This window comes from Sphingomonas sp. STIS6.2, assembly GCF_000732685.2.
GTDB classification, from domain to species: domain Bacteria; phylum Pseudomonadota; class Alphaproteobacteria; order Sphingomonadales; family Sphingomonadaceae; genus Sphingomonas; species Sphingomonas aerolata.
Window position 1 is genome coordinate 431,554 of record NZ_JPDP02000159.1, and the last position, 230,686, is coordinate 662,239.

Annotated in this window: 195 protein-coding genes, 2 tRNA genes, 1 pseudogene, 2 riboswitches and 1 other annotated feature (1 of these 201 cut by a window edge); of the genes and pseudogenes, 107 read left to right on the forward strand and 91 right to left on the reverse strand. The window is 67.2% G+C overall.

What is annotated here, in order from left to right; all coding sequences use genetic code 11:
* The 3 genes from sphst_RS20965 to sphst_RS16825 all read left to right on the forward strand — a co-directional run.
* On the forward strand, positions 1–252 hold a 252-nt coding region (locus sphst_RS20965; protein ID WP_199849009.1), incomplete at its 5' end, for a winged helix-turn-helix domain-containing protein.
* A complete protein-coding gene (locus sphst_RS16820) occupies positions 249–1,622 on the forward strand; it encodes an ATP-binding protein (RefSeq protein WP_107045857.1) in 1,374 nt (457 codons plus the stop codon). The genes sphst_RS20965 and sphst_RS16820, both read left to right, overlap by 4 nt.
* A gap of 26 nt (positions 1,623–1,648) precedes the next feature.
* Positions 1,649–2,365: a hypothetical protein gene (locus sphst_RS16825; RefSeq protein ID WP_159043690.1), complete on the forward strand. Its 717-nt coding sequence runs from the start codon at positions 1,649–1,651 to the stop codon at positions 2,363–2,365.
* 9 nt (positions 2,366–2,374) lie between these two features.
* Here the strand turns inward: sphst_RS16825 and sphst_RS16830 are convergent, their stop codons facing one another.
* The 4 genes from sphst_RS16830 to sphst_RS16840 all read right to left on the reverse strand — a co-directional run bounded on the left by sphst_RS16830 (position 2,375) and on the right by sphst_RS16840 (position 6,762).
* Complete coding sequence (locus sphst_RS16830) at positions 2,375–2,872, reverse strand: Spy/CpxP family protein refolding chaperone (RefSeq protein WP_159043691.1); 498 nt, start codon at positions 2,870–2,872, stop codon at positions 2,375–2,377.
* Positions 2,873–2,894: 22 nt separating this feature from the next.
* Entirely contained in the window at positions 2,895–3,071 is a 177-nt protein-coding gene (locus sphst_RS20760) for a hypothetical protein (RefSeq protein WP_156363361.1), read from the reverse strand.
* A gap of 152 nt (positions 3,072–3,223) precedes the next feature.
* Complete coding sequence (locus sphst_RS16835) at positions 3,224–6,046, reverse strand: TonB-dependent receptor (RefSeq protein WP_031394509.1); 2,823 nt, start codon at positions 6,044–6,046, stop codon at positions 3,224–3,226.
* A 389-nt stretch (positions 6,047–6,435) separates the two neighbouring features.
* A complete protein-coding gene (locus sphst_RS16840) occupies positions 6,436–6,762 on the reverse strand; it encodes a hypothetical protein (RefSeq protein ID WP_031394510.1) in 327 nt (108 codons plus the stop codon).
* Between the two features lie 225 nt (positions 6,763–6,987).
* Here sphst_RS16840 and bamA point away from each other — a divergent pair, with 225 nt between their 5' ends.
* On the forward strand, positions 6,988–9,591 hold the full coding sequence (bamA, locus tag sphst_RS16845; RefSeq protein ID WP_199849010.1) for an outer membrane protein assembly factor BamA: 2,604 nt from the start codon (positions 6,988–6,990) through the stop codon (positions 9,589–9,591).
* Between the two features lie 206 nt (positions 9,592–9,797).
* Positions 9,798–10,634: a glycoside hydrolase family 16 protein gene (locus sphst_RS16850; protein WP_031394512.1), complete on the forward strand. Its 837-nt coding sequence runs from the start codon at positions 9,798–9,800 to the stop codon at positions 10,632–10,634.
* A 12-nt stretch (positions 10,635–10,646) separates the two neighbouring features.
* On the opposite strand, the gene sphst_RS21585 is transcribed toward sphst_RS16850, so the two are convergent.
* The 3 genes and pseudogenes from sphst_RS21585 to sphst_RS16860 all read right to left on the reverse strand — a co-directional run bounded on the left by sphst_RS21585 (position 10,647) and on the right by sphst_RS16860 (position 14,301).
* A complete protein-coding gene (locus sphst_RS21585) occupies positions 10,647–11,390 on the reverse strand; it encodes an MFS transporter (RefSeq protein WP_325049508.1) in 744 nt (247 codons plus the stop codon).
* Positions 11,373–11,900: pseudogene (locus tag sphst_RS21590) on the reverse strand (MFS transporter); the annotation flags it as partial. The gene sphst_RS21585 and the pseudogene sphst_RS21590, both read right to left, overlap by 18 nt.
* Before the next feature lie 88 nt (positions 11,901–11,988).
* Entirely contained in the window at positions 11,989–14,301 is a 2,313-nt protein-coding gene (locus tag sphst_RS16860; RefSeq protein WP_442800407.1) for a beta-glucosidase, read from the reverse strand.
* Positions 14,302–14,505: 204 nt separating this feature from the next.
* Here sphst_RS16860 and sphst_RS16865 point away from each other — a divergent pair, with 204 nt between their 5' ends.
* From sphst_RS16865 to sphst_RS16895, 7 genes are all read left to right on the forward strand, one after another.
* Complete coding sequence (locus tag sphst_RS16865; RefSeq protein WP_107045860.1) at positions 14,506–17,562, forward strand: TonB-dependent receptor; 3,057 nt, start codon at positions 14,506–14,508, stop codon at positions 17,560–17,562.
* 111 nt (positions 17,563–17,673) lie between these two features.
* The gene (locus sphst_RS16870; protein WP_107045861.1) at positions 17,674–19,227 is read left to right on the forward strand and encodes a tryptophan halogenase family protein; all 1,554 of its coding nucleotides are present in this window, start codon (positions 17,674–17,676) and stop codon (positions 19,225–19,227) included.
* On the forward strand, positions 19,227–19,943 hold the full coding sequence (locus sphst_RS16875) for a SapC family protein (RefSeq protein ID WP_031395381.1): 717 nt from the start codon (positions 19,227–19,229) through the stop codon (positions 19,941–19,943). Before sphst_RS16870 ends, sphst_RS16875 begins: the two co-directional genes overlap by 1 nt.
* Positions 19,936–20,970: a cupin-like domain-containing protein gene (locus sphst_RS16880; RefSeq protein ID WP_031395382.1), complete on the forward strand. Its 1,035-nt coding sequence runs from the start codon at positions 19,936–19,938 to the stop codon at positions 20,968–20,970. Before sphst_RS16875 ends, sphst_RS16880 begins: the two co-directional genes overlap by 8 nt.
* Positions 20,967–22,484, forward strand: a complete 1,518-nt coding sequence (locus sphst_RS16885; protein ID WP_031395383.1) for a tryptophan halogenase family protein — start codon at positions 20,967–20,969, stop codon at positions 22,482–22,484. The genes sphst_RS16880 and sphst_RS16885 overlap by 4 nt, the downstream gene beginning before the upstream one ends.
* Positions 22,477–23,535 (forward strand): LacI family DNA-binding transcriptional regulator, encoded by a 1,059-nt coding sequence (locus sphst_RS16890; protein ID WP_234387722.1) that lies wholly within the window; start codon positions 22,477–22,479, stop codon positions 23,533–23,535. Before sphst_RS16885 ends, sphst_RS16890 begins: the two co-directional genes overlap by 8 nt.
* Positions 23,536–23,689: 154 nt before the next feature.
* The gene (locus tag sphst_RS16895) at positions 23,690–24,784 is read left to right on the forward strand and encodes a metallophosphoesterase (protein ID WP_082446979.1); all 1,095 of its coding nucleotides are present in this window, start codon (positions 23,690–23,692) and stop codon (positions 24,782–24,784) included.
* Here sphst_RS16895 and sphst_RS16900 read toward each other — a convergent pair.
* On the reverse strand, positions 24,747–26,018 hold the full coding sequence (locus sphst_RS16900; protein ID WP_107045862.1) for an NAD(P)/FAD-dependent oxidoreductase: 1,272 nt from the start codon (positions 26,016–26,018) through the stop codon (positions 24,747–24,749). The two genes, sphst_RS16895 and sphst_RS16900, sit on opposite strands and share 38 nt — an antisense overlap.
* Before the next feature lie 196 nt (positions 26,019–26,214).
* Here sphst_RS16900 and sphst_RS16905 point away from each other — a divergent pair, with 196 nt between their 5' ends.
* From sphst_RS16905 to sphst_RS16930, 6 genes are all read left to right on the forward strand, one after another.
* Positions 26,215–26,775, forward strand: coding sequence for a gluconokinase (locus sphst_RS16905; RefSeq protein WP_234387723.1), 561 nt, complete (start codon positions 26,215–26,217; stop codon positions 26,773–26,775).
* A gap of 84 nt (positions 26,776–26,859) precedes the next feature.
* Positions 26,860–27,969 (forward strand): Gfo/Idh/MocA family protein, encoded by a 1,110-nt coding sequence (locus sphst_RS16910; RefSeq protein WP_234387724.1) that lies wholly within the window; start codon positions 26,860–26,862, stop codon positions 27,967–27,969.
* Positions 27,969–28,445 (forward strand): cupin, encoded by a 477-nt coding sequence (locus sphst_RS16915; RefSeq protein ID WP_031393952.1) that lies wholly within the window; start codon positions 27,969–27,971, stop codon positions 28,443–28,445. The genes sphst_RS16910 and sphst_RS16915 overlap by 1 nt, the downstream gene beginning before the upstream one ends.
* Before the next feature lie 326 nt (positions 28,446–28,771).
* Entirely contained in the window at positions 28,772–29,287 is a 516-nt protein-coding gene (locus sphst_RS16920; RefSeq protein ID WP_031393951.1) for a MucR family transcriptional regulator, read from the forward strand.
* Positions 29,288–29,415: 128 nt separating this feature from the next.
* Positions 29,416–30,195, forward strand: a complete 780-nt coding sequence (locus tag sphst_RS16925; RefSeq protein ID WP_031393950.1) for an NUDIX hydrolase — start codon at positions 29,416–29,418, stop codon at positions 30,193–30,195.
* Positions 30,195–30,926 (forward strand): extensin-like domain-containing protein, encoded by a 732-nt coding sequence (locus tag sphst_RS16930; RefSeq protein WP_031393949.1) that lies wholly within the window; start codon positions 30,195–30,197, stop codon positions 30,924–30,926. The genes sphst_RS16925 and sphst_RS16930 overlap by 1 nt, the downstream gene beginning before the upstream one ends.
* Positions 30,927–30,930: 4 nt before the next feature.
* Here the strand turns inward: sphst_RS16930 and sphst_RS16935 are convergent, their stop codons facing one another.
* The 4 genes from sphst_RS16935 to sphst_RS16950 form a co-directional block, all read right to left on the reverse strand.
* On the reverse strand, positions 30,931–31,473 hold the full coding sequence (locus tag sphst_RS16935; protein WP_031393948.1) for a hypothetical protein: 543 nt from the start codon (positions 31,471–31,473) through the stop codon (positions 30,931–30,933).
* 265 nt (positions 31,474–31,738) lie between these two features.
* Positions 31,739–32,047 carry a hypothetical protein gene (locus sphst_RS16940; protein WP_031393947.1) on the reverse strand — a complete coding sequence of 103 codons (309 nt, stop codon included), beginning with the start codon at positions 32,045–32,047 and terminating at the stop codon, positions 31,739–31,741.
* 93 nt (positions 32,048–32,140) lie between these two features.
* Entirely contained in the window at positions 32,141–32,932 is a 792-nt protein-coding gene (locus tag sphst_RS16945; RefSeq protein ID WP_031393946.1) for a transglutaminase-like domain-containing protein, read from the reverse strand.
* Positions 32,933–33,014: 82 nt separating this feature from the next.
* On the reverse strand, positions 33,015–33,764 hold the full coding sequence (locus sphst_RS16950; RefSeq protein WP_031393945.1) for a Bax inhibitor-1/YccA family protein: 750 nt from the start codon (positions 33,762–33,764) through the stop codon (positions 33,015–33,017).
* Between the two features lie 119 nt (positions 33,765–33,883).
* On the opposite strand from sphst_RS16950, the gene thpR reads away from it, so the two are divergent.
* Both thpR and sphst_RS16960 read left to right on the forward strand, forming a co-directional pair.
* Positions 33,884–34,486, forward strand: a complete 603-nt coding sequence (gene thpR, locus sphst_RS16955; protein WP_051916345.1) for an RNA 2',3'-cyclic phosphodiesterase — start codon at positions 33,884–33,886, stop codon at positions 34,484–34,486.
* A 12-nt stretch (positions 34,487–34,498) separates the two neighbouring features.
* Positions 34,499–35,035 carry a superoxide dismutase family protein gene (locus sphst_RS16960; protein WP_056407880.1) on the forward strand — a complete coding sequence of 179 codons (537 nt, stop codon included), beginning with the start codon at positions 34,499–34,501 and terminating at the stop codon, positions 35,033–35,035.
* A 42-nt stretch (positions 35,036–35,077) separates the two neighbouring features.
* Here sphst_RS16960 and sphst_RS16965 read toward each other — a convergent pair whose 3' ends face one another.
* The 3 genes from sphst_RS16965 to sphst_RS16975 all read right to left on the reverse strand — a co-directional run bounded on the left by sphst_RS16965 (position 35,078) and on the right by sphst_RS16975 (position 38,829).
* Entirely contained in the window at positions 35,078–36,676 is a 1,599-nt protein-coding gene (locus sphst_RS16965) for a spinster family MFS transporter (RefSeq protein ID WP_056407876.1), read from the reverse strand.
* 81 nt (positions 36,677–36,757) lie between these two features.
* A complete protein-coding gene (locus tag sphst_RS16970; RefSeq protein ID WP_159043693.1) occupies positions 36,758–37,621 on the reverse strand; it encodes a hypothetical protein in 864 nt (287 codons plus the stop codon).
* 11 nt (positions 37,622–37,632) lie between these two features.
* Positions 37,633–38,829, reverse strand: coding sequence for a TIGR04063 family PEP-CTERM/XrtA system glycosyltransferase (locus tag sphst_RS16975; protein ID WP_056407874.1), 1,197 nt, complete (start codon positions 38,827–38,829; stop codon positions 37,633–37,635).
* A gap of 18 nt (positions 38,830–38,847) precedes the next feature.
* Between sphst_RS16975 and sphst_RS16980 the strand changes: the two genes are divergently transcribed.
* From sphst_RS16980 to sphst_RS16990, 3 genes are read left to right on the forward strand one after another with little or no spacing between them, the layout of a single operon-like run.
* Complete coding sequence (locus sphst_RS16980; RefSeq protein ID WP_159043694.1) at positions 38,848–39,123, forward strand: hypothetical protein; 276 nt, start codon at positions 38,848–38,850, stop codon at positions 39,121–39,123.
* Complete coding sequence (locus sphst_RS16985; protein ID WP_031394330.1) at positions 39,116–40,459, forward strand: putative O-glycosylation ligase, exosortase A system-associated; 1,344 nt, start codon at positions 39,116–39,118, stop codon at positions 40,457–40,459. The genes sphst_RS16980 and sphst_RS16985 overlap by 8 nt, the downstream gene beginning before the upstream one ends.
* Positions 40,456–41,571, forward strand: coding sequence for an acyltransferase family protein (locus tag sphst_RS16990; protein ID WP_031394329.1), 1,116 nt, complete (start codon positions 40,456–40,458; stop codon positions 41,569–41,571). Before sphst_RS16985 ends, sphst_RS16990 begins: the two co-directional genes overlap by 4 nt.
* A gap of 10 nt (positions 41,572–41,581) precedes the next feature.
* Here the strand turns inward: sphst_RS16990 and sphst_RS16995 are convergent, their stop codons facing one another.
* Complete coding sequence (locus sphst_RS16995) at positions 41,582–42,145, reverse strand: type 1 glutamine amidotransferase domain-containing protein (protein ID WP_031394328.1); 564 nt, start codon at positions 42,143–42,145, stop codon at positions 41,582–41,584.
* A gap of 86 nt (positions 42,146–42,231) precedes the next feature.
* Here sphst_RS16995 and sphst_RS17000 point away from each other — a divergent pair, with 86 nt between their 5' ends.
* The gene (locus tag sphst_RS17000) at positions 42,232–43,263 is read left to right on the forward strand and encodes a DNA topoisomerase IB (RefSeq protein WP_051916402.1); all 1,032 of its coding nucleotides are present in this window, start codon (positions 42,232–42,234) and stop codon (positions 43,261–43,263) included.
* 11 nt (positions 43,264–43,274) lie between these two features.
* Complete coding sequence (locus sphst_RS17005; protein ID WP_031394326.1) at positions 43,275–44,450, forward strand: mechanosensitive ion channel family protein; 1,176 nt, start codon at positions 43,275–43,277, stop codon at positions 44,448–44,450.
* Positions 44,451–44,770: 320 nt separating this feature from the next.
* Here sphst_RS17005 and putA read toward each other — a convergent pair whose 3' ends face one another.
* Positions 44,771–47,821: a bifunctional proline dehydrogenase/L-glutamate gamma-semialdehyde dehydrogenase PutA gene (gene putA / locus sphst_RS17010; protein WP_234387737.1), complete on the reverse strand. Its 3,051-nt coding sequence runs from the start codon at positions 47,819–47,821 to the stop codon at positions 44,771–44,773.
* Between the two features lie 133 nt (positions 47,822–47,954).
* Here putA and sphst_RS17015 point away from each other — a divergent pair, with 133 nt between their 5' ends.
* The 3 genes from sphst_RS17015 (at position 47,955) to sphst_RS17025 (ending at position 50,205) form a co-directional block, all read left to right on the forward strand.
* Positions 47,955–48,413: a MaoC family dehydratase gene (locus sphst_RS17015; RefSeq protein ID WP_031394541.1), complete on the forward strand. Its 459-nt coding sequence runs from the start codon at positions 47,955–47,957 to the stop codon at positions 48,411–48,413.
* A gap of 52 nt (positions 48,414–48,465) precedes the next feature.
* On the forward strand, positions 48,466–49,644 hold the full coding sequence (locus sphst_RS17020) for an acetyl-CoA C-acyltransferase (protein ID WP_031394542.1): 1,179 nt from the start codon (positions 48,466–48,468) through the stop codon (positions 49,642–49,644).
* 78 nt (positions 49,645–49,722) lie between these two features.
* On the forward strand, positions 49,723–50,205 hold the full coding sequence (locus tag sphst_RS17025; RefSeq protein WP_031394543.1) for a pyridoxamine 5'-phosphate oxidase family protein: 483 nt from the start codon (positions 49,723–49,725) through the stop codon (positions 50,203–50,205).
* A 69-nt stretch (positions 50,206–50,274) separates the two neighbouring features.
* Here sphst_RS17025 and sphst_RS17030 read toward each other — a convergent pair whose 3' ends face one another.
* Positions 50,275–51,507, reverse strand: coding sequence for a polyhydroxyalkanoate depolymerase (locus sphst_RS17030; RefSeq protein WP_031394544.1), 1,233 nt, complete (start codon positions 51,505–51,507; stop codon positions 50,275–50,277).
* Positions 51,508–51,692: 185 nt separating this feature from the next.
* Here sphst_RS17030 and sphst_RS17035 point away from each other — a divergent pair, with 185 nt between their 5' ends.
* A complete protein-coding gene (locus sphst_RS17035) occupies positions 51,693–53,468 on the forward strand; it encodes an ABC transporter transmembrane domain-containing protein (protein WP_031394545.1) in 1,776 nt (591 codons plus the stop codon).
* On the opposite strand, the gene sphst_RS17040 is transcribed toward sphst_RS17035, so the two are convergent.
* On the reverse strand, positions 53,465–53,815 hold the full coding sequence (locus sphst_RS17040) for a TfoX/Sxy family protein (RefSeq protein ID WP_031394546.1): 351 nt from the start codon (positions 53,813–53,815) through the stop codon (positions 53,465–53,467). The two genes, sphst_RS17035 and sphst_RS17040, sit on opposite strands and share 4 nt — an antisense overlap.
* Before the next feature lie 101 nt (positions 53,816–53,916).
* Between sphst_RS17040 and sphst_RS17045 the strand changes: the two genes are divergently transcribed.
* The 3 genes from sphst_RS17045 to trhO all read left to right on the forward strand — a co-directional run bounded on the left by sphst_RS17045 (position 53,917) and on the right by trhO (position 56,888).
* The gene (locus sphst_RS17045) at positions 53,917–55,074 is read left to right on the forward strand and encodes a saccharopine dehydrogenase family protein (RefSeq protein ID WP_031394547.1); all 1,158 of its coding nucleotides are present in this window, start codon (positions 53,917–53,919) and stop codon (positions 55,072–55,074) included.
* Positions 55,075–55,152: 78 nt separating this feature from the next.
* Entirely contained in the window at positions 55,153–55,824 is a 672-nt protein-coding gene (locus tag sphst_RS17050; RefSeq protein WP_037529556.1) for a PAS domain-containing protein, read from the forward strand.
* Positions 55,825–55,895: 71 nt separating this feature from the next.
* Complete coding sequence (gene trhO, locus sphst_RS17055; protein ID WP_051916323.1) at positions 55,896–56,888, forward strand: oxygen-dependent tRNA uridine(34) hydroxylase TrhO; 993 nt, start codon at positions 55,896–55,898, stop codon at positions 56,886–56,888.
* Positions 56,889–56,998: 110 nt separating this feature from the next.
* Here trhO and sphst_RS17060 read toward each other — a convergent pair whose 3' ends face one another.
* The 4 genes from sphst_RS17060 to sphst_RS17075 are packed head-to-tail and all read right to left on the reverse strand — an operon-like array spanning position 56,999 to position 59,929.
* On the reverse strand, positions 56,999–57,538 hold the full coding sequence (locus tag sphst_RS17060; RefSeq protein WP_031393782.1) for an ankyrin repeat domain-containing protein: 540 nt from the start codon (positions 57,536–57,538) through the stop codon (positions 56,999–57,001).
* Positions 57,531–58,718, reverse strand: coding sequence for a glutathionylspermidine synthase family protein (locus sphst_RS17065; RefSeq protein ID WP_107045867.1), 1,188 nt, complete (start codon positions 58,716–58,718; stop codon positions 57,531–57,533). The genes sphst_RS17060 and sphst_RS17065 overlap by 8 nt, the downstream gene beginning before the upstream one ends.
* Complete coding sequence (locus sphst_RS17070; RefSeq protein WP_056407847.1) at positions 58,718–59,467, reverse strand: PspA/IM30 family protein; 750 nt, start codon at positions 59,465–59,467, stop codon at positions 58,718–58,720. Before sphst_RS17070 ends, sphst_RS17065 begins: the two co-directional genes overlap by 1 nt.
* Before the next feature lie 27 nt (positions 59,468–59,494).
* Positions 59,495–59,929 carry a YjfI family protein gene (locus tag sphst_RS17075; RefSeq protein ID WP_031393897.1) on the reverse strand — a complete coding sequence of 145 codons (435 nt, stop codon included), beginning with the start codon at positions 59,927–59,929 and terminating at the stop codon, positions 59,495–59,497.
* 125 nt (positions 59,930–60,054) lie between these two features.
* Here sphst_RS17075 and sphst_RS17080 point away from each other — a divergent pair, with 125 nt between their 5' ends.
* The 3 genes from sphst_RS17080 (at position 60,055) to sphst_RS17090 (ending at position 61,725) form a co-directional block, all read left to right on the forward strand.
* Positions 60,055–60,696, forward strand: coding sequence for a DUF2491 family protein (locus tag sphst_RS17080; protein WP_031393896.1), 642 nt, complete (start codon positions 60,055–60,057; stop codon positions 60,694–60,696).
* A gap of 130 nt (positions 60,697–60,826) precedes the next feature.
* Positions 60,827–61,141, forward strand: a complete 315-nt coding sequence (locus sphst_RS17085; RefSeq protein ID WP_199849012.1) for a DUF350 domain-containing protein — start codon at positions 60,827–60,829, stop codon at positions 61,139–61,141.
* 11 nt (positions 61,142–61,152) lie between these two features.
* Positions 61,153–61,725, forward strand: coding sequence for a DUF1190 domain-containing protein (locus sphst_RS17090; RefSeq protein ID WP_037529576.1), 573 nt, complete (start codon positions 61,153–61,155; stop codon positions 61,723–61,725).
* 36 nt (positions 61,726–61,761) lie between these two features.
* On the opposite strand, the gene sphst_RS17095 is transcribed toward sphst_RS17090, so the two are convergent.
* Together sphst_RS17095 and sphst_RS17100 are read right to left on the reverse strand one after the other, a co-directional pair.
* Positions 61,762–63,255 (reverse strand): MFS transporter, encoded by a 1,494-nt coding sequence (locus sphst_RS17095; protein ID WP_107045868.1) that lies wholly within the window; start codon positions 63,253–63,255, stop codon positions 61,762–61,764.
* A complete protein-coding gene (locus tag sphst_RS17100) occupies positions 63,252–64,289 on the reverse strand; it encodes a LacI family DNA-binding transcriptional regulator (protein ID WP_107045869.1) in 1,038 nt (345 codons plus the stop codon). The genes sphst_RS17095 and sphst_RS17100 overlap by 4 nt, the downstream gene beginning before the upstream one ends.
* A 236-nt stretch (positions 64,290–64,525) precedes the next feature.
* On the opposite strand from sphst_RS17100, the gene sphst_RS17105 reads away from it, so the two are divergent.
* The 4 genes from sphst_RS17105 (at position 64,526) to sphst_RS17120 (ending at position 73,015) form a co-directional block, all read left to right on the forward strand.
* Positions 64,526–67,363: a TonB-dependent receptor gene (locus sphst_RS17105; protein ID WP_159043695.1), complete on the forward strand. Its 2,838-nt coding sequence runs from the start codon at positions 64,526–64,528 to the stop codon at positions 67,361–67,363.
* 98 nt (positions 67,364–67,461) lie between these two features.
* Positions 67,462–69,300, forward strand: coding sequence for an alpha-amylase family glycosyl hydrolase (locus sphst_RS17110; protein ID WP_107045871.1), 1,839 nt, complete (start codon positions 67,462–67,464; stop codon positions 69,298–69,300).
* Positions 69,300–70,916 (forward strand): alpha-glucosidase, encoded by a 1,617-nt coding sequence (locus sphst_RS17115; protein WP_107045872.1) that lies wholly within the window; start codon positions 69,300–69,302, stop codon positions 70,914–70,916. Before sphst_RS17110 ends, sphst_RS17115 begins: the two co-directional genes overlap by 1 nt.
* Entirely contained in the window at positions 70,913–73,015 is a 2,103-nt protein-coding gene (locus tag sphst_RS17120) for a glycoside hydrolase family 97 protein (protein WP_031395143.1), read from the forward strand. Before sphst_RS17115 ends, sphst_RS17120 begins: the two co-directional genes overlap by 4 nt.
* Before the next feature lie 48 nt (positions 73,016–73,063).
* On the opposite strand, the gene sphst_RS17125 is transcribed toward sphst_RS17120, so the two are convergent.
* Positions 73,064–73,690 carry a glutathione S-transferase family protein gene (locus sphst_RS17125; protein ID WP_031395142.1) on the reverse strand — a complete coding sequence of 209 codons (627 nt, stop codon included), beginning with the start codon at positions 73,688–73,690 and terminating at the stop codon, positions 73,064–73,066.
* Positions 73,691–73,796: 106 nt separating this feature from the next.
* Here sphst_RS17125 and sphst_RS17130 point away from each other — a divergent pair, with 106 nt between their 5' ends.
* The gene (locus tag sphst_RS17130) at positions 73,797–75,224 is read left to right on the forward strand and encodes a dihydrolipoyl dehydrogenase (protein ID WP_031395141.1); all 1,428 of its coding nucleotides are present in this window, start codon (positions 73,797–73,799) and stop codon (positions 75,222–75,224) included.
* A 3-nt stretch (positions 75,225–75,227) separates the two neighbouring features.
* Here sphst_RS17130 and sphst_RS17135 read toward each other — a convergent pair whose 3' ends face one another.
* Genes sphst_RS17135 through sphst_RS17145 form a run of 3 tightly spaced genes read right to left on the reverse strand, consistent with a single transcriptional unit; the run spans position 75,228 to position 77,568 of the window.
* Positions 75,228–75,428 (reverse strand): hypothetical protein, encoded by a 201-nt coding sequence (locus sphst_RS17135; protein ID WP_031395140.1) that lies wholly within the window; start codon positions 75,426–75,428, stop codon positions 75,228–75,230.
* Between the two features lie 56 nt (positions 75,429–75,484).
* Positions 75,485–75,868: a MerR family transcriptional regulator gene (locus sphst_RS17140; RefSeq protein ID WP_031395139.1), complete on the reverse strand. Its 384-nt coding sequence runs from the start codon at positions 75,866–75,868 to the stop codon at positions 75,485–75,487.
* On the reverse strand, positions 75,865–77,568 hold the full coding sequence (locus sphst_RS17145; RefSeq protein ID WP_234387725.1) for a long-chain-fatty-acid--CoA ligase: 1,704 nt from the start codon (positions 77,566–77,568) through the stop codon (positions 75,865–75,867). The genes sphst_RS17140 and sphst_RS17145 overlap by 4 nt, the downstream gene beginning before the upstream one ends.
* 133 nt (positions 77,569–77,701) lie before the next feature.
* Here sphst_RS17145 and sphst_RS17150 point away from each other — a divergent pair, with 133 nt between their 5' ends.
* The 4 genes from sphst_RS17150 (at position 77,702) to sphst_RS17165 (ending at position 83,134) form a co-directional block, all read left to right on the forward strand.
* Entirely contained in the window at positions 77,702–78,838 is a 1,137-nt protein-coding gene (locus sphst_RS17150; protein WP_031395136.1) for a thiolase family protein, read from the forward strand.
* Complete coding sequence (locus tag sphst_RS17155; protein ID WP_031395135.1) at positions 78,838–81,156, forward strand: 3-hydroxyacyl-CoA dehydrogenase/enoyl-CoA hydratase family protein; 2,319 nt, start codon at positions 78,838–78,840, stop codon at positions 81,154–81,156. The genes sphst_RS17150 and sphst_RS17155 overlap by 1 nt, the downstream gene beginning before the upstream one ends.
* A gap of 224 nt (positions 81,157–81,380) precedes the next feature.
* Positions 81,381–81,791 (forward strand): DUF2147 domain-containing protein, encoded by a 411-nt coding sequence (locus sphst_RS17160; protein ID WP_031395134.1) that lies wholly within the window; start codon positions 81,381–81,383, stop codon positions 81,789–81,791.
* 50 nt (positions 81,792–81,841) lie between these two features.
* Positions 81,842–83,134: an OmpP1/FadL family transporter gene (locus sphst_RS17165; RefSeq protein ID WP_107045873.1), complete on the forward strand. Its 1,293-nt coding sequence runs from the start codon at positions 81,842–81,844 to the stop codon at positions 83,132–83,134.
* A gap of 37 nt (positions 83,135–83,171) precedes the next feature.
* On the opposite strand, the gene cobU is transcribed toward sphst_RS17165, so the two are convergent.
* Positions 83,172–83,720, reverse strand: a complete 549-nt coding sequence (gene cobU / locus sphst_RS17170; RefSeq protein ID WP_442800408.1) for a bifunctional adenosylcobinamide kinase/adenosylcobinamide-phosphate guanylyltransferase — start codon at positions 83,718–83,720, stop codon at positions 83,172–83,174.
* A 102-nt stretch (positions 83,721–83,822) separates the two neighbouring features.
* Here cobU and sphst_RS17175 point away from each other — a divergent pair, with 102 nt between their 5' ends.
* The 3 genes from sphst_RS17175 to sphst_RS17185 are packed head-to-tail and all read left to right on the forward strand — an operon-like array spanning position 83,823 to position 87,206.
* On the forward strand, positions 83,823–84,797 hold the full coding sequence (locus tag sphst_RS17175) for an aminotransferase class I/II-fold pyridoxal phosphate-dependent enzyme (protein WP_107045947.1): 975 nt from the start codon (positions 83,823–83,825) through the stop codon (positions 84,795–84,797).
* The gene (cbiB, locus tag sphst_RS17180) at positions 84,790–85,728 is read left to right on the forward strand and encodes an adenosylcobinamide-phosphate synthase CbiB (protein ID WP_107045946.1); all 939 of its coding nucleotides are present in this window, start codon (positions 84,790–84,792) and stop codon (positions 85,726–85,728) included. The genes sphst_RS17175 and cbiB overlap by 8 nt, the downstream gene beginning before the upstream one ends.
* Positions 85,716–87,206: a cobyric acid synthase gene (locus tag sphst_RS17185; protein ID WP_107045875.1), complete on the forward strand. Its 1,491-nt coding sequence runs from the start codon at positions 85,716–85,718 to the stop codon at positions 87,204–87,206. The genes cbiB and sphst_RS17185 overlap by 13 nt, the downstream gene beginning before the upstream one ends.
* Here the strand turns inward: sphst_RS17185 and cobS are convergent.
* The 6 genes from cobS to sphst_RS17215 form a co-directional block, all read right to left on the reverse strand.
* Complete coding sequence (cobS, locus tag sphst_RS17190) at positions 87,174–87,890, reverse strand: adenosylcobinamide-GDP ribazoletransferase (RefSeq protein ID WP_056407805.1); 717 nt, start codon at positions 87,888–87,890, stop codon at positions 87,174–87,176. The genes sphst_RS17185 and cobS overlap by 33 nt on opposite strands.
* Positions 87,887–88,465: a histidine phosphatase family protein gene (locus sphst_RS17195; RefSeq protein WP_107045876.1), complete on the reverse strand. Its 579-nt coding sequence runs from the start codon at positions 88,463–88,465 to the stop codon at positions 87,887–87,889. The genes cobS and sphst_RS17195 overlap by 4 nt, the downstream gene beginning before the upstream one ends.
* Complete coding sequence (cobT, locus tag sphst_RS17200) at positions 88,462–89,475, reverse strand: nicotinate-nucleotide--dimethylbenzimidazole phosphoribosyltransferase (protein WP_056407802.1); 1,014 nt, start codon at positions 89,473–89,475, stop codon at positions 88,462–88,464. Before cobT ends, sphst_RS17195 begins: the two co-directional genes overlap by 4 nt.
* Positions 89,472–89,888 carry a DUF1636 domain-containing protein gene (locus tag sphst_RS17205; protein WP_056407800.1) on the reverse strand — a complete coding sequence of 139 codons (417 nt, stop codon included), beginning with the start codon at positions 89,886–89,888 and terminating at the stop codon, positions 89,472–89,474. Before sphst_RS17205 ends, cobT begins: the two co-directional genes overlap by 4 nt.
* A 97-nt stretch (positions 89,889–89,985) precedes the next feature.
* Positions 89,986–90,172, reverse strand: a riboswitch (cobalamin riboswitch).
* A 21-nt stretch (positions 90,173–90,193) separates the two neighbouring features.
* Positions 90,194–90,979 (reverse strand): ABC transporter ATP-binding protein, encoded by a 786-nt coding sequence (locus sphst_RS17210; protein WP_107045877.1) that lies wholly within the window; start codon positions 90,977–90,979, stop codon positions 90,194–90,196.
* A complete protein-coding gene (locus sphst_RS17215; protein ID WP_031392927.1) occupies positions 90,973–91,968 on the reverse strand; it encodes a FecCD family ABC transporter permease in 996 nt (331 codons plus the stop codon). Before sphst_RS17215 ends, sphst_RS17210 begins: the two co-directional genes overlap by 7 nt.
* A gap of 67 nt (positions 91,969–92,035) precedes the next feature.
* On the opposite strand from sphst_RS17215, the gene sphst_RS17220 reads away from it, so the two are divergent.
* The gene (locus tag sphst_RS17220; protein ID WP_031392926.1) at positions 92,036–92,884 is read left to right on the forward strand and encodes an ABC transporter substrate-binding protein; all 849 of its coding nucleotides are present in this window, start codon (positions 92,036–92,038) and stop codon (positions 92,882–92,884) included.
* Here the strand turns inward: sphst_RS17220 and cobO are convergent.
* The 10 genes from cobO to hppD form a co-directional block, all read right to left on the reverse strand.
* Positions 92,881–93,480: a cob(I)yrinic acid a,c-diamide adenosyltransferase gene (gene cobO / locus sphst_RS17225; protein ID WP_197977715.1), complete on the reverse strand. Its 600-nt coding sequence runs from the start codon at positions 93,478–93,480 to the stop codon at positions 92,881–92,883. The genes sphst_RS17220 and cobO overlap by 4 nt on opposite strands.
* Positions 93,480–95,438: a TonB-dependent receptor plug domain-containing protein gene (locus tag sphst_RS17230; protein ID WP_031392924.1), complete on the reverse strand. Its 1,959-nt coding sequence runs from the start codon at positions 95,436–95,438 to the stop codon at positions 93,480–93,482. The genes cobO and sphst_RS17230 overlap by 1 nt, the downstream gene beginning before the upstream one ends.
* Positions 95,439–95,620: 182 nt before the next feature.
* Positions 95,621–95,853: riboswitch (cobalamin riboswitch) on the reverse strand.
* A 58-nt stretch (positions 95,854–95,911) separates the two neighbouring features.
* Positions 95,912–96,736, reverse strand: coding sequence for an HpcH/HpaI aldolase/citrate lyase family protein (locus sphst_RS17235; RefSeq protein WP_031392923.1), 825 nt, complete (start codon positions 96,734–96,736; stop codon positions 95,912–95,914).
* Positions 96,733–97,185, reverse strand: a complete 453-nt coding sequence (locus sphst_RS17240) for a MaoC family dehydratase (protein WP_031392922.1) — start codon at positions 97,183–97,185, stop codon at positions 96,733–96,735. The genes sphst_RS17235 and sphst_RS17240 overlap by 4 nt, the downstream gene beginning before the upstream one ends.
* A complete protein-coding gene (locus sphst_RS17245) occupies positions 97,185–99,020 on the reverse strand; it encodes an acetyl/propionyl/methylcrotonyl-CoA carboxylase subunit alpha (protein ID WP_031392921.1) in 1,836 nt (611 codons plus the stop codon). The genes sphst_RS17240 and sphst_RS17245 overlap by 1 nt, the downstream gene beginning before the upstream one ends.
* Positions 99,017–99,502: a nuclear transport factor 2 family protein gene (locus sphst_RS17250; protein WP_031392920.1), complete on the reverse strand. Its 486-nt coding sequence runs from the start codon at positions 99,500–99,502 to the stop codon at positions 99,017–99,019. Before sphst_RS17250 ends, sphst_RS17245 begins: the two co-directional genes overlap by 4 nt.
* Before the next feature lie 4 nt (positions 99,503–99,506).
* The gene (locus sphst_RS17255) at positions 99,507–101,108 is read right to left on the reverse strand and encodes a carboxyl transferase domain-containing protein (protein WP_107045878.1); all 1,602 of its coding nucleotides are present in this window, start codon (positions 101,106–101,108) and stop codon (positions 99,507–99,509) included.
* A 31-nt stretch (positions 101,109–101,139) separates the two neighbouring features.
* Complete coding sequence (locus tag sphst_RS17260) at positions 101,140–102,306, reverse strand: isovaleryl-CoA dehydrogenase (protein WP_031394480.1); 1,167 nt, start codon at positions 102,304–102,306, stop codon at positions 101,140–101,142.
* Between the two features lie 68 nt (positions 102,307–102,374).
* The gene (locus sphst_RS17265) at positions 102,375–102,806 is read right to left on the reverse strand and encodes a Rieske (2Fe-2S) protein (protein WP_442800412.1); all 432 of its coding nucleotides are present in this window, start codon (positions 102,804–102,806) and stop codon (positions 102,375–102,377) included.
* Between the two features lie 16 nt (positions 102,807–102,822).
* Positions 102,823–103,893: a 4-hydroxyphenylpyruvate dioxygenase gene (gene hppD, locus sphst_RS17270; protein WP_031394482.1), complete on the reverse strand. Its 1,071-nt coding sequence runs from the start codon at positions 103,891–103,893 to the stop codon at positions 102,823–102,825.
* Between the two features lie 88 nt (positions 103,894–103,981).
* Between hppD and sphst_RS17275 the strand changes: the two genes are divergently transcribed.
* Positions 103,982–104,479, forward strand: coding sequence for a MarR family winged helix-turn-helix transcriptional regulator (locus sphst_RS17275; RefSeq protein WP_031394483.1), 498 nt, complete (start codon positions 103,982–103,984; stop codon positions 104,477–104,479).
* On the opposite strand, the gene sphst_RS17280 is transcribed toward sphst_RS17275, so the two are convergent.
* A complete protein-coding gene (locus sphst_RS17280; protein WP_031394484.1) occupies positions 104,434–105,321 on the reverse strand; it encodes a LysR family transcriptional regulator in 888 nt (295 codons plus the stop codon). The genes sphst_RS17275 and sphst_RS17280 overlap by 46 nt on opposite strands.
* Positions 105,322–105,413: 92 nt before the next feature.
* Between sphst_RS17280 and sphst_RS17285 the strand changes: the two genes are divergently transcribed.
* The 9 genes from sphst_RS17285 to sphst_RS17325 all read left to right on the forward strand — a co-directional run bounded on the left by sphst_RS17285 (position 105,414) and on the right by sphst_RS17325 (position 114,901).
* On the forward strand, positions 105,414–107,540 hold the full coding sequence (locus tag sphst_RS17285; RefSeq protein WP_234387726.1) for a malate synthase G: 2,127 nt from the start codon (positions 105,414–105,416) through the stop codon (positions 107,538–107,540).
* Between the two features lie 87 nt (positions 107,541–107,627).
* On the forward strand, positions 107,628–108,926 hold the full coding sequence (hmgA, locus tag sphst_RS17290) for a homogentisate 1,2-dioxygenase (RefSeq protein ID WP_031394487.1): 1,299 nt from the start codon (positions 107,628–107,630) through the stop codon (positions 108,924–108,926).
* Positions 108,923–109,564, forward strand: a complete 642-nt coding sequence (maiA, locus tag sphst_RS17295) for a maleylacetoacetate isomerase (protein ID WP_031394488.1) — start codon at positions 108,923–108,925, stop codon at positions 109,562–109,564. The genes hmgA and maiA overlap by 4 nt, the downstream gene beginning before the upstream one ends.
* Before the next feature lie 114 nt (positions 109,565–109,678).
* On the forward strand, positions 109,679–110,791 hold the full coding sequence (locus sphst_RS17300) for a glycosyltransferase family 4 protein (RefSeq protein WP_107045879.1): 1,113 nt from the start codon (positions 109,679–109,681) through the stop codon (positions 110,789–110,791).
* Positions 110,788–111,711, forward strand: coding sequence for a glycosyltransferase (locus tag sphst_RS17305; RefSeq protein WP_056407780.1), 924 nt, complete (start codon positions 110,788–110,790; stop codon positions 111,709–111,711). The genes sphst_RS17300 and sphst_RS17305 overlap by 4 nt, the downstream gene beginning before the upstream one ends.
* The gene (locus sphst_RS17310; RefSeq protein ID WP_107045880.1) at positions 111,708–112,811 is read left to right on the forward strand and encodes an acyl-CoA dehydrogenase family protein; all 1,104 of its coding nucleotides are present in this window, start codon (positions 111,708–111,710) and stop codon (positions 112,809–112,811) included. The genes sphst_RS17305 and sphst_RS17310 overlap by 4 nt, the downstream gene beginning before the upstream one ends.
* A complete protein-coding gene (locus sphst_RS17315) occupies positions 112,808–113,500 on the forward strand; it encodes a PIG-L deacetylase family protein (RefSeq protein ID WP_234387727.1) in 693 nt (230 codons plus the stop codon). Before sphst_RS17310 ends, sphst_RS17315 begins: the two co-directional genes overlap by 4 nt.
* Positions 113,484–114,062 carry an SAM-dependent methyltransferase gene (locus sphst_RS17320; protein WP_031394864.1) on the forward strand — a complete coding sequence of 193 codons (579 nt, stop codon included), beginning with the start codon at positions 113,484–113,486 and terminating at the stop codon, positions 114,060–114,062. Before sphst_RS17315 ends, sphst_RS17320 begins: the two co-directional genes overlap by 17 nt.
* Entirely contained in the window at positions 114,059–114,901 is an 843-nt protein-coding gene (locus sphst_RS17325) for a glycosyltransferase family 2 protein (protein ID WP_031394865.1), read from the forward strand. The genes sphst_RS17320 and sphst_RS17325 overlap by 4 nt, the downstream gene beginning before the upstream one ends.
* On the opposite strand, the gene sphst_RS17330 is transcribed toward sphst_RS17325, so the two are convergent.
* Positions 114,898–116,214 carry a sensor histidine kinase gene (locus tag sphst_RS17330; RefSeq protein WP_031394866.1) on the reverse strand — a complete coding sequence of 439 codons (1,317 nt, stop codon included), beginning with the start codon at positions 116,212–116,214 and terminating at the stop codon, positions 114,898–114,900. The genes sphst_RS17325 and sphst_RS17330 overlap by 4 nt on opposite strands.
* Positions 116,211–116,879 (reverse strand): response regulator, encoded by a 669-nt coding sequence (locus sphst_RS17335; RefSeq protein WP_056675974.1) that lies wholly within the window; start codon positions 116,877–116,879, stop codon positions 116,211–116,213. Before sphst_RS17335 ends, sphst_RS17330 begins: the two co-directional genes overlap by 4 nt.
* A 110-nt stretch (positions 116,880–116,989) precedes the next feature.
* On the opposite strand from sphst_RS17335, the gene sphst_RS20970 reads away from it, so the two are divergent.
* The gene (locus sphst_RS20970; protein ID WP_199849013.1) at positions 116,990–117,631 is read left to right on the forward strand and encodes a hypothetical protein; all 642 of its coding nucleotides are present in this window, start codon (positions 116,990–116,992) and stop codon (positions 117,629–117,631) included.
* Between the two features lie 85 nt (positions 117,632–117,716).
* On the opposite strand, the gene sphst_RS17345 is transcribed toward sphst_RS20970, so the two are convergent.
* Genes sphst_RS17345 through sphst_RS17355 form a run of 3 tightly spaced genes read right to left on the reverse strand, consistent with a single transcriptional unit; the run spans position 117,717 to position 119,936 of the window.
* On the reverse strand, positions 117,717–118,055 hold the full coding sequence (locus tag sphst_RS17345; RefSeq protein ID WP_031395006.1) for a hypothetical protein: 339 nt from the start codon (positions 118,053–118,055) through the stop codon (positions 117,717–117,719).
* Positions 118,048–119,601 (reverse strand): PepSY-associated TM helix domain-containing protein, encoded by a 1,554-nt coding sequence (locus sphst_RS17350; protein ID WP_043157398.1) that lies wholly within the window; start codon positions 119,599–119,601, stop codon positions 118,048–118,050. Before sphst_RS17350 ends, sphst_RS17345 begins: the two co-directional genes overlap by 8 nt.
* On the reverse strand, positions 119,598–119,936 hold the full coding sequence (locus sphst_RS17355; protein WP_159043696.1) for an iron transporter: 339 nt from the start codon (positions 119,934–119,936) through the stop codon (positions 119,598–119,600). Before sphst_RS17355 ends, sphst_RS17350 begins: the two co-directional genes overlap by 4 nt.
* Before the next feature lie 193 nt (positions 119,937–120,129).
* On the opposite strand from sphst_RS17355, the gene sphst_RS17360 reads away from it, so the two are divergent.
* Positions 120,130–121,416 carry a glycoside hydrolase family 130 protein gene (locus sphst_RS17360; protein ID WP_107045882.1) on the forward strand — a complete coding sequence of 429 codons (1,287 nt, stop codon included), beginning with the start codon at positions 120,130–120,132 and terminating at the stop codon, positions 121,414–121,416.
* Positions 121,417–121,464: 48 nt separating this feature from the next.
* On the opposite strand, the gene sphst_RS17365 is transcribed toward sphst_RS17360, so the two are convergent.
* Complete coding sequence (locus sphst_RS17365; protein ID WP_107045883.1) at positions 121,465–124,014, reverse strand: TonB-dependent receptor plug domain-containing protein; 2,550 nt, start codon at positions 124,012–124,014, stop codon at positions 121,465–121,467.
* Between the two features lie 357 nt (positions 124,015–124,371).
* On the opposite strand from sphst_RS17365, the gene poxB reads away from it, so the two are divergent.
* Both poxB and sphst_RS21705 read left to right on the forward strand, forming a co-directional pair.
* The gene (gene poxB, locus sphst_RS17370; protein ID WP_442800409.1) at positions 124,372–125,979 is read left to right on the forward strand and encodes a ubiquinone-dependent pyruvate dehydrogenase; all 1,608 of its coding nucleotides are present in this window, start codon (positions 124,372–124,374) and stop codon (positions 125,977–125,979) included.
* Positions 125,980–125,985: 6 nt separating this feature from the next.
* The gene (locus sphst_RS21705) at positions 125,986–126,120 is read left to right on the forward strand and encodes a hypothetical protein (protein WP_442800410.1); all 135 of its coding nucleotides are present in this window, start codon (positions 125,986–125,988) and stop codon (positions 126,118–126,120) included.
* A gap of 54 nt (positions 126,121–126,174) precedes the next feature.
* Here sphst_RS21705 and sphst_RS17375 read toward each other — a convergent pair whose 3' ends face one another.
* The gene (locus sphst_RS17375) at positions 126,175–127,842 is read right to left on the reverse strand and encodes an MFS transporter (protein WP_031395000.1); all 1,668 of its coding nucleotides are present in this window, start codon (positions 127,840–127,842) and stop codon (positions 126,175–126,177) included.
* A gap of 49 nt (positions 127,843–127,891) precedes the next feature.
* Positions 127,892–129,319 carry a DcaP family trimeric outer membrane transporter gene (locus sphst_RS17380; RefSeq protein WP_107045884.1) on the reverse strand — a complete coding sequence of 476 codons (1,428 nt, stop codon included), beginning with the start codon at positions 129,317–129,319 and terminating at the stop codon, positions 127,892–127,894.
* 147 nt (positions 129,320–129,466) lie between these two features.
* On the opposite strand from sphst_RS17380, the gene acs reads away from it, so the two are divergent.
* From acs to sphst_RS17395, 3 genes are all read left to right on the forward strand, one after another.
* Positions 129,467–131,422, forward strand: coding sequence for an acetate--CoA ligase (acs, locus tag sphst_RS17385; protein WP_031395280.1), 1,956 nt, complete (start codon positions 129,467–129,469; stop codon positions 131,420–131,422).
* Positions 131,419–132,045, forward strand: a complete 627-nt coding sequence (locus tag sphst_RS17390) for a response regulator transcription factor (protein WP_107045885.1) — start codon at positions 131,419–131,421, stop codon at positions 132,043–132,045. The genes acs and sphst_RS17390 overlap by 4 nt, the downstream gene beginning before the upstream one ends.
* Before the next feature lie 82 nt (positions 132,046–132,127).
* The gene (locus tag sphst_RS17395; RefSeq protein ID WP_107045886.1) at positions 132,128–132,916 is read left to right on the forward strand and encodes a hypothetical protein; all 789 of its coding nucleotides are present in this window, start codon (positions 132,128–132,130) and stop codon (positions 132,914–132,916) included.
* 18 nt (positions 132,917–132,934) lie between these two features.
* Here sphst_RS17395 and sphst_RS17400 read toward each other — a convergent pair whose 3' ends face one another.
* Complete coding sequence (locus sphst_RS17400) at positions 132,935–136,258, reverse strand: hybrid sensor histidine kinase/response regulator (RefSeq protein ID WP_107045887.1); 3,324 nt, start codon at positions 136,256–136,258, stop codon at positions 132,935–132,937.
* 155 nt (positions 136,259–136,413) lie between these two features.
* Between sphst_RS17400 and sphst_RS17405 the strand changes: the two genes are divergently transcribed.
* The 12 genes from sphst_RS17405 (at position 136,414) to sphst_RS17460 (ending at position 151,090) form a co-directional block, all read left to right on the forward strand.
* On the forward strand, positions 136,414–138,048 hold the full coding sequence (locus sphst_RS17405; protein ID WP_031394954.1) for an NAD(P)/FAD-dependent oxidoreductase: 1,635 nt from the start codon (positions 136,414–136,416) through the stop codon (positions 138,046–138,048).
* Positions 138,049–138,108: 60 nt separating this feature from the next.
* Positions 138,109–139,098, forward strand: a complete 990-nt coding sequence (locus tag sphst_RS17410; protein WP_107045888.1) for a cell wall hydrolase — start codon at positions 138,109–138,111, stop codon at positions 139,096–139,098.
* Positions 139,099–139,192: 94 nt separating this feature from the next.
* On the forward strand, positions 139,193–139,420 hold the full coding sequence (locus sphst_RS17415; RefSeq protein ID WP_051916613.1) for a hypothetical protein: 228 nt from the start codon (positions 139,193–139,195) through the stop codon (positions 139,418–139,420).
* 110 nt (positions 139,421–139,530) lie between these two features.
* Positions 139,531–140,823 (forward strand): dicarboxylate/amino acid:cation symporter, encoded by a 1,293-nt coding sequence (locus sphst_RS17420; protein ID WP_056407749.1) that lies wholly within the window; start codon positions 139,531–139,533, stop codon positions 140,821–140,823.
* Between the two features lie 144 nt (positions 140,824–140,967).
* Entirely contained in the window at positions 140,968–142,563 is a 1,596-nt protein-coding gene (locus sphst_RS17425; protein WP_031395893.1) for an isocitrate lyase, read from the forward strand.
* A 398-nt stretch (positions 142,564–142,961) separates the two neighbouring features.
* Positions 142,962–143,639 (forward strand): ABC transporter ATP-binding protein, encoded by a 678-nt coding sequence (locus tag sphst_RS17430; protein WP_056407747.1) that lies wholly within the window; start codon positions 142,962–142,964, stop codon positions 143,637–143,639.
* The gene (locus sphst_RS17435; protein WP_107045889.1) at positions 143,636–146,146 is read left to right on the forward strand and encodes an FtsX-like permease family protein; all 2,511 of its coding nucleotides are present in this window, start codon (positions 143,636–143,638) and stop codon (positions 146,144–146,146) included. Before sphst_RS17430 ends, sphst_RS17435 begins: the two co-directional genes overlap by 4 nt.
* Positions 146,146–147,207, forward strand: coding sequence for a lipocalin-like domain-containing protein (locus sphst_RS17440; protein ID WP_107045890.1), 1,062 nt, complete (start codon positions 146,146–146,148; stop codon positions 147,205–147,207). Before sphst_RS17435 ends, sphst_RS17440 begins: the two co-directional genes overlap by 1 nt.
* A 96-nt stretch (positions 147,208–147,303) precedes the next feature.
* Positions 147,304–148,329: a sulfate ABC transporter substrate-binding protein gene (locus sphst_RS17445; protein WP_031395574.1), complete on the forward strand. Its 1,026-nt coding sequence runs from the start codon at positions 147,304–147,306 to the stop codon at positions 148,327–148,329.
* Positions 148,330–148,359: 30 nt separating this feature from the next.
* Positions 148,360–149,226, forward strand: a complete 867-nt coding sequence (cysT, locus tag sphst_RS17450) for a sulfate ABC transporter permease subunit CysT (RefSeq protein WP_107045891.1) — start codon at positions 148,360–148,362, stop codon at positions 149,224–149,226.
* A complete protein-coding gene (gene cysW, locus sphst_RS17455) occupies positions 149,223–150,062 on the forward strand; it encodes a sulfate ABC transporter permease subunit CysW (protein ID WP_031395573.1) in 840 nt (279 codons plus the stop codon). Before cysT ends, cysW begins: the two co-directional genes overlap by 4 nt.
* A complete protein-coding gene (locus sphst_RS17460; RefSeq protein WP_031395572.1) occupies positions 150,059–151,090 on the forward strand; it encodes a sulfate/molybdate ABC transporter ATP-binding protein in 1,032 nt (343 codons plus the stop codon). The genes cysW and sphst_RS17460 overlap by 4 nt, the downstream gene beginning before the upstream one ends.
* 53 nt (positions 151,091–151,143) lie before the next feature.
* Here the strand turns inward: sphst_RS17460 and sphst_RS17465 are convergent.
* A tRNA-Leu gene (locus sphst_RS17465) sits at positions 151,144–151,228 on the reverse strand.
* 155 nt (positions 151,229–151,383) lie between these two features.
* Entirely contained in the window at positions 151,384–154,452 is a 3,069-nt protein-coding gene (locus tag sphst_RS17470; RefSeq protein ID WP_107045892.1) for a TonB-dependent receptor domain-containing protein, read from the reverse strand.
* A 203-nt stretch (positions 154,453–154,655) separates the two neighbouring features.
* Between sphst_RS17470 and sphst_RS17475 the strand changes: the two genes are divergently transcribed.
* The 6 genes from sphst_RS17475 to nagE all read left to right on the forward strand — a co-directional run bounded on the left by sphst_RS17475 (position 154,656) and on the right by nagE (position 163,011).
* Positions 154,656–155,669, forward strand: coding sequence for a N(4)-(beta-N-acetylglucosaminyl)-L-asparaginase (locus sphst_RS17475; RefSeq protein ID WP_031395570.1), 1,014 nt, complete (start codon positions 154,656–154,658; stop codon positions 155,667–155,669).
* A 4-nt stretch (positions 155,670–155,673) separates the two neighbouring features.
* Complete coding sequence (locus sphst_RS17480) at positions 155,674–156,441, forward strand: copper homeostasis protein CutC (protein ID WP_043157898.1); 768 nt, start codon at positions 155,674–155,676, stop codon at positions 156,439–156,441.
* Between the two features lie 85 nt (positions 156,442–156,526).
* On the forward strand, positions 156,527–157,597 hold the full coding sequence (locus tag sphst_RS17485; RefSeq protein WP_107045893.1) for an SIS domain-containing protein: 1,071 nt from the start codon (positions 156,527–156,529) through the stop codon (positions 157,595–157,597).
* Positions 157,594–158,736 (forward strand): N-acetylglucosamine-6-phosphate deacetylase, encoded by a 1,143-nt coding sequence (gene nagA, locus sphst_RS17490; RefSeq protein ID WP_031395462.1) that lies wholly within the window; start codon positions 157,594–157,596, stop codon positions 158,734–158,736. Before sphst_RS17485 ends, nagA begins: the two co-directional genes overlap by 4 nt.
* A 43-nt stretch (positions 158,737–158,779) precedes the next feature.
* Positions 158,780–161,281, forward strand: coding sequence for a phosphoenolpyruvate--protein phosphotransferase (gene ptsP, locus sphst_RS17495; RefSeq protein WP_107045894.1), 2,502 nt, complete (start codon positions 158,780–158,782; stop codon positions 161,279–161,281).
* Entirely contained in the window at positions 161,278–163,011 is a 1,734-nt protein-coding gene (gene nagE / locus sphst_RS17500) for an N-acetylglucosamine-specific PTS transporter subunit IIBC (RefSeq protein ID WP_107045895.1), read from the forward strand. Before ptsP ends, nagE begins: the two co-directional genes overlap by 4 nt.
* Positions 163,012–163,072: 61 nt before the next feature.
* Here nagE and galA read toward each other — a convergent pair whose 3' ends face one another.
* Positions 163,073–165,994 carry a beta-galactosidase GalA gene (galA, locus tag sphst_RS17505; RefSeq protein ID WP_107045896.1) on the reverse strand — a complete coding sequence of 974 codons (2,922 nt, stop codon included), beginning with the start codon at positions 165,992–165,994 and terminating at the stop codon, positions 163,073–163,075.
* Between the two features lie 22 nt (positions 165,995–166,016).
* On the reverse strand, positions 166,017–166,754 hold the full coding sequence (locus sphst_RS17510; RefSeq protein ID WP_031396151.1) for a GntR family transcriptional regulator: 738 nt from the start codon (positions 166,752–166,754) through the stop codon (positions 166,017–166,019).
* 285 nt (positions 166,755–167,039) lie between these two features.
* On the opposite strand from sphst_RS17510, the gene sphst_RS17515 reads away from it, so the two are divergent.
* The 8 genes from sphst_RS17515 to sphst_RS17550 all read left to right on the forward strand — a co-directional run bounded on the left by sphst_RS17515 (position 167,040) and on the right by sphst_RS17550 (position 182,654).
* Complete coding sequence (locus sphst_RS17515; protein ID WP_107045897.1) at positions 167,040–169,355, forward strand: beta-N-acetylhexosaminidase; 2,316 nt, start codon at positions 167,040–167,042, stop codon at positions 169,353–169,355.
* Positions 169,355–171,940, forward strand: a complete 2,586-nt coding sequence (locus sphst_RS17520) for a beta-mannosidase (protein ID WP_107045898.1) — start codon at positions 169,355–169,357, stop codon at positions 171,938–171,940. The genes sphst_RS17515 and sphst_RS17520 overlap by 1 nt, the downstream gene beginning before the upstream one ends.
* A complete protein-coding gene (locus sphst_RS17525) occupies positions 171,937–174,474 on the forward strand; it encodes a glycoside hydrolase family 3 C-terminal domain-containing protein (protein WP_107045899.1) in 2,538 nt (845 codons plus the stop codon). Before sphst_RS17520 ends, sphst_RS17525 begins: the two co-directional genes overlap by 4 nt.
* On the forward strand, positions 174,471–175,892 hold the full coding sequence (locus tag sphst_RS17530; RefSeq protein ID WP_107045900.1) for a glycoside hydrolase family 125 protein: 1,422 nt from the start codon (positions 174,471–174,473) through the stop codon (positions 175,890–175,892). Before sphst_RS17525 ends, sphst_RS17530 begins: the two co-directional genes overlap by 4 nt.
* Positions 175,889–178,186, forward strand: a complete 2,298-nt coding sequence (locus sphst_RS17535; protein WP_031395751.1) for a GH92 family glycosyl hydrolase — start codon at positions 175,889–175,891, stop codon at positions 178,184–178,186. The genes sphst_RS17530 and sphst_RS17535 overlap by 4 nt, the downstream gene beginning before the upstream one ends.
* Positions 178,187–178,204: 18 nt before the next feature.
* On the forward strand, positions 178,205–180,121 hold the full coding sequence (locus sphst_RS17540; protein WP_107045949.1) for an alpha-L-fucosidase: 1,917 nt from the start codon (positions 178,205–178,207) through the stop codon (positions 180,119–180,121).
* Between the two features lie 98 nt (positions 180,122–180,219).
* A complete protein-coding gene (locus tag sphst_RS17545) occupies positions 180,220–180,483 on the forward strand; it encodes a hypothetical protein (RefSeq protein ID WP_156360406.1) in 264 nt (87 codons plus the stop codon).
* Positions 180,484–180,587: 104 nt separating this feature from the next.
* On the forward strand, positions 180,588–182,654 hold the full coding sequence (locus sphst_RS17550) for a catalase (RefSeq protein WP_031392838.1): 2,067 nt from the start codon (positions 180,588–180,590) through the stop codon (positions 182,652–182,654).
* A 125-nt stretch (positions 182,655–182,779) separates the two neighbouring features.
* Here the strand turns inward: sphst_RS17550 and sphst_RS17555 are convergent, their stop codons facing one another.
* From sphst_RS17555 to sphst_RS17570, 4 genes are all read right to left on the reverse strand, one after another.
* Complete coding sequence (locus tag sphst_RS17555; protein ID WP_031392837.1) at positions 182,780–183,031, reverse strand: hypothetical protein; 252 nt, start codon at positions 183,029–183,031, stop codon at positions 182,780–182,782.
* A gap of 7 nt (positions 183,032–183,038) precedes the next feature.
* On the reverse strand, positions 183,039–183,833 hold the full coding sequence (locus sphst_RS17560) for a formate/nitrite transporter family protein (protein ID WP_031392836.1): 795 nt from the start codon (positions 183,831–183,833) through the stop codon (positions 183,039–183,041).
* Positions 183,830–186,190, reverse strand: a complete 2,361-nt coding sequence (locus sphst_RS17565) for an FdhF/YdeP family oxidoreductase (protein WP_031392835.1) — start codon at positions 186,188–186,190, stop codon at positions 183,830–183,832. Before sphst_RS17565 ends, sphst_RS17560 begins: the two co-directional genes overlap by 4 nt.
* A 129-nt stretch (positions 186,191–186,319) precedes the next feature.
* Positions 186,320–187,726, reverse strand: coding sequence for an ABC1 kinase family protein (locus tag sphst_RS17570; RefSeq protein ID WP_107045901.1), 1,407 nt, complete (start codon positions 187,724–187,726; stop codon positions 186,320–186,322).
* 108 nt (positions 187,727–187,834) lie between these two features.
* On the opposite strand from sphst_RS17570, the gene sphst_RS17575 reads away from it, so the two are divergent.
* A complete protein-coding gene (locus sphst_RS17575; RefSeq protein ID WP_234387728.1) occupies positions 187,835–188,962 on the forward strand; it encodes a lactonase family protein in 1,128 nt (375 codons plus the stop codon).
* A gap of 58 nt (positions 188,963–189,020) precedes the next feature.
* Complete coding sequence (locus sphst_RS17580; RefSeq protein ID WP_107045903.1) at positions 189,021–191,117, forward strand: alpha/beta hydrolase family protein; 2,097 nt, start codon at positions 189,021–189,023, stop codon at positions 191,115–191,117.
* 110 nt (positions 191,118–191,227) lie between these two features.
* Here sphst_RS17580 and sphst_RS20770 read toward each other — a convergent pair whose 3' ends face one another.
* Positions 191,228–191,548 (reverse strand): hypothetical protein, encoded by a 321-nt coding sequence (locus tag sphst_RS20770; RefSeq protein ID WP_159043697.1) that lies wholly within the window; start codon positions 191,546–191,548, stop codon positions 191,228–191,230.
* Positions 191,549–191,640: 92 nt separating this feature from the next.
* On the opposite strand from sphst_RS20770, the gene sphst_RS17590 reads away from it, so the two are divergent.
* Entirely contained in the window at positions 191,641–192,303 is a 663-nt protein-coding gene (locus sphst_RS17590) for a Fe2+-dependent dioxygenase (protein ID WP_031395651.1), read from the forward strand.
* Positions 192,304–192,324: 21 nt separating this feature from the next.
* Here sphst_RS17590 and sphst_RS17595 read toward each other — a convergent pair whose 3' ends face one another.
* From sphst_RS17595 to sphst_RS17605, 3 genes are all read right to left on the reverse strand, one after another.
* Entirely contained in the window at positions 192,325–192,753 is a 429-nt protein-coding gene (locus sphst_RS17595; protein ID WP_031395652.1) for a DUF1810 domain-containing protein, read from the reverse strand.
* 66 nt (positions 192,754–192,819) lie between these two features.
* A tRNA-Gln gene (locus tag sphst_RS17600) sits at positions 192,820–192,894 on the reverse strand.
* Positions 192,895–192,946: 52 nt separating this feature from the next.
* Complete coding sequence (locus tag sphst_RS17605; protein WP_031395653.1) at positions 192,947–194,026, reverse strand: branched-chain amino acid aminotransferase; 1,080 nt, start codon at positions 194,024–194,026, stop codon at positions 192,947–192,949.
* Positions 194,027–194,132: 106 nt separating this feature from the next.
* Between sphst_RS17605 and sphst_RS17610 the strand changes: the two genes are divergently transcribed.
* Complete coding sequence (locus sphst_RS17610; protein ID WP_031395654.1) at positions 194,133–194,621, forward strand: MarR family transcriptional regulator; 489 nt, start codon at positions 194,133–194,135, stop codon at positions 194,619–194,621.
* On the opposite strand, the gene sphst_RS17615 is transcribed toward sphst_RS17610, so the two are convergent.
* From sphst_RS17615 to sphst_RS17635, 5 genes are all read right to left on the reverse strand, one after another.
* The gene (locus tag sphst_RS17615) at positions 194,622–195,437 is read right to left on the reverse strand and encodes a pyrroline-5-carboxylate reductase family protein (protein WP_031395655.1); all 816 of its coding nucleotides are present in this window, start codon (positions 195,435–195,437) and stop codon (positions 194,622–194,624) included.
* A 31-nt stretch (positions 195,438–195,468) separates the two neighbouring features.
* Entirely contained in the window at positions 195,469–195,975 is a 507-nt protein-coding gene (locus tag sphst_RS17620; protein ID WP_031395656.1) for a YbjN domain-containing protein, read from the reverse strand.
* A 97-nt stretch (positions 195,976–196,072) separates the two neighbouring features.
* Positions 196,073–196,327: an accessory factor UbiK family protein gene (locus sphst_RS17625; protein ID WP_031395657.1), complete on the reverse strand. Its 255-nt coding sequence runs from the start codon at positions 196,325–196,327 to the stop codon at positions 196,073–196,075.
* Between the two features lie 38 nt (positions 196,328–196,365).
* The gene (locus sphst_RS17630) at positions 196,366–196,884 is read right to left on the reverse strand and encodes a TspO/MBR family protein (RefSeq protein ID WP_031395658.1); all 519 of its coding nucleotides are present in this window, start codon (positions 196,882–196,884) and stop codon (positions 196,366–196,368) included.
* A gap of 171 nt (positions 196,885–197,055) precedes the next feature.
* On the reverse strand, positions 197,056–197,805 hold the full coding sequence (locus sphst_RS17635) for a TlyA family RNA methyltransferase (protein WP_107045904.1): 750 nt from the start codon (positions 197,803–197,805) through the stop codon (positions 197,056–197,058).
* Between the two features lie 224 nt (positions 197,806–198,029).
* Between sphst_RS17635 and sphst_RS17640 the strand changes: the two genes are divergently transcribed.
* Entirely contained in the window at positions 198,030–198,701 is a 672-nt protein-coding gene (locus sphst_RS17640; RefSeq protein ID WP_031395661.1) for an RBBP9/YdeN family alpha/beta hydrolase, read from the forward strand.
* A gap of 30 nt (positions 198,702–198,731) precedes the next feature.
* Here the strand turns inward: sphst_RS17640 and sphst_RS20775 are convergent, their stop codons facing one another.
* The 4 genes from sphst_RS20775 to sphst_RS17655 form a co-directional block, all read right to left on the reverse strand.
* Positions 198,732–198,896 (reverse strand): hypothetical protein, encoded by a 165-nt coding sequence (locus sphst_RS20775; RefSeq protein WP_159043698.1) that lies wholly within the window; start codon positions 198,894–198,896, stop codon positions 198,732–198,734.
* Positions 198,893–200,815, reverse strand: coding sequence for a 1-deoxy-D-xylulose-5-phosphate synthase (gene dxs / locus sphst_RS17645; RefSeq protein WP_031395662.1), 1,923 nt, complete (start codon positions 200,813–200,815; stop codon positions 198,893–198,895). Before dxs ends, sphst_RS20775 begins: the two co-directional genes overlap by 4 nt.
* Positions 200,816–200,942: 127 nt before the next feature.
* Entirely contained in the window at positions 200,943–201,410 is a 468-nt protein-coding gene (locus tag sphst_RS17650) for a Fur family transcriptional regulator (protein WP_031395663.1), read from the reverse strand.
* Positions 201,411–201,483: 73 nt separating this feature from the next.
* Positions 201,484–201,882, reverse strand: a complete 399-nt coding sequence (locus sphst_RS17655; protein WP_051916566.1) for a MerC domain-containing protein — start codon at positions 201,880–201,882, stop codon at positions 201,484–201,486.
* A gap of 230 nt (positions 201,883–202,112) precedes the next feature.
* Here sphst_RS17655 and sphst_RS17660 point away from each other — a divergent pair, with 230 nt between their 5' ends.
* The 3 genes from sphst_RS17660 to rpsI all read left to right on the forward strand — a co-directional run bounded on the left by sphst_RS17660 (position 202,113) and on the right by rpsI (position 204,309).
* Entirely contained in the window at positions 202,113–203,156 is a 1,044-nt protein-coding gene (locus sphst_RS17660) for a COX15/CtaA family protein (RefSeq protein ID WP_056407688.1), read from the forward strand.
* 115 nt (positions 203,157–203,271) lie between these two features.
* Complete coding sequence (gene rplM / locus sphst_RS17665; protein WP_037530138.1) at positions 203,272–203,751, forward strand: 50S ribosomal protein L13; 480 nt, start codon at positions 203,272–203,274, stop codon at positions 203,749–203,751.
* On the forward strand, positions 203,752–204,309 hold the full coding sequence (gene rpsI, locus sphst_RS17670; RefSeq protein ID WP_043157976.1) for a 30S ribosomal protein S9: 558 nt from the start codon (positions 203,752–203,754) through the stop codon (positions 204,307–204,309).
* A 66-nt stretch (positions 204,310–204,375) separates the two neighbouring features.
* On the opposite strand, the gene sphst_RS17675 is transcribed toward rpsI, so the two are convergent.
* The 6 genes from sphst_RS17675 to sphst_RS17700 all read right to left on the reverse strand — a co-directional run bounded on the left by sphst_RS17675 (position 204,376) and on the right by sphst_RS17700 (position 214,153).
* Entirely contained in the window at positions 204,376–204,975 is a 600-nt protein-coding gene (locus sphst_RS17675) for an ATP-binding cassette domain-containing protein (protein WP_031395669.1), read from the reverse strand.
* On the reverse strand, positions 204,965–205,669 hold the full coding sequence (modB, locus tag sphst_RS17680; RefSeq protein WP_043157977.1) for a molybdate ABC transporter permease subunit: 705 nt from the start codon (positions 205,667–205,669) through the stop codon (positions 204,965–204,967). The genes sphst_RS17675 and modB overlap by 11 nt, the downstream gene beginning before the upstream one ends.
* Positions 205,670–206,431: a molybdate ABC transporter substrate-binding protein gene (modA, locus tag sphst_RS17685; RefSeq protein ID WP_107045950.1), complete on the reverse strand. Its 762-nt coding sequence runs from the start codon at positions 206,429–206,431 to the stop codon at positions 205,670–205,672.
* A gap of 75 nt (positions 206,432–206,506) precedes the next feature.
* On the reverse strand, positions 206,507–209,905 hold the full coding sequence (locus tag sphst_RS17690; RefSeq protein ID WP_031395120.1) for a polysaccharide deacetylase family protein: 3,399 nt from the start codon (positions 209,903–209,905) through the stop codon (positions 206,507–206,509).
* A gap of 136 nt (positions 209,906–210,041) precedes the next feature.
* Positions 210,042–211,865, reverse strand: coding sequence for a translation elongation factor 4 (gene lepA / locus sphst_RS17695; protein WP_107045905.1), 1,824 nt, complete (start codon positions 211,863–211,865; stop codon positions 210,042–210,044).
* A 71-nt stretch (positions 211,866–211,936) separates the two neighbouring features.
* Positions 211,937–214,153: a ribonuclease R family protein gene (locus sphst_RS17700; RefSeq protein WP_107045906.1), complete on the reverse strand. Its 2,217-nt coding sequence runs from the start codon at positions 214,151–214,153 to the stop codon at positions 211,937–211,939.
* Between the two features lie 131 nt (positions 214,154–214,284).
* Between sphst_RS17700 and sphst_RS17705 the strand changes: the two genes are divergently transcribed.
* Positions 214,285–214,554: a hypothetical protein gene (locus tag sphst_RS17705; RefSeq protein WP_031393253.1), complete on the forward strand. Its 270-nt coding sequence runs from the start codon at positions 214,285–214,287 to the stop codon at positions 214,552–214,554.
* A gap of 20 nt (positions 214,555–214,574) precedes the next feature.
* Here sphst_RS17705 and sphst_RS17710 read toward each other — a convergent pair whose 3' ends face one another.
* Genes sphst_RS17710 through sphst_RS17720 form a run of 3 tightly spaced genes read right to left on the reverse strand, consistent with a single transcriptional unit; the run spans position 214,575 to position 217,938 of the window.
* Positions 214,575–215,141 carry a DNA-3-methyladenine glycosylase I gene (locus tag sphst_RS17710; RefSeq protein ID WP_031393254.1) on the reverse strand — a complete coding sequence of 189 codons (567 nt, stop codon included), beginning with the start codon at positions 215,139–215,141 and terminating at the stop codon, positions 214,575–214,577.
* Complete coding sequence (locus sphst_RS17715) at positions 215,138–216,124, reverse strand: polysaccharide deacetylase family protein (RefSeq protein WP_031393255.1); 987 nt, start codon at positions 216,122–216,124, stop codon at positions 215,138–215,140. Before sphst_RS17715 ends, sphst_RS17710 begins: the two co-directional genes overlap by 4 nt.
* Positions 216,121–217,938 carry a histidine kinase dimerization/phospho-acceptor domain-containing protein gene (locus tag sphst_RS17720; protein WP_031393256.1) on the reverse strand — a complete coding sequence of 606 codons (1,818 nt, stop codon included), beginning with the start codon at positions 217,936–217,938 and terminating at the stop codon, positions 216,121–216,123. Before sphst_RS17720 ends, sphst_RS17715 begins: the two co-directional genes overlap by 4 nt.
* Positions 217,939–218,133: 195 nt before the next feature.
* On the opposite strand from sphst_RS17720, the gene sphst_RS17725 reads away from it, so the two are divergent.
* Positions 218,134–218,601, forward strand: coding sequence for an Lrp/AsnC family transcriptional regulator (locus tag sphst_RS17725; protein WP_031393257.1), 468 nt, complete (start codon positions 218,134–218,136; stop codon positions 218,599–218,601).
* 100 nt (positions 218,602–218,701) lie between these two features.
* On the opposite strand, the gene sphst_RS17730 is transcribed toward sphst_RS17725, so the two are convergent.
* Positions 218,702–219,994 carry a hypothetical protein gene (locus tag sphst_RS17730; RefSeq protein ID WP_031393258.1) on the reverse strand — a complete coding sequence of 431 codons (1,293 nt, stop codon included), beginning with the start codon at positions 219,992–219,994 and terminating at the stop codon, positions 218,702–218,704.
* Positions 219,995–220,157: 163 nt separating this feature from the next.
* Here sphst_RS17730 and yaaA point away from each other — a divergent pair, with 163 nt between their 5' ends.
* The 4 genes from yaaA (at position 220,158) to sphst_RS17750 (ending at position 224,916) form a co-directional block, all read left to right on the forward strand.
* Positions 220,158–220,907 (forward strand): peroxide stress protein YaaA, encoded by a 750-nt coding sequence (gene yaaA / locus sphst_RS17735; RefSeq protein WP_031393259.1) that lies wholly within the window; start codon positions 220,158–220,160, stop codon positions 220,905–220,907.
* Positions 220,904–221,590, forward strand: a complete 687-nt coding sequence (locus sphst_RS17740) for an SDR family NAD(P)-dependent oxidoreductase (RefSeq protein ID WP_031393260.1) — start codon at positions 220,904–220,906, stop codon at positions 221,588–221,590. Before yaaA ends, sphst_RS17740 begins: the two co-directional genes overlap by 4 nt.
* Before the next feature lie 198 nt (positions 221,591–221,788).
* The gene (gene gyrA, locus sphst_RS17745; RefSeq protein ID WP_107045907.1) at positions 221,789–224,569 is read left to right on the forward strand and encodes a DNA gyrase subunit A; all 2,781 of its coding nucleotides are present in this window, start codon (positions 221,789–221,791) and stop codon (positions 224,567–224,569) included.
* Positions 224,566–224,916: a DUF952 domain-containing protein gene (locus tag sphst_RS17750; protein ID WP_031393262.1), complete on the forward strand. Its 351-nt coding sequence runs from the start codon at positions 224,566–224,568 to the stop codon at positions 224,914–224,916. Before gyrA ends, sphst_RS17750 begins: the two co-directional genes overlap by 4 nt.
* A 106-nt stretch (positions 224,917–225,022) precedes the next feature.
* Here the strand turns inward: sphst_RS17750 and sphst_RS17755 are convergent, their stop codons facing one another.
* Both sphst_RS17755 and sphst_RS17760 read right to left on the reverse strand, forming a co-directional pair.
* A complete protein-coding gene (locus tag sphst_RS17755; protein WP_031393263.1) occupies positions 225,023–226,504 on the reverse strand; it encodes a SulP family inorganic anion transporter in 1,482 nt (493 codons plus the stop codon).
* 71 nt (positions 226,505–226,575) lie between these two features.
* Positions 226,576–226,631: a sequence feature (sul1 is cis-regulatory element that is thought to sense ions involved in sulfur or methionine metabolism; They are found in Alphaproteobacteria), on the reverse strand.
* A 173-nt stretch (positions 226,632–226,804) separates the two neighbouring features.
* Positions 226,805–227,236: a DUF488 domain-containing protein gene (locus sphst_RS17760; protein ID WP_031393264.1), complete on the reverse strand. Its 432-nt coding sequence runs from the start codon at positions 227,234–227,236 to the stop codon at positions 226,805–226,807.
* A 58-nt stretch (positions 227,237–227,294) separates the two neighbouring features.
* Between sphst_RS17760 and trmFO the strand changes: the two genes are divergently transcribed.
* The gene (trmFO, locus tag sphst_RS17765) at positions 227,295–228,662 is read left to right on the forward strand and encodes a methylenetetrahydrofolate--tRNA-(uracil(54)-C(5))-methyltransferase (FADH(2)-oxidizing) TrmFO (protein WP_031393265.1); all 1,368 of its coding nucleotides are present in this window, start codon (positions 227,295–227,297) and stop codon (positions 228,660–228,662) included.
* On the opposite strand, the gene sphst_RS17770 is transcribed toward trmFO, so the two are convergent.
* Positions 228,598–229,077, reverse strand: coding sequence for an EF-hand domain-containing protein (locus sphst_RS17770; protein WP_107045908.1), 480 nt, complete (start codon positions 229,075–229,077; stop codon positions 228,598–228,600). The two genes, trmFO and sphst_RS17770, sit on opposite strands and share 65 nt — an antisense overlap.
* A gap of 80 nt (positions 229,078–229,157) precedes the next feature.
* Positions 229,158–229,868, reverse strand: coding sequence for a squalene/phytoene synthase family protein (locus sphst_RS17775; RefSeq protein WP_234387731.1), 711 nt, complete (start codon positions 229,866–229,868; stop codon positions 229,158–229,160).
* A 75-nt stretch (positions 229,869–229,943) separates the two neighbouring features.
* On the opposite strand from sphst_RS17775, the gene sphst_RS17780 reads away from it, so the two are divergent.
* A protein-coding gene (locus tag sphst_RS17780) for a TadE/TadG family type IV pilus assembly protein (protein ID WP_159043699.1) crosses the window boundary here: on the forward strand, positions 229,944–230,686 show its start. Its footprint extends 958 nt past the window's final position; only the first 743 of its 1,701 coding nucleotides appear in the window; its start codon is at positions 229,944–229,946; the stop codon falls past the right edge of the window.

Genomic DNA, 230,686 nt, shown 5'->3' on the forward strand with positions numbered 1-230,686 from the left:
GACGGCATGCTCGTCGACCTGACCGATGGCGAATTCGCGGTGCTGCGCGCCTTTGTCGAGCGTCCGCGCCGCGTGCTCGCGCGCGACGCGTTGCTGGAGGCGGCGCGGGGCCCGGATACCGACGCGTTCGACCGGGCAATCGACGTCCAGGTCAGCCGGCTGCGGCGCAAGGTGCGTTCGCGTGGGGACGAGATCATCCGGACGATCCGCAACGAGGGCTATTTCTTCGTTCCCCGCGTGATCCGGCTGTGACAACGCCGCCACGCACGGCCGGCGCGACACCCGTCAGCAGGGTCGGGCATCCACGACGCTGGCCGCTGTTCCTGCGGATATTCGCGTTCATCCTGTTCACCGTCCTGCTCGTCCAGCTGCTCAATTTTGCCGCCGTCCTTCTGGTCCCGCCGCCGACGCCGGTGGTCTATTCGACCAGCCGGATCGCCTCGGTCGTGCGCGCCGGACGCGACCCGAGCGGGCTGCTGACGATCGCGGTCGCGACCGCCCCGCCGACCGAGCAGGGCGATGCGCGCGACCGCCATCTCGGCCGGGTGATCGCCGCCGATCTTGGCGTGCCGGCACGCGCGGTGATCGTCGAGGCGCGGCGCTATGGTCCGCCCTTGATGGCGGGCGCGTTTCGGCCGCCCATGCCGATGGGCATGCCCAAGATGCCGCCACAGTCGGTCGTCGACAACACGCTGTTCGGCGCGTTCGTCGTCTGGGTTCATGCCCCCGACGGCCAGTGGCGGACGATCCGCCCGGCGCGTCCGGCGTTCGGCTTGTGGCAGGCGCGGCTGATCCTGTGGTTCCTCGTCGCGATGGCGGTCGCGGCACCGGTCGCGCTGGTGCTGGCGCGGCGCATCGCCCGGCCCGTCGCGCTGTTCGCCGCCGCCGCCGACCGGCTCGGTCGCGACCCCCGCGCCGATCCGATCCCGCTGACCGGACCGCCCGAGATCATGGAGGCCGCGACCGCCTTCAACGTCATGCAGGAACGGCTCAATCGCTATGTCGAGGATCGCACGACGCTGATCGCCGCGGTCGCGCATGACCTGCGCACGCCGCTGATGCGTCTCGCGCTCCGGCTCGAAAAGGCGCCGGACGAGATCCGCGAGGCGAGCGAGGAGGATATCCAGGAGATGAGCCAGCGGATCGGCGCGGCGATGGCGTTCGTTCGCGACATGACCCGGCATGTCCGCCGCCAGCGGCTCGACCTGCGCTCGCTGGCGGAAAGCATCACCGACGATTATGCCGACCGCGGCGAGCAGGTGGTGCTGTCGCCCGGTCCGTCGCTCGCGATCGACGGCGATGCCCCCGCGCTCAAGGCGTTGCTGGTCAATCTGGTCGACAATGCCGTCAAATATGCCGGGCATGCCGAGGTCCAACTCTACCGCGACCGCGACACGGTGGTGATCGAGGTCGGCGATCGCGGTCCGGGCCTCTCCGCCGCCGATGCGTCGCATGCCTTCGAGCCGTTCTTCCGGGCGGAGCGATCGCGCAACCGCGACACGGGTGGCACCGGCCTCGGGCTCGCCAGCGTCCGCGCGGTGGCGCATGCGCATGGCGGCGCCGCGACGCTCGAAAATCGCCCCGAAGGCGGTCTGATCGTGCGCGTCATTCTGCCGGCATGATCCGGCGCAGAAACAGGAGAAGACCGATGTCGATGCGCGCATGGACGGTGATCGCCGGCGGGATGCTGGCCGCGCTGACCCCTGCCCCGAATGTCGCAGCGGTTGCGCAATCGAGTCCCGAGCCGGCGCGATCCCCCCGGTCTCGCCCGCAGCAAGGCCGCGGCCAGCTGTTCATCAGCCCGATGGGTGAGCCGTTCCGGTCGACCCAAAAGGCCGGCGCCGCGCAGACATTATGGTTCCAGGGTGCCGACCGCGACGGCGATGGCCGGATCACGCGCGCCGAGTTTCAGGCGGATGCGACCCGGGTCTTCGCGCATTTCGACCGCGGCCGCGATGGCGAGATCGATCCTGAGGATATCGCCTGGTACGAAAACATCCTCGTCCCCGAAATCCGCGTCCGCGGTGGAGGGCGTGGCGGATCGGGGGGACGTCCCGACACCGGGCCCGGCAAGCGTGGCAGCGCCGCCAGCCGCCGGACCAGCACCGCCGATGCGACCTTGCGGATCGGCGCGGGCCGCTTCGGTCTGTTCGACCTGCCCGAACCGGTGACGTCGGCGGATCTGGATTTCAACCGCGGCGTCGACCGGGCAGAGTTCGCCAAGGCCGCCGCCGACCGGTTCGCCGCGCTCGACCGCAATGGCGACGGCGCGATCCGCCGTCGCGAAGTGCCGCGCGCGGGCGGCGACACCTGGCGCAACGGCGACGACCAACTCGGGACTCCAACGCTGACGCCCGCGCGCTGACAGGCCGCATCAGCCGGGTGGCGGCCCGGCCCCCAACGGACCGCCCGGCCCACCCGGACCCGGGGGCGCATGGCGAAGCCGCATCAGCGCCTCGAACCCCGCGCGCTGCGGCGTATCGAGACTGTCGTAGAAGCTGCGTGCTGCGATCAAGCGCGACCGGTCATGCGCTGCGTGCGCGGTCGCCTGCGCTTCGAACCGTTCGAGATGGCGGGCGAAATCCTCGCCACCCGGCATCGACGGGCCCGGGCGCATGTTCGGTCCCTCCCCGCCGTCGCGCGGCGGCGGAGGCGGCCCCCGCTCAGACAGGAACGTAACGAGCGCACCACGCTGATCGGGCCGCAGATGCAGGAGCAACGCGATATCGTCAGCCTCGCGGGCCCGCATCGCATCGACATTTGCGGGCCCACGCTCCGGCCCGCGCGGGCGCTCCGCACTGGCAGTGCAAGTCGCGCCGAGCAGCAGCATCGCCACCAGCCAGCGTGACGACCGCGGTTTCTTCAAAATCATCGTCATCGTCCTTCCCCCGGTGTCAGCCGAGCATCCCGGATATGATCCAGCGCCGGCTCAGCGCGGATTTGGTGATCGTCGCCCCGCATCCACGGCAGGCGGCGCGCTGGATCGACGCGCCGGCTACATCGCGGTGCCGCGACCGGGGCAGATGACGCCCGACGCTGCAATCGGTGGTGCGCGGTGATGGCATCGGCATGGCTGGCTCCCCGGTTCATTCCGTCGGACCGGATATCGCAACACCGTTTGTCCCGAATATTTCCGCGAGCTGCCCCCCGGACGACAGACGCGAAAAAGCCCCGCCATCACGACGGATGGCGGGGCTTTTCGCAGTCTTACCGCTCGTTTCTCCTAGAACTTGACGTTCGTGCTGACGAAGAAGGCACGGCCATAGGGGTCGTAGGTCGACGGATAGGTGTTCGCCTGTTGTTGGTTGTCGCCCAAAATCGGCGGCTGCTTGTCGAACAGGTTGTTCACCCCCACCGACCAGGTGAAGCCGTCCTTGATCCGGAACGCCGCGGTTAGGTCGAAATAGTCATAGGCCTTGATCCGCTCGACCGCATAGGTCGTCGCGCTGTCGTCGTCCTTCACCGCCGACAGATGGCGATACAGCACCGATACCGTCATCGGCCCGGTCGAATAGGTCGCGCGCGTCGACAGCCGCCATTTCGCATAGGGATTGCCGCAGGTCTGACCGAACTTGCCTGCACAGTCGATCGTCAGGTCGGGGATCGCCGCCAGCGGGTTATAGTCGAACGCGATCAGCCGCGTGCCGCTGAAGCGCAGGTCGAGCCGGCTGGTGTCGCTGCCGAACGCGCCGAAGCCGAGCGGCAGGCCGTAGCGCGCCTCGAAATCGACCCCGCGCGTCGTCACGCCCCCCGTATTGGCCAGCGTGTTGGCCGCATCGGTGATCGCAAAGCTGTTCGCGTCGCGCGGCAACGACCCGCAATAGCTCGCGTCATAGGGCGTGTAGCCATTGTCCGCGTCGCCGAAACAGGCGCGGATCAGGTTCGTGGTGCCGACCGTCGAGATATAGTTCGCGATCTTGATCTTGTAGTAATCCGCGGTGAACGAGAAGCCGGGCAGGAAGCGCGGCTGGAGCACGATGCCCGCGGTATAGGTGTCGGACGTCTCCTCGCGCAGCGCGGGGTTGCCGCCGTTCACCGTCTGGATCTGCGTGCTGCCGCCGTCATAGGCGGTGCCGATTATTGACGCCGCGACGCCGTTCGACAGGCAGCTCGCATTCAGATTGGTGTTCGTCAGCGCCACCGCGGTCGTGCACGGATCGGTCGCGGCGGGAAAGTCCTGCGACGCGCCGCTGAACAGGTCCGATACGGTCGGCGCGCGCACTGCCCTCGAATATTGGCCGCGCAGTGCGATGTCGTCGATCAGCGACCAGACCGCGCCACCCGAATAGGTGTTCACCGATTTCGCCGCGGTCGAATAATAGGAATAGCGATAGGCGCCGTTGACCTCGAGCTTCTTCACGAAGGGCAGATCCGCGAGCAGCGGCACCGCGACCTCGGTATAGACTTCCTTGACGTTATACCCGCCGCCCAGGCCTTCGCCCGCGTTGAAGCCGACCACGTCGCCCGACGACAGCGAGAAATCGGGATTGTAGCTGCCCTGTTCGCGGCGATATTCGGTCCCGAACACGATCCCCACCGGGCCCGCACCCAGATCAAACAGCTCGCGGTTCGAGATCGACGCGCTGGCGACCTGCTCGCTGATCGTGCTCGAATTCTGCACCGGAATGGTGATGAACGCGGCGGCCGCGTCGCTGATGTTGCCCGCCCCGAAGATGTTCAGCGGGACGCAGCCATTGCTCGTATCCGAACACACCAGATTGCCGCCGGTGTCATAGGTCGTCCGCAGTGCCTGGAGCACGCGGCTGCGTGAGACGTTCCCGGTCTGGCTCTCGATCGATTTGGTCCGCGAATAGCTGTAATAGGCGTCGTAGTTCCAGCCGCCGCCGACGTCTCCCTTCGCGCCCAGCACCGTGCGATAGGCGGTGTTGTCGAGGCTCGACACGCGATTGCCGACCTCGCTCAGCCGCCGGTAGATGGTCGAGGTGACAAAGCCGTCGCCATCCGTATCGAGCCCCTGGAGCAGCGCGCGCGAGCCTGCGGAGAGGAACGAGGAATCGGCGTCGAGCGACACCGACCCGGTGAACGGCGTCGGCGCGAGCTGGTTCTTCACGCGGTTGTTGATGAACTGGCCCTCGGCATAGACGGTCAGCGCATCGCTGACGTCGTAATGCGTCTGCGCGCTCATCAGGAACCGCTCCTGCGGGACCTGCAGATAGTTGGACGGCGCATAATTATAGGCGTCGGTCGCAGCGCTATAGGCGGAAAAGCTCCCATCGGGTTCGAACTTGCGGTTCACCCCGCCGATTGCGAACCGCGTGCCCTCGATCGAGCCCGAACCGCCTGCGATCAGGCCACCCTCGCCATCATCGACCTGCGCCTGTCGCGAATAGTCGCGCGCCGACTGGAGGATGCCGTTGCGCTTGGTATAATCGAAATAGACCGTCGCATTGCCGCGCCCGTCCTCGAAATTGCCCCCGAGCAGCAGGTTGCCGTTGAACGTGCCGCCATCGCCCGCTTCGTTGATGCGGTAGTTCGCGTTCACCTCCGCGCCGCTGAAATCCTTCTTCATGACGAAGTTGATCACGCCCGAGATCGCGTCGGAGCCATAGACCGCGGACCGGCCACCGCTGACGATGTCGACGCGTTCGATCAGCCCGGCGGGGATAGTGTTCAGATCGACGACCTGGTTCGAGTCATAGGCGACGTAGCGACGGTTATCGACGAGTACGAGCGTTCGCGTCGAACCCAGCCCGCGCAGATCCGCGGTCGCCACCCCGCCCCCGGGATTGTTCGACGCACCCGTCGTGCTCGGCACCAGCTGCGGCAGGTCCTTCAGGACATTCTCGACATTGGGCTGGCCCGACAGTGCGAAGTCCTGTGCGCTGACCACTGCGATCGGTGACGCCTGCTGCAACTGGAGCCCGCCCAGCCGCGATCCGGTGACGACGATCGTCTCGCCATCGGCCGGCGCGGCGTCGTCCGGCACCGCCTGCGTTGCCGGGTCGACGGCCTGCGCGACGGCCGGTGCGCTCAAGCCAAGCAGAAGCGTGGACGCCAGAAGGCGTTTGCGAAAGTCCAGACGCATGGTGATACTCCCTGAGCCGCAACACTTTGGGTTGCGCGGCATTTTTTGCGATGACGGATATGGTCCGTCCGGCAAAGCTGCAGGGATTTGACGGGGTCGACAACGGCTAAGTCGTCATCGAACCGTCATGCGTTCCACCTGTTGTTACGCAGCCACGGTTTGTGACAAACCGTGTCGCAAGCAAGACTGTATCGTGTCTTTGGTCGCAGCGCGGACATCAGCCACGCATCATGCCGCCGGTTGGCGGAACACGACGGTCACGCTTCGCACGGGCTGATCCACAGCTCGGCTCTGTACTCGAACGCCAAACCGCAGCGCTTCGATCGCCACGGTAAAGCCGGTGGCCGACGACCCGCGGATACCGGCTGGGGGCGGCACGGTCGCGCGGCTCATTGGAACGTCGACCCGGCGGCCATCGCCTTGCTCGGGCTCAGCCCCTGCTGCTCGAGGAACTGGTTCAGCGCCGCGACCAGATCCTGCGCGGCGCCGCTGGTCAGCGCGACCCGCCCGACGACGACCCGCTCGACCGATGGCGCGTCGCGCGTGTGATCGCACCGCGCGCTCTCCAGCGTCAGCACGATCACGCCCGACAGATTGGCGAGCCCGGCGAGCCCCGTGGCGAAGACTTCGGGCGCAAACGGATTGTCGACGAGCGGCGGCAGCGTCGGCGCGCTGATCGGCGCGGATGACGGGACGGATTTGATGGCGACACGCATGGCGATGGTCCTCGCAGGATGAACGGGCGAGCCGATTGGCCCGCACGGCGCTCTAGCCAGCGACCATGTCCCGAACATTTCCCGCCACTTGCTCCATGTGTCAGCCGAGCCCGGCGACCGCGCGGTCGCGCTCGTTGGTGACCCAGTGTTGCAGTCCGGCCGGCGCGCGCCATCCGCCGGAAACATCGCCCGCCCAGGCGCCCGGTCTCACCCGGAGACCTCCACATGATGTTCGAATTTGGCGCCAGTACGATGGCCCTGGCCTTGGCCGGCACGATCGGCGGCACGGCGGTCGCAGCGCCCGTCCAGCATGCGAAGCCCCCCGCCCCGACGCCACCAGCCGATCCCGCCGTCCGGACGATCCGAACCTTGCGCGTCGAAGGCGCGCAGCGGATCGAGCCCGAGACCGTGCTGAGCTATACCAAATTGCGCGCCGGCATTCCCTATACGGCGGAGACGCTCGATCAGGCGCTCAAGGACCTCCAGGCCAGCGACCTGTTCGCCGATTATTCGATTGCCGGGGTCGAGGACGGCAATATCGTGGTCCGCATCCGCGAAAACCCGATCATCAACCGCATCGTCGTCGAGGGCAACAAGGCGCTCAAGAGCGACAAGATCACCAAGGAGATCAGGCTCGCACCGCGGCAGATCTTCACGCGCAGCGCGGTGCGGCAGGATGTCGCGCGGATCGTCGAGCTTTATCGCCGGCAGGGCCGCTTCGCCGCGATGGTCGATCCCAAGATGGTCAGCCTCGACCAGAACCGCGTCGACATCGTCTTCGAGGTCAGCGAGGGCCCGAAATCGAAGGTCCGCCAGATCAACATCCTCGGCAACAGTGTGTTTTCGGACGCGCAGCTGCGCGGGCAGATGGCGACCAAACAGGCACGGCTCAGCCGCATGCTGTCGTCCGCAACCAGCTACGACCAGGATCGCCTGAGCTACGACCAGCAGAAGCTGCGGCAATTCTACCTGACGCAGGGCTATGCCGATTTCCGCGTCACGTCCGCGGTCGCCGAACTCACCCCCGACAAGAAGGACTTCATCATCACCTATGTGGTGGAGGAGGGCAAACGTTACACATTCGGTAACGTCACCGTCGACAGCCAGATCCGCGACTTCGACAGCAGCAAGCTCGCCGCGACGCTGCCGCTCAAGAAAGGCGCCTGGTACAACGCCAAGCAGGTGGAGGACGCGGTCGACAGCCTAAGCCAGACCGCAGGCCTGTTCGGCTACGCCTTCACCGAGGTCAATCCGGAGTTCCAGAAGGACGCCGACACGCTGACGATGGGGATCAACCTCAACATCGCCGAAGCCAAGCGAACCTATGTCGAACGCGTCGAGATCAACGGCAACACACAAACCAAGGACAAGGTCGTGCGGCGCGAGATCCGCCTGGCGGAGGGCGACGCGTTCAACAGCTTCCAGGTCAAACGCTCGGAGGACCGGATCAATTCGCTCGGCTATTTTCAGGACAAGACGGAGATCAAGCAGAAGCCCGGCTCCGCGCCCGATCGCGTCATCCTCGAGACCAACCTCGAGGAGAAATCGAGCGGCGAGCTTCAGCTCTCGGCCGGCTATTCCAGTCTGGAGAATTTCATCGCGTCCGCCACGATCACCCAGCGCAACTTCCGCGGCATGGGACAGGAGCTACGGGCCGGGGTCAGCTATTCGAGCTATTCGAAATCGGTCAATCTCGGCTTCACCGAACCCTATCTGTTCGACACCAACATCGCGCTGGGCGGCGACATATTCCGGCGGGATTACAGCTCGTACAGCACCACCGGCGACACCGACAGCACGACCTATGAACAGATCTCGACCGGGTTCCAGATCCGCGCGGCGGTGCCGCTGACCGAATATTGGTCGGCCACCGCACGCTACGGCCTGTCCTATGATCAGGTCACGCTCGACGCGGACACCTATTACACCAACGGCGTGTGCGATCCCGCGGTCGCCGGCCAGTATCTGTGCGACGCGGTCGGCAATCGCTGGACCTCGTCGATCGGCTATTCGCTGGTGTTCGACAGCACGAACAGCCGCACCCGCCCGTCCAAGGGCAGCAAATTCAGCGTCAGCCAGGATTTCGCCGGCCTCGGCGGCGACACGCGGTATCTCCGCAGCACCGCCAACTATTCGAAATATGTCGATCTCGGCTCGCGCTTCATCCTCACCGCGCATGCCGAGGGCGGCTATATCAGGGGGCTCGGGCAGCAGGTGCGACTGACCGACCGCTTCTATCTGGGCGACCCGCAGATGCGCGGCTTCGATATCCGCGGCGTTGGGCCGCGCGTGACGCGGACCTATTACGACACCAGCACGATCCCCGCGACGATCTCGACCGACAGCAGTTCGAATACGCAGACCGCGCTGGGCGGCACCGCCTATTACCAGGCCCGCCTCGAGGTCGAGCTCCCGCTGGGCTCGGGCGCGCGCGAACTCGGCCTGCGCCCCTCCATCTACATGGACGTCGGCGCGGTGTTCGGCGGCAGGACGCCGGCGCTGACCGACAGTTGCGCCGCCGCGAACGCGACCTCGATCGCGTGCGTCGCCGCGACGCGTCAATACACCGACAGCGCCGGCAACCTGCTCTACCTCGATTCCGCCGGTGCAAGCACCACGACCAACACCGGCACGCCCTACAGCTATTCGCTCGGCGCCTATCGCGAGACCTATACGGGCAATAGCGCCAGCCCGCGGCTGTCGATCGGCATCGGCGTCAACTGGGCCTCGCCATTCGGCCCGCTGCGGATCGATCTCGCCAAGGCGCTGCTCAAGGCGGATGGCGACGACAGCAAGCTGATCACCTTTAATATCGGCGGCCAGTTCTAGTGTGCACGGCCTCGCGCTGCGAAACGCCCTGCGCGCGGGGAAACCGCCCGGTTGAGCTTGCCGCGGGGCTGCCCTAGACCCGTCACGCCACCGGTTCGCGTCCGCACGTCGCGGCGACGATCCGGGGCGTAATGGAGAGCGTCGCGCATGTATCCTGACCCCGTCCCAAGTGGCTCGGCCGCGCAGTCCCCGACGGCGGTGACACGATGATCCTGCTGCTGCTGGCCGCGCAGGCCGCGACGCTCGGTGCGACCAATTACGGGCTCGACGCACCGATGCCGACACCCAAGACGACGCCCGCCTTTGCCGACGAATTCAACGGGCGAACGATCGATCGCCGCAAATGGCGGTTCGACACCTCGCGCAATGCCGAGGGCTGGGCCAATCACGAGCGTCAATATTATGCCAAGGACCGGCCCCGGAATGCACGGATCGAAAAGGGCTCGCTGATCATCGAGGCGCGTCGCGAGACGCTGTCCAAGGCACGCTTCGCCGACTGGGGCGGCCAGAGCTACAGCTCGGCGAAGCTCGTCTCGCGGGTGCCACGCGGCTATGGCTTCTACGAAGTCCGCGCGATGCTGCCCTGCGGTCGCGGCAGCTGGCCCGCGGTCTGGCTGCTGCCAAGCGGCGGACGCTGGCCCGACGAGGGCGAGATCGACATCGTCGAGCTGGTCGGATGGGACCCGAACGTCGTCCATGCGACGGTACACAGCGGCGCGTTCAACCACACCAAGGGCACGCAGCGCGGCGCGCAGAAGCGCGTGCCGACTGCCTGCACCCGCTATCATCGCTATCAGCTCGACTGGCGCGCCGATGTCATCACGATCGGCGTCGACGGCCGCGCGGTCATGCGCGTCGCCAATGACCAGCCCGGCGGCAAGGCGGCCTGGCCGTTCACCCGGCCCTACGACCTGATCCTCAACCTTGCGGTCGGCGGCGACTGGGGCGGGCAGAAGGGGATCGACGACACCGCCTTCCCGCAGCGCATGGCGGTCGACTATGTCCGCTACTGGCGCCCTGCCCCGAACCGGTCGCGCCGCTGATCGCCATCAGCCTCAGCGCCGCCCCCGCGCGGCGAGCAGGATCATCCCCCCGCCCAACGTCAGCACCGCGAGCACGATCAACACCGCATCGAAATCGCGCGGCGTCGCCAGCGCCCAGGTGATCACCGGCCCGAGCAGCCCGGGCAGGGTGTTGGCGAGGTTGAGCAGCCCGAGGTCCCGTCCCCGGTGCCGCGCGCTCGGCAACAGCTGCATCGCAAAGCCCGCGTGCAGCGCCAGGAAGACGGACGTTCCACCGGTATAGACGCAGAACGCCGCCGCACCGCTGGTGAAGTCGCGCGCCGCCATCATCGCGATCAGCCCCGCCGCCGCGACCAGCGCCGCCGCGAACAGGAACGGCTTGGTCCGCCCGGTCCGGTCGGCAAGCCGGCCGACGAGCACCGCGATCGGCAGCGGCACGCTATAGGCGACGATCATCACCGTCCCCATCCTTGCGGCGAGCACCGACTCCGGTACCGACGGCGCGACGGTTTCGAAATAATAGAGAAGATAGACGAACAGCGCGCTGCCCGCGATCTGCACGAGCAGCCGCGCGGTCCAGGCGAGCAGCAGATCGCGCCGCAGCATCGACCGCAACACCGGCGGCGGCGCCCCCCCCTGCCGCGTCCCGCGCACGATAACGAGCGGGAGTGTGCACGCAGCGACGGTGGCCGCGATCACCGCGAACCGCGCCGGCTCGCAGAACCGGCTCGCCCCGACCAGCGCGGCGGACAGCGTCGCCGCGACCGGATTGGCCATCGCCAGCAGGCCGCCCGCGACCCCCTTGCGGCCATCGGGCACCTCTTCGGCGATGATCGCCATCAGCGGCGCGATCACCGCGTTCAGCGCGACCTGGAACAGGATGATCCCCGCGACCAGCAACGCAGGGGTGGTCGCGGCGGCGAGCCCCGCATAGGACGCCATCGTCGCGACGACGCCCCCCGCCATGATCCCGCGGCGGCCTGCGCCCCGGCTCACCAACCGGTCGCCCAGCCAGCCAAAGCCGATATTCGCCACGCTCGCCGCGATCGCTCCCGCGATCACCGTCACCGTCAGCAGATCGAGCCGACCGTCGCCCGCCACCTGATCGACCTTGATCGGCAGCAGCAGCGTCAGCAGCGGCAGATAGCCGACGACCGCCCCCGCATAGGCAAGTGCGCAGACAAGGAGGAAAGCTGCCGGTCGCGGCGTGGGCGACGGTAACCGACTATGCGGGGGAGAGAAAACGGAACGCGGCACGATGGCGCCCTTGTGACCCGCTCGCCGCCGTCGGGCAACTCCCGAACCACCCCGCCGCCGCCGCCGCCCCCTCCGCCGCCGCCGCCGCCGCCGCCGCCGCGGCTGGTCTACGCCCCGGTCAGGGTTTCATCGTCATCGGCTCGAGCGTCGTCGTCAGCAGCTGCGACCGATCTGCGGCATCATGCGCCAGCGCGACGCGGTAGCGGCCCCCGGCAATCCGCCACCCCGGCAGCGCGGTGTCGTACTGCGCGACGACCCGCGGCTCCGCGGTCAGCGTCACACGCCGCGACTCGCCCGGTTTGAGCGTCAGCCGCGTGAACCCCGCAAGCCGCATCGGCGTCGCCGTCCCCGCCCCGGCCGTCCCCGCCCCGTCCGCCGCCGCCTGCGCAACATAGATCTGCGGGACGTCAGCACCCGCACGGCGCCCGGTATTGACGACGTCGAACGTCACGCTGAGCCGCCGGCCGCCGGTCACCACCGGGTTGCGATAGGCGAAGCTGGTGAAGCTCAGCCCGTGACCGAAGGCGAACAGCGGCCGCTGGCGCTGCTTCTCGTACCAGCGATAGCCGACGTCCGCGCCCTCGACATAGTCGACCGGAAAGCTTTCGAGCTGGATCGCGGCGGCGTTCGCCGGATTGGCGGCCGCCTGCGCCTCGACCGACGTCAGCCGGTCGAGGCCGACCGGTGCCGGGCGTGGCGCCTGGGTCGCGGCGGCGGGGAAGGTGATCGGCAGCCGGCCCGACGGCGACACCCGGCCGGTCAGGATGTTCGCGATCGCCTCGCCGCCACGCTGTCCCGGATACCAGGCCTGCAGCACCGCCGGCACCGCATCGATCCAGGGCATCAGCACCGGTCCGCCGGTTTCGAGCACCGCCACCGTCCGCGGCTGCGCCTTCGCCACCGCCGCGATCAGCGCGTCCTGATTGTCGGGCAGCGACAGCGTCGGCACGTCCTGCGCCTCGGTCGTCCACTGCGTCGCAAAGACGATCGCCATGTCCGCGTTACGGGCGGCGCGCGCCGCCGCATCTGTGTCCTTGCCGTCGACAAAGGTCACCACCGCACCCGGCAACGCCGCGGTGATCGCCCTGAGCGGCGACGAGGCATGATAGGTATAGCGCGCGAACGACATCGCCGCGCCCGATGTCAGCGGGATCTCGATCGGCGCGCCACCGACCGAGCGGACCTGGCTCGATCCCCCGCCCGACAGCACGCCGACGTCCGCTCGCCCGCCGATCAGCACGATGCGTTTGGGGGTACGCGCGATCGGCAGCATGTCGCGGTCGTTCTTGAGCAGCACGATCCCCGATTCCGCCGCCTCCTGCGCCACGGTGGCATGGCGGGCATAGGGGATCGGCGCCTCTGCGGCGGGCATCGGCGTGTCATAGGCGCCGGTTTCGATCAGGCCGGTCAGATAGCGGACGATCATGTCGTCGAGCCTTGCCTGCGATACGCTGCCGTCGGCCACCGCGGCCTTGAGCGGCGCACCGAAGTAGATCGCCTTGTCGAGCTCCTGTCCCGACTGCTGGTCGAGCCCCGCATTGGCCGCCTTCGCGGTCGAGTGCACCGCCCCCCAGTCGCTCATCACCCAGCCGCGATAGCCCCAGTCGCGCTTGAGCACGTCGGTCATCAGATGCTTGTTCTCGCACGCCCAGTCGCCATTGACCTTGTTGTACGCGCACATGACCGAGCCCGGCTTCCCGCGCTCGATCGCGATCTGGAACGCGAGCAGGTCGCTCATCCGCAGATCGGCCTCGCCGATCCGCGCGTCGACGACCATGCGACCGGTCTCCTGCGCATTGAGCGCGAGGTGCTTGACCGTCGAGACGATGTGGTTCGACTGGACCCCGGCGATATGCGCGCCGGCCATCGAGCCCGCCAGCAGCGGATCCTCGCCGAGATATTCGAAGTTGCGCCCGTTCCACGGATCGCGCGTCAGGTTGACGCCCCCTGCCAGCAGCACGTTGAACCGCTTGGCCCGCGCCTCCGCACCGATCATCGCACCGCCTGCGCGCGCGATTTCGGGGTCGAAGCTCGCCGCCGTGGCAAGCCCCGACGGCAGCGCGGTCGCCACGTCACCCTTGCGCTGTTCGACCTGATTGGCGACGCCGAGCGACGCATCGCTCTCGCGGACCAGCGGCACGCCCAGCCGCGCGATGCCGTCGATATGACCCGCCGACGGGATCAGCGTGTCCGTCGTCTTGCCCGCCGCCATCGGCGGGAACAGGCCGTGTGCCAGCTTGATCTTCTCGTCGATCGTCATCCGCGCGACGATCGCCTCGGCCCGCCGTCGCGCATCGGGTCCGGCGTCCTGCGTCGCCGTCGCTGGCGCCTTGGGCGGAGCCACCTTCGCAGACGTCTCGCGCGCCTCGACCATGGCGGCGATCCCCATCAGCGACACGCCCAGCATCAGCGCCCGATACCCCGTCGACATCCTCATTCCCTTCCGGTTTTCCGCCCCCCCCCTGCGGACTGCGACACGCGTCCGGCCGGGCTGTGGCACCATTGTCACTGTTCACAGCATATTTAGTGAACGTTCACAACCAGCAGCCCAAATCCTTGACACGAATCGCGAAAAGGGAAAGTGAACGTTCACACGGAAGGCGCACTCATAGCGTCGGCTACAGGGAGGATTACCATGCGTGGCTTCACGGCTCGCTCGCTTTCGCGTCTTGTCATCGGCACATCGGCACTGGCGCTCGCCGCCATTCCCGGCGTCGCTCTGGCGCAGGATGCCGCAGCCACGGTCGGCAATCCCGGCCCGTCCGACATCGATCCGCAGGCCGCACCAGCCACGCCCGCCGATCCGAACGCGGTCACCGACGACATCGTCGTGACCGGCATCCGCGCGTCGCTGCGCGAGGCGATCGACATCAAGCGCAACGGCCAGGGCGTGGTCGACGCAATCTCGTCCGAGGATATCGGCAAGTTCCCCGATACCAACCTCGCGGAATCGCTCCAGCGCATCACCGGCGTCTCGATCGATCGCTCGAACGGCGAAGGCTCGACCGTCACGGTCCGCGGCTTTGGTCCTGAGTACAACCTCGTCACGCTCAACGGGCGCCAGATGCCGACCTCGACGCTCGGCGACGGCGCCAGCGCGCCCGCCTCGCGCTCGTTCGACTTCGCCAACCTCGCCTCCGAAGGCGTCGCCGCGGTCGAGGTCTACAAGACCGGTCGCGCCGCGGTTCCGTCGGGTGGTATCGGCTCGTCGATCAACATCCGCACCCCGCGTCCGATCGACAAGCCCGGCACGCGCGGCAGCGTCGCGGTCAAGGGCGTGCTCGACAGCTCGCGCAACGGCAAGGATCCGATCACCCCCGAAGTGTCGGGCATCCTGTCCACCACCTTTGCCGACGACCGGATCGGCGTCCTGCTCAGCGGCGCGTATCAGCGGCGCAAGGCGAGCAACAATTCGGCGGGCGTCGGCTTCCGCGACGGCTTTCTCGGCGCGGAGAACAACTGGGGCACGCTCGCCCAGCCCGGCACGCCCGGCGGTGCCAACATCACCAACCGTCCCGGCCCGACCGACGTCTACGAAATCCCGCAAAGCGCCAATTACGATGTCGTCGACATCGATCGCGAGCGCATCAACGGCCAGCTCGTGCTGCAGGCCAAGCCGACCGACACGCTGACCGCCACGCTCGACTTCACCTATTCGAGCAACAAGGTCGAAGTCCGCAACAGCAGCGTCGGCATCTGGTTCAACTTCGGCGACACGCGCAGCGCCTGGACCGATGGTCCCGCGGCCGGACCCGTCTTCTATTCGGAGAATTTCGCGCCCGGCAAGGATCTGTCGTACAGCAGCTCGCTGACCGCGAACAAGTCCGAGAACAAGTCGCTCGGCGGCAACCTGACCTGGGAAGCGCCCGGCAACGTCACGATGTCGCTCGACGCGCATCATTCGACCGCGGTGTCGAAGCCGACCAACGATTACGGCAGCAGCACGTCGATCGGTGGCGCGATCTTCGGCGTCCAGTCGCAGACGATCAATTTCGAGAAGGACCTGCCGGTCATCTCGTACCAGATGTATCCCGGCATCGACCCGCTGAACGCGTCGCTGATCACGCCGACCGGCAACGCGTTCCGCAACGCCTATTTCAAGAACGAGATCAACCAGCTCCAGCTGAAGGGTCATTACGACCACGACGGCGATTTCCTGAGCAGCATCGACTGGGGCTTTTCCTATGTCGATAACAAGGTGCGCTCGGCTTACGGCTTCATCCAGAACGAGACCTGGGGCGGTGTCGACCCGCGCGGTGCGTCGTTCGGCGCGGCGGCCGTGCCCGACGATTTCTTCAACCTCACCAGCCTGCCCGACAAGTTCAAGGGCGTTGCCGGATCGAACGATCCCGCGCTGCCGCCGTCGATCTACACGTTCAATTTCGAGCAGATGGCCGAACTGCTGCGCTCGCAATATGCGATCTGCAGCGCACCGCAGACGGGTGTCGCGGCGGAAGGCACCTGCCTTGCCAATTACACCAACGATCGCCGCATCCGCGAACGCACGATCTCGCCCTATATTCAGTTCAACGGCAAGTTCGACATGTTCTCGATGCCGGCGCACCTCATCGGCGGCGTCCGCTATGACGAGACGCAGGTGAACTCGTCGGCGCTGGTGCCGATCCCGAACGGCACCCGCTGGACGGGCGCCAACGAATTCGCGCTCACCTACGGCGCCAATTCGTTCACCTCGCTGAAGGGCCGCTATCACAACTGGTTGCCCGCGGTCGATTTCGACATCGAACCGCTCCGCAACATCAAGCTGCGCGCGTCGTACAGCCACACGATCACGCGCGCCGATTACGGCAGCCTGCAGGGTGGCCTAAACATCGACTCGAACCCGCGCATCGGCGGCGGCACCGGCAGCCAGGGCAATCCGAACCTCGTCCCCTTCAAGTCGAAGAACATCGATCTGTCGGCGGAATGGTATTACGGCGCCGAAAGCTACATCTCGGTCGGCTATTTCAACAAGGACGTGAAGAACTTCATCGGCACGACCCAGGTCAACACGTCCGCGTTCAACCTGCGCAACCCGGGCTCGGGGCCCCGCTATCGTCAGGCGGTCGCAGCACTTGGAACGACGGACAATCTCCAGGTTCGCGACTACATTCTGCGCAACTTCCCCGCCTCGTCGCAGGTCACGGGCACCAGCGATTCCGGTCTGCTGAACGGCAACATCTTCGGTCTGCCCGAAGACGACCTGTTCAACTTCCAGCTGAGCCAGCCGTTCAACAGCGACCAGACCGCCAATATCGACGGGTGGGAATTCGCGCTGCAGCATCGTCTCTGGAACACCGGGCTCGGCGTCATCCTGAACTACACGATCGTCAACGGCGATGCGAAGTATGACAACACGCTCGATCCGAACATCGGCCAGTTTGCGCTGACCGGGCTCAGCGACAGCGCCAACGCGGTCGCCTATTACGACAAGAACGGCATCCAGGCGCGTGTCGCCTATAACTGGCGCGGTGAATTCTATGCCGGCGGCGCCTTCGACCCGCTCTATGTCGAATCCTATGGGCAGGTCGACGCCAGTGCGAGCTATCAGGTCACCACTGGGTTGGCGGTGTTCGGCGAGGTCATCAACCTCACCGGCCAGGGCCGTCGCGGTCACCGTCGCTCGGACAATTTCGCCACCTTCGCGCAACCGGGCTATGCCCGCTACGCAGCCGGCCTGCGGTTCAACTTCTGATCCGCGGCGCCGCCGGCCTACGGAACGACCACTCCCCCGCGGGGGGTGGTCTTTTCGGCGCCGTGGCGGCACAGAATGACAGTGTCGGACATGCAAACTGACGGGCTGGACATGGATCGCGCGATCACCTCGATCGTGATCGTCGGCGGTGGCACCGCCGGATGGCTCGCCGCGTGCCTCATCGCCGCCCGTGCGGACCGCGATGCGGAGCATCCGCTTCAGGTTACCCTGATCGAATCGCCCGACGTCGCGACGATCGGCGTGGGCGAAGGCACATGGCCGACGATGCGCCGTACGCTCGAACGGATCGGCATCTCGGAAACCGAATTCCTCCTCGCCTGCGATGCCGCGTTCAAACAGGGATCGCGGTTCGACGGCTGGCGCACCGGCGCGCCCGACGACCGCTATCTCCACCCCTTCACGACCCCCGCCGAAGCAGCCCCCCGCGATCTCGCCTCGGCCTGGTCCGACAGCGGTCTGGCCTTTGCCGAAGCACTCTGCGCGCAACATGCCGTCTGCAGCCAGGACCTTGCCCCACGTCAGCGCGCGATGCCCGATTTTGCGGGCACGCTGAACTATGCCTATCATCTCGATGCCGGCAAGTTCGCCGCCCTGCTCGGCCGCCACGCGACCGAACGGCTCGGGGTGCGCCACCTGCGCGACCATGTCGTCGGCGTCGATGGCGCGGCCGATCGCGACATCACCGCGGTCCGCACGCGCGCATCGGGCCGGATCGAGGGCGACCTGTTCCTCGACTCCACGGGTCACGCCGCATTGCTGATCGGCGAGCATTACGGCGTCGGCACAATCGACCGCGGACGCGAACTCTTCAATGACCGCGCGCTCGCGGTTCAGCTGCCGGTCGCCGCCGACAGCGTGATCGCGTCGCAGACCAATGCCACCGCGCACGCCGCGGGCTGGATCTGGGATATCGGCCTGCCCGCGCGACGCGGCATCGGCTGCGTCTATTCGTCCGCGCATCTCGACGACGACGCGGCGGCCGACACGCTCACCCGCTATCTGCGCGCGACCGCCCCCGACGCACCGCTGCCCGACTTTCGCCCGCTGCGGTTCCAGTCGCGCCACCGCGACCGTTTCTGGCATCGCAACTGCCTCGCCATCGGTCTGTCCGCGGGGTTCCTCGAACCGCTCGAGGCATCCGCAATCGTGCTCGTCGAGCTGTCGGTCGACGCGCTGCTCGACAATTTCCCGGCCACCCGCCGCACGATGGATCTCCACGCCGCGCGCTTCAACACGCTGTTCCGCTATCGCTGGGACCGGATCGTCGAGTTCCTCAAGCTGCATTATGTCCTCAGCCAGCGCGACGAGCCCTATTGGCGCGACCACCGCGATCCCGGCTCGATCCCGCCGCGTCTCGCCGACCTGCTCCAGCTATGGGCGGACCAGCCCCCGTCGCACGCCGATTTCCCGATGGTCGACGAGATCTTTCCCGCGGCGAGCTATCAATACGTGCTCTACGGCATGGGCTTTTCCGCGCCGCGCCGCACGCCAGTCCGGACGGGCGCGCGCGGGGCCGCCGACATGCTGGTGCAGCAGGTCGACCGGCACGGTCGCATGCTCGCCGCCGCCCTGCCGACCAATCGCGCCTATCTCGATGCCCTGCGGCATGCGATGACAAGCGCTACCATGGAAACGAGAGCCTGATGCCCGACCACGCGATCCTGACGCCCGAAGAGCACCGCGACCTGCGGATCCGCACCGACCGGTCGGATGCGCTGGGCGACGCCGTGATGGCGTGCATCACCGTCCCCAGCGAATTCCGTCGCGTCCAGACCCATTATCCGATCCTCTTCCAGCGCAACCAGACCCGCGACGGCTTCACCGCGCTGGCGATGTTCGGCTTCGAGGCGGGCGAGAATCTGTTTCTCGAGGACGGGCGCTGGGATGCCCGCTATCGCCCGCTCGCGATCGACAGCCAGCCCTTCCTCGTCGGTCGTGGGCCGGAGGGCTCGTCGCTGCGCCAGGTGCATATCGACATGGCGAGCCCGCGGATCGGCGCCGGCGAAGGCATGCGCGTGTTCGACGATACCGGTCGCCCGACGCCGTTTCTCGAACGCATCGCCGATCAATTGCGCGCGCTTGACGAGGATTATGTCGCCGCGACCGCGTTCTTCGCCGCGCTCCAGCGTCACGACCTGCTCGAACCGCTGACGCTCGACGTCACGCTCGAGGATGGCTCGAAGAACCGCCTGGTCGGCTATCACGTCATCGACGAGGATCGCCTGGAAGCGCTCGACCCCGCATCCGTCGCCGAGCTCCACGCCGAAGGCCATTTGCTGCCGATCTTCATGGCGCTCGCCTCGCTCGGCCAGATCGGGGATCTCGTCGCGCGCAAGAACCGACGGCTCGCGCATGGCTGACGCCGGCACCGCGGGGATCTTCGCCGCCCTGCCGCGGATCCGCGAAGTCGACATCAGCGGGCCGGCGGCGCTCGACACGCTGCTGCGCGAAGCGACGACGCCGTTCATCGTCCGCGGCCTCGTCGCCGACTGGCCGATGGTCGAGGCCGGTCGCCAGTCGGGACGTGCGGCGCGCGACTATATCGAACGCCATGCCCGGCCCACGCCCTTTGCCGTCTCGGTCGGCGCGTCGCAGAGCGGTGGCCGGCTGTTCTACGGCGACATGCAGGGCATGAACTTCCAGATGATGCGCGCGCCGCTGCCCGAGATCTTCGCGCGGATGACCGAGAATGAGGGGGTCGACGGCGCACCGTCCATCTATCTCGCCTCGATCGATATGCAGAATTTCTTCACCGGACTGCACGAAGCCAATCACGTCGATCTCGGCGACCGCACGCCGCTCGCGAGCATCTGGATGGGGACGCCGACCCGGATCGCTGCGCATAACGACGCGCCCGACAATCTTGCCTGCGTCGCGGTCGGTCGTCGCCGCTTCACGCTGTTTCCGCGCGACCAGTTCCGCAATCTCTATCTCGGGCCGGTCGACAATACCCCCGCGGGCCGCGCGGTAAGCATGGTCGACTTCCACGACCCCGACTTCGCCGCCTATCCCGGCTTTCGCGATGCCTTGGCGCAGGCGCAGGTCGCCGAGCTCGATGCCGGCGACGCGCTCTACATTCCGGCGCTGTGGTGGCACCATGTCGAGGGGCTTTCGGACTTCAACGTGCTCGTCAATTACTGGTGGCGCGACACGCCGCGCTGGCTCGGCCAGCCGCAGGATGCGCTCAACCACGCATTGCTCGCGATCCGCGACCTGCCCGAGGACGAGAAACGGCACTGGCGCGCCATGTTCGATCATTATGTCTTCTCGGACGACCCCGCGGTCGCGGCGCATATCCCCGAGCCCGAACGCGGCGTCCTCGCCCCGCTCACCCCCGACAGCGCAGGCAAACTGCGCGCCTTCCTCCTGCGAGCACTCAGCCGATGACCACGCCCCCGATCCACCGCGTCGTCATCGCCGGCGGCGGCACCGCCGGCTGGATGGCCGCCGCCGCGATCGCGCGGACGATGGGCCGCACGGTCGCGGTGACGCTGGTCGAATCCGAGGCGATCGGCACCGTCGGGGTCGGGGAATCGACGATCCCGCCGATCGTGACGTTCAACCGCCTGCTCGGGATCAACGAAGCCGAGTTCATGCGAGAGACGCAGGCGACGTTCAAGCTCGGCATCCTGTTCGACAACTGGAAGGATCGCGGCGACACCTATTTCCATTCGTTCGGCACGACCGGCAAGGATCACTGGTCCGCGGGCTTCCAGCATTTCTGGCTGCACGGGCTGACCCGCGGCCATCATCAGCCGTTCGACGATTACTGCCTCGAACTGCGCGCCGCACTCCAAGGCAAGTTCGCGCATCTCCCCGATGGCCGGATGAACTATGCCTATCAGCTCGACTCCGGTCTCTACGCCCGGTTCCTGCGCAAGATGGCGGAGGCCGACGGCACGACCCGGGTCGAAGGCCGGATCGCGCATGTCGAGCTGAACGGCGAAAGCGGCGACATCGCCGCGCTGACGCTCGACTCCGGCGCTCGGATCGAGGGCGACCTGTTCCTCGACTGCACCGGCTTTCGCGCACTGCTGATCGAACAGGCGCTGCATGCCGGGTTTGACGACTGGACGCATTTCCTGCCGTGCGATTCCGCGATCGCGGTCCAGACCGAAAGCGTCCGGCCCGCCCTGCCCTATACCCGCGCGATCGCACACGATGCCGGATGGCAGTGGCGCATCCCGCTCCAGCACCGCACCGGCAACGGCATCGTCTATTGCAGCCGCTATCTCGATCACGACGCCGCACTCGAGCGCCTGCTCGGCACCGTCGAGGGGCCGACATTGACCGAGCCGAACAAGATCCGCTTCGTCACCGGCGCGCGACGCCAGCAATGGCATCGCAACTGTGTCGCGATCGGCCTGTCCGGTGGGTTCATGGAGCCGCTCGAATCGACGAGCATCCATCTGATCCAGCGCGCCATCCTCCGTCTGCTGCGGATGTTTCCGTCGGCCGGAATCAGCCCGCGCGACGTCGCCGAATTCAACGAGCAGCAGCATACCGACATGCTGCAGATCCGCGATTTCCTGATCCTCCACTACAAGGCGACCGACCGCCGCGACAGCGCCTTCTGGCGGCAATGCGCGTCGATGCCGGTGCCCGACTCGCTCGCGCACAAGATCGCGCTGTTTCGCGAAACCGGCCGCGTCTTCCGCAAGAATGACGAGCTGTTCGCCGAAAACAGCTGGGTCCAGGTGATGCTCGGCCAGGGCATCGTGCCGGAGAGCTATCACCCGATCGCGACCAAGATGCGCGACGACGAACTCGTCCGGCTGCTCGGCGGACTGCGCGACACGACCAACGCGACCGTCGACGCGCTGCCCGACCATGCCGCCTATGTCGCGCATTATTGCAGCACAGCGCCGTCTGCCTCGGCGGGATCCCCGCATCTTGGCTAGGCGCCGTCAGGCCGTGACGATCAAGCATGTTGCAGCGGACGCCGGCGTCTCGCTGCAGACGGTCAGTCGCGTCGTCAACAAGGAGACCGGCGTCCGCCCGCAAATGGCCGAGCGCGTGCAGGCGTCGATCGACCGGCTCGGCTATGTTCCCTCGATCGCCGCGCAGCGGATGGGCGGTTCGCGCTCCTATCTGATCCTCGCGCTCAACGACCGCGAACGCACGATCGCCGACTGGCGCGCGCGGCAGGGGACCGACTGGGTCGACCAGATGCTGCTCGGCGGGATGCTCACCTGCGCCGAACATGGCTATCGCCTGATCGTCGAGCTGGTCGATACGCATAGCGACCATATCGAACGTGAGCTGCTGGGCGCGATCGCCGCGCTGCAGCCCGACGGGGTGATCCTCACCCCGCCGCATTCGGGCAATCCGCTGATCATCGACCTGCTCGAGGCGCAAGACATCCGGTTCGTGCGGATCGGCTCGATCAGCGAAGGGCCCGGCGTGCGCCTTATGATGGACGATGCGCGCGCGGCGCGGATCGCGACCGAGCATCTCGTCGCGCTCGGCCACCGGCGGATCGGCTTCATCGCCGGGCCTGCCGAGTATGAACTCAGCGGCTGGCGCGTCGATGGCTGGCGCGCGGCGATGGCGGATGCGGGGCTGGCCTGTACCGACCTGCTCGCATCGGGGGATTTCAGCCATGCTTCGGGCCGGGCCGCCGCCCGTACGTTGTTCGCGCTGCCCGAGCCGCCGACCGCGATCATCGGCAGCAATGACCAGATGACGCTCGCGACGCTCGAACTCGCGCGCGAAACCGGGCGGCGCGTGCCCGAGGATCTGTCGCTGATCAGCTTCGACGACACGCCGATCATCCGCCTCGCCCATCCGCCGTTGACCGCGATCGTCCAGCCGATCGCCGAGGCGTCGGCGCGCGCGGTCAGCCTCATCATCGCAGGTCTGGCGGGCGATCCTCCGCCGGACGCACCGATCACCGTCGCGGCGGAACTGACGGTGCGCCGTTCGACCGCGCGCCCACCCGCGAGCGGCTGACCGGTCTGCCCGCGCCAACGGGTCCGGCGGGCCTTGCGACGCACGGCCAACTCCCCCACAGGCGGCGCGGGGACGAACGGAGACCGTCATTTTCAATCTCATTTTCGCGACGCCCTGCCTGGTCGTCCTTGCCCGCTGGCTCTGGCCGCTGTCGATGTCGCTCTGGCTCAAGGCCGGCGTGGCGCTGCTCCTGCTGGTCGCCTCGCAGTTCCATTTCTGGAACCGGCTGTCCTCGGGATCGGTCTTCGCACCCGAATTTCCGCGCAGCGTCGTCATCCTGTTCAACTGGGCGTTCGCGGCGATCGTGCTGCTCGCGATGCTCCAGCTGCTGCTCGACATCGGCACGCTCGCGACCGCGATCCTGCGTCGCAGCACCACCGCCGCGCCCGACGGGCTGCGTTATGCGATCGCGGGGCTCGCGGCGCTGATCTCCGCGATCGGCGTCTCGAACGCGCTGCGCGTGCCGCCGGTCAAGGACGTCGCGGTCACGATCACCGGACTCCCGCCGCGGTTCGAGGGGTATCGCATCCTCCAGCTCACCGATCTGCACATCAGCCGGCTGTTCCCCGCGCGCTGGGCCGAGGCAGTGGTCACCCGCGCCAATGCGGCGGGCACGGACCTGATCGTCGTCACCGGCGACTTCATCGACGGATCGGTTGCGATGCGCCGCGCCGACGTCGCCCCGCTGCGCGCGCTCCGCGCGCCCGACGGCGTCTATGCGATCCCGGGCAATCACGAATATTTCTTCGATTACGCCGCCTGGATGCGGCATCTCGACGGGCTCGGCTTCCGGATGCTCCCCAACAGCCATGCCGTGCTGTCCCGCGGCGACGCGCAGCTGGTGCTCGCAGGGCTCACCGATCTCTCCGCCCCCTCGGTCGGCCAGCCCGGTCCCGATCTCGACGGCGCGTTGCGCGGCGCGCCCGCGGGTGCGCCGGTAGTGCTGCTCGATCACCAGCCGCGCAATGCGCGCAACGCCGCAGCGCACGGCGTCGCGCTCCAGCTGTCCGGGCATACGCATGGCGGCGTCGCGCCCGGCTTCGACCGTCTGTTCGCGCGCGCCAATGGCGGGTTCGTGTCCGGCCGCTACGACGTCGCTGGGATGACGCTCTATGTCGGCAACGGCACCGGGCTGTGGCCGGGCTTCGCGGTCCGGCTCGGCCGCCCGTCCGAAATGACGCGCTTCACGCTGCACGCCGCCGGGCCGGACCTCAATCCACGGGCACCAGCGTCTTCAGATCGACCGTAATGTCGGCCAGCAGCGCCGGCTCGACCCGCGCCGACGCGACGACCAGCGCGCGCCCCTGCACATAATCCCGCGTCTTGTTGACGCAGTCGAGCGCGACCACGCGGCCCGCCTTCAGATACACCACCGAGAAGCTGCGCGTCGCCGGGTCGCCGCGCAGCAGCGCGAGATCATGCCCCGTCGACAGCCCGACGCTCTGCAGCTTCAGGTCATACTGGTTCGACCAGAACCACGGCACCGGGCTATAAGCCTCCTCGACACCGGTAAGCGCCTTGGCGACGATCGCCGCCTGGTCGTTCGCATTCTGCACCGACTCCACACGGATCACGTCCCCGCCGGCAAAGCGACTGGCGTGCGCCGCGCAATCCCCGACCGCAAAGACATCGGCCAGGTTCGTGCGACACTGCGCGTCGACCATCACCCCGTTACCGCCCGCCGAACCGGCGCCTGCGGCGATAAGCGGCGCGACCGCGGGCACGATGCCGATCCCGACGATGACCATCTCGCACGGCAGCACCGTATCGTCGGCGAGCCGCACGCCCGACGCGGCCCCGTCGACGCCCTCGATTGCCGCCACCGTCACACCGGTCCGCAGATCGACGCCGTGCGCGCGGTGTTCGGCCTCGTAGAATCGCGACAGCGCCGCCCCCGCCACCCGCGCGAGCACCCGGTCCTGCGCCTCGAGCACCGTCACCTGCTTGCCGAGCCTGGTCAGCACCGCCGCCGCCTCCAGCCCGATATAGCCGCCGCCGACGACCACGACCCGCGTGACGCCCGGCAGTTCGGCGATCATCCGGTCGACGTCGTCGCGGGTGCGCACCGCGTGGACCCCGGCAAGATCATGCCCGTCGCACCCCAGCCGCCGCGGCGATCCCCCCGCGGCCCAGACCAACGTGCCATAGTGCAGGCTCGTCTTGTCGGCGCTCTCGGTCGCCTGCGCGTCGACATGGCTGACGCAGTGCGCGGCCGCGTCGACCCGGGTCACGCGACGGCCGGGGATCAGCGTGATTCCGCGCTCCCCCCAGAAGCTGGCCGGGCGCAACAGGATGCGATCGAACGCCTTTTCGCCGGCCAGATAGTCCTTCGACAGTGGCGGCCGCTCATAGGGGGGCGACGTCTCGTCACCGATCAGCCCGATCGTCCCCGCATAGCCGCGTTGCCGCAGCGCGATCGCGACCTGCGCACCGGCATGGCCGGCCCCGACGATCAGGACGTCATGATGATTGCGAGCGGACATGCATCGACCTCTGTGAATGGACGGTCTCGATGCCCGTCCCGGCGCCGGTCGACAAGGGCGCGACGATGGTCGTAATGGCCAATCGTCGCGATCGACCGGATAGAGGCCTGGAACCAGGCGCCGCCGGACGCGCTCAACCCGCGAGTCAGGAACTGTGCAAACCACCCCCTCCCCCCAGGCCCGCTCCGGCAACGGCATGCCCCACGCGGTCCCGCGCGGTTGCGCGATCATCGTCATGGGCGTCAGCGGCAGCGGCAAGTCGACGCTCGGCCAGCGTCTCGCCGATCAGACCGGCCACCGCTTCCTCGAGGGCGATGGCTTCCACAGCGCGGAGGCGGTCGCCAAGATGCGTGCCGGCCATCCGCTCGACGACGCCGACCGCTGGCCCTGGCTCGACCGGGTCGGTCACGCGATCGGCGATGCGGTCGCAGCCGACGGTTTTGCGGTCGCCGCCTGCTCCGCGCTCAAGCGGGTCTATCGTGAGCGGCTTGTCGCTGCCGCGGGCGTCCCGCTGCTGTTCGTCCTGCTCGACACGGATCCGGCGGAACTCGCGCGACGGCTATGCGCGCGCGCGGGGCATTACATGCCGGCCAGCCTGCTCGACAGCCAGCGCGCGACGCTCGAGCGCCCGGGGCCCGACGAAGCCGCGATCACGCTCGATGCGCAGGCCACGCCCGACACGCTGGTACGCGACGTCTGGGCCTGGATCGATGACCGCGCCAGCGCGGATGGCGCTAACGGCACGGATCGGCGATAAGATCGACCAAGGTCGTAATGGCCACGCGGCAACTGGTGGCCGAACAGGGTGACCGACAGCGCTTGCAGGATGGGGAATCTGATCGTGACGATAGGACGACGCGAATTTGTCATCGGCGCAACCGCGCTGGCCGCAGTGCCCGCAATCACGCAGGCGGCCACCCCGACGCGCAAGCTCGGCTATGCGATCGTCGGGCTTGGCTATTACGGGCTCGACGTCATCATCCCCGAATTCGCCAAATGCGCGCACAGCCGGCTCGCCGCGGTGGTCAGCGGTGACCCCGCCAAGGCGCGCCGCGTCGCGGCCGCGCACGGCCTGCCCGACCGGTCGGTCTACAGCTATGCGACCTTCGACCGGATCCGCGACAATCCCGATATCGATATCGTCTATATCTGCCTGCCCAACGCGATGCATGCCGAGTACACGATCCGCGCCGCGCGCGCCGGCAAGCATGTTCTGTGCGAAAAGCCGATGGCGGTCTCGGTCGCCGAATGCGAGGCGATGATCGCGGCCTGCAAGGCGGCGGATCGCAAGCTGATGATCGGCTATCGCTGCCATTTCGAGCCCTGCAATGTCGAGGCGATGCGGCTCGCGCGCGCGGGGACGATGGGCAGGACGCGTTACGTCCGGTCCGAACACGGCTTCGTCCAGCGCGATCCGTCGAAGTGGCGGCTGAACAAGGCGCTGGCGGGCGGCGGCTCGCTGATGGACATGGGCATCTACAGCCTCCAGGCGGCGCGCTACATGACCGGCGAGGAGCCCGTCGCGGTGACCGCGCGCGAGTCCACCGATCGCACCGATCCGCGGTTTCGCGAGGTCGAGGACATGATCGACTGGACGCTCGAATTCCCGTCCGGCGCGATCGCCAGCTGCCAGTCGATGTACAGCGCGAACCAGAACCACATCCTTTTTATGGGCGAACGCGGGCGGATCGAGCTTGAACCCGCGACCCGCTATGCCGACAACCGGATGTGGACGGGTGCGGACGGGCGCGAGCGCGATGTCACGCCAGCAGCATCCGGCCGAACCCAGTTCGCCGGCCAGCTCGATCATCTCGTCACCTGCATCCGCACCGGCCGCGAACCGATCGTCTCGGGCGCGGAGGGCCTGCGCGACCTGCGTATCGTCGAGGCGATCTATCGCTCGGCGCGCGAAGGGCGGACGATCCGGCTGGCATCGGGCACCAAGGCGTGATGCGCGTGCTGCTCGCGCTGGCGACGGTCGCGGTCGCGCCGGCGCAGGAAGCGGCGCGCGATTTCGCCGCAGCGACCGATATCCCCCGCGCGGTCGCGGCGCTCGAAGCGACGATGAAACCGGGTCAGGGCTTTGCGATGCAGACGCTCGTCAGCGGCGGCGGCAGCGTCGTCGCGCTCGAATATTGGAAAGCCGAAGGCCGTCCTGCGGTGCATCCCGACGAGAATGAATATGCGACCGTCGTCGCGGGATCGGGGACGTTGCTTTCGGGTGGACGCTTGGTCGATCCGCATGTCGTCAATCCCGGCCTCACCGACGGTGCGCGGATCGAGGGCGGCACGACCCGCGCGCCCCGCCCCGGCGACGTCCTGCTCATCCCCGCCGGCGTTCCGCACGGCTTCGGTGTCGGCGCGAACGGGCTGGTCCTGCTCGGTACCAAGATCACGCCGCGCCGACCGGCTGCCCCTGCGCGATAAGATGCGTCTGCCAATCGCGACGTCCCAATCGGGCGTCTCGATCCGCACCCTGATCTGCCGGATCTGTTGACCGCGCCGGATGTCGGACCCGCTGCGAGCGCACGCATGCTACAACCGCGAATGCGCGTATTTGTGAGGATCTATAGGGTTGGTCTGGCGCGCGTATAAACTCAGCAAATCGCAAGATCAGCGCCCGGATTCGACGTCGCGAACAGAATTCCCGGTCAATTGAGCGCTTTAATAATATTTGCGGGTGTCATTTTCTGCCAATAGCGCGTAGTCGCGCGAATGGAGGGGGAAAATTTTTCAACAATCAAGGATCCCGTGTGACCGAAACCATCAATACCGTCGAACTGGCGGCAGAACTGACGGCAGCCTGGCTGGCGAACCCCAACACCCGCACCGCTGCCGAAGACGTTCCTGCGTTTCTCCTGTCGATGCACACCGCCGTGACCAAGCTCACGACCGGCGCAGAGATGACGGGCGATACCGCCGAGGCGACGACCTATGAGCCCGCCGTGACGGCGCGCAAGTCGCTTGCATCGCCTGACCATATCGTCTCGATGATCGACGGCAAGAAGTACAAGACGCTGCGTCGCCATTTGACGACGCATGGCATGACGCCGGAGCAGTATCGCGAACGTTTCAATCTGAAGGCCGACTATCCGATGGTCGCTGCGACCTATTCGGAAGCACGCCGTGCGATGGCGAAGTCGATCGGCCTCGGCCGCAAGGCGGGCTCGAAGGTCGAAGCCGCTGCGGAAGACGCAGGCAAGACTTCGCGCAAGACCGGCAAGGCCGCGCTCGATGCCGCCAAGCGTACGCTCGGCAGCGACGATTGATGCGCCACGGGGAGGGCTGATCGCCCTCCCCGACCGTTAAAGGCATTCTGAGCGCTCTGCCGGTCGCGCTCTGAATCACGCTATAATGCCGTCTGGCCCGATCCGGGTTTCGCGCGTTACACAGATCGATGACCGAACCGATCTCCCCCGCCATTCCGGCTGCCACGTTGGTGATCTTTCGCGATCGCCCGTCGCTCGCCCCCGAACTGCTGATGGTCGAGCGCGCGGGATCGATGGCGTTTGCCAGCGGTGCACTCGTCTTCCCCGGTGGCCGGGTCGACCCGGCCGACCGCACGCTCGCAGAGCAGCACGTCCAGCAGCCCGCTGATCAGACCGCGATCGAAGAGGTCGCCGCCCGCATCGCCGCAATCCGCGAGACGATCGAGGAGGTCGGGCTCGCCATCGGTCTTCATCCCGCACCGTCCGCCGATACGCTCGCGACACTTCGCGCGGCGTTGCATGCCGGACGGGAACTGGGGCCGATGCTCGACGCGCTAGGGCTCCGCTGTGATCCGCACATGCTCACCTATTTTGCGCGGTGGCGTCCGGCGCATCATCTGACCCGCATCTTCGACACGCGCTTCTATCTCGCGCGCTTGCCCGTCGACGCCGCGCCCGCCCGCGTCGACGAAACGGAGAATGTCCGCCTGCTCTGGGCAACCGCTGCAGAGATCCTCGCGCATGCCGATGCCGGCCGCGCACAGGTGATCTTCCCCACCCGCCGCAACCTCGAACGCCTCGCGCTGTTCGCGGGCTTCGACGACGCGGTCGACGACACACGACGCAGACCGATCCGCACCGTGACGCCGTGGATCGAGCCGCGCGACGGGATCGACCATTTCTGCATCCCCGACGATCTCGGCTATCCGGTGACCAGCGAGCCCATCACGCGTGTGGCGCACGGCTGATGCGTGCGGTGCGACGGACGCTGGGCTGGGCCGTCGCGCTGGCGGTGATCGCGGGCCTCGGCCTGATACTCTGGTCGACGCTGCGCGGTCGGCCGCAGGATCTGCCCTGGACCCCGCTCGACCTCGGCCAGCCGATCGGGCTGATGACCGGGCGCAAGCTCAACGCGCTGACACAGTCCTATCCCGCCTGTAAGGCTGCGCTCGAGCGTGCCGGTGTCCGCTACACCGCGCTGCCGCCTCGCAGCGGTGAAGGCCAGTGCGGCTATAGCGACGGCGTCCGGTTCACATCCGGCGGCGCACGGCGGATCGACTTCGCGCCCGCGGGTCTGGGCGTCGCCTGTCCGGTCGCCGCGGCGCTCGCCATATGGGAATGGAACGTCGTCCAGCCCGCGGCCGAGCGGCATTTCGGCACGAAGGTCACGAGCATCGACCATTTCGGCAGCTATAGCTGTCGCCGCATCTACGGCCGCGACGCCGGCACGTGGAGCGAGCATTCGACCGCCGACGCGGTCGACATTGCCGGCTTTCGGCTGGGCAATGGCACGCGGATCACCGTGGCCCGCGACTGGCAAGGCGATACCGCCAAGGCCGCCTTCCTCCGAGAGGTGCGAGACGGCGCCTGCCAGTTGTTCGCGACGACGCTCTCGCCCGATTACAACGCCGCGCATGCCGACCACTTCCATCTCGATCAGGCGGATCGCGGCGCGATGGGCTGGCGCGCCTGCCGCTGAGCCGTCAGGTCGCAAGCGACGTCCCGCTGTCGACCTTCTCCACCCAATAGGGAAAGAAGACCGGCTCGCGGCTTGACCAGCCAGACGCGGTCGCCGCGGCTTCGCTGATCGACTGGAGCAGCTTGCGGCGCAGTTCGGGATGGAGATGCGGCAGTGCCGCCGCCGCGCAGAAGGCCGACGGCAGCCAGGGTCGGACATCCGCGCCGGCAAGCCGCTCGTACAGGAACCGGAAGGCGGAAAAGCTCGTCAGCCGCCCCTGCCCCAGATCGAACGCGGCCAGCGTCACCAGTTTTCCCAGAAACCGGTCCGCCCCGCCAAGTCCCGCATCCTCGGGCAGAAGCTCGCGAACATCGTCGAGACCACGATAGAGCTGCGCCTGTGCGCGAATGCTGGCTTCCTCGACAACGTCGCGCGACCAGCGCGTCATCGCATCCTCCCGGTCGAGGCCGACATCGAGCGAACGCCGGATATAACGCTGCGTCGCGCTGGAAAAGCCGGCGAATTCCTTCATCTCGGCGAGCGTCGTGATGCCCTTTGCCGGTTTCATCCGTGAAGCCATATCGTCACCCCGCCTTGCTGCAAGTAACAGGCGTTCCCATGCATTTGGGGCAGAGGAGGGTCCCTAACGCATCGTCACGTCACGGTGTATAAGCGACCATGAAATCTGTTGCGCTGCAACACGCAATGCGACCAGTCGAGGCCAGGCATCAAACTTTTCGCCGGTGGCGGTATTTACGCAACATTCGAACTTGGAACGTTGGAGCGCCGCCCGCGCCCGGCATCGGCCGGGCGCGAGCAGACCCCAGGATAGATCAGCCGTTCTTTTCGGCCAGCTTTCGTTCTGCTTCCGCATCATAGCCCGACGACGGCGCCGGCCCCTGATTGTGCACCGGCTGGGTCGATGCGGGCGGATCGCTCGCATCCATCGACTCGTCGAGCGCATTGTCGAGACGCGCATCGTTGCTCGACGGGTTCTTCTGCAGCCGCTTGCCGATCGACTTGTCCTGACCGGCCTCCTGGCGCGGGTCGCGGCCGTCAGTCCGGCCGTTGGCAGCATCGCCATCCTGCCCATCCGGTGCCACCGACAAGCTGTCGAGCGCGCGTTTGTCGATATCGGTCATGTCGAGACTCCTGTGAAAATCGTTACGGACGCAAACGGTTCAGCACGCCCGGTGTTCCTGCTCCTGCGACGAGCGACTCGCGCCACAGCCCGGTCACGCAGTTTCGTCGTCGAGCGCGCGGACCCGGACGGTCTGCGTCCACAGCGTCGCCTGCCCGAACACCGTCATGAACGCGATGTCAGTCGCGTCGCGCCCGATGCAGACCCGCGCGATATCGCCGCACGATGCCATCCCCGTCGGATCGACCAGCCGCCACGCGCCGTCGAGCCAGAGCTCGGCCACCGCGTGGAAGTCGGGCGGATCCACCCCCGGTGCATAGGCAGACACGCAGCGCGCCGGAATTCCCCCCGCGCGGGCGAGCGCGACCAGCAGATGCGCATAGTCGCGGCACACGCCCGACCGCGACGCGAAGGTATCGAGTGCGGTCGTTTCCCCCGAACTCGATCCCATCCGGTAATCGAGCGCGTTGCCGACCCACGCACTCAGCGCGGCCGCCAGCGCGCCGCCGTCGAGCCCGGGAAACTCGCGCGCGACGAACCCCTCGAACCGGTCCGACTGGCAATAGCGGCTGGGCATCAGATAGGCGGTGACGTCGCCGGGCAGCAGCCGGGGCGGCGTCGTGCCGTAAGCGCCGAGCGCGACGACCGGGCGTTCGACCTTCACCACCGCGCGGTACGCCGCGGTCAGCCGGCCATGTCCCCGCGCCCAGCAGCGCTGGCCGATGCCGTCCTCGCCCGGGACCGCGCGGATCGGGCTGTCCGACCAGATCGTCAGCGATTGTTCCTCGATCCGCTGGTCGGGCATCGCCGCCGCCTCGATCTGCAGCAACACGTCGGCGTCGCCGGCAATTCCATAATCCAGATGAACGTCGATCGAGAGACGCATTGTGGTCTTAAATCCTGGCCAGGATGCAAAAACGGCCCGGCAGTTTCCCGCCGGACCGTTACTGAGAGAAGGTGCAAAGCGCTTAGTTGCGGCTGCTGCCGAACAGGCGAAGCACGAACATGAACATATTGATGAAGTCGAGATACAGGCTCAGTGCTGACATGATCACGACCTTGCCGACCATGTCCGTACCCGCGACCTGCATGTACAGGCTCTTGGTACGCTGCGTGTCATAGGCCGTCAGACCTGCGAACAGCAGTACGCCGACGCCGCTGATGACCAGCTGCATGACACCCGACTGGAGGAAGATGTTGATGATGCTCGCCACCAGCAGACCGACCACGCCGATGATCAGGAACGTCCCGAACGCCGACAGATCGCGCTTCGTGGTGTTACCGTACAGGCTCAGACCGGCGAAGCCGGCAGCCGTCGCGAAGAACGCGCTGGCGATCGACGTGCCGCTATAGACCAGGAAGATCGTCGACAGCGACAGACCCATTAGGATCGCAAAGCCCCAGAACAGCATCTGCAGCGTCGCGGTGCTCATCCGGTTCTGGCCGAAGCTCATGCCGAACACGATCGCGAGCGGCGCGAACATGATGACGTATTTCAGCGGACCGCCGCCCATGAACACCTGTGCGGCAGGCGACGATGCACCGCCCCAGGCGAACAGCAGCGCGACGATGCCGGTCAGCAGCACGCCCGAGCCCATATAGTTATACACCGACAGCATGTACGAACGGAGACCCGCGTCATACGCTGCCGAACCGGTGGTGGTGGCCGTCGCTCCGAACGGCGCGGCACGAGGCCGGGGATCAGACCAATTAGCCATTGAAATTACAACTCCTCTATCCGGCCACATGCCGGTTGCGTGCAACATCGGTGCTGGGAGGACGATTTTCAAGCGGAGACGTTCCCAATTCGGGGTGATCGGCGCTATGATTCCTGCCGATGTTACGCCTGTTTCTCGCGCTCCGCCCGCCCCTCCCCATCCGCGAGATGCTGTTCGACCTGATGGACGGGATCGGCGGTGCGCGCTGGCAGGATGACGAGCAGCTCCACGTCACGATCCGCTTCCTTGGCGAGGTCGATCCGCGTCTGGCCGACGACATCGTGACCGAGATCGACCGGCTCCGCCTGTCGCTGACGCCGGCGGCGCCAACGGTGGCGTTGCACGCGGTCGGTCAGTTCGAAAGCCGCGGGCGTACCGACACGCTCTGGGCGGGCGTCACCCCGCACGCCGCGCTCACCGCATTGCACCGCAAGGTCGACCAGGCGGTGGTCCGCGCCGGGCTTCCCCCCGACCGCCGCGCCTATCTGCCGCACGTCACGCTCGCGCGGCTGCCGCGGTCGCTCGGCACGTCGCCGGAGATCGACGGCTGGATCGCCCGCCATGCCGGGCTCGCCAGCGCGCCGTTTGCGATGACCCATCTGACGCTGTACCAGAGCCACCTCGGCCGCGACGGTGCCTGGTACGAACCGCTGCTGCGCTGGCCGCTCGCACCCGACGCCGGAACCGCCGGCGACTTTGGCGGGTTCGCGTCGGATCAATAGGGAGAGACGGACATGCGGATTGCAACATTTGCGCTGGTCGGTGCAGCGGCGCTAGGGCTGGCGGCCTGCGATCAGAAGGGGCTCGAGACCGGCACGCCGGTCGCAGGGGGGCAGAGCGCGCGCGCGATGCTGATGAACGCCGCCGGGGTCGATGTCGGCCGCGCGACCGCGACCGACGTCGCCGGCGGACTGCGCTTCACCGTCGATGTCAAGGCGCTGCCGCCGGGCACGCACGGCGTCCACATCCACACGACCGGCCGCTGCGACGCGCCCGACTTCACGACCGCGGGCGGCCACTGGAACCCGACGTCGATGAAGCACGGGTCGATGAACCCGCAGGGGCCGCATGAGGGCGATCTGCCCAACCTGATCACCGGCACCGACGGCCGCGGCACGGTCGGCGTCACGATCCCGGGCGCGACGATGGCCGGGCTGCTCGATGCCGATGGTTCGGCCTTCGTGGTCCATGCCGGTCCCGACGATCTGATGACCGACCCCGCCGGCAACAGCGGCGGCCGCATCGCCTGCGGCGTGTTCCAGCCGAACTGAACCACTTAGCCTAGCCATGACATCCTCAACGAGGGGCCATGGCTAGGCGACCTCCCCCGCCGCCCGGGCCCGCGCCTCGCGCGACGCCTCGGCGGCCGGGACCAGCCGGTACGCCGCCGCCGCCGTGGCCAGCGTGATCGGCACGCTGACCAGCAGCGACAGCATCCCGACCGACAGGCTCCCGCTCAGCGTCGACACGCGACCCGCCAGATACGGGCCTAGCGCTAGCCCGATCAGCGTCGTGCCGATGAAGAAGGTCGCGGTCGCCGTTCCCCGCATCCGCGGCAGCACCAGATCCTGCGTCGTCGCCGCCGCGGCACCGAGCGCACAGCTCGCGGTAATCTGCGCGAGAAAGATCCCGGCATAGAAGGGCAGCGGCGCCGATGCGGTGAAGGCGAGGCACAAAAACGGCACCGGCACCACCGCGCCGAAGATCACGACCAAGAGCCGCCCCGCCGGGTTGGTCCGCCGCAACCGGTCGGAGACGACCCCACCCATCGTCAGCCCGAGAAACCCCGCAAGCGCGCCCAGCCCGCCGAGCAGGAACCCCGCGCTCGACGGCGTCGCGCCGAGCACGCGCAGCGCATAGGGTGCCGCCCAGAAGCTCGCCGCATAGCTCAGGAACGCGTTCAGGCCATAGGCGACGACCGTGCACAGGAACGCCGGCGTACCGATGATCAGCGCGAAGGTCGGCGGATCGCGACGGCGCAGCGCACAGGCCCAGGAGAATACGGCATAGACGCCGGTCCCGATCGCCACCCATTGCGGCCAGGGCTCGCCCGCTGCCACCAGCCCGACCACCGCCAGCGTGACGATCACCAGCCCGGCGAGGTTGACGACGAACGCCCCGACCCCGCCCATCGCCGCACCGATCAGCGTCAGCGGCGGCACGATCGTCAGCAGTTCGCCGGCAAAGGCCCGAAACGGTGCGGGGTGCGGCGCCGGTTCGGGAAGCCCCTCGACATGCCCGCGGATCGGTTCCCTCAGCGTCGCGATCCAGATCGCGAGCAGCAGACCCGGCACACCGACCGCCATGAACGCTGCCTGCCACCCGACGAGGCCGAACGGCCCGCCCCCCGGATAGGCCCGGTTCCAGCCCTGTACGATCGCCCCGCCGATGAACAGCGAGCAGCCGCCACCAACGTACAGCCCAGCCGAATAGATCGACAGCGCGGTCGCGCGCAGCCTTTTGGGGAAATAATCGGATATCAGCGAATAGGCCGACGGGCTGGCGGTCGCCTCGCCGATACCGACGCCGATCCGCGCCGCCGCGAGATGCCCACCGGTCCGCGACAGGCCGGACACCGCCGTCATCACCGACCAGAGCGTCAGGCCGATCGTCATCAGCCGGACGCGGTGCCAATTGTCCGCAAGCCGCCCGAGCGGAATCCCGAACAGCGCATAGAAGACCCCGAACGCGGTCCCGTAGAGAAACCCGAGATCCTGGTCCTTCAGCCCCAGATCGCGCTTTATGTCCTCGGCTAGGATCGAGATGATCTGCCGGTCGACGAAGTTGAGCACATAGACCAGGAACAGGATCGACAGCACATACCAGCCATAGCGGTTCGCCCCCGCCTGCCCGTCCGGCCCCGCCGGCGCCGCCACATCTTCGAACTTCGATTGATCCGCGACCTGCGCCATGACCCCTCCGACCGTCGTTTTCGAGCAATCGGTATCAGAGGTTTCTTCGTATCGACAGCGGTTTCACGCGGTCGCGGTATGTCAGCCCGATGTCGCCTGACGCCGCCGGGTCGCGCCCTGCTCCAGCCGCCGCAACAGCGACTCGATCGAAGGCGGTGACGGCGATGCAGCCGGCGCCGGCGTATCGACGAGACGCGGCTCATGGCGCGCCGCGCCGTTGACGGCGCCGGCTGACGGTGGCGCCGATGATGGCGCCGACCAAGCCACCGAAACCCGCGGCGCGACCGGCTCGCTGACCATGATCGGGACCGTCGCGGCCTCCACCGGCTCGTCGATCGCGACGGATGCGTCGGCTAATGCTTCGACCCGCTCCTCGTCTTCTACCGAAGTGGCTGGCGCGACCGGCGCCGCCTCGGCCTGCACCAGCGGCGTGACCGGCCGGATCGGCGCCATCGGCACCGGCAGGATCGCATGCGGGTCGAACGCCGCGAGCGGCTGGTCGAGGTCCGCCGGGATCGACCGCTCGAGCGTGACCGGGTTCGCCGCGGTCACCTCCATCATCGGCGTGCCGAGATCGGCGGCAGTCATCGGCCGGCGTGGCGGCGCGTCGGGATGCGCATCGGCCCGGCGGACGACCGGCACCCCGTCGTCGCGGCGACGCGGCGGACGGACCAGCAAGCCCCCCGGCCCCACCAGCAAGAACAGCGCCGACCAGGTCACCGCCGCGCCGATGACCGCGGTGGCGAGCGCGAGGACGACGCGCGCGGTCATCCCCAGCGGCGGCTGTGCGGCGGGGATCAGCGCGGCGACGCCGGTCCGCCAGACCAGCTCCTCGAGCATCGTCCCCGGCATCGCGACGAAGCCAATGATCGCGGCGACCGCGACGAGCAGTGCTGCGGCAACGGGAAGGTGGCGGATCGGGGACTGTCGATGGAATTCGGTCATGCCATGGTCCGTCATTCGGCCTGTATCAGCCGATGGTAAAGCGGTTCGTAACGCAAAATGTTTGACGACCAGTTACGGTCGCGCTCGACGAACGCCCGCGCGCGCTGACGGCGCGACGGCCAGTCCGCGCGATCGTCGAACATCCCCGCCAGTGCCGCCGCGATCGCTGGCGGATCGTCGGGTGGGAACAGCGTGCCCGTATCCCCGTCGCGAATCAACTCGCGGTGTCCGCCCACGTCCGACGCGGCCACCATCCGCCCCTGCGCCATCGCCTCGAGCGGCTTGAGCGGCGTCACCAGATCGGTCAGCCGCATCCGCTTGCGCGGATAGGCGAGGATGTCGATCAGCCCGTAATAGCGCTCGACCTCCGCATGCGGCACCCGGCCGACGAAATGGATCGCCCCCGCGACCGGCGAGGCCGCGGCCTGCGCCGCCAGCGCATCCGCCATCGGCCCGCCCCCGACCAGCAACAGCCGCGCGTCCGGCCGTGCGGCGACCAGCGCGGGCATCGCCGCGATCAGGTCGTCCAGCCCCTCATAATCATAGAAGCTGCCGATGAAGCCGACCACGTCCCTGCCGTCGAGCCCCAGCGTCGCCGCCAGCGCGTCATCGCGCGGCGGCACCGCCCCGAACAGCGTCAGATCGACGCCGTTGGGCGACACCATGATCTTGCCCCCGTCGACCCCCCGCGCGATCAGGTCGTCGCGCAGCCCTTCGCAGATCACCGCGACGCCGTCCGCACGGCCGACCGCCCAGGTCTCGAGCGCGCGCGTCGTCCGATAGGCGAGCGATCCCTCGGTCCCGGTGCCGTTGCCGACCGCGGCATCCTCCCAGAACGCCCGGATCTCGTAGACCAGCGGCAGTTTGCGCCGCCGCGCGACGATCAGCCCCGCCAACGCATCGAGCACCGGCGAATGCGCGTGCAGGATATCGGGGCGAAAGGCATCGACCGCCGCCTCGATCCGCCGGGCAAAGGCGCGGATCCCGGCAATTTCGCCCAGCGGCCCCGACCGGCGCGTCGCCGGCGTCCGGTGGAAGGTCAGCCCGTCGACCGACTCCACCGCGGCGGCGGCCGGACCATGACGCTGCCCAGTCACCGCCGCGACCGTCCAGCCGCGCGCCTCCTGCGCCTTGAGGATCGCCCGCGTGCGAAAGGTATAGCCGCTCTGCAGGGGCAGGCCGTGGTCGAGGATATGAAGAATGCGCATCGTGAGTAGCGTGTTGCCATGACAGCGCTTAACGGCGCGTCAACCGCCATGGCCTATGCCGCGGCGACGGACACAGGCGGCAACGGGACCGCGCAGACACGGAAAGGCCGGCCGATGATCGACAATTTCGCGCTGGGCCTGACGCACGGCCTTATGATGATCGCTGCGATCCTGCTGCTCCGCCGCCCCGATCTCGATTCCGAGCCGGAAGCCGGCAACGATCGCGAGGGTGACGGCACGCCTGCCGGTAACCGCCCGGCGGCACGCGGTACCGGACGCCGCCCGCGTGCGTGATCTCGCCTTCATCGCCTTTCTGGCTGCGATCTTCGCGCTCGGGTTCCGGCGTCCGTTCCTGCTCGTCCTCGCCTATGTCTATATCGACATCGTCTCGCCGCAGCGGCTGACCTATCTGCTGCTCAACACCGTACCCATCTCGCTGATCGCGGTCGCGCTGGCGGTCGGCGGCTGGCTGATCGCCGACGACAAGCGCGACACGCGGGTCGCGCCGCGCCAGCTGCTGATCGTCGTGCTGCTGCTCTATTGCTGGGCGACCACGCTCGCCGCCGACTTCCCGATCGAGGCGAAGGACAAATGGGACTGGGTCTGGAAGGCGCTCGCCTTCGCCGCCTTCCTGCCGCTGACGCTGCGCACCCGGCTCCGGATCGAGGCGCTGCTGCTGTTCATGATCCTGTCGGCGGCCTCGATCATCATCGTCGGCGGGATCAAGACGATCGCCAGCGGCGGCGGCGGCTATGGTCAGCTGAACCTGATGGTCGACAATAATTCGGGGCTCTACGAAGGCAGCACGATCAGCGCGGTCGCGGTCGCGATCATCCCGATCATTATCTGGTTCATGCGCTACGGGACGATCTTCAAACCCGACTGGCGCGTCCGCGGCTTCTGCGTCGCGCTCGTCTTCGCCTGCCTGCTGATCCCGGTCGGCACCTCGACGCGCACCGGTCTGCTCTGCATCGCGTTGCTCGCGGTCCTGTCGCTCCGCGTCGTCAAGCGCAAGGCGCTGTATCTGGCGGGGCTCGGCGCACTCGGGCTGATCGCGATCCCCTTCCTGCCCTCGACCTTCACCGACCGCATGAACACGATCAAGACCTACCAGGCCGACGAATCCGCCTCGACCCGGATCGCGGTGTGGCAGTGGACGATCGACTATGCGAAATCGCATCCGTTCGGCGGCGGGTTCGAGGCCTATCGCGGCAACCGCATCCGCTACGACCTCGCCGGGACCGGTGCCGCGACACCCGGCCGTGTCGAGGAAGACAAGGCGCGCGCCTATCACAGCGCCTATTTCGAGATGCTCGGCGAACAGGGCTATTTGGGGCTAGCGCTGTGGCTGGTCCTCAATCTCGGCGGCCTCGTCCGGATGGAGATATTGCGCTGCCGCTACCGCGATCCGGAGGGACAGTTTGCCTGGGCCGGCCCGCTCGCCGCCGCATTGCAGAGCGGCCATCTCGTCTATCTGCTCGGCGCGGCGTTCATCGCGATCGCGTTCCAGCCGTTCATCTACATGCTGATCGGCGCGCAGATCGGGCTCGACACCTATCTCGGGCGCAAGCGCCGCGAGGCGAGCTTCCGGCCGATGCGTCGTCCAGCCTCCCGCCCCCTGCCGGCATGAGCGAACTGAGGGCGCTGACCGGCGCGCGCGGCGTCGCCGCCTGGTTCGTCGTGCTGTTCCATCTCCGCGCCGCGCTCGGCGTGTCCGACGGCGTGGAGCGCGTTCTCGCCAAGGGCTATCTCGCGGTCGATTTCTTCTTCCTGCTCTCGGGCTTCGTGATCTGGCTGAGCTATGCCGACCGGATCACCGTGCAGCGCTGGCGCGCCATCCCCGGCTTCCTGCGCCGCCGGGTCGCGCGGATCTGGCCGCTCCACCTCGTCATGCTCGGTTTCGCGCTGCTCATCGTCGCTGCGCTCGCGCTGACCGGACGACCGCCCGACCCGCGCTTCCCGCTCGACCGCTTGCCGGTGCATATCCTCCTGCTCCAGAACTGGCCGATGACGCGCGACTGGTTCGGCATCACCGCGCTAGACTGGAACGATCCCGCCTGGTCGATCTCGAGCGAGATGTTCGCCTATCTCGCCTTCCCGCTGCTCCCGCTCGTCATCGACTGGCGCCGCGTCCCGACACCCGGCCTGATCGCGGCGATCGCCGTCGCGCTGGGCCTGCTCGCTTACGTGATGCGATCGAACGGCATGGCGACGCTCGGCCAGGCGATCCCCTGGTTCGGCGTCCTGCGCTGCGTCACCGAGTTCGCAGCAGGCACCGCGGTCGCAGCCCTGTGGCTCCGCCACCGCGAGCAGCCACGGCGTGCACTCGTCGCGGCGCTGTGCGTCAGCAGCCTGGGCTTTGCGAGCTTCGCAACCGGCCTCGTCAACGAGATCGTCGCGATACCCGCCGCACTCGCGGCACTGCTGCTCGCCATCGCACTGACCTCAAACCGCCCCGGCAACCCGCTCGCCTCCTGGCCACTCCACCAGCTCGGCGAAATCAGCTTTTCGACCTATCTCAGCCATTCATTGCTCTGGACCGCGTTCAAGATGGCGTTCGTCGCCAGCGCGGTCGCGGTCCCGCCGCTCCTGATCGGCGCGCTTCTCATCGCGATCCTGCTAGCCTCCCTCGTCCTGTACCACGGCGTCGAGCGGCCCGCGCAGGCCTGGATCAACCGCTTGGACAAACACCAAAAAGGGGCCAGCAAACACGCTGACCCCCGGGTATCTCGTCGCCTCTGACCGCCGGCCGTCAGTCGACCGGCTCGTCCGCCAGTTCTTCCTCGAGCGCGGCGATGATCGCCTTGTTGAACGCGGGGATGTCGTCAGGCTTGCGGCTGGTGATCAGATTGTCGTCGACCACGACCTCCTCGTCGACCACGTCCGCACCGGCATTCTCCAGATCGGTGCGGATCGACGGAAAGCTCGTCAGCCGACGCCCGTCGATCACATCCGCCTCGGCGAGCAGCCAGGGCGCATGGCAGATCGCGGCGACGATCTTGCCGTCCTCCATGAACTCGGTGATGATCTCGATCGCGCGCTCCTGGACGCGCATTGCGTCCGGGTTGGCGACGCCGCCGGGCAGCACCAGCGCGTCGTAATCGTCGGTATCGACCTCGTCGAGCGTCAGCTCGGGGGTAATCGTCTCAGCCTTGTTGATGTCGCCCTTCATGCCCTGGATCGGGTCGGTCTTGATCGACGCGAGCGTCACCTTCGCGCCCACCGCCTCGAGCGCCTTCTTGGGTTCGAACAGCTCGACGGTCTCGAAACCGTCGGTGGCGAGGATCAGAATGCGTGCCTGGGAAAGATCGGCCATGTCATGTCTCCAGTGAAATCCCGTGCCCCCTCAACCCCGCGCCGCGCGGGTCGTTCCGGAACGATGCGCCCGCCCGAACATTTCGAATGGCGACCGGAAGGAACGACGCGTTGCCCAGCAGACTCGTATATTCAGATGACAGCAAACCCGGCATTTCCCGCCGCAAGATGCGCGCCGGCTGGGGCTATTGGGACGCATCGGGCACCCGCATCACCGACCGCGACGAGATCGACCGGCTGAACGCGGTCGGCCTGCCCCCCGCCTACAGCAACGCCTGGTTCTGCCCCAAGCCCAATGGTCATATCCAGGCGGTCGGCTGGGACGAGAAGGGTCGCAAGCAATATCGCTATCACGCCGGCTTCCGCGAGGCGCAGGATGCCGCGAAATACGAACGCTGCGCCAATTTCGGTCTCGCCCTCCCGAAGCTGCGCAAGGCGGTCGAGGCCGATCTGCGCAAACGCTCGCTCAGCCGCGACCGCGCCGTCGCCGCGGTTCTCCGCCTGCTCGACGGCGGGCATATCCGTATCGGGAACGAGGCCTATGCCGCCGCGAACGAGAGTTTCGGCGCGACCACGCTCCGCAAGCGCCACGGCGCGGTGAAGGGCGCCACGCTCCGGCTCGAATATAAGGGCAAGTCGGGCAAGATGCGCACGCTCAGGATCACCGATCGCTCGCTCAGCAGCTTCGTGAAGAAATGCCAGGACCTCGACGAACAGCATCTCTTCGCCTGGCTCGACGATGACGGCGTCGCGCATCCCGTCACGTCGAGCGACGTCAACGCCTATATCCAGGCGGTCACCGGGACCGATTTCACCGCCAAGCACTTCCGCACCTGGGCAGCCAGCGTCGCCGCGTTCGAGGCGCTTGCCTCGGCCGAGCGCGATCTCAGCCTGAAGGCGATGCTCGAGCCGGTCGTCGCGCGGCTCGGCAACACCCATGCCATCGCGCGGAAAAGCTATGTCCACCCCGCCCTGATCGACCTCGTCAAACAGGGCCAGTCGACCTTCCGCAAGGCGCTCCGCCTCCCGCGCGCCAAGCGCTATCTCAGCCGGGAGGAATGCGGCCTAATCGCCTTCCTCGAAGCCGGCACGCCCGCGACCATCGCCGTCGCGGCCTGACGAGTATCCAGATGTCCAATACCAACAGCGTCGCCAAAGCCCCCATCTTCAACGCGAGCGATGTCGGCAGCCAGGCACAGGGCTTCGTCACCGCCAGCCTCGCCTGGGTCCAGGCCTATTGGCTGCAGATCCTGATCGCGTTCGGCGCCGGCGCGCTGATCGTCCTCGCGCTCCACACCGCACGCCGCTTCGGCAGCCGGCTGTGCGAACGCCCGCGCGCGCTCAACGGCTGGGGGATCGTCGTCGGCAAGGCGGTCTCGCGGACCAGCAACTTCTTCATCGTCATGCTCGCTGCCAAGCTCGTCGACGGTTATTCCGCCGCACCGGGCGAGGTCGCGACCACGGTCAACTTCCTCTTCACCGTCGCCGCGGTGTTCCAGGTCGCGGTCTGGGTGCGCGAGATCATCCTCGGCGCGATCGAGCACCGCACCCAGTCCGAACATTATTCGGGTGAGGCGCTGCTGTCGGCGATGGGGCTGATCCGCCTGCTCGTCACCTTCGTCGTGTTCGCGGTTGCGATGGTCGTCGTGCTCGACAATCTCGGCGTCAACGTGACCGGGCTCGTCGCGGGCCTCGGCGTCGGCGGCATCGCGATCGGTCTGGCCGCGCAGGGCATCTTCGCCGACCTGTTCGCCGCGCTCGCGATCATCTTCGACCGCCCGTTCCGCCGCGGCGACTCGATCAGCTACGACACCGCCTCGGGCAGCGTCGAGGCGATCGGCCTGAAATCGACGCGCATCCGCGGTATCGACGGCGAGGAGCGCGTGATCTCGAACAAGAACCTCCTCAACAAGGAGATCCTCAACAACACGCAGCGCAACCATCGCCGTGCGAAGTTCATCATCGGCGTTACCTATTTCACCCCCGCCGAAATCTGCGCGCGCATCCCCGACATGCTGAAGGACGTGGTCGAGGCGCAGGGCAAGATCTTCGTGCGTGCAGGCTTCACCGGCTTCGGCGCATCGAGCCTCGATTTCGAGGTCCAGTTCGACAGCGACGGCCCCGACTATGCCAGCTTCTACAACGGCCGCACCGCCGTCGGCATCGCCATCCTCCAGCGGTTCAACGACGAGAAGATCGAGATCGCCTTCCCCACCCAGGTCAACCTCACCGCCGCCCCGGACGGGTCGATGGTGATGCCATTCCCGGAGGTGCAACAGTTGCGCGCGAATACACCATCCACCTGACGCCGCCCCGGAAGTGACGGAACTCGCCACACCAACCCATTACACCTCCCCGGCGAAGGCCGGGGCCCAGTTGGTGAGGCCGCAGTAACGGAACGCACCCGTCGTCAATAACGTCCTCCAACTGGGCCCCGGCCTCCGCCGGGGAGGATTCAGGAAGCGCGGCAGGTCTCATACAAGATAAAGCCCACCCCCCTCCGTCATCCCCGCGAAGGCGGGGATCCATATCCTCAACGGACCACGATACCCCCCACCGCCAGCCACTATGGATCCCCGCCTACGCGGGGATGACGAGGCGAAGGAAAATAGGCGAAAAACCCCCCTCAGATCCCACCCTCATCCAGCGACAGCAACGTCGCATTCCCGCCCGCCGACGTCGTATCCACCGACACCGCGCGCTCCGCACAGAAGCGGTAGAGATAGCGCGGCCCGCCTGCCTTCGGCCCCGTCCCCGACAGCCCCTCGCCGCCGAACGGCTGTGACCCGACCACCGCACCGATCATCGACCGGTTGATGTACAGGTTCCCGACCGCCGCCTCTGCCTCGATCACCTCGGCCGCGCGCGCGATCCGGCTGTGCAGCCCCATCGTCAGGCCGTACCCCTTGGCGTTGACCCGCGCGATCGTCTCGCTCAGCTTGCCCGCCTCCCAAGTCGCGACATGGAGGATCGGCCCGAACCACTCCTCGTTCAGATCCTCGATCGCGCCGATCCGCAACAAAGTCGGCGGCACGAACAGGCCGTCGGCGGGCACGTCGAGCGTCTTGACGGTCTTCGCCGCCACCCGCGCGCGATACGCCATCAGCCGGTCATAGGCGGCCTGGTCGATCACCGGACCGACATCGGTCGCCGGATCGCCCGCACGGCCGATCCTCAGCGTGTCCATCGCCCCCGACAGCATCTCGATCACGCCGTCGGCGATATCCTCCTGCACCAGCAACAGCCGCAGCGCCGAGCAACGCTGCCCCGCCGAACGGAAGGACGAAGCGATCACGTCCGCCACCACCTGTTCGGGCAGCGCGGTCGAGTCGACGATCATCGCGTTGATCCCGCCGGTCTCCGCGATCAGCGGCACGATCGGCCGGCTGTCGTCCTCGAGCAGCGCGCGGGCGATCTTGCGCGCGGTCGCGGTCGAGCCGGTGAACGCGACGCCCTGAATGCGCGCGTCCGCGGTCAGCGCCGCGCCGACCTCGGGCCCACCCGTGACCAGGACCAGCACGTCGGCCGGCACGCCGGCTTCGTGCGCAAGCTCGACTGCCCGCGCGGCGATCCGCGGCGTCTGCGGCGCGGGCTTGGCCACCACCGCATTGCCTGTGACGAGCGCCGCCACCGTCTGCCCCAGGAAGATCGCCAGCGGGAAGTTCCACGGCGCGATCGTCGCCCAGACCCCGCGCCCCTCGATATGCAGCATGTTGCGCTCGCCCGTCGGCCCCGGCAGCTCGATCGGCTGCAGCTTGGCGCGCGCCTGCTGCGCATAATAGCGGCAGAAATCCACCGCCTCGCGCACCTCGCCGATCGCGTCGGGGATCGTCTTGAACGCCTCCTGCACACAGATCGCCATCAGCTCGTCGCGATGCTTTTCGAGCAGGTCGGCCAGCCGATCGAGACACGCCGCGCGCTCTTCGACCGGCGACCGCGACCAGCCCGGGAACGCCGCATGCGCGCGGGTGATGGCGGCCGTAACCTGATCCCCACCCAACCCTTCTGCTCCCCCCCGGCGAAGGCCGGGGTCCAGTTGGGAAAGCTGCCGTGACGACGCGCCGTCCTCCGTCACACCACCGCCCCCAACTGGGCCCCGGCCTTCGCCGGGGTGGTGCCCTGACGAAGCGATCGGCGCATTCACCACCTTCACGGTCGCCGCCAGCGTATCCACGTCACTCAGGTCGAGCCCCGCCGAATTCCGGTGCCCGCCCGCCCCGAACAGGTCGACCGGCAACGGAATGCTCGGATGCCGCTTGCCCCCGACCGCCGCGATCTTCGCCACCGGATCCGCGAGGATCTCCCCCTCGGTCAGTCGCTCGTCCGCCAGCTGATGCACGAAGCTCGAATTCGCCCCATTCTCCAACAGACGCCGGACGAGATACGCTAGCAGGTCGCGGTGCCCGCCGACCGGCGCATAGACGCGGCAGTGATAGCCATTCTCCTGCACCAGCCGCTCGTACAGCCCGTCGCCCATGCCGTGCAGCCGCTGGAACTCGAAATCGCGGCTGTTGCCCGCCCATTCCATGATCGTCGCGACCGTCAGCGCATTGTGGCTCGCAAAGGCCGGCCGGATATTCTCCGCCGCCAGCATGTCCTTGGCGACCGCCAGATACGAGACGTCGGTCGCCGCCTTGCGCGTGAACAGCGGATAGTCCGCCAGCCCCTCGACCTGCGTCCGCTTGATCTCGCTGTCCCAATAGGCGCCCTTGACCAGCCGCACGTTCATCACCCGGTCGAGCCCGTTCGCCCATGCGATCACCGGCCGCGCGCGCTTACCATACGCCTGCACCGCCATGCCGAACCCGTCCCAGCCCTTCAGCGACGGCAGCCCGGCGACCGTGCCGATGATGTCGAGACTCATCTCGAGCCGCTCGGATTCCTCCGCATCGACGGTCAGCGCGATGCCCTTCGACGCCGCCTGCACCGCCAGCGCCTCGAGCATCTCGGTCAGCGCGGGCACGCACTCGCTCCACCGCGCAACCTCGTAGCGCGGGTGGAGCGCCGACAGCTTGACCGAGATCGAATGCCCCGCCGCCGGATCGCGCCCGACCGCATCGACCGCACCGACATAGGCCTGGAAATAGCGCTGCGCATCGGCATGCGTCCGCGCCGCTTCGCCCAGCATGTCGAAGCTCGCGGTGAAGCCCTTGTTCTCGGGCCGCCGCATCCGCTTCATCGCCTCGTCGATGGTCCGGCCCATCACGAAGATCTCGCCCATCATCTTCATCGCGGCACCGACCGCCTGGCGCACGAACGGCTCGCCCGCCCGGCTGATCAGCCGGCGCAGCGGCCCGGTCGCGCCCTCGCCGACCAGCACGCGGCCGACCACCAGCCCCCAGGTCGCCGAATTGACGAGCTTCGAATTCGACTTGCCCGCATGCGCACGCCAGTCGGCATCGCCCAGCTTGTCCGCGATCAGCAGGTCTGCGGTCTCGGGATCGGGCACGCGCAAAAACGCCTCAGCCAGCGAGAGCAACGCGACCCCTTCCGACGAATTCAGCCGATATTCCTGGAGGAACTGGTTCACCCAGCCCTTGCTCTGCGCCGCGCGCAGATCGGCGAGCAGGCCGAGCGCATGCCCCATCACCCGCTCGCGCGAATCCGAATCGAGCGCGGCACGCTCCAGCAACGGTTTTAGAACATCGGGTTCGCTTGCGCGGTACAGCTTTGCCATGGTGTTACGGGCATTGGACGTTACGGCAGTCGACATTTTCCAGCTTCCGGTTGGGTGAGGCTTGCGGTCGGCCAGCCTGTACGCCTAGAGACGTCGCTGCGCTTAGCGCCAAACAGGCTAGGAGGGGAATGCCGTGGCGACGATCACCACTGCCGAGATGCAGAACCGCGTCGGCACCGAGACGCTGTCCGACTGGGTCGAGGTCACGCAAGGCATGATCGACAAGTTCGCCGACGCCACCGGCGACCATCAGTTCATCCATGTCGATCCCGCCCGCGCGGCGCAGACCCCGTTCGGCGGGACGATCGCGCACGGCTTCCTCACGCTCTCGCTGATGCCGCTCCTGTCGTCGAAGATCCCCGACGCGCCGACCATCGAGGGCGCGAAGATGGGCGTCAATTACGGCGGCAATTCGGTCCGCTTCCTCACGCCCGTCCGGTCGGGATCGAAGCTCCGCGGCCGCTTCAAGCTGCTGTCGTTCGACGAGAAGCGCCCCGGCCAGTGGCAGCAGACCAACAGCTTCGCGGTCGAGATCGAGGGCCAGGACAAGCCCGCCCTGATCGCCGAATGGATCAGCCAGGTTTTCGTTTGATACCGCTCCCCTCGCGCTTGCGGGAGGGGACTTCAGAAAAAAGGATAGCATCATGCGTTCAGCCGTCATCGTCTCCACCGCCCGCACCCCGATCGGCCGCGCCTATCGCGGTGCGTTCAACAACACCCCCGCGCCGACGCTCGCCTCGCATTCGATCAAGGCCGCGGTCGAACGCGCCGGGATCGACGGGGGCGAAGTCGACGACGTCGTCTTCGGCTGCGCGCTGCAGCAGGGGCATCAGGCGGGCAACATCGCGCGCACCTCGCTGCTCCGCGCCGGGCTGCCGACGACGGTCAGCGGCATGTCGCTCGACCGTCAGTGCGCCAGCGGGCTGATGGCGATCGCCACCGCCGCCAAGCAGATCATCACCGACCAGATGGACATCACCATCGGTGGCGGGGTCGAGAGCATCAGTCTCGTCCAGACGCCGCAGATGCGCGTCGCACCCGATCCCGAACTGCTCGCGATGCACCGCGACGTCTATATGCCGATGCTCCAGACCGCCGAGGTCGTCGCCAAGCGCTACGGCATCACGCGCGACGCGATGGACGCCTATGCACTCCAGTCGCAGCAGCGCACCGCCGCCGCGCAGGCCGCGGGCTATTACGACGCCGAGATCGTCCCCGTCACCGCGAACATGGCGATCGTCAACAAGGAGACCAAGGACGTCACCTACAAGGAGGTGACGATCGCCCGCGACGAGGGCAACCGCGCCGACACGACGCTCGAGGGTCTCCAGTCGTTGAAACCCGTGATGGGCCCCGACATGACGATCACCGCGGGCAACGCCAGCCAGCTGTCCGACGGGTCGTCCGCCTCGGTCCTGATGGAGGAAAAGATCGCGTCGCAGCGCGGGCTCCAGCCGCTCGGCCGCTATATCGGCATGGCGGTCGGCGGCACCGAACCCGACGAGATGGGGATCGGCCCGGTCGTCGCGATTCCCAAGCTGCTCAAGCGCTTCGGTCTCAAGATGGACGATATCGGCCTGTGGGAGCTGAACGAGGCGTTCGCGGTCCAGGTCCTCTATTGCCGCGACACGCTCGGCATTCCCGACGAGCTGCTCAACGTCAGCGGCGGCGCGATCTCGATCGGCCATCCCTACGGCATGACCGGCGCGCGCGCGACCGGCCATGCGCTGATCGAGGGCAAGCGTCGCGGCGCAAAGCATGTCGTCGTGACGATGTGCGTCGGCGGCGGCATGGGCGCGGCGGGCCTGTTCGAAGTCCTGTGATGCTCGCGGGGCGGCGGTGGCAACCATCCTCCGCCCCGCCCGTTCTCTGTGGCAATCCAAGCCAATAGGAGAACGACGATGGCCGACAAGGATACCCCGCAGGAAGTCGCGAACACCTTCCTCGACAAGTTGAAGTCCAGCCCGTTCGTGATGATCGGCCTCGACGATGGCCAGCATTCCGAGCCGATGACCGCGCAGCTTGATGACGATCAGCCCAACGTGCTGTTCTTCTTCGCTGGTCGCGACAACCGCATCGCCAAGGGCGGCGCGGCGATGGCGCAGTTCGTCGGCAAGGGGCATGATTTCTTCGCATGCATGGCCGGCACGGTCTCGCAGATGAACGATCGTACGCAGATCGACAAGCTGTGGAACAACCAGGTCGAGGCCTGGTTTCCGGGCGGCAAGGAAGACCCCAACCTCACGCTGCTGCGCTTCGACATCAACAGCGCGGAGCTCTGGGAAACCGACATCTCGCTGACCGGACGCGTCAAGATGCTGTTCGGCGGCACGATCACGTCGAGCGAGTCGAGCAGCCACGCAGTCGTCGACTCGGTCGGCTGACCCAGATACCGATCGTGACCGCCGGTTTCAGGACCGGCGGTCGCGATTGACCTTGTTAGTACCGGATTCTTATCCGTTCGCGGTGATGAACTCCTCGACCACCGGCGCGATCGTGTTGCGCCAGCGCGATCCGTTGAAGATCCCGTAATGGCCGGCCCCCTCGGCGATCAGATAGCGCTTCTTTTCCTCGGGCAGAGCGGTCGCCAGCGACAGCGCCGCCTTGGTCTGCCCCAGCCCCGAAATATCGTCGCGCTCGCCCTCGATCGCCAACAGGCCGATATCGGTGATAGCCGCCGGATCAACCGGCCTTCCGCGGTGCGTCAGCAGGCCGCGAGGCAGCGCGTGGGTCTGGAACACCACGTCGATCGTCTGCAGATAGAATTCGGCGGTCATGTCGCAGACCGAGCGATATTCCTCGTAGAATCCCTTGCTCGCCATCGCGCTCTCGCCGTCGCCCTGGACGAGATGCTTATACATCTCCCAATGCGAGACCATGTGGTTGCCGAGGTTCATCGACATGAAGCCGGCAAGCTGCAGGAAGCCCGGATAGACCTTGCGCCCCGCGCCCGGATAATTCGCCGGCACCGTCGCGATGACATTCTGTTCGAACCACGTATGCGGACGCTCGGTCGCCAGCGTGTTGACCGCGGTCGGCGCCTCGCGCGTGTCGACCGGCCCGCCCATCAGCGTCAGCGTCTTCGGCCGGCACGGGTTGCCGTCCGCGCTCATCAGCGCCGCCGCGGCATAGCAGGGCACCGAAGGCTGGCAGACTGCCAGCATATGCGTGCCGCCCTGCCCCTCGTTCGCACCGATCGCCTCGAGGAACGCGATCACGTAATCGATATAATCGTCGAGATCGAACCGCCCGGCGGACAGCGGCACGCTGCGCGCGTCGCGCCAGTCGGTGATGTACACATCGGCGAACGGCAGCATCCGCTCGACCGTGCCGCGCAGCAGAGTCGCATAATGCCCCGACATGGGCGCGACGATCAGCAGCTTGGGTCCGCCCTCGACGCCCTCCCGCACGAACCGCTTGAGCTGGCCGAAATCCTTGCGCAGCACGATCTCCTCGCGGACCGCGAATTCACGTCCGTCGATGATCGTGTGGTCGAGGCCGAACGCCGGCTTTCCGCGAGTCGCATTGACGTGCGCGAACACCTCCAGCGCCGATCCGACGACCGCGCCGCCGCCCAAATAGGCGAATGGGTTTGCTGGATTGTTCAGCATTCCCGCCCCGAAACTGGCCATTCTGCTGGCGCCTGCCATCATCGACCGCTGAAATTCATAGGCATCGTAGAGCATTCGGTATCCTCTACCCCAAAAGGGGTTAACATTTCCGTAACGCAATTATGCTGCCGCGCAACAGAGCATTGCCGGGACACGGGCGCGCGCGTGTCCCAATCCCGTGCGCGTCCTGCTCGTCCAACGTCCCGGCCGGCATGCGGTTGCCGTTGAGCGTGACCCCCGCCGCTGCTAGGCGATCCGCCATGGCCAAGCCGATACTCGACGAAAAGACGCCCCGCCGGATCGGCGACCTTGCAATGGTGTGGCGACATGCCGCGAACTACCCGCGCCAGATCACCTTTGCGGGACTCGCGCTGGTAACCACCTCGGCCGCGACGATCGGCATACCCTATGGCTTCAAGCGCGTGATCGACCGCGGCTTCGGCCCGGGCGCGAGCGGATCGGTCGGGACCTCGTTCCATTACCTGCTCATGATCGTCGTCGTGCTCGCGGTCGCGACCGCGGTGCGCTTCTATTATGTGTCGTGGCTCGGCGAACGGGTCGTCGCGGACATCCGCACCACGGTCCAGCGTCACCTGCTCACCTTGACGCCGCGATTCTTCGAGGAGAATCGCCCGTCGGAGATCGCCTCGCGGCTGACCTCGGACACTGCGCTGATCGACCAGGTCGTCGGCAGCACCGTCTCGATCGCGCTGCGCAACACCTTCACCGGGGTCGGCGGGCTGATCTACCTGTTCGCGATCTCGCCCAAGCTCGCCGGGCTGCTGATGATCGGCATCCCCCTGATCGTCCTGCCGATCGCGCTGCTCGGCAAGCGCGTCCGCAATTACTCGCGCACTTCGCAGGACCGCGTCGCCGATGTCGGGTCGATCGCCACCGAGACGCTCGGCGCGATGAAGGTCGTGCAGGCGTTCGGGCAGGAAGACCGCGAGGCGACCCGCTTTGGTGACGCGGTGCGCGCGACCTTCGCCGCGGCGCGTGCGCGAATCCTGTTGCGCGCGATCATGACCGCGATCGTCATCGGCCTGCTGTTCGGCTCGATCACGCTGGTGCTGTGGGAAGGCGCGGTCGATGTCGCCGCCGGACGGATCAGCGGCGGCGCGATCGCCGCCTTCGTCCTCACCGGCGGGATCGTCGCGGGCGCGTTCGGGGCGCTGACCGAGGTCTATGGCGATCTGCTGCGCGGCGCGGGTGCTGCCGGACGGCTCTCCGAACTGCTCCGCGAACGCCCCGAGATCGCGCCGCCCGCCACGCCCGTCGCGCTGCCGCAGCCGTCGCGTGGTGCGCTCGCCTTCGAGGGCGTCCAATTCCATTACCCCACCCGCCGCGACGTCGCCGCGCTCAACGGCTTCTCGCTCGACATCAGGCCGGGCGAGACGATCGCGGTCGTCGGTCCCTCGGGCGCGGGCAAGACCACCTTGTTCCAGCTCGTCCAGCGCTTCTACGATCCCGATGCGGGCCGCGTGACGCTCGACGGCGTCGACCTGCGCGACGCCGATCCCGCCGCGGTCCGCGCGCGGATCGCGATGGTGCCGCAGGAAACGGTGATTTTCGGCGCCTCGGCGCGCGACAATCTCCGCTATGGCGACTGGACCGCGAGCGACGACCAGCTCTGGGCCGCCGCCGAGGCCGCCAACGCCGCCGAATTCCTCCGCAAGCTGCCCGAGGGCCTCGACACCTTCCTCGGCGAAGGCGGCGCGCGGCTGTCGGGCGGCCAGCGTCAGCGCGTGACGATCGCGCGCGCGCTGCTCCGCGACGCGCCGATCCTGCTGCTCGACGAGGCGACCAGCGCGCTCGACGCGGAGAGCGAACGGCTCGTTCAGGAGGCGCTCGAACGGCTCATGGCGAACCGCACCACGCTCGTCATCGCGCACCGCCTCGCGACGGTCCGCGCCGCCGAACGCATCATCGTGATGAACGACGGCCAGATCGTCGAGGAGGGCTCGCACGGGGCGCTGATGACCAACAGCGGCCTCTATGCGCGGCTGGCCAGCCTGCAGTTCAACGACGCGGCCTAGCCCTTCGGCGGTTTCGCGCGCTTTGGCTTGGGCAGCGGCAGTTCGGCGGCCGAGATCCGGACCATCTCGGCCATCCAGTCGGCATCGTCCCAGCGATCCGCGTCGATCACCAGACAGGGTTTCGCCCCCGGATAGGGCGCTGCTTCCTCGATCGCCGCGCCGTCGCTGCCCGCGAACGCGCGCCCGCCCGGGGTCGGCTTGAGGAACAGCCGGTCATCGCAGATCAGCGCGACCATCCGCCCGTCGCAATAGACGCCATATTCGCCGAACATCGGCCGCGCGGCGACCTCGCCCGCGGCGGCCATCTGCTCGACGATGAACGCGACGATGCTCGGGTCAGAGGCCATTGCGCGATCCTGACAGATCCGTCCCGCCTTGACGAGACGCGGCGTTTCGCTTGCGAGGCGCCGCCGGTCGGGGCAGACTTGCGGCAAAACGGGAGATGGACATGCGCGACTTCGACATCGTCATCTATGGCGCGACCGGCTTCACCGGCCGGCTGGTCGCCGAATATCTGGTCCAGGCCTATCCGACCGGCCTGACCTGGGCGATGGCCGGGCGGTCGCGCACGAAGCTCGAGGAGGTTCGCGACCTGATCGGCGCGCCCGCCGACACGCCGCTCGTCACCGCCGACTCGGCCGATCCGACAAGCCTGCGCGCAATGGTCGAGCGTGCCACCGTCGTGATCTCGACCGTCGGGCCGTACCAGCTCTACGGCTCCGACCTCGTCGCCGCCTGCGCCGCATCGGGCACCGCCTATGTCGATCTGTGCGGCGAGCCCGCCTGGATGCGCCACATGATCGACGCGCACGAGGGAGAGGCCACGCGCACCGGCGCCCGGATCGTCTTCTCCTGCGGCTTCGACAGCATCCCGTTCGATCTCGGCGTCCTCACGCTCCAGGAGGCGGCAAGGGCGCGCTACGGCAGTCCTGCGCCGCGCGTGAAGGGCCGCGTCCGGACGATGAAGGGCACCTTCTCCGGCGGCACCGCGGCCAGCCTCAAGGCGACGCTCGCCGCCGCCGCGCGCGATCCCGGTATCGTCAAGCTGCTGACCAGCCCCTTCGCGCTTACCCCGGGCTTTACCGGGCCGCACCAGCCGAGCGGGCTGATCCCCGAATATGACTCGACGCTCCAGACCTGGGTCGCGCCGTTCGTGATGGCGCCGATCAACACCAAGAACGTCCACCGCACGAATTTCCTGCTCGGCGAGGCGTATGGCGCGGACTTCGTCTATGACGAGATGATGGTCGCGGGGCTCGGCGACATGGGCAAGGCCGCGGCGGAGGCGATCGCGAAGTTCAATCCCTTCGCGGGCGACAAGGGACCGAAGCCCGGCGAAGGCCCCTCCAAGGCCGAACGCGATGAAGGCCATTACGACCTGCTGTTCGCAGGGATCATGCCCGATGGCAGCCGCATCGACACGGTCGTGACGGGCGACCGCGACCCGGGCTATGGATCGACCAGCAAGATGATCGCCGAGGCGGCGATCTGCCTCGTGCGCGATGTCGCGGGCGATGGCGGCATCTGGACGCCGGGCGCGCTGATGGGCGCCAAACTGCGCGACCGGCTGATCGCGCATGCCGGGCTGACCTTCGTCACCAGCTGAGCGATCACGGCGTAAACATTTGATATAAGGGTGATCGCGCCCTATCTGAACGGGGGATTACAAAGGACTCCCGCCTCGATGCTCGTCGGCCATTCCCTGTCGGACCCGAACGGTCTGCTACTGACGATGGACCAGACCGTCGAGGACCTGCTGCAACGGCCGCTTAGCGAACTCGTCGGGCGCTCCTATGCCGACGTCACCCACCCGGACGACCGCGTCCGCAACATCGACCGGGTCACCATGCTAGCCCCCGGCGCGGGCCCGGTCTGCATCCGCAAGCGCTATCTCCAGCCCGGCGGTGCCGCGGTGTGGGTCGACGTCCATGTCTCGCGGCTCGACCGCGGGCTCGAGGCCGGCCGGCTCGTCGGCACGCTCTACCTTCCGCAAGCCAAGGCGCTCACCGCGGTGCCCGACGTCGTCATGCCCGAACGGCTCTGGCAGGTCGCGCTGAAGGTCGACCGGAGCCTGCACCGACGACGCGAACAGCTGGGCGACGACCTGTTCGGCGACCATGCCTGGCTCGTGCTGGTGCAGATCTATCTCGCCGAGGCCGAGGGTCGGGTGATCGATGCGGCGACGCTCGGCGCGCTGTCGCTGCTCGATCTGCCGCGCACGCACCGCTGGATCGGCGCGCTCGCCGAAAAGGGCCTGGTCGAACGCCCCGACTGCAGCGCGGGCGTGATCCAGCTCACCGCCACGGGCCTCGCCAGGACCGAAACCCTGCTCGCCACCTACTCCGACTTGGCGTAACAGCGGCGGCGCCATCTTCGATCCGGACCGTCCTGCCCATGCCTGCCGACCCCTCACCCGCCGCCGAGCCTATGGCGAGCCATCCCGAGTCTCTGGGACCGGTCCGCGTCGCCGCGCTCTATCGCTTCACGCCCTTTGCCGACATCGCCGCGATCAAGCCGCCGCTCGCCGCACTGTGCTGTGCGCAAGGCGTGAAGGGCACGCTGCTGCTCGCAGCCGAGGGGATCAACGGCACGATCGCGGGGAGCGACGCGGCGATCGACACCGTCCTCGCACATATCCGCGCACTGCCCGGCTGTGCCGCGCTCGACGTCAAGGATTCGCGCGCCGAAACGATGCCCTTCCACCGCATGAAGGTCCGGCTGAAGCGCGAGATCGTGACGATGGGCGAACCCGATATCGACCCGCTCGGCGATGTCGGCCGCTATGTCGAGCCCGGCGACTGGAACGCGCTGATCGCCGATCCGGACACGATCGTGATCGACACGCGCAACGATTATGAGGTCGCGGTCGGCAGCTTTGCAGGCGCGATCGACCCGAAGACGCGCAGCTTCCGCGACTTCCCCGCCTGGTTCCGCGAGCACCGCGACCAACTCGTCGGCGACGGCCCGCCGCCGAAGATCGCGATGTTCTGCACCGGCGGGATCCGCTGCGAGAAGTCGACCGCGTTCCTGAAAGCGGAAGGGTTGGACGAGGTCTATCACCTGAAGGGCGGCATCCTCAAATATCTCGAAACCGTGCCCGAGGCGGAGAGCCTGTGGGAAGGCGAATGCTTCGTCTTCGATCAGCGCGTCGCAGTTGGTCACGGCCTCGCGCCCGGCACGCACGGTCTCTGCCACGCCTGCCGCATGCCCGTCAGCCCCGCCGACCGCGCCTCGCCGCTTTATGTCGAGGGGATCAGCTGCCCCGCCTGCCACGACGCCCGCGACGCGACCCAGCGCGCCGGCTATGCCGAACGCGAACGCCAGATGCGCCTCGCCGAAGCCCGCGGCCAGACGCATGTCGGCGCGGTCCTCCCGCAGACGCACGCGGATGACGACGGCCACACCCACCCGTCACCCTAAGGAAAGTCCGGACCAACCCCCTTCCCGTCATCCTGACGAAAGTCAGGATCCAGAGTAACGGGCGGCACCTTCATGACTCTGGATCCTGACTTTCGTCAGGATGACGAGGTTTAGGCCGCGGATCCCAACCCGTGCGAACCCTCAGCAAACCGCGCCGCCAGCGCCGCATTCCCCTGCGACATCGCCAGCGACGCCACACTGTTCCCCGCCGCATCGACAACCGCCGGATCCGCACCCTGCTCGATCAGCAGGTCGATGATCGCCCCCTGATTGAACAACGCCGCCATCATCAGCGCGGTCTGCCCGACGCCGTTGCGCCGGTTCACGTCCGCCCCCGCCGCGATCAGCATCCGCGCGATCGAGGTATAGCCCTTGAAGCACACCCCCATCAGCGCGGTATTGGCGGTGCTCGCCGGATCGCCATCGACCCGTGCGCCCGCGTCGAGCAGCAGCCGCGTCGTCGATTCCTGCGCATTGTAGCTCGCCAGCACGAGCGGGGTGTACCCCCGCGCATCGGTCACCTCGATATCGACCCCGGCCTGCAGGAGCGCCGGGATCATCTCGTCGCGCCCCATCCGCGCGGCATCGAACATCAGTTCGACCAGCCGCTCGATCGGCGGCAACGGGGGCAGCTCGCGTACGTCAGTCATCATTCGCCTCGATGATATGCGGGACGAAGCGCGCCATGTTGCGCGTCACCACCGTCTCATCCTCCCGAACGCCGATCCCCGCGGCTTCGTTGCCGACGATCCACGCCCCGATCACCGGATGCCGCCCGTCGAACACCGGCGGCGGCGCATAGGCCTGGAGAATCGCCCCTTCGGCACCATAGCCCTGGTCGAGAATGGCGGGCGTGCCGCCCTCCCCGCCGACGATCTCGACATTGGCCCCTTCGCGCGAGAATAGCGGCTTGCGGACATGGCGCGGCCCCAGGATCTTCGACGCCGGATCGCCGTCGAAGAACGCGGGCAGCAGGTTCGGGTGCCCGGGATGCCGCTCCCACAACAGCGGCAGGATGCCCTTGTTCGACAGGATCGATTTCCACGCCGGCTCGATCCAGCGCACGTCCGCACGCGACAGGTTCGGCGCATAGGGTTCGCGCAGCATGAACTCCCACGGATAGAGCTTGAACGCCGCCTGCACCTCGAAGCCCTCGGGATCGACGAACCGGCCATCGGCGGCGAGGCCGATATCCTTCATCTCGACGAACTTGGGCTCGATCCCGACCTGGCTCGCCAGATCCTCGAAGAACCGCACCGTCTGGCGGTCCTCGATCGCGGTCGCGTCGGCTGCGAAATGGACGAAGCCACCGCTCGGGAACAGCGCGCGGAAGCGTTCGCGCAGCTTGTCGAACAGGCTGTTGAACTGGTCGGTCCCCGCCGGCATCGCCCCGCTCGCGAGCAGATCCTCGAGCCACATCCACTGGAAGGTCGCGCATTCGAACACCGACGTCGGCGTGTCCGCGTTATATTCGTAGAGCTTGGCCGGCCCCGTCCCGTCATAGGCGAAGTCGAACCGGCCATAGAGCGACGGCTGGCGCGTCCGCCACGTCTCCGCGACATAATTCCACTGCTCGCGCGGGATGGCGAGCCGCTCCATCAGCTGCTGGTCGCGCACCACCTCGTCGACCAGTTCGAGGCACATCGCATGCATCTGTTCGGCGGCCGGTTCGAGATCCTCCTCGATCTCCGCCAGCGTGAAGGCATAGGCGGCGCTCTCGTCCCAATAGGGTTCGATTGCGTCGCCCACCGCCGTGCCGTGATAGACGAACCCGATCGCGTCGGCCCGTTCGCGCCAGTCGCCGCGCGGGTCGACCGCGATCCGGCGCATCAGTTGTCCTGCGTCTTGCTGTCGTCGCGCTGCTCGATCCGCAGCGTCTGCCCGAGCTGGTCGGTCTTGGGCGCGGTCAGCCGGGCGAGCACGTCGTCCGCGGACGACTGACCCGGCAGGATCCCCGCCTGGCGCAGCTTCTCGTCGAGATCCGCACCGGTGCGCCGGTCCTCGAGCTCGCCGGCCGCCTTGATCCGCTCGCCGCGGATCGCCTGCCGCTCGCGGATCCGCGCAAGGCTGTCCGCCGCGGAGCCCAGCTTGTTGCCCGCGCCGATGCTGCCCGATGCGACCGTCGCCTGCGCCTTCTGCACCGACTCGTTGACCTTGACGACCTCGACCTCGCGGCGGAGCTGTTCGATCTTGCGGTCGGTCTGCGCGACCGCGGTGTGGATCTGCTCCTCGGCGGCGCGCATGTCCTCGACCTGCGGGCTCTTCAGCGCGATGTCCTGTTCGAGATCGGCGATCCGCTGCGCGACCTGCCGTGCAAGGTCCATATTGCCCTTCTCGACCGCGATCCGCGCCGAGGCCTCGTATTTCGCGGCCTGCGCGCGGAAGCTCTCGACCTCGGTTTCGAGGATGCGACGGCGGGCGACCAGCCCGGCCAGGTCGTCGCGCGCTTTCCCTTGCGCCTTGTCCGCGTCGCGGATCTCCTGGTCGAGGATTCGCAGGGCGTTCGCGTCGACGACCGCCGCGCCGGCTTCATGCGCGCTCGCCCGGCCGAGGGTGAAAATCTTGCTCCAGATGGCCATGCCAGTCTCTCCGTATGATGCTTTGGGTCAGGCGGCGGGGATCTGCGCGTTGCGCAGGTCGGTGGCCGCATCGATCGCGTTCTCGGCCAGCGTGCGCAGCTCGATCACTATCGTGTCGAGCCGGCTCGACGTCGCGAGTTCGCCGAACAGTTCATAATAATCGCGCCCTTCGACGCTGCCGATCCCGAAGTTCGACAGTGGCACCAGCTTCTGCGTCTTCAGCAGGAACGCGTTGAACGCCGCCTGGTCCTCCTGCTCGTCGCACGGCCAGAGCAGGGTCGAGGCCGAGATCTGCGCCTCGCTCACATTGACGAACAGTTCGAGGTCGCCATGCTCGTGCATCGTGACGAGCAGGATCGGATCCGCCCCCTCGACGATACGGACGCTCAACTCCCCCGTTTTCGCAGGCTCGGACGTATCGAGCGCGGCCTTCAGGCTGCGGACGGTCCAGATGTCGGTCAATGCAAGAACTCCCGTGCTTGTCGCGTGCCCGCACACATAGGCGTCGGCGAAGGGCGCGCCAATGGCGCTTTGCGAGCATCGCCGCTTTCGCCTATGCACAGGCCGAACCATAACGTGAGGATTGCATGTTCGATCGCCTGTTCGGCCGCAAGCAACCGCTTGAAGGCACCGGACTTCCCGTCATCCGCAACGTCACGCTCGGCCGCACGGTGACCGTCGACCCGCTCGCCTGGCGCCGGTTCGGATCGGAGCTGCTGTTCCCGTTCGACCGCGACACGCTGGTGATCGTCGCGCAGGGTCTGGTCGACCTCAACGAGGGCGGGTTCGTCCACCGTTTCTACACCGATGACGACATCATGTTCCAGGCGGTCTCGAACGACCGCGCGGGGCAGGACGTGACCGACGTCACGATCTTCGCACCCTGGGACAGCGCCTACCCCTCCTCCGCCGCCGAGCGCCCCGCCTGGAAGTCCCGGCTCAAGGCGCGCAGCTTCACCGCGGAGGGCCTCCCCGATTATAACCGCGTCTGGTTCGGTCCCGAGGCGAGCGAACAGGAACCGGTGACCTTCTGGGAGGACCTCCACGACGACCGCGACGGCATCGTCGACCGCCGCATCTTCCAGACCTGCATGCTGTTCGGCCGCGACCTGCCGGGCGACGACGGCCGCGAACTGCTGCTCGCGATCGACCAGGAGAATGAGGCGGGCGAGGTCTCGTTCGAGATCATGCTCGGCGTCGCACTGGAACTCGGCGAGTTCCGCGCCTAGCATCGTCGCATCAGCGTTCCGGGGGATTCAGATGATCGACTATTACAGCTTCGGCGCCAGCGCGGCGGCCTTCCTGATCGCGTTCGTTGCGGCCGGGCTTTTCACCATCGCGTTCAAGATCATCTTCTAGGTGACCACGCCCTATAACGAGAAGGCGTTGATCCGCGACGGCAATACCGCCGCGGCGATCACGCTGGGCGCGGCCTTGCTCGGCTATGTCCTCCCGCTCGCCTCCGCGCTGACGCACACCGTCACGCTGGTCGAGTTCGCGGTGTGGGCGGTGCTCGCGGGCGTGATCCAGATCGTCGCCGCACTCGTCGTCCGCCGCCTCGTGATGCGCGACATTCACGACCGGATCGTGCGGGGCGACATCGCCGCCGCCACCTATATGGGCAGCATCTCGCTCTGCGTCGGCATCCTCAATGCCGCCTGCATGACGAACTGAGAGGCAAAGACATGAAGCGTTCCAGCTCGATCGTCCTCACCGGCCTGATCGCGGGCTCGGGCATCTCGCTGACCGCCTGCGACGGCGATGTCGGCGGCAAGCCCGTCGACGCGCAGAGCTATGCCTCGGTCGCCGAATGCCGCTCGGCGGGGGCGATCCCCGCCGCGCAGTGCGACACCGCCTATGAACAGGCCAAGACCGACGCCGCCAAGACCGCACCACGGTTCGAGGACAAGCAGACCTGCGAGGAGCAGTTCGGCGCCGCGCAGTGCGAACCGCGCAACAATGGCAGCGGCGGCAGCTTCTTCACGCCGTTGCTGACCGGGTTCATCATCGGCCAGGCGCTCAACGGCGGCTATGGCTATCGTGGCGCGCCGATGTACCGCGACCGTCAGGGCAATTATTATGGCGGCGCCGGCGGCCGCATCAGCCGCGACTACGTCACCGGCCGCACCCGCGTCGGCTCGGACGCCTTCACCCCCACCACGGCGCGCGCGCCCGCGCGGGTCCAGACCCGCAGCTCGGTGATCTCGCGCGGCGGGTTCGGCGGCGGCTTTGGCGGCCGCGGCGGTTTCGGCGGCTGACCCCTGATCCTCCCCCGCCAGGGGGAGGACAGGATCTCAGGCGTCCCGCGGCACGCGCAGCATCGCCAGCGCCGCGACGCCCATCACCCCCGCCGCGATCAGCATCGCCCAGACCGGGTCGCCCGGAAACACCGTCCGCATCACCTGCCCCATCACCGACGACACGATCAGCTGCGGCAGCACGATGAAGATGTTGAACAGCCCCATGTACACGCCCAGCTTGGCCTGCGGCAGCGCGTTGGACAGCATCGCATAGGGCATCGTCAGGATCGACGACCAGGCGATCCCGATCAGCACCATCGACCCGATCAGCGCATGGGGATCGCGCAGCACCAGGAACGATCCGAACCCCGCCGCGCCGCTCAGCAGCCCCAGGATATGCGCATTACGCCGCCCGATCCGGCCCGCGAGCCACGGCATCACGAATGCCCACACCGTCGCCACGCCGTTATACACCGCGAACAGCACCCCGACCCAGTTCGCGCCGTCATTATACGCCGCGCTCGCCGTGTCGGTCGTCCCGAACGCGCGCTGCGTGACGATCGGCGTGGTGTAGATCCACATGATGAACAGCGCCGACCAGGTGAAGAACTGGACGAGCGCAAGCCGCTTCATCGTCTGCGGCATGGTCGCAAGATCGCCGACGATGTGGCTGAGAACATTGGACTCGCGACCCGACCGGACCAGCGCGGCGCTGACCAGCAGCGCGACACCGAACGCGATCAGCCCGCCACCCAGCAGATAGACCGGCTTGTCCAGCCCGAACCGCGCCACCGCCGCGATCACGATCGCCCCCAGCGCGATCCACACCGGCGCCAGCCGCGCGCCCGATCCGACCGGTGCCGCTATCGCCGGCCCCGCCTCGACCACGCCGCCGTCCTGCTCGAACGCCGCCATCTCGTCGGGCGAATATTCCTTCGTCGTCAGCACCGTCCACAGCACCGCGCAGAACAACGCCGCCGCACCCAGATAGAACCCATAACGCACCGATGGCGGGATCCCGCCGCCCGCCGCGGTATTGGCGACGTGGAAGACGTCGGTCAGGATCAGCGGCGCCAGGCTGCCGATCACCGCACCCGCGCCGATGAAGCCGGTCTGGAACGCATAGCCCGCGGTCCGCTGCCGGCTGCCCAGCATGTCGCCGACGAACGCACGGAACGGCTCCATCGCGACGTTGAGCGATCCGTCGAGCATCCACAGCAACGCCGCCGCGACCCACAGCACAGGCGCGTTCGGCATCCCCAGCAACGCGATCGTCGCCAGCACCGCACCGCCCAGGAAATAGGGTCGCCGGCGCCCGAGCCGCCCCCAGGTCCGGTCGCTGTAATGCCCGATCACCGGCTGGACGAGCAGCCCGGTCAGCGGCGCGGCGATCCACAGAAAGGCGAGGTCGTCGACACTGGTGCCGAGCGACTGGAAGATCCGGCTGACATTCGCGTTCTGGAGGGCGAAACCGATCTGGATCCCGAAGAACCCGAACGAGATGTTCCACAGACCCCAGAAACCCTGACGCGGCTTCTCGCGCGTCACGCGGCGGCCTCGCCCGACGAACGCCGTACGACCAGTTGAGTCGGCAGCACGATGCTCGTCACCGGGCGGTCGTCGATCCGCGCGAGCAGCATCTCGACCAGCCGCCGGCCGCCGAGCACCGTATCCTGCGCCACCGTCGTCAGCGGCGGGTTGGCGAGGCTGGCGGCGGGGATGTCATCGAAGCCGACGATCGCGACGTCGTCGGGCACGATCCGCCCCGCCCCCGCCAGCACCCGCATCGCCGACAGCGCGATCAGATCGCTCGCCGCGACGATCGCATCGAACGCGACCCCGCGCGCGAGCAACGCCTGAGCGGCGCGCGTGCCGTCCTCCTCGGTGGTGATCGCATCGACCTGCAAGTGCGGATCGGCATGCAGGCCATGTTCCTCGAGCGCCGCGAGATAGCCGCGGTGCCGGTCGTAAAACTCCGGATAATGGTCGGTCGCATCGCCCAGGAACGCGATCCGCGTCCGCCCCTGCGCGATCAGGTGCCGCGTCGCCTCCGCACCGCCCGCGACATTGTCGCACCCGACGGTCAGCCCGGGCTGGTCGTGCCGCACCGATCCCCAGCGGATGAAATGCGTCCCCTGCGCCACGAGATGATCGAGCCGCGCGCGATAATCCGCATAATCGCCATAGCCGAGCAGGATCAGCCCGTCGGCGCGGTGGCTGTCCTCGTAATCGGTATGCCAGTCGGACGAGAAATTCTGGAACGAGACGAGCAGGTCATAGCCGTGATCGGCACACGCCCCCATCATCGCGCCCAGCATGCCCAGGAAGAACGGATTGACCTCGGTCTCGTCGGGCGTCGGATCGCGGAACAGCAGCAGCGCGATCGTCCGCGTCTTGCCGCTGCGCAGGTTCGAGGCACTGCGGTCGACGGTATAGTTGAGCTGCTTGGCGATCGCCTCGATCCGCTGCCGCGTCGCCGGGCTGACCGTCGGGCTGCCACGCAGTGCGCGCGACACGGTCGGCTGCGATACGCCCGCGGCCTGCGCGATGTCGAACGACGTGGATTTGCGCTGGGCACTCAAGACAGGGATCCTCTCGGGGGCGCTCGGACGGCGTCGCCGTCGCAATCATCACTCCAGTTTGCCCGCAACGTCAACGCATTGGCCCCCGCGATCCGTGGCAAATCGGCAACACGGCCGGAACGGCCGCACTGAATACGTATGTCGATTGATTGGCTTTCGGGGGGCGGAATTCCATTGGAATGCCACACACGGCCCACGGCGCGAAAGATGCAGCGGGGCTTTCAGGGGAGTTGAACATGACGACGTCCAAGCGTTTCCCGGCATCTGCCGCGCATCACCTTTTCACCCTATCGGCCAGCGGCACCGCGCTCGCCGTGGCGCTCTTCGCCGCGTCGGTCGCCGACGCGCAGGTCGCGACCGATCCCGCCCCAGCCTCCGCCGACAACACCGTGTCGAGCGCACCCTCGACGCCCGCCCCGACCGTCGCGACGCAGGACGCCACCGCGCCGAGCAGCGGCCCCGCAGCCGAGTCGAGCGACGACATCGTCGTCACCGGTTTCCGCGCCAGCCTGCGCTCGTCGATCGCGGTCAAGCGCAACCTCGACGTCGTCGCCGAGATCGTCTCGGCCGAGGATATCGGCCGCCTGCCCGACGTCTCGATCGCCGAGTCGCTCGCCCGCCTGCCCGGCGTCACCTCGCAGCGTACCGGCGGCCAGGCCTCCGCGATCAACATCCGCGGGCTCAGCCAGGATCTCGTCTCCGCCACGCTCAACGGCCGTGAACAGGTCGCGACATCGGGCAACCGCGTCATCGAATTCGACCAGTACCCGTCCGAGCTCATCAACCAGGCCGCAGTCTACAAGAGCCCCAAGGCCTCGCAGATCGAGGGCGGTGTCGCCGGCAAGGTCGAGCTCAGCACCGCGCGCCCGCTCAGCATCCCCGGCAAGACGCTCGTCAGCGTCAACGTCCGCGGCGTCTATAATGACCGCGCCGGCCAGAACCCCGACGCCAGCGAATTCGGCTATCGCGGCAGCGCCTCGATCCAGACCAAGCTGCTCGACGACACGCTCGGCCTCGCGGTCGGCTATGCGCGTCTGAAGCAGGCGAACGTCGCGACGCGCTTCGTCGGCTATGACTATACCGCGACCGGCCAGAACGGCAGCCCGGCGATCCGCGACCTCGACGGCAACGGCCGCGCCGACGCGATCGGCTATGGCTTCGAGGCGGTCCAGTCGGGCGGCAACGAGACGCGCGACGGCGTGCTCGGCAGCGTCCAGTATGAGCCGACCGACACGTTCCGCGTCCTGCTCGACGGCTATTATTCGCGCTTCAAGTCGGACGTGTTCCGCCGCGGCATCCGTGTCGAGAACCTGCAGCAGACCAGCAGCAACCTCACCGACCCGACCGTCATCGGCAACACGATCGTCGGCGGCAACGCCTCGGGCATCCGCACGCGCACGATCCAGCAAAACGAGAACCGCCTCGACAAGCTCTACACCTTCGGCGGCAACGTCCAGAAGGACATCGGCCAGCTCACGCTGACCGCCGACGGCTCCTATTCGCGCGCGTCGAGCTTCTTCAACAATTCGGGTCTCGACGACAACGGCAACACGACCGCGACGCCGACGACGCTCAGCTACAAGCTCGACGGTCTGAACGTCGGCTCGTTCTCGACCAACGCCAACTACACCGATCCCGCCGCGAACGCGTTCGAAGGCTTCTACATCGTCCCGCAGAAGGACACCGACCGCCTCTATGCGTTCGCGGGCAGTGCGCTGCTCAAGATCGACGGTCCGTTCCTCAAGTCGTTCGAGGTCGGCGGCCGCTACGGCAACCGCAAGGCAGAGCGGACGATCACCAGCTTCAACGCGTTCAGCTTCGCTGCACCGGTCACGCTGACCGGCTCGAATTCGACGACCGCGGGCTTCAAGGGCAAGTTCTCGTCCTTCCCCGACTTCATCGTCGCCGATATCGGCAGCATCTTCGACTCGCAGCTCGGGCCCGACCGCGTCGTCGACCAGACCCAGGCGTTCACGCAGGACCAGAGCTTCACGATCGACGAGAAGACCTATGCCGGCTACGGCCAGCTCAACTTCGACACGATCGCCGGCTCGCTGCCGTTCAAGGGCAATATCGGCCTGCGCGTCGTCCATACCGACCAGAGCTCGTCCTCGACCATCTCGGACGGCGGCACCGGTCGCTACCTCAACACCCGCGGCCGCAAGTTCACCGACTGGCTGCCCCAGGCGAACTTCATCCTCGGCCTGACCGAGAACGACCAGGCCCGCCTGTCGCTCTCGCGCCAGATCTCGCGTCCGCGCTTCTTCGACTTCCGCAACTCGATCAGCACCAACCTGGTCAGCATCGGCGGCACCGCGGCGCGGCTCGACGGGTCCGGCGGCAACCCCGCGCTCCAGCCGTTCCGTGCCAACCAGTTCGACGCCACCTATGAGCATTATTTCGGCAACAGCGGCTCGCTCGTGCTCGGCGCCTTCTACAAGGACGTCCGCAGCTTCGTGATCGGCGGCGTCATCCCGAACTACGACTTCGCCGCCAACGGCATCAGCACCCCGCCGCTCGCAGGGACCGGCTTCACCAGCGTCGTCACGACCGGCAATCTGTTCGCACCGATCAACGGCAATGGCGGCTATGTCTATGGTTTCGAAGGCGCCATCACCAAGACGTTCGACTTCCTGCCGGCGCCGTTCGACGGCCTCGGCGCGGTGCTCAACATCTCGTACAACCAGTCCGACGTCAGCATCACCAACGCGATCAGCGGCAACACGCTCTCGCTGTCGCTGCCCGGCCTGTCGAAGATCGTCTCCAACCCGACGCTCTTCTACGAGAAGAACGGCTTCCAGACGCGCGTTTCGATGCGCTACCGCTCGAAGTTCGTGGCGCCGCAGTTCGGCCTCAGCGAGCAGATCGTGACCAACGCCGCCGAGACCGTGTTCGACGCGCAGATGAGCTATGAATTCCCGCAGGGAAGCCCGCTCGCCGGGATGACGCTGCTCGCGCAGGCGAACAACCTGACCGACCAGCCGACCCGCTCCTATTTCGGCCAGACCGCACAGACCGGCACGCTGCAATATTTCGGGCGCCAGTTCTATCTGGGTGCAAGCTTCCGCTTCTAACCACCTGTAATACCGCCGTCCGCCCGGGGTCATCCCGGCGGACGGCGACCCGGCGCCGGTGGCGCCGTCACCGAGTTCCGGTGCGAAAAGGACATCCGATGATCAAGAGCGTCGCCACCATCCTGGCAGGGTTGCTCGCGCTCTCGCCCGCCATCGCAGACCCCGGCCCTGCACCGAAGGCCGCACCGGCACCCGACTATCGCGCGCGCCTGCCGCAGGACGAGGTCATCTATTTCGTCCTCCCCGACCGGTTCGAGAATGCCGATCCCGCCAACGACCGCGGCGGCCTGACCGGCGATCGCCGCGTCACCGGCTTCGACCCGACCGCCAAGGGCTTCTATCACGGCGGCGACCTCAAGGGCCTGACCAAGCGCCTCGGCTATCTGCAGTCGCTCGGCGCGACGGCGATCTGGCTCGGCCCGATCTTCAAGAACAAGCCCGTCCAGGGCGCGCCCGGCAAGGAGTCCGCGGGCTATCACGGCTACTGGATCACCGACTTCACGCAGGTCGATCCGCATCTCGGCACCAATGCCGACATGACCGCGCTCGTCACCGCGGCGCATGCGCGCGGGATGAAGGTCTATATGGACATCATCATCAACCATACCGCCGACGTGATCCAGTACCGCGAATGCACCGAGGGCACCCCCTGCGCCTATCGCGACCGCGCCAATTATCCCTATCAGCGCAAGCTCGGCCTGCGTGGCAAGCCGATCAATCCCGGCTTCGCGGGCGACGCCGTCCGCACGCCTAAAAACTTCGCGCGGCTGACCGACCCCGGCTTCGCCTACACGCCCTATGTCCCTGCGAAGGAACGGACCGCGAAGGTCCCCGCCTGGCTCAACGACCCGATCTATTACCACAACCGCGGCGACTCGACCTTCACCGACGAGAGCTCGACGATGGGCGATTTCTCCGGCCTCGACGATCTCGCGACCGAGAACCCCCGCGTCGTGTCGGGCATGATCGAGATCTTCGGCAGCTGGATCGACCGGTTCAAGGTCGACGGCTTCCGCATCGACACCGCGCGCCACGTGAACCCCGAATTCTGGCAGGCCTTCACACCCGCGATGCTCGACCGCGCCAAAGCGAACGGCATCCCCAATTTCCACATCTTCGGCGAGGTCGCCTATGGGACGATGGATCCGGGCTATCTCGCGCGCTTCACCCGCGTCGACAAGCTGCCCGCGGTGCTCGACTTCGGCTTCCGCTGGGGCGTGACCGACGTCGTCGCGGGCAACAAGGGCACCAACGAACTCGCCGCCTTGTTCGACGGCGACGCACTCTACGAACACGGCGCCGACACCGCGATGATCCTGCCGACCTTCCTCGGCAACCACGACCAGGGCCGCTTCGCGCGCGACGTCCGCCGCCTCAACCCGAATGCGAGCGAGGCCGAGGTGCTCGCCCGCGTCAAGCTCGGCCATGCGATGCTGCTGACGCTGCGCGGCGTGCCGACCATCTATTCGGGTGACGAGCAGGGCTTTGCCGGCGACGGCGACGACCAGGACGCACGCGAGGACATGTTCGCCTCGAAGGTCGCGGTCTATAACGACAACCGCCTCGTCGGCACCGACGCGACCACCGCGACCGCCAATTTCGGTACGACCCACCCGCTGTTCCGCCAGATCGCCCAGCTCGCCCGCCTCCGCGTCGCGCACCCGGCGCTGACCCGCGGCCGCACGATCGTTCGCGCGCGGGGCGATACGCCCGGCCTGTTCGCGGTCTCGCGGTTCGATCCCGTGACCGGCGCCGAGATGCTCCTTGCGTACAACACCAGCGCCAAGCCGCTGACCAGCGCGATCCAGGTCGAGACTCGCTCGACCCGCTTCGATACGCTCGCCGGCGCTTGCGCCGCGCGCGCGACCGCCCCCGGCAGCGTCACGCTGACCATCCCCGCCTTTGGCTATGCGGTCTGCGCCGCGGAGACCCGCTGATGCCCGACGATACGAGCCTGCCCGTGCACCGACCCTGGTGGAAGGGCGCGGTCATCTACCAGATCTATCCGCGCAGCTTTGCGGATTCGAACGGCGACGGCATCGGCGACCTGCCCGGCATCACCCGCCATCTCGACTATGTCGCGAACCTCGGCGTCGATGCGGTCTGGCTCTCACCCTTCTTCACGTCGCCGATGAAGGACTTCGGCTATGACGTTGCGAACTACCGCGATGTCGACCCGATCTTCGGAACGCTCGCCGATTTCGACACGCTGATCGCGCGCGCCCACGCGCTCGGGCTGAAGATCATCATCGACCAGGTCTACAGCCATACCTCGGACGAGCATCCCTGGTTCGTCGAGAGCCGCTCGTCGCGCACCAACCCCAAGGCGAACTGGTATGTCTGGGCCGACGCCAAGCCCGACGGCAGCCCGCCGTCCAACTGGCAGTCGGTCTTTGGCGGCCCCGCCTGGACCTGGGACGCGCGCCGTCGCCAATATTATCTGCACAATTTCCTGAAGGAACAGCCCCAGCTCCACCTCCACGACGCGGACGTTCAGGACGAGATCGTCGACACCGCCAAATTCTGGCTCGACCGCGGCGTCGACGGCTTCCGGCTCGACGCGATCAACTTCGCGATGCACGACCCCGCGCTGACCGACAATCCGCCGGTCACCGACAACAGTCTGAAGACGCGCCCCTTCGACTTTCAGGCGCATGTCCACAACCAGAGCCATCCCGACATCCCCGCCTTTCTCGAACGACTGCGGCGGCTGATCGACGGCTATGGCGACCGCTTCACCGTGGCCGAGGTCGGGGGCGCCGACAGCGACCGCGAGATGAAGCTGTTCACCCGCGGCCAGACCCGGCTCAACAGCGCCTATGGCTTCGACTTCCTCTACGCGTCGGACCTCCGCCCCAGCACCGTCGCCGACGCGATCACGCTCTGGCCGTCGGACGCGGAGATGGGCTGGCCGAGCTGGGCGTTCGAGAATCACGACGCCCCCCGCGCCGTCTCGCGCTGGATCGGCCCCGATGACCGCGACGCCTTCGCGCGGATGAAGATCGCGCTGCTCGTCTGCCTGCGCGGCAACATCTTTCTCTATTATGGCGAGGAACTGGGCCTGACCCAGGTCGAGGTGCCGTTCGACCAGCTCCAGGATCCCGAGGCGATCGCCAACTGGCCGCTGACGCTGTCGCGCGACGGCGCCCGCACGCCGATGCCGTGGCGGGCCGATGCGCCGCATGCGGGCTTCACCGATGCGTCGCCCTGGCTCCCCGTCGGCAACGACCATCCCGAGCTCGCGGTCGACCGGCAGGAGGGCGATCCCGACTCGCTGCTCGCGCTGACCCGCCGCCTGCTCGCGCTGCGCCGCGCGATCCCCGCGCTCGCGATCGGCGATCTGGTCCTGACCGAGGTCACCGACACGCTGCTTGCCTTCGAACGCCGTGACGGCGACCAGATCCTGCTCTGCGTCTTCAACATGGCCGCGACGCCGGTCGCGTGGAGCCCCGCTACCCCCGAACACTGGCGCGTCCGCGACAGCATCAACGACGCAACGATAGGACGACTGGGCGGCTATGCCGCGCTGATCGTCGAAAGGACCGGATCATGAAGACCCTCTCGCTCACGCTGGCGACCCTGCTCGCGACCACCGCACCCGCGATCGCGCAGGATCAGGCCGCCCCCGCCGCCACCACCCCCGCGGTCACGACGAACGAGACGATCAAGCCGCAGCCCGTCCCGACGATCCCCTCGGCGATCGCGACCTCGCCCGATGGCAGCATCGCGGTCACCGTCGCGACCGACGGTGAGGGTCATGCGACCTACAGCGTCACGCGCAAGGGCACGCTGATCGTCAAGCCGTCGCGGCTCGGCTTCCTCTTCACCGATGCGCCCAAATTCGACCGGCATCTGAAGATCGAGACCGTCACCCGCGACAAGGCGGATTCGACCTGGACCCAGCCCTGGGGCGAGTGGAAGACGATCCGCGACAACCACACCGAGATGCGCGTCCGCCTCCGCGAGACCGACCGGTTGCAGCGCGCGATCGACGTCGTGTTCCGGCTTCAGGACGACGGCATCGGCTTCCGCTACGTCTTCCCCGACCAGCCCAATTTCAAGACCGTCAACATCGCCGAGGAGCTGACGCAGTTCGCCTTTGCCGAGGACGCGACCGCCTGGTGGAAGCCCGGCTTCGAATGGAACCGCGAGGAATATCTCTACAACCGCACGCCGCTCGCCGATGTCGGCACCGCCGCGACGCCGATCACGCTGAAGCTCGCGGGCGGCACGCATGTCGCGCTGCACGAGGCCGCGCTCACCGACTATGCCGGCATGAACGTCGCCAAGGTCGAGGGCAACACGCTGAAGGCGGTGCTGACCCCCGGCGCCGGCGCGCCCAAGGTGACGCGGACCGGCCCGTTCGCGACGCCGTGGCGCACGCTGATCCTCTCGGACGACGCGCCCGGCCTGTACATGAGCCATATCGAGCTCAATCTGAACGAACCGAACAAGCTTGGCGATGTCAGCTGGGTGAAGCCCGGCAAGTTTGTCGGCGTCTGGTGGAACATGATCACCGGCAAATGGAGCTGGGCGACCGGCCCCAATCACGGCGCCACCACCGCGCATGTGAAGACCTATATCGACTTCGCCAGTGCGAACAAAATCCCCGGCGTCCTCGTCGAGGGCTGGAATGTCGGCTGGGACGGCGACTGGTTCGGTGACGGCACCGCGATGCAGTTCGACACGCCGACCCCCGATTTCGACGCCGGCTATCTCGCCAAATACGCCAAGTCGAAGGGCGTCTACCTGATCGGGCATAACGAGACCGGCGGCTCGGCCAGCCATTATGACGGCCAGCTCGACCGCGCCTTCGCCTTTGCGCGTGATCACGGCATTCCCGCGATCAAGACCGGCTATGTCACCGACGCGGGCCAGATCGAACGCGTCGATCCCGACGGGTCGCAGCACCGCGAATGGCATGAAGGCCAGTGGATGGTGAACCACTATACCCGCGTCGTCACCACGGCTGCCAAGTACAAGGTGTCGATCGACAGCCACGAGCCCGTCAAGGATACCGGCCTGCGCCGCACCTATCCCAACTGGATCGCGCGCGAGGGCTCGCGCGGGATGGAATATAACAGCTGGGCCGGCAAGAACCCGCCCGAGCACGAGGCGAACCTCGCCTTCACGCGCATGCTCGAGGGGCCGATGGACTTCACCCCCGGCGTGCTCAGCCTCAAGGGCACCGACGACAGCGATCTCCTGTCGACCATCGCCAAGCAGCTCGCGCTCTATGTCGTGCTCTATTCGCCTGTCGTGATGGCGGCGGACACGCCCGAGAATTACGCGAAATACCCCGCCGCGTTCCAGTTCATCAAGGACGTGCCGACCGACTGGTCCGACACCCGCGTGCTCAACGGCGAGGTCGGCGATTTCGTCACCTTCGCGCGCAAGGACCGCAAGTCGAACGACTGGTATGTCGGCAGTGTCACCGACGAGAATGCCCGGACGCTCACCGTCGCGCTCGACTTCCTCGACGCCGGCCGGACCTACACCGCGCAGATCTACCGCGACGGCCCCGGCGCCGACTACAAGACGACCGCACGCCACGCGATCACGATCGAGACCAAGCGCGTCCGCAAGGGCGACACGCTGACGCTCGCGCTCGCCCCGGGCGGCGGTCAGGCGATCCGCTTCAAGGCGCGCTGAGCCGGCAGGACCGGCGCTGCGGTATCGCAGCGCCGGTCCGCTCACCCGTCAGCGCCGCGGTGGCGACAGCGGCCCGCCGATCTCGATCGCCTTCTGATAGCCCGGCACCGCCTTCAGCCGCTCGAAATACGCGCTCACCTCCGGCTGGTCCTTGAGCAGCCCCGCGCTCTCCGCGGTCGCGAGCAGGTACGACATCTGGATATCCGCCAGCGTCAGCTTCGCCCCCATCAGATACGGCCCCTCGCCAACCGCGTCGGCGATGTACGCAAAGGTCTTGGCGACCTCGGGCTCGGAGAATTTGCCGAGGCCCTCGGGCAGCCCGCCCATCATCTTGCCGATCACCGTCATCATGATCGGGAACGCCGCCGAGCTCTCGACATAGTGCAGCCATTCGTCATGGATCGCCGCCTCGGGCGTGCCCTCGGGCGGGCTGAGCCGCGCGCCGCCGTACTTGCGATCGAGATAGGACAGGATCGACGCGCTCTCGGCAAGCGTCAGCTCATCGTCCTGCACGATCGGCGCCTTGCCCAGCGGATGCACCGCCTTCAGCGACGCGGGCGCACGGAAGCTCGCATCGCGCTCGTACCGGACCAGCTCATAGGGCAGCTGCAGTTCCTCCAGCAGCCACAAGATGCGGAAAGACCGGGAGAAATTCAGGTGATGGACGGTCAGCATGGCGGGTCCTCGGATCGTGGTGATTATCGGATCGGCATGCGGAACGGGTCAGGCGGTTGGAAGGTTTCGCTGCCATGACCGGAATGCTCCGGAGACGGAGTCGATCATGCCGAACACCAGCCCCGAGTTAACCTGCGACGTCGCGATCATCGGCGCGGGCACCGCCGGTCTCGCGGCCGAGCGCAACGCACGGCGCAACGGCGCGCGCACGCTGCTGATCGACGAGACCTTCTCGGGCACCACCTGCGCCAGCGTCGGCTGCATGCCCTCCAAGCTGCTGATCGCCGCTGCCCACGCCGCGCATGCGGTACGCCAGGCATCGGTCTTCGGCATCACCGCCGAGCCACGGATCGACGGGGCGGCGGTCATGGCGCGCGTCCAGCGCGAACGCGACGCGTTCGTCGCGGGCGTCTGCGACTCGCTCGACAAGCTCCCCGACGGCGTGAAGGTCCAGGCCCGCGCGCACTTCATCGACGCGACCACGCTCCGGCTCGACGACGGCCGCACCGTGACCGCCAAGGCAATCGTGATCGCGACCGGCTCCTACCCGAACATCCCCGACAATTTCGACGCGGTCCGCGACCGCGTGCTGACCAACGAGACGATCTTCGAACTGCCGACCTTGCCCGGCTCGGTCGGCGTGATCGGCGCGGGCCCGATCGGGCTCGAACTCGCCCAGGCGCTCGTCCGGCTCGGCGTTGAGACGGCGGTGTTCGACCAGTCCCCCGGCCTCGCCGCGCTGAAGGACGAGAAGGTCTCGGCGGCACTGCACGGTATCCTCGACAAGGAACTGCCGATCCATCTCGAAATGGAACTGAAGGCGGAATCCGACAGCGGCGGCGTTCGTCTGTCCTGGTCGGGCGAGCAATCGGGATCCCGCCACTTCGACTATCTGCTCGTCGCGACCGGCCGCCCGCCGCGGCTCAAGGGCCTCGGGCTAGAGACCACCGGGATCGCGCTCGACGATCACGGCACGCCGGTCTTCGACAGGACGACGATGCAATGCGGCGACGCGCCGATCTTCATCGCCGGCGACGCGGATCACGACCGCACCGTGCTCGGCGAAGCGTCTGCCGAGGGGATGATCGCCGGCCGCAACGCCGCGCAGTTCCCCGACGTCACCCCCGGCCCGCGGATGGTCCCGCTCGCGATCATGTTCACCGACCCGACCGTCGCGGTGATCGGCGACATCACCCCCGACGAGCAGGACGGCATCGTCATCGGCGAAGCGTCCTACGAGGATCAGGGTCGCGCCAAGGTCATGGCGCGCAACGCCGGGCTGATCCGCTTCTATGCGGAGGCGGGCACCGGCCGGCTCACCGGCGCGACGATGGCCGCCCCCGGGGTCGAGCACAGCGCGCATTTGATCGCGTGGGCGATCCAGCAGGGCCGCACCGCGACCGACCTGCTCGACATGCCCTTCTATCACCCGACGCTAGAGGAGGGGCTGAAGCCTGCACTCCGCGCGATCTGCAAGGCGGTCAGCGCGCCCGTCCCCGCCGACCGCGACGACGGCTTCACCGCGGGCGCCTGACGCTCACTCGTCGAGGTCCAGATAGGCGACGACGTCGTTCTCGGTCGCGATGTACAGCCCCGCCTGGACCTCCTCGCTCTGCTGCGCGGCAATCGCCAGCGCCTCACCGAGCGGGCCGTAGAACAAGGTCGTCGCCGCCCCGCCCTCGAGCGCATCGTCGAGATGATAGAGACGAACGCCGGCGGCGGAGGAGATGGTACGCATCGCCCGTCCCTGCCGCGCTGCGCCGCGCGGTGCAACCGCTGCGCGTTACAGGCCGGTCAGGACGCGATCCGCTCGAGCGCCTGCGCCTCGATCTTCTCTAGTTCCTGCAGCGTCTGCGCGATCGCCGCCTGCTGCTGCTGGAGGTCGTCGATCCGCTGGCGACAGCGTTCGGCGAGCGCGCGCATCTGTTCGACATGCTGCGGATCCGCATCATACAGGACGAGGAACTCCTCGATGTCGCGCAACGAGAATCCCAGCCGCTTGCCGCGCAGGATCAGCTGCATCCGCGCGACGTCGCGCCGCGTATAGACGCGCGTCGTGCCGATCCGGCACGGCTCGATCAGCCCCTTGTCCTCATAGAAGCGCAGCGTCCGCGCGCTGACCCCCAGCGCCTGCGACACGTCCTGAATCCCGGTAAGATCGTCCTGCCGCTCGTTCACGGTGTCGCTCCCCTCTCCCCCGACGCTGCCCCGGCCGGCATCGCGCGTGCCAGCCTGGCCTCTTCCTCCGCGACAAGTTCCTTTTTGGATAGCTTGCCGATCAACGTCTTGGGCAGAGTGTCGCGGATTTCGACCTCGCGGGGAAGCTCGATCTTGCTGATCTTGTCGCGGAGAAAATCACGCAATTCCACAGGGGTTGCGACCGCACCTTCGACCAGCGTAACGAACGCCTTGGGCGCCTGGCCGCGATAGGCGTCGGCGACCCCGATCACCACCACCTCGGCGACCGCGGGATGCTCGTACAGCGCCTCCTCGATCACGCGCGGATAGACATTGTAGCCGCCGCACAGGATCAGGTCCTTGATCCGGTCGACGATGAACAGATAGCCGTCCGCGTCGAGATGCCCGACATCCCCGGTGCGCAGCGCGCCGTCCGCGAACAGCGCCGCGCTCGCTTCCGGCTTGTGCCAATATCCTTGCGTAACCTGCGGACCACGCGCGCAGATCTCGCCATTCTCACCGACGGGCAGCAGCCGGGTCGGGTCCTCGCGGTCGCGGATCTCGATGATCGTGCCGGGAAAGGGCAGCCCCGCCGATCCCGGCTTGTTCAGTCCCTCGATCGGATTGCAGGTGATGATCGGCGACGCCTCCGACAGGCCATAGCCCTCGACCAGCTTCGACCCCGTCGCCGCCTCGAACGCGGTACGCACCTCGGCGGGCAGCGGCGCGCCGCCCGAAATGCACGCATGGATCGACGACAGGTCGATCGGCTGCGTCTCCGCCGCCTTCGTGATCGCGGCATAGATGGTCGGCACCGCGGGGAAATAGGTCGGCTTGGTCCGCACGATCGTCTTGAGCAGCTGCTGCAGCTCGAACCGCGGCAACAGGATCATCTGCGCGCCCGCGCGGATTGAATAGGTCAGCACCGTCGTCAGCGCGAAGACATGGAACAGCGGCAGCGCCCCCATCACCCGGTCCTGCTCGGGCGTCTCGCCACCGACGAACGTCATCATCGCATCCGCGTTCGACACCAGATTGGCGTGGCTCAGCATCGCCGCCTTGGGCTCGCCCGTCGTCCCCCCGGTATATTGCAGCACCGCGACCTCGTCCGGCGTCACCGCCACCGGCACGGGCGCGCCCTTTGCATGCACCAGCGAGTCGAAGCTGCGATGCCGCGCGTCGTTCGGCGCGCGCGCGATCTCGGCGCGCTTGAAGACGCGGTAGGCGATCGACTTCAGCGTCGGCAGCGCGCCCGCGATCGGGCAGGTGATGACATGCCGCAGCCCCGTCTCGCCCGCGACCTTCAGCACGCGCGCATGGATCTCGGCGATGTCGCAGGTCGCGATGATCTCCGCGCCCGAATCCTTCAGCAGGTGGCACAGCTCGCGCTCGACATAGAGCGGGTTGACGTTGACGACGATCCCGCCCGCCTTCAGCACCGCGAAGAACAGCACCGGATAATAAGGCGTGTTCGGCAGGCAAAGCGCGACGCGCGTCCCCTTCACCACGCCCAGATCCTGCAGCCCCCGCGCCGCATGCGTGACCGCGTCGCCAAGCTCGGCATAGGTCATCGTCGACCCGAGGAAATCCAGCACCGTCCGCGACCCGAATCGGCGGACCGCCGTGTCGAGCATGTCGCCCAGCAAACGCGCTTCGCCTTCTAGCGGTACGCCGATCGCACGGCCGTCGGTGTCCAGCATCTCTCTCTCCTTTTCGGCGTGCGCTCTCGACTGATATTGTAGGCCGCATCACCTTGACGTATAGGAGAGGTATCGCACCTTAAGGGTAGCCCGCAAGTCTTAAGCGGACCGATTGCAATTGGAGAGGATCATCGTGACCAACGTCGTCATCGCCGGGTACGCCCGCTCGCCGTTCCACCTTGCCGGCAAGGGCGACCTCGCCCGCGTCCGCCCCGACGATCTCGCCGCGCAGACGATCCGCGGTCTGCTCGACAAGACCGGCGTCGATCCCGCCGCTATCGAGGACATCATCCTCGGCTGCGCCTTCCCCGAGGGCGAGCAGGGCCTGAACGTCGCGCGGATGATCGGCCTGCTCGCCGACCTGCCGCTGTCGGTCGGCGGCATGACGGTCAACCGCTTCTGCGGCTCGTCGATGAGCGCGATCCACATTGCGGTCGGCCAGATCAACATCGGTGCGGGCGACGCGTTCATCTGCGCCGGGCTCGAATCGATGAGCCGCGTACCGATGGGCGGCTACAACCCGCTCCCCAACCCCGATCTCTTCAAGAAGAACGCCGGCGCCTATATGGGCATGGGCGAGACTGCCGAGAACGTCGCACGCGATTACCAGATCACGCGCGCCGAGCAGGATGCGTTCGCGGTCAAGAGCCAGGACAAGGCCGCCGCCGCGCGCGCCGATGGTCGCCTGTCGGACGAGATCGTGACGATCCAGACCAAGGCCGGTCCGGTCAGCCAGGACGGCACGATCCGCGCCGGCACCACCACCGAAGCGCTCGCCGGCCTCAAGCCTGCGTTCAGCGCGGACGGCTCGGTCACCGCCGGCACCTCCTCGCCGCTGACGGACGGGGCGTCGGCCGTCCTCGTCACCTCGGAAGAGTTCGCGACGAAGCACGGCCTGACCATCCTCGCGCGGATCAAGTCGGTCGCGGTCTCGGGTAACGAGCCGTCGACGATGGGCCTCGGTCCGATCTACGCCTCGCAAAAGGCGATGGAGCGCGCCGGCATCACCGTCGCCGACCTCGACGTGGTCGAGATCAACGAGGCGTTCGCCAGCCAGGCAATCGCCTGCATCCGCGACCTCGGGCTCAAGGACGAGACGATCAACCTCGATGGCGGCGCGATCGCGATCGGCCATCCGCTCGGCGCGACCGGCGCGCGCATCGTCGGCAAGGCTGCAGCCCTGCTCGCGCGCGAAGGTGGCCGCTACGCGCTCGCCACCCAGTGCATCGGCGGCGGTCAGGGCATCGCAACGGTGCTGGAGCGCGCATGATGTCGGACCAGATCAAAAAAGTCTGCGTCATCGGCGCAGGCGTCATGGGCGCAGGGATTGCGGCACAGGTCGCCAATGCCGGCATCCCGGTGCTGCTGCTCGATATCGTGCCCCGTGAGGGTGACGACCGCGATGCGGTCGCAAAGGGCGCGGTCGCGAAGATGCTCAAGACCGACCCCGCGCCCTTCATGTCGAAGCGTGCGGCAAAGCTGGTCGAGACGGGCAATATCGACGATCATCTCGACCGCGTCGCCGAATGCGACTGGATCGTCGAGGCGATCGTCGAGCGGCTCGACATCAAGCAGGCGCTCTATGCCAAGCTCGAGGCGCTGAAGCGTCCGGGCACCGCGGTCTCGTCGAACACCTCGACGATCCCGCTCGGCCATCTCGTCGACGGCCGCTCGGACCAGTTCAAGGCCGACTTCCTCATCACCCATTTCTTCAACCCGCCGCGCTACATGCGGCTGGTCGAGATCGTCCGCGGTGAGCATACCGACGTCGCGGTCGCCGGGAAGGTCGAGGATTTCGTCGATCGCTTCATGGGCAAGCGCATCGTCCGCGCGAAGGACACGCCGGGCTTCATCGCCAACCGCATCGGCACCTACTGGCTGGCGATCGCGATCAACGCGGCGATGGACCAGGGGCTGACCGTCGAGGAGGCCGACCAGATCGGCGGCCGGCCGATGGGCGTGCCCAAGACCGGGATCTTCGGGCTCGTCGACCTCGTCGGCGTCGACCTCATGCCGCTGCTGTCGAAGAGCCTCTCGTCGACGCTGCCCGCGGGCGACCCCTATTTCGACACCGTCCGCGACATGCCGCTCGTCGACAAGATGATCGCGGAGGGCTTTACCGGTCGCAAGGGCAAGGGCGGCTTCTACCGCTTCGACAAGGCGACGCGCACGAAGCTGTCGCTCGACCTCGCGACCGGCGACTATCGCCCCGAGGCGAAGCCCGCCGAGCTGCCCGGCAAGACCGGCAAGGATCTCGCCGCGCTGATCGCCGAACCCGGCAAGATCGGCACCTATGCCTGGACGATCCTCGGCAACACGCTGTCCTACGCCGCCATGCTCGTCGGCGAGGCGGCGGACGATATCGTCGCGATCGATGACGCGATGAAGCTCGGCTATAACTGGAAATACGGGCCGTTCGAGCTGATCGACCGGATGGGCCCGGGCCTGCTCGCCCAGCGTCTCGCGGCCGAGGGCCGCGACGTGCCCGCGATCCTGACGACCGCGGGCGTCCGTCCCTTCTACCGCGTCGAGAACGGCAACCGCCAGTATCTGACCACCGCCGGCGACTATGCCGACGTGCCGCGCGCCGACGGCGTCGAACTGCTCGAGGACATCAAGCTGCGGTCACAGCCCGTCCTGACCAACGCCTCGGCGTCGCTCTGGGACGTCGGCGACGGTGTCGCCGCACTCGAATTCCACACCAAGATGAACGCGCTCGACGATCAGGTCATCGCGCTCATCGAGGAAGCGGTCCCGGTCGTGCGCGAGCGCTTCAAGGCGCTGGTCGTCTATAACGAGGGCAGCAATTTCTCGGCGGGCGCCAATCTCGGCGCGGCGATGTTCGCGGTCGGTGCGGGCCTGTGGGACATGGTCGAGGCCAGCGTTTCGCGCGGCCAGCAGGCGTACAAGGCGCTCAAATACGCCCCCTTCCCCGTCGTCAGCGCGCCCGCCGGGCTCGCGCTCGGCGGCGGCTGCGAGATGCTGCTTCACTCGGACGCGGTCCAGGCGCATGCCGAGACCTATGCCGGCCTCGTCGAATGCGGCGTCGGGCTGGTCCCTGGCTGGGGCGGCAATGGCGAAATGCTCGACCGCTGGACGAAGTCGCGCACGCTCCCCAACGGCCCCATGCCCGCGCTGACCAAGGTGTTCCAGGCGGTCTCCACCGCGCAGGTCGCCAAGTCGGCGGCGGAGGCGAAGGAGATGATGATCCTGCGCAAGGACGACGGCATCACCATGAACCGCGACCGCCTGCTCGCCGACGCCAAGGCGAAGGCGCTCGCGCTGGTCGAGGGCTATGTCGCCCCCGAGCCGCCGACCTTCCGTCTGGCGGGCGCGAGCGGTCGGACCGGGCTGTCGATGGCGGTGTCGGACTTCCACAAGAAGGGCATGGCGACCGACTATGACGTGGTGGTCGCCGACCGCCTCGCCGAGGTGCTGACCGGCGGCGAGGCCGACCTCGTCGACACCGTCACGGAGACGCAGCTCCTCGACCTCGAACGCGCCGCCTTCATGGCAAGCGTCAAGGACCAGCGCACCCAGGCGCGCGTCGTCCACATGCTCCAGACGGGTAAGCCACTGCGGAACTGAACACCCGTCATCCCCGCGAAGGCGGGGATGACGGTCGCGACCCCGATAAACACCTTTTCACCGCCCCGGTTCAGTAAGAAGACTTGACTTGTCTTTGTACAAAACTAAGGGCGGAACGATTACTGCCGTATACGGCAACAAGGTCGCGCTTACGTCGCTGATCTTGTGAGATATTCACGATCGTACACATACGACGACCCCGGAACCTTAGGAGAGGATAGACGATGTCCCTGATGATGATCGCCGCGCTGCTCGCCGGCGCGCCCGCGACCGCCGACACCGTGGTCGGCCGCTGGCGGACCGAGACGCACAACGCCATCGTCGAGATCGCGCGCTGCGGCCCCTCGATCTGCGGCAAGATCCTGACCTCCGACGCGCTGCGCGCCAACCCGTCGATGAAGGACGCGAACAACAGCAACACCGCACTCCGCAGCCGCCCGATCCAGGGCATGCAGATGCTCAGCGGCTTCAAGTCGGACAAGGACGGCGTCTGGAGCAGCGGCCAGGTCTACAATGCCGAGGACGGCAAGACCTATAGCGGCAAGATCACCCCGGTCGGCGCGAACCAGCTCAAGCTGCGCGGCTGCGTCTTCTTCCCGCTCTGCAAGACCCAGACCTGGACGCGCGTCCGCTGATCCCAGGTCCCTTTCATCTCCCCAAAAGTTAGCGTTCAGGAATTTTGTAAATGTCGTTTCGTACCAAGGCCCCGTTGCTGGCCGTGACCGCGCTCGTCTCCGCTTCCGGTTTCGCCAGCACCGCCTATGCCGACGCCTTCTATCTCCAGGCGCAGTCGGCGCGCGGCGCGGGCCGTGCGTTTTCGGGTGAAGCCGCCGATACCGGCGCCGCGTCGCTCTGGTGGAACCCCGCCGCGATCGCCGGCATCCGCGACGGCAGCGCGACGCTCAGCGCCAGCGCGATCATCCCGCGCGGCGACGTGGTCGACACCGGCTCGCAGATCTGCCGCCCGGGCGGCCAGCCCTGCACCGCGATCAGCGGCCAGTCGAATTCGAGCGACCCGGTCAACAAGGGCGTCGTCCCGTCGGGCGCGGTCGCCTATCCGCTGACCGACCGGATCGCGGTCGGCCTCGTCGTCACCTCGCCGTTCAGCTTCACGACCAACTATGACGCCGACAGCTGGGCCCGCTACAGCGCGGACAAGACCCGCCTGCGCACGATCGACATCCAGCCCTCGATCGGCGTCGAGCTGACCGACTGGCTCCGCGTCGGCGGTGCGCTCAACGTCGAATATACCGACGCGATCCTCAGCAACGCGCTCCCCAACGTCTCCGCCGCGCAGCCCGACGGCCGCCAGGAACTCAGCGGCGACGGCTGGGATCTCGGCTGGACCGCGGGCGTCCAGCTCCACAACGACTTCGCCACCGTCGGCGTCACCTACAAGTCGAGCATCCGCCACAAGCTGAAGGGCGACCTCGTCGTCACCGGCCTGCTCGGCCCGCTCGCCGGCGGCAACACCGAGGTCTCGGGCGCGACCGCCGAGTTCAACACGCCGGGCCAGGTCATCGTCGCGGGCCGCGTCCGCGCCACCGACCAGCTGACGCTCAACGCACAGGTCATCGCGTTCAACTGGAGCAAGTTCGACACGATCGATCTCGGCGCACCGCTCAACACGTCGATCCCGGAAAAATACCGCGACAGCTGGAGCCTCGCGGGCGGTCTCGACTATGACGTCACGCCCAAGCTGACCGTTCGCGGCGGTGTCCAGCGCACCAAGACGCCGACCCAGGACGGCCAGCGCGACGCGCGCGTTCCCGACGCCGATCGCTGGACCTATGCCGCCGGTGCCTCCTACCAGGTGACGCCGCGCATCGCGGTCGACGCCGCTGCGCAATATGTCGACTTCGAGAACACGACGATCGACCGCGCCACCTTGGTCGCGGGCAGCATCATCCGCACCAACGGCGCGCTCCGCGACGCCAGCGCGATCGTCACCTCGCTCGGCGCCCGCGTCTCGTTCTGACGCTAACCGCCCCTCCCCATATCGGGGAGGGGCACCCTTATCCCTTCATCCGGATCGTCAGCCCGGACACCGCGAGATCGACCGTCTCGACCGCAGCCGCGACCCGCTGGTTCAGCATCCCGGCCAGATCGCGGAACCGCCGCGCCATCGCATTGTCGGGCACGATCCCCATCCCGACCTCGTTGGTGACCAGCACCAGCCGCCCCTCGACGCGACCGATCGCATCCAGCAGCGCGGCGATCGCCGTCTCCGCATCCGCCTCCGCCAGCATCAGGTTCGACGCCCACAAGGTCAGGCAGTCGACCAGTATCACCCCGTCCGGCGCGTCCGCCTCGGCGATCGCCGCCGCCAGCGCGAGCGGCGCCTCGACCGTCCGCCACCGTTCGTCCCGCTCCGAGCGATGCCGCGCGATCCGCTCGGTCATCTCCCCGTCGAAAGCCTGCGCGGTCGCGATATAGACCAGCGTGTGGCCACCTGCCGCCTCTGCCCCCGCCTCTGCCCCCGCCTCTGCTAAAGCCTGCGCATGGCGGCTCTTGCCCGAGCGCGCACCGCCGGTCACCAACACCGTCTTTCCAAACCCCTGCACGACCGTCTCCTCCATCGCCCCTTGCGCTATCGCCGGCGAATGGCGAAGGCCAGCAGCAACGCCGCGGCATCGCCGGCGCAGGGGACGCATGTGCACGCGCTGATGGAACATGGCGGCCGGATCGACAGCGCGCAGGCGCTGTACCCGCACGCGCCGCGTCCCTGGCTCGACCTTTCGACCGGGATCAACCCCTGCGCGTGGGAACCGCCCGGCGATCTCGCGATCGACCTGCGCAACCTCCCCTCGCCCGCCGCGCTCGCCACGCTCGAGGCCGTCGCCGCGCGCCACTTCGGCGCCGACCCCGCGCGCGTCGTCGCGCTGCCCGGCACCGAGATCGGCCTCCGCCTGCTCGGCGGACTCGGCCTCCCCGCCCGCGCCCGCCATGTCGGCCCCAGCTACGCGACGCACGAAGCGGTCTTCCCCGCGCGGATCTCGATCGACAGCCTCGCCGACGAAGCGGCCCGCGGCGGCACCATCCTGCTCGCCAACCCGAACAACCCCGACGGCCAGCTGGTCAGTCCGGACGCGCTTCGGCCAGTGATCGATCGTCTTCTCGAGAATGCAGGCTGGCTGGTCGTAGACGAGGCGTTCGCCGACACGCTGCCTGACGCCGGCCTGGCCTCGCAGCTTTCCGCAGAAGATCCCGTTATCTTGTTCCAATCCTTCGGTAAATTCTTCGGTCTCGCGGGCGTGAGGCTTGGCTTCATGATCGCACCGCCCGGCATCGTCGCGCGGGTCCGCGACCGTCTGGGCAGCTGGCCGATCTCCGCCACCGCGCTCGCGATCGGCACCGCCGCCTATGCCGACCGAGCCTGGATCGAGACCACGCGCACACAGCTCGTCACCCGTGCAGCCGCGCTCGACGCGGTGCTTCTCCGCCACGGGCTCGCCGCGACGGGCGCCTGCCCGCTCTTCCGGCTCATCGTATCAAACGACGCCAAACCCTTGTTCGAGCGCCTGAATATGGCGGGCATCCTGACCCGCCCCTTCGCCTATGACCCCCGCTGGCTCCGTCTCGGTGTCCCCGCCGACGCGGCCGCGCTGGCGCGTCTCGACACGGCGCTCGCGCATGGCTGATCCCGTCGCGCTCATCGCCCTCGCGCTCGACGCCGCGTTCGGCTGGCCGGAACGGCTCTACCGCCGGATCGGTCATCCCGTCGGCGCGATCGCCGCGATCATCGGCAGCCTCGAAAAGGCGCTCAACCGTCCCTCATGGCCCGACGCGACGCGCCGCATCGCCGGGGTCGCGACGCTCGCGATCACGCTCGCGGTGACGGGCGGGATCGCCTGGGGCGCGACCTGGCTGTTCGCGACCTATCTCGGCGGCTATGCCTGGCTCGGCATCGGCCTCCTCGCCGCCCCCGGTCTCGCGCAGCGCAGCCTCAACGATCACGTCGCCCCGATCGCCGCCGCGCTCGGCAAGGGCGACGTGCAAGGTGCGCGGATCGCGGTCGGCCGGATCGTCGGTCGCGACACCGACCGGCTCGACTCCGCCGGCATCGCCCGCGCCGGAATCGAAAGCCTTGCCGAGAGCTTCTGCGACGGCATCGTCGCGCCGCTCTTCTGGCTGCTGATCGGCGGGCTTCCCGGGCTCTGGATTTACAAGGCGATCAACACTGCCGACAGCCTGATCGGCCACCGCGAGCCACGCTGGTGCGCGTTCGGCTGGGCCTCGGCACGGATCGACGATCTCGCCAACTGGATCCCCGCGCGGATCAGCGGCGCCTTGCTGTGCCTCGCCGGTCCCGGCGGCTGGCGCGTGATGCGGCGCGACGCGCGCAAACACGCCTCGCCCAATGCCGGCTGGCCCGAAGCGGCGATGGCGGGCGTGCTCGACCTCCGCCTCGCCGGTCCGGTCAGCTATGACGGCGTCACCCAGCTCAAGCCCTGGATCGGCAGCGGTCACCCCGCCGCCACCGCCGCCGACATCGCCCGCGCGCTCCAGGTCTATCGCCGCGCCTGCCTGCTACTCTGGATCGTCACGGGGGCGCTGCTGTGGGTGCGGTGATGCTCCAGGGCACCGGCTCGGACGTCGGCAAGTCGGTGCTCGTCGCCGGCCTCTGCCGCGCGCTCGCCAATCGCGGGCTCGCCGTCCGCCCCTTCAAGCCGCAGAACATGTCGAACAACGCCGCCGTCACCGCCGATGGCGGCGAGATCGGCCGCGCCCAGGCGACCCAGGCGATCGCTGCGCGCACCGCTGCGACCACCGACATGAACCCCGTCCTGCTCAAACCGCAGGGCGACCGCAGCTCGCAGCTCGTCGTCCACGGCAAGGTCCGCGGCATCCTGCGCGCCAGCCGCTGGCGCGAGGGGCGCGCGGGGCTGATGGACGACGTGCTCGCCAGCTATCACCGGCTCCGCGCGCAGGCGGACATCGTCGTCGTCGAGGGCGCGGGCAGCCCCGCCGAGATCAACCTGCGCGCCGCCGACATCGCAAATATGGGCTTCGCGCGCGCCGCCGGCGTCCCCGTCATCCTGATCGGCGATATCGACCGGGGCGGCGTCATCGCCTCGCTCGTCGGCACGCGTGCGGTGATCGATCCCGCCGACGCCGCGATGATCCACGGCTTCCTCGTCAACAAGTTTCGCGGCGACCCCGCGCTGTTCGACGACGGCTATCGCGCGATCGAGGCGCGGTCGGGCTGGCGCGGCTATGGCGTCATCCCCTGGCTTCCCGAGGCCGCCCGCCTGCCGAGCGAGGATGCGGTCATACTCGAACGCCGCCCCGGTCACGACCGGCAGGACGGCCAGGTCGTCATCGCCTGTCCGATCACCCCGCGCATCGCCAATTTCGACGATCTCGATCCGCTGCGGCTCGACCCCGGCGTCACGTTGGTCATGGTCCCGCCCGGCGAACCGATCCCCGACGCCGACATGATCATCCTCGCGGGCTCCAAGGCGACGATCCCCGACCTCGCCTTTCTCCGCGCGCAGGGCTGGGACATCGACATCCACGCGCATCGCCGTCGCGGCCGCCCGGTGCTCGGGCTTTGCGGCGGCTATCAGATGCTCGGTCGCAGCATCGCCGATCCGGACGGGCTGGAGGGGCCCGCCGGTATCGCCCCCGGGCTCGGCCTGCTCGACGTCGCGACGATCCTGTCCCCCGCCAAGACGCTCGAGCGCGTCGCCGGCACCGCGATCGGCGCACGGTTCGACGGCTATGAGATCCATATCGGCGAAACCACCGGCCCCGACACCGCGCGCGCGCTCACGACCCGCGACGATGGCCGCCGCGACGGCGCGGTCAGCCCCGACGGGCTCGTCTCCGGCAGCTATGTCCACGGCCTGCTCGGCCTCGCGGATCAGCGCCGCGCGTGGCTCAGCCGGCTCGGGGTCGGTGCGGTAGGGCCCGACCATGCGGCGTCGATCGACGCCGCGCTCGATGCGATTGCCGAAACGCTCGAACGCCATCTCGATATCGATGCGCTGATCGCGCTGTCGAAGCTCGCGGGCTCAGACGCGGCCGGCAATGGCGAGCGCGACTAGCATCCCGGTCTCGACGAATTCGATCCCCGCACCGTGGCAATCGCCTGAAACGCCGCCGACCCGCCGGATCAGCCACCAGCCGAATACCGCGATCAGTGCAGGGGCCCCTGCAACGGCATGCACAGGCACCCCTAAACACCCTGTTACGCACCCCCAAAAGACCAGATCGTGCACCCTGATCTTCCCTGCCACCATCCCTCCCAGCCCGCCCTCCCGGAGCAGCGGCACCCACCGCGCCCAGCATAACGGCCCGATCCGCGCGAGCATCGGGACGAGAATCACGACCGCCCATCCCTGACTCGAAACGGCATGCAATAAGACAAGTTTTGCAAGGAGTTGCAGCGCGATCATCACAACACCGAAGCTGCCGATATGCGGATCCGCCATCACCGCGATCAGCCGGTCGCGGTCGCCATGCGCGGCACCCAGCCCGTCCGCCAGATCCGCCAGCCCATCCAAGTGCAAAGCCCCTGTAATCGCTACCCAAATAGTCAGCGCGGCGAGCGCACCGGTCCACGGATCGACCTGCGCGCCGACCCACCCCGCCGCCGCGACGACCACCCCGATGCACGCCCCGACGACCGGGTACCACCGGATCGCGGCGGCAAAATCCTCAGCGTTCGCAGCGACTTGCGGCATCGGCACGCGCGTCAAAAAGCCGAAGGCGACGACCAGCCGCTTCACGAAACCGGATCAGTCTGCAGCGCCACGATCTGCGCCGTCCGGTCCGGCCAGATCCGCAAACTAATCAGCGCCGCATAAGGCAAATCGAATGCCCAGAGCTCGCGCTGGCCGAACTCGCACAGCGTTTTCAGCGCCGCACGGATCGCCCCGCCATGTGTTACGATCAATGAGGTTTCGGGTGTAAGATCTTCTATCGCATCGGTAACTCTTGCGACCAGATTGCTCCACCGTTCCCCACCCGGCGGCGGTGCACCATCCGGATCGTCCCAGAACCGCTGCAACGCCGCAGCGTCGATCTCCGCCGCAGCCAGCCCGTCCCAATCCCCGAAATCCAGCTCCCGCCACCGCGCATCGGTCGTTGGAGCCAGCCCCCGCTCCCGCCCGATCGCATCCGCAACAGCCTGCGATCGCATGAGATCAGAACAGACGATCTTCTTGAAATTCAGCGGTTTTACCCGAGCCATACAGGCCGCCATTCCCTCCGCCGTGACCGGACTATCGGTCCGCCCCAGCATCCGCCCGGTTAGTTCAGGCGCGCCATGCCGCAGCAGGTGGAGCAGGAACGGCGCACTCACGCCACCGACACCCCCGCCTCGGCAAACGTCGCCATCCCGTCATGCGCCGCCAACGCCGACCGGATCACTCCCACCGCAACCGCCGCCCCGCTTCCCTCCCCCAACCGCATCCCAAGTCTCAGTAAAGGCTCGAGTTTCAGCGCGGCGAGCAACCGCTCATGCCCTGGTTCGGCCGAACAATGCCCCGCAATGCAGTGCTCTGTGATGCCAGGATACGCCGCCGCAATCGGTGCGATCGCCGCCGACGAAATGAATCCGTCGAGCACCACCGGCACCCCCGCCAGCCGCGCCGCCACCACCGCGCCGGCGATCGCGACGATTTCACGCCCCCCCACCCGCCGCAACGTCTCGAACGGCGTACGCGGGAAATCATCATGCCGCCCAATCCCCGCCTCGACCACCGCGATTTTCCGCGCGATTCCCGCCACATCAACCCCCGTCCCCGGGCCAACCCAGTCCGCGGCGGTTCCGCCGTAACTGCGCAGACACAGTGCTGCGGCCGACGTGGAATTCCCGATCCCCATCTCACCCACGACAAGCATGTCGAGCCCCGGCACGACGACGTCGGCACCGATGTTGAGTGCGGCGAGACACGCGGCTTCGTCCATCGCCGGTGCCGTCGTGAAATCCGCCGTGGGGGTTTCCAGATCGATGTCGGCGATGATCAGCTCGAGCCCGACGGCATCCGCCAGCGCATTGATCGCCGCGCCCCCACGACGGAAATTCTCGACCATCTGTGCGGTCACGGAGACCGGGAAAGCGCTCACCCCGTGCACCGCAACGCCGTGATTTCCGGCGAAAATCGCCGCCCGCGCACGCTCGAACCGCGGCCGCTCGCGCCCCTGCCAGCCCGCCATGAAGACCGCGAGGTCTTCAAGTCGGCCAAGCGATCCCGGTGGCTTGGTCAACTGTGTTTGCCGCAGCGATGCGGCCCCTCGCGCGGCTTCGTCTGCCGCAGGAAGAGCCCCCAGCGCCGCGTCGAACGCCGCGACCGTCGGGAACTGCCTCACTGCGCGACATAGCCGGCGGGGGGCGTCCGGGTGATGAAATGCCCCTTGATCCCGGCGGGCCACTGCCGAAACGGCACCTGCCCCTCCGCACTCTCCGCATGCAGCACGGCATAATCGAGGATCGCTCGCGCAGCCTCCTCATCCGGCGTGAAGCGCCCCAGCACATAGCCGATCTTCGCGGGCCCACGAACATGGATGGTGCAGAAGTCCTGGCAGGCGAACAGGCACGGCATCGCCTGCACCGCAATCCCGGCATAGCGCGGATCACTCGCCTGGACCGCCTGCAATGCTGCGACGAGTCTTGCACCGCCCCGCATGCCCTCGGCATCGTCCTTCGCATCGGTGGAAGCGCGGCAGGTGCTGCAGGCGACGACGGCCGCCCCGTCTTCGGCGGGAACCAGTAGATTTGGCATTGAAACCCCATGACATACGCGCCCGCGGCACAAGCCGCAGGCTGGTTATGTCGTCGCGCGGGTTTACCCCCGTCCGCTCGGCGCACCCTGGCCGGACGAAAGACGACCGCGACGGGCAGGTCTCCTGGCTCACGGGTCACAGCCCTTCGCGCCGCCTTCTCGGGACCGGGATCCCAATGGCATGATGGCACGATGGCTCGCCGCTTACAGTTGCAGGGGCAGCCGGGGTTCTCCCGTTCCCTTTTCATCCCCGTCGCCGGGGAACCTGTCGCGGTCAGAGGGATAGGCCGGGCGAGCGGCCCGGGTCAATCGCCCTGCGCGCTGTCACGCGTCAGCGGTACCACGACCGGTACGCCCTCGATCGATCCGAACCACGCCCGAACACCATAGGTCTCACGCAGCCGCGCCGGCGTCAGCACTGCCGACGGCGCGCCGTCGGCGACGAGCCGGCCCGCGTCTAGCACGAGGATGCGATCGCAATAGCGTGCGGCGAGCCCCAGATCATGCAGGACGGCGATCACCAGGACACCCCGCGCGGCCTGCGCCCGCAGGATCTCCATGACTGCGATCTGATGCGCGGGATCGAGCGACGCGAGTGGCTCGTCGACGATCAGCGCCGGCGCCTCCACCGCCAGCGCCCTTGCCAGCAGGACGCGGGCCCGCTCGCCCCCCGAAATCTCGGTCGCGACACGCGCCGCAAGCATGGTCACGTCCGCCGCTGCCATCGCACGGGCAATCGCATCACGATCCTGCTGAGAAATGCGCGACAGCGGTGCGAGATGGGGCAAGCGGCCCAGCGCGACGAGACGTTCGACGCTCAGCGGCCAATGAAGACTTTGACCCTGCGGCAGATACGCGACCGTCCGCGCGATCTCACGTCGCGAGCGCTCCGCCAGCGGAACCCCGTCGAGCAGGATATCTCCAGTAGCGGGAACCAGCCCGAGAAGCGCCTGGACCAGCGTCGATTTGCCCGCCCCATTGGGGCCGACGATCCCGATGAGCGCGCCGCCCTCTGCCGAGAAACTGACATCGTCGACCACGACCCGCCCTGCACGGCGGACGCTGAGGCGGTCCGCGGAGAGGGCTACCATAGCCGCCGCTCGCGGATGAGGTGGACGAGGAACACCGGCACACCGAGAAACGCGGTGACGACCCCGAGCTTGAGTTCGTTCGACGTCGGGATCACCCGGACCAGTACGTCGGCGAAAGTGAGCAACGCGGCCCCGCCCAGTGCGGAGGGGAGCAGGATCGCCGATGGCGAACGATCGGTCATCGGCCGGACGAGATGCGGGACGATCAGGCCGATGAACCCGATCGCGCCCGATACCGCAACCGCCCCGCCGACCCCGATCGCCACCCCGACCAGCATCCGCATGCGCGTCCGACGCAGATCGACGCCTAGCGCGCGTGCGCCATCCTCGCCGAGCGTCAGCGCGTCGAGCGCATGGCCGTCCCAGGCGACCAGCACCATGCCGAGCGCGATACAGGGCAGCGCCAGCGCGACATGGCTGAACGACCGGTCTTCGAGCGACCCGAGCAACCAGGTCATGATCTCCATCGCTGCAAACGGGTTGGGGGACAGGTTCAGCGCCAGACTGACCCCCGCGACGGCCAGCGTTCCAACCGCAATCCCCGCGAGGATCAGTGACAAGGCGCTTTGCGACCCGGCCGCCAGCACGAACAGCAACCCCAGCGCCGCGAACGCCCCGGCGATCGCCACGATCGGCAGCATCGCCGGATGAAGCTCCGCCAGCCCGAAATACAGCGCGATCACCGCGCCCAGCGATGCGCCGTTCGACGCGCCCAGCACCGATGGCTCGGCCAGCGGATTGCGCAGGAATCCCTGCAGCGCAGCACCCGACAGCCCCAGCATCGCGCCGACCGCGAGCCCTAGGATCGCGCGCGGCAGCCGAAGTTCGAACAGGATCGCGCGTTCGATCGGATCGCCCTGCCCGCTGAGCGCCCGCACGACATGCGCCAGCGGGATCGCCGCGCTACCCACCGCGACCGACGCGGCGCCGGCCAGCAGCGCAAGCAGCGCGAGGCCACCGACCAATCGCGCACGCGTCACGCGTTCCATAGTGCCAGATCCCACCGCATCGATTTCCGCCTAGCGCATAAGCGCCCGCTGCGGCAGGGCTTTGCGTATGCGCCGCCGCCGTCTCCTGACCATCCTGATCATCGCTGCCGCTGGCGCATCTGCTGCGGCGGCAGCGCCTCGACCGCCGGCGCGTATCGTTTCGCTCAACCTGTGCGCTGACCAGTATCTTCTGGCGCTGGCCGACCCCGCGCAGATCGTCGCACTGACCCGGTTCGCGCGTGATCCGAACATGTCCGCGGCCGCCAACGCCGCGCGTACCATCCCAGTCAGCCGTGGCAGCGCCGAAGACGTCCTGATGCTCCGCCCCGATCTCGTGATCTCCTCGCCGTTCCGACGCCAGACGGTCGCCGCAGTTCTCGCCGGCCGGAACGTCGCGACGCTCGATCTGCCCCCCGCTGACAGCTATACCGCGATCGTGACGCAAGTCCGGCAGGTCGCCGCAGCCATCGGGCACCCCGATCGCGGCGAAACGCTGATCCGCCGGATGGACACCGCGCTCGCACGATTGCCGCGCGCCCCGGGAGGTGGTCGTACGGCGGCCTATTATCAGCGTCGGGGTTTCCTGACCGGTACCGGCACGCTCGTCGACGAACTGATGCAGCGTCTCGGGCTGGCCAATCTCGCGACCCGGCTCGGCAAGCCGGCACTTTCGCAACTGTCGCTCGAACAAATGGCGCTGGCACGCCCGGACTATCTCGTCGTTGAGAGCGCCACCGACCGCGTGACCGATCAGGGCACCGAAATGCTGCATCATCCGATTCTCGACGGGATTCCCCGTCTGCGCATCCCCGAGGCGTGGACCGTCTGCGGAGGTCCCGCCTATGTGCTCGCCGCGCAAAGCCTCGCGGCGCAGTTGCGCACGCAGCGTCCAGCTAGTCCTCGCCGCGACCGTTAGAACTCAACGCCGGCCTGGGCCTTGACCCCGCCCCGGAACGGATGCTTGACCTGCCCCATCTCGGTGACGAGATCCGCCGCGGCAATCAACGCCTCGGGCGCGTTGCGTCCCGTCGCCACGACATGCGTCATCGCCGGTCGCGCCGCGAACCCCGCAAGCACCTCGTCGAGTGGCAGATAGTCATAGCGCAGGACGATGTTGATCTCGTCGGCGATGACCATCGCATAGCTCGGGTCGAGGATCATTCGGCGGACCTCGTCCCACCCTTCGCGCGCCACCGCGATATCGCGGGCCCGATCCTGCGTATCCCAGGTAAAGCCCTCGCCCATCGGCTTGAATTCGACCAGATCGGGAAAGGCGTCAAAGATGACCTTCTCGCCGGTCGTCATCGCACCCTTGACGAACTGTACGATCCCGACCTTTCGCCCATGCCCCATCATCCGCACCGCCATGCCAAGCGCCGCGGTGGTCTTGCCCTTGCCCGGTCCGGTGTGGACCATCAGCAGGCCCTTCTCGATCGTCTTGGCCGCGACGATCTTGTCCTGGACGACCTTCTTCTTGGCCATCCGCGCCGTGTGCTCCGCCTCGCTCCGCATCAGAATGCTGCCTTCACGCCGACATAGGCGCCGCGCCCCTGGCCAACATAGCTGAACACCTCCTCGTACCGCTCGTCGAACAGGTTTTCGACCCGACCGAAAACCGACAGCCCGGGCGTCAACTTGTACGCCGCGTTCAGGTTGACGAGGACATATTCCTGGAGCGAGACGCGGACCGGGACATAGCTCGGATCGGTATAGGCGTCGTCCTGCTGCCGGCCATTATACCGAACGGTGAGCGTTGCCGAGGCGCGCTGGTCGCGGCTGAACGCAGTCATGTTGACGCTGCCGATATGGTTGGGTCGCCGGATCTCCACGCCCCCGTCCTCGCGCGCCTTCAGATAGGTATAGGCGAGGTCGAAGCGCAGCTGCGGAATTGGCTGGGCTGTAGCAAACACCTCGACGCCATGCTGCGTCGATCGCGTGATGCGGTTGCCGGGCGTCGCGACGAAGTCGGGGGCAGGATAGGTGGTAAAGATCTCGTTCGTCAGCCGACTGTCGAAATAGGTCGCGCCGATCGTCGCACGATCCCCCCCGAAAGCCTGTTCGACCCCGGCTTCCCACCCCTTTGACTTTTCGGGCTTGAGGTTCGGATTGCCGATATAACGACCGTCGGAATAGCCGAAGAGATCGAAGTAGCCGGGGTTCTTCACGCTGGTACCGTAGGCACCGCGCACCCGCGTTCCGGTCGCAAAACGATAGCTCGCCTGCGCGCGGTAGGTGGTGGTGTCGTCGAACCGGTTATTCTCGTCGCGCCGCACCGATCCGCCGATCGCTAGCGCGTCGTCGATCACGACGTCATACTGTCCGACGATCCCGACATTGTCGGTGTGCCGCCGCCCTGTGAAGACGAACTCCGAAGGGACCGGACTAAGCGTCTGAAATTCCTCACGCTCGACATCGACTGCGGCGGTCAGCCGATGCCGGATGCGATCGGTGCCGAACCGGAAGGCGCTTTCGAACGATCCCTTGTACCGGCGTCCCTTGTTGCCGAAGCTCAAGGCATCGTCGACCAGCGCCCGGCGTGTCGTATCGGCAAACTGGCCGCTGAGCGCATTCGTCCACCGGCCATCCGCCAGCGCGAGTTCGGCGCGAACCAGCCCGTAATATGCCTCGACCGTGCTGCGCGCGCCTGGCGTATCGACGATCGTGCCGAACTGCGGGCCGCTCAATGCCGTGTCGTTGCTGTCGGCATCGGTATAGCTGTAGCGCCCGACGCCCGTGACCTTCAGCGTGTCGGTCGGCGACCAGCTGAGCTTGCCCGTCGCGCCGACGCTCTTCGCGCCGATGTCGCGCGATCCGCCCCGTGCGGTCGGCGTGCCGTCGGTGAGGTAGGTCGAGCTCGATAGCGCGTAATCGAGATTGCGCGCTACGCCCGCGACCCGGGCGCCTCCCGAAAACGTGCCGAACGATCCCCCTTCGGCCCGTAGTGATACGCCCGGGGCCTCCGCGCCGCTCAGCGTGAGATACTGGATGACGCCGCCGATCGCGTCGGACCCGTACAGCGCCGATTGCTGGCCGCGCAGCACCTCGACCCGTGCCGCCTCGTCGGCAATCAGCGTGCCGAAGTCATATTCGCCCTGATAGGGATCGGACACTTCGATCCCGTCGATCAGCACGAGCACGTGATTGCCCTCCGATCCGCGGATCCGGACCTGCGTCGTCCCCCCGACCGCGCCGGTCCGGCTGACCGCCAGTCCGGGAACGTCGCGCAGCACGTCGGACACGATCCGGGTCTGCCGCTGGTCGAGCGTGGCGGCGTCGAGCACCGTCACCGACGCCCCGAGCTGATCGGCGGGAACCGCGTCCCCCGATCGCGATGCGGTGATCACCAGCTCGGCGCCGCCCCCTGCCGCCTCGCCCGTCGCCGCAGTAACCGGATCAGGCTCGGCCGCGGCCGGCGATGCAAAGGCCGTGGCGGTGGCGAGCGCCACAAGCGAAACGAAAATTCTGGTCATGAAACGATACCCCCGGCGTCACGAGCGACCGGCCGGGGCCTGCCGTCCGATGCTACGGACAGCCGGCGCAACGCTTGGGGTGTACGCCGAACCGCACCCGCCACGCGCACCGATGCGGCCCCCGCCGCATGGTTCGTCGCTCAGACGGAGTACCGTGCCGCGGTCATCCCCTGGACCATGGCAAGAGCGACCGAGCGCCGGCAGGTCTCCTGGCTCACGGGTCGACGCCCGGTACGCGACCTTCCCGGGCCCTGCGCTTGCGCTCAGGCCTAGTGGTCGTCCCCCCGTGATGAAGGGACATGCGCACCGCACTCACCGCTTACAGTTGCAGGGACAGCCGCGGCATGAGGAGGACCGTCTCCCGCACCGCATTCCCTTTGAAGCCCCGAGGGGCACCGACGCGATCTGCGACCCCGGCCTTCACCGGTTTCGCAGGGCGACGGTAGCGCAGAAATTTCCTGCCGCCAATGGGCCTAGAGTCGCGCGAGGATCGCCCGCGCCTGACGTAAGTGCGGCGCATCGATCATCCGCCCATCAAGCTGCAGCGCGCCCGCCTCGGGAGCCGCCGCAAACGCAGCGACGACGGCGTGCGCATGTGCAACGGTCGCCGCATCCGGCGTGAACGCGGCGTTGATCGTGGCGACCTGCGACGGATGAATCGCCATCATGCCGGTAAAGCCGTCACGGCTGCCGCGCGCGGCATAGGCTGCCAGCCCGTCAATGTCCGCGATTGCGGGATAGACCGTCTCGATCGCCGCGACGTCCGCCGCATGGGCGCCGAACAGCAGCAGCGATCGTACGAGCTTATAGGGTTCGGTATAGGATCCGTCGTCCTCCCGACTGGCCGCCGCGCCGATCGCCGCGGGCAGGTCTTCGGCGCCCCAGGTCAGGCCGCATAACCGGTCGTTGACCCGCGCATATTCGCCCAGTGTGAAGATCGCGGCGGGCACTTCGGTCGCGATCGGCAGGATCGGCGGACAGTCATCGCCATAAGCCTCGACCAGTGCGAGGACGGTCGCGGGTCCGGTCGCCTTGGGCAGCATGATCGCATCGGCGCCCCTCGCGGCAGCGAGATCGTCGTCCAGCCACCCGGAGTCGACGGGATTGATCCGGACTATCCGCACGACGTCGGTGTGGTCCTGCAACGCGGCCCGGACCGCCTCGCGGGCAACGGCCTTGCGGGAGAGCGCGACCGAGTCCTCCAGATCGAGGATGATGGCATCGGCCCCGCTCGCTGCGGCCTTCGCAAAACGCTCGGGCCGGTCTGCGGGCACGAACAGCAGCGAGCGCAACCTCATGCCGGCGTCCGCAACAGCAGTGCCGAGCGGAGGCACCGACAGACGATCTCGTCACGCTGGTTGATCAGCTGGTGCATGAATGTGACGATCCCGGCGTTCGAGCGTGACCGGCTGGGCTTGAGTTCGACGACCTCGGTCTCGGCGCGCATCGTGTCGCCGATGAAGACGGGTTTCGGATGCACGAGCTTATCGTAACCGAGATTGGCGACGAGCGTTCCGAGCGTCGTGTCGCCGACCGACAATCCCACCATCAGCGCGAACGTGAAGGTGCCGTTGACGAGGATCTGCCCGAATTCGCTCGCCTTCGCCGCCTCCGCATCGAGGTGCAGCGGCTGCGGGTTGTGCGTCATCGTCGAAAACAGGAGGTTGTCCGTCTCCGTGACGGTGCGGCGGATCTCATGGACGATCCGGTCGCCGATCGCCCATTGGTCGAAATAGCGGCCGGCCATCAATCATCCTTCTCGATACGTGCGAGCACCATGCCATCGCTCACCTGCCCGCCTTCGATCGCGGTCAGTTCGGCAACCGTCCCGTCGAACGGCGCGACGAGCGAATGCTCCATCTTCATCGCCTCCAGCGTCACGAGCTTCTGCCCCTTTGCGACACGGTCCCCGGCCGCCACGTCGACCGCGATGATCCGTCCCGGCATCGGTGACAAGATAGCGCCGTCCGCTGCCGCCCCCATCGCCGCGCCAGACGCACGCCAAGGCCGCAACTGCCAGGTCTGCCCGGCATCGGAAACGAGGGTGGCATCGACCGGTTCATGGACGCCGCGACCGTCGAGATCGATCGTCACGGTGTCGTCGTCGAGCAGGAACCGCGCCGTCTTCAAAGGTCCCGCGTTGAGGCGAAAGCCCGCCATCGGTTCGACGCGCACGAGCGCGCGCGCGGCCTCGATCAGCGCTTCCTCGCTAGGCTGCGCCGGGGGCATCAGCGCCGCACCTTCGCGGGCGATCAGCCCGGTATCGAGCGTTCCCGCGACAAATTCCGGATGGTCGAGCGCCTGGACGAGAAAGCCCGCATTCGACCGGACCGGCCAGACGACCGCCTTGTCCAGCGCCTCCGCCAACGTCTCGCGCGCGGCTTCACGCGTGTCGCCCCAGGCAATCACCTTGGCGATCATCGGGTCATAATAGGGCGATATGTCTGCCCCCTGTTCGACGCCCGTATCGACCCGCGCCGCATCACCCAGATCGAACGCCTCGAGCCGCCCGATCGACGGCAGGAAACCCTTGGCGGGATCCTCCGCATAAAGCCGCGCCTCGATCGCCCAGCCGCGGATCGCAAGATCATGCTGCTGCAGCGGCAACGCCTCGCCGCTGGCAATCCGCAGCTGCCACTCGACAAGGTCCTGTCCGGTGATTTCCTCGGTGACGGGATGCTCGACCTGCAACCGGGTGTTCATTTCCATGAACCAGATCCGATCGGCGCGCAGGCCTTCGCTCGCATCGGCGATGAACTCGATCGTACCCGCGCCGACATAGTTCACGGCCTGTGCCGCGCGCACCGCCGCCGCGCAGATCGCCGCGCGCGTCGCATCATCCATGCCGGGCGCCGGGGCCTCCTCGATCACCTTCTGATGCCGGCGCTGCAACGAACAGTCGCGTTCGAACAGATGGACGACGTTGCCCTGACGATCGCCGAACACCTGCACCTCGATATGCCGCGGCGAGAGGATATATTTCTCGATCAGCACGTCGGTATTGCCGAAGGATGCGGAAGCTTCGCGCTGGCACGAAGCGAGCGCGTCGGCAAAGTCGGCGGACGCGTCGACGCGGCGCATACCCTTGCCGCCGCCGCCGGCGACGGCCTTGATCAGGACCGGGTAGCCGATGGCATCCGCCTCACGCTGGAGCCTATCAGGCGACTGGTCTTCCCCCAGATAGCCTGGCGTCACCGGGACCCCGGCCGCCATCATTCGCTGCTTCGCGGCATCCTTCAGCCCCATCGCGCGGATGCTGTCGGGATCGGGGCCAACCCACAGGATCCCTGCATCAAGCACGGCCTGCGCGAAGTCCGCATTCTCGGACAGGAACCCGTACCCCGGATGAATAGCCTCAGCGCCGGTGGCGAGCGCGGCGGCGATGATCTGCTCTCCGACCAGATAGCTCTCGCGCGCCGGGCTCGCACCGATATGCACCGCCTCGTCCGCGTGCCGGACATGCAGCGCGCCCGCATCGGCATCGGAATAGACCGCGATCGTGCGGATTCCCAACGCCCGAGCTGTGCGGATGATGCGGCAGGCGATCTCGCCACGATTGGCGATGAGCAGTGATTCGATCATTGCGCGGGGCATCCGGTGGTCCGCTTAGACCAAGTGATGTTGAGGATCTTCCACCGGCCCGCGTCGCGCACCATGTCGAAATGGTCGGTCCCGCAATACGCGACCCGGCCGTCGATGGTGAAGACATAGGGCGACCATACCATCGCGATATCGCCATCGATATCCACGGCGGGATCCGTCAGGCGTTCCGCATATCGCTCCGGTCCGGGCTTCAGACGGGCGGCGAAGTCGGACCAGCCGGTCCGGCGGATGATGCGCGTGCCGTCGGCCATTTCTTCCACTGCCGTAGCACCCCCCTCGGGGCGTACCTGTGCGAGCAGTGCCTGGCCATCGCGGGTGGCCAACGCAGCGAACATCGCGTCGATCGGCACCATGACGCCAGCCTCCTCGGTCACCACGACTGGCGGCAAGCCGGTGCCCTTGACGATCGGCTGGACCGGTGTGACCTGACCCGCGGCCAGCAGAAACGATAGCAGGATCATCGGCTTACATCCTGAACACACCGAACGCGGGGCGTTCGGCGATGGGAGCGTTGAGCGTCGCGGCGAGCGCGAGGCCGAGCACGTCGCGGGTCTGCGCGGGATCGATGATCCCGTCGTCCCACAGCCGCGCGGTCGCGTACCAGGGATTCCCCTCGTCCTCATATTTCTGACGAACCGGCGCCTTGAACGCTTCGGCCTCCTCCGCCGTCCAGTCGTCCGCGTCGCGGTGAACGGTGGCGAGGACCGAGGCCGCCTGTTCGCCGCCCATCACGCTGATCCGGCTGTTCGGCCAGCTGAACAGAAAGCGTGGCGAATAGGCGCGTCCGCACATGCCGTAATTGCCGGCGCCGAAACTGCCGCCGATCAGCACCGTTATCTTCGGCACGGTCGCGGTCGCGACTGCCGTCACGAGCTTTGCACCATGTTTGGCAATGCCTTCCGCCTCATACTTCCCGCCGACCATGAAGCCCGAGATGTTCTGGAGGAACAGCAGCGGTACCTTGCGCTGGCAGGCGAGCTCGATGAAATGCGCCCCCTTCTGTGCGCTTTCGCTGAACAGGACGCCGTTATTGGCGAGGATTGCGACGGGGAGCCCGTGGATATGCGCGAACCCGCACACCAGCGAGGTACCATAGAGCGCCTTAAATGCATGGAATTCGCTGCCATCGACCAGTCGTGCGATCACTTCGTGAACGTCATAGGGTGCGCGCACATCCGACGGCACGACACCGTAAAGTCCCTCGGCCGCGTATTTCGGCGGGCGGGCCGGTTGCTGGTTCACCGTGACAGGGACCTGTGGCGGCAAGGTCGAGACGATGTCGCGAACGATCGTCAGCGCGTGGTCGTCCGATTCGGCGACATGATCGACGACGCCCGACCGCCGTCCATGCGTGTCCGCGCCGCCGAGGTCCTCCGCGGAAATCACCTCGCCCGTCGCCGCCTTGACCAGCGGCGGCCCAGCGAGGAAGATCGTGCCCTGCCCGCGGACGATGATCGTCTCGTCGGACATTGCCGGGACATAGGCGCCGCCCGCAGTGCAGCTCCCCATCACACACGCGATCTGCGGTATCCCCAGCGCCGACATCTGCGCCTGGTTGTAGAAAATCCGGCCGAAATGCTCGCGATCGGGAAACACCTCCGCCTGATGGGGCAGGTTCGCTCCGCCACTATCGACGAGATAGATGCACGGCAGACGATTTTCCTGTGCGATTTCCTGCGCTCGCAGATGTTTCTTGACAGTCAGCGGGAAATAGGTCCCTCCCTTCACCGTCGCATCATTGCACAAAATCATGCACTGCCGCCCGGCCACGCGGCCGATCCCCGCAATCACTCCCGCGCCGGGGACCGCGTCGTCATACAGGCCATTGGCAACAAGTTGGCCGATCTCGAGAAACGGCGAACCCGGATCGAGCAAGCGCTCGACCCGGTCGCGCGGCAGCAGCTTGCCACGCGCAACGTGCCGGTCGCGCGACCGGACGTCCCCGCCGAGCGCGACGCGCGCAACGTCGTCGCGCAGGCGCTGGGCGAGTGCGCGGTTGTGCGCCGCATTCGCCTGGAACGTCTCGGCGTCGACCGAAAGCTTCGTATCGAGGACGGGACCGCTCACCGTTCACCCCGCCGCGACCTGATCCGCACGCTCATTGCATCACCTTGGGCGCGGCACCGATAAGTTCGCGTCCGATCAGCATCCGGCGGATCTCGTTTGTTCCCGCGCCGATGTCGAGCAGCTTGGCGTCGCGCATGAAACGCTCGACCGGCCAGTCCTTGGTATAGCCCGCGCCACCCAGAGCCTGGATCGATTCCAGCGAGACCTTCACCGCGCTCTCGCTCGCCAGCAGGATCGCGCCCGCTGCGTCGAACCGCGTCGTCTTGCCCGCATCGCAGGACCGCGCGACGGCATAGACATAGGCACGTGCGGAACTCAGCGCGACATACATGTCGGCGACCTTCGCCTGGATCAGCTGGAACTGGCCGATCGCGGTCCCGAACTGCCTGCGTTCGCGGACATAGGGGATGACCACGTCGAGACAGGCCTGCATGATGCCGAGCTGAATGCCCGCGAGCACCGCGCGCTCATAGTCGAGGCCCGACATCAGCACGCCGACGCCGCCATTCTCCGGTCCCATCACCGCGTCGAACGGCACGTGGCAATCGGTGAAGACGAGCTCGGCAGTCGGGGAGCCCCGCATGCCCATCTTGTCGATCTTCTGCCCGATCGCGAAACCCGGCATGTCCTTCTCGATCAGGAAGGCGGTGATCCCCTTCGATCCCTCGCCCGTCTTCGCATAGACGACGAGCGTATCCGCATAGGCCGCGTTGGTGATCCAGAACTTGGTGCCGTTCAGGACATAGCCGCTCTCGGTCCTCACCGCCTTCAGCTTCATCGACACGACGTCGGATCCCGCCCCGGCCTCGGACATTGCCAAGCTTCCGACATGCTCGCCCGACACCAGCTTTGGCAGATATTTCGCCTTTTGCTCGGCATTGCCCCAGCGACGGATCTGATTGACGCACAGATTGGAATGCGCGCCATAGCTCAAGCCGATCGACGCCGATGCGCGCGACACTTCTTCGACCGCGACAACATGCTCGAGATAGCCGAGCCCGAGCCCGCCATACTCTTCCTCGACGGTGATGCCGTGAAGCCCCAACTCGCCCATTGCCGGCCAGAGCTCGCGGGGAAACCAGTCGTCCGCATCGATCTTCGCAGCCAGCGGAGCGATCTTCTCCTTCGCAAAACGCTGCGTCGTGTCGCGGATCATGTCCGCGGCTTCGCCCAGCGCGAAGTCGAAATCTGGCGTCACGAAACTCTCCTTACCGTATTAATCCCGTGGCTTGCCGGGCTGTTCTCTTTACCGTTCTCGCCCGATGCTCAGCGAGGGTCAGGGACCGCAGCCGTCGCGCCGAGCGTCGTGATCACGCCGTCTACGACCGTGATCGGCCAGACCGCAAGCGCTTGACCCACGCAGGGGCCGCCGACGCAGCGGCCATCGTCGATTCTGAACAGTGCGGAATGCCATCCACAGACGATCAGGTCGCCATTCGGGCTCAGATAGTTGTCGAGGGCGCGCGCCAGTGGCAGTCCGGCGTGCGGGCAGCGATCGACATAGCCGACGACGCCGTCACCGCGCCGGACCGCAAAGCCGTGGAACCGCCCCGCGCGCATCTGCACGACATAGCCTCTCGACTGGCCGGGTGCGATCGCCTCGATCGACCCGAGCGCGATCCCGGCCGGCGTGGCGAGCAGCCGCACCGACGACGGCGCATCGCTCACGGCACTGTCGTCGCCCGGCTGGCCCTGCATGTCCGTCATGACGTCGTCACGCGTCGACCGTGATCACCCCACGCCGGATCTGGTCGAGTTCAATCGACTCGTACAGCGCCTGGAAGTTGCCGTTGCCGAACCCCTCATTGCCCTTGCGCTGGATGACCTCGAAAAAGATCGGCCCGAACAGCGGTTCGGTGAAGATCTGGAGCAGCAGCCCCTCCTCACCGACATTGCCGTCGAGCAGGATCCGGTTGCGCCGCAGCCGCTGGAGATCCTCGCCATGGTTCGGCACGCGCTTGTCGACCAGTTCGTAATAGGTCTCGATCGTGTCCTGCAGCCGGACGCCGCGAGCCCGCAGTTTCTCGACGGTCGTGTAGATATCGTCGGTGGTCAGCGCGAGATGCTGGATGCCTTCGCCATTATAGTCGCGGATGAACTCCTCGATCTGGCTGTGGTCGTCCTGGCTCTCGTTCAGCGGGATCCGGATCGCGCGATCGGGCGCGATCATCGCCTGGCTGAACAGGCCCGTCGCCTTGCCCTTGATGTCGAAATATTTCTGCTCTTCGAACCCGAAAATCTGACCGTAAAAGGTCGACCAGGTCCGCATCTGCCCGCGCTTTACGTTATGGGTAAGATGGTCGAGCAGATCGAGACCGACCGAATTCTCGGCCTCGGCCTCTGCCGCGCCCGGGATCTGATCCCACGCATCGTACAAGCTGCCCGCGCCGCCATGACGGTCGACGAGATAGAGCAACGATCCGCCGATCCCCTCCAGCGCGTAGCTCTCGTCGCCCAGCGCCCCAAGCGACGCATCGGCCGCCTTCGCACCGCGTGCCAGCGCAGCGTCGAAGGCCGCCTTGGCATCCGAGACACGGAACGCCATGCCATTGGCCGAAGGACCATGGTCGGCGCGGAACGTCGCGGCCTGCCCCGTCGGCTCAGCGTTGAGCAAGAGGTTGATGCGACCCTGTTTGTAGCGGGTCACTGCCTTGGTCGGATGCCGGGACGCGGGCACGAAACCCAATTGCTCGAACTGTTTGCCCATCGCCGCCGGATCGGGCGATGTGAACTCGCAGAACTCGAACCCATCCAACCCCATCGGGTTGACGTCCATATGCTCCATGATGCGACAGCCTCTCACAGCTTTATAGTATCGTTGGATACCAACTGCGCGTTTGCGCAGATCGTGTCAACTGATACTATCCCATGCCATGACCGCTTCATCCGACCGCCCACTTCTGCTCGACGACTTCATCCCGTTCAGGCTGTCGTTCACGTCGAACCTCGTCAGCGACACGATCGCACGCAGCTATGAATCGCTGTTCGGTCTCTCGATCCCCGAATGGCGGCTGGTCGCCGTCATAGCCGAAACCGGCGGCATTACGCAGGCGGAAATCGGTCATCGTACGCGCATGGACAAAGTTACCGTAAGCCGCGCGGCCATCGCGCTCGTCGAGCGCGGCCTTCTCGAACGGCGCGCCAATGCCAGCGACCGTCGCTCGCACCTGTTGATGCTCAGCGATGCCGGGCGCACGCTTTACGCTGCGGTCGCACCCAAGGCACGCGATCTGGAGGCGCGGATCTTTGCACAATTCGATCCGACTGAGGTCGCCGCGTTCACAGCGATGCTCCGCCGGATCGACGCGGTGACCAGCGCGCTCGATCAGCCGGCCCAGGGCGGTGACGGTGTCCACAACGTCCGCAAATAGTCGAGCAGCGCGACAACCGACGACGGCACTGCGCCGCGCGGGTGCAGCGCGAAGATCCCGACATCCGCGCTCCCCTCGATTGCCGGCAGGACGCGAACGAGCCGCCCCGCCGCCAGATCGCTGCTGACGTCCCACAGCGACCGCAGCGCGATCCCCACGCCCGAAAGCGCGAGTTCTCTCACGACCTCGCTCGAATTCGTGCGGACGTGGCTCGCGGCATCGATCGTGAAATCGCCGTCAGGCCCCGTCAGCCGCCACGGCATTTGGCCGCGCGCCGCGAGCAGGCGATGATCACCCAGCGCCGCCGCGCTGCCAGGAATGCCCGCCGTCTCGAGATAGGCGGGTGCGGCACACAGGACCCGGCGGCTGTCGCCCAGCCGGTGCGCGTCATAACCTCGCTCGACCGTCGGCGCGATCCGGATCGCGAGGTCGATCCCTTCGCCGAGCAGGTCCGAAAAGCCGTCGGACAGGTTCAGCTCGAGCGCAATGTCGTGATGTGCATCGAGAAAGGGCTTGAGCCTCGGCGCGATATGCAAGCGCCCGAACGACGTCGGTGCGCTGACGCGGAGCGGACCGCTCGGCCCGGCGGCCCGGTCGCCGACCCGCCCGTCGGCCTCCCGGATTGCGGCAAGGATCGCGACCATGTCCGCGTGATACCGCTCGCCTCGCGCCGTAGGCTCGAGCCGCCGTGTCGTACGATTGAGCAGCCGCACTCCGAGCCGCGTCTCTAGCCGGACGATCCGTTTCGATACCATCGCTGGAGAGATGCCGCGCAAGCGGGCAGCCCCGCTCAGGCTTCCTGCCGCGACGACGTCGACGAACAAGGCAGCATCCGGATCCATTCATTCCCCCAGTGATCGACAGCTTCAACACTTGATCGTCTACCGAACAGCCTGGCGGTCGTATAGGATGATCGTCAGATAGGGAGAGAGCGATGAGCGCGACGTCAGACGGCATGATCGACAAGGCGGGGCTGCGTGTCGCGGCACCGCTGGCACGGTTTCTCGAGGACCAGGCGCTGCCCGGCACCGGGGTCGCCCCGTCCGCCTTCTGGTCCGGAATGGCCGACATCTACGCCCGCTTCGCACCCGAAAATCGCGATCTGCTTGCTCGCCGCGATGCGCTGCAGGCGAAGATCGACGCCTGGTACGACGCACTTGACGGCCGCCCCGTCGATCCGGATGCCCAGGCGCGCTTCCTCCGTGAGATCGGTTATCTCGTTGAGGAGCCTGCGCCGTTTGTGGCGACCTCGACCCGCGTCGATGACGAGGTGGCACGGCTGGCAGGCCCGCAACTCGTTGTGCCCATTCTCAATGCCCGGTTCGTTCTCAACGCCGCAAACGCACGCTGGGGCAGCCTGTACGACGCGCTCTACGGCACCGACGTGATCCCCGGAACGCCGTCCGGTCGGGGTTATGACCCGGACCGCGGTGCACAGGTGATCGCCTGGGCCAAGGCGTTCCTCGATACCAGCGTGCCGCTTGCGACGGGTTCGTGGACCGACTGGGACGGCAGCCCGCCCGTGCTGGCACAACCGGATCAGCTCCGCGGCCATGCCGGCAGCACGATCCTGTTGCGCCACAATGGCCTGCACGTCGAACTCGTCATCGATCGCGATCATCCGATCGGCGCGTCCGATCCCGCCGGACTCGCCGATGTCCGGCTCGAATCCGCGCTCACGACGATCGTCGACCTCGAGGATTCGGTCGCAGCGGTCGATGCCGACGACAAGGTCGCGGCCTATGCCAATTGGCTGGGCCTGATGAAGGGTGATCTGGAGGCGCAGTTCGACAAGGGAGGTCAGACGCTGACCCGGTCGCTGGAGGACGACCGGCGCTACACCGCGCAGGACGGATCGGAGATCGTCCTGCCGGGACGAAGCCTGTTGTTCGTCCGCAATGTCGGCCATCTGATGACCACGCCCGCGATCCATCTGCCCGATGGGACGGAGGCGCCCGAGGGCATTCTCGACGGGATCGTGACCGCGATGATCGCGCTGCATGATCTGAACGGCACCGGTCGCTTCCGGAACAGCCGCCAGGGTTCGATCTACATCGTCAAGCCGAAGATGCACGGCCCCGACGAAGCGGGCTTCACCAATCGGCTGTTCGACGCGGTCGAGGATCTGCTCGGCCTCGACCGCCACACGATCAAGGTCGGCGTGATGGACGAGGAACGCCGCACTTCGGCCAATCTGGCCGCCTGTATCGCCGCGGTGAAGGACCGCATCGTGTTCATCAACACGGGGTTCCTCGATCGCACGGGTGACGAGATGCACACCGCGATGCGCGCCGGACCGATGATCCGCAAGAGCGAGATGAAGGCCAGCGCCTGGATCGCCGCCTATGAGGATCGCAATGTCCAGATCGGCCTCGCCTGCGGCCTCAGCGGTCGCGCGCAGATCGGCAAAGGCATGTGGGCCGCACCCGATCGCATGGCGGACATGCTCGACCAGAAGATCGCGCACCCGATGACCGGCGCCAACACCGCCTGGGTCCCCTCACCCACCGCGGCGACGCTCCACGCGACGCATTACCACCGCGTCGACGTCTTGGCGCGGCAGGCGGCACGACAGAGCGAGCCCGTCACGCCGCTCGAGAAGCTGCTGACGATCCCGCTGGCACACGGCCATAACTGGTCCCCCGACGAGATCCGCGACGAGCTCGAGAACAATGCACAGGGCATTCTCGGCTATGTCGTGCGCTGGATCGACCAGGGCGTCGGCTGCTCGAAAGTGCCGGACATTCATGACATCGGCCTGATGGAAGATCGCGCGACCCTGCGGATCAGCTCGCAACATATGGCGAACTGGATGCTCCACGGCATCGCAACGCCCGCCGAGGTCGATGCCGCCTTTGTGAAGATGGCGGCCAAGGTCGATGCGCAGAATGCTTCCGATCAGCACTATCGGCCGATGGCAGGGCACGAAGCAACCAGCCTTGCCTATCGCGCCGCGCGCGCGCTCGTCTTCGAAGGGCTTGATCAGCCGAACGGCTATACAGAACCCCTGCTCCACCGCTTCCGGCAGGAAGCAAAAGCAGCGCAAACTGGTAACAGTTGACACCATATTGGCCGGGGGCCATCGTCCTTGGCGAAACCCCCGGCCCCCGCGGCACGTCGAACAGGGGTGCGCGAGGAGAGTGTTACGATGGCCAATGACCCGGCCGCCACCGGCTATATTTCGGGTTTCGGCAACCATGTCGCGACCGAGGCCGTCGCAGGCGCGCTGCCCATCGGCCGCAATGCGCCACAACGGCCCCCCTTCGGGCTGTACACCGAGCAGCTGTCGGGCACGGCCTTCACCGCACCGCGTCACGAGAACCGGCGGAGCTGGCTGTACCGCATGCGCCCGACCGCCGAACATCCGCCCTATGTCCGATATGACGGCGCTGCACGTTTCGCGGCGGACGCGCAGGACGGTCCGCTGGCGCCCAACCGGTTGCGCTGGGACCCGAGCGCGCCACCCTCCCCGGGCACCGACCTGATCGACGGCATGACGACGATGCTCGCCACCCGCGATCCTGCGGATCTGGAGGGCGTCGCGGTCCACCTCTATGCCGCCAACCGCGACATGACCGCGCGGGTCTTTGTCGATGCCGATGGCGAATTGCTCTTCATCCCCCAGGCGGGGCGGCTCGAACTTCTGACCGAGCTCGGGCGGATCATGGTCGCGCCCGGCCAGATCGCGCTCATCCCGCGCGGTGTTCGTTTCCGGGCTTTGCTACCCGATGGGCAAGCAACGGGCTATGTCGCGGAAAACCATGGCGCCCTGTTCCGTCTTCCCGATCTTGGTCCGATTGGCGCGAACGGGCTGGCCAATCCGCGCGATTTCGAAACGCCGGTCGCCTGGTTCGAGGATCGCGACACGCGGTTCGAGGTTATCCAGAAATTCATGGGAGCGCTGTGGTGCACGACGCTCGAGCACAGTCCGCTCGACGTCGTGGCGTGGCACGGCAATCTGGCGCCGTGGCGTTACGATCTCGCGCGGTTCAACACGATCAACACGGTGAGCTTCGACCATCCCGATCCGTCGATCTTCACCGTTCTGACCTCGCCCTCCGACGTACCCGGGCGCGCGAACGCCGATTTCGTCGTCTTCCCGCCGCGCTGGATGGTCGCCGAGGACACGTTCCGCCCGCCCTGGTTCCACCGCAACGTCATGTCCGAGGCGATGGGGCTGATCCACGGCGCCTATGACGCCAAGGCGGCCGGCTTCACGCCCGGCGGTCTGAGCCTGCACAATCTGATGGCAGGCCACGGTCCCGATCTCGATAGCTGGACCGCCGCTACGAACGCCGATCTCAAGCCGCACAAGATCGACGGGACCATGGCCTTCATGGTGGAGAGTTGCTGGCCCTACCGACCGACGCCGCATGCGCTGGAACATGCCCAGCTCGATTATGACGCTGTCTGGGCCGATTTCCCCAAGGCGGTGCTGCCGGCATGATCCTGCACGGCTATTGGCGGTCGACAACCTCCTACCGCGTGCGGATCGCGCTGAACCTGAAGCAGTGCTCCTATGAGCAGCGCACGCACGATCTCAGGACCGGCGCGCAGCGTGACGCGCGCTATCTCGCGCTTAACCCGCAAGGGCTGGTGCCCGCGCTCGACATTGGCGACGGCACGATCCTGACGCAGTCGCCTGCCATCCTCGAATGGCTCGACGCGACCTATCCGGCGGCGCCGCTATTGCCCGCCGATCCGATCGAGGCCGCGATCGTGCGCGGCATTGCGGCGACGATCGGGTGCGACATTCATCCGGTCAACAATCTGCGGATCCTTGATGCACTCAGGACAGATTTCGCCGCGACGCCCGATCAGGTATCAGCCTGGATCGCGCGGTGGATGACCGCGGGATTCGATGCGATCGAGCCACAGATCGCTCGCCACGGCGACCGCTATGCCTTTGGCGCCACGCCGACGCTGGCCGACTGCTATCTCGTGCCGCAGGTCTATGCGGCCGAACGCTTCGCCGTCGATCTCTCACGCTACCCCTGTCTGGCCACCGCCGCCGCGAACGCCGCGACCCTGCCGGCCTTCGCCGCTGCACATCCCGACATGCAGTCTGACCGTGACCCGCTATAGTATTGATATAGATTAGCACAAACGCGGTGCGAGTAGCGGACATAAAAGCCGAATTGATGCGTTTCTCACCGAATCGACGCGACCTAGATCGTGATCGCTGGTGAAGGGGTCGGAATGCGAATCGCGATTATTGCGCATCTCAAATATGCCATCCGCGAGCCTTTTGCCGGTGGCCTCGAGATGCATACGCACCTGTTGGCTACCGCGTTACGCCGACGTGGACATGCGGTCACAGTATTCGCATCGATGAAATCCGATCCGGCAATGGGGCTCGAGGCAATCTGCGACGAAACCTCGCTTCTCGAAACCGGCACCGCCGAAGCGCAGGACGTGACGTTCTTCCGCGAACACCATGCCTATCTGCGGCTGATGAGCATGCTAAGAAATCGACGGTTCGACGTCATCCACAACAACTCGCTCCACTATCTTCCCGTCTCGATGGCGGAAACGCTCGATACGCCGATGGTCACGACGCTGCACACACCCCCGTTCTGCTGGCTGGAAAGCGGCATCCGCCTCTGCAAGTCACCATCGATGCGCTTCGTTGCCGTATCTGATACGATCCGTAGTCTGTGGAGCCACGTGACGCCGATCGACCGGACGATCCCGAACGGCATCGACCTTGCGAGCTTCCCCTTCCAACCTGCCGCAAGTCCCGACCGCTATCTCGTCTGGTATGGGCGGATCGTCGCCGAAAAGGGCCTTCATCTGGCGATCGACGCGGCGAGGGTGGCAGGCTATCCGCTCCGCATCGCCGGACCGATCTCCGATCCGGATTACTATGCAGCCGAGATCCTGCCGCGGCTCGGCGCCGACGTCACGCATGTCGGGCATCTCGAGCATGCGGCACTCGGCGCGCTCGTCGGCGGCGCGAGTGCGTTCCTCTGCACGCCTCGCTGGGAAGAACCGTTCGGGCTGGTGGTCGCCGAAGCCCTCGCGTCCGGGACGCCCGTCGCCGCCTTTGCGCGCGGCGCGATTCCGGCGCTCCTCGACGAGTCCTGTGGCACGCTCGCACGCGCGGACGATGTCGCATCGCTCGCGGATGCCGCGCGGCGGGCGGTGCTGCTCGACCGCCGCGCCTGCCGCCTGCGCGCGGAGGCGATCTGCGACGCCGACGTCATGATCGACCGCTATGAGGATTTATACGAAGAGATGATCCAGCCGACACGCCACGCCGCACGGGGCCGCGCGTCTGACTATCCGATCACGTTGACGGGGGCGGCATGACGGACGCCCGCTTTTGCGTGTGCGTGCCCGCGCGTGACGAGGCAGACCGCCTGCCAATTCTGCTCGACGCCCTTGCGCGGCAGGACTTCGATGGACCGATCCGCGTCTCGATCTTGATCAATAACACCGTCGATGACAGCGTCGCCGCGGTGGCCCGGGCACAGGCCGCCTGGGGCGAGCGACTGCATCTCGCCGTAGCGTGCCACGATCTTCCGCCCGAGCGTGCGCACGCCGGCACCGCACGACGCCTGGCGATGGAGGCTGGCTTGGCACGCATCGATCCGGATCGCGGCGTTCTCATCTCCACCGATGCCGATACCCGGCCGCCGTCAGACTGGATCTCGGCGATGCTTCGCGCGATCGACGCGGGGCTTGATATCGTCGGCGGCCGGATCGTCGTCGACGATGCCGAACCGCTCGCCGCGGACATGGATGCGATGCAGGTCAAGCTCGACCGCTACTGGGCCTGTGTTCGCGCGATCGAGGACGACATCGATCCGTGCCGCTGGGATCCGGCGCCCCGTCACGGCGACCATACCGGCGCAAGCCTGGCGATTCTTGCCCCGCTCTACCGTGCGGCGGGCGGTGTCCCCGCTATCCCCGCCGGGGAAGACCGCGCACTGGTCGAGGCGGCGGTCGCGGCAGGCGGTCGGCTCGGTCATCCGATGAGTGTGTGGACCCGTGTGTCAGCGCGCACCATCGGTCGCGCGACCGGGGGCATGGCGGACCATATGCAGGCGCTGTCCGTCCGCGTGGCGCGCGGCGAGCCCACTTTTCTGCCGTCGTTCGATCAGTGGCGCGCACGCGCGGCGTGGCGACGGATGCGACGCGACCAGCCGGGCGGTGAGGCCGGGGTCGCGCGCGATGAACCCCTGCTCCCGCCAATGCGCTGCGACATGCCGCTGGGGCTCGACCGATGAGTGGCCCGACTGCACGGCCGGCCCCCGCTACGCCGTCCCTCGACCTCGTCGAGACGCTCGCGTCCTGCGGCGAGCGTTATGATGCCGCCCCGATGTTTCCCGCGGACAGCATGGCAGCTCTGGTCCGCCACGGCCTGCACCGGCGGTTCGCCCCGCGGGAGCTTGGTGGGCAAGCCAATGGTGCACCGGATGAGCTGTTCGATGCGCTGCGGACGGTCGGACGCGGTGACCTTAGCGTCGGGCGGCTGTTCGAGGGCCATGTCAACGCGCTCGCGCTGTTCGACTGGTATGCATCGGCGGATCAGCTCGCTTGGCTCGATACCGAACTCGACCGCGGCGCCTGGTTCGGCGTCTGGGCGACCGAGCCTCCGCCCGGCGTCGCGGTAACCGACGGTCCTGACGGCCCTGTGCTCGATGGGGCCAAGCACTTCGCAAGCGGCGCCGGCGGTATCGATTACGCGATCGTCACCGCGCGTCCGGCGGCGGGCCAGCGTCCGATCGTCGTCATCCCGGCCGATGATCCCGTGCGTACCGACGCGTCCCGCTGGCGCGTGCGCGGCATGCGCGCGAGCATGAGTGGTCGCTACGAATGTTCGGGCTATCCCGCCGGCGTCATGCAGACGCTAGGCGCACCGGGCGACTATGACCGCGAACCCCGGTTCACCGCGGGCGCATGGCGGTTCCTGGCGGTTCAGCTTGGCGGCATGGAGGGGCTACTGACCGAGACCCGGCGCGCCTTGTCCGACACTGCACGCGGCGATCCCGTCCAGCGTGCGCGCTTTGCCGAGGCGGTCGTTGCCGCGCGCACCGCCTATCTGTGGATCCGCGAGGCTGCGGGACGTGCCGCGCGTGAGGAGGCCGACGCCACCATCTTCGTCCAGATGACTCGCGGGGTCGTCGAACGTGCCGCGCTCGACGTCATGGAAGCCACCGCGCGTCTTCTCGGTACGCGCAGCGCGTTTGATGGTGAGCGCGCGGACAAGATCAGCCGCGACCTTAGCCTCTATCTGCGTCAGGCAAGCCCTGATTATGCGCGCGATCAGGCGGCGCTCGCCTGGCTCGACCGCGACGTCTGGGGCGCCGGCGACCGCTTGTGGTGACCCCCGCGACTGCACTGAGCCGAAGTCCTTGGCACAGCGCGCGGTGGCTGGTGCTCGCGCCGCACGCCGATGATGAAACGCTCGGCACGGGGGCATTGATCGCCGATACGGCGGCGCGCAATCGCCTTGCCGGTGTAATGATCCTAACCGACGGATCGGGTTCGCATCCCTGCCCGACGCCGGCGGACCGTAGCACGCTCATCCGGCGACGACGCGGTGAGGCACGGCATGCCGTCGCGCTGTTGACCGGCGAACGGCGGATCGTCCCGCGGTTTCTCGACTGGCACGATGCAAACCCGCACCGCCCCGGAAGCACCGCGTTCCGTCGATCCGTGCGGCAACTGGCGGCCCTGTTGCGCCGGCACGCGGTCGACGCGATCGCGACAACCGCGGCAGGCGAGCCGCATTGTGACCATGCCGCGTGCTTCACGCTTGCGGTGCATGCTGCGCACGCGGCGCGCAGGCCGGTCGCGATTTTCGAATATGCCGTCTGGGGCGAACGCCCCGAAGGGAAGCGCGTCGTCCGTACCGCGGCGATGCCGACCGCCCGGCGCAGCGCCGCGCTCCGTGCCCACCGCAGCCAGTTGACTGGATTGATGGGCGACGGTTTTCGCCTGCCGCGCGCGCAACAGCGTATGCCGGGCACCGATCTCCTCTATCTGGCGAGCCGACATGCGACCCGACCATAGCCTCGACGCGCGCTATTTCGATGACGTCTTCACCGGCGACGACGATCCCTGGTCACTCGCCTCGAGCCCGTATGAAGCCGCAAAGTTCGATGCGACGATCGCCGCTATCGATGATCGGCGCTATCGTTCGGCCTTGGAGATCGGCTGCGCCCACGGCGTGCTGACCGCGCGGCTTGCGCCTTTGTGCGATACCCTGACCTCGATCGACATCAGCCTGCGCGCCGTCGAGCTTGCCCGGTCGCGCTGCGCCGCACTGCCCAATGTCACGATCGCCCGCTGTGGCTTCCCGGCCGAGACGCCGGACGGCGCGTTCGATCTCGTCGTGCTGTCGGAGGTCGTCTATTACTGGGACGACGCGGATATCGAGCGCGCAGCCGCCGCAATCCGCGCCAGCGCCACGCCCGATTGCCGGATCATACTCGTGCACTGGACAGGCGATTCCGACTATCCACAGACCGGCGACGCAGCCGTCACCAAGCTACGGGATCGGCTCGGCGGCGTCGCGGTCGAGCGCGCCGAAAGAAAAGACGCGTACCGCCTCGACCTGTGGTCCCTGCGATGACGCCGCTCTCAGTCCTGAGCCTCGTCAAGGACCGCGAACCCCATCTGATCCAGCTGGTCGAGGGTCTGAAACGGAGCGCGGTCGCCCCCGCCGAACTGATCATCGTCGACATGAGCAGCGACCCGGTCGCGCAGCCGGAGGCGCCCTTCCCCGTCCACGTCCATCGGCTCCAGACCGGCACTCTTGCGCTTGCCGCCGCGCGCAACCTTGCAGCACGGCACGCAACGTCTGCACATCTGCTGTTCCTCGACGTAGACTGTATCCCGATGGCGCAGTGCCTTGGCAGGATGGGTGCGGTACTCGATGCGGACGATGCGTTGCTCTGCGCGGATATCCGCTATCTCGGACCCGACGACGCGCGTTCGACATGGAACGAAGAGGTCCTGCTCGCAACCGGGCGGCCACATCCGGTGCGCAGCTTTCCCGCAACGGGCACGCGGCGCGAAACCAATCCCGGCCTGTTCTGGTCGCTGGCGTTCGCGATCCGCCGGTCGCGGTTCGATGCGCTTGGTGGCTTCGACGAGGCTTTCGTCGGCTATGGCGCGGAAGACACCGATTTCGGCTTTCGCGCCGAGCATGCACAAACCCCGCTGATCTTCGTCGGCGGGGCCATCGCCTGCCATCAGTATCACGACAGCTATGATCCGCCCGTCCAGCATCTCGACGACATCGTCCGCAACGCGACGATATTCCACGCGCGGTGGGGCTGGTGGCCGATGCAGGGCTGGCTCGACGCGTTTGTCGCGATGGGGCTCGTCGACTATTGCGATGACGGCATCCGCATCCTGCGCCGTCCAAACGCCGCGGACCTGATCGCCGCGCATTCGGGACAATCCTAGACCGCGGTACCGATCGGCATGGTGACCGAAGCCGAGAGCCCGCCGCCCGCGGCATCGTCGAGGACCAGCACGCCGCCATACAGCGCCGCGAGTTCGCGCGCGATCGCCAGGCCGAACCCATGACCATCCTCGCGTTCGTCGAGCCGCACGCCGGCTGAGGTCGCCCGCTGACGGTCCGCCAGCGCGATGCCCGGGCCATCGTCGATGACGCTGAGCCGGATCATGCCCTGATCGACCCTCGCGGCGACACGCACCGTCGTTCGCGCATGCTGCGCGGCATTGTCGATTAGATTGCCCGCCATCTCGTCGAGATCCGCGGCATCGACCGCGACGTGCAGCTCGGGATCGATCGCCGCATCGATCACGACGCCGCGTTCCATCCTCAGCCGCCGGATCGTCGACATCAGATCGGCGATCGCGGGGGCGAGTGCGGTGCTGCTCGCATGACCGCCGGCGATGTTGCGTGCGCGGGCAAGATGATGCCGGATCGTTGCGTCGATCCGGGCAAGCTGCGCCGCCTGGGCGGGATCGTCACGCACCGTTAGCGCAAGCGTCGCGACCGGGGTTTTCAGCGCATGCGCCAGATTGGCCGCCGACGCGCGCGCGGTCGCGAGCGCCGACGCGTTGTCCCGCGCGAGTGCGTTCAGTTCGATCGCGAGCGGACGAAGCTCGTCGGGCTGCGCTTCGGACACACCCGCGGCCCCCCTGCGCATCGCAGCGACGCCGTCGCGCAACGCGCGCAGCGGTCGCAACCCGATCCGCACCTGCACCAGCGTCGCAACGCCCAGCAGGATGCCAAGGATGCCGAGCGTTGCAAGCAACGGCACCACCGCCGACCGGATCGGTCGGGCGACGACGTCGCGCGGTGCGGCTGCGGTCAACACCATCGGCCCCGCGTCCGTCGCGATCGAAATCCGTCGGGCATGGATTCCGTTCCGCCCTTCCAGTGGTTGCGGACGCGCCTCCCCTTCCCCGCGCAGCGAGTCTCGCGGTGCCGGGCCGGGCGTCCGCAGCGTCGGAAATTCGGCGGAACTCACTGTTTGTGCCGGACCGCTGATCTGCCATTGCCAGCCGGGGCCGGCATCGAGCAGGCCGCGAAGCCGCGTCAGTCGCGCCCGGTCGATCCGCCCATCGCCATCGACCGCACCGGCCAGCAGCGACAATTCGGCATCGAGCCGCTGGTCGAGCCCCTGGGTGACGAACCGCTGCAACACGCCGGCGATCGCCGCACCCGCGACCACGAGCGCGACGAGCGTAGCGAGCAGCGAAAGGCCGAGCATCCGCCCATGAATCGATCGCGGGATCAGCCTCATCGGGGTGTCGGCGTCGCGAGCCGGTAACCGCGACCGCGCACGGTATCGATCAGCGACGCACCGATCTTCTTTCTCAGTCGACCCACGATCACCTCGAGGCTGTTCGAGTCGACATCCGCATCGCCCTCATAGACGCGCTCCATCAGCGCCAGCCGCTCGATCACCGCGTCCTTCGACAGCATCAGCGCCGAGAGCACCCGCCATTCGAGCGCAGTCAGCTTGACCGGCAAACCGTCGAGCTCGAACTGGCCGGTCTGCGTCTCGAATGCGAGCGGACCGCATTCGAGCCGTGTGGCGCCATGCCCCGCCGCCCGGCGCACCAGCGCACGCAGCCGCATGACGAGTTCCTCGACGCGGAACGGCTTGGTCATGAAGTCGTCGGCCCCCGCCTTGAACCCCGCCACCTTGTCCGACCATCCGTCGCGCGCGGTGAGGATCAGCACAGGAAGGTCGCGCCCCGCCGCCCGCCAGTCCCGCAGGATCGTGACGCCGTCTCGGCCCGGCAGGCCAAGATCCAGCACGGCGGCGTCATAGGCCTCGGTGTCGCCCAGATGCCCCGCATCGACGCCGTTTGCGGCAAGATCGACCGCGCAATTCTCGCCTCGCAAGGCCTTGGCCAGCGCGGGGCCGAGATCGGGATCGTCCTCGACGAGCAATATACGCATGACGACCTCGCTAGCTGTGCACGCTAAACCCAAACTGAACGGGGAAGTTCAGCGGGGCGTGGGGATGCGGCGCCTAGACGCCGGTCATCGACACGAAGAGGAGACGATGAATGCCCCGTTTGATGGACACACTGAACCGCGGAACGCGGATGAAGCTCGCCGCTGCCGCCCTGCTCGGCGTCGGCGTGGCAGGCGGCGCCGGCGCCGTATCGCTGACGCGGCCCGGCATCGAGATGGCACCCACCACGCCGACCGCGATCGCCCGACTGTCGGGCGCGAGCGGCGTGGTGACGGTAAAGGGCCGTGTGGTCGAGATCTTCGGTGACCGCTTCGTCCTTCAGGACGCGACCGGGCGGACGATGATCGATGCCGGCCGCAACGGCGATGGCGTCACTGCCGGTGCGACGATGACGGTACAGGGGCGCTACGACAATGGGCAGCTGCGCGCCTCCTATCTCGTCGATCCGAATGGGCGGATCGCCGCCGCCGGCCCCGCGGGCGGGCCGCCGCCGCATGGCCCCGGTGGTCCTCGCGGCCCCGGTGGTCCCGGTGGTCCCGGTGGTCCCGGCCGCGATGGTCCGCCGCCCCCGCCACCGGGCGGCGCGAACTCGGCCCCTCCCGGTGCAATGGCGCCGTCCACCATCCCCGGCTGCGCCCCATCAGCGATCGGTGTCACGCCGCCACCGGCACCCGTCGGCACACCCACCGCCCAAACGTCACCCCGCGCACCGGCTACCGCGGCGAACCGTTAGGATGGTTGCGATCCGCCACGACGTTGGCGGATCGAGCCCTCAGGCCGATCACTAATGACCGGCACCCACCGCACCGCTTCCGCCGTCAGGCCGAGGCGGTACGATGGGTGTCCTTCGAAGGCCGCAGAGCACGCGCCATGCCGAGGATCAGGGCAACGGGTCGGAGCATGAACATCGGCGCGACCGACAGCGTGCCGACCATAATGACCGCCGCGATCGAGCCGCCACCCAGAAACCGCACGACGCGTTCGCCACTGACCGGCGCCCCGCACCGCAAGAACGCCAGCGTCAGCGGGGCGGCGGCGGCGATCCGCAACATCCGGATGGTTCCGGGTGCCGTGATGCCGAGATCCCGGCGATAGCGAAACGCGGAGGCCGCGAGCAGCATCCAGCCCGCCAGTGTGACGATGATCGTTTCAAGCATGAACCACTCCACGGGCAGGACGTCGTACCGGAGCCGCCGGACGAAGATGCGCGACACGCCATGCTGCCATCCCCAGCACGGTGGCGATCGCGAGCATGGTCAGGTCGAACCCGGCAAATACCGGGTCGTCGCCACGCAATGAGGCCGGCAGACCGCGCGCGGTCGTGACGGCATTGATGACCGGAATTGCGGCAAAGGCGATGGCACCGATCGCGAACGCTTCGATCCAGGCGCGCCGCGGCGATCGGGCCAGCTGCATGACTGCGACCGCGCCCCAGGTCCAGAACATCGCGGCGACTTCGCCATCGGCGCGCCCGGCCGCATCGGCAGGAATCACCCGGTTCGCCAGGAGATACGCTGCCATCCCGACCGGCAGCCCGGCAATCACCGCGATGTTCAATCGCTCGACGAGCGTCAGCCCCGGGAACGGCGCCGCGCCCGGCCGCCGCCGCTTGGTCGTCCAGAGCAACAGGCCCGTACCGACCATTGCGGCGCCGGTCAGGCCGAGCAGGCAATAGGCCCAGCGCAGCCCGGTACCCGCATAGCTCGCAACGTGCAGACCGAGCATCACCCCCGCGGTCGTCAGCGCGGGCCCGGTGCCGCCCGATCGCTCGAGCATTTGCCCAGTGCTTCCCGAATAGGTCACCGATGGCAGCCGCGCATTGATCGACACGCCGGCATGTCGATAGACGGTCACCGTCGCCGCGCGGTCGTTGGGATGGCGCACCACGAACCGGGTCGCAGGCGCGCCGAGCACCGCTTCGGCCTTCTCGATCATCGGCCCGATCGGCAGCAGCGGCGCGGCAATGCCGGTCGCGGCGCGCTCGGTCGGAATGCCGAATGCGACCGCCCCGTAATCGAGCGGCGTCTTGTAGTTCACCATCGCCGGCCAGGGCATGTACATCGCCACGAGCGTGATCAGCCCGGTATAGGTGATCATCGCATGATAGGGCAGCGCGAGCACGGCCGAGACATTATGCGCATCGAGCCAGCTCCGCTGTCCCTTGTTCCAGCGCATCGTGAAGAAATCGGCAAAGATGCGCTTGTGCGTGATCACCCCCGACACGATCGCCGAGAGCATCACCATCGCACACAGCCCGGCCAGCCAGCGCCCCCAGGGATAGGGCAGCTGAAGCTGGAAGTGGAACCGATAGAAATGCTCGCCGCCGCGCGTTTCGCGCGCACGGACCGGCTCCCCGCTGCGAGGATCGAGCGTGAGTTCGGCGGGACGTGGAGGCGCCGTCGACGTCGGACTCCGCTGCTCGAACACGCGCGTCACCGCCGAGCGGGCATCGGGAAGGTAGAGGAACCACTGGACGTCGTCCCCCGCGCCGATCCGCTGCAGATAGGTCATCGCGCCTTGCGCCGCCTGCGCAGGCGACACCGTGCTCGCGCGGATTTCCGGTTGCATCCACTGGGTGATTTCGGGCCGGAAATAGCTTGCCGTCCCCGTCAGGAACATCGCGAACAACAGCCATCCCGCGAGCAGTCCCAGCCACCCATGGATCCACGCCATGCTCTGCCGCAGCGGCAAGGCAGCCGTCATGGGCGGACGCCGAGCAAGGCCAGTGCCAGACCGATCGCCGCGCTGCCGCCCCAGATGCCGAGTACGACGCGCATCACGCGTGGCTCGTGAAAGCTCCAGAGCACGGCGATTGCGTAGACCAGGAACGAGAGGATCATTCCCCAGCTGGTCGCCTCGGCGCGGTCCACCGGCAGCACGCGTGCGATCAGCGTGGCGACCGCCGAGGCAAGAACATAGCCACCGACCAGCGCGGTCCCGATCCGGGCAATCATCGGCACGACCGCCGGACGCAACCGACGCCGCGGCGACGTTGCCGTCCGCCTTAGATCCGGCGTGCGCTGCGGGGTGGCCTGCATGGTCATGCCCTACAGAAGTTTGCGAGTGGTTATCAATAGCAAAGTTGTTGCACGATATCCGGTCAGGGCCTTGAGCAGCGGGTCACAGGAAATCCGCCGCGGCGATGCGATCCATGGATATAAACGCGCGGTCTATCGCTGAACGGGGCAAGGGTGTGCGCATGCAGGACGCCGCCCGATGAAAGGTCCGCGCATGGAAGCTGCCAACGTCTTCAAGAAGCTTGAGATCGAACTCAAGCCCGATCCTTCGCGAACGGTGATCCGCCCGTTCAGCTTCAGCTATCCCGAGGCATTTGCGGCCGATCGTCCATCGCGCGCGCAAAAGGTGGCGCAGCGGGTGATGGCACTCGACCCCGCGCTGCGCAAACGCATGGTCGAACTGCTCGCAAAACCGATGGAGGAGCGGCATCGCAATGCCGATGAAGTCTTCCGCCGCCGCTTTGCCGAGGTTCAAGACGACCTTGATATCGGCGACATCGACGCCGACGAGGCGCTGCTGCTCGGCGCCTATTTCAGCCAGGAGTATGCATTCGAGTCGGCGGCCCTGTTCAACCCGAGCATCGCGCGGATCGACGACGAACCCGCATCGGCCACGGGCGGCGTCAAGTTCGTGCTGTCGTTGCGCGGCATCGGCGAAGGACATATCTCCTCGGTCACGTTCCGTACCGGCGAATGGGGCCCCGACGATCGCCTCGTGATCGATCCGGCGAGCCCGCATGGTGTGCCGCCACGAATCGACCGCAACCAGGATGGCTGGGTCCGGCTTTTGTGCGACGACAGCCAGGACGCGTCGGAAACGGTCATCTTTCCCGTGCTGCCCAGCCAGCGCCAGGGTGTCGAGGATCTGCGCCTCGTCAATTTCACCGATCATGACGGCGTTCGCAGCATCATCGGGACCTATACCGCGTTCGACGGACGCAAGGTTCAGCAGGAAATGCTCCGCGGCGTCGACATGCGGACCTTCGAAATGCGCCCCCTCGCCGGCGCCATGACCGGCTACAAGGGCATGGCGCTGTTCCCGCGCCGGATCGACGGCCAGTTCGTGATGCTCGGGCGGCAGGACAGCGAGACGATCTGGCTGCTCCGCTCGGACGATCTTTACACGTGGGACCGTGGGACGCCGATCATGGCACCGAAATATCCATGGGAATTCGTGCAGCTTGGCAATTGCGGATCCCCGATCGAGATCGACGAGGGCTGGCTGGTCTTCACCCACGGCGTCGGCATGGTCCGAGGCTATTGCATCGGCGCGTGCCTGCTCGACAAGGCGGACCCCAGCCGCGTGCTGGCGCGCACGCCCTCCCCACTCCTGTTCCCGAGCGCGGAGCAGCGTGGCGGCTATGTGCCGAACGTCACGTATAGCTGCGGCGGGCTGTTGCAGGGGCGCCGCATCCTGCTGCCCTATGCGATCGGCGACGAATATACCGCGTTCGCCACCGCACAGGTCGATGATATCCTGTCGGTCATGGCACCCGCCTGACGCACAGGCAGGTTCGGGCGCGGCCGCCGAGCGCCGCGCCCGATCTCGTCAGAAGGTGATATTGAAGCGCGCGTAATAATAGCCGCCGTTGATGCCGTAGGGACTGAACGTCAGCGGCCCGTCGAGGACATTGGCGTCGTTGACCAGCGAGTTGGTCGACCCCGGCACCAGCCCGACAGTCGGCGGCCGCTTGTTGAACAGGTTGTTGGCACCGACCGACAGCTTGAGTGCGGCGGTCAGGTCATAGTTAAGTTCGACGTCGCCGATGAATGCCGACCCGACCGTCTGCTTGTAATATTCGCCGCCATCCGGGGTCAGATACGCCGTCGTCTTGCCGTAGACGGTCCCGCGCAGCGTCGCACCGAACTTGTCCAGCGCATAGACGATCGAACCGATCACCTTGGTCTTGGGTGACGCCGTCTCGAGATAGCTGATCGCCTCATCGTCGAAGAGCGGGATGCCGCCGAGCGTCGCAGGCGCCGCATTCAGTCTGAGCGCCTTGGTCTCGTTATAGTTGCCCGACAGCATCCAGTTCACTTTGCCATAGTCGGCAAGATCGGTGACGTAGCTCGCCACCAGATCGATGCCGCGCGTCCGCGTGTCCGCGCCGTTGGTGAAGATGTTGATCCCGGTCTGATTGACGGTCGGGTCGAGGATGTTGCCGTTCGCCCGAATGGCCGCGGTCACGATCGGGAAGTTCGTCGCACCACCGCTGCCGTACAGAGAGCCGGTCCCGAGGATGCGGTCGCGGATCTTGACCTGATAGGCGTCGATCGTGATCGTCAGGCGTGGTGCCGGGCGCAGCACGGTCCCAAGGCTGAAATTGGTCGATTTCTCCGGTTTCAGATTGGCAAACCCCAGAAGCTTGGCCGCGGCGGAATTGGCCGGCAGCTGCACGAACGCGGACGTCGGCGAGACATTGGTCGCGGAATAATAGGATTCCGCGAGCGTCGGCGCCCGGAACCCGGTCGAGACCGTACCGCGAAGCGCGAACGCGTCCGAAAAGTCGTAGCGGCTCGTCCCCTTGTAGATGAACTTGCTGCCGAAATCGGAATAATGTTCATAGCGTCCGGCAACATCGACCTTCAGCCCGTCGATCGGCATCATCGCGACATCGACATAGGCCGCCTGGCTGTTGCGGCCGTTCACGCCCGCATCGGATGGCCGGAACCCGGGATAGGATTGCCCGCCCTCCTTATAGATCGATGCGGCATCGCCCGAGCCGATCTCGTACACGTTCTTCCGGTACTCCGCGCCGAATGCGAGGTTTAGCGGGGCCGCCATGCCCACCGCGATCTCGCGGGTGACATCGGCGTTCGCGGTGAACTCGGTCGCCTTGAAGAAGCCGTTATAGAAGCTCGTCGGCGTAAATCCGGTATCCGCGTAGAGCGAGGCGTTGGCGGAATCGACGGTATAGATGAGGTTCTTGTCCTGCCCGAAACTGGTCGACACGTCGTAATTGAAGCCGCTCAGCAGCCCGCGAACCCCGCCGGTAAACGCCATGTCGTCCTCGCGGATCTTCTCGCGCGGCGAAAAGCCGTTGACCGGGCTGTCGCCGTCAGGATCGAAATAGGTCGTGACCCCGCCGACCGTCCGCGAGACCCGCGTCGGGACACGCAGATTTTCGTACGCGCTGGCGATCCGCTTCGAATAGGTGCCGAAACTATACACCTCCGCCGCGCCGAAGTCGTAGGCGCTGTTAAATTGCAGGTTGGTGAGGCGGGATTGCGCATCACCGTTGATCCGATTGACGTACGGGAAGCCCGAAATATTCGGGTAGAGCTGCTGTTGCAGGGGACTGAGCGCCGGCGACGTTGTGCCGGTTAGCAACTTGCCATCACCGTCCGTCACCCGCCGGTCGAGCCCACCGACCTGCGTGAAGTCGTGATAGCGGTGGAATGCGGTCACGTTGAGGAAGCCGTCCTCGCCGATCTTCGTCGCGAGATGTAGCGTCCCGGCATAGGTCCGTCCGCCCGTCTGGTAATTCTCGCCCGCGGTCGCATAGCCATCGCCGCCCGTATCGCCGTCCTTGAGGATGATGTTGATCACCCCGGCGATCGCATCCGAGCCATATTGGGCCGCCGCGCCGTCTTCCAGAACCTCGATCCGCTTGATCGACGAGGGGGAGATCAGGTCCAGATCCGCGGTCGCCGCACCCTGATAGGGCCCGCCGAGCACTGCGAGGTTGGCGGTCCCATGCCGGCGCTTGCCGTTGACGAGCACCAGTGTGTGGTTGGGGCTCAGCCCGCGCAGCCGGGCGGACAGCGTCAGGTTCGCGGTGTCGCCGCCAAATGCCTGCGCGGTGAAGGACGGGACCAACTGCGTCAGGATCTGGTTCAGATTGGGCTGGCCGACATGGCTCATCATGTCGGCATCAAGCACCTTGATCGGCGCCGCGCTTTCGGCAGCAGTAATGCCGGTCGCACGCGTCCCCGTCACGATGATGTCGTCGGGCGTATCACTTGTCGGCGCGCTGGCCGATCCTACCGTGGCGGGGTTTGTCGTCTGGGCAAGCTCTTGGGCACTGGCCGAAACATGCCCCCCAGCAGCAAGGGCAACGATCAAGGCGTGACGCGAGATATGATGAGCAATCTTCATTAGGCTACCCCCGAATGGTGAGCGCCTTTTCGGATCCTTCCCCCAAGTCCATCGACGATTTACGTCGTTTGCTCACGCAATACTGGCCGTGCCGAAATCAATCCTTTGTCATGGGCCCGGGATGTTGCCGGGATCCGTTGCGCATGCTCGGGTCTCCAAATTTTGAATGCAACCGATTCAGGGTAACGAGATCGTATCCGCACGCGTTTTCGGACCGAAAATTCGGACTTGTTACATTTCTGCAACGATCCGGTCATACCGCTCCTAGGGTCAATTCCGCGATTCCGCCGCGTCACTTGCCGCCGGGACGCGTTGAGGCCTCGACCTTCACCATTTTTCGAGACCCGGAGACGCCCGATGCCCAAGACCCTGATCGCCGACCTGTTCGTCGAGACGCTCGAACTTGCCGGCGTCGAGCGCATCTATGGCGTGGTCGGCGACAGCCTGAACGGTCTCACCGAAGCGCTCAGGCGGCGCGGAACGATCGAATGGGTGCACGTCCGCAACGAGGAAGCGGCGGCCTTCGCGGCCGGCGCCGAAGCGCAACTCACCGGCAAGCTCGCGGTCTGCGCTGGCTCCTGCGGGCCGGGCAACCTGCATCTGATCAACGGGCTGTACGACTGCAACCGGACCCGCGTGCCCGTGCTGGCGATTGCCGCGCAGATACCGAGCGCGGAAATCGGCTCCAATTATTTCCAGGAAACCCGTCCCGAGGCGCTGTTCCGCGAATGCAGCGTCTATTGCGAGACGATCTCCGATGCCGATCAGATGCCGCGCACGCTCGACACAGCGATCCGTGCCGCGGTCGGCCATCGTGGCGTCGCAGTCGTCGCGATGCCGGGTGATGTCGCATTGCGCACGACCACGGGCCTTATCGCCCGATCCCGCACCGCGTTGCTGCCCGAAGCGGCCACGATCATCCCCGATCAGGACGCGCTCGCCCGCCTTGCCGCGCTGCTGAACGACGCCGGCAAGGTGACGATCCTCGCGGGTCGCGGCTGTCGGGGGGCGCATGCGCAACTCGTCGCGCTTGCCGGCGTGCTCCAGGCACCGGTTGTCCATGCACTCGGCGGCAAGGAATTCGTCGAATATGACAATCCTTACGATGTCGGCATGACCGGGCTGATCGGTTTCTCGTCCGGCTATGATGCGATGATGGCGTGCGACACGCTGCTGATGCTCGGGACCGACTTCCCCTATCGCCAATTCTATCCGGAAAAGGCGAAGGTGGCGCAGATCGACCTGCGGCCCGAAAATCTCGGGCGCCGCACCGCGATCGATCTCGGACTGGTCGGCGACGTCGGCGCGACGATCGACCATCTGCTGCCGCTGCTGACACGCGAGCGCGACGGCGCCTTCCTGCGCGACGCACGCGAGGATTACGCCAAGTCGCGCAAAGGCCTGGACGAGCTCGCGACCGGCACCCCGGGCAGCGGCGTGATCCACCCGCAGCATGTCGCGCGCGTCGTCAGCTACCTGGCAAGCGACGACGCCGTCTTTGCATGTGATGTCGGCACCCCGACCGTCTGGGCAGCGCGCTACCTCGAGATGAACGGCCGCCGCCGACTGATCGGGTCGTTCAACCATGGCTCGATGGCAAACGCCCTGCCCCAGGCGATCGGCGCGCAGGCCGCCTATCCCGGCCGTCAGATCGTCAGCCTGTCGGGCGACGGTGGCCTCGCGATGCTGATGGGTGAATTGCTGACCGTTCGGCAGCTCGGCCTGCCCGTGAAGATCATCGTCTTCAACAACGGCACGCTCGGCTTTGTCGAAATGGAGATGAAGGCGGCGGGGATGATCGAGACCGGCGTCGCGCTCGACAATCCCGATTTCGCCGCGATGGCGCGCGCGATCGGTCTGCACGGCGTTCGCGTCACCGACCCTGGCGAGGTCAAGGCCGGCGTACGCGAGGTGCTCGCGCATCCGGGGCCCGCGCTGCTCGATGCCGTCACGGCGCGCACCTAACTGTCGATGCCGCCCAAGATCACGCTCGAACAGATGAAGGGCTTCACGCTCTATATGGCGAAAGCGGTGATGAGTGGTCGGGGGGATTCGATCGTCGAACTCGGCAAGACCAATGCCGGATTGTTCAAGACGCTGTTCTGAAACAGATCCGGGGTGCGGCGGCTGCCGCACCCCGGGACTGCTCGATACTTGCGTTCAGCCGTGCAACGAGCGGCGGAACGTCTCGGGCAGGAAGACCAGACCGACCAATGCGGTAACCGCACAGGCCAGGATCGGGTACCAGAGCCCGTAATAGATGTCCCCGGTCGCCGCGACCATCGCAAAGGCCGCAGTCGGCAGGAAGCCGCCGAACCAGCCATTGCCGATATGATAGGGCAGCGACATCGACGTGTAGCGGATCCGCGTCGGGAACAGTTCGACCAGCAGCGCGGCGATCGGGCCATAGACCATCGTCACGTACAGCACGAGCAGGACGAGGATCGCGACGACCATCGGCTTGTTGATCTGCGCCGGGTCCGCCTTTTCGGGATAGCCGACCGCGGTCAGTGCGGTCTTCACCTCGGCGCCGAACGCCTTGATCGCTGCAGTACGATCGGCCCCTGTCACGATCGCCGGATTGACGACCGGAATGGTCGCGCCGCCGATATGGATTTGTGCGACCGTGCCCGCCGGTGCGACGACGTTGGTGTAGGAAATGCCGGCCTTGGCCAAATACGACTTGGCGATGTCGCACGAGCTGCTGTCGAACTTGTTCTTGCCGACCGGATCGAACTGCACCGAGCATTCATCGGGGTTGGCGACGACGCTGACCGGCGACGACAGCTGCGCGGCATAGAGCGCCGGGTTGGCTGCCTTCGACAGCGCGTGGAACAGCGGCATATAGGTCAGTGCGGCGAGGGCACAGCCGGTCAGGATGATCCATTTCCTCCCGACCTTGTCCGAAAGCCAGCCGAAGAAGATGAACGCGGGTGTCGCGATCAGCAGCGCGATTGCGATCAGGATGTTCGTCGTCGGCCCGTCGACACGGAGATTCTTTTCGAGGAAGAACAGCGCGTAGAACTGGCTGGTGTAGAAAACGACGCCCTGCCCCACGACCGCACCGAACAGCGCGATCAGCACGATCTTGAGGTTGCCCCATTTGGCGAACGCCTCGGTCAGCGGTGCCTTGGAGGTCTTGCCCTCCTCCTTCATCTTCTGGAACACGGGGCTCTCTTCGAGCTGCATCCGGATCCAGAGCGACACCGCGAGCAGCGCGATCGAGACGATGAACGGGATACGCCAGCCCCAGGCCGCGAACGCCTCCTCGCCGACGAGCGTGCGCACACCGATGACGATCAGCAGGGCGGCGAACAGACCGAGCGACGCCGTGGTCTGGATGAAGCTGGTGAACAGCCCGCGCTTCTTGTCGGGCGCATGCTCGGCGACATAGGTCGCAGCACCGCCATATTCGCCGCCGAGCGCGAGGCCCTGCAGCAGCCGCAGCACGACCAGCGCGATCGGCGCGGCGACGCCGACCGAGGCATAGCTCGGAAGCAGACCAACGAGGAACGTCGACAATCCCATGATCGCCATCGTGACGAGGAAGGTGTTCTTGCGCCCGACGACATCGCCGATCCGCCCGAACACCAGCGCACCGAACGGCCGCACCGCGAACCCGGCCGCGAACGCCGCGAGCGCGAAGATAAAACCGGTCGTCTCGTTGACGCCCGAGAAGAACTGCGCAGTGATGATCGTCGCGAGCAGCCCGTACAGATAAAAGTCATACCATTCGAACACCGCGCCGAGCGACGACGCGATGATGATCAGTGGCTGGCTCTGCTTCACGTGACCAAGGGGCGATGCGTCCCCTGTTGTCGTTGCCATGGCGGTATCCTCTCAAGTGGAGCGGTGGTGATTTTGGAACGTCGGGCGATCAGAACCCGTATTTGATGGCGAATTCCATGCGGTCGAGCGCACCGGTGTCACCCGAGACCAGTTCGCGGACGGCGTGGCGATATTCGACGCCGATGTCGAAGCCCTTGCCGGGCGACCAGAACAGGTTGGCAGCACCGCCATAGGACTTGGCATTGGCCAGCCCCGTGACGATCACGCCGGCCGGATAATCGGCCGATTGGTAGCTGCCCATCAGCGTCGAGTGGATCGCATCGGTCCAGCCGATACGCAGTGCCGCGAAGCCCGCGAAATTGTCGATCCGCTCGAGCTGCGTCGCGGTGCCGCCGTAGATCGCATCGGGGACATATCCCAATCCCAGATACCGGCCGATGCCCTGGCCGTAGGTCGCCATGAAGCGCAGGTCGTGACGCTTGCCGATCGGGATCTTGCCGGACCCGGAAACACCCCAGCCAAAGGCGGTATCGCCGCGGCCCAGCGTATCGGTGCGCAATTCGCGCGCGATGCCGGCCAGTGCGAAATCGCCCAGTGTCGACTTCCAGTTCAGCCGTGCCACCACGTCAGGCAGGCGGTCGTCATCCGTGTCGACCAGCGCCGCATTGGCGGGCAGCGCCGTTTCCGTTTCGGGATTCTCGACCGCGACCTGCAACGTCAGCCCGGTTCGCAAGGGGATGGAGTAGCGGATCAGCGCCTGACGGTTGAACACCGTGCCGTCCAGCGGGCCGACGAAATCGGTCGTTTCGGGCAGCACCGCGATGTTCTGGAAGGTGGACCATTCCTGCCCGACCAGCAGATTGCCATATTCGATGAAGCCACGGCGGAAAGTGGGCGTGTAGGGGTTGGTCGCGCGCTGGGCACCGACCGGCGCCGTCGCGAGCGCGAAATCGAACTCCACCAGCGTCTTTATGTCGGTACCGTTCATCGGAGTTGCCGTGCTGAACTGCAGGCGGGTCTGGCGCGCCGAGAGCAACAGGTCCTGGCTGGAGAACCCGCCGCCGACCGGGATCTGCTGCGGCAGGAAGAACTCCTTGCCCAGCCCCCCGACCGCGACCTCGCCACCGCTGTAGCGGCTGGCGATGGCGTTGAGGCGAACGAAACCGCCCAGCTTGACCGTCGTGTTCCCCATGCGAAAACCGTCGGTCGGTGCCGAATTTGTCGCGACAGGCTTGGCCTGGGCCACATTGGTCGCGCCGGGCGATCCGCCGGGCGACGCGGCCGGCGCCGTCACCTGCGACGCAGCGACGGCGGTCTGTGGGGACAGCGTCGGGGCCGCGGCGGCGGTTGCACGCGCTGCGGTCAACTCACCGCGAAGGTCCTGGACCGCGGCTTCGAGCGCCTTGAGCCGTGCTTCGAGTTCCGCCTCTCGCGCGGTCTGGCCAAAGGCGGCGCCTGGAGTCAACCCGACAAGGGCGGTGCCAAGCAGCAACGTCGTGAATACCGATCGTTTCATCCCAACCTCCTGGTTGCTCCACTGGTCTGACGCGTAGATGCAAGCAGCGGGACGATGGCGGATCGCCCGGGCGGGATCATCCCTGACTTTGGTTGGGGGTGCCGCGTGCCGCGCGACCGTCTAGAACGGCGGCAAAAGGAGAGTGTGATGACCGAGGCCAGCTATCCCGTTCCCGCAGCATGGGCCAAGGACGCACGGATCGATGCCGCCGCCTATGACCGGATGTATGCCGAGGCCGCGACTGATCCCGATGCCTTCTGGGCGAAAGAGGCGCAGCGGCTCGACTGGATCATTTCCCCGACCAAGATCAAGGACACGTCGTTCGACGAGGCCGATTTCCGCATCCGCTGGTTCGAGGACGGCCAGCTCAACGTCGCCACCAATTGCGTCGATCGCCACGCCGATGCACGCCCCGATGCGACCGCGATCCTGTGGGAAGGCGACGACCCCGCCGACTCGCGCACGATCAGCTACGCCGAGCTGCGCGACGAAGTGTCCCGGCTCGCCAATGCGATGAAGGCACGCGGCGTCGCGAAGGGGGACCGCGTCACGATCTATCTGCCGATGATCCCCGAAGCCGCGTTCGCGATGCTCGCCTGTGCGCGGATCGGCGCGATCCATTCGGTTGTGTTCGGCGGCTTCTCCCCCGACAGCCTGTGCAACCGGATCCACGATTGCGACAGCCGCGTCGTCATCACCGCGGACGAAGGGCTGCGCGGCGGCAAGACGATTCCGCTGAAGGCCAATGTCGATGCCGCGCTCGATCAGGGCGATCTCGGCGTCGAGACCGTCATCGTCGTCCGCCGCACCGGCGGCGACATCGCGATGACAGAGGGTCGCGATTGCTGGTATCACGAGTGCGTTGCGAACCAGTCGACCGACTACGCGCCCGAGCCAATGAACGCCGAGGATCCGCTGTTCATCCTCTACACCAGCGGATCGACCGGCCAGCCCAAGGGCGTGCTCCACACCACCGGCGGCTATCTCGTCTGGGCGTCGATGACGCATGAATATGTGTTCGATTACCGCGCGGGCGACGTGTTCTGGTGCGCGGCCGATGTCGGCTGGGTCACGGGGCACACCTATTCGCTGTACGGCGCGCTCGCCAACGGCGCGACGACGGTGATGTTCGAGGGCGTTCCCAATTACCCCGACCACAGCCGCTTCTGGCAAATCGTCGACAAATATCAGGTCAGCACGCTCTACACCGCACCGACCGCGCTGCGCGCGCTGATGCGCGAGGGCGACGACTGGGTCACGCGGACCAGCCGCAAGTCGCTTCGGCTGCTCGGGTCGGTCGGCGAGCCGATCAACCCGGAGGCCTGGAACTGGTATCACAATGTCGTCGGTGAAGGCCGCTGCCCGATCGTCGACACCTGGTGGCAGACCGAGACCGGCGGACACATGATCAGCCCGCTCCCCGGTGCGACCGCGCTCAAGCCCGGCAGCGCGACCAAGCCATTGTTCGGCGTGGTGCCCGAACTGGTCGATGCCGACGGCAAGGTGCTGGACGGCGCGGTCGAGGGCAATCTCGTGATCGCCGACAGCTGGCCAGGGCAGATGCGGACCGTGTGGAACGATCATGCGCGCTTCTTCCAGACCTATTTCTCGACCTATCCGGGCAAGTATTTCACCGGTGACGGCTGCCGCCGCGACGCGGATGGCTATTACTGGATCACCGGCCGCGTCGACGACGTGATCAACGTCAGCGGCCACCGCATGGGCACCGCCGAAGTCGAGAGCGCGCTGGTCGCACATTCGAAGGTTGCCGAAGCCGCGGTCGTCGGCATGCCGCACGACGTGAAGGGCCAGGGCATCTATGCCTATGTCATGCTCAACGCGAATGCCGAACCCAGCGAAGAGTTGCGCAAGGAACTCGTCCAATGGGTCCGCCGCGAGATCGGCCCGATCGCGACGCCCGATGTCCTCCAGTTCGCCCGCGGCCTGCCGAAAACGCGCTCGGGCAAGATCATGCGCCGGATCCTGCGCAAGATCGCCGAGAACCAGCTCGACGGTCTGGGCGATACCTCGACGCTCGCCGATCCGACGGTCGTCGACGCGCTGATCACGGGTCGCGAAAAGGCCACCGCCGCCTTCGCATGACCGCGCGCACGATCCTGATCGCCGACGACCACCCGCTGTTTCGCCAGGCGTTGAAGCTGGCGGTCGGTCGCGCGGCCCCCGATGCGGTGATCCTCGAGGCGGGGCAGCTCGGCGAGGCGATCGAGGCGGCGCGCGGCGCCGCCCGCCTCGATCTCATCCTGCTCGACCTGCGGATGCCGGGGTCGGAGGGCTTTGCGGGTGTCGCGCTGCTGCATGCCGAGCGTCCCGACACGCCGATCGTCGTCATCTCGTCCGCCGACGAGGCGGAGGCCGCGCCGCGCGCGCGCGCCTATGGCGCGGTCGGCTTCGTGTCGAAGACCGCCGATCTCGCCACGCTCGAAAATGCGGTCGCGCGCGCGCTGGCGGGCGACCGCGATGCCCCCGTCGCCGCCCTGCCGGCCGATGACATCTCCAATCGCGTCGCCAGCCTGACCCCGACCGAATTGAAAGTATTGCTCGGCGTTCTCGCGGGGCGACTCAACAAGCAGATCGCGTTCGACCTCGGCGTTTCGGAGGCGACCGTAAAGGGCCACATGACCGCGATCCTGCGCAAGCTCGGCGTCCAGAACCGCACCCAGGCGGTGCTTGCCGCGCGCGCGCTCGACATTCGCTTCGCCGACTAGCCGACCGCCTCCCACTTGCGAGACGAGCCGCACGGCAATCGACGTCTTGCGACACCACCTTGCGCGGTCTAGGCGACCATCAATGGCTTCGACGTCCTACCTGTCCGCGTCGAACCGATCGCGCCAGCCGCTCTGGCGGCGCGCGCGTTCATTCCTGCTGGCGATCGCCGCGCATGTCGTCGTCATTCTCCTGCTGCTGCGGCTCGCGCCAACGCCGACCAAGCCCGAGCCGACGCCACCGCCCAGCAGCTTCCGCCTGTTACCCGACCGCGAGACGAAACCCGAGACCCCGCAACGCCCGGTGATCGAAAAGGCGAAGAAGGTCGCCGGCGGCGCCTCGCCCAGATCGCCCCGCCCGCCATCGACCGCGCCGGCGTCGGACCCGCGCCCCGTCACCCCTGCCCCGGCCTTCCCCAAGATGCTGGCGGGCGGCATGGAGTTGTTCGATTCGGCGGACATATCCAAGATCCCGTCGCACCCGGGCGATCGCCAGGCGGGCGGCTCCGACACCGATGGCGCGGGCGCTGGCAAGGACAGCGGCTCTGCCTACGGCCCGGGCGAAGGTCCAAGTGGCGAGCGGCTCTACAATGCCGAATGGTATACCGAACCGAGCCATGCCGAACTTGCGGGCTATGTTCCCAATGGCGCACCCCCGGGCAGCTGGGCACTGATCGCCTGCCGGACCGCGGAGAATTACAGGGTCGAGAATTGCCGGTCGCTCGGCGAATCCCCGGTCGGCTCGGGGCTGGCCCGCGCAATGCGGCAGGCCGCATGGCAGTTCCGCGTGCTGCCGCCCCGGGTCGGCGGCAAGAAGATGATCGGCGCCTGGGTCCGCATCAAGATCGACTTCACGAGCGCCCCGGCCAAATAATCACGCGGAGTTAGCGCCTCATACCGCCGCCGCGGCCGCGGATGCGCGTTCGAGGAATGCCCATAGCTCGCCTGGCACCACCGGCTTGTTCAGCACGGTGATCCCCGCACAGCGCGGATCGTCCGCCGCGCTGCGGTCCGCGGTCACCAGCGCGATCGCGGGCGCCGGCGCCATCGCCGACAAGCGTTCGGCAACGTCCAGTCCGTCCTGCGCCACCTCGAGATGGAAATCGATCAGTGCGACGTCGGGCTCCTCGTCCGCCGCCAGCGTCATCGCCTCCTCGATCGTCGCCGCCAGCAGCGGGACGCAGCGCCGCGACCGGAGCGCCGCGTCGAGCGCGGCGAGAATGGCGGCATCATTGTCGAGGCACAGGACGCGCAGCCCCGGCGGCAGGTCGCGCAGGACCGGGGCCGTCCTGGCACGATCGGGCAGCGTCGCATGCGCCGCCAGCGGAACGCGAACGGCGAAGGTCGACCCCGCACCCGGCTGCGACCGCAATTCGATCCGCAGGTCGAGCAGTTGCGCGATCCGCTGGACGATCGCCAGCCCCAGCCCGACACCGCCGCCCGCGCTGCCCTTGCTCTCCACCCGCTCGAACTCGGCAAAGATCCGTTCACGGTCACCCGCCGCGATGCCCGGCCCGCTGTCCCGCACCTCGACCAGGACGTCACCGCCGCGCCGCCGCGCGCCGATCCAGATCCGCCCCGACGGGGTATAACGCACCGCATTCGACAGGAAGTTCTGCAGGATCGAGCGCAGCAGCGATCGGTCGGTGGCGACGATGTGCGTCCCCGGGTGCGAGGCGAGGATCAACGCGCGTTCGCCGGCAAGCGGCCGGAACTCGGCGGCCAGTTCCTCGATCAGGTCCCCGAGCACGAACTGCTCGATCTTCGGCACGACCCCGCCCGCGTCAAGCCGCGACACGTCGAGCAAGGCCCGCAGCAGCGTATCCGCCGACCCGATCGCGCCATCGATCGCGCGGACTAGGTCGGCCTGGTGCGGCGCCTTGCCCTCGTCGAGTGCCGCGCAGAACAACCGGGCGGCATGAAGCGGCTGGAGCAGGTCATGGCTTGCCGCGGCAAGGAACCGGGTCTTGTCGCGCGTCGCGGTCTCGGCATGCCGCCGCGCCTCGTCGAGCATCGTGTTCGTTTGGGCCAGATCATGCGTCCGCGCCTCGACCCGGGCCTCGAGTTCCGCCTGCGCGGTCTTCTCCGCTGTGATGTCGGTGAAGCTCTGGACATAGCCGCCGCCCGGCATTGCCTGACCCACTGTCTTGATCCACCGCCCGGACGGTCGAAGCCGCTCGAAACTGTGCGGAAGCCCGCGTTCGAGATGCGCGAGCCTGCGCGATACATGCGCTTCGACGCCGCCCGGGCCGCATTCGCCGCGCTCGGCATTGTAGCGGATCAAGTCGGCAATCGGCCGTCCGGCGATCACATAGTCCTCGGGATAGTCGAACATCTCGACATAGCGCGGATTCCACGCGACCAGCCGCAGGTTGGCGTCGATCACGCTGACGCCCGGGTCGATCGTCTCAAGCGTTGCCGACAGCAGCGACCGTGAGAAGCGCAGGCTGCGCCCCCGCTGGTCGAGCAGCCGGACGACGTCGCCGACCTCCATCGCCGAACCCGCCAGGCTCGACGTCACGATCAGCCGCGCCGAGGGAGCGCCGATCACGCCCGCGATCAGCCGTTCCGCCTGACGGGCCGCGCGTCCGTCGATCGGCGCGCCCGGATCTCGTGACAGCGGGTCCAGCCCCTCCGCGGCTTCGGCATCGCCGACGAAGCGCGCGACCAGGATCTTCAGCTCGCCAAAGGTCGTGACGTGATCCAGCACACTGTGCCGCCCCCCGAACACCCGCCGCCGCGCCGCGTACAGGTGCAGCCCCGCCATCAGCACGATATTCACGCCCAGGCTCCACACCGTGCCGTTGACCAGCGGGGACCCGAGCGCGACCCGCATCAGCGCATCGGGGTCGAGCAGTCCGCCGCTCGCTTTCGCAAGACTGGCGCCAAAACCACCCAATACCGATGGCATCAACAGGCAATAGGCCCAGACGACGACGCCGCCGATCAACCCACCCCGTGCCGCCCGGGTATCGGCAAAGCCCCAGCCGACGGTGGCGATAAGCGCGGGCGCGAACTGCGCGACGCCGGCAAACGCGATCAGCCCGATCGATGCGAGCGACAGCTCGTCGCCGATGCTCGTGCCGTACCACAAAGCCGCGGCGACGATCCCGGCGATGATCACGCGCCGGACACGCAGCAGCCGCCGCCCCAGATCGCCCTCCCCGCCATCGGTCTGCCGCCGCAGCAGTAATGGGGCCAGCAGGTCGTTGGTCGCCATAGTCGACAGCGCGATCGTCTCGGCGACGACCATCGCGGTCGCGGCGGAGAACCCGCCGATGAACGCGAGCAGCGCCATCGGATCGTTGTCGCGCGCCAGCGGGACCGCCAGCACATAGAGGTCGGGTCGCGTATCGGCGGGCAGCACCGCCAGCCCCGCCAGCTCGAGCGGCAGGACCATCACCGAGATCACCGCGAGATAGGCGATGAACGGCCAGCGCGCGCGCCGCACCGCCGCCGGGCCGCTCGCTTCGAGGATCCCGACATAGAATTGACGCGGCAGGCAGAGGATCGCGCAGGCGGATAACAGCGTACGTACGAAGAAATCGGGGGTCAGCGCGCCGGGTGCGAAACCCTCGACGAACCCGGTCAGCGGCGGCGTGATCCGCGCGGCCGGCATCGTCGCAAGCAGCGTCAGCGCGAATCCGCCCAGCGCCACGAAGCAGAGCAGCTTGATCATCGACTCCGCCGCGATCGCCGCGACCACGCCGGTATTGCCCCCCGCCACTTCATAGCGTCGCGCGCCGAAGCTGATCGCGAACGTCGCCAGCAGCAGCGCGACGAGCGGCCCGACCAGCACCGATCCGCCGATCCCGACCAGCGCGCCGAAGCTGAGCGTCACCGATCGCAGCTGCAGCGCGATATAGGGGATCGACGCGACCAGCGCGGTCCCCGCGACGATCGCCGCGGTACTCCGGCTGCGACCATAACGCGCCGAGATGAAGTCGGCGATCGAGCTCGACCCTTCATCGCGCGCCAGCCGGACGAGCTTGGTCAAGAATCCCGGCGCGAGCAGGAACACCAGCGCCGGACCGAGGTAGATCGACAGATAATCCCAGCCGCGCGTCGCCGCGGTGCCGACGCCGCCGAAGAACGTCCAGCTGCTGCAATAGACGGCCAGCGACAAGGGATAGGCGATCCGTGCCATGCGCGGCGAAAGCCCGCGCCGATCGACGACCCAGGCGATCCCGAACAACGCGGTGCCATAGGCAAGCATCGCGGCGATGACGACGGCGCTGTTGATCGGCTGGCTCCCTAGTTGCCGGATGCCGATACCGTGCAGTCCGGACCGTCCCAGGGCAAGGCCTGCACGGTCAGCGCTTCGATACCACAGCTCATGGCGAAACCCCGCGGCCCGCGTTACAGGGCCCCATGCTCCGCATCACCGAACTCAAGCTGCCGCTCAACCATGCCGACGAAGCGATCCCCGCCGCGGTCTGCAAGCGGCTGCGCATCACCCCCCGCGAACTGATCCGCTATACCGTCGCGCGGCGCGCGCATGACGCGCGCGACAAGATGGACATCCAGCTCGTCTATTCGATCGACGTCACCGCGAAGAACGAGGCGACGATCCTCGCGCGGTTCCGCAAGGACCGTCACGTCAACACGACCCCCGATACCGGCTATCGCCACGTCGCCAAGGCACCCGAGACGCCGGGCGCGCGTCGCCCGGTCGTCGTGGGAACAGGGCCGTGCGGCCTGTTCGCCGGCCTCATCCTCGCGCAGATGGGCTTCCGCCCGATCATCCTCGACCGCGGCAAGCTGGTCCGCGAACGCACCAAGGACACCTGGGGCCTGTGGCGTCGCAACGTCCTGAACCCTGAATCCAACGTCCAGTTCGGCGAAGGCGGCGCCGGCACCTTCTCCGACGGCAAGCTGTGGAGCCAGATCAAGGATCCGCGCCATCTCGGTCGCAAGGTCATCACCGAGTTCGTCAAGGCGGGCGCTCCCCCCGAGATCCTGACCGAGGCGCATCCGCATATCGGCACGTTCCGGCTGGTGACGATGGTCGAGGCGATGCGCGCGACGATCGAGTCGCTCGGCGGCGAATATCGCTTCGAACACCGCGTCGACGATCTCGACATCGCTGTCGATGCGGACGGCACGCGCCGCATCCGCGGGCTGCACCTGCATACCGGCGACTATCTCGAGGCGGATCATGTCGTGCTCGCGGTGGGGCACAGTGCGCGCGACACCTTCCACATGCTGCACGATCGCGGCGTATTCCTGGAGGCGAAGCCCTTCTCGATCGGCGTGCGCATCGAACATCCGCAATCCTGGATCGACGAGGCGCGGTTCGGCCCCTGTGCCGGCCACCCCGATCTCGGCGCAGCGGCGTACAGCCTGTCGCATCACTGCACGAACGGGCGCACCGTCTACAGCTTCTGCATGTGCCCGGGCGGTACCGTCGTCGCGGCGACGTCCGAGGAAGGCCGCGTCGCCACCAACGGCATGAGCCAATATTCGCGCAACGAGCGCAACGCGAATTCGGGACTCGTCGTCGGCATCGACCCTGCGCGTGACTATCCCGGCAATCCACTGGCGGGCATCGAATTGCAGCGCCACTGGGAGTCGCGCGCCTATGTCGCGGGCGGATCCGATTATAAGGCCCCCGCGCAGCGTCTCGGCGATTTCCTCGCCGGCCGCCCGTCGAGCGCACTCGGCACGGTCATCCCGTCCTACCGCCCCGGCGTCCACCTCACCGACCTCGCCGAATGCCTTCCCGAATTCGCGGTCACCGCGATGCGCGAGGCGCTGCCGGTATTTGGTCGCGACATTCCCGGCTATGATCACCCCGACGCGGTCCTGACCGGCGTCGAGACGCGTACCTCGTCCCCCGTCCGGATCACGCGCGGCGACGATTTTCAGAGCCTGAACACGATCGGCCTGTTCCCCGCCGGCGAGGGCGCGGGCTATGCCGGCGGCATCCTCTCTGCGGGCGTCGACGGCATCAAGGTCGCCGAGGCGGTCGGGCTGAGCCTCGTTGGTGCCACGCCGGGGGCTTAACCACTATCTAACATCCGGGTGGTACGCGCAGGCTTCCTGTCACGACGCGCGATTTACCCCATGCTCAAGAGAACAGTGCTCGGTTTCGCCGCGATCGCCGCCAGTACCTCGTGCGTTCCCCCGTCGACGCGCGTGGCTGCACCGACGGCCAGCGTCCCGGTCCGCGACGCAGCAGAAGCGCGCAGCCTGCTCGCCGGGCTCGCGCTCGAGGCGCCCGCCGAACCGCTCGACCGCGCCTTTGCAGCCTCTGCCGCCTCCGCCGACGACACCCCGCGCGCCATTGCAGCAGCACCCGCCTTTCCCGGCGCCGCGCAGAGTGACGACGACCGCCAGCGCGCAATCGCCTGCCTGACCGCCGCGGTCTATTACGAGGCACGCTCCGAACCGACCGATGGCCAGCGCGCCGTCGCACAGGTCGTGCTCAACCGCGTTCGCGATCGCGCCTTTCCGCACAGCGTCTGCGGCGTCGTCTATCAGGGGTCGACACGGCGCACCGGCTGCCAGTTCAGCTTCACCTGCGACGGTTCGATGAACCACCCCCGCGATGGTGCCGCCTGGGCAAGGGCCGCATCGGTCGCGCGCGCCGCGTTCGACGGCAGCGTCTTCGCGCCGGTCGGCGCCTCGACCTCCTACCACGCCGCTTCGATCCTGCCCTGGTGGGCGCCAAGCCTCAGCCGGGTCGGCGCAGTCGGTGCGCATATCTTCTATCGCTGGCGCGGCGCGATGGAGCGCGCGCTGAGCTTCCGCCAGACCTATGCGGGCGTCGAACCGACCCGCGTTGCGGCGCCCGATACGATCCTCGCCGCGTCCCCGTACACCTCTACCGAACCCGGTACGGCGGGATCCGGCGTCACCGTCCATCGCGGCCGGACCATGCCGGGGGTGGAGACTGCGATGTCGGCACCATCTGAGTCCTCCGCCGCAACACCACGCGTGCATCTGGCGTCGGGTGTCCGCATTCATATCGGTTCGGCACATGCCGGCCCGGTCCTTGGCGGGGGCGCCCCGCTGCCGGTCGTTTCGATTTCCGAGGAAAGCGATCCGACCTGATCGCCCTTTGGGGGGTGCCACATCGCGACGGGCGCGGTATCGCCGGCCCCATGCTGCTCCACCTGCCCTGCCCAATGACCCGTTTCGGACCCCGATGCTGACCGCCAGCGAATTGCGCGATCGGCTCGTGACCGTGCTGACCCGCGACCATCTCGGCGACCGGCGTCGCTGGCGCATGGCGGTCGGCGAGGTCCGGGTCTATTCGACCGACACGCACGCGCATTGCAACTGGTCGGTCACGCCCTCGGGCAGCGCTGAGGACATCGACCGGATCGAGACGCTCGTCGACCGGTTTCGCGAGGAATTCCCGATCATCCGCTGATTGGCGCGCCGCGCGACCGACAAGCTCGGCTATCCCGGCAAGGACAGCGTCTTCGTTGCACCGCACCATGCAGAAGCTGTATTTCGTTCGGTTCATACGGGACAGCGGCCATGCAGACATTACGGCGATCGTTCGGATTACAGGTTCTGATCGGGATGATCGCCGGGCTCGCGCTCGGCTTCGTCGCGCGCGGGACCGGCGCGGGATCTGGCCTCGCGGAAACGCTGCGCATCGTCGGCGAGATCTTCGTTCAGTTGCTGAAAACTCTTGTCGTCCCGCTCGTCTTCACCGCGATCATCGCGTCGATCGCCGCGCTGCGCGATCTCGACAATGCGCGGCGGCTGGTCATCAGCACGCTCGCCTGGTTCGCAATCACCGCGCTGATCGCGGTGTCGATCGGCATCGTCCTTGCGCTGGTGATCCAGCCCGGCGTGACCGCGGGGGTCAGTGCCGCCAGCGCGGTCGCGCCGACGACCGCCGGGTCGTGGCTCGACTTCCTGCGCGGGCTCGTCCCTGCCAATATTCTCGGGCTCGAGGCGTCGACCAAGCTGACCGACGAGACTGCGCGGACCGCGCTGTCGTTTAACGTCCTGCAAATCATCGTCATCGCGATCACGATCGGAATCGCCGCGGTCCGGATCGGTGATGCGGGCGCGCCGTTCCTCGCCTTCAACGCATCGGCGCTCGCGCTTTTCCGCCGCATCCTGCGCTGGGTGATACGGTTGACGCCGATCGGTACGGGCGCGCTGCTCGGCAACGCGATCGTGCGCTATGGCTGGCAGTCGCTCTCGGCGCTCGGCGCGTTCAGCATCGCGGTCTATGCCGGACTCGCGATTGTCCTTTTCGTGGTCTATCCATTGCTCCTGCTTGCCAACGGGCTCAGCCCGCGGCGGTTCTTCGCCGCTGCCTGGCCCGCAATCCAGCTCGGCTTCGTGTCGCGCTCGTCGATCGCCGCGCTGCCGGTGACCGAGGATGTCGTCGAACGCGGCCTCGGCGTCCCCCGCACCTATGCAGCCTTCGCCGTACCGCTCGCCGCCACGACCAAGATGGACGGGTGCGCCGCGATCTACCCCGCGGTCTCGGCGATCTTCGTCGCGCAATATTACGGTATCCCGCTGCATGCCGCCGACTATGTGCTGATCGTGCTCGTGTCCGTGCTCGGGTCGTCCGCCACCGCAGGGCTAACTGGCGCGGTCGTCATGCTGACGCTCACGCTGTCGACGCTCGGCCTCCCGCTCGAGGGCGCAGGCCTGCTGCTCGCGATTGACCCGATCCTCGACATGGGCCGCACCGCGGTCAACGTTGCCGGGCAGGCGCTTGTCCCGACGATCGTCGCCAAGCGGCAGGGTCTGCTCGATCCGGCACTACACGACGCCGGCACCGCGCAGGCCGCCACGGCATAACAGCGCGCTGTCACAAACGTGACAACGAGACTCAGCCGGACGCAGAAGTTTGACAGCGCGACGCTGTAGCCATCGGTTCGACCCGGGCGATTCGTTGTCATGTTGTGTACCGATCCGTCATCAAATGCGGAACGAGGATGCAGCATGACCTTCCAGACCGACCTTACCCAGATCGACCAGCTGATCGCCGCGCGGAACGGCACCTGGGACGGAATTTCCGCCGAATCGGTCGCCCGGATGCGCGCACAGAACCGCTTCCGCTCGGGTCTCGATATCGCCCGCTACACCGCGGGGATCATGCGTCGCGACATGGCCGCCTATGACGCCGACCCGGCGAACTACACCCAGTCGCTCGGCTGCTGGCACGGATTCATCGCGCAGCAGAAGATGATCAGCATCAAGAAGCATTTCGGCACCACCGACCGCCGTTACCTCTATCTCTCAGGCTGGATGGTTGCCGCGCTCCGGAGCGAATTCGGGCCCCTTCCCGACCAGTCGATGCACGAGAAGACGAGCGTCCCCGCGCTGATCGAAGAGCTCTACACCTTCCTGCGTCAGGCCGATGCGCGCGAGCTCGGCATGCTGTTCCGCGACGTCGATACTGCGCGCGAAGCGGGCAACGCGATCGAGGAAAAGCGCCTGCTCAACGCGATCGAGAACCACCAGACTCACGTCGTCCCCGTCATCGCCGATATCGACGCAGGCTTCGGCAATGCCGAGGCGACATACCTGCTCGCGCGCAAGATGATCGAGGCGGGGGCCTGCGCACTCCAGATCGAGAACCAGGTCAGCGACGAGAAGCAGTGCGGCCATCAGGACGGCAAGGTCACCGTCCCGCACGAGGACTTTCTCGCCAAGGTCCGTGCCTGCCGTTACGCCTTCCTCGAGCTCGGCGTTGAGGACGGCATCATCGTCACGCGCACCGACTCGCTCGGCGCTGGCCTCACCAAGCAGATCGCGGTCAGCAAGACGCCCGGCGATCTCGGTGACCAGTACAACTCGTATCTGGATTGCGAGGAGATCGACCCCGCGACCGCGCAGAATGGCGACGTCATCCTCAACCGCGACGGCAAGCTGCTCCGCCCGAAGCGCCTGCCCTCGAACCTGTTCCAGTTCCGCGCCGGCAGCGGCGAGGATCGCTGTGTGATGGACTGCATTGCGAGCCTGCAGAAGGGCGCCGACCTGCTCTGGATCGAGACCGAGAAGCCGCACATCGAACAGATTGCCGGCATGGTCGACCGCATCCGCAAGGTCGTGCCCAATGCAAAGCTCGTCTACAACAACTCGCCCAGCTTCAACTGGACGCTGAACTTCCGCCAGCAGGTGTTTGATGCGTGGAGCGAAGCCGGCCGCGACGTGTCGGCCTATGACCGGACGCGCCTGATGAGTGTCGAGTATGACGGCACGCCGCTCGGCGACGAGGCTGACGAACGCATCCGCACCTTCCAGGCGGATTCGGCAAAGCGCGCCGGCATCTTCCATCACCTGATCACGCTGCCGACCTATCACACCGCGGCGCTCTCAACCGACAATCTCGCCAAGGAGTATTTCGGCGATGCAGGGATGCTCGGCTATGTAAAGGGCGTCCAGCGCAAGGAAATCCGCGAGGGCATCGCCTGCGTGAAGCACCAGAACATGTCGGGCTCCGACCTGGGCGACGACCACAAGGAGTATTTCGCGGGTGAGGCGGCGCTGAAGGCCGGCGGCGTCCACAACACGATGAACCAGTTCGCGGCCTGACGCCCAAGCCGGAGCGCAAGCTCCGGCGCGGACCAGCGTCAGGCCCGGCCGGCGGGGCCAAAAGCCCCGTCCGACGCCGCGGCTTCGCCGCGGCGCTGGTCTGTTCCAACGCCCAGTAAAGACGCGCATGCCTACCCAAAGACACCTCCCCGGCGAAGGCCGGGGCCCAGTTGGGGGACGGTTATGGCAGGCGTCGCCTTTCGTTACTCCCACCTCTCCAACTGGACCCCGGCCTCCGCCGGGGAGGCGCTATTAAGGGCGCCGCGGGAGCACGCGGCATCGGCCAACCCAAAGCTCACCCCTTCGCAGCCACACCCCCACAAAAACCAGCCCCCAAGACAACCCATAGCAACACCGCCACGCTGTCCCCCGGCCCCGCGCCGTGGCATGAGCCGCCCATGCAAGACCGCGCCCTGCTCCGCGTCACCGCGCTCGAAAAGTCGGTCCCCGGCGGCCGCCAGCTCTTCCGCGGGCTCGACCTCACCGCGCGCGCCGGCCAGCTGATCGCGATCGTCGGCGAAAGTGGCGTCGGCAAATCGACGCTGCTCAACATCCTCGCCGGGCTCGATGCGCCCGATGCAGGGCATGTCGCGATCGAGGACACGATCCTCGACACGCTCGACGAGGCCGCGCTGACGCGGTTGCGCGCGACGCGGATCGGGTTCGTGTTCCAGGCCTTTCACGTCCTGCCCTATCTGACCCTTCGCCAGAACGTCGCGCTTCCGCTCGCGCTCGTGTCGACCGACCGTCGCGTGATCGCCGACCAGGCGCAGGCGATGCTCGCCCGGGTCGGGCTCGGCACCCGCGGCGACGGCTATGCGCGCGACCTGTCGGGCGGCGAGCTGCAGCGCGTCGCGATCGCGCGCGCGCTCATCCATCGTCCCGCGCTGATCCTCGCCGACGAGCCGACGGGCAATCTCGACCCCGACACCGCTGCGAAGATCCTGACGCTGTTTTCCGACGCGGTTCGCGAACAGGGCGTCGCCGCGATCATCGTCACCCATTCGGCGGCGGCCGCCGCGATCGCCGACGATGTTCTGACGCTGACCGCAAACGGGCTGGAACGCGCGCGATGAGCATCCTGTCGGCGCGGCTCGCGCTGGGCTGGATGATCGGTGGCGAGTGGCGCGCGCATCCCGCGCGGCTCGCCCTCACCGCGATCGCGATCGCCATCGGTGTCGCACTCGGCTTCGCGGTCCACCTCGTCAACGGATCGGCGCTGTCGTCGTTCGAAGGCGCATTGCGCACCGTCAAGGGCAGCGCGGATCTTCAGGTCAACGCGACCAGCCCGCTCGGCTTCGACGAGGCGCTCTATCCCAGAGTCGCGACCGCGGCCGGAGTCGCGGACGCGAGCCCGGTCGTTATCCTGCGCGCGACGATCGGGAAACGGCCCGTCACCCTGCTCGGCCTCGACGTGATCCGCGCGGCACAGGTCACGCCGTCACTTGTGGGCGTCGCCCCCGCCGGCATCGACCGCCGTGGCGACGCGGCGTTCGACGACGCCGCGCTCTATCTGTCCGCCGCGGCGATGCGCACCGTGAATGCCCGTCCCGGCGCGATGCTCATCGTCACCGCGAACGGGCGCACCGCGACGATGCGCGTCGCAGGCCGGTTGCCGGGAGTAGCCGAGGGCGAGGCGATCGGCGTGATCGACATCGCCGCGGCGCAGTGGCGCTTCGACCGGCTCGGCCGCCTCGACCGGATCGACGTGAAACAGCAGGACGGCGCCGCCCCTCCACGCCTTGCCACTATCCTTCCGCGCGACGCGGCGATCGGCAGCGACGCCAGTGATGCGACCCGCAGCGACGCGCTGTCCCGCGCGTACCGCGTCAATCTCGACATGCTCGCGCTGGTCGCATTGCTGACCGGCGGGTTCCTCGTCTTTTCCGCGCAGTCGCTGTCGGTGGCCCGCCGGTTGCGGGCCTTTGCGCTCGTCCGCACGCTCGGCCTGCCGCGCAACGGGATCGTCGCGACCGTCGCGCTGGAGGGGCTGGCGATCGGCGTGATCGGCGCCGCGCTCGGTCTGCTGCTCGGCTATGCGCTGGCCTATGCCGCGCTCGCCCGGTTCGGCGCGGACCTCGGCGCAGGCTATTTCGCCGATGGCCGCGTGCGGCTGGCCTTCGCGCCCGCTGCCGCGATCGGCTTCTTCGCGCTCGGCCTGCTGGCAGCGGTCGCGGGCAGCGTCCTGCCGGCGCGGATCGCGGCGCGTGCCGCCCCCGCCGCGGCGCTGCGCAACGCCGGCGACGTCATCGACCCCCGGACCCCCATGCCCGTCCGCCCCGCGGCCATCCTGATCCTGCTCGGTGGTGGCGCGGCGCTGCTCCCGGCGATCGGCGGCCTGCCCCTGTTCGGGTTTGCGAGCATGGCGCTGATACTCGCAGGCGGCATCGCCGGCATGCCCTGGCTCGCGCGCACGCTGCTCGCGCCGCTCAGCCGCGGTGCCGGGCGGTCCGTCCCCGTCGACCTCGCCATCCGCCACCTCCACGGTGCCCCCGCCCAGGCCGCCACCGCGCTGTGCGGGATCGTCGCGAGCACCGCGCTGATGATCGCGATGGCGGTGATGGTCACCAGCTTTCGCGGCGCGGTCGACGAATGGCTGGGTCAGGTCCTCTCGGACGATCTCTATCTCCGGGTCGAGGGTGGCACCGGGCTCGATCCCGCGGCGCAGGCCCGGTTGCGCGCCGTGGCCGGCATCGCAGCGATCGCCTATAGCCGGCAGATCCCGCTGACGCTCGCGCCGGACCGGCCACCCGTCTCGCTGATCGCACGCCCGGTTGAGACCGATGGCCCCGACCCGAGCCTCGTGCTGCTCGCAAGCGGACGCGCCCGCCCCGCCGGCACCGCGCCGATCTGGATCTCGGAGCCCGCCGCGCGGCTCTATGGCTGGTCGGTCGACGACAGCGTCACGCTGCCGATCGCCGGCCGGTACGTCGTCGCAGGGATCTGGCGCGACTATGCCCGCCAGCAGGGCGCGATCATCGTCCGCGACACCGACTATACGCGCGCCACCGGCGACCGCACGCGGACCGAGGCGGCGATCACGCTTGCCCGCGGCGCGGATCCGCGCACCGTCGAGCGCGCGCTGACCGCGGCGGCGCCCCCGGCGCTGACCAGCCTCGTCTCGATCGCGCGCCCGGCCACCCTGCGCCGCTATGCCCTCGAACTCTTCGATCGCAGTTTCGCCGTCACCTATCTGCTCGAGGGGGTCGCGATCCTTGTCGGGCTGGCCGGCGTCGCCGCGACCATGTCCGCGCAGACGATCGCCCGCACGCGTGAATTCGGCATGCTCCGGCATATCGGCGTCGCAAAGCGGCAGATCGTCGCGATGCTGGCGACCGAGGGGGCATTGCTCGGTCTCGTCGGGGGTATCGCCGGGATCACGCTCGGCGGAGTGATGGCACAGGTGCTCGTCCATGTGATCAATCCGCAGTCGTTCAACTGGACCATGGCGACGCGCATACCCTGGGGCAGCGTCGGCGGGGTAGCGCTTGCGCTGATCGTTGCGGCGGCGGGTACCGCGGTGCTCGCCGGCCGGCGCGCGATCGCCGCCGATGCGGTCCGCATGGTCAGGGAGGACTGGTGATGCGCCCCGTGTTTACGTTTGCAGCGCTGGCGCTGACCGCCGCGACGCCGGCCGCGACCGGCTATCCCGTCGTCCGTCCGGGCGCCTCCTTCACCTTCCCGCGCGAACATGGTGCGCACCCGGCATTCCGCACCGAATGGTGGTATGTCACCGGTCTGCTGAAGACGCAGGAGGGTCGCAACCTCGGCTTCCAGATCACCTTCTTCCGGACCACCCCGGGCACCGACGCGGCGAACCCCAGCCGCTTTGCCCCCAAGCAGATCCTGTTCGCGCACGCAGCGCTCTCCGACCCGAAGCTCGGCCATCTGCTGCACGGGGAGCGGGCGGCACGGGCGGGATTCGGCCTGGCCCAGGCGCGCATCGGCGATACCGACGTCACGCTCAAGGACTGGCATATCCGCAGGCGACCCGACGGACGGTTCTCGACCACCGTCACCACCGGCAATTTCGCGCTGACGCTTACGTTGACACCGCGCCAGCCGCCCCTGCTCCAGGGCAAGGCGGGTTACAGCCAGAAGGGCCCGAAGCCCGAACAGGCGAGCTATTACTACTCGATCCCGCATCTCGCGGTGGCGGGGCAGCTGGTGCGGCACGGCACACGGCAACGCGTCACCGGACAGGCGTGGCTCGACCGGGAATGGTCGTCCGACTATCTCGGCGGCGGCGCGGTCGGCTGGGACTGGACCGGGCTCAATCTCGACGACGGGGGAGCGCTGATGGCGTTCCGCATACGTGGCCGCGACGGCAAGCCGCTCTGGGCGGGCGGATCGCTGCGCCGCGCGGATGGCCGCGTCGTCCGGTTCGCGCCCGCCGACGTCCGGTTCGATCCGCTCCGCCAGTGGCGTTCGCCGCGCACCGGGGCGCTCTACCCCGTGACGCAACGCCTCACCGTCCGCCTCCCCGAAGGCGTCCGCCGCTTCCGCCTCGATCCGCTGTTCGCCGATCAGGAGCTCGATGCCCGCCGCAGCGGCATGCCCGTATACTGGGAAGGTGCGGTCCGCACGGCGGGCGGCAGCGGCTATCTCGAGCTCACCGGCTATGCCGATCCGCTGCAGATGTGACACCTGCCGGATACCCAGGCTTTGGCATGGCCAAGCTTTGCGGCTATTCCCCACCACTACCGACGCGATAGGGATTACGCGAACCGGAGGGACTGGATGAGACTGAACCGCACGCATATCGGCCTGGCGCTTGCTGCGATCGTCGCGGGCTGCTCGTCGCCCTCAAGCACGGGCAAGGACGGATCGGTCGAGTTGCTCAACGTCAGCTACGATCCGACCCGCGAACTCTACAAGGCGGTGAACACCGCGTTCGCGGCCAAGTGGAAGCAGGACACCGGCCAGACGGTGCGGTTCAACATGAGCCATGGCGGATCGGGCAAGCAGTCGCGCGCGGTGATCGACGGCCTGGGCGCCGACGTCGTCACGCTGGCGCTCGCCTATGACGTCGATGCGATCGCCGAGCGTGCGAAGCTGCTCCCCGCCAATTGGGAAACGCGGCTGCCCGACAACAGCGCGCCCTATACGTCGACGATCGTGTTCCTGGTCCGCAAGGGCAATCCCAAGCAGATTCGCGACTGGAGCGATCTGGTCAAACCCGGCGTCCAGGTGATCACGCCCAACCCGAAGACCAGCGGCGGCGCACGCTGGAACTTCCTCGCGGCCTGGGCCTATGGGAAAACGGCCGGGGGCGGGTCCGACGCCGCCGCGCAGGCCTATGTCTCGCAGCTCTACGGCCATGTCCCGGTCCTCGATTCGGGCGCACGCGGCGCCACCACCACCTTCGTCGAGCGCGGACTCGGCGACGTGCTGATCGCCTGGGAGAACGAGGCGTTCCTGTCCGAAAAGGAACTCGGCTCCGGCAAGTTCGACATCGTCGTGCCGTCGATCTCGGTGCTCGCCGAACCGTCGGTCGCGGTCGTCGATGCCAATGCCAAGGCGCACGGTACCGAAAAGGTCGCTGAGGCCTATCTCCGGTTCCTCTACACGCCCGAGGGCCAGGACATCGTCGCCAAGAACTATTATCGCCCTCGCGATCCTGCGGTGCTCGCGCGCTATGCGACGCTGTTCCCGAAGATCGAGATGCGCACCATCCGCGATTTCGGTGGGTGGAAGGTCGCGCAGGCCCGTTTCTTTGCAGACGGCGGCGTGTTCGACCGGATCTATTCGGGTCCGAAGCGCTGATCGGGAATGCGATCGTCCGGATCCCCACCAATGGCTGACGACGCGCGCCTCGGCGCCAGGCCCGGCCGCGCTCGCCGCGCGCGACGGTCGGTCATTCCCGGGTTCGGGCTGACGATGGGGCTGACGATCGTCTGGCTATGCCTGATCGTGCTCATCCCGCTGTCGACGATCTTCCTGCGCGCGGCGGGGCTTGGCTGGGACGGGTTCGTCGCAGTCGGTCTCTCGGCGCGCGCGCTGTCGGCCTACAAGCTCAGCTTCGGCACCGCGCTGCTCGCTGCGTCGGTCAATGCGGTATTCGGCCTGCTGATCGCCTGGATCCTCGCGCGCTACGAATTTCCGGGCAAGAAGTTCGTCGACGCCGCGGTCGACCTGCCCTTTGCACTGCCGACCGCGGTCGCGGGCATCGCGCTGGTGTCGCTCTATGCCGAAAACGGCTGGATCGGGTCGCTGTTGGCACCGCTTGGCATCCGCGTCGCCTACACCCCGCTCGGCGTCGTCGTCGCGCTCATCTTCATCGGCCTGCCGTTCATCGTGCGCTCGGTCCAGCCCGTGCTCGCCGACCTCGGCGCCGATGTCGAGGAAGCCGCCGCGACGCTTGGGGCAACACGGTGGCAGACGTTCAGCCGGGTGATCCTGCCCGCCATCGCACCCGCGCTTCTAACCGGCTTCGCGCTCGCCTTTGCACGCGGCGTCGGCGAATATGGCTCGGTCATCTTCATCGCGGGCAACATGCCGTACAAGTCGGAGATCGCCCCGTTGCTGATCGTCACCCAGCTCGAACAGTTCGACTATCCCGGCGCGACCGCGATCGCGTGCGTCATGCTAGTCGCCTCCTTCTCGATGCTGCTGCTGGTCAATCTGCTCCAGGCGTGGCGTGCGAAGCGGAGCGCGAAATGACCCGCGCTGCGTCCAGCGAAAGCCCCGTCGCCCGGCGGATCCTGATCGGCGTCGGTCTCCTCTTCCTCGCACTCTTCCTCGCGCTGCCGCTCGTCGTCGTGTTCGTCCAAGCCTTTGCCAAGGGCTGGCCGATGTTCGTCGACGCGATCGGCCAGCCCGATGCGCGTGCGGCGATCCGGCTCACCCTGCTGGTCGCGGCGATCTCGGTGCCGCTCAATTGCGTGTTCGGCGTTGTCGCGTCCTGGGCGATCACCAAGTTCGACTTTCGCGGCAAGAGTCTGCTCATCTCGCTCATCGACCTGCCCTTCTCGGTGTCGCCCGTCGTCGCCGGCCTCATCTTCGTGCTGATGTTCGGCGCTCAGGGCTGGTTCGGGCCGTGGCTGATCGCGCACAACTGGAAGGTCATCTTCGCCGTGCCCGGCATCGTCCTTGCCACCGTGTTCGTCACCTTCCCGTTCGTCGCGCGCGAGATCATCCCGCTGATGGCCGAGCAGGGCCGCGACGACGAGGAGGCCGCGGTGTCGCTCGGCGCGTCGGGGTGGCAGACCTTCTGGCACGTCACCCTGCCCAATATCCGCTGGGGCCTGCTCTACGGCGTGCTGCTCTGCAACGCGCGCGCGATGGGGGAGTTCGGCGCGGTCTCGGTGGTTTCGGGTCATATCCGCGGCCTGACCAACACCATGCCGCTCCACGTCGAGATCCTGTACAACGAATATGACTTCGTCGGCGCGTTTGCCGTGGCATCGCTGCTCGCGTCGCTCGCGCTCGTCACGCTCGTGCTGAAGAGCCTGCTCGAATGGCGGTTCGGCTATCATCAGGCAAGGAGTGCGCATTGAGTATCGTCATCGACGCCGTATCCAAACGGTTCGGCCAGTTCGCCGCGCTGAACGACGTCAGCGTCGAAGCGCGTCCCGGCGAGTTCCTCGCGCTGCTGGGACCGTCAGGCTCGGGCAAGACGACGCTGCTTCGCATGATCGCGGGGCTCGATTTCCCCGATAGCGGCCGTGTCCTGTTTGACGGCGCCGACATGACCGGGACGCCCGCTGCCGAACGCCAGATCGGCTTCGTGTTCCAGAACTACGCGCTGTTCCGTCACATGACGGTCGCCGACAACATCGCGTTCGGCCTGACCGTGCGTGCACGCCGCGATCGTCCGGCCAAGGCAGACATCCGCGCGCGCGTTGCAGAGCTGCTCGACCTGATCCAGCTGCCCGATCTGGGCCATCGCTATCCAGCACAACTTTCCGGGGGACAGCGCCAGCGTGTCGCGCTGGCGCGGGCGCTCGCGGTCGAGCCCCGCCTGCTGCTGCTCGACGAACCCTTTGGCGCGCTCGATGCCAAGGTCCGCAAGGACCTGCGCCGCTGGCTGCGCGAACTGCACGACCGGCTTGGCCTGACCTCGGTGTTCGTCACGCATGATCAGGAGGAGGCGCTCGAGCTTGCCGACCGCGTCGTCATCATGAACCGCGGTGTCATCGAACAGATCGGGACCCCGCGCGAAGTCTATGACATGCCCGCCACGCCGTTCGTCTCCGAATTCGTCGGCGAGACCAACCGCATCCCGGTGACGGTCGCCGATGGCCGCGTCCTGCATCACGGACAGGCGCTCGACGTTTCTCCGAAGGCGCTCGCCAACGGACCGGCCGAACTGCATTTCCGCCCGCACGAGGCGCTATTGGGGGATGACGCTCCCGGTGCGCTGCCGATCGTCGTCGGCGCCGTGCACAAGCGGGGTGGTACGTGGCGCGTCGAGGCGCGTGTCGACGACGTCGCCGTCGAGATCGACACGAGCGGTCCCTTGCCCGAGCGTGGCGCTCGTGCGGGGCTTCGCTTCGACGATGTTCAGATTTTTCCGGCTTCGTAGCCGTGGAGCCGGGCCGACTGGTTTCGGTCGCCCGGCCTCTTAAACAGTAAAGGTGGTGCGGGTGGCCGGGGTCGAACCGGCACTCCTTTCGGAACAGGATTTTGAGTCCAGCGCGTCTACCAATTCCACCACACCCGCACGGCCACCCTGCAGGCTTCAAGCCCCGGGCAGCGGCGGTTTCGCTAGACCATGCGATCCACGCCCGCAAGCAGGAACCCGCCTCTCCATCGCCGAACGCGCGCATAAAAAAAGGCCCGCCGTTTCCGGCGGGCCTTGAGGTGGGGGGTACGGGATCAGAACCGGACGGTAGCACCAACCGCCAGATTGCGACCAAGCGAGTCGTAGCGCTGCGGGATGGTGTTGGTCCGTGCCAGCGCGACATTGTAGGAATCGGGGACGATCGGCGCGCTCTTGTCGAGCAGGTTGTTCGCGATCAGGCGCAGCGAGAACGCCTTGTCGATGGCGAAGTTGAGCGCGAGATCGAAATAGCTTTTCGGCGAGACGCGGAAATAGCTGGTCCGCTCGCGCTCGGGCGTGCCGCCGATCGCCGGATCACCCGAATTGTCCGCATTCGTCAGCGAACCGACATAGCGCCAGTTGAACGACGCGCTGAACCCCTTGTCGACCGTCGTATAGGTCGCGCGCAGGCCGTGCGACCATTTCGGGATCAGCTGACCGCAGCCATTGCCGTAATAGCCTGCGCAGTTGCGGGTCGGCTGGACCGGCGAGTCCTGCCCGCCGGCAAAGGTCGTCAGCGAGCCGTTGAAGTTCCAGTCGATCTTGCCGACGCTGGCAAGATCGAGCGTGTACTGCGCTTGGAAGTCATAGCCGCGGGCGATCGACTTGTAGAAGTTGGTCGTGCCCTGGCGGATGAAGCCGGTCGTCGGGTTGCTGGCCGCGTTCGAGTAGAGCGTGCCGGTGCCGGGATTGCGGACGATGCCCTGACAGAAGAACGCGTCGCCGTTCGAACGCTGACAGCCATCGGTGTAATAGCTGAAGTCGTTATAGCCGAGCGAGTCGTCGATCTTGATCTTGTAGCGATCGACCGAGAAGACCAGCCCGGGCACGAAGCGCGGCTTCACGATCAGGCCATAGGTCTGGGTATAGGCCGTTTCGGGATCGGCTTCGAAACCGCCCGAGCGAACCGTACATCCGGTCGCTCCCGTCGATGCATCCCCCGGACAGATCAGCGTCGGGCTGCCGTACAGCGCGTCGGACAGGCCGGTCGCGCGGCAGACCTCGCGCGAGGCGACCGGCGTGCCATAGGTCACGCCGCCAGCGGCGTTGGTCGTCACGGTCGGTGCGCAGAAATCGTTGAACGTGCCCGATCCGCCACGGGCGAAATCGACATTGGTCGCTTGCCGGATCTCGGTCACGGTCGGCGCGCGCTGTGCCTTGTTGAACGAGGCACGGAACGTCAGGTCGCTGACCGGGGCGTAGATGCCCTCGATCTTCCACGTGTTGAAGCTGCTCGAATTGCTGCTGTACTTCGAAACGCGATAGCCACCATTGGCCTGCAGCAGTTCCGCGAACGGCTTGTGCTCGATCAGCGGCGCCTGGACCTCGATATTGGCCTCCCAGACGTCCTGCTTGAGATAGGTGTCATTGCCACCAAGCCCGGCGCGGTAGACGCTGTCGGCGGTCGATTTCAGCGTATCCTTGCGATATTCCGTGCCGAGCGCGATTGCGACGCCCTGCTCGGCGAACGGCGAGGTGACGCCGTACTTGCCGAGATCGCCGGTGATGTTCGCCTGCACGTCATACAGCGTACCGATCGTGGTCGACGTGCCGCGGTCGTAGAGATAGTCGATCAGCGCCGGATTGGTGTTGCCCGCGCTGAACGCGTCGAACGGCACGCAGGCGGCGTCGGTGGTCCCTGCGCAGGTCGGTGCCGCGAGCGTCCCGCCGACGTTCAGCGAATTCCGCAGATTGGCCGCGTTGACGAAGCTCGGCGTGTAGTCCTGCTTGTTGCGCGCATAGACGCCGCCGATGTCATAGGTCCATGCATCGCCAGCCTTGCCGCGCAGGCCGCCGGTCAGGCGCAGACCGGTGTTCAGATAGCTGTCCGGCTGGTCATTGCCCTCGCCGAGGCGATAGCGGATGTCGATCGGCGCAAACGCCGCGGTACCCGCTGCCGCACCGCAGATCGTGCTGGCCTGCGAAGCCGACAGGAACGGATTGTTGCAGTTCACCTGGACGTTGCCGCCCGCGATCGCCGGGTAGTTGTTGTACGACTTGTCGCGGAACCAGATGCCCGATGCATAGACTTCGGCGTCCGGCGCGACGTCGAGGCTGACGAAGCCACCCGCATTCACGCGCTCGGACGGGCGCTGATAGGCATAGTTGCTGAAATAGTTCGACGCATTGCCCGCGCCGGTGCCGAACGGCACGAAGGTGCGCGTGCCATTGGGGTTGTTGACATACTGCCCCGTCGCGACGCCCTTGCTGTCGAGCGGCGAAATCAGGCCGCTCGTCGAGCTGCTCGGCGTCAGGCCGCACGAGATCGGCGCGTTGAGGCTCGTCTGCGTGAGGTAGCAGCCGGAGTTCGACCGCTCGGACAGCAGGACCTCGTCGGTATGCTTGTAGTTGACGAAGCCGTTGATCCGCAGCGCACCGTCGAAGAACTTCTTGCCCGCGGTCAGCGTGACGTCGGCACGGCCGCCATCGTTGGTCAGGCCGCGCGGGCTGTTGAAGCCGGCTGCGCGTGCCAGCGACGAGACGACCGTGTCCTTGTTGTTGTGGTTGTAGAAATTATAGTTGCCGTCGAGCTGGATGCCTTCGAAATCCTTTTTCAGGACGAAGTTGACGACGCCGGCCACCGCATCGGACCCGTAGACCGACGACGCACCACCGGTCAGGACGTCGACGCGCTCGAGCAACGACGGCGGGATGATGCCCACGTCCTGCCCGTTCTGCGTGCCGAGGCGCTTGCCGTCGATCAGCACAAGCGTCCGCTCGAACCCGAGGCTGCGCAGCTTGATCCGCTGCCGGCCGTCCGAATCATTATAGGTCTGCTGGCTGTCGGGCGCGACCTGCGGGAGGCGGTTGAGCACGTCCTCGACATTGACCGCAGCCTGGGCGCGGATGTCCTGCGACGTGACCGAGGTGATCGGTGCGGCGGAGGTCATGTTCGGACGCTGGATGCGCGATCCGGTCACGACGATGTCGCCTCCGCCAGCGCGGTCTTCGGCGGGCGGCGCGTCGACGGCGCTGGTCGCGGTCGCCGCATCCGCCTCGACCTTGGCCTCCGCGGGCGTGGTAGCCTCGGCCTGTGCCGGCGTGACCTGTCCAATCGCCGGGGTCGCGGACACCATCAGTGCCCCCGCAAGCGCCACATAAGACGCCGAATTACGCACGTTCATACTAAAAACCCTTGTTTGGGCCAGCGTTGTCGCCTGCCCCCGTCTCCTTCGTAAGGTTTTGGTCATAATCGGGTCTCAGTCAATATCTTAGTAAGACCACTGTGTAACGTTTCGGACCGGATGTTGTAAAATGGCCATACGACTGGTCGACTGCCGTGACTTGCGATACGACTGGGCGCCAGGGTGACAACAGGGGGCTGCTGATGAAGACGAGACGATCGTTGCTGACCGCGTTTGGTGGTATTGGAGCGGCCCTGCCCTTTGTTGCGCCGATCGCCCGCGCGCGCGCCGCAACCGGCGCCCCTGCGCCTGCGCTGATCGTGTCGACCTGGGATTTCGGTGCTGCAGCCAATGCCGCAGCCTTTGCCCGCAGGAGCGCCGGCGGATCGCTGATCGATTCGGTCGAGGCCGGCGCGATGGTCCCCGAAGCCGATCCGGACAATCACAGCGTCGGCTATTCGGGCTATCCCGACCGCGACGGCCATGTCACGCTCGATGCGGTCATCATGGATGATGCGGGCGGCGTCGGCGCAGTCGCAGCGCTCGAGAACACGATGCACGCGATCTCCGTCGCGCGGCGGGTGATGGAGCGGACACCGCACACCATGCTCGTCGGCGAAGGCGCGACGCGGTTCGCGCGTGACCAGGGCTTTAAGCAACAGTCGTTGCTGACGCCCGAGGCGGAAAAGGCGTGGCGCGACTGGCTGAAGACCGCGGATTATCGCCCCGAAGCCAATAGCGAGAACCGCATCACACGGACGCCCGGTGGCGCGCTCGACCATGACACGATCGGCCTGCTGATGCGCGACCCGACGGGGCGGATGGCCGGCGCCTGCACCACATCGGGCATGGCGTTCAAGATGCGCGGCCGGGTCGGCGATTCGCCGCAGGTCGGATCGGGACTCTATGTCGAGGCAGGCGTCGGCGGCGCGACCTCGACCGGGCTGGGCGAGGAGGTCACGCGTGTCGCAGGGTCGGCGCGCGTCGTCGCATCGATGCGCGCGGGCGCGTCACCGCAACAAGCCTGCGAAGAGGTGGTCCGCCATATCGCGCGGCTGCGCGGCGACGCGATACGCGGCGTGCAGGTCGGCTTCCTCGCGCTCGATACGAAGGGCGCGGTCGGAGCCTTCTGCCTGCTGCCGGGCTTTACCTACGCCGTCACCGACGCGCGCGGCGGCACCACGGTGCTGAAGGCGCGCAGCTTGTTCGCGAGCTGACCGCATGATGCGCGACGCCATGACGCTCGAAGTCTGTGTCGAGGATCTCGACGGCATCGATGCCGCGGTGGAGGGCGGCGCCGACCGGATCGAGCTGTGCGCCGCGCTCGCGGTCGGTGGCTTGACGCCGCCTGCGTCGCTGATCCGCGCGGCGGCGCAGGCGCCCCTCCCCGCGCACCTGCTCGTACGCCCGCGTGAGGGCGGCTTCGCCTACACCCCGCGTGAGATCGCGTTGATCGCCGACGATATCGTCACCGCTGCGCACGCCGGTCTCGCGGGCATCGTGATCGGAGCAACCCTGGCCGACCACCGGCTCGATGCGACAACCTTGGCCATGCTGATCGCGCACGCACGGACGCTCGGCAGCGAACGCGGCAGACCGCTGTCGCTGACGCTGCACCGCGCCTTCGACGTGTGTTCCGATCTTGGCACCGCCCTCGACACCGCGATCGAACTCGGCTTCGACCGGGTCCTCACTTCGGGTGGGACGCCCAGGGCAATCGACGGGGTCGAGGCAGTGGCCGACCTGCATCGCCAAGCCGCCGGACGCATCATCATCCTCGCGGGCAGCGGCGTGTCCCCGCAATCACTGCCTGCACTGCTGCGCACCGGCATCACCGAAGTCCACGCGTCGTGCCGTCAGCCGATCGCCGGCGGTGCCGACCCGGTGGACGTGCGATTCGGTTTCGCCGCGCCGAACCGCACCGCGACCAGTACGGACCGCATCCGCCAGCTGTCGCATATGCTTACGCAGAAACACACGCTTGAATAAGACCAATCTATAACTTACGCTTGGCATAATCCAACGACGAAGGCCGCCATACGGTCACCGTGCAAGATCCTGAGAGCGAGCTGTCATGACCAACGCCCCCCCCGCCCCCTTGGCGGCACGCGACCCGGAAGCCACGCTGATGTTCAGCGAAGCGGCGGAATCGGGTGCCGCGGTTGCCCGGCTGCTCGCGGCCAATGCCGAAGCCTTTGCGACGCTCGGCGCGAAGCTGCGGGCCGCACCGCCCGCGGTGGTCGTGACCTGCGCCCGCGGATCGTCCGATCACGCTGCGGTTTACGGCAAATACCTGATCTGGACGAAGACCGGCATCCCGGTCGCGGCCGCCGCCCCCTCGGTCGTGTCGTTGTACGACGCAGAGCTTTCCGCGCAGACGACGCTTTGCATCGCCATCTCGCAAAGCGGCCGCAGCCCCGATCTGCTCGCAACCGTCGCTTCGATGAAAGCGGGCGGCGCGCATGTCGTCGCGCTGGTCAATGACGAGACGTCGCCGCTCGCCGCTGCCGCCGACACGCTGATCGCGCTCAAGGCCGGTCCCGAGCGCTCGGTCGCTGCGACCAAATCCTATATCTGCGCGCTCGCGGCACTGGCGGCACTCACCGCGGAATGGGCCGACGACGATGCGTTGCGCGGCGCGGTGGCGGCACTTCCCGCCGATCTGGAGCGCGCCTGGGCGCTCGACTGGTCTAGCGCGATCGAGCCGTTGCGCACTGCTACCAACCTCTTCGTCATCGCGCGCGGCCCGGGCTTCGGCATCGCCAATGAGGCGGCGCTGAAGATGAAGGAAACCTGCGCGCTTCACGCCGAAAGCTTCAGCTCGGCCGAGGTGCGCCACGGCCCGATGCAGCTCGTCGAGGACGGTTTTCCCCTGCTCGCGCTCGCGACCTCCGACGCGGCCGGCGACGGCGTGCGCGACGCCGCGGCCGAGTTTGCGGGGCGCGGCGCCTGCGTCCTGCTGGCCGATGCCGCACGCGACGCGCAGGCCGGCGACGCGACGCTGCCCGCGCTCACCGCGCATCCGGCGATTGAGCCGGTCCTGATGGTCCAGAGCTTCTACAAGCTCGTCAACGCCCTTTCCGTGGCGCGCGGGTTCGATCCCGACGCGCCCTCGCATCTTGCCAAGGTCACGCGCACGCTATGACGACTTTCCGGTTTTCCAACGGCCATATCGTCACGCCGGCCGCTGTCCTCACCGACGCGACGCTGGTCGTCGAAGACGGCCGGATCGTCAGCCTCGACGCAGCGCCCGCTACGGGCACGGCCGTGGAGACGATCGACCTCGACGGGGGCTGGATCATGCCCGGCTTCGTCGACACGCAGGTCAATGGCGGCGGCGGCGTGCTGTTCAACGATGCCACCACGGTCGAGGGGATCGCCGCCATCGGTGCGGCGCATGCCCGCTACGGCACGACTGCCTTCATGGTCACGCTGATCAGCGACACACCCGACGTGATCGCGCGCGCGCTCGATGCGGTTGACGCCGCGATCGACGCCGGCGTGCCGGGCGTGGTCGGCATTCATGTCGAGGGTCCGGTCATCAGTGCGGTCCGCAAGGGCATTCATGATGCGTCGCGCTTCCAAGATCTCGACGACGATCTGATGGAATTGATGACGCGTCCCCGTCGCGGCCGAGTCATGCTGACGCTCGCGCCCGAACGCGTCACCGCCGATCAGGTCGCCGCGCTCACCGCCGCCGGAGTGCTGGTCAGCATCGGTCACAGCGATGCGAGCTATGCAACCGCCGCCGCGGGCATCGCTGCGGGCATCACCGGCGTCACCCATCTGTTCAACGCGATGTCGCCGCTGATCCACCGCGCGCCCGGCGTGGTCGGCGCAGCGCTCGACGACCAGTCGGTCTATTGCGGGATCATCGTCGACGGCTTTCACGTCGATGACGCCGCGTTGCGGATCGCATTGCGCAGCCGCCCGCATGACCGGTTCATGCTCGTCTCGGACGCGATGCCCTGTGTCGGCGCGGCGGACAAGTCCTTCACGATCCAGGGGCGGCCGATCCATGTCGAAGATGGCCGCTGCGTCGGCGCGGACGGCACGCTGGCGGGGTCGGACCTCGACATGACCGGTGCAGTCCGCAATGCGGTCGCACGGCTCGACCTCGCGCCCGAAGTCGCCGCCGCGATGGCATCGACCTATCCGGCTGCGTTTCTAGGCCTGTCGGACACGCGCGGGGCGCTTGCCCCCGGGCAGCGCGCCGACTGGGTGCGGCTGACGCACGATCTCCACCCCCTGGGCACCTGGTTCGGCGGCGTTCCGTCCGCCTGACCGCGCCCCGCTTTACCCCCCTTACGGCACCAAGGACGATCCCATGGCTCCCATCCTCCTGAGCGCGCCGATGCGAGGTTGGGCGCTGCCCATCGACCAGGTCCCCGACGCGGTCTTCGCCGACCGCATGCTGGGGGACGGCGTCGCGATCGATCCGACCGGCGACGGGCTCTACGCGCCCTGTGACGCGACCGTGCTGACGCTGCTCGACAGCGGCCATGCGATCACGTTGCGCACCGCGGAAGGCGCGGAGATCCTGATCCATATCGGGCTCGATACCGTCGCGCTCGGTGGTCGGGGCTTCTCGCCCTGCGTCGCGGTCGGCGACAGGGTGGTCATGGGTGCGCCGCTGATCCGCTTCGATCTCGACCTGCTCGTCCGCGAGGCACGTGCCGTCGTCACGCCGATCATCGTCGTCAATCCCGACCGGTTCGCCATCACGCAGTGCACGACCGACCGGCAGGTCGCGCTCGGCGACCCGCTGATGACGATCGAACCGATTGCCGACATCCGGCCCGACGCCGCCGCAGGAGGCGCGGACGCGGGCGACATCCTGACGCGGACGATCACCGTGCCGCTCGCACACGGGATCCACGCGCGCCCCGCCGCGCGGCTCGGGGCGCTCGCGAAACGCTATACCGCGGACGTCACGGTCACGCGCGATGCGAACACGTCCAGCATCCTCAGCCCGATCGGGCTGCTCGCGCTCGGGGTGCGGTACAACGACCCGATCACGCTGGGTGCGAGGGGCCCCGACGCCGCCGACGCGCTCGACGCGATTGCCGCGCTGATCCTCAGCGGCATGGACGAGGCCGCTCCGGCACCCGCCCCGGCCCCGGCAGCAGCCAGCCCGGTGCGTGCGGCGATCGACGGCGCACTGCTCGGCGTGACCGCTGCACCGGGCCTCGCGGTCGGCAAGGCGCGCTGGTTCCGTCATGCCGAGATCGCGGTTCCCGAACAGGGCCAGGGCATCGCCGTCGAGAATGAGCGGTTCGCGAGCGCGATCACGACGCTCGCCGCGCGGCTTGCCGAGCAGACCCGCCACAGCGCGGGCGCGCAGAAGGCGATCGTCGAGGCGCATGCGGCGATGCTCGACGATCCCGTGCTCCGCGACGGGACGCAGTCGCAGATCGCCGCGGGCAGGAGCGCGGGCCACGCCTGGCGCGCCACGATCCGTCCGCTTGCCGACGCGATGCGTGCCGGCTCCGATGCACGGCTCGCCGAGCGCGCGGACGACATGCTCGACCTCGAACGCCAGCTGTTGGCGGTCCTCGAAGGCGTTGAGACGACCGTCCCGGTCTTTCCGCCTGAGACGATCCTGCTCGCCGACGACCTGCTGCCATCGGACATTCTCGCGCTCGACCGCGCGACGGTGATCGGCCTGTGCGTCGCGCGCGGTGGGCCGACGTCGCATGTCGCCATCCTCGCCGCGACGATCGGCCTGCCCGCTCTGGTCGCGATCGGCCCCGCGCTTGCCCCGCTGGCGGACGGCACGCCCGTCATCCTCGAGGCGAGCGAAGGGCTCATGCGCGTCGATCCCGATGGGGACACGCTTGTTGCCGCGCAGGTCCGGCTCGCCCAAGCCGAGATGCGCCGCGCCGACATGCTCGCGCGCGCCGGCGAACTCTGCCGCATGGCCGACGGGACGCGGATCGAGGCGTTCGCCAATCTCGGATCGATCGGCGATGCCCGTCTCGCGCGCGACAACGGTGCGGAGGGCTCCGGCCTTCTCCGCACCGAATTCCTGTTCCTCGAACGCGAGTCCGCGCCGAGCGTCGCTGAACAGACCGCCGACTATCAGGCGATCGCCGACGCGCTCGACGGTCGGCCGTTGATCGTCCGGCTGCTCGATATCGGCGGCGACAAGCCCGCGCCCTATCTGCCGATGGATGCCGAGGAAAATCCAGCGCTGGGCCTGCGCGGCATCCGCGTCGGGCTCGCCTATCCGCAGATGCTCGAGGATCAGGTCCGCGCGATCCTGTCAGTCCGTCCCACGGGTCAGTGCCGGATCATGGTGCCGATGATCGCCAGCCTCGACGAGCTGCGCGCAGTCCGTGCCGCGGTCGACCGGATTGCCGCCGAGCTCGATCTGCCAGATCGCGTCCCGGTCGGCGTCATGATCGAGACCCCCGCCGCGGCGGTGACCGCGGACCTGATCGCCAGCGAGGCGGACTTCCTGTCGGTCGGCACCAATGATCTGACCCAATATACGCTGGCGATGGACCGCGGCAATCCGGCGGTCGCGCCGGGTATCGACGGGCTCCACCCCGCCGTCCTCCGCCTCATCGCGCAGACCTGCAAGGGTGGCGCGGTCCATGGGCGCTGGACCGGCGTCTGCGGGGGGCTGGCCTCCGAACCGCTTGCCGTGCCGATCCTGATCGGCCTCGGCGTCACCGAACTCTCCTGCGCGCCAGCGATCATTCCGGAGATCAAGGCGCTGGTCGCCACGCTCGGCATGGAGGCCTGCCGCGCGCACGCGACCGCGTGCCTCGCCTGCACCTCCGCCGCCCAAGTTCGAACGCTTGCCCGGGAGTTTGCCGCATGAAGTCGATACTCGAAGCCCTGCAGCCGCTCGGCCGTGCGCTCATGCTGCCGATCGCGGTGCTGCCGATCGCCGGCCTGTTGCTGCGGCTCGGCCAGCCCGACCTGCTCGACATCGCGTTCCTGAGCGCGGCCGGGGACGCGATCTTCTCGCATCTCGGGCTGTTGTTCGCGATCGGCGTCGCGACCGGCTTCGCACGCGACGGCAATGGGGCGGCCTGTCTCGCGGGTGTCGTGTGCTTCCTCGTCGCGACCGAAGCGGGCAAGGTGTTCCTCGCCGTCCCCGCCGACGTCGTCGCGGGGATAGCGACTCCGACGCTTGAGATTGTCGCCGCAGCCTGGAAGGCCAAGGCGATCGCGCGGCTCGACGTGCCGATCGGGATCCTGTCCGGGCTCGCCGGCGGGCTGCTCTACAACCGGTACTCGGCGATCAAATTGCCGGAATATCTCGCCTTTTTCGGCGGGCGTCGGTTCGTTCCGATCGTCAGTGGGGTCGCAGGGCTCGTCTTTGCGGTGATCTTCGGAGCGGGCTTCGGTATCCTGAACGCGGGCGTCGATCAGCTTAGCCTGGCGGTCAGCGGCAGCGGTGCGATCGGCCTGTTCCTGTTCGGCCTGTTCAACCGGCTGTTGCTCGTCACCGGGCTGCATCATCTGGTCAACAACATCGTCTGGTTCGTCGCGGGCGATTATCACGGTACGACCGGCGATCTGCGGCGCTTCTTCGCGGGCGATCCGGATGCCGGCGCGTTCATGGCGGGGTTCTTCCCGGTCATGATGTTCGGCCTGCCCGCCGCGTGTCTCGCCATGTACCACGCCGCGCTTCCCGAACGGCGCAAGGCGGTCGGCGGCATGTTGTTCAGCCTGGCGCTGACCTCCGCGCTGACCGGCGTGACCGAGCCGATCGAGTTCAGCTTCATGTTCCTCGCACCGCTGCTCTATGCGGTCCATGCGGTGCTGACCGGGCTGTCGATGGCGTTGATGAACGCGCTGGGCGTGAAGCTCGGCTTCGGCTTCTCGGCGGGGCTGCTCGACTATGTCCTCAACTATGGCAAGGCGACGCGGCCGCTGCTGCTGCTCCCCGTCGGTGCGGTTTATTTCGCGCTCTATTACGGGCTGTTCCGCTTCTTCATCCGCAAGTTCGACCTCGCCACCCCAGGCCGGGAAGCAGAGGCCAGCGTTGCGGCTGCCGCACCGGTAGCAGGCGGTCGTGGCGCGGCATTTGCACAGGCGCTTGGCGGCGGCGCGAACCTGACCACGGTCAGCGCCTGCACCACGCGGCTGCGTCTGATCGTCGTCGATCAGTCCGCGGTCGACGACGCGGCTCTCAAGGCGCTCGGTGCACGTGGTATCCTGCGCCCGTCAAACGCCGCGTTGCAGGTCGTGCTTGGCCCGATTGCGGATGTGGTCGCGGTCGAGATCCGCGATGCGCTCGCCTTGGGCGGTCCTGCAATTGTCGCCAGCGCTGCGCCCGCCGCGACTGCCGCACCCGTTCCAGACACCACCGCGGTGCGGCTGTCGGACGCGGCCTTTGCCGCACTTGGGGGCGAGGGCAATATCGTCGCTGCGAGCCGCCACCCCGGTCGGGTGCGGATCGAACTGGCCGACGCTGCGGCGATCGACGAACCGCGGCTTGCACGGCTCGGGCTCCGCGCCACCGCACGCCCCGCTGCCGGTCAGTTGCACCTGCTCGGGACCGATGCGACGCTCGCGACGCTGATCCGCACGCCCGCCTGAGGCCCACTCCGCCCGTCCCTGCGGCATCGGCCGGGGGACGGGCGGCACGGCACCGCCCCTGTTATCGTGCGCGCGGCTCGAGCGTCACGCCGCCGACGAGCCCGGACGCGCCGCCCGGCGCCGCCTCGACCAGCACCGCGATCGTTCGCCCGCCGCCGCCCGGCGGCACCGCCGCCTCCAACGGTCCGACCGATGCGGCGTCCTTGACCGCGGCCCGCGTGCCGTCGACCCATAGCTCCGCACGCCCGGCAATCCCGGCGAAGCGGATCACGCCCCCCTCCTGCGCAACCCGCCGCCACGGCGTGACCGTCGTGCGATAGATGCGCCAGCGGCCCGCACGATCCGGGTCGACCGGCGTCCCGCTGCGCACGAACGCCCAGCTGTTATTGTCGCCATCGACCGGCGCTAACGCAGGATCGGGCCGCGTCGCCATCGCTGGCGAACGCCGCCACTCGCGGATCGCCATCGCAGCTAGCGTCACGGCAACCTGCGCAGGCGCTGCGAGACCCGCGCGATCGATCGTCAGCCGCGCCGGCTTGAGGCCCCGCGCGGTCGCGGTCATCACGATCCGCCCCCGCCCCTCGCCCGCCTGGACGATGACCTGCGCAAGGCCGTTGAACAGCGATCGGGCATTGCCCTTCTCGCTCTCATGGCTGTTCGGATCGCCATTGCCGATCCCGATGATCGCCGCCCCCTCGACCGCGAACCGCGTCGGCAGGTTGGCGGTCGGCACATGGCGTCCTGCCGCATCGAGCGCATCGATCGTCACCGGCTGCGCATCCTCGCCATCACCCGCCATCACCGTCCGCGCCGGCGTCAGCCGCAGCGCGACCGGCGGACCGGCGGTCTCATGCGCCGCGCGCGCCACCGGCGAACCGCCGCGCCGCGCGATCACCTCGATCCGCCCGGGGGCATAGGGCACGACGAATTCATTCCCCATGATCCGGTCGACCGCCGCCTCGCCGACGACCCGGCCGTTCAGCCGGACCTCGACGCGCTCGGCATTGCTCATCACCAGCAGCGTGACCGGCTGTCCGTCCCGCCCCGGCCAGGTCCAGTGCGGGGTGATGCTCACCACCGGCGCGGCATCGACCCAGTGCGCGCGGTGGATGTCGAACGCGGTCTTGGGAAAACCGCACAGGTCGAGGATCCCGAAGAAGCTCGAGATCGTCGGCCATTCATGCGGGGTTGGCTCACCATGATAATCGAACCCCGTCCACACGAAGCCACCCGCGACGAACGGCCGCTCGGCAATCTTCTTCCAGGTGCCGCGATGCGTGTCCCCCCAGCTTGCCGCCTCGACGTCATAGGACGACTGGACATGCCGCGCCGGGTCGCTGGCAAAGGTCCCACGCGTCTCATAGGCGCTCGTATCCTCCGAGCTCGTGATCGGCTTGGTCGGGTTGAGCTGGTGAAAGCGATCATAATCGCCCTGATAATAGTTGAACCCCGTGACATCGATTTCGCTCGAGACGTTGACGGGATCGAAAAAGGCGCCGTTCATCGCCGCGGTCACCGGGCGGCTGTCGTCGAGCGCATGCGTCGCATGGACCATCCGGCGGAGCATTTCGACGCCGGCCTCTGTCCCCTGCATCGGCTCCTCGTTGAACACCGACCACAGAATCACGCTTGGATGGTTGCGATCGCGCCGCACCATCCATTCGAGTTGCGCCATATAGTCGGGCGCGGGGTTGAACTGGCGGTTCTCGTCCATCACGATCAACCCCATCTCATCGCACAGGTCGAGCAACTCGGCCGCCGGGGCATTGTGCGAACAGCGGATCGCGTTGCAGCCCATCGCCTTCAGCCGCTCGAGCCGCCAGCGGACCAGCGCGTCGGGGATCGCGGTCCCGACACCCGCATGATCCTGATGCAGGCACACGCCCTTCAGCTTCACCGGCTGAGCGTTCAGGAAGAAGCCCCTGTCCGCATCGAAGCGGATCGTCCGGAACCCCACGCGTGTCCGCCGCTCGTCAATGACGCTGCCGTCGCGCATCACGCGCGTCAGAACGGTATAAAGCGTCGGGGTCTCGATCGACCACAAGCGGGGCGCCGTCACCGGCATCGTCAGCGTCGCCACCACCGGATCGAGCGGCGCGACGCTCGCCGCCGCGCGCGCCGTTGTGACCGGCTTGCCGTCCGGGTCGAGCAGGATCGTCTCGATCGTCACGCCGACCGCAGCGCGGGCGATGCTGCCGATCGTTACCGCGACCGGCACATGCCAGCCCCCCGTCCCGTCGCGTCGCGGATCGCAGTGCACGCCGTCGGTGACGATCGCGACCGGCGCACGCCGGATCAGCCAGACGTGGCGGTACAGGCCGGCGCCTTCATACCACCAGCCTTCCATCGCGGTCGCGTCGACGCGCACGACGATCATGTTCAGATCGTCGCCGAACCGGGCGAACGGGGTCAGGTCGATCTCGACGCTGTTATAGGCGGACCAGTTGTGCGCGACGACGCTGCCATTGACCCAGATCGTCGCGTTGCTCGCGATCCCGTCGAACCGCAGCGCGATCGTCTTGCCGCGATCGTCCGCCTCCAGCCGCAGCGTCCGCCGGTACCAGCCGATCCCGCGCCGGCGATAGCCCTGCGAGATATTCGCATCGCGCTCGAACGGCTGCGCGGACGCCCAGTCATGCGGCAACCGGACCGGCGTCCAGTCCGAATCGTCGAACGCCATCGCCGCGGCGCCGAGCGCATTGCCCGCCTTCACGCTCAGATAGGTCGCATTATGCCCTTCGGGCGCGGGCGTCGCGACATCGCCTTCATGAAACACCCAGCCGCGTTCGATCCGGGTGCAGGACGGGTCCTGAACATGCATCGCAGGCGGCAGAGTCCGCGACGGCGCGGGCATCGGCAACCCGCCGGCCTCGCCTGCCTGCCGGCCTGGGCCAGCCCCGGCAGCGGCAAAGGCGTCGGTCGGGCGGACGACGACGCCGACACCGGTGCCCGCCGTGCCGATGAGGAGCTGGCGTCGGTTCATAGCAGTCTTTCGGTGTAACGGATCAGATGTCGGCCAGTTCGGCGACGAAGTCATAGGCGTCGCCGCGGTAATAGGAGCGCGTGAATTCAGCCGCGCGTCCGTCGCGCAGGAAGCCGCGGCGTTCGATCAGCAGCCCGGCATGACCGGCATCGACCCCCAGCATCCGCGCATGCTCGCCCCCGAACGGCACCGCCCGCAGCCGCTGCAATGCGCGCACCGGTCGGCTCCCCGCCGCTTCGAGCGCGGCATAGAGCGAGTCCGTCACGCCATCGACCGAGGTCAGGCAATAGCCCGCGATGGTCGAGAATTCGAGCGCCATCGCCTCCTCGTCGGCATAGCGGATGCGGTTGAAGCGGAACACCGGCGCCCCCGGCGACAGGCCGAGCGCCATCGCCTCTTCGGGGTTCACCTGGCCCGCCGATCGCGAGATCCAGGTGCTGCTCGATGTCCGGCCGCGTGCCGCCATGTCCTCGCTGAACGACGACAGTTTCGAGAAGCTCTTTTCGACGCGGCCGGCGACGAACGTGCCTGCACCCCGGCGCCGCGTCAGCAGTCCTTCCTCGACGAGCCCGCCGATCGCCTTGCGCACGGTGATGCGCGAGACGTCATATTCGATCGCCAGATCGCGTTCGGCGGGGATCGCATTGCCCTGGACGAGCAGCTTCTCGCCGATCGCGTTGCGGATCAGATCCTGCAACTGAAGATAGAGCGGCGACGGATTGCCCTTGCGAAAGCGTCCGATATCATCGGAAAACGCCATGTACCCCCCTTTGACTGGCAGCCCGAAGCGCGCCACACCCTGTCCTGGCGCGGGAGGATAGCCAAAGCACAGCCGCGCGGCAACCAGACCGGCGCCAAGGATTATATTGGTATTTCCGTCCAAAACGGGTCGATGCGACCAGATCGGCTGAAACACTGGCAAACTTTGCGGCGACTCGGGACCTGCTTTCGGGACGCCGCCCAATCAACGGCTTGTGTCTGGACCTATATTGGTTACATTCCCCGACCAGCGGCCGTGAGGAGCCGGTTACCGGGAGCAGAAATCATGCGGTCAAACGCACCCCCCCGTTTCGGATGCGCGCTCATCGCGACCGGCATGATGCTCGGCACCACCGGCGTGGCCGATGCGCAGGACCGCCTGCCGCTCGTCCCGCAACCCGCAGCGATGACGCGCGGGACCGGCGCCGTGACGATCGCGGCGGGCAGCACGGTGTCCGCCGATCCCGGCGATGCCGGCACCACCGCCGCCGCCCGTCTGCTCCTCGCCCATGTGAAGACCGAACGCGGCCTGACGCTGGCAACCGGCGCGCGCGGCGTGATCCGCATCGATCGCGACGCGGCGATCAAGGGCGCGGAAGCCTATCGTCTGACGGTCGATGCGTCCGGCGTGCGGATCGCGGCGTCGGGCGATGCCGGGCTCGTCTATGGCGCGATGACGCTGGCGCAGCTGATCAGCCCCGATCGCGCCTTCGGCCAGCCCGTCCGGATCCCAGCGGTCACGATCGACGATGCCCCCCGCTTCGGTTGGCGCGGGCTGATGATCGACACCGCACGGCATTTCCAGTCGCTGCCCTCGCTCTATGCGATCGTCGACCAGATGGCGTCGGTGAAGCTCAACACGCTCCATCTCCACCTCACCGACGATCAGGGCTGGCGGTTCGAGGTCAAGGCCTATCCCCGGCTGACCGCGATCGGCAGCGTCCGGACGTCCCCCTCGACCGGCGAGGCGCCTGGCACGGAGGTCGGCGGCTTCTACACGCAGGACGAGCTGCGCAAGCTCGTCGCCTATGCAACCGAGCGCGGCATCGTCATCGTCCCCGAGATCGACCTGCCCGGCCACGCCCAGGCGCTCGTCGCCGCGTATCCCGACCTCGGCGTCCTTGGCGACACGCCGAAGGTCAGCAGCGACTGGGGCGTGAACCCCTATCTCTTCAATCCCGGCCCCAAGGGCATCGCCTTCGTCAAGACGGTGCTCGACGAGATCATGGCGGTCTTCCCCGGCACCTATGTCCATCTCGGCGGCGACGAGGCGGTCAAGGATCAGTGGGAACGCAGTCCCGAAGTCCAGGCGCAGATGGTAAAGCTCGGGATCAAGGACGAGAACGGGCTGCAGAGCTGGATGATCGACCAGTTCGGCGAATATCTTGCCAGCAAGGGCCGCCGCCTGATCGGCTGGGACGAAATCCTCGAAGGCGGCCTCCCCGCCTCCGCATCGGTGATGTCGTGGCGTGGCGAGAAGGGCGCGGTCGAGGCCGCGAACCAGAACCACGACGTCGTCCTTTCGCCTGCACCGACGCTCTACCTCAACAGCCTGCAAAGCGATCGCAACGACGAACCGCCGGGGCGGATCGACATCCAGTCGCTCGAGACCGTGTACAACTATGAGCCGATGCCCGCGGGGATCCCCGCCGACAAGGCGCATCACGTGCTCGGTGCACAGGGCAATCTGTGGAGCGAATATATCGTCACGCCCTATCAGATGCAGCATCTGATCTTCCCACGCGCCGCCGCGCTCGCCGAGATCACCTGGTCGGGCAAGGACAAGCGCGACTTCGGCAGTTTCCTTGAGCGGGTCCAGCCGCAGATCGGCCGCTGGCGCACCTCCGGCATGCAGGTCGCGGACAGCGCGTTCGCAGTCGGCTATACGCTCGCCGGCACACGCGGCGATGCGTTGCGCACCAAAAACGCCAAGGTCTCGCTGGCGACGCAGGCGCCCTATGGCACGATCCGCTACACACTCGACGGCAAGGCCCCCGGCCCGCGGTCGCCCGCCTATACGGCGCCGCTGTCGATCAAAGCCGGGGTCAAAATCCGCGCCGCCGCGTTTGACGCCGCCGGCCAGCAGATCGCCGAGCCACGCCTGTTCGATACCGGCCGTCAGGCACTGCTGACGCGCACTGCCTCCGACATGGTCGCCTGTCCCAAGGGATCGCTCGCGCTACGCGTGCCGCTGACGCCCGAGGCGCAGGCAAATGCACCGGTCTACAATATCGACCTGTTCGACCTGTGCACCGCCTATCCCGCCGCGCCGATGGATATCGCCAAGGGCTTCACGATCGATATCGCACGACTGCCGCGTCATTATGCGCTCGCGCATGAAGATACCAAGCTGCGCCGGCACTATAACGTCACCCCGCACGGCGAGTTGATCGTGCTCGTCGGCTGCACAGTGGCGGGTGCCAAGCCCGTCGTCGCCGGCACCTTCCCGCTCCCCGATCCGGCAACTGCCGCCACCCGGTTCAGCGTCAAGGGCCGCCTGCCCGCGCTGACCGGCGACCGCGACATTTGCCTGCAATTCACCTCCCCAACGTCCGATCCCTATTATGCGGTCGAGCGGATGCAACTCACGGAGACACGCTGATGCGTCGCTGGTTCCTACTCCCTCTCCTCGCACTCGCCTCGCCCGCGATCTCGGCCCCGAAGACGGTGGTCACGCTCGACCGCGACTGGCAGGTCCGGATCGATCCGACCGACACGAGCGCGGTCGCCGCGCACAAGCGCGAGGCGAAATGGCTCGCGGCCACCGTGCCGGGATCGGTCCAGCAGGACCTGATCTCCGCGCGCCGCGTCCCCGATCCCTACAAGGGCATGAACGAGGCGGCGATCCAGTGGGCCGGGCTGACCCGGTGGCAGTTCCGCCGCGTGCTCGACGTCACGCCGGCGATGCTCGCGCGCGACCATCTCGATCTCGTATTCGACGGTCTCGACACCTTTGCGACCGTCACCGTCAACGGCACGACGCTGCTGAAGACCGACAACGCGCACCGTCGCTGGCGGGTGGACGCGAAATCGGCGTTGAAGGCTGGCCGCAACGAGGTTCTGGTGACGATCGCCTCGCCGATCCGCACACTCCAGCCGATGGTGCTCGCCGAGAAGCATCCGCTTCCCGGCGAATATGACAGCGCGTTCGGCGACGAGCCCAAGGGCAAGCAGACCTCGCCTTATATTCGCAAACCCAAATATCATTACAGCTGGGACTGGGGTCCCCGGATCGTCAATATCGGCATCTGGCGTCCGGTCCGTCTCGAAATCTGGGACGAGGCGCGGATCGAGACGTTCCGGGTCGAGCAGGAGGATCTGAGCGACGCCGAGGCGCGGATCGCGGCGAAGCTCGACATCGTCGCCGACACGCCCGGTCGCACGACCGTGCGCGCCGTAGTCACAGGGCCCGACGGCAAGACCGTCACGGTCGACCGCAGCGTCACGCTCGCCGCCGGGAGCAACAGCGTTTCGCTCCCGCTGACGATCGCCGCGCCGCAGCGCTGGCAGCCGATCGGCTATGGCGCGCAGCCGCTCTATACCGTCACCGCCTCGCTCGCCGGCGCGCAAGCGACCGCAGAGGACAGCGTCACGCGGCGGATCGGCCTGCGCACGGTCGAACTGATCCGCAAGGACGGCAGCTTCGGCTTCAAGGTCAACGGCACGCCGATCTTCGCCAAGGGCGCGAACCTCATCCCGTTCGACATGTTCCCGTCGCGCGTCACCCCCGCCTATATGCAGACGATCCTGAAGGGTGCGGCGGACGCCAACATGAACATGATCCGCGTCTGGGGCGGCGGCTATTATCTCGACGACGCGTTCTACGACTTGGCCGACCGCATGGGGCTGATGGTGTGGCAGGACTTCATGTTCGGCGGCAGCGTCACGCCGCCCGATGCCGCGTTCCGCGAGAATGTCCGGATCGAGGCCGAGCAGCAGGTCGCCCGGATCGGCTCGCATCCCTCGGTCGTGATCTGGGCCGGCGGCAACGAAGTGCTGTCGGGCTGGGAGAACTGGTCCGATCGCAAGGCGTTCAAGAAGGCGGTCGGCGCGGACGAGCAGGAGCGGATCGGCGCGGGCATGGCCGTGCTGTTCGACCGCGTGCTGCGCCAGGCGGTGACGAAATATTCGCCCGGCACGCCTTATTGGCCGGGGTCCCCCTCGACCGATTATGAGGGCCCGACCGACACCGACAAGAATGGCGATCGCCATTTCTGGGATGTCTGGTCCGGATCGAAACCGGTCGAGCGCTATCTCGACAGCTGCCCGCGCTTCATGTCCGAATATGGCTTCCAGGCGATGCCGGACCTCGCGACGATCCGCGCCTTCGCGGGCAAGGACCCGCTTGCCGCCGACACCCCGGTGATGAAGGCCCATCAGAAGTTCCTCGCCGGCGAGGGCAATGAGCGGCTGCTGATGTATCTGCGCGATCGCCTGCGCCCGGCGAAGGATTTCGCCGATCTCGTCTATCTGACGCAGGTCAACCAGGCTGAGGCGATCCGCATCGCCGCGCTGCATCACCGTGCTTGCCGCCCGGTGACGATGGGTTCGCTCTACTGGCAGCTGAACGACGTCTGGCCCTCGATCAGCTGGGCGAGCATCGATCATGACGGCCAGTGGAAGTTGCTCAACTATGCCGCGCGGCGCTTCTTCGCACCCCAGGCAATCGCCGCGGAGCACAAGGATGGCGCGACGCGGATCTCGCTGATCTCCGACGCGACCACGCCGATCGCCGCGCGCTGGCGGGTGCGCGCAATGGACATGGCGGGCACCGTGCTGAACGATACCACCACACCCGCGACGCTGCCGCCGCTCTCGTCGACGCTCGCCGCGACGCTCCCCGACGCGACGCTTTTCGGCAGTGCCGCGCCGGGGGCCAGCTATGCGGTCGCCGAACTGATCGTCGGCGACACGGTCGCCAGCCGTGCGATCATCGAACGCGCGCTGCCCAAGGACATGGCCTATCCCGATCCGGGCCTGAGCGTCACCTGGTCGGGCTCGACCGCAACGATCACCGCCAGCCGCTTTGCCCGCGCGGTCATGCTCGATTTCGGCGACGTGGCGGCGCAGCCCGCCGATGACGGGTTCGATCTTCTGCCGGGCGAGACGCGGACCGTCGCCGTTGCGTCGGACGCGTCGCCTGCCACACTGCGCAAAGCGCTCACCTTGAGGACCCTTGCCCGATGATCTGGCTCCTGCTCGCCTCCGCCGATCCCGTCGCCACCGCGGTCGCCACCATGTCGATGGAAGAAAAGGCCGCACAGCTGCAGAGCACCGCGCCCGCCGATGCGAAGCTCGGCCTGCCCGCCTATGACTGGTGGAACGAGGGGCTGCACGGTCTCGCGCGCAACGGTCATGCGACCGTGTTCCCGCAGGCGATCGGCATGGCCGCGACCTGGGATCCGGCACTCGTCCGCAAGATCGGCGACGTCGTCGCGACCGAAGCACGCGCGCGCTTCAATGCAAAGCCCGCCAATGCCGATCGCCGCATCTATGAGGGGCTGACGATCTGGTCGCCCAACATCAACATCTTCCGCGATCCGCGCTGGGGGCGCGGGCAGGAAACCTATGGCGAGGACCCGTATCTGACCGGGCGGCTCGGCGTCGCCTTCATCGGCGGCCTCCAGGGCCCCGACCCGCTCCACCCCAAGGTCGTCGCCACGCCGAAGCATTTCGCGGTGCACAGCGGCCCCGAGGCCGGGCGCGACAGTTTCGACGTCGACCCCAGCCCGCAGGATCTGGAAGCTACCTACCTGCCCGCCTTCCGCCAGGCGGTGACCGAGGGCAAGGCGCTCTCGCTGATGTGCGCGTACAACTCGATCCACGGCGTTCCGGCCTGCGCGTCGTCGCCGCTGATGGTCGACCGGCTGCGGCGCGACTGGGGCTTTACCGGCTTCACCGTCTCGGATTGCGACGCGGTCGGCAATATAAGCACCTATCACCACTACCGGCTCGACACACCCGGCGCAGCGGCAGCGGCAATCAGGGGCGGCACCGATCTCAATTGCGGCACCGCCTATGCCGGCCTCCCCGCCGCAGTTCGCCAGGGCCTGGTGAGCGAGGCCGAGGTCGACACCGCGCTGACGCGCGCCTTCCGCGCCCGCCGCGCGCTGGGCATCGCGTTCGGCGCCGACAGCCCGTGGAGCAAGATCGGCACCGATCAGGTCGACACCCCCGCGCACCGTGCGCTCGCGCTCGAGGCGGCGCGCAAGTCGATCGTGGTGCTCAAGAACGATGCCAGCCGCCTGCCGCTCAAATCGGGCAGCCGGATCGCGGTGATCGGCACCAATGCTGACGATATCGGCGTTCTTCAGGGCAATTACCACGGCACCGCCGTCGCCCCGGTCACCCCGCTCGACGGTATCCGCAAGCAGTTCGGCGCCACCAATGTCCGCTATGCACAGGGCTCGGTGCTCGCCGACGGCGCGCCGGTGGTGGTGCCCGAAACCGTCTTCCCACAGGGTCTGAAGGCGGAGTATTTCGCAGGTACCGGGACGACCAGCGGCACGCCGGTGCTGACGCGGACCGAACGCCGCATCGATGCGGACCTCAACCGCGTCAGTCCGGCGCCCGGGCTTGGCCGCAGCTTTGGCGTCCGCTGGTCGGGTGTCTTCACCCCGCCCGCCGCGGGTGACTATACGCTGGTGATCGACGTCCCGGCGTGCTGGAAAGACTGTTCGGTCCATGACGTTGCACGCCTCTGGATCGGCGACCGCCAGCTCACCGCCGGCGAGATCAAGAAGGGCCGCGTCGAGATCCCGGTCTCCAGCGACGGCAAACCCGCCGTCTTCCGCCTCGAACTCGATCACCGCAGCGACGACGAGGGTATCCGCCTGCTCTGGACGCCGCCCGCCGCGCCGATGCTCGCCGCCGCTGTCGCCGCCGCGAACGCTTCAGACGTCGTCGTCGCGGTGATGGGCCTGTCGCCCGATCTCGAGGGCGAGGCGCTGTCGGTCAGCGTACCCGGCTTCGTCGGCGGCGACCGCACCGACATCGGGCTTCCGCTCGCGCAACAGGCGCTGCTCAAAGCACTGCGCGCGACCGGCAAACCCGTCATCCTCGTCCTGACCAGCGGCAGCGCGGTGACGGTCGATCCGTCGCTCGCCGACGCGATCCTGACCGCCTGGTATCCGGGCCAGGCCGGCGGCACCGCGATCGCCGAGACGCTCGCGGGGCTCAACAACCCTTCGGGTCGCCTCCCCGTCACCGTCTACAAGTCCGCCAGCGACCTGCCCGCCTTCATCGACTATACGATGAAGGAGCGCACCTATCGCTACTTCACCGGCAAGCCGCTCTGGGGCTTCGGCCACGGGCTGAGCTATACCAGTTTCGGCTATGCCGCGGCAAAACCCAGCCTCACCGTCGCGGCCGGCCAGCCTCTCACGCTCGCGGCGAAGGTCTCGAACACCGGCGCGCGCGCGGGCGAAGAGGTCGTTCAGGCCTATCTCGTCCCGACCGCGACCACCGGCGGCGGAGCGACCACCGCGGTGCTCCAGCGCCAGCTCGTCGGCTTCGACCGCGTCGCGCTCAAACCCGGCCAGTCGCGCACCGTCTCGTTCGCGCTCGATCCCCGCTCGATGAGCAGCGTCGCGCGCGACGGCACGCGGACGATCCAGCCCGGCGCCTATCGCCTCTATGTCGGCGGCGGCCAGCCCGGCGACGGCGAGGGGCAATGGACCGACCTGACGATCACCGGCGCAGCGGTGGGGCTGCCCAAATGATCGATCGCCGTTCGTTGATCGCCGGCGGGCTCGCGCTCGTCGGCACCCCTGCCTTTGCCGCCCGCCCGAACCTGCCCTCCAAGCGCCCCGCCGTCGCCGACCGTCTGTTCAAGAGCCGGGCGGTGGAACGCGAGATCGCCCGCGTCTCGGCCCGGATCGCCGATCCGAAGCTGCGCTGGATGTTCGGCAACTGCTATCCCAACACGCTCGACACGACCGTGCGGATGTCGACAATCGCGGGCGCGCCCGATGCCTTCGTCATCACCGGCGACATTCCCTGCCTGTGGCTACGCGACAGCTCGGCGCAGCTCCGCCCCTATCTCCACCTCGTCCGCAACGATCCCGCGCTGCGCACCGTGTTCCGCGGGTTGATCGCCCGCCAGTCGCGGTCGATCCTGCTCGATCCCTATGCCAACGCATTTCTCGAGGATCCCGCCGGGAAGACCGAGCTGAGCTGGGCGTTGCACGACCAGACCGAGATGAAACCGGGTGTTGCCGAGCGCAAATGGGAGATCGACTCACTCTGCTACCCGATGCGTCTCGCTTATGGCTATTGGCAGGCGACGCGCGACGCGACCCCGTTCGACGCGACCTGGGCGGAGGCAGCACGCGCCAGCCTGCGCACCTATCGCGAGCAGCAGCGCAAGGATGGCCGCGGACCCTATAGCTTCCTGCGCGCCTCGAACCGCAATACCGAGACGATGGCGCTCGAGGGCTGGGGCAATCCCGCCAAGCCGAACGGCCTGATCCAGTGCGGCTTTCGTCCGTCCGACGATGCCTGCCTCTATCCCTATCTGATCCCGGCCAATCACTTCGCGGTGACGACGCTGCGCGAACTGGCCGTCGTCGCGAAGGAGGCGCGCAACGATACCGCGCTCGCCGCCGATGCCACCGCGCTCGCGGCCGAGGTCGAGACCGCGCTCAACGCGCATGGCAAGATGCGGCTGCGCGACGGCCGCGAAGTCTGGGCCTATGAGGTCGACGGGTTCGGCAACGCGGTCTTCATGGACGACGCCAACGTACCGTCGCTGTCCGCGCTCGCCTATATGGGCTGCGTTCCCGCCACCGACCCGCTGTGGCGCCGCACCTCCGACGCGGCATGGAGCGACGCCAATCCCTATTTCTTCAAGGGCACCAAGGCCGAGGGGATCGGCGGCCCGCATGTCGGGCTCGGCCAGATCTGGCCGATGTCGCTGATCATCCGCGCGCTTGCCGGTGCCGACGATGCGACCGTCCGCACCTGCCTCAGGATGCTGCGCGACACCGATGCCGACACCGGCTTCATGCACGAGGCGTTCGACAAGGACGATCCCACCAAGTTCACGCGCAGCTGGTTCGCCTGGACGAACGGACTGTTCGGGGAACTGCTCGTCCATCTTGCCGATACCCGCCCCGCGCTGCTGGCGGCGCCGTTATGAGGCTCACGCGACGCGCGTTGCTCGGCTCGACCGGTGCGCTGGCGCTGACCGGCGCGATGCCGGCCTTTGCCGGCCGGTCGCGCGCGGTGCCCGATCTGTGGATCGGGACCGGCGGCGACGGCCATACCTATCCCGGCGCGACCGTGCCGTTCGGCATGGTCCAGGTCAGTCCCGACACGGATACGGAGAACTGGGCGAACTGCTCGGGCTATCATCACGGTGATCCGTCGATCATGGGCTTTTCGCACACGCATCTGACGGGCACCGGCATCGCCGACATGATGGACGTGCTCGTCGTGCCTGCCCGCGGCCCGGTCAAGCTGCGCCCCGGCGCACCCGACAAGCCCGGCGAAGGCTATCGCCAGACCTATGCACAGGAGAGTGCCGAGCCCGGTTATTATGCCTGCACGCTCGGCAACGGCGTTCGCTCCGAACTCACCGCCGAAGCGCGCGTCGGCTGGCAGCGGCACCGCTTTCCCGCCGGCCCCGGGCATCTCCTGATCGACCTCGGCAATTACCGCGACAGCCGCCCGGGCGAAGGCCCGCTGATCGACGACAGCCGGATCGAGCTCGAATCGGACGGCATCCTGATCGGCAGCCGCCGCACCTTCCGCTGGGCCAAGGGGCGCCGCATCCACTTCGCGATGCAGGTCTCGCGCAAGCCGGACCGGATCACGCTCCATGCGGGCGACCAAGTCGTCAACGGCGCGATCGCGACCGCCGACCGCGTGCGCGCGGTATTGCACTACGACGATGCGGGCTCCGCCCCGATCGTCGTGCGGACCGCGGTCTCCGCGGTCGACATGGCGGGCGCACGGACCAACCTCGCCGCCTCGGCCTCACGCGACTTCGATGCGGCGCGGCGTCAGGCGATCGGCGACTGGGCCGACGCCCTCAAGACCGTGAAGATCGACGGTGGCAGCGACGACCAGCGCGTCGTCATGGCGACTGCGCTCTATCATGCGATGCTCGCGCCGACGCTGTTTTCGGATGTCGACGACCGCTATGTCGGGCTCGACCGGCTGGTCCACAGCGTGCCCAAGGGCGAACAGGCCTACAGCACCTATTCGACCTGGGACACCTACCGGACGCTCCACCCGCTACTGACGCTGGTCGCGCCCGATCGCGCGCGGTCGCTCGTCCGCGACCTGGTCCGCCAGACGCAGCAAAGCGCCTATGGCCCGCCTTGCTGGCCGCTCCAGGGGGTCGAGACCGGCACGATGATCGGCTGGCATTCGGTCGCGATCATGGCGGAGGCCTCGGCCAAGGGCATCGACGCGGACTATGCAGCCGCCTGGCCCGCGATCCGCACGCGCGCGTTCGACGCCAAGGCGCCCGACCTCGTCAACAGCCGCGCGCGCGGCACCTATATCGCGCGGGGCTATCTGCCCGCCGATCAGGTCGACGAGTCGGTCAGCCGGACGCAGGAATATGCCTATGACGACTGGGCGATGGCCGCCCTCGCCGCGAAGGCCGGGGCGACCGACGACGCCGCCCGCCTGCGCGAACGCAGCCGGAACTATCGCAACGTGCTCAACCCGGCGATCGGCCTTGCGCGGCCCAAGCTCGCCGATGGCAGCTGGCTGACGCCCTATGACCCGATCCAGCTCGGCCACATCAAGCGCTACCACGACTACACCGAAGCCAATGGCTGGCAGACGACCTTCCTCAACCAGCATGACCTCTACGGACAGATCGCGCATTTCGGTGGCGATGCGAAGTTCGCCGCGCGCCTCGACGCGCTGTTTGCCGCGCCCTCGACGCTGCCCAGGGACGCGCCGCCCGACATATCGGGGCTGATCGGCCAATATGCGCACGGCAACGAACCCGATCAGCACGTGCCCTATCTCTACGCTTATGTCGGCCAGCCCTGGAAGACGCAGGCGCTGGTCCGCAAGATCCTGACGACGATGTACAAGCGCGCGCCCGACGGGATCATCGGCAATGACGATTGCGGCCAGATGAGCGCCTGGTTCGTGATGTCAGCGCTCGGCCTCTACCCGGTCGATCCGGTCGCTGCGGTCTATGTGTTCGGCTCGCCGCTCTTTACACGCGCCGAACTCAAGGTCGGGGGCAAGCGCAAGGTCGTGATCGAGGCGCCGGGCAACCGCATCGATACGCCCTATGTCACCGCGGTCACCTGGAACGGCAAGCCCTGGACGAAAAGCTGGATCGCGCATGCCGACCTCGTCGCCGGCGGTACGCTGCGCTTCACCATGTCCGCCACCCCCGATCCGGCGTTCGGCGCGAAGCTCGCTGACCGCCCCCCCTCGTTCGGGCGCCCCGCCGCCTGAATTCCCATGGAGACGATGATGACCGAAGTTTCCCGCCGCCTCCTGCTCGCCTCGGGCCTGGCCGCAACCGCGACACCCGCGCTCGCCGCGAGCCGCACGCCCGCACCCCGCCCCTGGGGCGCGACGCCGTCGAAGCGCCAGCTCGCCTGGCATGCGCGCGAGCAATATGCCTTTGTCCATTTCTCGATCAACACGTTCACCGATCGCGAATGGGGCTATGGCGACGAGGATCCCAAGCTCTTTAACCCGACCGATTTCGACCCCGACCAGATCGTCGCGGCGGCCAAGGCAGGCGGCATGCGCGGCATCATCCTGACCGCCAAGCATCATGACGGCTTCTGCCTGTGGCCGACGATGCTGACCGAGCATTGCATCCGCAACAGCCCCTACAAGAACGGCAAGGGCGATGTCGTCGGCGAGATGGAGCGCGCGACCAGGCGGGCCGGGCTCGATTTCGGGCTGTACCTCTCGCCCTGGGATCGCAATCACGCGGAATATGGCCGCCCGGCCTATGTCGACTATTTCCGCAAGCAGGTGGTTGAGCTCTGTACGCGCTATGGAACGCTGTTCGAATTCTGGTTCGACGGCGCCAATGGCGGCGACGGCTATTATGGCGGTGCGCGCGACACGCGGAAGATCGATGCGCCGAAATACTACAACTGGCCGTCGATCGTCGCGCTGGTCCATCAACATCAGCCGATGGCCTGCACCTTCGATCCGCTCGGCGCCGACGTGCGCTGGGTCGGCAATGAGGACGGGGTCGCGGGTGATCCCTGCTGGCCGACCATGCCGAACCATCCCTATGTCCAGAGCGAGGGCAATTCGGGCGTGCGGGGTGCGCCGCTCTGGTGGCCGGCCGAGACCGACGTCTCGATCCGCCCGGGCTGGTTCTATCACGCCGACGAGGATGCGAAGGTCAAGACGCCCGCGCGGCTGGTAAAGCTGTACGACGAGTCGGTCGGTCGCGGCACCAACCTCAACCTCAACCTGCCACCCGACCGGCGCGGCCGCCTCGCCGATATCGACGTCGCCGTGCTGAAGTCGTTCGGCACCGCGCAGGCCGCCACCTTCGCGCGCGACCTCGCTCAGGGTGCGGTCGCGACCGCCAGCCAGAGCCGCGGCCCCGGCTTCACGCCGGCAAACGTTCTCGACGGTCGCGCCGACAGCTATTGGTCGACCGCCGACGGGATCACGACTCCCAGTCTCGTGCTCGACCTTCCCCCCGGCCGAACTTTCGACCTTATCCGCCTGCGCGAATATCTCCCGCTCGGACTGCGCGTGACGCGGTTTGCGGTCGATGCCGAAGTGGACGGCCGGTGGCGTGAACTGGCGCAGCACGCCTGCATCGGCGCGCAGCGGATCATCCGCCTGCCCGCACCGGTCACGGCCCGCCGCCTGCGTCTGCGAATCCTCGAGGCCCCCGCCTGTCCCGCGATCCGCGAGATCGCGCTCTTCCGCCAGGTCGCGCCCGCCGCGGTCGCCACCGTCGTCGCATCCGACCCTAGCATCGTCGCCACGACGCGCTGGTCGATCGCCGCCGCCTCCGCCCCCGGCGCACAGGCACTGCTCGACAACGATACCGCGACGAGCTGGGCGCTGCCCGCCCCCAAACCCGGCGCCCCCGCCTCGGTGACGATCAACCTCGGCGCGACCGAGACGCTTGCCGGGTTCAGCCTGACGCCGTCGCGCGCGGTGATGGCAGACACCGCACCGCCAAAGGGCTACCGGATCGAGACGAGCACCGACGGCACCAACTGGCAAGAGGCCGGCAAGGGCGAACTGCCCAACATCGCCTATGCGCTCGCGACTCAGCGCATTGCCTTTGCGAGCCCGGTCACCGCCCGTCTGCTCCGCCTCAGCTTTGCCGAGACCGCGGTTCCTGCCCGTCGCCTCGCAATTGCCGGGATCGGCGCGTTCCGGCCGCGCAGCGGGTGACGCAATGATACGGTCTGTCCCACGCGTGCAATAAATCGCGCGCATACCCCAGGTCGGATGCGGTGCCGCCACGGCGCCGGTTCGGCCGGGGACACGCCATGACAGCGATCGAAACCAGTACAGTGCCGATGACCACAATCGCAGGGGCCGCCATGGACGGTGCCGAGGTCGCGCCGGTGATACGATCGGCCTGGCTCGCACCAGGTTTCTACCTCGCATTCCTGTTCGGTGCGCTGTTCCTGTTCGCGATCGGCCTGCTTCTGCTCTGGCGGTCGGCGAAAAAACTCCGGCGATTCCGGGCACCTGCTGGAAACGGACTCGGTTCGGCGTGGTCCGGGCAACATCCGTCGCCCACGACCTGATCCCCTAACATGAAGCAGGCCGATTCCTTGCCGCCTGCATGGACCCGGTCTGGTGGATCGCACGTTGAGCCCCCGAACTTCGTCCTCGACAGCAAGGATCCGCAATGAGCGACATCGAACAGCGCAACCCCGGCAACGGTGGTGAGACGCATCAGCAGGCAGGCGGCGACGTCCCCGTCCTGACCACCAATCACGGCGTGCCCGTGTCCGACAACCAGAACAGCCTGAAATCCGGCGCGCGTGGTCCCACGCTGCTCGAGGATTTCGTGCTGCGCGAGAAGATCTTCCACTTCGATCACGAGCGTATCCCCGAGCGGATCGTCCACGCGCGCGGAACGGGTGCGCACGGCTATTTCGAAGCGACCGACGATATCTCCGATCTGACCAAGGCGGCGGTGTTCAAGAAGGGTACGAAGACCGAACTCTTCACGCGCTTCTCGACGGTCGCCGGCGGCGCCGGCTCGGTCGACACCCCGCGCGACGTGCGCGGCTTCGCGGTCAAGTTCTACACAACCGAGGGCAATTGGGATCTCGTTGGCAACAACATCCCGGTGTTCTTCATCCAGGACGCGATCAAGTTCCCCGACCTGATCCATTCGGTGAAGATGGAGGCCGATCGTGCCTATCCGCAGGCGGGTTCGGCGCACGACACCTTCTGGGACTGGGCGTCGCTGACCCCGGAATCGACGCACATGCAGATGTGGGCGATGTCTGACCGCACCCTGCCGCGTTCGCTGCGGATGATGGAAGGCTTCGGCGTCCACACGTTCCAGCTCGTGAACGAGGAAGGCAAGTCGAGCTTCGTCAAGTTCCACTGGAAGCCCAAGCTCGGTCTCCAGTCGACGATCTGGGACGAGACGCTCAAGCTCCAGGCCGCGGACAACGACTATCATCGTCGCGACCTGTGGGAAGCGATCGACACCGGCGACTTCCCCGAATGGGAGCTCGGCATCCAGGTGTTCGACAAAGCGTTCGCCGAGGCGCAGCCTTATGACGTGCTCGATTCGACCAAGCTGATCCCCGAGGAGGACGTTCCCGTCCGGATCATCGGCCGGATGGTGCTGGACCGCAATGTCGACAACTTCTTCGCAGAGACCGAGCAGGTCGCGTTCCTGCCGACCAACATCGTCCCCGGTATCGATTTCTCGAACGATCCGCTGCTTCAGGGCCGTTTGTTCAGCTATCTCGACACGCAGAAGTCGCGTCTCGGCACGACCAACTTCCATCAGATCCCGGTCAACGCACCGCGCAGCCCCGCTGGCAATTTCCAGCGTGACGGCATGATGCAGACCAGGGTGCCCAAGGGTCGTGCCAATTACGAGCCGAACAGCCTGTCGGTTGTCGGCGAAGACGGCGGCCCGCGCGAATCGCCGAACGGCTTCGTGACAACCACCAACCCGACCGGTGCGGACGAGCAGGGCGAGAAGCTGCGGATGCGCGCCGAACTGTTCGGTGACCATTACAGCCAGGCGCGGCTGTTCTGGGTGTCGGCGACCGACAATGAGAAGGCGCATATCGCGTCGGCGTTCACCTTCGAGCTGTCGAAGGTTGGTCTCGCGCATGTTCAGGAGCGCACCGTCGCCAATCTGCGCAACGTGAACGAGGAACTGGCGACGCGCGTTGCCGATGGTCTCGGCATCCCCCTTCCGGCGGCCAATCCGGCGTTCCGTGCGCCGGTCGACATGCCACCGAGCCCGGCACTGTCGATCCAGAAGAACATGAAGGAGACGCTCGAGGGCCGTCAGGTCGGGATCCTGATCGCCGACGGGTCGGATGGCGCGGAGATCGACGCGGTCGTCGCGGCGGTCGAGGGTGCAGGCGGCAAGCCAGTTCTGGTCGCGCCCAAGGTCGGTGGCGCGAAGCTCGCCGATGGCAGCATGAAGAAGGCACAGGGCCAGCTTGCGGGCAGCCCGTCGCAGATCTTCGACGCGGTGGCGGTCGTCCTGTCGGCCGACGGGTGCAAGATGCTCCTGAAGGAAGGCGCGGCGGTCCAGTGGGTCATGGATGCGTTCGGTCATCTGAAGGCGATCGGCGCCAGCGATGCGGCCAAGCCGCTTCTCGACAAGGCCGGCGTAGAGCCCGATGCGGGTGTGGTGGCGCTGGCCGACATCGCGACCGCGGGTGCGAAGCGCTATTGGGATCGTGAACCCGGCGTCCGCACGCTCGCCTGATCGGTGGTAGAATGAGACCACGCCGTTCGCGCGTGGTTTCATTCGTCCAACAGAAGAACGGCCGCCCCGCACATCTTGTGCGGGGCGGCCGTTTCGCGTCTGGCCCAGCTGTACGCGTGGACGGTCTAGGAGCGAACGAGTTCGGCGATCTCGAACGCGTGCGATCGCCAACCGCGCTGGATCGACGCCTCCTCGGCCGCGACGCGCTTCTTTTTCGCCTCAGCCAATGACTTGCTGTGCCCCCAGAACACTTCGGTCTTGCCGTTGGCGAGCACCGCGACGATCCTCCAGTAATGCGTGAACGCCGTCGCCGTGGGCCCGATCGTCTTCACATAGCCATCGGGCAGCGTCGCGGTGAGATAATGCTTCCGGGCCAAGTGCGCGTCAGTCCGCCGCTGGCGCGGTTGCGGCGTCCGTCCGGGCCGCGAGCATGTACCCGAAGACGACGAAGACCAGCCCGCCGACGGTGTTTCCCGCAGTCACAACGACGAGATTATGCACCGTGCCCGCCAGATCGATCACCGGATGCGGCGCCATGAGGCCGAGCGTGAGCGCGGTCATGTTCGCGACCGAATGTTCGAAACCGGCGGCGACGAACGCGAGCAGGATCCAGGCCATCGCGATGCACTTGGCTGCATCGCCCTTCATCCGCGCTGCCGTCCAGATCGCGAGACAGACGAGCCAGTTGCACAGAATCGCCCGCGCGAACAACGCGATACCGTCCGCCTCGACCTTGTGCTGGACATAGGCGTTGAACATCGTGTCGGCATTGGCGAACACGGCGCCGCCCCCGCCGATTGCGAAGATTGCCGATAGCAGGACGCCACCGACCAGATTGCCGAGCCAGACGACAGTCGCCAGCGTGATCGCCTCACCATAGCTGATGGTCCGCTTCGCCAGGCCGAAGCCGAGATACATGACATAGCCGGTGAACAGCTCGGCGCCGGCGAATACCGTCAGGATCAGGCCGATCCCGAACGTCGCGCCCATCACCAGTGGCCGGACGCCGGGAGGAAGCCCCGCCGCCGCGCTGATCGCCAGGATCATCGCGATCCCGATATAGGTTCCCGCCAGGATCGCGCCCGCAAAGAAGCCGATAGGTGAGCGACGCCACGCCGCGGCCTTGGCCGCCGCGAGCGTCGCATAGGTGTCGATCGTCGGCGCGTATCCCGCGCTCATGCCATCGCGGCCTGGCTCTGGCCGACGACCCCCGCGCGCGCCACGCCGCGCTCCGCACCGACATCCCCGCCGGCCCGCCGCACCGTCACCGGCACCGACTTGTAGGACGGGGTGAAGCTCTGCGGATCATGATCCTCGAGCGCGATCAGCGGCTGCGTCTCGGGATAATAGGACGCGATGCACCCGTCCGGCAGCGCATAGCGGACCAGGGTCAGCTTCTGCACGACGCGGTCCGGATGCGCATATTGCAACGCGGTGGCGACATCGACAACATCGCCCTCCGCATAGCCGAGCCGCGCCATGTCACGCTCGTTCATGAACAGGATGTCGCGACGGCCGAAGACACCGCGATACCGGTCGTCGAGGCTGTATACGGTCGTGTTGTACTGATCATGCGCCCGCAGCGTCGTCAGACGCAGCACGTCCGGCGCGTTCGCGGTCTCGTCTTCCTCGATCCCCTCGGCAACGATGAAGTTCGCCTTGCCGCTGCTCGTCTTCCAGATCCGCAATGCGGCGGAGTTGGGGAGGTGGAACCCGCCCGGCTTGCGGATCCGCCCGTTGTAATCGGCAAAATCAGGGAACACGGCCTCGATCTTGTCGCGGATCAGGTCGTAATTGCCGACATAGGCATCCCAGTCGATATCGCCCTTGCCCTTGAGCGTCGCCTTGGCGATCTCGCCGACGATCCAGATCTCCGACTTCACATTCTCGCCGGGCGGCATCAGGAAGCCGCGCGAGGCGTGGACCATCGACATCGAATCCTCGACGGTGACTGACTGTGGGCCACCGGCCTGCGTGTCGAGCTCGGTCCGCCCCAGGCATGGCAGGATATAGGTGTCCTTCGCCATCAACAGCATCGTGCGGTTGAGCTTGGTGGTGATGTGCACCGCCAGATCGAGATTGCGGAACCCTTCGGCGCACGCCTGCGGATCGGACGACGCGATGGCGACGTTGCCACCCAGGCAGACGATCGCCTTGGCCTTGCCGTCGCGCATCGCGGCGATGCTTTCGACCACCGAATGACCATGCTCGCGCGGCGGCTCGAAGTTGAAGACCTTCTTCATCTGATCGAGCAACAGCGGCATCGGGCGTTCGGTGATGCCGACCGTCCGGTCGCCCTGCACGTTGCTATGCCCGCGCAGAGGACAGATCCCGGCGCCGGGGCGGCCCATATTGCCGCGCAGCAGCAACAGGTTCGCAAGCTGCTGGACGTTGCTGGTACCGGTGCGGTGCTGGGTGATCCCCATGCCGTAACAGGCGATCGTCGCCTTGGACGACGCATAGATCCGCGCGACGTCCTCGAGATCCGCCCGGCGCAAACCACTGGCCTGTTCGATATCGGCCCAGTCGGTCCGCGCGAGATCGGCGATATAGGGCTCGAGCCCGTCGGTATGTTCGGCGATGAACGCATGGTCGAGCGTGGGTTCGCCGCCGCTCACGCGCGCCGCCTCGTCGAGCGCCACGAGTGCCTTGGCGATACCCTTCAACGCCGCGGCGTCGCCCCCGACCTTCACCTGCAGATAGGAGCTGGCGATCTGGGTCGCCGACATCGTCGCCATCTCGACCACCGACTGCGGCGATTCGAAGCGTTCGAGCGAGCGCTCCTTGAGCGGATTGAACACGATGATCTTGCCACCGCGGCGCGACACCTCGCGCAGCGTCGCCATCATCCGCGGATGGTTCGTCCCCGGATTATGGCCGATCGACAGGATCAGGTCGGCATGGTCGAAATCCTCGAGACTGACCGTACCCTTGCCGATCCCGATCGACTTGGGGAGGCCGACCGACGTCGCCTCGTGGCACATGTTCGAACAGTCAGGGAAATTGTTAGTGCCGTACAGCCGCACGAACAGCTGATAAAGGAACGCCGCCTCGTTCGAGCAGCGGCCCGAGGTATAGAATTCAGCCTGGTTCGGATCCGGCACCGCGGCCAGACCCGCACCGATCGCGGCCATCGCCTCCGCCCAGGTCACGACCTCATAATGGTCGGTTGCGGCGTTGTAGCGCAGCGGTTCGGTGACGCGACCCTGATCCTCGATCCAGTGATCGCTCTGCTTCCAGATCTCGGCGACGCTGTGCTTGGCGAAGAAGTCGGCACCGATCAGCTTGGCCGTGGATTCCCATGCCACCGCCTTGGCGCCATTTTCGCAGAATTCGAACGACGAGGTATGCTTGGGATCCGGCCAGGCGCAGCTCGGACAGTCGAACCCGTCGGGCTGGTTGGATTTGAGCAGCGTCTGCCCGCCGCGCACCACGATCTGCTGGGCCTTCAGCGACGTCGCGACCGCCTTGAGCGCACCCCAGCCACCGGCCGGGCCGGTATAGTCGACAATCCCGTCGGGACGCTTGTTACGCATACTCAAATCTCCAAATCGGGCGTGTCACCGCGGAAATTGCCCGGGTCCATGCAGCCTTAACGTTTGGAGTCGCGATACCGCGCCGCAGCATAAGTGCCAAAACAGGAAAATTGCAGCCGGTGATCGCCTTTATAGGTCAGTACGGCTTTCATTTGACTCACAATAAGGTTCGACCATTGCTCGCACGTCCACGCGCGCCTTCAGCCGTGCCGCGAGCAGCGCGGTACCGCTGATCTTCCGCTGCACGAACAGCATGTCGGCCGACGGGATATGCCAGGTCGACCGGTCGCGTGCGATCGCCGCTCCCTCGTCCCGCAGCACCGAGACGAAGCTGCGATCGCCGAAGTCGAACGGCCCCGTCTGGTTCATCTCTGCCAGGATCACGTCGATCATGCGGTCGATCTGCGGCCGATGCCCCACGACCGCGGCCTCGCCCAGAAAGCCCGCCTGCACGGCGGCGTCGCGGACCGCGTCGCGCTGTCCGGCGAGCCCCGCGGCCAGCAGCCGGCGATACCCGTCCGCCACGACCTGCGGCACCGCGCGCGCGGCCCCGAAGTCGAGCAGGACGATCCGTCCCGTCTCGGCCTGCCAGCGATAATTCGCGAAATTGGGATCAGTCTGCATCAGCCGCCAGTCGAGCAGTTCGTGCAGCGTGAGCCTGATCAGCCGCTCCATGGCCGTATCCCGTATATCCTGGGGTGCGGTCTCGAGACTCTCGATCGGCGCACAGTCGATATACTCCATCGCCAGCACGCGCGGCGTCGACAATGTCGGCTCGAGTTCCGGAACCAGCAGCCCCGCATCGTCGCCCACCAGCGCGCGATAGCGTTCCAGCATCTCGCCCTCGCGGATATAATCCGCCTCGTCGTGCAATTGCTGTTTGGCGTCGCCGAGGAGCCGCGTGATGTCGAGTTCCTTGGGCAACAGCCCCGACACGCGCAGCAGCGTCGCGACGTTGTCGACATCCGCGTCGATGCTGTCCTTCACGCCCGGATATTGCACCTTGATCGCCAGCACGCGTCCGTCGGGGAGCCGTGCCCGGTGCACCTGGCCGATCGATGCGGCCGCGACCGGATGCGCCTGAAAATGCGCGAAGCGGCGGCGCCAGTCTTTCCCCCATTCGGCCGTGAGCACGCGGTCGAGCTGCGCGGGCGGCATGTGATGCGCATCGTTGCGCAGCCTGGCGAGGATCGTCGCCAGCTCGGGCGGCAGCATGTCGCCCGCGTCCATCGACACCATCTGGCCGAGCTTCATCGCCGCACCGCGCAGATGCGAAAGCTGGTCCGCGACCCGCACCGCGTTGGCGGGGGTCAGCAGCAGGTCCGACATGCGCGGACGCTCGCCGCTCGCGAGCCGCCGGGCCCCCTCGGCGACCACCCCGCCCGCGACGCCGCCGGCAAGCCGCCCGAACACGCCCAGCCGCGACAGCCGGCCCCGCGGGATCGACCGCCCGCCACGCGATTGCGATCCCGCGTCGAAGCCGGACTCGTTATCAGCGTCTGGATTTTGCTCGGCGCCCGGCTCCGTACCGGGCATGACAGGATCTTCGCTCGTCGGTCTATCCTCGGTCTGGAGAGCCCCTTGCGCGAGACCGCTTCTTAGATGGTAAGCTGGGGTGGAGGATCAACCATCGGACCGCCATCCATGACGCCACCTGTTTTCAATAACATCACCCGCCGCACATTGCTCTGCGGCATGGCGACCGCGACGCTCGCCGCCGGTTTGCGCGCCGCGCCGCCATCGCCGCGCGACGCCCGCGTGCTGGTCGGCACCTATGCGCGCGAGGGCGGCAAGGGCCTGTACACGCTGTCGCATGACCGCGCGCGCAATCGCTGGCAGGTCGAGCCGCCGGTCGCCGGGATCGAGGACGCGTCGTTTGCGGTGCGGGCACCCCGCACCGGGCTTTGGTATGTCCTGCGCGAGCAGGCGAAAGGATCGGTGACCGGCTTTGCGCCCGGCTGGAAAGCGCGCGGCACGATGCCATCGGGTGGCGCCGATCCCTGCCATGCCGCGTTCGACGACGCGTCCGGCTGCCTCGCCATCGCCAATTATTCGAGCGGCAGTGTCGGCTTCTACCGCATCGATCCCGCGACCGGTGCGCCGGGCGAACCGACGATCTTCCGCCATGAGGGGACCGGCCCCGACAAGAGCCGTCAGGAGGGGCCGCATGCGCACTGGGTCGGGTTCAGCCCCGATCGGCACTGGCTGCATTCGGTCGACCTCGGCGCCGACACGATCTTCGCCTATCGGTTCGATCCGGGAGCGCGCAGCCTTGCCGCACCGGTCCCGGCCTGGCGCGCGCCGCCGGGAACGGGACCGCGCCACCTCGTCTGGCATCCCCGCCTGCCGCGCGCCTATGTCGTCGCCGAGCTCGCCAATACCGTGACCATGCTCGATGCACAGCCGGACGGGCGTTTCACCACCCGCACGCAGCTGTCCACCCTGCCCGGCGACCATGTCGGGTCGTCCCAGGCCGCGCACATCGCGATCGATCGCGCCGGGCGGCATCTCTACGTCTCGAACCGCGGCGCTGACAGCATCGCGGTGTTCGCGCTCGATCGCGACGGAGTGCCGACCCTCGTCCAGCACATCGCCGCCGGCGGACATTGGCCGCGCATCTTCCTTCTGCTCGAGGATCAGCGGCAGATGCTCGTCGCGAACGAGCGGTCGGGCACGATCGCGGTCATGGCGCTGGGGAAGGACGGCCGTCTCGCGCCGACCGATCAGACCCTGCGCGTCCCCGGGGCGGTGTTCCTCGCGTCGACTGGCTGACGATCACCCGACCGGTGACGCCACCGCCCCTGCCCTTGCACGGGCCGGGGGATCGGGCATGATCGCACCTCGATCATCGTCAAAGGAGCCGTGCTTGCGCCTCACCCTCGTTCTCGCCCTGTTGTCGGCTGCCCCCGCCGTCGCGCAGCAGCAGCCGATTGCGGCCCCCGCCGACGCCCCGACGCGGCGCTTCACCGGCGCCGACCTGTTCGGCCTGTCGATCGCAGCGGACCCGCAGATCAGCCCTGATGGACGCACGATCGTCTATGTCCGCCGCACCGCCGACGTCATGACCGACCGTGTCCAGTCGTCGCTGTGGCTGATCGACGTTGCGACCGGTCGCCAGTCGCCGTTCGCCGCGCAAGGGTCCGACCCGCGCTGGTCCCCCGACGGCACGCGCGTCGCCTATGCCGCGCGCGACGGCGAGCAGTCGCAACTGTTCGTCCGCTGGATCGCGACCGGCACGAGCGCGCGGGTGACGGGCTTTCCCGGCGATCCGCAGGCGCTCGCCTGGTCACCCGACGGGACCCGGCTCGCTTATGTCGCGACCGTCGCGGGCGAGGCGACGACGCTCGGCAAGGCACCGCCCAAGCCCGAGGGTGCAAAATGGGCCGAGCCGCTGACGGTGATCGACCGCGTCAATTATCGCAACGATGGCCCCGGCTATGTGAAGCCCGGCCGCGATCATCTGTTCGTCGTCGCGGCCGACGGCGGTGCGCCGCAGCAGCTCACCTTCGGCGCATTCGATGACGGCGGCCCCCTGTCATGGACGCCCGACGGCCGCGGGATCGTGTTCGCCGCGATCCGCGGGCCCGATGCCGAGCGGCAGGTGATGAATTCAGACCTCATCGCGGTCGACACGACGAGCGGCGCGATGCGGACGCTGACGACCCGCGACGGCCCCGATGCGCAGCCGAGGATCTCCCCCGACGGCACGCGGATCGCGTGGCTCGGCTTCGACGACAAGCGGCGCAGTTACGAGAATACCCAGCTCTACCTCGGGGACCGCAACGCCGGCAGTCCCCGCTCGCTGACCGCCGCGCTCGATCGCGGGGTCGAGGATGCTGTGTGGGCCGCCGACGGGCGCAGCCTTTACGCAAGCTATGACGATCACGGGCAACGCCGGATCGCGCGCATCGGCCTCGACGGCCGGACGACGCCGCTGGTCGACAATGTCGCGGGCGGCGGGCTCGACCGGCCCTATACCGGGGGCGAGTTCTCCGTCGCGAGAGGCGGGACGATCGCCTATACCGGCGGCGACGGCAGCGCTCCCGCCGATGTCTGGGTGTCGAGCGGTGGCAAGTCACGGCGGCTGACGCAACTCAACGCGGTGATGACCGGCGCCAAGACGCTCGCGCCGATCCGCAAGATCGCGGTGACCGCGCCCGATGGCCGCGCGATCGACGCGTGGCTCGCAACGCCCGCCAATCGCACGCCCGGCCAGCGCGTACCGCTGATCCTGGAAATCCATGGTGGGCCGAACAGCGCCTATGGCCCGGGGTTTGCCACCGACATGCAGCTCTATGCCGCGGCGGGCTATGCGGTGCTGTGGACCAATCCGCGCGGCTCGACCTCCTATGGCGCCGAATTCGCCAATCTGATCGACAAGAAATACCCGTCCGACGATTATGGCGACCTGATCGCCGCGGTCGATGCGGCGATCGCGGATGGGACCGCGGATGCCGACAATCTGTTCGTCACCGGCGGATCGGGCGGCGGCGTGTTGACCGCCTGGATCGTCGGCAAGACCGACCGGTTCAAGGCCGCGGCGACGCAGAAGCCGGTGATCAACTGGGCGAGCGAGGCGCTGACGATGGACAATACGCTGTTCACGTCGCGCTACTGGTTCAGCAAGCTGCCATGGGAGGATCCGATGAGCTACTGGAACCGCTCGCCGCTCAGTCTGGTCGGCGACGTCAAGACGCCGACCCTGGTCGTGGTGGGCAGCGACGATTACCGCACGCCCGTTTCGGAATCCGAGCAATATTACGCCGCGTTGCAGATCCGCGGCGTACCGACCGCGCTCGTCAAGGTGCCGGGGGCGAGCCATGGCGGCTTCACCGCACGGCCGTCGCAATCCGCAGCAAAGGCCTCCGCGATCATCGCCTGGTTCGATCGCTATCGCGCCAAGCCGAGCGGATCACGCACCGACTGACCGTCCGTTCGTCACCGCCGCGGCGACGCCCATGGTGCCGTCTCGTTACTGCCGCACGGATCATTCCGATCCGTGCGGCAGTGCTGGTCACGCCAAGGGGCGTAGCCAGTTCATCGTTCGCCCTCGCCACCCTCGTTTTCGCCACCCTCGCCGCGCTCGTTCTCGCCGCCCTCATATTCGCCTTCGCCGCGCTGGCCACGCTGCTGCTGCACCGCGCGCGCGCGCCGCGGCGATGTCACCGCATGCCGAGCCTTGCCCGACCGAACGACCCGCCGTCCTTCACCTTCGCCTTCGCCCTCGCCCTCGCCCTCACCTTCACCGACCTGCTGAGCCGGCTGCGACAACGGCTTGGCGACCGCATCGCCGATGACGGCATGACCCGATTGCGCGATCACAAAGGCGCCGACGCCCATCCACAATTTCGTACGCATACTATCTCCTTGGTCCCGACACGTTGGCCGGAAAGGCACTGACCTGTTAGGGGCGCGTCACCCGGCTTCATGCCGGATTTGCGAGATTTCCCATGATGATCATGATTGCCAACGTCCTGGATGCGGACAATCTCCAGTGGCTGCGAGATAATATGGGCAAGACCCGCTATGTCGACGGCCGACGGACGGCGGGGCGCGAGGCACGCACGGTCAAACGCAACGAACAGGTCGACCGCGGCGACCCGTTGCTCGCCGAGATGCAGGACCTCGTCGTCGACCGGCTGCTCGACAATGCCCTGTTCCGCATGGCGACGCGGCCGCATGTCGTCCGCCCGCCGCTCTTCAGCCGCTATGATGCGGGCATGGCCTATGGCAGCCATGTCGACGATGCGATCATGGGCGGAATGCGGACCGATGTGTCGGTGACGGTCTTCCTCAGCGAGCCTGAGGATTATGACGGCGGCGAACTGGTGATCGAATCCGCCGCCGGCGAACAGGACGTCAAACTGCCCGCAGGCTCGGCGGTCTGCTATCCGACGACCTCGCTGCACCGCGTGGCGCCGGTCGTGTCGGGCGAGCGGCTTGCCGCGGTGACCTGGGTCCGGAGCCTCGTTCGGGACGCGGATGCGCGGGAACTGCTGTTCGATCTTGAAACTGCCCGCCACGCGCTGTTCGAGCGGCTGGGCAAGACGCCCGAACTCGACCTGCTCGCCAAGACGCAATCCAACCTGCTTCGGCGCTGGGCCGAGGACTGAACGGCGCGACGCGGATCGTCGTCAGCTTGGTCTGTCGATGAGAGCTAGCGTGGCCGCGTCGCTCGTCCCGGCAAACCAGCGATCAAGCGCGGCACCGAACAGCGGATCATTCCCCGCCTCGCGGAACAGCGTCAGCGACGATCGCAGCTTCATCGCATCGACGTCGCCGAATACGGCCCGGGCACTCGTCCCCGTCAGCGCGTCGAGCGCTTCCACGCATTGCCGCAGACGCGCCCCGAGCACCGGATGCGCGAGATAGGCCCGCGCTTCCTCAAGTGACACGATCGCATAATGCTGCGCCATCGGGCTTCGTCCGAGCCCGGCAATCTGCGGAAAGATGAACCACATCCAGTGACTACGCTTGGCGCCGCGGCGTATCTCGGCAAGCGCGGACTCGTAGACTGCCGCCTGCGCAGTGACGAACCGTTCAAGATCATAAGGATGGGTCATCACCGCCTGCTTTCACTCAATCCTCGGCTCCCCATATATGGCAGAACCGATAGACGCAGGAAGGATTGGCTGGGGCGGCAGGGTTCGAACCTGCGCATGGCGGCATCAAAAGCCGCTGCCTTACCACTTGGCGACGCCCCAGCAGAGGCGGCCTTATAGCGGCGCGCCCCGACGAGAAAAGCCCTATCGCGTCTTAATCGAGTCGATGGACCCACCCATTGGCATCCGGCGCCAGACCGCGCTGGATCGCGACGAGCGAATCGCGGATCCGCAGCGTCATCGCGCCCGGCTCGCCGCCGCCGATCGTGAAGCGGCCCTCGGGCGACGCGACGGTCCCGATCGGGGTCACGACCGCAGCGGTGCCGCAGGCGAACGCCTCGACAAGCTTGCCGCTCGCCGCGTCGGCGCGCCACTGGTCGATCGCATAGGGCTCCTCGCGCACGGTGATCCCCTGCGCCCGCGCCAGCGTCAGGATCGAATCGCGGGTGATGCCGGGCAGGATCGTGCCCGTGAGCGCGGGGGTCGAAAGGCTGCCGTCTGCAAACACGAAGAAGACGTTCATGCCGCCGAGTTCCTCGACCCAGCGACGCTCGACCGCATCGAGGAAGACGACCTGGTCACAGCCCTGGCTGATCGCTTCCTTCTGCGCGAGCAGGCTGGCGGCATAATTGCCGCCGCACTTCGCCGCGCCCGTGCCGCCCTGTGCCGCGCGCGTATAATGCTGGCTGACCCAGATCGAGACCGCGGAGGCACCGCCCTTGAAATAGGCACCGACCGACGAGGCGAGCACCATGTAGAGATATTCGGCGCTCGGCTTGACCCCCAGGAACACCTCGCTCGCGAACATGAACGGCCGCAGATACAGCGCGCCGCCGTCGCTGTCGGGAATCCAGTCCTGATCCGTCCTGACCAGCCGCTCGACCGATTCGAGGAACAGCGACTCGGGAAGCTCGGGCATCGCCATCCGGCGCGCCGAATCCTGGAAACGCCGCGCATTGGCTTCGGGCCGGAAGAGCGCGGTGCCGCCATCGGCGAGTCGATAGGCCTTCATCCCCTCGAAGATTTCCTGCGCATAGTGCAGAACCGACGATGCGGGATCCATCATGATCGGCGCGCGCGTCGTGATCCTGGCATCATGCCAGCCCTTCGCGTCACTGAAGCGGATCATCGCCATATGGTCGGTGAAGACCCGGCCGAAGCCGGGATCGATCAGGCGCTGCGCACGCTCGTTCGCAGCGACCGGATCGCCACACGGTTCGAACGAAAATGTCATGCTCGCGTCTGGGGACGATGAGGCCTGCGACAACGGAGGATGCATTGAATTTTTCTCTCTTTCCACGGCTTGCCGTCGACTAGGACCGAAGACTAAACCGGTCAACATGGCTGCCTCAGCATCACCCGCTTCACCCCTGTTTCTTCGCGAACCCGAACTGCGTCGCGGCATGGAACTCCTGTACTTCGGTCAGAGCCATCTGGTCCGGTCGATCGATGCGGGGCTCGCGGAGCAGGGGCTGGGGCGCGCGCACCACCGCGCCCTGTATTTCATCGCCCGCAAACCGGACATGACGGTCAGCGAGCTGCTGTCGCTGCTGGCGATCACCAAGCAGTCGCTCGGCCGCGTGCTGAACGAACTCAGCGATCGCGGCTTTATCGAGGTTCGTCCCGGCGATCGTGACCGGCGTCAGCGGCTGCTGCGCTTGACGCCGGTCGGCAGCAAGATGGAGAGCGACCTGTTCGAAGCCGCGCGACAGAAGATGTCCGCAGCCTATAATCACGCCGGCCACGGCGCGGTTGCGGGCTATTGGGCGGTGCTCGAAGGCCTGATTCCGGAAGAGGAACGCGAGCAGGTGATAAAGCTGCGCGGCTGACTAAAGCGGCGCGAGGTCGCCGCGGGCGTTTGCCGCCATCTCCGCATTCCGCCGTGCCGAGGCCGCCAGCGTGCGGGACATCAGGGAGACCAGTGCATCGCCGTCGTCGAGCACGTTCAGCCCTTCCCGCGTCGACCCACCAGGGCTCGCGACCCGGTCCGCCAGCACCGCCGGCGAAACGTCCGCAGCACCGGCCATCCGCGCAGATCCGTCGAGCGTCGCGATCGCGAGCCGAGCCGCCTGATCCGCCGGCAGGCCGAGCGCCTGCCCCGCCTTGGTAAGCGCGTCGGCAAAGCGGAACACGAAACCCGGCCCGCATCCCGCCAACGCGGTGACCGCATCGAACTGCGCCTCTGCGGCGATCCACTCGACCAGACCGAGCGGGGTCATCAACGCCTCTGCGGTCGCACGCGCCGCGCCGTCATCCGTCGCGCCGTGCAGCGCAACCACGCCGCGGCCTATCGCAACCGGCAGGTTGGGCATCGCTCGAACCACCGCCTGCGCCTGGGACAGACGGTCGAGTGCGGCGATCTCGACCCCTGCAAGGATCGAAATCAGCAGTTTTGGCGCATAGCGCGCGAACACGGGCGTCTTCAGCGCGCCAAGCTGCTGCGGCTTCAGCGCGAGCATGACGGTTTCAGCGGAAAAGTCGTCGGGGTCGGGCACCGCGGCGACGACGTGCACACCGGGTGGCATCACGCGCATACTGGGGCTGACGACGGTCACGCTGTCGGGTGAAAGGCCGTCGGCAAGCCAGCGGGCCAGCATCGCCCCGCCCATATTGCCACAGCCGATCATCAGGATCCGCCCGGTCATCGGCACGCCGCGCCCAAGAAAACGGGCGCGATCACGCCTCGCCCTGGGTTTCGATCAACGCCGAGGCAAGCGCATCCGCCGGCGTCTTCCCGCCCCACAGGACGAACTGGAACACTGGATAAAAGCGCTCGCACTCCTCGATCGCCGATTCGACGAGCAGTTCGGCGGCCGACAGCGACATCGTCCCATCCTCGCCGCCATCGACCATCGCCGCGTGGCGGAACAGCAGGATCCCGCTCGTCGACCAGAGTTCGAAATGGCCGATCCAGAGCTGCTCGTTGGCGAGCCCGATCGTCTCGTAGACCGCCTGACGCCGTTCGTCGGGCACCTTGATGTCCGGAAACGCCAGGAACTGCAGCACGCTGTCGTCCTCGCGCCACAAGGCGCGCAGCTCGTAGGTCGTCCAGCTGCCCTTTACGGTCGCGACGATCTCATCATCGTGACGTTCATGTTCCCATCCATGCGCAGCATAATAGGCTTCGAGCATGTCGATGGGCGCAGCATCGTCTTGGTCATGGTCGGCGTGGTCGAGCATCATTACGTCCTGGCACTCCCTGTCACGCGACAAAGGGTGCCGGGGCAAAAATGCTCCGACAACCCCGTTCGATCCGAATGCCCAGAAATCTGTGGAAAAGTCAGACGCCGACCTGCATTTTTGCTTCGAGAGCGTCGAGCCGAGCCTTCAGCGCGTCATTTTCGTCGCGCGCCGCAGCCGCCATCGACTTGACCGCGTCGAACTCTTCGCGGCTCACGAAATCGAGGCCGCCGAGCCATTCACGGGCACGCTCGCGAACTCCAGACTGCGCTTCGCGGCCGACACCAGCAAAGGTTCCTGCGGCGCCGTTGAGGACCTTCACGAAATCGTCGAACATCCGGTTTTCGGACTGCATTGTCATCATCCTGCTAGTAACTCGCGCCGCGCGCCTCTTCACAACATCTGGGAGGTGCGCGTCGTCGGCACAAGGGTTTCGGCATCGGGGTTGAGCCGGCCTATACCGTATGTGAGCATTCCCGCAAAGCTGATCCACACCATATAGGGCACCATCAGCCACGCCGCCCCGCGCCGGATGCGCGCGAACAGGAATGTCGCCGCGATCGAGAGCAGCAGCATCGCGACGATGACAAGCACCGACGCACCGATTCGGTGCGCGCCGAAGAACAATGGCGTCCAGGCAAGATTCAACACGAACTGCGCGGCAAACAAGGCGATCGCGCGCCCTCGCCCCCGCGCGCCGCGCGCATTGAGGATCATTGCGAGAGCCAGGCCGAGCAGCACGTAGAGCGTCGACCAAGCGACCGGGAACACCCAGCCTGGCGGTGTCAGCGCGGGCTTCACCAGGCTGGTGTACCAGGCACTTTCGCTCCCCACCGGGACCGCGCGCCCGGCCAGAAAGCCCAGCAGGACGATCAACGGAACGGTCACGATTGCCCAGCGCAGGAACGACATCCTCAGCTGGCCCTTCGAAGCGATGCCTCCCACATACGTCCTTTCAAGACTGATTGGCTTAGTCCTGCCGCGGGAACGCCCTGCCGTAAACCGCAACATGCATGGACCGATCGGGAAGTGTGTCATTCTGCAATGGCCGATCCGGGTCCAGCGCGCGTAGCATCCGGATCCTCAGCCGCGTGGCGCGGCGACCGCATGCGCGGCGATCAGGAACTCGATATTGCCCTCGGGGCCGCTGATCGGGCTCTCGACGACGCCCTCGACTTGCCAGCCCCGTGCCTCGAGCCAGGCCGCGACCTCGCCGCAGACGCGCGCATGGACGGCCGGATCGCGGATCACGCCGCCCTTTCCGACCTCTTCGCGGCCCGCCTCGAACTGCGGCTTGACGAGCGCGAGCAGCCGCGCGCCGGGACGTGCGAACCCGATCGGGCGCTCGAGCACCTTGGCCAGCCCGATAAAGCTCGCATCGCAGACGATCAGGTCGACCGGTTCGGGGATATGCGCGTCGGTCAGGATGCGCGCGCTGGTCTGTTCGTGGACGATCACGCGCGGGTCCTGGCGTAGTGTCCACGCAAGCTGGTTGGTCCCGCTGTCGACGGCATAGACGCGGGCGACCCCGTTGCTGAGCAGCACGTCGGTAAACCCGCCGGTCGACGAGCCGACGTCGATCGCCACCGCATCCGTGACCGTCCAGCCGAAATGTGCGAGCCCGTGCGCAAGCTTGATCCCGCCGCGTGACACCCAGGGGTGATCGCGGCCCCGGACGTCGAGCACGACGTCGTCCGCCAGCGTCTGCCCCGGCTTGTCGACCTTGCGCGTGCCGGCAAAGACCAGCCCCGCCATGATCAGCGCCTGCGCGCGCGTCCGCGATTCGACCAGTCCCCTGTCGACCAGCATCTGGTCCGCGCGTTGCTTTGCCATACGCCCAGCCTATCGCCCCGGCGTCCGATCATCGCAAGCTGCCTTCCTTTTGCCGCAATATCTATTGCCCACCGAACTGGTAGGATTATCTTGCAGACAGGGATCGTGATCGGCCGACGTCCCCTAGAGCGTCGATCGATCACGATCCCACCCCCGGGCTCCGGGGGTCGGATCGATCACGATCCCACCCCCGGGCTCCGGGGGTCTGGAGAAGGAGAGGCGTCGTGGGTTCTTTTGCACCATATGATAGCGTTCAACCGACCATCCTGACGGTCCCCGGGCTCGGCGGATCCGGCCCGTCACACTGGCAGACCCTGTGGGAAGATGCCCGGCCGGATACCGTTCGGGTCGAATTGGGGATGTGGAACACGCCACATCGCAACGCCTGGGTCACGCGACTCGACGAGGCGATCCGGCGCGCGCAGGCCCCCGTCATCCTTGCCGCGCACAGCCTCGGCTGCCTCGCGGTGGCGTGGTGGGCCGAGCTCAGCCCGCAACCCTATGGCTGGCCCGTCGCCGGTGCGTTGCTCGTCGCACCCGCCGATGTCGATCGCGGTGGGGCCCAGGCTGAGCTCAAGGGCTTTTCACCGACCCCGCGCGGCGCCCTGCCCTTCCCTTCGATCGTCGTCGCGAGCAGCGACGATCCCTGGGTCACGCCCGACCGGGCGCACAGCATGGCCGCCGACTGGGGCAGCCATTTCGTCGATGCCGGCCCGCAGGGGCATCTCAACGCCGCGAGCGGTATCGGCTGGTGGCGCGACGGACAGGATCTGCTCGAGCGGGTGATCGCCGCGAGTGGCGACGGTCACGGCCAGGCTCTGCCGGCCAGCCAGGCGCGATCGATCCTCGCCGTCAGCGCAACAGACGCGGCCCACTCCCACTATCTGGGCAGATAGGCAGGGCACGAGTCGGGCAGTCATTCTGGCTCAGCCGCGCAGTGTGTCGTCTGCCGGCATCTGCTGATCCTGCTGGTCCGCGGCGCGCGCCGCGGCCAGCCCGGCGCGCATCCGCCGCCACATGCCGATGTTCAGCGACACCATCACGATCACCGCGAGCGCGATGATCACGATGGCCTTGGTCGGCCCGCTCACGCGCGCGCTTCGGCAACCCCGCCCGAATTATGGCGCAGCGCCTTGAGCACGGTTTCCACCAGCGCCGCCGCATCAAGCCCGGCCTCGGCATATTGCGCGTCAGGCTTGTCCTGATCCTGGAAGAGATCCGGCAGACGCAGCGTGCGCAGCTTCAGCCCGCCATCGATCAGCCCCTCGTCGCTGGCCAGCGTCAGCACATGCGCCCCGAAACCGCCGACCGCGCCCTCCTCGATCGTGACCGCAACCTCGTGCGTGGTCAGCAGCTTGCGAATCATCTCGACGTCGAGCGGCTTGGCGAATCGCAGGTCGGCGACGGTGGTCGACAGCCCCTTGGCCTCGAGCACATCGGCCGCCTTCAACGCTTCCTCAAGCCGCGTGCCGAGCGACAGGATCGCCACGGCCTTGCCCTCACGAACGATCCGGCCCTTGCCGATCTCGAGCAGTTGGGGCGTTGTGGGCAGGGCGACGCCCGTGCCGTTGCCGCGCGGGTAGCGCACGGCGATCGGGCCGGTGTCATACTGCGCCGCGGTGTGCGTCATATGGACCAGCTCGGCTTCGTCCGCCGCCGCCATCACGACGAAATTCGGCAGCGTCGCGAGATAGGTCACGTCAAACGATCCGGCGTGCGTCGCGCCATCCGCTCCGACCAGCCCGGCACGATCGATCGCAAAGCGCACCGGCAGGTTCTGGATCGCGACGTCATGGACGACCTGATCATAGGCGCGCTGCAGGAACGTCGAATAGATCGCGCAGAACGGCCGCATACCCTGTGCGGCAAGCCCCGCCGCGAAGGTCACGCCGTGCTGTTCGGCAATGCCGACATCGAAGAAGCGATCGGGATAGGCCTTGGCGAACGCATCGAGGCCGGTGCCCGACGGCATCGCTGCGGTGATCGCACAGATCCGGTCGTCCTTGGCAGCCTCGGCGACGAGCTGCGCGCCGAAGACGTTCTGATATTGCGGCGGTCCCGGCGGGGCCTTGGTCTGCACGCCCGAGATCACGTCGAACTTCTGCACGCCGTGATATTTGTCGGCCGCGGCCTCGGCGGGCGCATAGCCCTTGCCCTTCTTGGTCACGACATGGACGAGGATCGGGCCCTCCTCCGCGTCGCGCACATTCTCGAGCACGGGGATCAGATGCTCGAGATTATGACCGTCGATCGGCCCGACATAGTAAAAGCCGAGTTCCTCGAACAGCGTACCGCCCATCGTCATGCCGCGGGCGAACTCGTCGGTCTTCCGCGCGGCGTTGTGAAATGGCCGCGGCAGGCGGCGCGCGAGCTTCTTGGCAAGCTCGCGAATGCCCAGGAATTCGCGGCTCGACACGATCCGGCTGAGATAAGCCGACAGGCCGCCGACCGGCGGCGCGATCGACATGTCATTGTCGTTCAGGATCACGACGAGGCGGTTGCCCGCCTGCTCGGCATTGTTCATCGCCTCATAGGCCATGCCCGCCGACATCGCGCCGTCGCCGATCACGGCAATGCCCTTGCCCGGCGTGCCCGCGATCTTGTTGGCGACCGCGAAGCCGAGCGCGGCCGAGATCGACGTCGAGGAATGTGCAGCGCCGAACGGGTCGTATTCGCTCTCGCTCCGCTTGGTGAAGCCGCTGAGGCCGCCACCCTGGCGCAACGTCCGGATCCGGTCGCGGCGGCCCGTCAGGATCTTGTGCGGATAGCATTGATGCCCGACGTCCCAGACCAGACGATCGCGCGGCGTATCGAACACATAATGGATCGCGGTCGTCAGCTCGACCACGCCAAGCCCCGATCCGAGGTGGCCACCGGTCGTGCCGACGGCCGAGATCGTCTCGGTCCGCAGTTCATCGGCAAGCTGGCGAAGCTGGTCGGGTTTCAGCTTGCGCAGGTCATCGGGGGTCGAAACCGTGTCGAGCAACGGGGTTACAGGAGTATCTGCCATCCCACCGGCTTATCGCAGCACAGGTTTGGTGTCGATTGTTACCGAACGAAACCCCGCCATCCGCGGATATTTCTACGCAGCGACGCCAGATTGGTCACCCCGTCATGGCGCTGGCAGCCGTCCTCGATCAGCGCTGCGCCTCGCATGTGGCACACCGGCCGCGCACTTCGATGACCGGGCGGACAGGCACGAAACCGGCCAAAATAGCCGCGTTCCGCACACCGCGAGTGATCACGTCATTGTCGATATGCGTCGTCTGCCCGCACGAATCACACACCAGGAAGATGCAGTCGTGAAGGCAATCGGGATGGGCATTGGCGACATACGCATTCGCACTTTCGACCCGTCGCGCGAGATTGGCGCCCACGAACAGGTCGAGGATCCGGTAGACGCTGTTGGCAGCGACGCGCCGCCCTTCCGCCTTCGACACGGCTTCTGCGATGTCATAGGCCGAAGCCGGCTTGTCGAAGCCAGCCAGCGCGGAGAATACGCTGGCGCGCATCGTCGTCCACTGCTCGCCCGATTTTTCCAGCGTCGCCTGTGCGGCAACGTTGAGGTCGGCGCCTTGCGGCTCATGATGCGAATGCGATGCCATTATCCCGTGAATTTAGGGTGCCGGAGGAGCCGCGACAAGCAGCGACCGCGCCGGGGCAATCCTGCGGCCCTCCTCAGCTGTCGGCGCGGCGGTTCAGATCGTGCCCGAACGCGAGCAACGCGACGCCGATGATCGTCCAGAGCGTCTCACCGCTTCCCGAATCATGCGGGAGGGTCATTGCCCCCGCCATGATCCCGAGCCCGAACGCACCCATCGCGGCCGGCATCGCATAGCCATGATGAAGTATCCCCCGCCCCAGCGCGACCGCACCGAACAGGATCGCGATCGTCAGTCCGACTTCGTGGAAGATGGGATCAAGCAGCACCCCGCCCGCAGTCGACATCAGCGCAACCAGCACCGACGTTGCCAGACAGTGCACCATGCACAGACCCGACAGCCCGATCGCATAGCGATCCAGGCCTGCGATCCAGGACGGATGCGCATGGGTATGGTGGTGGGCGGTCGTCGACATCGTTCCGAGCAGATAGTCCATCAGAGGAAAGGATACAACATCACATTCGGCCGAACGGCGGTAGTCTGCTCGCTTTTTTTTCCAGGAAAGGACGCTCCATCGATGTCGTGATCAATCCTCCGCGTGCGCTCGTTCTTAACGCACCGCGCGCGGCTCCGGCCCGGCAGAAACCCGGCGGCCGATAACCCCTGATACTCGACGCCCCAGTCAGACAGGCGTAGAGCCGTGCTATGCTCCAGCCCAGTGCCGCCTTCCTGTCCACCGCGCGCCCGCGAGCGGTCGCGACTTGGCTTCTTATCGTCGCGGCGATGATCGTCGGTATCGTCGTCGTGGGCGGGATAACGCGGCTCACCAATTCGGGGCTCTCGATCACCGAATGGAAGCCGATCACCGGCATCATCCCGCCACTGACGCTTGCGCAGTGGCAGGCGGAATTCGCGAATTACAAACAGATCCCTGAATATAGCCAGCTCAACAGCGGCATGACGCTCGACGGGTTCAAGGCGATCTTCTTCTGGGAATATCTCCACCGCGCGCTGGCACGGACGATCGGCGCGGCGTTCGCGATCCCGCTCCTGTGGTTCGCGCTTCGCCGGGCGATCCCGGTCGGCTATGGCTGGCGACTCGGCGCGCTGTTGGCGCTCGGTGCGCTTCAGGGCGCTGTCGGCTGGTGGATGGTGAAGTCCGGGCTGTCCGTTCGCACCGACGTCAGCCACATTCGTCTGGCGGTCCATCTGATGACCGCGCTCGTCACGCTCGCCGGCATCGTCTGGACGGCGCTGGACCTGATCGCACTCCACCGCTCGAAGCTTGCGGCGCCAGCCCGCCTCGTGCCGATCGCGGTCACCGCGTTCGCGCTGCTGTTCGTTCAATTGGTCTATGGCGCGTTCACCGCAGGGCTCGACGCTGGCTATGCCTTTGCGAGCTGGCCGCTGATGGGCGACAGCCTGTTTCCGGCCGGCGTCCCGATGCTGTCACCCGGCTGGATCAACGCGGTCGACAACCCGATCGTCGTGCAGTTCATTCACCGGTGGCTCGCCTTCGCAACCGCTGCCGGGCTCGTCTGGCTCGCGGTCCGCGCGACGCAGCACGGTTCGCGCGCCGGCTTCTGGGTGGTCGGGCTCGTCACGCTGCAGGTCTTCCTCGGGATCGCGACGCTCATGACCGGCGTCGCCATCCATGTCGCCGTCGCACACCAAGCCAATGCGGCGCTGTTGCTGATCGCCACGGTATTTGCCGCGCATCGCCTCGGCAATCCGCCCAAGGTATCATAATACCCGCCATCAAACCGGCGGAAAGCTTGACTTAAACACCCCTTTTCGCCATTGCCGCCTCGTTAGCGCCGTCCGTCGTGGCGGCGCATATCGTTTCAGCAAAGGTCTCAGCCCCATGAAGGCGCTCATGAAGACCACCAAGTCGGCCAAGCCGCACGAGGTGGAGAAGAAATGGCATATCGTCGATGCCGAGGATCTGGTGGTCGGTCGCGCAGCGTCGATCATCGCCAACGTCCTGCGCGGCAAGCACAAGACGTCGTTCACCCCGCATGTCGATTGCGGTGACAACGTCGTCGTGATCAACGCCGACAAGATCCGCTTCACCGGCAACAAGGCCGCGAAGAAGGTCTATTACAAGCACACCGGTTACGCCGGCGGCATCAAGGGCATCACTGCCGCCAAGGTTCTCGACGGCCGCTTCCCGGAGCGCGTTCTCGAAAAGGCCGTTGAGCGCATGATCCCGCGCGGCCCGCTCGGACGTGAACAGATGCGCAACCTGCGTATCTTCAAGGGTACCGAGCATCCGCATGAGGCGCAGAACCCCGAGGTTCTCGACATCGCCAGCATGAATCGCAAGAACAAGGTGGGTGCGTAAATGACCGACAACCGCCAGTCGCTCGCCGATCTCGCGAGCCTGACCAACCAGCCCGCACCGGCTGCTCCGGCCGCACAGTCGCTGCCGACCAGCGAAGGCGACATCGCAGCACCCGTCTCGAACGAGCCGGTCCGCGAGCCGATGCCGCTCCGCGAGCAGATCCTCGATAAGCAGGGTCGCGCCTATGCGACCGGCCGTCGCAAGGACGCCGTTGCCCGCGTCTGGGTCAAGCCCGGCACCGGCAAGATCACGATCAACGGTCGTGACCAGGAAGTGTATTTCGCACGTCCGACGCTGCGTCTCGTCATCAACCAGGTGTTCGGCATCACCGAGCGCGAAGGTCAGTATGACGTCGTCTGCACCGTCAAGGGTGGTGGCCTTTCGGGTCAGGCCGGCGCGGTCAAGCATGGCATCAGCCAGGCGCTGACCCGCTTCGAGCCGGTGCTGCGTGCATCGGTCAAGGCAGCAGGCTTCCTGACGCGCGACAGCCGCGTCGTCGAGCGCAAGAAGTACGGCAAGGCGAAGGCCCGTCGTAGCTTCCAGTTCTCGAAGCGCTAAACGCTTTACCAAGCTACGAGAAAGGGCGGTCCGGGTTTTCCCGGGCCGCCTTTTTTCATGCCTGCGCTACATCCGTACGACGCGGGTGCCGATCCGTGCGGCCTCGTCGGGGTCGTGGGTCACCATCAGGATCGGCAGGCGCATCGCGTCGCGCAGATGCTCGATCGCACGGACGATCTCCTCGCGACGCGGTCGGTCGAGCGACGCCAGCGGCTCGTCGAGCAGCAGGAAGCGCGGGTTGCTGAGCAATGCACGGCCGATCGCCACGCGCTGCGCTTCGCCTCCCGAGAGCGACCGCGGCCAGCGGTCGAGCAGATGCCCGATCCCCAGGAAGCCGATCCGCTCCTCGAACCCCGACGCGTCAGGGCCGGCGCCGTACAGCAGGTTAGCGCGCACCTTCAGATGCGGGAAAAGCCGCGCCTCCTGAAATACATAGCCCGCACGGCGGTGTTCCGGTGGCAGGTTGACACCCTCCCCGAACAGCGTGACGCCATCGACGACGATGCGGCCTTGGTCGGGCGTGAGCAGCCCGGCGACCATCTTCAGGATGCTGGTCTTGCCGACGCCGGACGGTCCGAACAGCACGGTCGCGCCGTCGCCCGCCGCCAGCGTCAGCGCGACCTCGGCATCGCCCAAACGCTTGCGGACGTCGATCTCAAAGGACATGCAGCCCCCTGCCCGCGCGCCGCGTCAGAAGCTCGGACGCGACCAGTGCGATCAGCGACAGCGCGACGGAAATCGCCGAGAGCCGCCACACCAGCATCTCCGCGCCCGGTTGCTGGAGCGCCGAATAGATCGCCAAGGGCAGCGTCTGCGTCTCGCCGGGCACGTTGGAGACGAAGGTGATCGTCGCTCCGAACTCGCCGATCGATCGCGCAAAGCCCAGCACCGCGCCCGCGAGCACGCCCGGTACGCTCAGCGGCAGCGTGACCGTCCAGAACACCCGCCAAGGCCCCGCGCCCAGCGTCCGCGCCGCACTTTCGAGCCGTGCATCGACCGCCTCGATCGACAGCCGCATCGCGCGCACCATCAGCGGCAGTGCCATGACCCCCGCCGCGATCGCCGCCCCGGTCCAGCGAAACAGCACACTGACCCCGAACCACGACTGCAGCCACGCCCCGACCGGCCCGTTCGGCGCAAAGGCGAGCAGCAGCAGCCACCCCGTCACGACCGGCGGCACGACAAGCGGCAGATGGATCACCGCATCGACGAGGATCCGCCCGGGAAACCGCACGCGCGCCAGCAGCCAGGCGAAGCCGAACGCGATCGGCAATGTGATCAGCATGGCGACGGCGCCGACCTTCAGCGACAGACCGACGATCCCCCATTCCGCCGGTGTCAGGACGAACCCATCCGTCACTCAGCGCGCCGAAAAGCCGTAACGCACGAAGATCGCCTTGCCCTGACGCGACGTCAGGAACCGGCGGAACGCCTCGGCCTCCGGATTGCGCGACGTCGTCAATCGGGCGATCGGATAGGTGATGGCGGGATGCGTCGATGCAGGAAACACGCCCGCGATCCTGACACGCGTCGATGCCTTGGCGTCGGTCGCATAGACGATCCCCAGGGGGGCCGCGCCGCGCTCGACGAGCGCCAGCGTCGCGCGGACGTTTTCGGCCCTCACGACGCGCGGCGCGACCTGTTTCCATACGCCGAGCGCCTCAAGTGCCTGCTGCCCGTATCGCCCCGCAGGGACGGGCGTATCCGCCATCGCGATTGGCCCCGCTGTCAGGACCCGCGCCAGCGCGGCGGGCGGGCGTGACGGGATCCGCACCGTCGTCCCCGCCGCCGCCGCGACGACCAGCCGGTTACCCAGGAACGTCACGCGCGACGCAGGGACGATCAGGCGGCGCTTCGCCAGCTCATTCATCCAGTCCTCGTCCGCGGACACGAACAGGTCCGCGGTCGCGCCGGCCTCGACCTGCCGTGCCAGCGCCGACGAGGCCGCAAACGAGATCGTCGGGCGCACATGCCCCTTCGCCGCCCACGCATCGGCGGCCGCGGTCATCGATTCCTGCAGGCTCGCCGCCGCCAGCACCAGCGGTGCCGCGCGCTGCGCAGCGTCGGCGCCTGTCGCCACGCCGCCGACGGCCAGCATGGCGAGCAATACCGGATACTTCATCATGTCCCCTCAGGCCCGCCAATGATCACGGCGCTATAATATGCCGCCCGCTGAACGCCACAACGGACATGGGGTTCATTCCGCCCCGGAGGGCGCCGTCACGCGCCCCGTCCGGGCCAGCTTGCCCCAGCCGACCATCGGTCCGCGCAGGGCTTGGGCGAGCGCCTTGAGCACGACATAGTACATCACCTGCCGATAACCGATCCGCTGTGGGATCAGCAGCCAGAGCAGCCTCCACCGCTCGCGTCGCTCGAGTGCGAACGCGATCGTCGCCGCGAGCAGATCGATCGCGGTGAAGACCAGCCAATAGGTCAGCATGGTCTGCAGGTCATGGCTGCTCTGTGCCCAGCCATGCGCCGACACCGCGACATAGGTCGTTGCGACACTGACGAGCAGCGCGAGGTCGATGATCGGCGAGATCGCTGCCAGCAGGATCTGGAACACGATCGCCTGGGGCAGCCCGACCCAGCCAAGCCCGCGCGGCTGGCTGCGGCCGATCGCCGAGCGGTGCTTCCACAGGCACTGGAGCGTCCCGAACGCCCAGCGGAACCGCTGCTTGGCGAGCGCGCGCAGCGTCTCGGGCGCTTCGGTCCAGGCGATCGCGAACTGGTCATACTGGACCGTCCAGCCCGCGCGCTGGATCGCGATCGTCAGATCCTGATCCTCGGCCAGCGTATCGTCGGGATAGCCGCCGACCGCGCGGATTGCCGCCAGTCGCCACGCGCCGACCGCGCCCGGCACCACCGTCATCGCGTTCAGCCGCGCAAGCGCCCGGCGCTCGAGATTCTGCGCCGTGATATATTCGAGCGCCTGCCAGCGCGTGATCAGATTGACCCGGTTGCCGACCTTCGCATTGCCCGCGACCGCCCCCAGCGCCGGGTCGTCGAACCACCGCGCCAGCCGTGCGATCGTCAGCGGCTCGAACTGCGTATCGGCGTCGAGTGCGATCACGATGTCACCGCGCGCCGCGGCCAGCCCGCGGTTCAGCGCCCGCGCCTTGCCGCCGTTCGCCAGAGTCATGAGCCGTACCCGCGCGTCGCCGGCAAAGGCGGTGGCGACGGCCTGGCTCGTGCCATCGCTCGACCCGTCGTCGATCACGATCACCTCGACCACGACGTCGGTCGAGGCCAGCACGCCCTGGACCGCGCGGACGATCACGCGTTCCTCGTTGAACGCCGGGATCATGACTGTGACGAATCGGGCTGGATCGATCGCGGGGAACACCGTCCGCAATTCGCGGCGTGCCTGGATCAGCGCCAGCGCCGACAGCGCGAGCGCACGAAGAATACCGATCGTGATCGCGATCCCGAAGATCCAGCGCAGTCCGATTACCAGTCCACCCAGCGTGCTGAACAGCGCAAGATCCGCGACCGCCGCGACCCGGTCGCTCGACGATATCACCGGCATCGCCGCATCGCGCGTCAGCCCGGCCAGCGCCGAGACGGGCACGAAGTGATAGCCCATCGCCTGCAATCGATCGATGATCACCGGCAGCGCCGCGACGGTCTGCGCACGGTTGCCACCCGCATCGTGCAGCAGGATGATGTTGGCGCTGCGTTCGGGCGATCCTTCCACGACCTGTGCGATCGTGCGGTCGATGATCGCCGCGGTGCCCGGACGCTTCCAGTCGTCGGGATCGACGTGCAGGCCGACCGATACATAGCCGCGCTGCTGCGCTTCTAGTGCGGGCTTGATCTCGTCCGCGGTACTCGGCTCGGCATCGCCGAAATAGGGTGCGCGGAACAGGCGGAGCGATCGCCCGGTGAACGCCTGGAACAGCCGCTGCGTCGTGTTGAGCTCGAACCCGACCTGCCGCCCCGATACGGTAGCCAGATTGGGATGTGTATAGGTGTGGCTGCCCACCTCATGCCCTTCGGCCACCATGCGTTCGAGCAGGCTCCGCTGCGTCAGCGCATTCTCGCCCACCACGAAGAACGTCGCCGGCACGTGCTTGCGCTTGAGGATGTCGAGGATCTGCGGCGTCCATTCGGCGTCGGGCCCATCGTCGAAAGTGAGCGCAAGCGCCCGCGGGCTGTAGCCCGTACGCTGGACGACGTAGGGCGAGGGCATGCGCGTGAAGCGGACGTCCGCGATCGTCCCATCGGCTGCCGCGACCGTATCACGCAGCCCGGAAACCGGCGTCGACCCGATCTTCAGGATCTCGCCATTGCCCTCGATATCGACATTCGTCCCGGCCGGTGTCGTGTTGATCGCACGCGGATCGGGCAATCGGCGGTGGTCGCGTCCAAAGATCGACCAGAGCGCCGGATCCTCCGACCCAAGCCGCCACAGCGCGAAACTTTGCACCCCCGCCTTTTGAAGAAAGGCCAGCTCGTTATACGCGCTCGCCGCATCGAGCAGCCATACCAGATGCCGGGTCCCGCCATCGGCATAGGCGAAGCTGCTGGTGCCGCTGCCCTTGTCGAACGTCGGGACGGTGCCTGAATCGGATGCGGCCTGCCATGCCTCCTCGACGCCGAGCGCATCGCCGCCACGGTCATGCCAGTCATAGGCATAGGAGCCGAACGCAACGACCAGCTTGGAAGGGGCGACACCGCGCGCGGCATTCGCGACCGACCGTGCGAACCAGCGCTGCGATGCGATCGGCCCGGCGGGGCCGCTCGTCTCATGCTCGTCATAGGCCATCAGGAAGATCTTGTCGGTCACGCGCGCATAGGCACGCATGTTCCAGTCGGCGTTCCCGACCGGCGCGGCGATCGCGACGACCCAGCCGCGCGGCGCGAACCGCGCCTTCGCCTCGGCAAGGAACAGGCGGTAGTTCGCCTGCGCCCCCGCCGGCAGGCTCTCGAAATCGAAGAAGGCGCCGCCTGCATGGTTCGCCGCGAGGAACGGGACCAGCCGATCGAGAAAGGCGCGCCGGGCGGTCGCATCCGCAAACAGCGCGGCGCTGCCCGCGCCGTCCCAGTCGCCGTCCTTGGCGTTCTGAACCATGGGCAAGATCACCGGGCGGTGGATCGCGCGATTGAGCACCGCGCGGCCCGCGACATCGCGGAACACGGTGATCCGGTGGTCGGCCCCGGTCACCGATACCCAGCCGGGAATGACCCAGTCGAGTTGTTCGACATGCCGGGCAAGGCTCGCCACGCTCGATTCGTCCCAGGGCACGTGGAAGGCGATGGCCAGCCGCGGGTTGGTCGCGCGCGGCGCCTGTCCGACGCCCCCCTTCGCACCCGCCTTGCCGGCGCCCGCGGTGGGTCCGCCGAACAGTGCCTTGCCGTAATAATCGATGCTGCGCTGCGCCCGCCCGATCACGCCGCTATGCGGTGCCGGAAGACGGTGAAGCCCGGGATGCTCGGGCTCGAACGGCAGTAACGGTGCCGCCGGGACCGCGCCGATCGACACGGCGAACACCGCCACCGACAATAAGACGAGCGCGACGAAGGCGATGACACCCAATGCGAAACGACGACGACGCCGACCGCTAGCGTCGTAGAAAACAGGATGCAGTGCCATGACCAACGCTATCCGACCCCAGGATCGCGCGCCATGCACCACCATTCATGCCCGTGACCAATCGGGACGATGACAAATCCGTCACGTCACCTCGTGGCGCGGGGCCTGATATTGCGGTCCGGCCGAGCCGTAGAGCTCAGGAGTCGTCGCCCATCCGCAGCGCGGCGATGAATGCCTCCTGCGGGATGCTGACCGACCCATATTCGCGCATCTTCAGCTTGCCCTTCTTCTGCTTTTCCAGAAGCTTCTTCTTGCGGCTCGCATCGCCGCCATAGCATTTGGCGGTCACGTCCTTGCGCATCGCGCTGATCGTCTCGCGTGCGATCACCTTGCCGCCGATCGCTGCCTGGATCGGGATCTTGAACAGGTGACGCGGGATCAGGTCCTTCAGCCGCTCGACCATGCCGCGACCCCGTACCTCGGCGGTGCCGCGGTGGACGATCATGCTCAGAGCGTCGACCGGCTCCTCGTTGACCAGGATGCCCATCTTGACGAGGTCGCCCTCGCGATAGCCGATCTGGTGATAGTCGAAGCTCGCATAGCCCTTCGACATCGACTTCAGCCGGTCGTAGAAATCGAACACGACCTCGTTGAGCGGCAGCTCGTAGGTCGCCTGCGCGCGGCCGCCGACATAGGTCAGGTTCTTCTGGATCCCGCGGCGGTCCTGGCAGAGCTTGAGGACGCTGCCGAGATATTCGTCGGGGACGTAGATCGTCGCCTCGATCCACGGCTCGCTGATCGTCGCGATCTTGTTCGGCTCGGGCATGTCGGCGGGGTTGTGCAACTCGATATGCGTCGTGCCCGCGGGATCGGGGGGGGTCAGCTCGATCTCGTACACCACCGACGGCGCGGTGGTGATGAGGTCGAGGTCATACTCACGCGTCAGGCGCTCCTGGATGATCTCCAGATGGAGCAGCCCCAAGAACCCGCACCGGAAGCCGAAGCCCAGCGCCGCGGACGTCTCCATCTCGAACGAGAAGCTCGCGTCGTTGAGGCGCAGCTTGGAGATCGACTCGCGCAGCTTCTCGAACTCGGCCGCATCGACCGGGAACATGCCGCAGAACACGACCGGCTGGACTTCCTTGAAGCCCGCCAGCGCTTCCAGCGCCGGCCGCTTCGCATCGGTGATCGTGTCGCCGACGCGGGTCTGCGCGACCTCTTTGATCTGCGCGGTGATGAAGCCCATCTCGCCCGTGCCCAGCTCGGTCAGCTGCTCGATCTTGGGGCGGAAACACCCGACCCGGTCGACCAGGTGCATCGTGCCGGTCTGCATGAACTTGATCTGCTGGCCCTTCTTCAGGACGCCGTCGATCACGCGGACGAGGATGACGACGCCGAGATACGGATCGTACCAGCTGTCGACCAGCATGGCCTTCAGCGGTGCCTCCGGATCGCCCTTGGGCGGCGGGATCTTGGTGACGATCGCCTCGAGGATGTCCTCGATGCCGATGCCCGACTTCGCCGACGCCAGCACCGCGCCGGACGCGTCGATGCCGATCACGTCCTCAATTTCCTTGCGGACCTTCTCGGGCTCGGCGGCGGGCAGGTCGATCTTGTTGATGACCGGCACGATCTCGTGATCATGTTCGATCGACTGATAGACGTTGGCGAGCGTCTGCGCCTCGACGCCCTGCGCCGCGTCGACCACGAGCAGCGCGCCCTCGCATGCGGCGAGGCTGCGGCTCACCTCATAGGCAAAGTCGACATGTCCCGGCGTGTCCATCAGGTTGAGGACGTAATCCTCGCCGTCCTTCGCGCGGTAGGCCAGGCGCACGGTTTGCGCCTTGATCGTGATCCCGCGTTCCTTCTCGATGTCCATGTTGTCGAGCACCTGCTCGGACATTTCGCGCGCGGTCAGACCGCCGGTTTGCTGGATCAGTCGATCGGCGAGCGTCGACTTGCCATGGTCGATATGCGCGATGATGGAGAAGTTGCGGATGCGGGACAATTCGGTCGTCATGCGCGCGCCGTTAGCACCTCGCCGGGCTTATGCCAAAGCTTCCGCATCATCTGTGGCAACGGGGATCACAATCAGCGTCGCTTTCCCTGGTGCCGGATGTTCGCCGGACGCCCGCGCCGCTTGATCTCGCGGCCCGGCTTGCGCGCGCGTGCTGGTCCCGCGGCCCCTTTCCCCTCGGGCATTTCGAAGCGCAGCGCGCCCGATACCGGGTTCGCCTCGGCGAGCTTGAGGTCGAGCATCTGCCCCTGCGCATAGACGTCGCCGCTATCCTCGCCGACCAGCGTCCGCGCCGCCTCGTCGAAACGGAAATACTCGCCGCCAAGGTCGCGCACCGGCATCAGTCCGTCGCCGCCGATTCCCTCGACCGTCGCGAAGAATCCGAAATTGGTGACGCCGGTAATCCGCACTTCCATGATCTGGCCGACGCGTTCGGACAGGAAGGACGCGACATAGCGGTCGATCGTGTCGCGCTCCGCCTCCATCGCGCGGCGTTCGAGCCGGCTGATCGTCTCGCCGATCGCCTCCATCCCGGCTGCATCCTCGGCAGGCAGACCGCCTGCCCCCAGGCCATAGGCCGCGACCAGCGATCGATGCACGATCAGATCGGCATAACGGCGGATCGGCGAGGTGAAATGCGCATAGCTGCCGAGCCCCAGCCCGAAATGCCCGTGATTGGCGGGGCTGTAATAGGCCTGGGTCTGCGTGCGCAGCACCTGCTCCATCACCTGCGGCCGGAAGTCGGCAACGCCGATCCGCTCGAGCACATGGTTGAACGTCGCTGGCCGGATGACCTGCCCCAGCGCGAACGGCACCCCGAACGTCTCGAGATAATCCTTCAGCGCCATCAGCTTCTCGCGGCTCGGCGGCTCGTGGTCGCGGTACATGACCGGCGCCTTCTTGCCCTCGAGCGCCTTGGCCGCAGCAACGTTCGCCGCGATCATGTAATCCTCGATCAGCCGGTGCGCATCGAGCCGCTCGCGTGGCGCAACCGACATGATCCGCCCCTTCTCGTCGAGCACCACCCGCCGCTCGGGCAGGTCGAGGTCGAGCGGCGCTCGTGCATCGCGGGCCTTCGCCAGCGACGCCCAGCATCCCCAGAGGGGCTTCAGCACCGTCTCGGTCATGTCGAGCGCCAGCGTGCCGTCGATCGCCGCCTGCGCCTCCTCATAAGCGAGGTTCGCCGCGATCCGCACCACTGCCCGGGTGAAACGCCACGACTTGAGCGACCCGTCCTTGCCGATCACCAAATGACAGGCGAGCGCGGCACGATCCTCGCCCTCCTTCAGCGAACAGACGTCCGCCGACAGGATCTCGGGCAGCATCGGCACGACGCGGTCGGGGAAATAGACCGAATTGCCACGACGTCGCGCCTCGCGGTCGATTTCCGACTTCGGCCGCACGTAGAAGCTGACATCGGCGATCGCGACAATCGCCTTCCAGCCGCCCGCATTGGCCGGATCCTCGTCCGCCTGCGCCCAGACCGCGTCGTCGTGATCGCGCGCATCTTCCGGGTCGATCGCGACGATCGGCAGGTGGCGTAGATCCTCACGGTCGTCGCCGAGCGGGAGCTGCGCGACGCGCTTGGCCTCGTCGATCGCCTCGACCGCGAACACGTCGGGGATGCCGTGCTTGTGGATCGCGATAAGCGAGAAACTGCGCGCGGCGAACGGGTCGCCCAGCTTGTTGACGACCCGCGCGGCGATCCGCGGTGGCTTGCCCGCCAGTTCGGCCAGCACCAGATCGCCCGGCGCGGCGCCGCCGGCATCGGCGACCGCGAACTCACGCCGCTCGCGCTTGTCGACTCCGGTCAGCCACAACCGCCCCGCCTCCTCGCGCAGCACGCCCAGCACCTGTTCGGACGCGGGCGCGAGCACCTTCATCGGATGCGCGGTCCAGCCATTGCCGGCCTCCTCGGTCCGCGCGAGGATCCGCTCGCCGACCCCCAGCGCACCGCGCTTGCGTTCGCGCACGCGCAGCCGCGGCGGTGGCACGCCCTCGGCCTCCCAGCGCTCGGGGACCGCCCAGACATTGCCCGCATCGTCGACATCGGCGATCCGCAGCACAGTGACCTTGGGCACGCCGCCCATCTTGTGAAACGCGCGGCCGGGAGCGCTGTCGATCAGCCCCTTGTCCGCCATGTCCTTCAGCAACGCCTTCAGTCCGATCTTGTCCTGCGCACTCAGGCCGAAGCCCTTGGCGATTTCGCGTTTACCCGCGGGGACGTCCGACGACGCGATGAAGTCCAGGATCTGCTGGCGGGTCGGAAGACCGGCTTTCGGTTTGTACATCCCCACCAGATAGGGTGCGTTGGGCGATGCGTCACCCGTTACCGGCAAGCCTTTGCAACACAGCGAAAATCAATCCTTGCGCCTGAACCTCATGAGCATATCATCACCGGATAAACATAAGGAGAGAGACAGTGACGACGCCGCTACGGCTCGTAGCCGATCCCGAGGACAAGAACCTCGTCATCCTGCAAAGCCTGATCTGCCTGTTGCGCGAGAAGAACATCCTGTCGCGCGCCGACATCGAGGAGCTTTGCGCCACGGTCCAGCGCCGCGCCGCCGAACCGGCCAGCGACCCGATGCCTTGCCAGAACGGCGCAGTGCGCGAAGCGGCGATAGAGGTCGCGCATATCGGCGACTATATCGGCCGTCGCTATGGCGGAAAGCACCGTCGCGCGTTCTGACCGCGCCGACCTGTCGCGTCCTAGCCGCCGAGCTCCGCGCGTCGGAAGCACTTGGTTTCGTGATCATTGACGATCCCGACCGCCTGCATCCAGGCATAGACGATCGTCGGACCGACGAACTTGAACCCGCGACTCTTGAGATCGGCCGCGATTTGGGCCGATAGCGGCGATTGCGTCACCAGCTTGGCACCGTCGCCGATCAGCACCTTGCCATCGGTAAACGACCAGCAATAGGTCGCGAAATCCAGCCCCGCATCGCGCATCGTGAGGACCGCGCGCGCGCCGCCGATCGTCGACACGATCTTGGCCCGCGACCGGATGATGCCGGCGTTCCCCATCAGCCGGGCGATGTCCGCCTCGTCGAAGCGCGCGACCTGTTCCGGGTCGAACCCGGCAAAGGCGGCGCGAAACGCCTCGCGCTTGCGCAACACGGTGATCCAGGCAAGCCCCGCCTGGAAACCGTCGAGCATGAGCTTTTCCCATAGCGCGCGTCCGTCGCGTTCGGGAACGCCCCAGTCGGTGTCGTGATAGGCGCACATCAGCGGATCGTGCCCCGCCCAGCCACAGCGCGAAGCGGACGTCGTCACAGGGCATTCTCCAGGATTTCGTCGAGCGACGCATTGCGCACGCCCAGCCGGTCGAGCCGGGTCAGCATCGCCGACCACCAGTCATGGAACTTGCGCAGATCGGCGGTGTCGCGGACATAGGGCGTGTTGCCGGGGACGAGCGACGGCGAATGGAACGCGAAGTTGAGCAATTCGACCCCCTCGCCCACCGCGATCGTCACCGCCTCCAGCGCGGCGCCGATCGGCATATCCTCCGGCGTCAACGCGACCCGCGACAACAGCCCCAGTCGCGACGCGACACCGCGCGCATAGGGCACTCGCCCCAGCGCGCGGTACAGTCCCGCACCGTGACCACGCAGCGCGCCGACATACAACGTCGACAACGGCACGCTGAGGAGCGCGCCCCGGCGGCAGGGACGCGGATCACTCAATGAAAAGTCGGGCCCGCCCTCGGCTGAATAGTCATAGCCGGGCCGGACCGAGCTATCGACGCGGTAGCCGAGCGCCGTGAGTGCCGCGACCGTGTCCGGGCCAACCCCGTAGCGACCGGCGCGATAGGCACGCGGGCGTCGACCGAACGCCGTGGCAATCGCGTCGGTGAGCAAGCGGAGCTTCGCGGCTTCGAGGCCTTCGGGAAGATTGCCCGCAAAGCTCATCGCCGGGGTCAGCGGCTCTCCAAAGGGCGGGTTGACCCAGGGGTGCAACTGCGCGCCGATCTCAGACCGGCCATCGGCAACGACGGTGCGGAGGATTTCAACGGCGGCGGGGTCATCGACGATCGGATAGTCGACCAGACAGGTCAGCGCTACGCCCTGCTCACGGAAACGTGCATGCGCCTCGGGGAATGCCGCCATCGCACTCGTCGAATGTCGCGTACGCTCGAATGGCGCGTTCCAGTCGAACTGCTCCTCGACATCGACGAACAGCGTGTAGCGCGGGCCAAAACCCGGCCGCCAGACGATGGGCTCCGGCGGTGAAGCCAGCCTGTACCGCGCGCCGTTCACCGAAACCGGTCGAGAACGCGCTCCATCCGTTCGGCCGCGACGGCAGGTAGCGTGAGGATGATGTGTTCGGACTCGAACGCCATGTGCCCACCCAGTTCGACCGCAAAATTCTGCGCCAGCCGCAGCGCAAATCCGGTACCCAGCAACGGGGCGCCATCGCGCTCGTGACCGCGGTCGTTGTCGATGCTCAGCAGGATGTTCGTGTCGTGCACCGCCATCGCGCGAGGCCGATCGAAGCGCAGCGCCACCGTATCGCCGCAGCACAGGACCGCGACCATCAGCATCTCGTCCGCGCTGCAGGCCGATACGAGGGTCGCCAGCAGGCGCCCCACCAGCCGTTCGACCGCAAGGTCGTCACCGGCGATGTCGCAATGGGCCGCTGACGGATCGATGACGACCTGGGCACCGCGCAACGCTGCCAGCGGTGCGAGGTCACGCACCACGCCGTCGAGCAACGGCAGGACGGGCACGATCGTCGGGCGCAGCTCGAGCGCGTCGCCTTCAATCCGTGCCGCGGTATCCAGATCCTCGATCGCGGCCAGCAGTTCGGACGCCTGGCTCCGGATCATCGCCGCACGTTCGCGATAGGTTGCAGGGACCGGGCCGAGCAATTCGGTCTCGATCAGTTCGGCGAAGCCCGCAATCGCATTGGTCGGCGTGCGCAACTCGTGCACCAGTTGCCGCAACGAATCGGAAACCGGCGACTTGGGCGCGGCCAACGGCTCCCCGAGCGACGCGACCTCGTCGCGGCGCGGCCGGCGCGCGGTGCCGCGAAACCCGGTAAACCGCCCCGATGCGGGATCGAAGGCCGGGACACCCGAAATACGCCATGCACCGGCAGCGCTCGACAAACCGCCAATCTGGAGCCGCGCCGCGTCGAAGGCGGAGCGCCGCCGGTAGGCGCCTGCCGCGACTCCGTCGATCTGAACCTCACCCTGAACGGCGGCATAGGCCAGCGAGGCGCCAACCAGCGCCGTGCGCGACACGCCGTCGACCCAGCGGATCACGCCCGTCGGATCGGTTTCGTAGCGGAAGCTGTCGGCAACCTCCGCGGCAAAGTCCGTCGCGTCAGGCACGATCCGATCGCGATTGAACGCGTCGATGCGTTTGACGAGGTCGGAAATTTCGAACCGCTCGGGCTTCGCGACGGGCTCGGGCGCGGCGTCGGTCGCCGGTACCGCCGCGTGACGCAGCGCTTCGGCCACGACCGGCAGACCGCGCGTAATTGCGCCGAGCGTGACAAAGGGCGACGCGGTGCGCGGCATGGTCGGACACGACGGTGATTCCGCTGGAGCCTCGACGGCAGGTGCGGGCACCACGTCATCGACAGAAAGCTGCACCTCTGCACCGGGGTTGATCGCGGGAGCAACGTCGGATGGGGCCGGATGATGCGCGAGGACGAAATCGGTCGACCCGAAACTCTCAAGACCGCGACAGACGGGTTCAGGCAGATCTCGCCGATGCCGCAGGACGGATCGGCCCGCCGGGGTCAGCTGAGGCAGCAGAGCAAGCCAGTCATCCGCCGGCAGCATCGCGGTCCGCAACACGGGGGCGGCGATCGCCAAGGTGTCTTCGGCAAAAAACCCTACCAGTGCGACATCGGGCTTCGCGAACGCCAGCGCGCGCGCGCTTGCCGCGCGAACCGTGTCGGGGACCAGCTTGCGCAGCGCCTGCAACCGGGCCAGCGACTCAGCATCGGCCGGGCTACGCCCGCGGCCGATCAGGTCGACCATCTGACGCCACGCCGATTGAGCACCGAAATCCGTGGCCATGTCGGCAGATAGCACGGTCTTCAGGCTGTCGTCGAAGCGCACGGAGTTCCCCGAATGGACGCTGCACCGCCTGCGTCATCAAGGTGTCATACCCCGACGCGGCCTTGGAAGGAACAACAGAATTGGCGTGCATGGTTATGCCGTGGCGATGTGGGACAATTGCGTTTCGCCGCAACAATCTTATCGCTATGGAGGGTCGATCGCCGTGTTTGACGCGTTTCATGGGAGTTACACGTAATGAGTTTTGACCGGATCGATCGTCAGATCCTGTCGCTTCTGCAGGCCGACGGTCGGATGACCAATGTCGACCTAGCAGACCAGGTCGGGCTGACCGCGCCGCCATGCCTGCGCCGCGTCCGAGCGCTGGAAGAAGCGGGCGCGATCCGCGGCTATCATGCCGACCTCGACGCCGGCCGCCTTGGCTTCCCGATCACCGTCTTCGCGATGGTCAGCTTGCGCAGCCAGGCCGAGCACGACCTGGCCGCGTTCGAAACGCACATCGCCGACATCCCCGAGATCCGGGAATGCCACATGCTCAACGGCGAGATCGACTTCATCCTGAAGATCGTCGCCGCCGACCTGAAGAGCTTCCAGGAAATCCTGACCACGCACCTGACCCCTGCCCCCAATGTCGCCAGCGTGAAGACCTCGCTGACGATCCGCACCGCCAAGGCGCTGTCGGGCATTCCCGTCACGCTCGACTAGACTCAAGCTCAACGCCGCATCCGCGGCGACCCCTCCGACGCGGGGCACAAAAAAAGGGGACGGCATCGCTGCCGCCCCCTTTTCCATTCCTGCCACTCCCTCAGGCGGCGGGGGCGTTCATCCAGGCCGACCAGAGCTGCGCCGTCTCCAGACGCGGCGTGGTCTTCACCGCTGCGAACGAGGTCGCGGCACCAGCCTTGTCGCCCGACTTCGCCTGCGCGATGCCGAGATGCAGGTTGACGTCATCGGCATTCACGCCGCCCTTGCTGAGCGCAAGGCGATAGAGTTCGATCGCCTTGGCGTAGTTATCCTGACCGAGATAGGCATCAGCGGTGCCGGCAGCCAGCTTGCCATCGGCGTTGCTCGCGGCCTTCTTCTCGAGCCCGGACAAGGGGCCGTCGTTGCGGATCGCCGTGCCGGTATCCGCCAGCAGGGTCTTCGCCATGGTGTTGGTCGCAGGGATCTTGCCCGCAGCCATGCCTTCCTTGAGCACGGCCTGCGCCTCGCTCGGCAGACCGCGACGGTTCACGCTGTCCGCATATTCAAGATAATCGTTCTGATCGGCCAGCGACTTGGTCTGGCGCATCAGCCGGAACAGGTCGATCTTCTGCGTCTCGTCGAGCGTGACGACGCCGTTCTGCTGAAGGCCGAACGTCACGATCACGTCGCGCCACGTCTTGGGCGACGGATAGGCGACCGCGTATTTCTGCAACCAAGCAAAGGTCTCGGGCTTCAGCTTGGCGGCATTGGCCTTGCTGATCGCATAACGATAGAAATCCTCAGGTGCCTTCTGGCCCGCCGCGGTCGATGCCGTCACCGAGGCGTCGAGATCGGCGAGGCCGCTCTTCACGTCGCCGCTTTCCATCTTCGCCTTGACGATCTGGAGGTCGAGGTTGGGATCGGTGAAGCCGAGCGCCTTGGCCTTCTGGAAATACTGGATCGCGACCGGATACTGCTTGCCGTTGAACGCGAGCGCGCCGCGACGATAGGTGTAGCGCCCGCGCATGTCGGCAGGCGTGCTGGGATTGGCGATCAGCACGTCGAGCGGCCCGGCCAAGACCGTCTCGTTGATCGGAGCATTGGGGTTGGCGGCCTGTGCGGCGGCCAGCTTCTGCTGTTCCAGATCATAGCGCAGCGCGGCGCCGATATATTTGTCGTCGTCGGTCTTCGCGGCTGCGTCGATCTGCGCGAGCGCGGGCTCTGCGGTGGCGAAATCCTTCGCGGCGATCGCGGGCTGTGCGACCTGCGCGGCCTTCAGGACCTCGGGGCTCAGCTTGAGACCGCCCTTGGCCTCTTCCTTCTTGTCCTTGGCCATGGCCGGAACGCTAAGTGCCATGCCGCTCACCCCGGTGGCGAGCACCGCGGCCAGTGCGAGTTTCGAAATGGTCTTCATGCGGGAACTCTCCTCGTGCGTATCTGCGACTTGGCGCGACGCTATATGGGTGTGGCCGATTGCGTTCAAGCAAGCAGCGGGAATCAGGGTGAAGACACGCCTTATGTGTCTCGCGCACTGAACGCCGATTGAACGCGCCGGGTTGCACGGCTAGGTGACCCGCATGATCGCCGTCCTCTCGCCCGCCAAGACGCTCGACTATGAGACGGCCCTGCCCCCCGTCACCCCCACCCAGCCGCGGTTCGCCGACGAGGCGACGACGCTGGCGCATGCGGCGGCGCATCTGACGCAGAAGCGGCTGAGCGAGCTGATGCACATCTCGCCGGCGCTCGCGAAGCTCAATGCCGACCGGTTCGGCGATTTCGACACGCTGCCCGAACGCCCCGCGCTGTTCGCGTTCGCGGGTGACGTCTATACCGGGCTCGACGCGAAGACGCTCGACGAGGCGGCGGTGGACTATGCGCAGGATCATCTGCGTATGCTTTCCGGGCTTTATGGTCTGCTCCGTCCGCTCGACGCGATGCGCCCCTATCGGCTCGAAATGGGGACGCGCTGGGCACCCCGTCAGAAGAAGCTGACCGACTGGTGGCGCGACCGGATTGCAAAGCTTCTTGCCGAGGACGTCGCGGCCGAAGGCTCCGGGACGATCCTCAACCTCGCCAGCCAGGAATATTGGGCGGCAGCCGATGGCAAGCTGCCAGCCGGCATCCGCGTCGTCGCGTTCGATTTCCGCGAGGGGGAGGCCCAGAAATTCGTCAGCTTCCACGCCAAGAAGGCGCGCGGGATGGCGGCGCGCTGGATGCTGGAGCACCGCATCGACGATATCGAGGGGATGAAGGGCTTCGACACCGACGGCTATGCCTATGACGCGGCTGGCAGCACCGACGCACAGTGGCGGTTCGTGCGCCGATGAGCAGCGCGGTCGTCATCGGCGCCTCGGGCGGGATCGGCAAGGCGCTGGAAGAGGCGCTGCGCGACGAGGGCACATTCGATGCCGTCCACGGCTTCTCGCGGTCGGCCGATGGCGATCGCCATCTGGACCTGGAGGATGAAGCGAGCATCGCCGCCGCAGCGACGAAGGTCGGGTCGCCGACGCTCGTGATCGTCGCGACGGGCCTGCTCCATGCGGGCGACAAGGGGCCTGAAAAGGCGATGCGCGATCTCGATCCGGTGTGGATGGCGCGCAACTTCGCGATCAACGCGATCGGTCCCGCTTTGGTCGCCAAGCATTTCCTGCCGACGATGCCCAAGACGGGGCGGATCGTGTTCGCAGTCCTCTCGGCGCGGGTCGGCAGCATCGGCGACAACAAGCTCGGCGGCTGGTACGGCTATCGCGCGTCGAAGGCGGCGCTCAACCAGTTCGTCCGGACGATCGCGATCGAGGACAAGCGGCGCAATTCTAGCGGCATCGTCGTCGGGCTTCATCCGGGTACGGTCGACACCGGTCTGTCGCAGCCGTTCCAGGGCAATGTGACGCCCGGCACGCTGTTCAAGCCGGACCGGGCGGCGGTCCAGCTGCTCGACGTGATCGACGGCCTCCGTGCGCCCGACAGCGGGAAGCTGTTCGCGTGGGACGGGGTCGAGATTACCCCCTGACGCGCGCCTTCGCCTGCCCCGACATCCGTCACCCCGGCGAAAGCTGGCATAACGCGTCGCGCCGACAACCCACAATCACCCGCAAATACCGATGAAACCTCTCCTCTCCCCGCGCGTACGCGTGCGCGGGGGTAGTAAGGTGGTCCCCCCTCGGCTAAGGTGTGTCATCGTACCGAAACAAGCCGAAAGCCTTCAGATTTGACCGACGAGACCATGCTCGCCGAACCCACCGGCGGCGAGCCAGCCGGCATTGCCACCATCTCGATCGTCGACGAGATGAAGTCGAGCTATCTCGACTATGCGATGAGTGTGATTGTCGCCCGCGCGCTGCCCGACGTCCGCGACGGCCTGAAGCCCGTCCATCGCCGCATCCTCTACGGCGCGCACGAGAGCGGCTTCGTCGCCGGCAAGCCCTATCGCAAGTCCGCGCGCATCGTCGGTGACGTGATGGGTAAATATCACCCGCACGGCGACAGCTCGATCTACGACGCGTTGGCGCGCATGACGCAGGACTGGTCGATGCGCGTGCCGCTGATCGACGGTCAGGGCAACTTCGGCTCGATGGATCCCGATCCGCCCGCAGCGATGCGCTACACCGAGGCCCGCCTCGGCAAGGTCGCCAATGCGCTGCTCGGCGATCTCGACAAGGACACGGTCGACTTCACGCCCAACTATGACGGGTCGGAGCGCGAGCCCTCGGTCCTGCCCGCGCGCTTCCCCAACCTGCTCGTCAACGGCGCGGGCGGCATCGCGGTCGGCATGGCGACCAACATCCCGCCGCACAATCTCGGCGAAGTGATCGCCGCGTGCCTGGCCTATATGGACAATGGCGCGATCACGACCGAGGAATTGTTCGAGATCGTCCCCGGTCCCGACTTCCCGACCGGCGCGATCATCCTCGGTCGTGCAGGCGCCAAGTCCGCGTACGAGACCGGTCGCGGCTCGATCATCGTCCGCTCGCGCCACGTCGTCGAAGAGGGCAAGGGTGATCGCCGTTCGATCGTCCTCACCGAAATCCCGTTCCAGACCGGCAAGAACGGCCTGGTCGAGAAGATCGCCGAAGCCGCCAAGGACAAGCGCATCGAAGGCGTCAGCGACATTCGCGACGAATCGAGCCGCATGGGCGTGCGCATCGTCATCGACCTGAAGCGCGACGCGACCCCCGACGTGGTGCTCAACCAGCTCTGGCGGCACACGCCCGCGCAGTCGAGCTTCCCCGCCAACATGCTCGCGATCCGCGGTGGCCGTCCCGAGCTGCTGAACCTGCGCGATATCATCGGCGCGTTCATCACGTTCCGCGAACAGGTCATCACGCGCCGCTCGAAGTTCGAGCTCGCCAAGGCGCGTGAGCGCGCGCATCTGTTGCTCGGCCTCGTCATCGCCGTCACCAACCTCGACGAAGTCGTCCGCATCATCCGCGGGTCGTCGAGCCCCGCCGAAGCGCGCGGCAAGCTGCTCGCACGCGAATGGCCAGTCGCCGAAATCGCGCCGTACATCGCACTCGTCGAGGCGGTCGAGGACAAGCAGCAGGAGGGCATCTACAAGCTGTCCGAGCCGCAGGTCCGCGCGATCCTCGACCTGCGCCTCCACCGCCTCACCGCGCTCGGCCGCGACGAGATCGGCGACGAGCTGAAGGTGCTCGCGGCCTCGATCGCCGAGCTGCTCCACATCCTCGGTGATCGGGCAAAACTCTACGAAGTGATGCGCGGCGAGCTGATCGCGATCCGCGACGAATTCGCCACGCCGCGCCGCTCGGAGATCGCGGCCGCCGCCAACGGCATCGACGACGAGGATCTGATCGAGCGCGAGGACATGGTCGTCACCGTGACCATGCAGGGCTATATCAAGCGCACCAGCCTCGACACGTTCCGCGCGCAGGCACGCGGCGGCAAGGGCCGCGCGGGCATGTCGACGAAGGACGAGGATGTCGTCACCGAGCTGTTCGTCACCTCGACGCACACGCCGGTGCTGTTCTTCTCGAACCTCGGCAAGGTCTATCGCTACAAGGTCTGGCGCCTGCCCGAGGGTGGCCCCGCCACGCGTGGCCGGCCGATGATCAACCTGCTGCCGCTGGCGCCGGGCGAGACGATCTCGACCGTGCTCCCGCTGCCCGAGGATCTCAGCGAGTGGAGCCGCCTCCACGTGATGTTCGCGACGCAGCGCGGGCTCGTCCGCCGCAACGCGATGGATGCGTTCACCAACGTGCCGTCGAACGGCAAGATCGCGATGCGCTTCGAAGAGGGTTCGGAGGACAAGCTGATCGGCGTCGCGCTGCTCACCGAGCATGACGACGTGCTGCTCGCGACGCGGCTCGGCAAGGCGATCCGCTTTGCCGGCGACGACGTCCGCGAGTTCCAGAGCCGCACCTCGACCGGCGTGCGCGGCGTGACGCTGAAGGGCGACGACGAGGTCATCTCGCTGTCGGTCCTCCACCGCGTCGGCGCGACTCCCGAAGAACGCGAGACGTACCTGAAGTTCGCTCCCTGGAAGGGCGAGCGCGAGGGCGATCACGGGATGGGCGACGAGCGCTACAACGATCTCAAGGACCGCGAGCAGTTCATCCTGACGGTCTGCGAGAACGGCTATGGCAAGCTGTCGAGCGCCTATGATTACCGCCGCACAGGTCGCGGTGGTCAGGGCATCACCAACATCGACAATATCGGCCGCAACGGTCCGGTGGTGGCGAGTTTTGCCGCGGCCAAGGGCCATCAGCTGATGCTGGTGACCAACCAGGCCAAGCTGATCCGCACGACGCTCGCGTCGCTGCGCGTCATCAGCCGCAACTCGGCGGGCGTGAAGCTGTTCGACGTGGCGAAGGGCGAGCATGTCGTCTCGGCCGCGCGGATCGAGGAAACCGAGGAAGACGCCGAAGTGAACCTGGCGGACGCAACGCCAGAGCTCGCGCCCGACACCGGCGCGACGATCGGCGAAGACACCGCAGCGGGTGATCCGACCGAAGGCCAGGGGGATAGCGAATGAGCCGCGATTCTATCGCCTACAAGGTGCTGACGGGCGAGCAGCTCGCGACGCTGGAAAGCGGCAGCTTTGCCGGCGCGCCGGTCGATCTGGCCGATGGCTATATCCACCTGTCGACCGCGGAGCAGCTGACCGAGACGGTCGACAAGCACTTCGCCGGCCAGTCCGACCTCTACGTCGCCGCGGTCGATCTCGAAGCGATCGGCGACGACGTGAAATGGGAAGAGTCGCGCGGCGGCCAGCTCTTCCCGCACATCTATAACGGCCCGCTGCTGCTCGAGACGGTGCTGTCCTACGGCCCGCTCGAACGCGACGACGCCGGCCAGGTCAAACTCCCCGTAGCCGGCTAAACCCCTGACCAATCCTCCCCCGCCAGGGGGAGGTGGCAGGCAGAGCCTGACGGAGGGGGCGGCAGGTGACGATCGTCGCTAAGACCGCCCCCCCGCCGCTACCCGATCACCCCGCCAGATCGCGCATCAAAGGCGCATGCCGGTCGACCAGCACCTCGCTGGCCCGATTGAGCCCGACGACCTCGACCGCCACGCCATGCCGCCGCAGCTTGCCGACCACGTCGTCGAGCACGCCGACCGCGGTCACATCCCACAGATGCGCGCCCGTCAGGTCGATCCGCACGTGCTTCGCCTCTTCGCGCAGGTCGAACGTGTCGGCGAAGATATCCGCGCTGGCGAAGAACACCTGCCCCGTCACGCGGTAGATCCGCGTGTCGCTGGCGGCGTCGTAGTCGACCGCCACGTCCATCAACCGCGTGACCTTCCACGCGAAGAACACGCCGCTCAGCAGCACGCCGACGCCGACGCCGAGCGACAGGTCGTGCGTTGCGACGGTGACGACGACGGTCGCCAGCATGACGACGCTCGACATCTTCGGGTGCCGCGCGAGGTCGCGCAGCGAGCCCCAGGAAAAGGTGCTGATCGACACCATGATCATGATCGCGACCAGCGCCGCGACCGGCACCTGCGCGACCCATGGCCGCAGCGGCACCATGACCACGAGCAGGAACACGCCCGCGACCATCGTCGAGAGCCGTCCGGTGCCGCCATAGCGGACATTGCCGACGGTCTGCCCGATCATCCCGCACCCGGCGATCCCGCCGAACGCGCCCGCGGCGACATTGGCGAGCCCGAGCCCGGTGCATTCGCGCGCCTTCGAGCTGCGCGTCTCGGTCAGCTCGTCGACGACATTGGCGGTCATCATCGATTCGAGCAGCCCAACCGCCGCCATCGCAAGCGCATAGGGGGCGACGATGCGCAGCGTATCCCAGCTGAGCGGCACGTCGGGGAATCCGAACGACGGCAGCGAATCGGGCAGCCGCCCGAGATCGCCGACCGTCTTCAGCGGCATCGGAAACCACATCGCGATTGCGGTCAGCACGACGATGCAGATCAACGGCGACGGGATCGCACTCGAGATCCGCGGCACGAGATAGATGATCGCAAGCCCGCCCGCGATCATCGCATAGGCCTGCCAGCTGACCCCCACCATCTGCGGCACCTGCGCCGAGAAGATCAGGATCGCGAGTGCGTTGACGAACCCCGCATGGACCGAGCGCGAGACGAAGCGCATCAGCACATCGAGCTTGGCTAGCCCGAACGCGATCTGGAGCATGCCCGCGAGGATCGTCGCGACGAGGAGATATTGAAGCCCGTGCGCATGAACGAGCGCGGCGGCGACCAGCGCGACGGACCCCGCAGCCCCCGAGATCATCGCGGGGCGACCGCCCGCAAAGGCGATGACGATGCCGATCACGAACGAGGCGAACAGGCCGACTTCGGGATCGATGCCGGCGACGAAGGAAAAGGCGATGACCTCGGGGATCAGCGCGAAAGTGCCGACCATGCCGGCGAGAATGTCACGCCGCGCGGCCGTCGGGCCGCTATACCACTCGGCGCGGTAACGAGAAAAAGCAGAAATTGTCATGGATGTGTCCGCATAGGACGCACGAACCGCGGCGACGCTTTCGGTCGCGGGTGTTCACAATGGCGTCGTTGCGTTGTCCGGCGGATCGGCGGCCGGAATAGCCACCCGGAATTGCACCGGGTCCAAGCGAATGCGGGCCTGCTAGCGGATACGGTGCTGCATTGCAACGCGGTCTGCCACTCTTACTCCACAACCCCGTCATCCTGACGAAAGTCAGGATCCAGAGTTGCTGAAGTTCACCGTTCGTGGCTCTGGATCCTGACTTTCGTCAGGATGACGGAGGGTCAAGCCCGTCGAAAATCACGTAAACAGGTCGACCACCTCGGCCCCCTCGCCCACCGCCTGCAACAGCAGGGTCCGGTGGCAATGGCAGGGGTCGCGCTCGTAACACAGCAGCGCGCTTGGCTTCTCCGCCGCGAGCGCGAGCATGATCGCCGCCTGTGCCTGCGCCTCGGGCAGTTCGAGCTGTTCGTCATACACCGCGGTCAGCGTCGCGACGTCACCCTTCTTCGCTGCATCGCGCCCGCGCTTCGGCGTCCCGAGCGCCTTCAGATGCGTGTAATCGATCTCCGCCTCGCGTAACGACGCCGCAAGCGACGTCTTCGAGAATCCCGGCCTACGCGACAGCGGCAGCGCGCGGACGTCGATCACCCGCTCGACCCCGGCCTGCCTCAGCGCCGCGAGAAAGTCCGTCATCGTGGTGGCTTCATAGCCGATCGTGAAGATCTTCATGAGAGCGAAGTGGGATTGGACCGCTGACACGGCAAGCGTCCGGCGCTATCTGGCGGGAATGACCCACGACATCCATGTTATCGGCGGCGGCCTCGCCGGATCCGAAGCCGCCTGGCAGCTCGCCGAAGCCGGCCTCAAGGTCCGCCTCTCCGAAATGCGCGGCAGCGGCGAAGCCACGCCCGCGCACCAGACCGACGGCCTCGCCGAACTCGTCTGCTCGAACAGTTTTAGATCCGACGATGCGGAGAGCAATGCGGTCGGCCTGCTCCATCAGGAACTCCGCACGCTCGGCTCGCTGATCATGCGTCAGGCGGATATCCACCGCGTCCCCGCCGGCTCCGCGCTCGCGGTCGACCGCGACAATTTCTCGAACAGCGTGACGGAGGCGATCGACCAGCATCCGAACATTACGCTCGTCCGCGAACGCATCGACGCGCTGCCCGACGGCCCGACGATCGTCGCGACCGGCCCGCTCACCGCCGCCTCGCTCGCCGCAGGGATTGGCGCCGAGACCGGCCGCGAGGCACTCGCCTTTTTCGACGCGCTCGCGCCGATCGTCCACCGCGACTCGATCGACATGGAGACGGCGTGGTTCGCCTCGCGCTGGGACAAGGGCGAGGGCAAGGACTACATCAACTGCCCGATGGACAAGGACCAGTATCTCGCCTTCCATCAGGGCCTGGTCGATGGCGAGAAGACGCCGTTCAAAGACTGGGAGAAGGACACGCCCTATTTCGACGGCTGCATGCCGATCGAGGTGATGGCGGAGCGCGGCGTCGACACGCTGCGCTACGGGCCGATGAAGCCCGTCGGGCTCGACAATCCCAAGACCGGGCGCTGGCCGCACGCCGTCGTCCAGCTGCGCCAGGACAATGCGCAGGGCACGCTGTGGAACATCGTCGGCTTCCAGACCAAGCTGAAGCATGCCGATCAGGTCCGGCTGTTCCGGACCATCCCGGGCCTGGAGAATGCGGAGTTCGCGCGGCTGGGTGGCCTTCACCGCAACACCTTCATCCGATCGCCCGAGCTGCTCGACGCGACGCTGCGGCTGAAATCGCGGCCGAACATCCGCTTCGCCGGGCAGATCACGGGGTGCGAGGGCTATATCGAAAGCTGCGGCATCGGCCTGCTCGCGGGCCGGTTCGCCGCCGCCGAACTGACCGGCCAGACGCTGACGCCGCCGCCCTTTGCGACCGCACTCGGCGCGTTGCTCGGCCACATCACCGGTGGCGCAGAGGCGGAGACCTATCAGCCGATGAACGTCAATTTCGGGCTGTTCCCGCCGATCCCCGGCCGCACCAAGAAGACCGATCGCAAGCGGATGTACACCGATCGCGGCCGCGCGGCGCTCGCGGCGTGGCTCAACTCTCCTCAGACGACGGCGGAATCGGCGGACAGGCAGCCCGAGACGACGGCTTCCGCCTGACCGCGGTGGTGGCAAATTCGGGCGCGGTCATCGCGCCCGATTTGTCCGCATCCGCACCGGCGAACTTGGTCGTCGCCTTAACCGCCCATTCGTCGAACGACAGCCGCCCGTCGCCATCGACGTCGAGCTTCGTATAGGCCTTGCGCCGCGCGACCAGATATTCGTCGCGCGTCACCGCACCGTCGCGATCCTTGTCATACCGTTGAAATCGCCGCTGTTCGCGCGTCGCATCGGTCGCGCGCGGCGCCGTGCGCGGCAAGGGGTCGGTCCCGCCGTCCGCCTGCGCCGGGGTCTGCGCCTGCGCGGTCGGTTGTGGTGCCAGCACTGGCCCCGATCGCACCTTGCCGCCAAAACCCAGTATCGCCGCACCGATCAGCGCGATCAGCGCCGCGCCACCCGTCAGGTATCGCCACATCCCCGGTCTCCCCCCGCCCCCGGACGTCCCCGTCCAGGCGCAAGGCTAATCCCGCCGCGCGCCGATCTCAAACGAACCGGTCAGTATCCGACCAGTCTGTGCAGCAGCAGACGGCCGACCCGCTTCGGGCTGCCGGCCGGATGCTCCGGCGCGGTAAGATCGGCCCGCGCCAGCAGTGCGAGTGCGCCGAGCGATCGTGCGCGTCGTGGCCAGCGGCCGGTGAGCGCCGTGTCGAGCCGCCCGCGCGCCATCGCGGCCACGCCTGCCGCGCGTGCCGGATCCGACAGCCGCAGCGATAGATCCGCCAGCGCCCATCCCTCGCCCGCCGCCGCGATGCGATCGTCCGACACCGCCAGCAAAGATGCCGCCGCCGCGAACAGCTGCCCGCCGCGCAGACGGGCAAAGCGTTCGACCGCTGCATCGTCAAGCGGCGTTTCGAGCAGCGCCTCCCACCCCTCGGCGATCGTCGCGATCGTCGCGCCGCCGACCTGCGGCACGACATGGCGTCCGAGCGCTTGCAACACGGGCTCGGCCGGCGGCGGCGCGGTGTCGAGCCGCCCGAGCGCCTCATACCACCAGGTCAGCCGCATCTGCCCGACGATCGGCTCGCGCGTCGTCTTGAGGATCGTGCCGAGCGCCGTGTCGAGCGCGAACAGCGCCTCGAGCCCGGGCCGGGTCGAGGCCGGCGCATAGCTCAGGGCGAGCGCGCGCTCGGGATTGGGTAAGTTGGCAGGATCGACCATCGCGCTGCCATAGCTGCGAACGCGTCGCAGGGCACGCCCCCCGCTCACGTTAACCATATCTCTTGAGCCGGGCTTACCGGATTGCCGGGCATGGGTGCGCGATCAAGATCCAGTGGGACATTCATGGCCAAGACGATTGCCCCGAAATTTGCAGCGCTGACGTTCCTCGCGCGTCTGCGGCGGAACGTCAAAGGCAACACGTTGGTGATCGTCGCCTTCGCGATCATGCCGCTGCTGGCGATGGTCGGGTCCGGGCTGGACATGTCACGCGCCTATGTCGCGCGTGACCGGCTGCAGCAGGCCTGCGACGCGGGCTCGCTGGCGGCGCGGCGCCTGCTGGCGGGCCCGACGCTGACGAGCGACGTCGAAACCGAAGCCAGAAACTATTTTAACTTCAACTTCCCCAGCGGGGCCTTCGACACGACCCCGTTCACTCCCGTGGTCACCGTTCCCGCCGTTGGTACCGTCCGGATCACCGCGACGACCGCGATACCGACCACGGTGATGAAGATCTTCGGGTTCAACACCTTGCCCCTGTCGATCACCTGCGCGGCGACGCAGGATTTCGTCGGCACGGACGTCGTGCTCGTCCTCGACATGTCGGGATCGATGAACTGCCCGACGAGCCGCCCCAATGACGCCTGCGGCGAGATCGAACAATCCGGATCGAAGATGCAGGCGCTGCGCGATGCGTCCGAGTCCCTCTACGACACCCTGGAGTCTGCACAGAACCAGCTGCACAACAACAACCTCAGGCTTCGCTATGGCTTTGTGCCCTATAATGCGACGGTCAATGTCGGCAGGCTCGTCTATGCCAAGGATGCGAGCTATATCCGCAACAGCGCACCCTATCAGACGCGGGCCCG

Excerpts from the sequence above, each read along its gene's own strand:
- lepA (WP_107045905.1), bottom strand. The coding sequence starts at position 211,865 with ATGACGACCGAATTGTCCCGCATCCGCAACTTCTCCATCATCGCGCAT.
- sphst_RS17050 (WP_037529556.1), top strand. The coding sequence starts at position 55,153 with ATGCTCGTCGGCCATTCCCTGTCGGACCCGAACGGTCTGCTACTGACG.
- sphst_RS17365 (WP_107045883.1), bottom strand. The coding sequence starts at position 124,014 with ATGAAGATTGCTCATCATATCTCGCGTCACGCCTTGATCGTTGCCCTT.
- sphst_RS17410 (WP_107045888.1), top strand. The coding sequence starts at position 138,109 with ATGCTCAAGAGAACAGTGCTCGGTTTCGCCGCGATCGCCGCCAGTACC.
- sphst_RS17265 (WP_442800412.1), bottom strand. The coding sequence starts at position 102,806 with ATGCAGGGCCAGCCGGGCGACGACAGTGCCGTGAGCGATGCGCCGTCG.
- sphst_RS17130 (WP_031395141.1), top strand. The coding sequence starts at position 73,797 with ATGCCGAACACCAGCCCCGAGTTAACCTGCGACGTCGCGATCATCGGC.
- sphst_RS17330 (WP_031394866.1), bottom strand. The coding sequence starts at position 116,214 with ATGAGGCTGATCCCGCGATCGATTCATGGGCGGATGCTCGGCCTTTCG.
- sphst_RS17310 (WP_107045880.1), top strand. The coding sequence starts at position 111,708 with ATGAGTGGCCCGACTGCACGGCCGGCCCCCGCTACGCCGTCCCTCGAC.
- sphst_RS17210 (WP_107045877.1), bottom strand. The coding sequence starts at position 90,979 with ATGGTAGCCCTCTCCGCGGACCGCCTCAGCGTCCGCCGTGCAGGGCGG.
- sphst_RS17375 (WP_031395000.1), bottom strand. The coding sequence starts at position 127,842 with ATGGCAACGACAACAGGGGACGCATCGCCCCTTGGTCACGTGAAGCAG.
- sphst_RS17440 (WP_107045890.1), top strand. The coding sequence starts at position 146,146 with ATGCGCCCCGTGTTTACGTTTGCAGCGCTGGCGCTGACCGCCGCGACG.
- sphst_RS16905 (WP_234387723.1), top strand. The coding sequence starts at position 26,215 with ATGCCCCACGCGGTCCCGCGCGGTTGCGCGATCATCGTCATGGGCGTC.
- sphst_RS17390 (WP_107045885.1), top strand. The coding sequence starts at position 131,419 with ATGACCGCGCGCACGATCCTGATCGCCGACGACCACCCGCTGTTTCGC.
- sphst_RS16880 (WP_031395382.1), top strand. The coding sequence starts at position 19,936 with ATGGCTGACGCCGGCACCGCGGGGATCTTCGCCGCCCTGCCGCGGATC.
- sphst_RS17570 (WP_107045901.1), bottom strand. The coding sequence starts at position 187,726 with ATGCCCGGTACGGAGCCGGGCGCCGAGCAAAATCCAGACGCTGATAAC.
- thpR (WP_051916345.1), top strand. The coding sequence starts at position 33,884 with ATGTTACGCCTGTTTCTCGCGCTCCGCCCGCCCCTCCCCATCCGCGAG.
- sphst_RS17080 (WP_031393896.1), top strand. The coding sequence starts at position 60,055 with ATGTTCGATCGCCTGTTCGGCCGCAAGCAACCGCTTGAAGGCACCGGA.
- sphst_RS17540 (WP_107045949.1), top strand. The coding sequence starts at position 178,205 with ATGACCGAAGTTTCCCGCCGCCTCCTGCTCGCCTCGGGCCTGGCCGCA.
- sphst_RS17530 (WP_107045900.1), top strand. The coding sequence starts at position 174,471 with ATGATCGATCGCCGTTCGTTGATCGCCGGCGGGCTCGCGCTCGTCGGC.
- sphst_RS17020 (WP_031394542.1), top strand. The coding sequence starts at position 48,466 with ATGCGTTCAGCCGTCATCGTCTCCACCGCCCGCACCCCGATCGGCCGC.
- rpsI (WP_043157976.1), top strand. The coding sequence starts at position 203,752 with ATGACCGACAACCGCCAGTCGCTCGCCGATCTCGCGAGCCTGACCAAC.
- sphst_RS17580 (WP_107045903.1), top strand. The coding sequence starts at position 189,021 with ATGATCGCACCTCGATCATCGTCAAAGGAGCCGTGCTTGCGCCTCACC.
- sphst_RS17485 (WP_107045893.1), top strand. The coding sequence starts at position 156,527 with ATGACCAACGCCCCCCCCGCCCCCTTGGCGGCACGCGACCCGGAAGCC.
- sphst_RS16970 (WP_159043693.1), bottom strand. The coding sequence starts at position 37,621 with ATGACCGAATTCCATCGACAGTCCCCGATCCGCCACCTTCCCGTTGCC.
- cbiB (WP_107045946.1), top strand. The coding sequence starts at position 84,790 with ATGGCTGATCCCGTCGCGCTCATCGCCCTCGCGCTCGACGCCGCGTTC.
- sphst_RS17230 (WP_031392924.1), bottom strand. The coding sequence starts at position 95,438 with ATGACCAGAATTTTCGTTTCGCTTGTGGCGCTCGCCACCGCCACGGCC.
- sphst_RS17475 (WP_031395570.1), top strand. The coding sequence starts at position 154,656 with ATGAAGACGAGACGATCGTTGCTGACCGCGTTTGGTGGTATTGGAGCG.
- sphst_RS17220 (WP_031392926.1), top strand. The coding sequence starts at position 92,036 with ATGCGCCGCCGCCGTCTCCTGACCATCCTGATCATCGCTGCCGCTGGC.
- sphst_RS17575 (WP_234387728.1), top strand. The coding sequence starts at position 187,835 with ATGACGCCACCTGTTTTCAATAACATCACCCGCCGCACATTGCTCTGC.
- sphst_RS17620 (WP_031395656.1), bottom strand. The coding sequence starts at position 195,975 with ATGATGCTCGACCACGCCGACCATGACCAAGACGATGCTGCGCCCATC.
- sphst_RS16930 (WP_031393949.1), top strand. The coding sequence starts at position 30,195 with ATGCGTGCGGTGCGACGGACGCTGGGCTGGGCCGTCGCGCTGGCGGTG.
- sphst_RS17515 (WP_107045897.1), top strand. The coding sequence starts at position 167,040 with ATGCGGTCAAACGCACCCCCCCGTTTCGGATGCGCGCTCATCGCGACC.
- sphst_RS16950 (WP_031393945.1), bottom strand. The coding sequence starts at position 33,764 with ATGGCTAATTGGTCTGATCCCCGGCCTCGTGCCGCGCCGTTCGGAGCG.
- sphst_RS17650 (WP_031395663.1), bottom strand. The coding sequence starts at position 201,410 with ATGGCATCGCATTCGCATCATGAGCCGCAAGGCGCCGACCTCAACGTT.
- sphst_RS17175 (WP_107045947.1), top strand. The coding sequence starts at position 83,823 with ATGGAACATGGCGGCCGGATCGACAGCGCGCAGGCGCTGTACCCGCAC.
- rplM (WP_037530138.1), top strand. The coding sequence starts at position 203,272 with ATGAAGGCGCTCATGAAGACCACCAAGTCGGCCAAGCCGCACGAGGTG.
- sphst_RS17350 (WP_043157398.1), bottom strand. The coding sequence starts at position 119,601 with ATGACGGCTGCCTTGCCGCTGCGGCAGAGCATGGCGTGGATCCATGGG.
- sphst_RS17380 (WP_107045884.1), bottom strand. The coding sequence starts at position 129,319 with ATGAAACGATCGGTATTCACGACGTTGCTGCTTGGCACCGCCCTTGTC.
- sphst_RS17590 (WP_031395651.1), top strand. The coding sequence starts at position 191,641 with ATGATGATCATGATTGCCAACGTCCTGGATGCGGACAATCTCCAGTGG.
- hppD (WP_031394482.1), bottom strand. The coding sequence starts at position 103,893 with ATGGAGCATATGGACGTCAACCCGATGGGGTTGGATGGGTTCGAGTTC.
- sphst_RS17630 (WP_031395658.1), bottom strand. The coding sequence starts at position 196,884 with ATGTCGTTCCTGCGCTGGGCAATCGTGACCGTTCCGTTGATCGTCCTG.
- sphst_RS17565 (WP_031392835.1), bottom strand. The coding sequence starts at position 186,190 with ATGCGTAACAAGCGTCCCGACGGGATTGTCGACTATACCGGCCCGGCC.
- sphst_RS17345 (WP_031395006.1), bottom strand. The coding sequence starts at position 118,055 with ATGCTTGAAACGATCATCGTCACACTGGCGGGCTGGATGCTGCTCGCG.
- sphst_RS21705 (WP_442800410.1), top strand. The coding sequence starts at position 125,986 with ATGCCGCCCAAGATCACGCTCGAACAGATGAAGGGCTTCACGCTCTAT.
- sphst_RS17325 (WP_031394865.1), top strand. The coding sequence starts at position 114,059 with ATGACGCCGCTCTCAGTCCTGAGCCTCGTCAAGGACCGCGAACCCCAT.
- sphst_RS17605 (WP_031395653.1), bottom strand. The coding sequence starts at position 194,026 with ATGACATTTTCGTTCGAACCGTGTGGCGATCCGGTCGCTGCGAACGAG.
- sphst_RS17525 (WP_107045899.1), top strand. The coding sequence starts at position 171,937 with ATGATCTGGCTCCTGCTCGCCTCCGCCGATCCCGTCGCCACCGCGGTC.
- sphst_RS17435 (WP_107045889.1), top strand. The coding sequence starts at position 143,636 with ATGAGCATCCTGTCGGCGCGGCTCGCGCTGGGCTGGATGATCGGTGGC.
- sphst_RS17070 (WP_056407847.1), bottom strand. The coding sequence starts at position 59,467 with ATGGCCATCTGGAGCAAGATTTTCACCCTCGGCCGGGCGAGCGCGCAT.
- sphst_RS16865 (WP_107045860.1), top strand. The coding sequence starts at position 14,506 with ATGCGTGGCTTCACGGCTCGCTCGCTTTCGCGTCTTGTCATCGGCACA.
- sphst_RS20760 (WP_156363361.1), bottom strand. The coding sequence starts at position 3,071 with ATGCCGATGCCATCACCGCGCACCACCGATTGCAGCGTCGGGCGTCAT.
- sphst_RS17250 (WP_031392920.1), bottom strand. The coding sequence starts at position 99,502 with ATGATCCTGCTATCGTTTCTGCTGGCCGCGGGTCAGGTCACACCGGTC.
- sphst_RS17740 (WP_031393260.1), top strand. The coding sequence starts at position 220,904 with ATGAGCAGCGCGGTCGTCATCGGCGCCTCGGGCGGGATCGGCAAGGCG.
- sphst_RS17025 (WP_031394543.1), top strand. The coding sequence starts at position 49,723 with ATGGCCGACAAGGATACCCCGCAGGAAGTCGCGAACACCTTCCTCGAC.
- sphst_RS17065 (WP_107045867.1), bottom strand. The coding sequence starts at position 58,718 with ATGCGCCGGATCGCGGTCGACCCGCGCGGCGACTGGCGCGAACGGGCC.
- sphst_RS17300 (WP_107045879.1), top strand. The coding sequence starts at position 109,679 with ATGCGAATCGCGATTATTGCGCATCTCAAATATGCCATCCGCGAGCCT.
- sphst_RS16885 (WP_031395383.1), top strand. The coding sequence starts at position 20,967 with ATGACCACGCCCCCGATCCACCGCGTCGTCATCGCCGGCGGCGGCACC.
- sphst_RS17415 (WP_051916613.1), top strand. The coding sequence starts at position 139,193 with ATGCTGACCGCCAGCGAATTGCGCGATCGGCTCGTGACCGTGCTGACC.
- sphst_RS17360 (WP_107045882.1), top strand. The coding sequence starts at position 120,130 with ATGGAAGCTGCCAACGTCTTCAAGAAGCTTGAGATCGAACTCAAGCCC.
- sphst_RS17615 (WP_031395655.1), bottom strand. The coding sequence starts at position 195,437 with ATGACCGGGCGGATCCTGATGATCGGCTGTGGCAATATGGGCGGGGCG.
- sphst_RS17755 (WP_031393263.1), bottom strand. The coding sequence starts at position 226,504 with ATGACAATTTCTGCTTTTTCTCGTTACCGCGCCGAGTGGTATAGCGGC.
- sphst_RS16990 (WP_031394329.1), top strand. The coding sequence starts at position 40,456 with ATGAGCGAACTGAGGGCGCTGACCGGCGCGCGCGGCGTCGCCGCCTGG.
- sphst_RS17045 (WP_031394547.1), top strand. The coding sequence starts at position 53,917 with ATGCGCGACTTCGACATCGTCATCTATGGCGCGACCGGCTTCACCGGC.
- sphst_RS17235 (WP_031392923.1), bottom strand. The coding sequence starts at position 96,736 with ATGAGGTTGCGCTCGCTGCTGTTCGTGCCCGCAGACCGGCCCGAGCGT.
- sphst_RS16960 (WP_056407880.1), top strand. The coding sequence starts at position 34,499 with ATGCGGATTGCAACATTTGCGCTGGTCGGTGCAGCGGCGCTAGGGCTG.
- sphst_RS16825 (WP_159043690.1), top strand. The coding sequence starts at position 1,649 with ATGTCGATGCGCGCATGGACGGTGATCGCCGGCGGGATGCTGGCCGCG.
- sphst_RS17105 (WP_159043695.1), top strand. The coding sequence starts at position 64,526 with ATGACGACGTCCAAGCGTTTCCCGGCATCTGCCGCGCATCACCTTTTC.
- sphst_RS17395 (WP_107045886.1), top strand. The coding sequence starts at position 132,128 with ATGGCTTCGACGTCCTACCTGTCCGCGTCGAACCGATCGCGCCAGCCG.
- sphst_RS16860 (WP_442800407.1), bottom strand. The coding sequence starts at position 14,301 with ATGTCGACGGGGTATCGGGCGCTGATGCTGGGCGTGTCGCTGATGGGG.
- sphst_RS17470 (WP_107045892.1), bottom strand. The coding sequence starts at position 154,452 with ATGAACGTGCGTAATTCGGCGTCTTATGTGGCGCTTGCGGGGGCACTG.
- sphst_RS16945 (WP_031393946.1), bottom strand. The coding sequence starts at position 32,932 with ATGCGTCTCTCGATCGACGTTCATCTGGATTATGGAATTGCCGGCGAC.
- sphst_RS17110 (WP_107045871.1), top strand. The coding sequence starts at position 67,462 with ATGATCAAGAGCGTCGCCACCATCCTGGCAGGGTTGCTCGCGCTCTCG.
- sphst_RS17275 (WP_031394483.1), top strand. The coding sequence starts at position 103,982 with ATGACCGCTTCATCCGACCGCCCACTTCTGCTCGACGACTTCATCCCG.
- sphst_RS16875 (WP_031395381.1), top strand. The coding sequence starts at position 19,227 with ATGCCCGACCACGCGATCCTGACGCCCGAAGAGCACCGCGACCTGCGG.
- poxB (WP_442800409.1), top strand. The coding sequence starts at position 124,372 with ATGCCCAAGACCCTGATCGCCGACCTGTTCGTCGAGACGCTCGAACTT.
- sphst_RS17595 (WP_031395652.1), bottom strand. The coding sequence starts at position 192,753 with ATGACCCATCCTTATGATCTTGAACGGTTCGTCACTGCGCAGGCGGCA.
- sphst_RS17280 (WP_031394484.1), bottom strand. The coding sequence starts at position 105,321 with ATGGATCCGGATGCTGCCTTGTTCGTCGACGTCGTCGCGGCAGGAAGC.
- sphst_RS17245 (WP_031392921.1), bottom strand. The coding sequence starts at position 99,020 with ATGATCGAATCACTGCTCATCGCCAATCGTGGCGAGATCGCCTGCCGC.
- nagA (WP_031395462.1), top strand. The coding sequence starts at position 157,594 with ATGACGACTTTCCGGTTTTCCAACGGCCATATCGTCACGCCGGCCGCT.
- sphst_RS17445 (WP_031395574.1), top strand. The coding sequence starts at position 147,304 with ATGAGACTGAACCGCACGCATATCGGCCTGGCGCTTGCTGCGATCGTC.
- sphst_RS17135 (WP_031395140.1), bottom strand. The coding sequence starts at position 75,428 with ATGCGTACCATCTCCTCCGCCGCCGGCGTTCGTCTCTATCATCTCGAC.
- sphst_RS17550 (WP_031392838.1), top strand. The coding sequence starts at position 180,588 with ATGAGCGACATCGAACAGCGCAACCCCGGCAACGGTGGTGAGACGCAT.
- sphst_RS17155 (WP_031395135.1), top strand. The coding sequence starts at position 78,838 with ATGTCGGACCAGATCAAAAAAGTCTGCGTCATCGGCGCAGGCGTCATG.
- sphst_RS17675 (WP_031395669.1), bottom strand. The coding sequence starts at position 204,975 with ATGTCCTTTGAGATCGACGTCCGCAAGCGTTTGGGCGATGCCGAGGTC.
- sphst_RS20970 (WP_199849013.1), top strand. The coding sequence starts at position 116,990 with ATGCCCCGTTTGATGGACACACTGAACCGCGGAACGCGGATGAAGCTC.
- cysT (WP_107045891.1), top strand. The coding sequence starts at position 148,360 with ATGGCTGACGACGCGCGCCTCGGCGCCAGGCCCGGCCGCGCTCGCCGC.
- sphst_RS17405 (WP_031394954.1), top strand. The coding sequence starts at position 136,414 with ATGCTCCGCATCACCGAACTCAAGCTGCCGCTCAACCATGCCGACGAA.
- sphst_RS16925 (WP_031393950.1), top strand. The coding sequence starts at position 29,416 with ATGACCGAACCGATCTCCCCCGCCATTCCGGCTGCCACGTTGGTGATC.
- sphst_RS17240 (WP_031392922.1), bottom strand. The coding sequence starts at position 97,185 with ATGGCCGGCCGCTATTTCGACCAATGGGCGATCGGCGACCGGATCGTC.
- sphst_RS17160 (WP_031395134.1), top strand. The coding sequence starts at position 81,381 with ATGTCCCTGATGATGATCGCCGCGCTGCTCGCCGGCGCGCCCGCGACC.
- sphst_RS16980 (WP_159043694.1), top strand. The coding sequence starts at position 38,848 with ATGACAGCGCTTAACGGCGCGTCAACCGCCATGGCCTATGCCGCGGCG.
- sphst_RS17090 (WP_037529576.1), top strand. The coding sequence starts at position 61,153 with ATGAAGCGTTCCAGCTCGATCGTCCTCACCGGCCTGATCGCGGGCTCG.
- sphst_RS17545 (WP_156360406.1), top strand. The coding sequence starts at position 180,220 with ATGACAGCGATCGAAACCAGTACAGTGCCGATGACCACAATCGCAGGG.
- sphst_RS16915 (WP_031393952.1), top strand. The coding sequence starts at position 27,969 with ATGCGCGTGCTGCTCGCGCTGGCGACGGTCGCGGTCGCGCCGGCGCAG.
- sphst_RS17145 (WP_234387725.1), bottom strand. The coding sequence starts at position 77,568 with ATGCTGGACACCGACGGCCGTGCGATCGGCGTACCGCTAGAAGGCGAA.
- sphst_RS17125 (WP_031395142.1), bottom strand. The coding sequence starts at position 73,690 with ATGCTGACCGTCCATCACCTGAATTTCTCCCGGTCTTTCCGCATCTTG.
- cysW (WP_031395573.1), top strand. The coding sequence starts at position 149,223 with ATGACCCGCGCTGCGTCCAGCGAAAGCCCCGTCGCCCGGCGGATCCTG.
- sphst_RS17040 (WP_031394546.1), bottom strand. The coding sequence starts at position 53,815 with ATGGCCTCTGACCCGAGCATCGTCGCGTTCATCGTCGAGCAGATGGCC.
- sphst_RS16975 (WP_056407874.1), bottom strand. The coding sequence starts at position 38,829 with ATGCGCATTCTTCATATCCTCGACCACGGCCTGCCCCTGCAGAGCGGC.
- sphst_RS17285 (WP_234387726.1), top strand. The coding sequence starts at position 105,414 with ATGAGCGCGACGTCAGACGGCATGATCGACAAGGCGGGGCTGCGTGTC.
- sphst_RS17035 (WP_031394545.1), top strand. The coding sequence starts at position 51,693 with ATGGCCAAGCCGATACTCGACGAAAAGACGCCCCGCCGGATCGGCGAC.
- sphst_RS17635 (WP_107045904.1), bottom strand. The coding sequence starts at position 197,805 with ATGGCAAAGCAACGCGCGGACCAGATGCTGGTCGACAGGGGACTGGTC.
- modA (WP_107045950.1), bottom strand. The coding sequence starts at position 206,431 with ATGAAGTATCCGGTATTGCTCGCCATGCTGGCCGTCGGCGGCGTGGCG.
- sphst_RS17510 (WP_031396151.1), bottom strand. The coding sequence starts at position 166,754 with ATGGCGTTTTCCGATGATATCGGACGCTTTCGCAAGGGCAATCCGTCG.
- sphst_RS17750 (WP_031393262.1), top strand. The coding sequence starts at position 224,566 with ATGAGCCGCGATTCTATCGCCTACAAGGTGCTGACGGGCGAGCAGCTC.
- sphst_RS17335 (WP_056675974.1), bottom strand. The coding sequence starts at position 116,879 with ATGCGTATATTGCTCGTCGAGGACGATCCCGATCTCGGCCCCGCGCTG.
- bamA (WP_199849010.1), top strand. The coding sequence starts at position 6,988 with ATGATGTTCGAATTTGGCGCCAGTACGATGGCCCTGGCCTTGGCCGGC.
- galA (WP_107045896.1), bottom strand. The coding sequence starts at position 165,994 with ATGAACCGACGCCAGCTCCTCATCGGCACGGCGGGCACCGGTGTCGGC.
- sphst_RS17120 (WP_031395143.1), top strand. The coding sequence starts at position 70,913 with ATGAAGACCCTCTCGCTCACGCTGGCGACCCTGCTCGCGACCACCGCA.
- sphst_RS17610 (WP_031395654.1), top strand. The coding sequence starts at position 194,133 with ATGGCTGCCTCAGCATCACCCGCTTCACCCCTGTTTCTTCGCGAACCC.
- sphst_RS17005 (WP_031394326.1), top strand. The coding sequence starts at position 43,275 with ATGTCCAATACCAACAGCGTCGCCAAAGCCCCCATCTTCAACGCGAGC.
- sphst_RS16900 (WP_107045862.1), bottom strand. The coding sequence starts at position 26,018 with ATGTCCGCTCGCAATCATCATGACGTCCTGATCGTCGGGGCCGGCCAT.
- sphst_RS17215 (WP_031392927.1), bottom strand. The coding sequence starts at position 91,968 with ATGGAACGCGTGACGCGTGCGCGATTGGTCGGTGGCCTCGCGCTGCTT.
- acs (WP_031395280.1), top strand. The coding sequence starts at position 129,467 with ATGACCGAGGCCAGCTATCCCGTTCCCGCAGCATGGGCCAAGGACGCA.
- hmgA (WP_031394487.1), top strand. The coding sequence starts at position 107,628 with ATGGCCAATGACCCGGCCGCCACCGGCTATATTTCGGGTTTCGGCAAC.
- sphst_RS17430 (WP_056407747.1), top strand. The coding sequence starts at position 142,962 with ATGCAAGACCGCGCCCTGCTCCGCGTCACCGCGCTCGAAAAGTCGGTC.
- sphst_RS17420 (WP_056407749.1), top strand. The coding sequence starts at position 139,531 with ATGCAGACATTACGGCGATCGTTCGGATTACAGGTTCTGATCGGGATG.
- sphst_RS16830 (WP_159043691.1), bottom strand. The coding sequence starts at position 2,872 with ATGATTTTGAAGAAACCGCGGTCGTCACGCTGGCTGGTGGCGATGCTG.
- yaaA (WP_031393259.1), top strand. The coding sequence starts at position 220,158 with ATGATCGCCGTCCTCTCGCCCGCCAAGACGCTCGACTATGAGACGGCC.
- sphst_RS17060 (WP_031393782.1), bottom strand. The coding sequence starts at position 57,538 with ATGACTGACGTACGCGAGCTGCCCCCGTTGCCGCCGATCGAGCGGCTG.
- trhO (WP_051916323.1), top strand. The coding sequence starts at position 55,896 with ATGGCGAGCCATCCCGAGTCTCTGGGACCGGTCCGCGTCGCCGCGCTC.
- sphst_RS17760 (WP_031393264.1), bottom strand. The coding sequence starts at position 227,236 with ATGAAGATCTTCACGATCGGCTATGAAGCCACCACGATGACGGACTTT.
- dxs (WP_031395662.1), bottom strand. The coding sequence starts at position 200,815 with ATGGCAGATACTCCTGTAACCCCGTTGCTCGACACGGTTTCGACCCCC.
- sphst_RS16835 (WP_031394509.1), bottom strand. The coding sequence starts at position 6,046 with ATGCGTCTGGACTTTCGCAAACGCCTTCTGGCGTCCACGCTTCTGCTT.
- sphst_RS17480 (WP_043157898.1), top strand. The coding sequence starts at position 155,674 with ATGATGCGCGACGCCATGACGCTCGAAGTCTGTGTCGAGGATCTCGAC.
- sphst_RS17030 (WP_031394544.1), bottom strand. The coding sequence starts at position 51,507 with ATGCTCTACGATGCCTATGAATTTCAGCGGTCGATGATGGCAGGCGCC.
- sphst_RS17355 (WP_159043696.1), bottom strand. The coding sequence starts at position 119,936 with ATGCAGGCCACCCCGCAGCGCACGCCGGATCTAAGGCGGACGGCAACG.
- sphst_RS16940 (WP_031393947.1), bottom strand. The coding sequence starts at position 32,047 with ATGACCGATATCGACAAACGCGCGCTCGACAGCTTGTCGGTGGCACCG.
- trmFO (WP_031393265.1), top strand. The coding sequence starts at position 227,295 with ATGACCCACGACATCCATGTTATCGGCGGCGGCCTCGCCGGATCCGAA.
- sphst_RS17320 (WP_031394864.1), top strand. The coding sequence starts at position 113,484 with ATGCGACCCGACCATAGCCTCGACGCGCGCTATTTCGATGACGTCTTC.
- sphst_RS16850 (WP_031394512.1), top strand. The coding sequence starts at position 9,798 with ATGATCCTGCTGCTGCTGGCCGCGCAGGCCGCGACGCTCGGTGCGACC.
- sphst_RS17520 (WP_107045898.1), top strand. The coding sequence starts at position 169,355 with ATGCGTCGCTGGTTCCTACTCCCTCTCCTCGCACTCGCCTCGCCCGCG.
- sphst_RS16895 (WP_082446979.1), top strand. The coding sequence starts at position 23,690 with ATGTCGCTCTGGCTCAAGGCCGGCGTGGCGCTGCTCCTGCTGGTCGCC.
- ptsP (WP_107045894.1), top strand. The coding sequence starts at position 158,780 with ATGGCTCCCATCCTCCTGAGCGCGCCGATGCGAGGTTGGGCGCTGCCC.
- sphst_RS16870 (WP_107045861.1), top strand. The coding sequence starts at position 17,674 with ATGGATCGCGCGATCACCTCGATCGTGATCGTCGGCGGTGGCACCGCC.
- sphst_RS16995 (WP_031394328.1), bottom strand. The coding sequence starts at position 42,145 with ATGGCCGATCTTTCCCAGGCACGCATTCTGATCCTCGCCACCGACGGT.
- sphst_RS16965 (WP_056407876.1), bottom strand. The coding sequence starts at position 36,676 with ATGGCGCAGGTCGCGGATCAATCGAAGTTCGAAGATGTGGCGGCGCCG.
- sphst_RS17690 (WP_031395120.1), bottom strand. The coding sequence starts at position 209,905 with ATGGCACTGCATCCTGTTTTCTACGACGCTAGCGGTCGGCGTCGTCGT.
- sphst_RS17115 (WP_107045872.1), top strand. The coding sequence starts at position 69,300 with ATGCCCGACGATACGAGCCTGCCCGTGCACCGACCCTGGTGGAAGGGC.
- nagE (WP_107045895.1), top strand. The coding sequence starts at position 161,278 with ATGAAGTCGATACTCGAAGCCCTGCAGCCGCTCGGCCGTGCGCTCATG.
- sphst_RS17400 (WP_107045887.1), bottom strand. The coding sequence starts at position 136,258 with ATGCTTGCCTATGGCACCGCGTTGTTCGGGATCGCCTGGGTCGTCGAT.
- sphst_RS17305 (WP_056407780.1), top strand. The coding sequence starts at position 110,788 with ATGACGGACGCCCGCTTTTGCGTGTGCGTGCCCGCGCGTGACGAGGCA.
- sphst_RS17165 (WP_107045873.1), top strand. The coding sequence starts at position 81,842 with ATGTCGTTTCGTACCAAGGCCCCGTTGCTGGCCGTGACCGCGCTCGTC.
- sphst_RS17560 (WP_031392836.1), bottom strand. The coding sequence starts at position 183,833 with ATGAGCGCGGGATACGCGCCGACGATCGACACCTATGCGACGCTCGCG.
- sphst_RS17700 (WP_107045906.1), bottom strand. The coding sequence starts at position 214,153 with ATGTACAAACCGAAAGCCGGTCTTCCGACCCGCCAGCAGATCCTGGAC.
- sphst_RS21585 (WP_325049508.1), bottom strand. The coding sequence starts at position 11,390 with ATGGCCAATCCGGTCGCGGCGACGCTGTCCGCCGCGCTGGTCGGGGCG.
- sphst_RS16840 (WP_031394510.1), bottom strand. The coding sequence starts at position 6,762 with ATGCGTGTCGCCATCAAATCCGTCCCGTCATCCGCGCCGATCAGCGCG.
- sphst_RS17625 (WP_031395657.1), bottom strand. The coding sequence starts at position 196,327 with ATGCAGTCCGAAAACCGGATGTTCGACGATTTCGTGAAGGTCCTCAAC.
- sphst_RS17535 (WP_031395751.1), top strand. The coding sequence starts at position 175,889 with ATGAGGCTCACGCGACGCGCGTTGCTCGGCTCGACCGGTGCGCTGGCG.
- putA (WP_234387737.1), bottom strand. The coding sequence starts at position 47,821 with ATGGCAAAGCTGTACCGCGCAAGCGAACCCGATGTTCTAAAACCGTTG.
- cobO (WP_197977715.1), bottom strand. The coding sequence starts at position 93,480 with ATGCGGAGCGAGGCGGAGCACACGGCGCGGATGGCCAAGAAGAAGGTC.
- sphst_RS17425 (WP_031395893.1), top strand. The coding sequence starts at position 140,968 with ATGACCTTCCAGACCGACCTTACCCAGATCGACCAGCTGATCGCCGCG.
- sphst_RS16935 (WP_031393948.1), bottom strand. The coding sequence starts at position 31,473 with ATGAAACCGGCAAAGGGCATCACGACGCTCGCCGAGATGAAGGAATTC.
- sphst_RS17205 (WP_056407800.1), bottom strand. The coding sequence starts at position 89,888 with ATGCCAAATCTACTGGTTCCCGCCGAAGACGGGGCGGCCGTCGTCGCC.
- sphst_RS17725 (WP_031393257.1), top strand. The coding sequence starts at position 218,134 with ATGAGTTTTGACCGGATCGATCGTCAGATCCTGTCGCTTCTGCAGGCC.
- sphst_RS17770 (WP_107045908.1), bottom strand. The coding sequence starts at position 229,077 with ATGTGGCGATACCTGACGGGTGGCGCGGCGCTGATCGCGCTGATCGGT.
- sphst_RS20770 (WP_159043697.1), bottom strand. The coding sequence starts at position 191,548 with ATGCGTACGAAATTGTGGATGGGCGTCGGCGCCTTTGTGATCGCGCAA.
- sphst_RS17730 (WP_031393258.1), bottom strand. The coding sequence starts at position 219,994 with ATGAAGACCATTTCGAAACTCGCACTGGCCGCGGTGCTCGCCACCGGG.
- sphst_RS17660 (WP_056407688.1), top strand. The coding sequence starts at position 202,113 with ATGCTCCAGCCCAGTGCCGCCTTCCTGTCCACCGCGCGCCCGCGAGCG.
- sphst_RS17655 (WP_051916566.1), bottom strand. The coding sequence starts at position 201,882 with ATGTCGACGACCGCCCACCACCATACCCATGCGCATCCGTCCTGGATC.
- sphst_RS17000 (WP_051916402.1), top strand. The coding sequence starts at position 42,232 with ATGGCGACCGGAAGGAACGACGCGTTGCCCAGCAGACTCGTATATTCA.
- maiA (WP_031394488.1), top strand. The coding sequence starts at position 108,923 with ATGATCCTGCACGGCTATTGGCGGTCGACAACCTCCTACCGCGTGCGG.